At 69.2% G+C, this 174697-nt stretch carries 178 protein-coding genes, 2 tRNA genes and 3 pseudogenes (1 of these 183 running past the window's edge); 68 read left to right on the top strand and 115 right to left on the bottom strand.

Annotated features, from left to right (window positions below; all coding sequences use genetic code 11):
• Window positions 1-72 precede the first annotated feature (72 nt).
• The 4 genes from ACZ7OH_RS32580 to ACZ7OH_RS32565 all read right to left on the bottom strand — a co-directional run bounded on the left by ACZ7OH_RS32580 (window position 73) and on the right by ACZ7OH_RS32565 (window position 2887).
• Window positions 73-267: a hypothetical protein gene (locus ACZ7OH_RS32580; protein WP_470284335.1), complete on the bottom strand. Its 195-nt coding sequence runs from the start codon at window positions 265-267 to the stop codon at window positions 73-75.
• 120 nt (window positions 268-387) lie between these two features.
• Complete coding sequence (gene shbA, locus ACZ7OH_RS32575) at window positions 388-1179, bottom strand: RNA polymerase sigma factor ShbA (protein ID WP_470284334.1); 792 nt, start codon at window positions 1177-1179, stop codon at window positions 388-390.
• Window positions 1176-2072: a hypothetical protein gene (locus tag ACZ7OH_RS32570; protein ID WP_470284333.1), complete on the bottom strand. Its 897-nt coding sequence runs from the start codon at window positions 2070-2072 to the stop codon at window positions 1176-1178. Before ACZ7OH_RS32570 ends, shbA begins: the two co-directional genes overlap by 4 nt.
• Window positions 2073-2440: 368 nt before the next feature.
• Entirely contained in the window at window positions 2441-2887 is a 447-nt protein-coding gene (locus ACZ7OH_RS32565) for a LuxR C-terminal-related transcriptional regulator (RefSeq protein WP_470284332.1), read from the bottom strand.
• Here ACZ7OH_RS32565 and ACZ7OH_RS32560 point away from each other — a divergent pair.
• The 4 genes from ACZ7OH_RS32560 (at window position 2865) to ACZ7OH_RS32545 (ending at window position 4915) form a co-directional block, all read left to right on the top strand.
• Window positions 2865-3293 carry a hypothetical protein gene (locus ACZ7OH_RS32560; RefSeq protein WP_470284331.1) on the top strand — a complete coding sequence of 143 codons (429 nt, stop codon included), beginning with the start codon at window positions 2865-2867 and terminating at the stop codon, window positions 3291-3293. The genes ACZ7OH_RS32565 and ACZ7OH_RS32560 overlap by 23 nt on opposite strands.
• Entirely contained in the window at window positions 3290-3487 is a 198-nt protein-coding gene (locus tag ACZ7OH_RS32555; RefSeq protein WP_470284330.1) for a hypothetical protein, read from the top strand. The genes ACZ7OH_RS32560 and ACZ7OH_RS32555 overlap by 4 nt, the downstream gene beginning before the upstream one ends.
• 80 nt (window positions 3488-3567) lie before the next feature.
• Window positions 3568-3795: a hypothetical protein gene (locus tag ACZ7OH_RS32550; protein WP_470284329.1), complete on the top strand. Its 228-nt coding sequence runs from the start codon at window positions 3568-3570 to the stop codon at window positions 3793-3795.
• 211 nt (window positions 3796-4006) lie between these two features.
• Window positions 4007-4915: an NB-ARC domain-containing protein gene (locus ACZ7OH_RS32545; RefSeq protein ID WP_470284328.1), complete on the top strand. Its 909-nt coding sequence runs from the start codon at window positions 4007-4009 to the stop codon at window positions 4913-4915.
• Between the two features lie 739 nt (window positions 4916-5654).
• On the opposite strand, the gene ACZ7OH_RS32540 is transcribed toward ACZ7OH_RS32545, so the two are convergent.
• From ACZ7OH_RS32540 to ACZ7OH_RS32475, 14 genes are all read right to left on the bottom strand, one after another.
• Window positions 5655-6350 carry an HU family DNA-binding protein gene (locus ACZ7OH_RS32540; RefSeq protein ID WP_470284327.1) on the bottom strand — a complete coding sequence of 232 codons (696 nt, stop codon included), beginning with the start codon at window positions 6348-6350 and terminating at the stop codon, window positions 5655-5657.
• Window positions 6351-6645: 295 nt separating this feature from the next.
• Window positions 6646-9321: a hypothetical protein gene (locus ACZ7OH_RS32535; RefSeq protein ID WP_470284326.1), complete on the bottom strand. Its 2676-nt coding sequence runs from the start codon at window positions 9319-9321 to the stop codon at window positions 6646-6648.
• A 10-nt stretch (window positions 9322-9331) separates the two neighbouring features.
• Window positions 9332-9736 carry a pilus assembly protein TadG-related protein gene (locus tag ACZ7OH_RS32530; RefSeq protein ID WP_470284325.1) on the bottom strand — a complete coding sequence of 135 codons (405 nt, stop codon included), beginning with the start codon at window positions 9734-9736 and terminating at the stop codon, window positions 9332-9334.
• A complete protein-coding gene (locus ACZ7OH_RS32525) occupies window positions 9733-10152 on the bottom strand; it encodes a hypothetical protein (RefSeq protein WP_470284324.1) in 420 nt (139 codons plus the stop codon). The genes ACZ7OH_RS32530 and ACZ7OH_RS32525 overlap by 4 nt, the downstream gene beginning before the upstream one ends.
• On the bottom strand, window positions 10149-10520 hold the full coding sequence (locus ACZ7OH_RS32520; RefSeq protein WP_470284323.1) for a hypothetical protein: 372 nt from the start codon (window positions 10518-10520) through the stop codon (window positions 10149-10151). Before ACZ7OH_RS32520 ends, ACZ7OH_RS32525 begins: the two co-directional genes overlap by 4 nt.
• Window positions 10520-10714: a hypothetical protein gene (locus tag ACZ7OH_RS32515; RefSeq protein WP_470284322.1), complete on the bottom strand. Its 195-nt coding sequence runs from the start codon at window positions 10712-10714 to the stop codon at window positions 10520-10522. Before ACZ7OH_RS32515 ends, ACZ7OH_RS32520 begins: the two co-directional genes overlap by 1 nt.
• Before the next feature lie 12 nt (window positions 10715-10726).
• The gene (locus ACZ7OH_RS32510; protein WP_470284321.1) at window positions 10727-11578 is read right to left on the bottom strand and encodes a type II secretion system protein; all 852 of its coding nucleotides are present in this window, start codon (window positions 11576-11578) and stop codon (window positions 10727-10729) included.
• Window positions 11575-12426: a type II secretion system F family protein gene (locus ACZ7OH_RS32505; RefSeq protein WP_470284320.1), complete on the bottom strand. Its 852-nt coding sequence runs from the start codon at window positions 12424-12426 to the stop codon at window positions 11575-11577. Before ACZ7OH_RS32505 ends, ACZ7OH_RS32510 begins: the two co-directional genes overlap by 4 nt.
• On the bottom strand, window positions 12423-13757 hold the full coding sequence (locus tag ACZ7OH_RS32500; RefSeq protein WP_470284319.1) for a CpaF family protein: 1335 nt from the start codon (window positions 13755-13757) through the stop codon (window positions 12423-12425). The genes ACZ7OH_RS32505 and ACZ7OH_RS32500 overlap by 4 nt, the downstream gene beginning before the upstream one ends.
• On the bottom strand, window positions 13747-14544 hold the full coding sequence (locus ACZ7OH_RS32495; protein WP_470284318.1) for a MinD/ParA family ATP-binding protein: 798 nt from the start codon (window positions 14542-14544) through the stop codon (window positions 13747-13749). Before ACZ7OH_RS32495 ends, ACZ7OH_RS32500 begins: the two co-directional genes overlap by 11 nt.
• 5 nt (window positions 14545-14549) lie before the next feature.
• On the bottom strand, window positions 14550-15215 hold the full coding sequence (locus tag ACZ7OH_RS32490) for an SAF domain-containing protein (RefSeq protein ID WP_470284317.1): 666 nt from the start codon (window positions 15213-15215) through the stop codon (window positions 14550-14552).
• On the bottom strand, window positions 15212-15793 hold the full coding sequence (locus ACZ7OH_RS32485) for a hypothetical protein (protein WP_470284316.1): 582 nt from the start codon (window positions 15791-15793) through the stop codon (window positions 15212-15214). The genes ACZ7OH_RS32490 and ACZ7OH_RS32485 overlap by 4 nt, the downstream gene beginning before the upstream one ends.
• A 296-nt stretch (window positions 15794-16089) precedes the next feature.
• Window positions 16090-16662: a hypothetical protein gene (locus ACZ7OH_RS32480; protein ID WP_470284315.1), complete on the bottom strand. Its 573-nt coding sequence runs from the start codon at window positions 16660-16662 to the stop codon at window positions 16090-16092.
• Between the two features lie 84 nt (window positions 16663-16746).
• The gene (locus ACZ7OH_RS32475; RefSeq protein WP_470284314.1) at window positions 16747-17166 is read right to left on the bottom strand and encodes a DUF6355 family natural product biosynthesis protein; all 420 of its coding nucleotides are present in this window, start codon (window positions 17164-17166) and stop codon (window positions 16747-16749) included.
• Between the two features lie 548 nt (window positions 17167-17714).
• Between ACZ7OH_RS32475 and ACZ7OH_RS32470 the strand changes: the two genes are divergently transcribed.
• Both ACZ7OH_RS32470 and ACZ7OH_RS32465 read left to right on the top strand, forming a co-directional pair.
• A complete protein-coding gene (locus tag ACZ7OH_RS32470; protein ID WP_470284313.1) occupies window positions 17715-18071 on the top strand; it encodes a hypothetical protein in 357 nt (118 codons plus the stop codon).
• Window positions 18072-18139: 68 nt separating this feature from the next.
• Entirely contained in the window at window positions 18140-19468 is a 1329-nt protein-coding gene (locus ACZ7OH_RS32465) for a chymotrypsin family serine protease (RefSeq protein ID WP_470284312.1), read from the top strand.
• Between the two features lie 75 nt (window positions 19469-19543).
• Here ACZ7OH_RS32465 and ACZ7OH_RS32460 read toward each other — a convergent pair whose 3' ends face one another.
• The 5 genes from ACZ7OH_RS32460 to ACZ7OH_RS32440 form a co-directional block, all read right to left on the bottom strand.
• Entirely contained in the window at window positions 19544-19927 is a 384-nt protein-coding gene (locus ACZ7OH_RS32460; protein ID WP_470284311.1) for a response regulator transcription factor, read from the bottom strand.
• 255 nt (window positions 19928-20182) lie between these two features.
• Window positions 20183-21436, bottom strand: coding sequence for an FAD-dependent oxidoreductase (locus ACZ7OH_RS32455; RefSeq protein ID WP_470284310.1), 1254 nt, complete (start codon window positions 21434-21436; stop codon window positions 20183-20185).
• Window positions 21433-22557 carry an MAB_1171c family putative transporter gene (locus tag ACZ7OH_RS32450; protein WP_470284309.1) on the bottom strand — a complete coding sequence of 375 codons (1125 nt, stop codon included), beginning with the start codon at window positions 22555-22557 and terminating at the stop codon, window positions 21433-21435. Before ACZ7OH_RS32450 ends, ACZ7OH_RS32455 begins: the two co-directional genes overlap by 4 nt.
• On the bottom strand, window positions 22554-23105 hold the full coding sequence (locus ACZ7OH_RS32445; RefSeq protein WP_470284308.1) for a hypothetical protein: 552 nt from the start codon (window positions 23103-23105) through the stop codon (window positions 22554-22556). Before ACZ7OH_RS32445 ends, ACZ7OH_RS32450 begins: the two co-directional genes overlap by 4 nt.
• On the bottom strand, window positions 23102-23560 hold the full coding sequence (locus ACZ7OH_RS32440) for an XRE family transcriptional regulator (protein WP_470284307.1): 459 nt from the start codon (window positions 23558-23560) through the stop codon (window positions 23102-23104). Before ACZ7OH_RS32440 ends, ACZ7OH_RS32445 begins: the two co-directional genes overlap by 4 nt.
• Before the next feature lie 152 nt (window positions 23561-23712).
• On the opposite strand from ACZ7OH_RS32440, the gene ACZ7OH_RS32435 reads away from it, so the two are divergent.
• Window positions 23713-24165, top strand: coding sequence for a winged helix-turn-helix transcriptional regulator (locus tag ACZ7OH_RS32435; protein ID WP_470284306.1), 453 nt, complete (start codon window positions 23713-23715; stop codon window positions 24163-24165).
• Window position 24166: 1 nt separating this feature from the next.
• Here ACZ7OH_RS32435 and ACZ7OH_RS32430 read toward each other — a convergent pair whose 3' ends face one another.
• The 4 genes from ACZ7OH_RS32430 to ACZ7OH_RS32415 all read right to left on the bottom strand — a co-directional run bounded on the left by ACZ7OH_RS32430 (window position 24167) and on the right by ACZ7OH_RS32415 (window position 26248).
• Window positions 24167-24787: a prepilin peptidase gene (locus ACZ7OH_RS32430; protein WP_470284305.1), complete on the bottom strand. Its 621-nt coding sequence runs from the start codon at window positions 24785-24787 to the stop codon at window positions 24167-24169.
• A gap of 72 nt (window positions 24788-24859) precedes the next feature.
• On the bottom strand, window positions 24860-25042 hold the full coding sequence (locus tag ACZ7OH_RS32425; RefSeq protein WP_470284304.1) for a hypothetical protein: 183 nt from the start codon (window positions 25040-25042) through the stop codon (window positions 24860-24862).
• Window positions 25043-25174: 132 nt separating this feature from the next.
• Window positions 25175-25363: a DUF397 domain-containing protein gene (locus ACZ7OH_RS32420; protein WP_470284303.1), complete on the bottom strand. Its 189-nt coding sequence runs from the start codon at window positions 25361-25363 to the stop codon at window positions 25175-25177.
• A gap of 21 nt (window positions 25364-25384) precedes the next feature.
• Window positions 25385-26248 (bottom strand): helix-turn-helix domain-containing protein, encoded by an 864-nt coding sequence (locus ACZ7OH_RS32415; protein WP_470284302.1) that lies wholly within the window; start codon window positions 26246-26248, stop codon window positions 25385-25387.
• A gap of 252 nt (window positions 26249-26500) precedes the next feature.
• Here ACZ7OH_RS32415 and ACZ7OH_RS32410 point away from each other — a divergent pair, with 252 nt between their 5' ends.
• The 4 genes from ACZ7OH_RS32410 (at window position 26501) to ACZ7OH_RS32395 (ending at window position 28668) form a co-directional block, all read left to right on the top strand.
• Entirely contained in the window at window positions 26501-26833 is a 333-nt protein-coding gene (locus tag ACZ7OH_RS32410) for a hypothetical protein (protein WP_470284301.1), read from the top strand.
• Window positions 26830-27372 (top strand): helix-turn-helix domain-containing protein, encoded by a 543-nt coding sequence (locus tag ACZ7OH_RS32405; protein WP_470284300.1) that lies wholly within the window; start codon window positions 26830-26832, stop codon window positions 27370-27372. Before ACZ7OH_RS32410 ends, ACZ7OH_RS32405 begins: the two co-directional genes overlap by 4 nt.
• 193 nt (window positions 27373-27565) lie before the next feature.
• Entirely contained in the window at window positions 27566-27925 is a 360-nt protein-coding gene (locus ACZ7OH_RS32400) for a hypothetical protein (RefSeq protein ID WP_470284299.1), read from the top strand.
• Between the two features lie 8 nt (window positions 27926-27933).
• Window positions 27934-28668, top strand: coding sequence for a helix-turn-helix domain-containing protein (locus tag ACZ7OH_RS32395; RefSeq protein ID WP_470284298.1), 735 nt, complete (start codon window positions 27934-27936; stop codon window positions 28666-28668).
• A 248-nt stretch (window positions 28669-28916) separates the two neighbouring features.
• Here the strand turns inward: ACZ7OH_RS32395 and ACZ7OH_RS32390 are convergent, their stop codons facing one another.
• Both ACZ7OH_RS32390 and ACZ7OH_RS32385 read right to left on the bottom strand, forming a co-directional pair.
• Complete coding sequence (locus ACZ7OH_RS32390) at window positions 28917-30038, bottom strand: helix-turn-helix transcriptional regulator (protein ID WP_470284297.1); 1122 nt, start codon at window positions 30036-30038, stop codon at window positions 28917-28919.
• A 131-nt stretch (window positions 30039-30169) separates the two neighbouring features.
• Window positions 30170-30586 carry an NUDIX hydrolase gene (locus ACZ7OH_RS32385; protein ID WP_470284296.1) on the bottom strand — a complete coding sequence of 139 codons (417 nt, stop codon included), beginning with the start codon at window positions 30584-30586 and terminating at the stop codon, window positions 30170-30172.
• A gap of 93 nt (window positions 30587-30679) precedes the next feature.
• Between ACZ7OH_RS32385 and ACZ7OH_RS32380 the strand changes: the two genes are divergently transcribed.
• Window positions 30680-31504: a TauD/TfdA family dioxygenase gene (locus tag ACZ7OH_RS32380; RefSeq protein ID WP_470284295.1), complete on the top strand. Its 825-nt coding sequence runs from the start codon at window positions 30680-30682 to the stop codon at window positions 31502-31504.
• Window positions 31501-31824 (top strand): hypothetical protein, encoded by a 324-nt coding sequence (locus ACZ7OH_RS32375; RefSeq protein ID WP_470284294.1) that lies wholly within the window; start codon window positions 31501-31503, stop codon window positions 31822-31824. Before ACZ7OH_RS32380 ends, ACZ7OH_RS32375 begins: the two co-directional genes overlap by 4 nt.
• Here ACZ7OH_RS32375 and ACZ7OH_RS32370 read toward each other — a convergent pair.
• The 3 genes from ACZ7OH_RS32370 to ACZ7OH_RS32360 all read right to left on the bottom strand — a co-directional run bounded on the left by ACZ7OH_RS32370 (window position 31821) and on the right by ACZ7OH_RS32360 (window position 34011).
• Window positions 31821-32726: an LLM class flavin-dependent oxidoreductase gene (locus ACZ7OH_RS32370; protein ID WP_470284293.1), complete on the bottom strand. Its 906-nt coding sequence runs from the start codon at window positions 32724-32726 to the stop codon at window positions 31821-31823. The two genes, ACZ7OH_RS32375 and ACZ7OH_RS32370, sit on opposite strands and share 4 nt — an antisense overlap.
• Window positions 32727-32800: 74 nt before the next feature.
• Window positions 32801-33574 carry a GNAT family N-acetyltransferase gene (locus tag ACZ7OH_RS32365; protein ID WP_470284292.1) on the bottom strand — a complete coding sequence of 258 codons (774 nt, stop codon included), beginning with the start codon at window positions 33572-33574 and terminating at the stop codon, window positions 32801-32803.
• Between the two features lie 230 nt (window positions 33575-33804).
• Window positions 33805-34011 carry a hypothetical protein gene (locus tag ACZ7OH_RS32360; RefSeq protein WP_470284291.1) on the bottom strand — a complete coding sequence of 69 codons (207 nt, stop codon included), beginning with the start codon at window positions 34009-34011 and terminating at the stop codon, window positions 33805-33807.
• 43 nt (window positions 34012-34054) lie between these two features.
• Between ACZ7OH_RS32360 and ACZ7OH_RS32355 the strand changes: the two genes are divergently transcribed.
• The gene (locus tag ACZ7OH_RS32355; RefSeq protein WP_470284290.1) at window positions 34055-34180 is read left to right on the top strand and encodes a hypothetical protein; all 126 of its coding nucleotides are present in this window, start codon (window positions 34055-34057) and stop codon (window positions 34178-34180) included.
• The gene (locus ACZ7OH_RS32350; protein WP_470284289.1) at window positions 34144-34635 is read left to right on the top strand and encodes a diguanylate cyclase domain-containing protein; all 492 of its coding nucleotides are present in this window, start codon (window positions 34144-34146) and stop codon (window positions 34633-34635) included. The genes ACZ7OH_RS32355 and ACZ7OH_RS32350 overlap by 37 nt, the downstream gene beginning before the upstream one ends.
• Window positions 34636-34720: 85 nt before the next feature.
• Here ACZ7OH_RS32350 and ACZ7OH_RS32345 read toward each other — a convergent pair whose 3' ends face one another.
• Entirely contained in the window at window positions 34721-35062 is a 342-nt protein-coding gene (locus ACZ7OH_RS32345; protein ID WP_470284288.1) for a hypothetical protein, read from the bottom strand.
• Window positions 35063-35340: 278 nt separating this feature from the next.
• On the opposite strand from ACZ7OH_RS32345, the gene ACZ7OH_RS32340 reads away from it, so the two are divergent.
• The 3 genes from ACZ7OH_RS32340 to ACZ7OH_RS32330 are packed head-to-tail and all read left to right on the top strand — an operon-like array spanning window position 35341 to window position 37841.
• Window positions 35341-36234: a sigma factor-like helix-turn-helix DNA-binding protein gene (locus ACZ7OH_RS32340; protein ID WP_470284287.1), complete on the top strand. Its 894-nt coding sequence runs from the start codon at window positions 35341-35343 to the stop codon at window positions 36232-36234.
• Between the two features lie 32 nt (window positions 36235-36266).
• The gene (locus ACZ7OH_RS32335) at window positions 36267-37448 is read left to right on the top strand and encodes a hypothetical protein (protein ID WP_470284286.1); all 1182 of its coding nucleotides are present in this window, start codon (window positions 36267-36269) and stop codon (window positions 37446-37448) included.
• Window positions 37449-37472: 24 nt separating this feature from the next.
• Window positions 37473-37841 carry a hypothetical protein gene (locus tag ACZ7OH_RS32330; protein ID WP_470284285.1) on the top strand — a complete coding sequence of 123 codons (369 nt, stop codon included), beginning with the start codon at window positions 37473-37475 and terminating at the stop codon, window positions 37839-37841.
• A 558-nt stretch (window positions 37842-38399) separates the two neighbouring features.
• Here ACZ7OH_RS32330 and ACZ7OH_RS32325 read toward each other — a convergent pair.
• The 6 genes and pseudogenes from ACZ7OH_RS32325 to ACZ7OH_RS32300 form a co-directional block, all read right to left on the bottom strand.
• Window positions 38400-39209 (bottom strand): annotated as a pseudogene (locus ACZ7OH_RS32325) (IS701 family transposase); the annotation flags it as partial.
• Window positions 39210-39312: 103 nt separating this feature from the next.
• Window positions 39313-40608 carry an IS256 family transposase gene (locus ACZ7OH_RS32320; RefSeq protein ID WP_470284284.1) on the bottom strand — a complete coding sequence of 432 codons (1296 nt, stop codon included), beginning with the start codon at window positions 40606-40608 and terminating at the stop codon, window positions 39313-39315.
• A gap of 74 nt (window positions 40609-40682) precedes the next feature.
• Window positions 40683-42791, bottom strand: coding sequence for a phospholipase D-like domain-containing protein (locus tag ACZ7OH_RS32315; protein ID WP_470284283.1), 2109 nt, complete (start codon window positions 42789-42791; stop codon window positions 40683-40685).
• On the bottom strand, window positions 42788-46633 hold the full coding sequence (locus ACZ7OH_RS32310; protein WP_470284282.1) for an AAA domain-containing protein: 3846 nt from the start codon (window positions 46631-46633) through the stop codon (window positions 42788-42790). Before ACZ7OH_RS32310 ends, ACZ7OH_RS32315 begins: the two co-directional genes overlap by 4 nt.
• Before the next feature lie 291 nt (window positions 46634-46924).
• A complete protein-coding gene (locus ACZ7OH_RS32305; RefSeq protein ID WP_470284281.1) occupies window positions 46925-47206 on the bottom strand; it encodes a hypothetical protein in 282 nt (93 codons plus the stop codon).
• A gap of 40 nt (window positions 47207-47246) precedes the next feature.
• A complete protein-coding gene (locus ACZ7OH_RS32300) occupies window positions 47247-48119 on the bottom strand; it encodes an N-6 DNA methylase (RefSeq protein ID WP_470284280.1) in 873 nt (290 codons plus the stop codon).
• A gap of 81 nt (window positions 48120-48200) precedes the next feature.
• On the opposite strand from ACZ7OH_RS32300, the gene ACZ7OH_RS32295 reads away from it, so the two are divergent.
• On the top strand, window positions 48201-49256 hold the full coding sequence (locus tag ACZ7OH_RS32295) for a hypothetical protein (protein ID WP_470284279.1): 1056 nt from the start codon (window positions 48201-48203) through the stop codon (window positions 49254-49256).
• Between the two features lie 278 nt (window positions 49257-49534).
• Here ACZ7OH_RS32295 and ACZ7OH_RS32290 read toward each other — a convergent pair whose 3' ends face one another.
• From ACZ7OH_RS32290 to ACZ7OH_RS32280, 3 genes are read right to left on the bottom strand one after another with little or no spacing between them, the layout of a single operon-like run.
• Window positions 49535-49966, bottom strand: a complete 432-nt coding sequence (locus tag ACZ7OH_RS32290) for a hypothetical protein (protein WP_470284278.1) — start codon at window positions 49964-49966, stop codon at window positions 49535-49537.
• A gap of 8 nt (window positions 49967-49974) precedes the next feature.
• Complete coding sequence (locus ACZ7OH_RS32285; protein ID WP_470284277.1) at window positions 49975-50208, bottom strand: hypothetical protein; 234 nt, start codon at window positions 50206-50208, stop codon at window positions 49975-49977.
• Window positions 50209-50222: 14 nt separating this feature from the next.
• Window positions 50223-50456: a hypothetical protein gene (locus ACZ7OH_RS32280; RefSeq protein WP_470284276.1), complete on the bottom strand. Its 234-nt coding sequence runs from the start codon at window positions 50454-50456 to the stop codon at window positions 50223-50225.
• A gap of 231 nt (window positions 50457-50687) precedes the next feature.
• Here ACZ7OH_RS32280 and ACZ7OH_RS32275 point away from each other — a divergent pair, with 231 nt between their 5' ends.
• Together ACZ7OH_RS32275 and ACZ7OH_RS32270 are read left to right on the top strand one after the other, a co-directional pair.
• Entirely contained in the window at window positions 50688-51533 is an 846-nt protein-coding gene (locus ACZ7OH_RS32275) for a lipase family protein (RefSeq protein WP_470284275.1), read from the top strand.
• The gene (locus ACZ7OH_RS32270) at window positions 51530-55894 is read left to right on the top strand and encodes a caspase family protein (RefSeq protein ID WP_470284274.1); all 4365 of its coding nucleotides are present in this window, start codon (window positions 51530-51532) and stop codon (window positions 55892-55894) included. Before ACZ7OH_RS32275 ends, ACZ7OH_RS32270 begins: the two co-directional genes overlap by 4 nt.
• A gap of 10 nt (window positions 55895-55904) precedes the next feature.
• Here ACZ7OH_RS32270 and ACZ7OH_RS32265 read toward each other — a convergent pair whose 3' ends face one another.
• The 8 genes from ACZ7OH_RS32265 to ACZ7OH_RS32230 are packed head-to-tail and all read right to left on the bottom strand — an operon-like array spanning window position 55905 to window position 66266.
• Window positions 55905-56351 (bottom strand): hypothetical protein, encoded by a 447-nt coding sequence (locus ACZ7OH_RS32265; protein ID WP_470284273.1) that lies wholly within the window; start codon window positions 56349-56351, stop codon window positions 55905-55907.
• Window positions 56339-58312: a hypothetical protein gene (locus tag ACZ7OH_RS32260; protein ID WP_470284272.1), complete on the bottom strand. Its 1974-nt coding sequence runs from the start codon at window positions 58310-58312 to the stop codon at window positions 56339-56341. The genes ACZ7OH_RS32265 and ACZ7OH_RS32260 overlap by 13 nt, the downstream gene beginning before the upstream one ends.
• Window positions 58312-60729: a hypothetical protein gene (locus ACZ7OH_RS32255; protein WP_470284271.1), complete on the bottom strand. Its 2418-nt coding sequence runs from the start codon at window positions 60727-60729 to the stop codon at window positions 58312-58314. The genes ACZ7OH_RS32260 and ACZ7OH_RS32255 overlap by 1 nt, the downstream gene beginning before the upstream one ends.
• 12 nt (window positions 60730-60741) lie before the next feature.
• Window positions 60742-61047 (bottom strand): hypothetical protein, encoded by a 306-nt coding sequence (locus ACZ7OH_RS32250; RefSeq protein ID WP_470284270.1) that lies wholly within the window; start codon window positions 61045-61047, stop codon window positions 60742-60744.
• Entirely contained in the window at window positions 61047-62138 is a 1092-nt protein-coding gene (locus ACZ7OH_RS32245) for a DUF4417 domain-containing protein (protein ID WP_470284269.1), read from the bottom strand. The genes ACZ7OH_RS32250 and ACZ7OH_RS32245 overlap by 1 nt, the downstream gene beginning before the upstream one ends.
• Complete coding sequence (locus tag ACZ7OH_RS32240; RefSeq protein WP_470284268.1) at window positions 62135-63235, bottom strand: ParB/RepB/Spo0J family partition protein; 1101 nt, start codon at window positions 63233-63235, stop codon at window positions 62135-62137. The genes ACZ7OH_RS32245 and ACZ7OH_RS32240 overlap by 4 nt, the downstream gene beginning before the upstream one ends.
• On the bottom strand, window positions 63232-64086 hold the full coding sequence (locus ACZ7OH_RS32235) for a replication-relaxation family protein (RefSeq protein WP_470284267.1): 855 nt from the start codon (window positions 64084-64086) through the stop codon (window positions 63232-63234). Before ACZ7OH_RS32235 ends, ACZ7OH_RS32240 begins: the two co-directional genes overlap by 4 nt.
• 5 nt (window positions 64087-64091) lie before the next feature.
• Window positions 64092-66266 (bottom strand): type IV secretory system conjugative DNA transfer family protein, encoded by a 2175-nt coding sequence (locus ACZ7OH_RS32230; RefSeq protein WP_470284266.1) that lies wholly within the window; start codon window positions 66264-66266, stop codon window positions 64092-64094.
• A 187-nt stretch (window positions 66267-66453) separates the two neighbouring features.
• Here ACZ7OH_RS32230 and ACZ7OH_RS32225 point away from each other — a divergent pair, with 187 nt between their 5' ends.
• Entirely contained in the window at window positions 66454-66858 is a 405-nt protein-coding gene (locus ACZ7OH_RS32225; RefSeq protein ID WP_470284265.1) for a histone-like nucleoid-structuring protein Lsr2, read from the top strand.
• Window positions 66859-66891: 33 nt separating this feature from the next.
• Here ACZ7OH_RS32225 and ACZ7OH_RS32220 read toward each other — a convergent pair whose 3' ends face one another.
• Window positions 66892-67392, bottom strand: coding sequence for a hypothetical protein (locus tag ACZ7OH_RS32220; protein WP_470284264.1), 501 nt, complete (start codon window positions 67390-67392; stop codon window positions 66892-66894).
• Between the two features lie 668 nt (window positions 67393-68060).
• Here ACZ7OH_RS32220 and ACZ7OH_RS32215 point away from each other — a divergent pair.
• Window positions 68061-68717 (top strand): pentapeptide repeat-containing protein, encoded by a 657-nt coding sequence (locus ACZ7OH_RS32215; RefSeq protein WP_470284263.1) that lies wholly within the window; start codon window positions 68061-68063, stop codon window positions 68715-68717.
• Window positions 68718-68765: 48 nt separating this feature from the next.
• Here the strand turns inward: ACZ7OH_RS32215 and ACZ7OH_RS32210 are convergent, their stop codons facing one another.
• From ACZ7OH_RS32210 to ACZ7OH_RS32200, 3 genes are all read right to left on the bottom strand, one after another.
• Window positions 68766-69080 (bottom strand): hypothetical protein, encoded by a 315-nt coding sequence (locus ACZ7OH_RS32210; RefSeq protein WP_470284262.1) that lies wholly within the window; start codon window positions 69078-69080, stop codon window positions 68766-68768.
• A 106-nt stretch (window positions 69081-69186) separates the two neighbouring features.
• Entirely contained in the window at window positions 69187-70176 is a 990-nt protein-coding gene (locus ACZ7OH_RS32205; RefSeq protein WP_470284261.1) for a C40 family peptidase, read from the bottom strand.
• Entirely contained in the window at window positions 70173-72173 is a 2001-nt protein-coding gene (locus tag ACZ7OH_RS32200) for a hypothetical protein (RefSeq protein WP_470284260.1), read from the bottom strand. The genes ACZ7OH_RS32205 and ACZ7OH_RS32200 overlap by 4 nt, the downstream gene beginning before the upstream one ends.
• A gap of 156 nt (window positions 72174-72329) precedes the next feature.
• Between ACZ7OH_RS32200 and ACZ7OH_RS32195 the strand changes: the two genes are divergently transcribed.
• The 3 genes from ACZ7OH_RS32195 to ACZ7OH_RS32185 are packed head-to-tail and all read left to right on the top strand — an operon-like array spanning window position 72330 to window position 73392.
• Window positions 72330-72698 (top strand): sigma factor, encoded by a 369-nt coding sequence (locus ACZ7OH_RS32195; protein WP_470284259.1) that lies wholly within the window; start codon window positions 72330-72332, stop codon window positions 72696-72698.
• The gene (locus ACZ7OH_RS32190) at window positions 72647-72838 is read left to right on the top strand and encodes a sigma-70 family RNA polymerase sigma factor (RefSeq protein ID WP_470284258.1); all 192 of its coding nucleotides are present in this window, start codon (window positions 72647-72649) and stop codon (window positions 72836-72838) included. The genes ACZ7OH_RS32195 and ACZ7OH_RS32190 overlap by 52 nt, the downstream gene beginning before the upstream one ends.
• Complete coding sequence (locus ACZ7OH_RS32185) at window positions 72835-73392, top strand: hypothetical protein (protein ID WP_470284257.1); 558 nt, start codon at window positions 72835-72837, stop codon at window positions 73390-73392. The genes ACZ7OH_RS32190 and ACZ7OH_RS32185 overlap by 4 nt, the downstream gene beginning before the upstream one ends.
• Window positions 73393-73427: 35 nt before the next feature.
• Here the strand turns inward: ACZ7OH_RS32185 and ACZ7OH_RS32180 are convergent, their stop codons facing one another.
• The 3 genes from ACZ7OH_RS32180 to ACZ7OH_RS32170 form a co-directional block, all read right to left on the bottom strand.
• Window positions 73428-75992 (bottom strand): ATP-binding protein, encoded by a 2565-nt coding sequence (locus ACZ7OH_RS32180; RefSeq protein ID WP_470284256.1) that lies wholly within the window; start codon window positions 75990-75992, stop codon window positions 73428-73430.
• 11 nt (window positions 75993-76003) lie between these two features.
• Entirely contained in the window at window positions 76004-76387 is a 384-nt protein-coding gene (locus tag ACZ7OH_RS32175; protein ID WP_470284255.1) for a hypothetical protein, read from the bottom strand.
• 80 nt (window positions 76388-76467) lie between these two features.
• Complete coding sequence (locus ACZ7OH_RS32170) at window positions 76468-76707, bottom strand: hypothetical protein (RefSeq protein WP_470284254.1); 240 nt, start codon at window positions 76705-76707, stop codon at window positions 76468-76470.
• 113 nt (window positions 76708-76820) lie between these two features.
• On the opposite strand from ACZ7OH_RS32170, the gene ACZ7OH_RS32165 reads away from it, so the two are divergent.
• A complete protein-coding gene (locus ACZ7OH_RS32165; protein WP_470284253.1) occupies window positions 76821-77273 on the top strand; it encodes a hypothetical protein in 453 nt (150 codons plus the stop codon).
• Here ACZ7OH_RS32165 and ACZ7OH_RS32160 read toward each other — a convergent pair whose 3' ends face one another.
• Together ACZ7OH_RS32160 and ACZ7OH_RS32155 are read right to left on the bottom strand one after the other, a co-directional pair.
• Window positions 77274-78191 carry a conjugal transfer protein gene (locus ACZ7OH_RS32160; RefSeq protein ID WP_470284252.1) on the bottom strand — a complete coding sequence of 306 codons (918 nt, stop codon included), beginning with the start codon at window positions 78189-78191 and terminating at the stop codon, window positions 77274-77276. It abuts the gene before it with no gap.
• Between the two features lie 63 nt (window positions 78192-78254).
• Complete coding sequence (locus tag ACZ7OH_RS32155; RefSeq protein ID WP_470284251.1) at window positions 78255-79127, bottom strand: hypothetical protein; 873 nt, start codon at window positions 79125-79127, stop codon at window positions 78255-78257.
• A 559-nt stretch (window positions 79128-79686) separates the two neighbouring features.
• Between ACZ7OH_RS32155 and ACZ7OH_RS32150 the strand changes: the two are divergent.
• A pseudogene (locus tag ACZ7OH_RS32150) lies at window positions 79687-80673 on the top strand (recombinase family protein); the annotation flags it as partial.
• A 249-nt stretch (window positions 80674-80922) separates the two neighbouring features.
• Here the strand turns inward: ACZ7OH_RS32150 and ACZ7OH_RS32145 are convergent.
• The 5 genes from ACZ7OH_RS32145 to gltX form a co-directional block, all read right to left on the bottom strand.
• Window positions 80923-81396: a hypothetical protein gene (locus tag ACZ7OH_RS32145; protein ID WP_470284250.1), complete on the bottom strand. Its 474-nt coding sequence runs from the start codon at window positions 81394-81396 to the stop codon at window positions 80923-80925.
• A 156-nt stretch (window positions 81397-81552) separates the two neighbouring features.
• Window positions 81553-81625 (bottom strand) — tRNA-Glu (locus tag ACZ7OH_RS32140).
• A 102-nt stretch (window positions 81626-81727) separates the two neighbouring features.
• Window positions 81728-81799 (bottom strand) — tRNA-Gln (locus ACZ7OH_RS32135).
• 50 nt (window positions 81800-81849) lie between these two features.
• Window positions 81850-82584, bottom strand: coding sequence for an HAD family hydrolase (locus tag ACZ7OH_RS32130; protein ID WP_470284341.1), 735 nt, complete (start codon window positions 82582-82584; stop codon window positions 81850-81852).
• Window positions 82585-82786: 202 nt separating this feature from the next.
• Window positions 82787-84265 (bottom strand): glutamate--tRNA ligase, encoded by a 1479-nt coding sequence (gltX, locus tag ACZ7OH_RS32125; RefSeq protein WP_470284249.1) that lies wholly within the window; start codon window positions 84263-84265, stop codon window positions 82787-82789.
• Between the two features lie 104 nt (window positions 84266-84369).
• Here gltX and ACZ7OH_RS32120 point away from each other — a divergent pair, with 104 nt between their 5' ends.
• The gene (locus ACZ7OH_RS32120; RefSeq protein WP_470284248.1) at window positions 84370-85611 is read left to right on the top strand and encodes an FAD-dependent oxidoreductase; all 1242 of its coding nucleotides are present in this window, start codon (window positions 84370-84372) and stop codon (window positions 85609-85611) included.
• On the opposite strand, the gene ACZ7OH_RS32115 is transcribed toward ACZ7OH_RS32120, so the two are convergent.
• The 6 genes from ACZ7OH_RS32115 to ACZ7OH_RS32090 form a co-directional block, all read right to left on the bottom strand.
• Window positions 85608-86378: a fumarylacetoacetate hydrolase family protein gene (locus ACZ7OH_RS32115; protein WP_470284247.1), complete on the bottom strand. Its 771-nt coding sequence runs from the start codon at window positions 86376-86378 to the stop codon at window positions 85608-85610. The genes ACZ7OH_RS32120 and ACZ7OH_RS32115 overlap by 4 nt on opposite strands.
• Before the next feature lie 4 nt (window positions 86379-86382).
• Window positions 86383-88014 (bottom strand): citramalate synthase, encoded by a 1632-nt coding sequence (cimA, locus tag ACZ7OH_RS32110; protein WP_470284246.1) that lies wholly within the window; start codon window positions 88012-88014, stop codon window positions 86383-86385.
• A gap of 378 nt (window positions 88015-88392) precedes the next feature.
• Window positions 88393-89433, bottom strand: a complete 1041-nt coding sequence (locus tag ACZ7OH_RS32105; protein WP_470284245.1) for a 3-isopropylmalate dehydrogenase — start codon at window positions 89431-89433, stop codon at window positions 88393-88395.
• 228 nt (window positions 89434-89661) lie between these two features.
• Window positions 89662-93024: a S8 family peptidase gene (locus ACZ7OH_RS32100; RefSeq protein ID WP_470284244.1), complete on the bottom strand. Its 3363-nt coding sequence runs from the start codon at window positions 93022-93024 to the stop codon at window positions 89662-89664.
• Window positions 93025-93347: 323 nt separating this feature from the next.
• Window positions 93348-94952, bottom strand: coding sequence for a phosphoglycerate dehydrogenase (gene serA, locus ACZ7OH_RS32095; RefSeq protein WP_470284243.1), 1605 nt, complete (start codon window positions 94950-94952; stop codon window positions 93348-93350).
• 127 nt (window positions 94953-95079) lie between these two features.
• Window positions 95080-95643: a TetR/AcrR family transcriptional regulator gene (locus ACZ7OH_RS32090; protein ID WP_470284242.1), complete on the bottom strand. Its 564-nt coding sequence runs from the start codon at window positions 95641-95643 to the stop codon at window positions 95080-95082.
• An 87-nt stretch (window positions 95644-95730) separates the two neighbouring features.
• Here ACZ7OH_RS32090 and ACZ7OH_RS32085 point away from each other — a divergent pair, with 87 nt between their 5' ends.
• The 4 genes from ACZ7OH_RS32085 (at window position 95731) to ACZ7OH_RS32070 (ending at window position 99848) form a co-directional block, all read left to right on the top strand.
• Entirely contained in the window at window positions 95731-96630 is a 900-nt protein-coding gene (locus ACZ7OH_RS32085) for a TIGR03620 family F420-dependent LLM class oxidoreductase (RefSeq protein WP_470284241.1), read from the top strand.
• Window positions 96627-97442, top strand: coding sequence for a TIGR03620 family F420-dependent LLM class oxidoreductase (locus tag ACZ7OH_RS32080; protein ID WP_470284240.1), 816 nt, complete (start codon window positions 96627-96629; stop codon window positions 97440-97442). Before ACZ7OH_RS32085 ends, ACZ7OH_RS32080 begins: the two co-directional genes overlap by 4 nt.
• 125 nt (window positions 97443-97567) lie before the next feature.
• On the top strand, window positions 97568-98896 hold the full coding sequence (locus ACZ7OH_RS32075; RefSeq protein ID WP_470284239.1) for an ankyrin repeat domain-containing protein: 1329 nt from the start codon (window positions 97568-97570) through the stop codon (window positions 98894-98896).
• A 70-nt stretch (window positions 98897-98966) separates the two neighbouring features.
• A complete protein-coding gene (locus ACZ7OH_RS32070) occupies window positions 98967-99848 on the top strand; it encodes a nuclear transport factor 2 family protein (protein ID WP_470284238.1) in 882 nt (293 codons plus the stop codon).
• On the opposite strand, the gene ACZ7OH_RS32065 is transcribed toward ACZ7OH_RS32070, so the two are convergent.
• The 4 genes from ACZ7OH_RS32065 to ACZ7OH_RS32050 all read right to left on the bottom strand — a co-directional run bounded on the left by ACZ7OH_RS32065 (window position 99845) and on the right by ACZ7OH_RS32050 (window position 103677).
• Entirely contained in the window at window positions 99845-100123 is a 279-nt protein-coding gene (locus tag ACZ7OH_RS32065; protein WP_086670329.1) for a DUF397 domain-containing protein, read from the bottom strand. The two genes, ACZ7OH_RS32070 and ACZ7OH_RS32065, sit on opposite strands and share 4 nt — an antisense overlap.
• A gap of 103 nt (window positions 100124-100226) precedes the next feature.
• Window positions 100227-101240, bottom strand: a complete 1014-nt coding sequence (ilvC, locus tag ACZ7OH_RS32060; RefSeq protein ID WP_013223583.1) for a ketol-acid reductoisomerase — start codon at window positions 101238-101240, stop codon at window positions 100227-100229.
• A gap of 36 nt (window positions 101241-101276) precedes the next feature.
• Window positions 101277-101783 carry an acetolactate synthase small subunit gene (gene ilvN, locus ACZ7OH_RS32055; protein WP_003080760.1) on the bottom strand — a complete coding sequence of 169 codons (507 nt, stop codon included), beginning with the start codon at window positions 101781-101783 and terminating at the stop codon, window positions 101277-101279.
• A 1-nt stretch (window position 101784) separates the two neighbouring features.
• Complete coding sequence (locus tag ACZ7OH_RS32050) at window positions 101785-103677, bottom strand: acetolactate synthase large subunit (RefSeq protein WP_470284237.1); 1893 nt, start codon at window positions 103675-103677, stop codon at window positions 101785-101787.
• A 324-nt stretch (window positions 103678-104001) separates the two neighbouring features.
• On the opposite strand from ACZ7OH_RS32050, the gene ACZ7OH_RS32045 reads away from it, so the two are divergent.
• A complete protein-coding gene (locus ACZ7OH_RS32045; protein WP_470284236.1) occupies window positions 104002-104451 on the top strand; it encodes a PH domain-containing protein in 450 nt (149 codons plus the stop codon).
• A 48-nt stretch (window positions 104452-104499) separates the two neighbouring features.
• The gene (gene ilvD, locus ACZ7OH_RS32040) at window positions 104500-106344 is read left to right on the top strand and encodes a dihydroxy-acid dehydratase (RefSeq protein WP_470284235.1); all 1845 of its coding nucleotides are present in this window, start codon (window positions 104500-104502) and stop codon (window positions 106342-106344) included.
• 344 nt (window positions 106345-106688) lie between these two features.
• Here ilvD and ACZ7OH_RS32035 read toward each other — a convergent pair whose 3' ends face one another.
• Together ACZ7OH_RS32035 and ACZ7OH_RS32030 are read right to left on the bottom strand one after the other, a co-directional pair.
• Window positions 106689-107264: a DoxX family membrane protein gene (locus tag ACZ7OH_RS32035; protein ID WP_470284234.1), complete on the bottom strand. Its 576-nt coding sequence runs from the start codon at window positions 107262-107264 to the stop codon at window positions 106689-106691.
• A gap of 37 nt (window positions 107265-107301) precedes the next feature.
• Complete coding sequence (locus tag ACZ7OH_RS32030) at window positions 107302-108210, bottom strand: 2-hydroxyacid dehydrogenase (protein ID WP_470284233.1); 909 nt, start codon at window positions 108208-108210, stop codon at window positions 107302-107304.
• A 65-nt stretch (window positions 108211-108275) separates the two neighbouring features.
• Between ACZ7OH_RS32030 and ACZ7OH_RS32025 the strand changes: the two genes are divergently transcribed.
• Window positions 108276-109484 carry a PQQ-dependent sugar dehydrogenase gene (locus ACZ7OH_RS32025; RefSeq protein WP_470284232.1) on the top strand — a complete coding sequence of 403 codons (1209 nt, stop codon included), beginning with the start codon at window positions 108276-108278 and terminating at the stop codon, window positions 109482-109484.
• A gap of 29 nt (window positions 109485-109513) precedes the next feature.
• Here ACZ7OH_RS32025 and ACZ7OH_RS32020 read toward each other — a convergent pair whose 3' ends face one another.
• The 8 genes from ACZ7OH_RS32020 to gatC all read right to left on the bottom strand — a co-directional run bounded on the left by ACZ7OH_RS32020 (window position 109514) and on the right by gatC (window position 117791).
• Entirely contained in the window at window positions 109514-110656 is a 1143-nt protein-coding gene (locus ACZ7OH_RS32020) for a Gfo/Idh/MocA family protein (RefSeq protein WP_470284231.1), read from the bottom strand.
• Window positions 110653-111369, bottom strand: a complete 717-nt coding sequence (locus tag ACZ7OH_RS32015; protein ID WP_470284230.1) for a cupin domain-containing protein — start codon at window positions 111367-111369, stop codon at window positions 110653-110655. The genes ACZ7OH_RS32020 and ACZ7OH_RS32015 overlap by 4 nt, the downstream gene beginning before the upstream one ends.
• Entirely contained in the window at window positions 111366-112286 is a 921-nt protein-coding gene (locus ACZ7OH_RS32010) for a DUF6807 domain-containing protein (protein WP_470284229.1), read from the bottom strand. Before ACZ7OH_RS32010 ends, ACZ7OH_RS32015 begins: the two co-directional genes overlap by 4 nt.
• On the bottom strand, window positions 112283-113356 hold the full coding sequence (locus ACZ7OH_RS32005; protein WP_470284228.1) for a Gfo/Idh/MocA family protein: 1074 nt from the start codon (window positions 113354-113356) through the stop codon (window positions 112283-112285). The genes ACZ7OH_RS32010 and ACZ7OH_RS32005 overlap by 4 nt, the downstream gene beginning before the upstream one ends.
• A gap of 573 nt (window positions 113357-113929) precedes the next feature.
• On the bottom strand, window positions 113930-114466 hold the full coding sequence (locus ACZ7OH_RS32000; RefSeq protein ID WP_400903230.1) for a hypothetical protein: 537 nt from the start codon (window positions 114464-114466) through the stop codon (window positions 113930-113932).
• 9 nt (window positions 114467-114475) lie between these two features.
• Complete coding sequence (gene gatB / locus ACZ7OH_RS31995) at window positions 114476-115981, bottom strand: Asp-tRNA(Asn)/Glu-tRNA(Gln) amidotransferase subunit GatB (protein WP_470284227.1); 1506 nt, start codon at window positions 115979-115981, stop codon at window positions 114476-114478.
• Window positions 115978-117495: an Asp-tRNA(Asn)/Glu-tRNA(Gln) amidotransferase subunit GatA gene (gene gatA / locus ACZ7OH_RS31990; protein WP_470284226.1), complete on the bottom strand. Its 1518-nt coding sequence runs from the start codon at window positions 117493-117495 to the stop codon at window positions 115978-115980. Before gatA ends, gatB begins: the two co-directional genes overlap by 4 nt.
• Window positions 117492-117791, bottom strand: coding sequence for an Asp-tRNA(Asn)/Glu-tRNA(Gln) amidotransferase subunit GatC (gene gatC / locus ACZ7OH_RS31985; protein WP_285454862.1), 300 nt, complete (start codon window positions 117789-117791; stop codon window positions 117492-117494). The genes gatA and gatC overlap by 4 nt, the downstream gene beginning before the upstream one ends.
• A 235-nt stretch (window positions 117792-118026) precedes the next feature.
• Between gatC and ACZ7OH_RS31980 the strand changes: the two genes are divergently transcribed.
• Window positions 118027-118680: an ACT domain-containing protein gene (locus ACZ7OH_RS31980; RefSeq protein WP_436389183.1), complete on the top strand. Its 654-nt coding sequence runs from the start codon at window positions 118027-118029 to the stop codon at window positions 118678-118680.
• A 31-nt stretch (window positions 118681-118711) separates the two neighbouring features.
• On the opposite strand, the gene ACZ7OH_RS31975 is transcribed toward ACZ7OH_RS31980, so the two are convergent.
• The 4 genes from ACZ7OH_RS31975 to ACZ7OH_RS31960 form a co-directional block, all read right to left on the bottom strand.
• On the bottom strand, window positions 118712-119206 hold the full coding sequence (locus tag ACZ7OH_RS31975; protein ID WP_470284225.1) for a GNAT family N-acetyltransferase: 495 nt from the start codon (window positions 119204-119206) through the stop codon (window positions 118712-118714).
• On the bottom strand, window positions 119199-121370 hold the full coding sequence (gene ligA / locus ACZ7OH_RS31970; protein WP_470284224.1) for an NAD-dependent DNA ligase LigA: 2172 nt from the start codon (window positions 121368-121370) through the stop codon (window positions 119199-119201). Before ligA ends, ACZ7OH_RS31975 begins: the two co-directional genes overlap by 8 nt.
• Window positions 121371-121381: 11 nt before the next feature.
• Entirely contained in the window at window positions 121382-122086 is a 705-nt protein-coding gene (locus ACZ7OH_RS31965; RefSeq protein ID WP_470284223.1) for a hypothetical protein, read from the bottom strand.
• Between the two features lie 84 nt (window positions 122087-122170).
• Complete coding sequence (locus ACZ7OH_RS31960; protein ID WP_470284222.1) at window positions 122171-123208, bottom strand: methionine synthase; 1038 nt, start codon at window positions 123206-123208, stop codon at window positions 122171-122173.
• A 134-nt stretch (window positions 123209-123342) separates the two neighbouring features.
• Here ACZ7OH_RS31960 and ACZ7OH_RS31955 point away from each other — a divergent pair, with 134 nt between their 5' ends.
• The 5 genes from ACZ7OH_RS31955 to ACZ7OH_RS31935 all read left to right on the top strand — a co-directional run bounded on the left by ACZ7OH_RS31955 (window position 123343) and on the right by ACZ7OH_RS31935 (window position 127772).
• Window positions 123343-124167 (top strand): LURP-one-related family protein, encoded by an 825-nt coding sequence (locus ACZ7OH_RS31955; protein WP_470284221.1) that lies wholly within the window; start codon window positions 123343-123345, stop codon window positions 124165-124167.
• 104 nt (window positions 124168-124271) lie between these two features.
• On the top strand, window positions 124272-125315 hold the full coding sequence (locus ACZ7OH_RS31950; protein WP_470284220.1) for an MBL fold metallo-hydrolase: 1044 nt from the start codon (window positions 124272-124274) through the stop codon (window positions 125313-125315).
• Between the two features lie 80 nt (window positions 125316-125395).
• On the top strand, window positions 125396-125797 hold the full coding sequence (locus ACZ7OH_RS31945; protein WP_470284219.1) for a GNAT family N-acetyltransferase: 402 nt from the start codon (window positions 125396-125398) through the stop codon (window positions 125795-125797).
• 10 nt (window positions 125798-125807) lie between these two features.
• Window positions 125808-126260 carry a GNAT family N-acetyltransferase gene (locus ACZ7OH_RS31940; RefSeq protein ID WP_470284218.1) on the top strand — a complete coding sequence of 151 codons (453 nt, stop codon included), beginning with the start codon at window positions 125808-125810 and terminating at the stop codon, window positions 126258-126260.
• Between the two features lie 231 nt (window positions 126261-126491).
• Window positions 126492-127772 (top strand): DUF222 domain-containing protein, encoded by a 1281-nt coding sequence (locus ACZ7OH_RS31935; RefSeq protein WP_470284217.1) that lies wholly within the window; start codon window positions 126492-126494, stop codon window positions 127770-127772.
• Between the two features lie 7 nt (window positions 127773-127779).
• Here ACZ7OH_RS31935 and mnmA read toward each other — a convergent pair whose 3' ends face one another.
• From mnmA to ACZ7OH_RS31920, 3 genes are all read right to left on the bottom strand, one after another.
• On the bottom strand, window positions 127780-128871 hold the full coding sequence (gene mnmA, locus ACZ7OH_RS31930) for a tRNA 2-thiouridine(34) synthase MnmA (RefSeq protein ID WP_470284216.1): 1092 nt from the start codon (window positions 128869-128871) through the stop codon (window positions 127780-127782).
• A gap of 4 nt (window positions 128872-128875) precedes the next feature.
• A complete protein-coding gene (locus ACZ7OH_RS31925) occupies window positions 128876-130072 on the bottom strand; it encodes a cysteine desulfurase family protein (RefSeq protein WP_470284215.1) in 1197 nt (398 codons plus the stop codon).
• A gap of 64 nt (window positions 130073-130136) precedes the next feature.
• Window positions 130137-131504 carry an MFS transporter gene (locus ACZ7OH_RS31920; protein ID WP_470284214.1) on the bottom strand — a complete coding sequence of 456 codons (1368 nt, stop codon included), beginning with the start codon at window positions 131502-131504 and terminating at the stop codon, window positions 130137-130139.
• A 201-nt stretch (window positions 131505-131705) separates the two neighbouring features.
• On the opposite strand from ACZ7OH_RS31920, the gene ACZ7OH_RS31915 reads away from it, so the two are divergent.
• Window positions 131706-132608, top strand: coding sequence for an NADP-dependent oxidoreductase (locus tag ACZ7OH_RS31915; protein ID WP_470284213.1), 903 nt, complete (start codon window positions 131706-131708; stop codon window positions 132606-132608).
• 111 nt (window positions 132609-132719) lie between these two features.
• Here the strand turns inward: ACZ7OH_RS31915 and ACZ7OH_RS31910 are convergent, their stop codons facing one another.
• From ACZ7OH_RS31910 to ACZ7OH_RS31895, 4 genes are all read right to left on the bottom strand, one after another.
• Window positions 132720-133598 carry a lysophospholipid acyltransferase family protein gene (locus tag ACZ7OH_RS31910; protein ID WP_470284212.1) on the bottom strand — a complete coding sequence of 293 codons (879 nt, stop codon included), beginning with the start codon at window positions 133596-133598 and terminating at the stop codon, window positions 132720-132722.
• On the bottom strand, window positions 133595-134377 hold the full coding sequence (locus ACZ7OH_RS31905; RefSeq protein WP_470284211.1) for a GNAT family N-acetyltransferase: 783 nt from the start codon (window positions 134375-134377) through the stop codon (window positions 133595-133597). Before ACZ7OH_RS31905 ends, ACZ7OH_RS31910 begins: the two co-directional genes overlap by 4 nt.
• A gap of 157 nt (window positions 134378-134534) precedes the next feature.
• Window positions 134535-135494 carry an electron transfer flavoprotein subunit alpha/FixB family protein gene (locus tag ACZ7OH_RS31900; RefSeq protein ID WP_470284210.1) on the bottom strand — a complete coding sequence of 320 codons (960 nt, stop codon included), beginning with the start codon at window positions 135492-135494 and terminating at the stop codon, window positions 134535-134537.
• A gap of 28 nt (window positions 135495-135522) precedes the next feature.
• Complete coding sequence (locus ACZ7OH_RS31895; RefSeq protein WP_400903177.1) at window positions 135523-136308, bottom strand: electron transfer flavoprotein subunit beta/FixA family protein; 786 nt, start codon at window positions 136306-136308, stop codon at window positions 135523-135525.
• Window positions 136309-136551: 243 nt separating this feature from the next.
• Here ACZ7OH_RS31895 and ACZ7OH_RS31890 point away from each other — a divergent pair, with 243 nt between their 5' ends.
• Window positions 136552-137397: a DegV family protein gene (locus ACZ7OH_RS31890; RefSeq protein ID WP_400903174.1), complete on the top strand. Its 846-nt coding sequence runs from the start codon at window positions 136552-136554 to the stop codon at window positions 137395-137397.
• On the opposite strand, the gene ACZ7OH_RS31885 is transcribed toward ACZ7OH_RS31890, so the two are convergent.
• The gene (locus tag ACZ7OH_RS31885; RefSeq protein ID WP_470284209.1) at window positions 137375-137800 is read right to left on the bottom strand and encodes a hypothetical protein; all 426 of its coding nucleotides are present in this window, start codon (window positions 137798-137800) and stop codon (window positions 137375-137377) included. The genes ACZ7OH_RS31890 and ACZ7OH_RS31885 overlap by 23 nt on opposite strands.
• Window positions 137801-137853: 53 nt before the next feature.
• Between ACZ7OH_RS31885 and ACZ7OH_RS31880 the strand changes: the two genes are divergently transcribed.
• From ACZ7OH_RS31880 to ACZ7OH_RS31870, 3 genes are read left to right on the top strand one after another with little or no spacing between them, the layout of a single operon-like run.
• Window positions 137854-138627: a class I SAM-dependent methyltransferase gene (locus ACZ7OH_RS31880; protein ID WP_470284208.1), complete on the top strand. Its 774-nt coding sequence runs from the start codon at window positions 137854-137856 to the stop codon at window positions 138625-138627.
• The gene (locus ACZ7OH_RS31875; RefSeq protein WP_470284207.1) at window positions 138624-140129 is read left to right on the top strand and encodes a 1,4-alpha-glucan branching protein domain-containing protein; all 1506 of its coding nucleotides are present in this window, start codon (window positions 138624-138626) and stop codon (window positions 140127-140129) included. Before ACZ7OH_RS31880 ends, ACZ7OH_RS31875 begins: the two co-directional genes overlap by 4 nt.
• 10 nt (window positions 140130-140139) lie before the next feature.
• Window positions 140140-140628 (top strand): glutathione peroxidase, encoded by a 489-nt coding sequence (locus ACZ7OH_RS31870; protein ID WP_470284206.1) that lies wholly within the window; start codon window positions 140140-140142, stop codon window positions 140626-140628.
• 43 nt (window positions 140629-140671) lie between these two features.
• Here the strand turns inward: ACZ7OH_RS31870 and ACZ7OH_RS31865 are convergent, their stop codons facing one another.
• A complete protein-coding gene (locus ACZ7OH_RS31865) occupies window positions 140672-141901 on the bottom strand; it encodes a YbiU family protein (protein ID WP_470284205.1) in 1230 nt (409 codons plus the stop codon).
• 90 nt (window positions 141902-141991) lie between these two features.
• Here ACZ7OH_RS31865 and ACZ7OH_RS31860 point away from each other — a divergent pair, with 90 nt between their 5' ends.
• Window positions 141992-143107 carry an ROK family transcriptional regulator gene (locus ACZ7OH_RS31860; protein WP_470284204.1) on the top strand — a complete coding sequence of 372 codons (1116 nt, stop codon included), beginning with the start codon at window positions 141992-141994 and terminating at the stop codon, window positions 143105-143107.
• 260 nt (window positions 143108-143367) lie between these two features.
• Here ACZ7OH_RS31860 and ACZ7OH_RS31855 read toward each other — a convergent pair.
• Window positions 143368-145130, bottom strand: a pseudogene (locus ACZ7OH_RS31855) (glycoside hydrolase family 2 protein).
• Between the two features lie 125 nt (window positions 145131-145255).
• Here ACZ7OH_RS31855 and ACZ7OH_RS31850 point away from each other — a divergent pair.
• On the top strand, window positions 145256-146533 hold the full coding sequence (locus ACZ7OH_RS31850; protein WP_470284203.1) for a glycosyltransferase family 4 protein: 1278 nt from the start codon (window positions 145256-145258) through the stop codon (window positions 146531-146533).
• Between the two features lie 101 nt (window positions 146534-146634).
• On the opposite strand, the gene ACZ7OH_RS31845 is transcribed toward ACZ7OH_RS31850, so the two are convergent.
• Complete coding sequence (locus ACZ7OH_RS31845) at window positions 146635-146763, bottom strand: hypothetical protein (RefSeq protein ID WP_470284202.1); 129 nt, start codon at window positions 146761-146763, stop codon at window positions 146635-146637.
• Between the two features lie 118 nt (window positions 146764-146881).
• A complete protein-coding gene (locus ACZ7OH_RS31840; protein WP_470284201.1) occupies window positions 146882-147661 on the bottom strand; it encodes a class I SAM-dependent methyltransferase in 780 nt (259 codons plus the stop codon).
• A gap of 143 nt (window positions 147662-147804) precedes the next feature.
• Between ACZ7OH_RS31840 and ACZ7OH_RS31835 the strand changes: the two genes are divergently transcribed.
• A complete protein-coding gene (locus ACZ7OH_RS31835) occupies window positions 147805-148221 on the top strand; it encodes a hypothetical protein (protein ID WP_470284200.1) in 417 nt (138 codons plus the stop codon).
• On the opposite strand, the gene ACZ7OH_RS31830 is transcribed toward ACZ7OH_RS31835, so the two are convergent.
• Window positions 148218-148676 (bottom strand): nuclear transport factor 2 family protein, encoded by a 459-nt coding sequence (locus ACZ7OH_RS31830; protein WP_470284199.1) that lies wholly within the window; start codon window positions 148674-148676, stop codon window positions 148218-148220. The genes ACZ7OH_RS31835 and ACZ7OH_RS31830 overlap by 4 nt on opposite strands.
• Window positions 148677-148757: 81 nt before the next feature.
• Between ACZ7OH_RS31830 and ACZ7OH_RS31825 the strand changes: the two genes are divergently transcribed.
• Entirely contained in the window at window positions 148758-149294 is a 537-nt protein-coding gene (locus ACZ7OH_RS31825; protein ID WP_470284198.1) for a TetR/AcrR family transcriptional regulator, read from the top strand.
• Here the strand turns inward: ACZ7OH_RS31825 and ACZ7OH_RS31820 are convergent.
• The 3 genes from ACZ7OH_RS31820 to aceA form a co-directional block, all read right to left on the bottom strand.
• Window positions 149279-150001: a DUF899 family protein gene (locus tag ACZ7OH_RS31820; protein WP_470284197.1), complete on the bottom strand. Its 723-nt coding sequence runs from the start codon at window positions 149999-150001 to the stop codon at window positions 149279-149281. The two genes, ACZ7OH_RS31825 and ACZ7OH_RS31820, sit on opposite strands and share 16 nt — an antisense overlap.
• A 130-nt stretch (window positions 150002-150131) precedes the next feature.
• Window positions 150132-151739, bottom strand: coding sequence for a malate synthase A (aceB, locus tag ACZ7OH_RS31815; RefSeq protein WP_470284196.1), 1608 nt, complete (start codon window positions 151737-151739; stop codon window positions 150132-150134).
• Window positions 151740-151833: 94 nt separating this feature from the next.
• On the bottom strand, window positions 151834-153114 hold the full coding sequence (gene aceA, locus ACZ7OH_RS31810; protein WP_103335385.1) for an isocitrate lyase: 1281 nt from the start codon (window positions 153112-153114) through the stop codon (window positions 151834-151836).
• 228 nt (window positions 153115-153342) lie between these two features.
• Here aceA and ACZ7OH_RS31805 point away from each other — a divergent pair, with 228 nt between their 5' ends.
• Complete coding sequence (locus ACZ7OH_RS31805) at window positions 153343-154767, top strand: short-chain fatty acyl-CoA regulator family protein (RefSeq protein ID WP_470284195.1); 1425 nt, start codon at window positions 153343-153345, stop codon at window positions 154765-154767.
• Here ACZ7OH_RS31805 and ACZ7OH_RS31800 read toward each other — a convergent pair.
• Both ACZ7OH_RS31800 and ACZ7OH_RS31795 read right to left on the bottom strand, forming a co-directional pair.
• A complete protein-coding gene (locus ACZ7OH_RS31800) occupies window positions 154757-155752 on the bottom strand; it encodes a hypothetical protein (protein ID WP_470284194.1) in 996 nt (331 codons plus the stop codon). The two genes, ACZ7OH_RS31805 and ACZ7OH_RS31800, sit on opposite strands and share 11 nt — an antisense overlap.
• Window positions 155749-156240 (bottom strand): SigE family RNA polymerase sigma factor, encoded by a 492-nt coding sequence (locus tag ACZ7OH_RS31795; RefSeq protein WP_470284193.1) that lies wholly within the window; start codon window positions 156238-156240, stop codon window positions 155749-155751. The genes ACZ7OH_RS31800 and ACZ7OH_RS31795 overlap by 4 nt, the downstream gene beginning before the upstream one ends.
• Window positions 156241-156330: 90 nt before the next feature.
• Between ACZ7OH_RS31795 and ilvA the strand changes: the two genes are divergently transcribed.
• Both ilvA and ACZ7OH_RS31785 read left to right on the top strand, forming a co-directional pair.
• Window positions 156331-157587, top strand: coding sequence for a threonine ammonia-lyase IlvA (gene ilvA, locus ACZ7OH_RS31790; protein ID WP_470284192.1), 1257 nt, complete (start codon window positions 156331-156333; stop codon window positions 157585-157587).
• 20 nt (window positions 157588-157607) lie between these two features.
• The gene (locus tag ACZ7OH_RS31785) at window positions 157608-158174 is read left to right on the top strand and encodes an NADAR family protein (protein ID WP_470284191.1); all 567 of its coding nucleotides are present in this window, start codon (window positions 157608-157610) and stop codon (window positions 158172-158174) included.
• Between the two features lie 65 nt (window positions 158175-158239).
• Here ACZ7OH_RS31785 and ACZ7OH_RS31780 read toward each other — a convergent pair whose 3' ends face one another.
• Entirely contained in the window at window positions 158240-158944 is a 705-nt protein-coding gene (locus ACZ7OH_RS31780; RefSeq protein WP_470284190.1) for a FadR/GntR family transcriptional regulator, read from the bottom strand.
• Window positions 158945-159019: 75 nt separating this feature from the next.
• On the opposite strand from ACZ7OH_RS31780, the gene ACZ7OH_RS31775 reads away from it, so the two are divergent.
• Both ACZ7OH_RS31775 and ACZ7OH_RS31770 read left to right on the top strand, forming a co-directional pair.
• Window positions 159020-159895 (top strand): carbon-nitrogen hydrolase family protein, encoded by an 876-nt coding sequence (locus ACZ7OH_RS31775; protein ID WP_470284189.1) that lies wholly within the window; start codon window positions 159020-159022, stop codon window positions 159893-159895.
• Window positions 159892-161217 (top strand): APC family permease, encoded by a 1326-nt coding sequence (locus tag ACZ7OH_RS31770; protein WP_470284188.1) that lies wholly within the window; start codon window positions 159892-159894, stop codon window positions 161215-161217. Before ACZ7OH_RS31775 ends, ACZ7OH_RS31770 begins: the two co-directional genes overlap by 4 nt.
• A 1-nt stretch (window position 161218) precedes the next feature.
• On the opposite strand, the gene ACZ7OH_RS31765 is transcribed toward ACZ7OH_RS31770, so the two are convergent.
• The 3 genes from ACZ7OH_RS31765 to ACZ7OH_RS31755 are packed head-to-tail and all read right to left on the bottom strand — an operon-like array spanning window position 161219 to window position 162775.
• Complete coding sequence (locus ACZ7OH_RS31765; protein ID WP_470284187.1) at window positions 161219-161596, bottom strand: hypothetical protein; 378 nt, start codon at window positions 161594-161596, stop codon at window positions 161219-161221.
• A 2-nt stretch (window positions 161597-161598) separates the two neighbouring features.
• Window positions 161599-161979 carry a hypothetical protein gene (locus ACZ7OH_RS31760; RefSeq protein WP_470284186.1) on the bottom strand — a complete coding sequence of 127 codons (381 nt, stop codon included), beginning with the start codon at window positions 161977-161979 and terminating at the stop codon, window positions 161599-161601.
• A gap of 43 nt (window positions 161980-162022) precedes the next feature.
• The gene (locus ACZ7OH_RS31755) at window positions 162023-162775 is read right to left on the bottom strand and encodes an acyltransferase (protein ID WP_364457597.1); all 753 of its coding nucleotides are present in this window, start codon (window positions 162773-162775) and stop codon (window positions 162023-162025) included.
• Between the two features lie 52 nt (window positions 162776-162827).
• Here ACZ7OH_RS31755 and ACZ7OH_RS31750 point away from each other — a divergent pair, with 52 nt between their 5' ends.
• The 6 genes from ACZ7OH_RS31750 (at window position 162828) to ACZ7OH_RS31725 (ending at window position 167333) form a co-directional block, all read left to right on the top strand.
• Window positions 162828-163790, top strand: coding sequence for a nucleoside hydrolase (locus ACZ7OH_RS31750; RefSeq protein WP_470284185.1), 963 nt, complete (start codon window positions 162828-162830; stop codon window positions 163788-163790).
• Between the two features lie 17 nt (window positions 163791-163807).
• Window positions 163808-164938: a C40 family peptidase gene (locus ACZ7OH_RS31745; protein WP_470284340.1), complete on the top strand. Its 1131-nt coding sequence runs from the start codon at window positions 163808-163810 to the stop codon at window positions 164936-164938.
• A gap of 98 nt (window positions 164939-165036) precedes the next feature.
• A complete protein-coding gene (locus ACZ7OH_RS31740) occupies window positions 165037-165444 on the top strand; it encodes a YciI family protein (RefSeq protein ID WP_400903096.1) in 408 nt (135 codons plus the stop codon).
• 4 nt (window positions 165445-165448) lie between these two features.
• On the top strand, window positions 165449-165946 hold the full coding sequence (locus ACZ7OH_RS31735; RefSeq protein ID WP_470284184.1) for a pyridoxamine 5'-phosphate oxidase family protein: 498 nt from the start codon (window positions 165449-165451) through the stop codon (window positions 165944-165946).
• Window positions 165947-165957: 11 nt separating this feature from the next.
• Window positions 165958-166185: a VOC family protein gene (locus ACZ7OH_RS31730; protein ID WP_470284183.1), complete on the top strand. Its 228-nt coding sequence runs from the start codon at window positions 165958-165960 to the stop codon at window positions 166183-166185.
• A 2-nt stretch (window positions 166186-166187) separates the two neighbouring features.
• Window positions 166188-167333 carry an RNA polymerase sigma factor gene (locus ACZ7OH_RS31725; protein WP_470284182.1) on the top strand — a complete coding sequence of 382 codons (1146 nt, stop codon included), beginning with the start codon at window positions 166188-166190 and terminating at the stop codon, window positions 167331-167333.
• An 85-nt stretch (window positions 167334-167418) separates the two neighbouring features.
• On the opposite strand, the gene ACZ7OH_RS31720 is transcribed toward ACZ7OH_RS31725, so the two are convergent.
• Window positions 167419-168240, bottom strand: a complete 822-nt coding sequence (locus ACZ7OH_RS31720) for an MBL fold metallo-hydrolase (protein ID WP_470284181.1) — start codon at window positions 168238-168240, stop codon at window positions 167419-167421.
• On the bottom strand, window positions 168237-169082 hold the full coding sequence (locus ACZ7OH_RS31715; protein WP_470284180.1) for an alpha/beta fold hydrolase: 846 nt from the start codon (window positions 169080-169082) through the stop codon (window positions 168237-168239). The genes ACZ7OH_RS31720 and ACZ7OH_RS31715 overlap by 4 nt, the downstream gene beginning before the upstream one ends.
• A gap of 98 nt (window positions 169083-169180) precedes the next feature.
• Here ACZ7OH_RS31715 and ACZ7OH_RS31710 point away from each other — a divergent pair, with 98 nt between their 5' ends.
• The gene (locus tag ACZ7OH_RS31710; protein WP_470284179.1) at window positions 169181-169552 is read left to right on the top strand and encodes a winged helix-turn-helix transcriptional regulator; all 372 of its coding nucleotides are present in this window, start codon (window positions 169181-169183) and stop codon (window positions 169550-169552) included.
• Window positions 169553-169555: 3 nt separating this feature from the next.
• Here ACZ7OH_RS31710 and ACZ7OH_RS31705 read toward each other — a convergent pair whose 3' ends face one another.
• Window positions 169556-169924, bottom strand: coding sequence for a VOC family protein (locus ACZ7OH_RS31705; RefSeq protein WP_470284178.1), 369 nt, complete (start codon window positions 169922-169924; stop codon window positions 169556-169558).
• A 60-nt stretch (window positions 169925-169984) separates the two neighbouring features.
• On the opposite strand from ACZ7OH_RS31705, the gene ACZ7OH_RS31700 reads away from it, so the two are divergent.
• Complete coding sequence (locus ACZ7OH_RS31700) at window positions 169985-170617, top strand: winged helix-turn-helix transcriptional regulator (protein WP_470284177.1); 633 nt, start codon at window positions 169985-169987, stop codon at window positions 170615-170617.
• Here the strand turns inward: ACZ7OH_RS31700 and ACZ7OH_RS31695 are convergent.
• Entirely contained in the window at window positions 170607-171230 is a 624-nt protein-coding gene (locus ACZ7OH_RS31695; RefSeq protein WP_470284176.1) for an MFS transporter, read from the bottom strand. The genes ACZ7OH_RS31700 and ACZ7OH_RS31695 overlap by 11 nt on opposite strands.
• Window positions 171209-171757: an MFS transporter gene (locus tag ACZ7OH_RS31690; protein WP_470284175.1), complete on the bottom strand. Its 549-nt coding sequence runs from the start codon at window positions 171755-171757 to the stop codon at window positions 171209-171211. Before ACZ7OH_RS31690 ends, ACZ7OH_RS31695 begins: the two co-directional genes overlap by 22 nt.
• 111 nt (window positions 171758-171868) lie before the next feature.
• Here ACZ7OH_RS31690 and ACZ7OH_RS31685 point away from each other — a divergent pair, with 111 nt between their 5' ends.
• The 4 genes in view from ACZ7OH_RS31685 to ACZ7OH_RS31670 are tightly spaced (at most 56 nt apart) and all read left to right on the top strand, a layout consistent with a single transcriptional unit that may run on beyond the window.
• Window positions 171869-172264 (top strand): YciI family protein, encoded by a 396-nt coding sequence (locus ACZ7OH_RS31685; RefSeq protein WP_400903068.1) that lies wholly within the window; start codon window positions 171869-171871, stop codon window positions 172262-172264.
• On the top strand, window positions 172264-173472 hold the full coding sequence (locus tag ACZ7OH_RS31680) for an RNA polymerase sigma factor (RefSeq protein WP_470284174.1): 1209 nt from the start codon (window positions 172264-172266) through the stop codon (window positions 173470-173472). The genes ACZ7OH_RS31685 and ACZ7OH_RS31680 overlap by 1 nt, the downstream gene beginning before the upstream one ends.
• A gap of 56 nt (window positions 173473-173528) precedes the next feature.
• Window positions 173529-174104: a PadR family transcriptional regulator gene (locus tag ACZ7OH_RS31675; RefSeq protein WP_470284173.1), complete on the top strand. Its 576-nt coding sequence runs from the start codon at window positions 173529-173531 to the stop codon at window positions 174102-174104.
• A 10-nt stretch (window positions 174105-174114) separates the two neighbouring features.
• On the top strand, window positions 174115-174697 hold the beginning of the coding sequence (locus ACZ7OH_RS31670) for an FAD-dependent monooxygenase (RefSeq protein ID WP_470284172.1). It continues 854 nt past the right edge of the window; only the first 583 of its 1437 coding nucleotides appear in the window; its start codon is at window positions 174115-174117; its stop codon lies off the right edge, out of view.

Raw genomic sequence — 174697 nt, 5'->3', positions numbered from 1 at the left:
AGCAACAGAACACCGACCAGAACTAGACAACAACACCGCACAGGGGGTCAATTTTCCAGAGACCACCCGGGGTCAAGGTTCCCGAAGCGTTGACACCGACCACTTGGCGATCATGCCGATGAACACGATCAGCAGCCACGGCACCGCACGGACCAGGTCTCCCCACGGAAGGGGGCTGCCGACGAATCCGCCTGGCCGCGGGAGCGCGGCGATGAGACCGGAGGCGGCGAAGCGGCGACTGCCCTGGCCATGCTGTTCGTTGAGCACTTCATCTCCTTGCTGACGGTTCACACTTCACCACGGCACTTCGACGCAAAGCCACGACGCGGTGGCCCTTTCGACGCGACCGGCCGATCAGGCACGAGATCTGTCCAGATTCCCATGAGCTCAGAAATCGTCGTCATGGATCATGCCGCGCAGCCGGGTCAGGGCGCGGTGCTGCGTCACACGGACATTGCCGGCGGAGATGCCGAGCGCTTCGGCGGTCTCCTGCGCCGAGAAGCCGACCGCGATGCGCAAGGTCAGAATCTCCTGCTGAATCCGCGGCAGCGAGGCGAGCAGTCGGCCGAGGCGCGCGCCGAGGTCGAGGTGCAGCGCGTGGGACTCGGACTCGTTGCCGGCGGCCAGCGGGCGCTCCGGGAGCTCGGAAACGGGCTCGGAGCGGTCACGCGCAACGGCGCGGTAGGCGTCCGCGACCTTGTTGGCCGCGATCGCGTGAACGAGGTACAGGAAGGAGCCACCGCGACCTTGGTAGTCCGGCAGCGCCTTCAACACCGCAAGGCAGACCTCTTGGGCGACGTCGTCGGCCGAAAGGTAAGACAGGTCGCGGCCGCCCATGCGGGCCCGGCAGTAGCGGACCACCACGGGCTCGATCATCTGGAGCAGGTTGTGGATGGCGGCGGGGTTGCCCTCGCCGGCGTCCTTCACCAGAGGGTCGAGATCCTCCTTCGTCAGGCGTCCGTTCGGCCTCGGAGATGACGCCAAGGTGCGATAGTCCCGAACGTCGGAGACGGACGTTGCGGCAGACGCCGCTCCCTCGGCGCGGTCGAGTACCGCCGCCGCGGTGATGGAATCGCATCGCGCGGCGAGTTCGCGCACGCCTCGGGTCCCGACCGATGAGCGATTGACCAGCTTCTCGGCCGTCTTCGCGTCGATCGTGGAGATGGTGTCGTCAGTCATGCCCGATCTCCTTCACGCCGTTCCTTGGCTGCCTGTTTGCGGTACTCGGCCAGGATCTTCCGCACAGTGCTCGGGGTGTACTTGGCGGACTCGGAGCTGATCAGCTCGGCAATCTCGGCCGACTTGTAGTCCTCCATGTGGTAGAGCACGACGAGATCCACCACGTCGTCGGGATACCCGCTTCGGCGACGTCGCCGACCTCCTCGCAGGGTGTCGACGATGCCCAGCAGGCTTACCACCTCGTCTTCGGCCGACCGCGTCGCCGACGCGCCGAGTTCCAGGTCGAAGTCGGACACGAACACGTCCTGGTCGCTGTGTGAACGCTGTGTCAACTGCCCGCGGTGGACGTTGGGGAAGCACAACAGGCAACTGCCGATGAAGTAGGTCGACAGGCGGGCGCCTCCGGCGGGATTCCAATCATGTTGCTCGAGTCCCTTCTTCTTGAAGAGCTCCACACCTTCCGCCACCGTGTCCATGGCCACGGCCATGGCCTCGTCAGTACTCAGAGGAGGCCTCGCTCGTTCGACGCCTCGCCGTTTCAGCTTCGCCCTTTTGTAGATTTCCCCGCTGTGGATCCACGCCTTTATCACCGTGACGCCGTAACGCGCCAACCGGTTGGAGAGCTCGGTCCAGAGCGTCCCGTGCAACCCTTCAGCCTGCAGCGCGCGCAAAAGTCGCACATCGTGGTCGACCAGGGCGGCAGACGCGTCGAACCCTGCCCATGCCTCGGGGCGGTCGCCATCCACATCGGGCACCACGGCGAGCAGGAGTTCCTGCAGGTCGAAGACCTCTTCGCGACGACTGGCCGCGACGCCGGAGACGATTTTACTCAACCGCGGCCGACCGGGCCGGTCCAAACCGGCGCTGCCTGCCGGCTCCTCGTCTTTCGTCATCGGCGAGTTTCCTCCACGGTAAGAACTATCTGCTGGGCGGTGGCGGAACCACTTCCCGCCGCCGACCTGGACACATGGGTTCTATGTCGACGCGGCGGGAAACTGCACCTGATCTTGAAAATCAGCGCGGTCGCTGCTCCTCACCCAGCATTGACCTCGATTGTCTCAGATTCCCGCTGTTCGACGGCGTGAATGGGTCAAAGCGGAAACCGTGCACAGTGGTAGCTATCTGGCGATATCGACCGGTAGTCCGTGCAGGATCAACTCACCCGATATCCTTAACCGCGTTGGTGTCACGGCGGCAAGGCCGGTGGCCGCGCTCAAGGCCCCACGACCCTGCTCTGCTCGTGGCGCTTCGTCACCTGGGATCAGGGTGGCGGCGTGTCCCCTGGTCGTACGAAACCGTCCTGGTACGCGATGACGACAAGCTGGGCTCGGTCGCGAGCGCGGAGCTTCGTCATGGCCCGGTTGACGTGGATCTTCGCGGTCAACGGAGACAGGTACAGGCGGTCCGCGATGTTGCCGTTAGACAGTCCGTGAGCGACGAGCACGACGATCTCGCGTTCGCGGTCGGTGAGGGTTTCGAGTGGCGCGGTGACAGCCGGCGCGGTCACATGCGGGTGGTCGAGAACGTGCTGAACGAGGCTGCGGGTGGCTTTCGGGGACAGCAGAGCGTCACCCGCGGCGACAGTCCGGACAGCCTGGATCAGTTCGTCCGGACCGACGTTCTTGCCGACGAACCCGCTGGCGCCGGCCCGGACCGCGAGCAGGACATTCTCATCGTTCTCGAACGTGGTCGAGACGAGGATCCGCATCCACGAACTTGCTCCGGTCACCGGCTCTCTCGAGTCCGCGTACCTGGACCTGACCCGCGACGCCGTCGAATACACCGCCGAGAGGGCTGCCTCGATGACCACCGCACTCGCACCGGCTCATCCGATGCCGAGCACCGCAACCACGCGCCTGACGTTCGGCCGGGCGATCCGCTCGGGATGGATCAAGATCCGCAGCCTGCGCAGCACCTGGATCGGTATGGCCGTCGTGGTGCTGGTCATGGTCGGCTTCGGCGCGCTCGCATCGGCCACGTCGACCGGCGCGGTCGCCGGTCCGTTCGGCGGCAACGACCCGCTTTCGATCATCCTGACCGGCTCGAACTTCGCTGTGCTTGTCCTGGGCGTCCTGGGCTGTCTTGCCGGCGCCCGGGAGACCGCTCCCGGATGATCTCCGCCACGATGGTGGCCGTACCCCGGCGCCAGCAGGTCGCCGCCGCCAAGGCGGTCGTACTCGCGTGCGTCGTGATCCCCGCCGCGTTGCTCGGTGTCCTGGCCGCCTTCGCCGTCGGCACCGACGTCCTCTCGGCCAATCGCGCCGCCACGGTGTCCCTGACCGACGAGGGCGTCCTGCACTCGGGATAGCTGGTTACCTGACGTCGATTGTTCTGCTCGGGCTCGGGCTCGGCCTCCTGCTGCGCAGCGCGGCGCGCAGTATCGCCGCGGTGGTGGCCGGTGTCCTGGTTCTCCCCGCGGTGGCGGGCGCGCTGCTGCCCGACAGCTGGGACGCGATCCTGCGCTTCCTACCCACCTCCGCCACCTCGTCCCTCACGGCCGTGACGTCCGCTGGAAACAGCACCCTCGGCGTGGTCGCCGGAGCCGCGGTCCTCGCCGCATGGGTCGTGGGCCTGCTCGGCGCAGCCGCACTCGCCGTCACCCGCCGCGACGTTTGACGGGGCGAAGGGGCGTCGGCGCAGCAATCAGCTCCCGCTGCTTCAACGGAATCTTTTCCCAGTCGAAACAGGTTCTCAGGTAGTGACCTTGGTTCGCTCCGGGACACGTCCGACGACACGAGGGCAACGACCTCCGATCCGGCGGCGCGAAGTGTTCTGCCGACACGTCCACGACCGGGTGACCGATTGTCTGCCCCGGTACCTTACGGCCGTGAGCGATAAAACGTCTCAGAAGACCAGGCCGATCATCTCCGGGCCAGACTCTTCTGCACGCACACCCGGAACCAAGCCTGCGCGCTCGGCCCCGGCCCCTCAGATCTGGGGCTCGGTCCCCCTGAGGAACCTGAACTTCGTCGGCCGGACCGACCTGCTCAACCTGCTCCGAGAGCAGTTGACCGGGGGCAGGACCGCCGTCCTTCCCGTCACTCTGCACGGCATGGGTGGCATCGGCAAATCCCAGATCGCGGTCGAGTACATCTACCGACACCGCCACGAATACGACGTCGTCTGGTGGATTGCTGCCGAGGACCCCTTGCTGATCCGGAGCTCACTGATCCGGCTGACCGAACGATTGGCGGCTCCCGCGAGGGGCTCGACGAGCGGCAGCACGGACATCAAAACACCCGTCTCACGTCGGCTCGTAGTCTTCGACGGGGCAGACGATCACGACGTGGTGGGAAATTTCTTACCGGAACTTTCCGGCTACCGGGTGCTGATCACCACGCGATCACCGCTGTGGCGGGAAGATCAAGTTTTTCCGCTTGAAATACCGGCGTTGAGCATCGACGAACGCGCCAACATCCTCCTACTGGAGCCTCACGGCAGTTGTCCGGTTCCACAACACGAGGTCAGCCCACCGGTCAATTCCGAAGTCCGTTCGCTGTACGATTTTCTCATCCGCTTGGTCTCCGACCGGGAACTGACCGGAAACACACAGCGCATAATTCTGACCATGACAGTTGCAGTGGCGTGCGTTGCCGCAGTGATCGCACTGGTGATCTCGTCGGCATCACCACCGGCCCCCGCGACCGGTATAGCCATCGGCGCCTCGTCGCTGACCGGCCTGGTGGCCACAATCCTGGGCATCCGCGCGAGCCGGAAGAACAAGTCCGCCAGTTGACCGGCAGTCGGGTCCTCGTCGGCGGGTCGATGCGTGTCGTCACGCATCGACCCGTCGGCTCGGTTCCGGCACGGCACCGGATGGCCGGGCACATCAGCAGCGGAGCTCAGCGAGCCTTCCGCCGGATTGAACGGAGCTCTCGCCCGGTGAACGCGGGTACCGACCTCGTCCTTCGCGTCAGCCAAGCGAGCACCACTCGCAGTAGTGTCAGCGCGATCTGCCACACCAGCGTTTCGTCCACGATGTCCACCTCAACCTTCAGCCACCATCAGGGTTGAAAGGCCTTTCGGCCCTCGAAATGGCCAACGGGGCCTCATTGCGAGGCCCCGCTCGGAGATGGACGGTACGGCTTCGCTCGCCGAGGCGTCTGAACTCATCAACGTCGGGCGGCGCGGAGGAGTTCCCGGCCACAAGTGCAACTGCCGATCCCGTGCTTGCGGGGGTCACCCCGGGGCTGGGCTCGCCTCACCGCGGCCCCGGGTGAAGACCAGCCTCGACCACGGCAACCCTTGCTCAAGAGCGCCCGCAGAACTGGGTCGGTTCCACCGATACCCCTTAGTACATCGACACCAGCCGAGTTCCTCGAGTCGTCTGTTGCGGCTTGACGAATCACCACTCTTCGACCGACTTGGGAGGTGCTCCGGTCGCCATCGGCGCGCCGTCACAGTTGGACCGTATCGCCCAAAAGCCGGAAGGCCCCGCACGTTCCCGCGCGGGGCCTTCCGGCGTGGTGCTGGTATTACTTCTTCTTGGCAGCGGCCGAGGTGCGCTTGGCCGGAGCCTTGGCGGCGGCCGGCTTCTTCGCCGCGGTCGCGGTCTTCGCGGCAGCGGCCGGCTTGGCGGCGGCCTTCGCCCGCGTGGTGGTCGCCTTCGCCGTGGTCGCCTTCGCCGTGGTGGCCTTGGCCGCAGTGGCCTTCGGGGCCGCCTTGGCAGCGGTCGCCTTGGTGGCGGTGGCCTTCGCGGCCGGCTTCGCCGCGGTGGCGCGGGTCCGCGTCGTCGTCGCCCGCGTGGTCGTGGCCGGCTTCGCAGCCGCCGCACGGGTGGTTCGGGTCGTCGTCGCCTTGGCCGGAGCCGCGGCGGCCGCGGTCTTCGTGGCCGCCGCCCGGGTCGCGGTCGCCGTGGCGCGCTTGACCGGCGTGGCCTTCGGCAGCTTCTTGGAACCACCGATGACGTCCTTGAACGTCGTGCCGGCACGGAAGGCGGGAACGTTGGTCTTCTTGACCTTCACGGCCTCACCGGTACGCGGGTTGCGCGCGGTCCGAGCGGCGCGAGCGCGCTTCTCGAACACGCCGAAGCCGGTGATGTTGACCTTCTCGCCCTTGTTGACCGTCCGGATGATGATGTCCACCAAGCCGTCAACGGCCTGCGCAGCCACCTTCTTGTCGTCGCCCAGACGCTCCGACAGCGCCTCGATCAGCTGGGCCTTGTTCGTCATTCCAGTCCTCCAAAGTGGAACAGCAGTCAGGCCCATCTCGGCCGACATCACACAGAGTATTACCAGTGCGGCACAAAATCCAAACAAGGGTGACCATGAACTCTGTTGTGTCGTCTAGGAAGTCTTCTCACCCCGCCGACACCGCCGAGGCCGACGCGTCGATCCAGTTTGAAGAAGTGGGCCCTGACCTGCGGTTTCCCGAAACAGGAACGAACGATGTCCATATTGGACAAGCTCGACAGTCGATCAATTGTTCGATCTGAGTCGCGGGAAACCCAGATGGCGCAACGAGTGCCTAGGTCCGATCGGACAGCAGCGCGCTGACCAACGCGCTGGTCTCTTCGTCCAGCTCCACTTCGAGCGACGCCGCCAACGCGGCGAGCTTGTCCGCGGTCTCTTTGACGGCGGCGAGGTTTCCAGCGCGGTACTCGGTCCGGAGCAGGTCGCGGTAGAGGATCTCACTCACCGGATCGGCTTGAAGTCCCCGCATCGCGGCTCGCCGAGCGGCCGGCAAGTCACCGGCCTTCTGGCAGCTGTCGGCTACAGCGTGGGCCACATCGACGATCGAATCGATCATCTCCCTCTGGAGCCACGAACTCCACCCGTACCGTGCCGCCGGGACGTTGCTGAATGGCGCGCCCTGGACCAGGTCGAGAGCCTGCTGGAGGTGGTGGACCAACACTTCAGGTTCAGCGAGGCCGCGCCGGGCCAGGTCCTTGAAAGCGCGCCAGTCGCACCCGAAGGTCTCCGACATCCGGTAGCCGCCGTGCCTGGCATCGACGTTGGGCACGTAGAGGTCGCCGTTCGCGTCGCGACCGAGCCAGGTTCGCAGCCGTGAGATGTAGCCCTGCCGGGTCGACACGGACCACGGCTGCGCGTCGGTTCCCAGCCTGAGCGAGATCTCGTCGGCCGTCGCGCCCGGGTGCAGCGCCAGGTAAGCGGCCAGTTCGACCAGCCGGTTGAGTTTCTTGGCCTCGACTCCGTGCGGATCCACTCCGTTCAGGCGGACCGAGCCGAGTACCTGGAGACACGGCTCAGCGACGGCCGGTCGTTCGGGCAGGCCGGCTTCCTCGGGCGGCACGTTGCGATAAGTCTCAGCCGGGACCTGGACTGCTTCGTCGGCGCGGCGGAGAGCCGCGACCAGCTCTTCCACCTGGTCTGGCGTCAGCTTCTGCAGCTCAACTTCCTCACCGAGGGGATCCACGAAGCTGTGCGTGGCGCCGACCTCGAGGCGCCACGCACGGGGGAAAGGCAGCTCATCACTGTGGACTGTCACGACGGCTTCGAGACCTGGCCGCTCCAGCCCGTGGACGTGCTCGGCGTCCGGCGGCTCTGCTGCCAGAATCACCTGCGGCGGTGTGGACTTCGACGACTGGTTCAGAGCTTCCGCCCAGCCCCCGGCGAACCTGAGCCGGTCCGGCAGAACCTCGGCTGAGCTGTCCCCGAAACCGACAAGCGTGACAACCGTCCGTTCGGCCCATGGCGCGACAGCCAGGTCCCACGCCAGGGCCAGCAAGACCGCTTCGGCTGCCGACCGGTCTCCGGCGAGAGTCATGACACCCGCTTGGCGCAGGTCGACGAGCACGAGGTCACGCCGGGCTGTGTGCCCCAAGGACACCAGCACCGGGTACGGAGCTGGGTTCGTCTTCGCGTCAAGCGGAGCAGCGGGATTCAGCTTCCACTCCACAGAGGACGCCGCGACGAACGGCTCGATCGGTTCGCAGGGCTCCGTCAAGCACAGCTCGATTCCGCCGGAGCCCAACTTCACCGACTGCAGAGCCGGCACGGCGTCGCCGGTCTCCCGAGCTGTTCGTGCCAGCGTCCGCAGCGCCCGATCGAGGACATCGACCGTCGCGGGCTCCTCCACTCCTTGGAGTCCCCGCTCGAAGTTGCCCGGCTTCGGGACGCGGATTCGTTGCCCAGGCCGGCGGCGCTGGTGTGCCCGCCTGCGCCGGCCGGCCAGCAGGGCCAGGAGACCGGCGGCAAGCAGTCCTCCGGTGCTCACGACCGCGATGGTCGAGGAGTCCTCGGACGTGGCCGTCGGAGCTTCCGGTGGCGACGGGCGTCCGGTCGGCACTGTCGTCTGCTCTGGTGGAGGCGACGGCGGCTTTACCGGTGGTGGAACCAACGCGGGTGGAGGTTCGGGCGGCTCGCAGGAGGTGGAGGCGGCCAGCTGGGGGTTCGCGGCACCGGCGCCGCCACCACCGTGCGCCGAGTGCCCGGCGGAAACCGGAAGCCGAAGGACGTCGCCAGGACGGATGTGGTCGACGTCCTCGAGCGGTTGTCCCGACGGCTGCGGGCGGCCACGATTGAGGTCGAAGATCTCCCGGTACCGGCCGGGGTCGCCAAGCTTCTCCCGTGCGATCTGGGAAAGCGTCTGTCCTGGCCGCACGACGATCTCCTCGCAGTGCTCATGCTCATCCGGCAGTTTCAGGGTCCAGCCGGGTCGGAGCAGTCCCGGATCCTGGAGAGATCGGCCGTCTGCCTGGGGGATGCCGCGGTTCAGCTCGAAGAGCTCCGGGTAGCGGGCGGCGTTGCCGAGTTCTTCGGCGGCGACCTTCGCGAGGCTGTCCCCTGGGACGACGAGGTGGCTGCCGCGCGAGTCGTCGGTCGGTTCGGCTGCCTCGGCGGCGGTACCGGTCAACACGACGAGCAACAGGGCGGCAGCGATCCTCTGGGCCCAGCCGAAGCCGGGCAAGCGAGGAACAGCCGCCCCTCGCAGACGGGCGAGCACCTCCACCGCGATCGCGGCGACCAGTTGAAGCCAAGCGACCAGGCCGGCGCCCACCAACAGCAGCAGGAACAACCGGCCGTTGTCCTCGCTCGTCAGCCAGGCGACGGCCTCGGCGACATTCGGCACGTGGTCGGGCAGGTACACGGATCGGAAGTGCCACAGCGCCGTCGGCGGCACCAGGACGATCGCCGCCAGGACCGCCGAGGCGGCCGGAAGCCGCACCGCCGTCGTACGCATCGCACTCCTCCTAGCCTGCGGAAACCACGACCGCCGTTCCGCTGCCGTGCACGGTGAACTCGGAGACACCGATCGAGCCGAGGAAGACGGTCGGCCGGGTGATGGTGGTATCGACGATCAGGCGGCCGCCGGCCCAGCGCGCTGTGCCGTCGGCTCCGGACGCGGCGATGTAGCGCTGTGCCTCGACCACGGCCAGCTGCGGATCGACGGTCGCGTCGGCACCGGCAGCCAGTGCCTGCACCCGCAACGCTTGACCGCCTGCACGCGCGGCTTCCTCCGCAACCGAGGTCGCCTGGGAGTACGCCTGCCCTTTGCGGGTTCCGTCCACGGCGAACCCGACGCCGACCAGCACCGAGACGGTCAACCCAAGGATCAGGACCGACGCCGACCCGCGCTCACCGCGCAGCACTCTCATGATCGGGCCCCGTACCTGTCGATCGGCGAACGGAACTGCGACCGGAGCGTCTTCGAGCCGCCGATCCCCGGCACCAGGTCGGCGAGAGTTACGACGCAGGTCACGCTCGCGACGACGTATCCCGTCTCGCCGAGCGACTTGGCGAAGTCGCGGCCGTCCACGTTCACGTCCAAGTTGCTGCACGCGAGCTGTTGCTCGGCGAGCACCGCGCGGGCGCGGTGGTCCGCCACGGTGGCGGCTGCCTGGCCGTCGTGGGCGATCGACGCCGCTCGGGCTGCTGAACGTGCCGCTTCGTCGATGGCGGCGTCGGCTACGAGCACACGCAGGCCAGCGAGCCCGAGCCCGAAGATCAGGAAGAGCGCGACGACGCCGACCACCGCCTCGATGGTGATGTCGCCTCGCTCGGACCGCTTCACGAGCGCAGCTCCTCGATCGGGCCCGACGAGGTCTGACTGATCGGGAACTGCGCGAAGGGAACCAGCGACACGGCCTCACCGGTGACCGTCACGCTGACGGTGCGGCCGTCGGTCTCGGCGTGCGCGACGACATCGTCCAGCCAGGAGCCCGCGGCCCGGCGAACGTAGTCGGCTGCCGAAGAGGCGGCGGAGGTGGTGTCCACCGGCGGGAGCCGCGCGGCGCGGACGCCGTCACGCGCGGCTTCGAGCGCGACACCGCGGCCGAGCAGCACGACGGCGACCTGGAGGATCGCCCAGGCAACCAGCAGGATCGCGCTGAAGACGACCGCCGCGGCGACGTTGTCGTCGCCCCGTTCGCCGGGCAGCATCAGTGGCCGCCGATCAGCGGGAGCTTGCCGTTGACGAACGCTGTGATCCCGGCGCCGATCAGTGTCGCGACGGTGATACCGAGCGCGGCGTAGAAGGCCTTGGTGATGTTCTCGTCGCCGCGTTCGCCCTCTTCGGCGAACTCGTTCAGACGCGCTTGGACGTACAGCCACCAGACAGAAATCTTGCCGAGCATGATCTTCTCCTCTCAGGTGTGGAGCATCAGGTAGAGGCCGGGGAACGCGAGGAAGGCGATAAAGGCCAGGCCGAGCAGGGCGACGGGCATGTCCATGCGGTCGGAGCGAACCGATGAGCCCGTCTTGCGGTCCGCGAGCTGCTTCTCGTCCAAGGCGGCGGCCTTGGCGCGGAGGGTGTCGACGATGCTGGCGCCGTCTTGGCCGGCGCTGGCGATGATGTGGCCGATGTCCTTGAGTTCGCGGACGCCGGTCTCGTCGGCCAGCTCAGCGAAGCCGACCCACGGCATCCGGCCGCGAAGCACCGCTTCGTCGATGGCCAACTTGATCCGCAGGAATGACCAGCCGGTGCCGAGCGTGGCCGGGTAGCGCAGCGCCTCCACCGGCCCGCGGTCGCCGAGCCGGCCCAGCGCCACAAGCCTGCAGTACGCGGCCAGCGCGCCGGCGAACGTCGCTCGAGCGTGCTTGACCTTGCTCTTCAGCATCACCACGGGCAGCTGCCAGCCGACGAGCGCGCAGCCCACGGACGCCGCACCCGTCAGGACGATCGGCGGTGTGGCGCCAACCAGCGCGAGCACGGTGGTCAGGACCGGGATCCACAGCGCACCGCCGAGCAGGAAGCCCACCCGCTGGACCACAAAGGACTCGCGGGACTGCCTGATCAGCGCAAGGTCCGTGGATTTCGCGGTCAGCTTCATCCGGTCTGCGCGCACGACAATCGCTTCGAGCGGCCCGCGCGAGCCACGAGGAGCGCCGTGGAGAACGTCAGCGAGCCGTGGCCGGGTCGGCGCGAAGGCCGCCACGACCAGCGTCACGCCGACCGCCGCCGAGATCGCCAGCAGGATCAGCGCCGCCTCGGCACTCATGACGGCCCCCGGCGAAGGAATCGCGGTGCCGGTGGTTCGACACCGAGGCGGCGCAACCACACCACCGCCAGACCGACGACACCCAGCACCAGGGCAAGCACCAGCTGACCACTGACGGAGCTGTACACCGACGTGTAGCTGTCGCTGCCGAACGCGGCGAACCCGACGAACATCACCGACCAAAGCCCGAGCAGGACCCGCGCGGCGGACCGCCGCCGGGCGCGTTCGGTCTCGGCGTCCCGGCGCGCCGCGACGTCGGCGGCGACCTGCCGGGCCAGCGTGGTCAGCAGCTCGGCGGAGCCGGTCCCCTGCTGGTAGGCGACACAGAGGCCGGCAGCCGCCGCGTCGCCGACCTGGTCGTCCACGTCGTCGGCGAAGCACAGCAGGGCGTCGGTGACTTCCCAGGTGCGCAGCCGCTGTCCGAGCGTGACCACCTCGGCGCGGATCGCCGGCGGCACGTCCTCGGCCGAACCCTGCAGGGCACCGACGAGCCCCGCGTTACCTGCACGGAGAACGTCCGCAAGGCCGCGCAGCCAGTCTTCGATCGCCTCCAACCGCTCGATGCGCTGGGCGGCGACCTTCCCCGCGCCGAACAGCCACGGCAGGAACGCGCCGGCCGCCGCGGTGGCTATCCCGGCGACCGGCCAGCCGCTGATCAGCCAGACAAGGGCACCTGCACCGCAGGCCAGCCCCCATCGCGCGGAGCCGGCTCGGCGGACCAGCAGCCACGATCGGCCGTTTCGGAAGGCCGGCACCTCGTCCGGCTCGCGCCCGTGGAGGCCGAGCACGGCGAGGGTCACTCCCAAGCCCGCTCCGGCGCCGGCCAGCGCAAGAAAGAACTCCGTCATCGCCGGCTCCGATCGTTCAACCAGCCGCCGTCGCCGCCGCTCGTCAGCCAGGTCCGGTCGAAGCCGCCGCGCTCGTAGTCCTCGATGTCAGTCGGGAGGTTCCCGGTCGGCGCCGGGGCGAAGAGGGAGGTCCGGGCCGGGCGCCCGTACTCCCCCGGCTCTATGGAGACGACTTCGGCGACGTGCCGGTCGAGGTGACCGGGCTTCTGCACGAGATCGACGTGCACGATCAGGTCGATGGTGTTCGCGACGACCTCGTAGGCGAACTCGGGCGTCCACGCCGCGTTCGTCTCCAGGCACAGCAGCACCATGCGGTGGACGGCCTGCGCGGCACTGCGCGCGTGCAGAGTAGACAGTGACCCGGCACCGCCGGCCGCTAGTGCGTTGAGCATCGGCACGATCTCACCGCCACGGACCTCACCGACGACCGTGCGCGCGGTGTGCATCCGCAGCGACTGCCAGACCAGCCGTGGAAGGTCCACACCGCCGACCGGCCGGCCGTTCTCCCAGCGCTCGGTGTTGCCTTCGCGCTCTTCGAACGCGACCACGGCGGGGAACCGGTCACGATGCCGGTGCAGGCCCAGCTCGAATTCGGTCTCCAGCGTCGCGAAGCGCTCGGTCGCCGGGACTTCCCAGCACAGGGCCCGCAGCAGCGTCGTCTTCCCGGCCTTCTGCCGTCCGCAGATGACGACGTTCTTCTCGGCCCGGACGGCCGCGCGCAGCAGCGCGAGCTGAGCCGTCGACAGCATCCCGCGCTGCCGCAGCGCTTCGAGCCCGGCGGTGGGCAGTCGGTGGCGGCGGATTGAGATGTGCGGCCGGTCGGTAACGCCGATCGCCGCGGCCAGCCGCTCGCCGCCCGGCAACTCCATGTTCAGCAACGGGCGTGCGTCGTTGATCGTGTGCTCGGTACGGCCCATCCGCGCGGCGATCCGCTGGAGCCATTGCACGACCGCCTGGTCGGTCGGCGCGATCTTCGGCGCCCGGCCGATGCGGCCGTCGTGGAACGACAGCCACACCGGGTCGCTGCCGATGATGTCGATGTTCTCGACCTCGTCGTCCGCCAGAAGCGCTTCGAGCCGGCCGAGGCCGAACATCTCCGCCAGCACACCCGACCGGACGACCTGCTCCTGCTCGAAGTCGAGGAACGGACGGCCTGAGCCCGCCCACTCCTTGATGACTGTCGCGAGGACGTCGTCGAGCAGGATCTCCGCGATCGCGCGCTCGTCGCGCTCCCCCGACGCGATCTTCTGCTGCACGAGCGGCGCCAGGCGCTGCTGCACCCGGTCGACGAGCTCGTCGATGTCCGCGAACGCGGCGACGTCAACGGGCATGGCCGTTCACCACCGGCGGTGGCTTCCGCAGCCAGCTCATCCGCTGCATCGCGCGGCGGCCGACCTCGTCGGCGGTCTTCCGCGACTGGATCAGCAGTGGTGACGTCTCGAATTTCCGGCCGGGGCGGTGCAGGTCGGAGAACTGCGCCGCGTTGACCGGGTCCCAGGGCAGGACGCCGACGACGGGCAGACCGAGTTCCTTCCCGATCTCGCCGTGCGGATAGCGCTGGTGGATCCGCGGGTCCGGATCGGCGACCAGGACCACGAGTCCTTCGTCGTCGAAAACACCGTGCTCCTCTCGGAGGACGTCCGCGGCCTTCGCGAAAGCCTGCAGCGGACCGCGGAAGTTGCGCACGACCGCCACGACCAGGTCGGCCTCCGACAGCAGCGCGACCGCGGTTGCCCGGCTGCGGAAGCGGCCGCAGTCGGCGAGGACGTCGACGGTCTCCAGCTCCAGGAACAACGAGGTCAGTCGTCGCCAATCGAGGCTGTCAGCCTCGCGCGGAGAACTCGCTCCAGGCAGGAGATGGTGGCGGCCGGTGCCGTCCGGCAGTACGAGCAGCTGGCTCGACATCGCCCGGTGCAACGGCATGGTCCGCGCCTGCAGCATCAGCTCGAACACGCCGGTCCGGGCGTGGTTGCCGTCCGGGTCGAACACGCTGAGCGCGCGCCCACCGGCCGGGTCGCACTCGGCGACAACCGCATGCCGCGGCCACACCCAGCCGAGGGCCAGTGCCGCCGTTGAAACGCCGGGGCTGCCGTTGACCGAGATGAAGGAGATCAGCATGTCGATCACCGGCCCTTCGGCAGCACGACGATCGCGACACCGCCGGCCGAAGCTCGAGAGGCCAGCTGGACACCATCGGCGTCCGGTACGACGACGTCGATCACCTGCGTGGAGGTCGCGTCGCGGTCACTCACGCTGATCACCGCGCCGCGGACCGGCGGCCACGACTCGACAGCAGTTCCCATGGCACCCGCGGGCACGAGAAGGATCGGCTGGCGAGGCTGCAACGGCGCTGCGGGCAGCTGCCCTGGCTTCACCGGTACACCGATCAACTGCTGGCCGGCGCCCGGCACGGCGGCCGAGTCCGTCACCGCTTCGGGTGTCACGATCTCGCCCGGTTGCAGGTCGGTCGGAGACGTCCGGCCGACCACGTCGAACCGCTGATCCCACGGCAACGGCCGGATACCGGGGTCGGGCCGGACTTGGACCTCACGCAACGCCTCGGCGGTGATGACCTCGCCGTACCGGACTGGTCGAGCGACGCCGACCGCGGACACCGTCTCGTCGGTCGCGCGGAAGACCCACACGACTCCGGCGGCGGAAAGCGCGGACAGCACAACGCCGAGTAGAACGAGCAGCTTGGACCGGCGTCGACGCGGCGGCCGGAGGGGGATCGGCGCCGGCGGTGGGGCATCTGCAACACCGTGCAGCTGCTGCACCCGCGTCGTCATCGCGGACTCCGGGTGTTCAGGGTGCGGATCTCCCGGACCGGCAGGCGAGCGGACGAGGTCAGCGCCATCGTCCTGAACGCGCTCTGCCCGCCGCCCGACCAGCGGATCTCCCAGCGGCTCGTCGCGTTGATCCCAGCCACTCCGCCGACGACGAGGTCGCGGTAGACGTGACCGCAGGTCGGCGATGGCTTCCCGGCCAGGTCATCGCGGTACTCGGTGCCGGGCCCAGCGCAGCTGACGGTCATCCGGTCGCCCATCGACCAGTCGATTCCGGCCAAGGTGGCGGTGGCGGTCACCGTGATCGGACCAGCGCTCGCGGTCCGCGTCACCGGACCTATCGTGGCTTCACGACGGGCGGTCCACATCCAGACCGGGAAGCCGATCGTCGCACCGTGCGGCGAGTCCGCCGGCGGCGCGAGCCGGATGTCCGGAGCCGATAACCCCATCTCGGAGATGGCTTGTTCGGCCAGCTCCGCCGGCGACACCTGCGGGATGACGACGGGCTGCCCGTTCGGCGCGAACACCACCCGCGGCCAGCCTTGCAGCGCGCCACCGCCCTGACAGATGAGCAGCTTCAACGAGCCATCCGATGGCGAGTGACCACCCCACAGCGGATCACCGGCGGGCGGAGGAGTCCACGGCTGGTCGACGCAGGAGGGTCGCGGCCCTCCGGATGTGCCGGCTTGGTGGCCCGGGCCGGTCCCGGGTTGCGGCTTACCGGCCGCCACGGCACCGGGCCGTCCCGGGTCGGTGGCCGCCACCCAGCACATTCCGCGGGTACCGGCTGACGTGCACCCGCCGAGCCCCTCCTGGCCGTACGCCATCGCGGGCAGGGATGCGGCCACCAGGCCGGCCGTGAGGATGCAGCTTCCTTTCAACATGGTTTCTCCAGACGCGGTTGGACCTGCTGAACCAGCCAGCGGTCGCGGCCCGGGTAGCGGACAAGCCGGGCTTCGAACTCGTAGCGCCGCGGCTGGTCCGGATGGTCGAGGTTCCGGCCGGCCTCGCCGGTCTTGTCGCTGACCAAGTGCTCGTCGGTGGCATCGAGGCAGTCGGTGATGATCACCCGAGGCGGTTCGCCGAGCGACACCGAGGTCACCTTCGGCGCACGTCCGTACCGGCCGACGGTGTGCGCCGGTACCGAAGCGAGGTTGGCGACCTCGTTCACGTAGTCAGTCAGCGCCGGGTCGGCCATCACCTTGGCGAGTTCCGGTCGCCAGTCCTTCGCACCGGGTTCATGCCCTGCTTGTTCGCTGATTTGCCAGTAAGACCCGTAGACAGCCAACGCGGCTTGGGCGGCGGCATCCTCGGGACTTTTCGGGCTCGGCTGAAGCGAGACACCGGACGGTGACCCACTCGGCGACGTTTCCCGCGTGTCCTCGGAACAGCTGACCAATCCAGCGGAAACGAGAACCAGCGCCGCGACAGAGAACCAGCTTTGCATCATTGTTCAACCTCTCTGACGACCGTTGATATGGCCATCAAACCGGTAGAGCGCTACGACGTTGATCTATTCACTCGAATGTGGTTCTCACGCCGGGCCGTAGTAGCCGGGCGCGCACCCCACGCCGCCGTTCCACCAGGCGCCGGTCACCCGCCATCTGATGACCGGCTGCAGGTCGGTCACGCCAGGTCCGACGCAGTAGTGGTAGATGGTGCCCCAGATGTCCTGGACGTCGAGCATGACGGTCGAACCCGTGCCACCGTCACAGTGCCGGTACTGACCCCATTCCAGGTATCCGCAGCGCTCCTTGAGTTCGCGCGGCACGGCGGCATCAGCAACCGAAACCGAGACGCTTCCGAGCATGGCGATCACCACCGACCCCACGGCGACCAGTCGACCCGCCGAGCGAAACATTTTCGAATTCGACATTCCGTCCTCCAACCGGTCCGTTTTCTTGCTCTGGATCCGGTCTACCGGTGGACGTCCCACGCTCTGCAAACGGCGCATGACGCGGACTTTGAGGTACGCATGGCACTATCACCTGAGTTCACTCCAACGACTGCTGCGACGGGACCTCCGTTCGTAGCGTTCGCTCTGCAGTCCGCTGCGGTTCTGCCGCGAGCCGACAACGTCTGCCGGATTCGCACCGACCGGCGCGCCCGTCACCGCGGCCGACCGCGCGGTTCAGCTCCCAGGGTCGCGCCGTCGACACATAGAGGCGGAAGGATCCGGCCGGTCGTTGCCAGCTTGACCAAAGGTCGTGAACGCCAGGCCACCGAGCCGCCGGCCGCAACTCGTCACCTCATCCGTCTTCTGACATCGCGGGCCGACACGAACTATGCGCATTTTCCACCATCGGGTCTACATGGGGCGTTCTCCGATGTTCATCCAATTCGCGCACTCCGCCCGGAAGATCACCTTTCGGGGGTTCATAAGATTGTGGGAAAGTTCGCAATCGGCGAGCTTCGAATCACTCTTTTGCCGGAGAGACTGTTGATCAGGTGCGGGACTAGCGTTGTTCGCGCTGCGGTGGCCACTTGCAGCCAGGGGGGAACATGAGCTCGCACCAGCAGAAGGTCAGAGTTGTTCCGGCTTCATCGGTTCGTGACGTACGACGTTTGACACCGGTCGCGCACGCCGAAGGGCTGACGGCCTTGCAGTGGAACTTCGTCGGACGCACCGATGACGATCTGAGTCTGACCTTCGTCGTCGATCTTTCGAGGCAACGGGTCAGCAGCGTCGCGGGCGCGCAAGTAACCGAGGACAGCGACAGTGTCACGGTCGCGATCCTCGGGTTCCGCACGACAAGCGAGTCCGACCAAGTGGCGAGCGCGCGATACGGGGAGTACATGATCGACCTCGCCGCCCCCCTCGCCGGCCGACCAGTCCTGAATCCAGCGTCATCGCTCTGACTCGCCCAGTTCTCCCGTCGGCATCACATTCAATGCAACGAGGAGTTCAATTGAGATACAGAAGATCCATGTCCTATCCCGTAGTTGCGGCCTTGCTTTTTGCCGCGAACGTTCCGACAGCAATATCCTCGACCGCATCCGGCGCAACAACAGAATCACCCATATCCTTCGACGAGCTTCGAGCGACGATCAACGCGTCACCTCAGACATACGGGGACCCCTTCTACGACGAAACCAGTAACACTCTGCACGTGACCGTGGCGCACCCCGAAGCCATGAAAGATGGGCGAATCCTTCGTCCTTCTCGCATAGCCAATGGCGAAGCACTTGGCAGACACGGAACCGTCGGCGTCGAGATCGACAACGTGAAGTACAGTCACGCCGATCTCAAACGAGTCGTGGATCAGATTTCGACCGCACAGCCCTGGAAGTCCGACGTCGACGCAGTGCTGGCGACCTGGGGCATCGATCCGAAGGCAGACAAGGTGCAGGTCGGCCTCACACGGGTGACAGCTGATATCGCAAACGAGGCTTCAGCACTCTTCGGAGACAAGGTCGAGCTCGTCACCAGTTCTCGGGACAAGAGCGCCGACAAGGTCACCAAGCTCGCGCGCCCACCCAAAATCGTCAAGGTTGCACCGCCGAGCAAGGGGAAGGCCGGCACCTCTGCCATGCAGAGTTTCGCGCCGGCAGCGGCAGGTCCGCCGCTGGTCGACTCCGAGCCCTACATAGGCGGCGACCGCATGTGGCGAGAATTCAACGTGGCCGGCGAGGAGGAACTCGAGGAGTGCACAGCCGGGGGGATGTGGAGCACCGGTGCCGACGCCATGGCATCCGCGGGACATTGCAGTCAGCCCAACATCAACTGGACGCAGGGCTATTACGATCAGGCCAGCAACACGCTCTGGGAGACCGGCCCCATGGGCTTCACTTTCGTAAACGCGTTCAGCGAGGGCGGATCCGACTCCATGTTGCTGGATGGAGGCAACTACGCCCCCGACGTGTGGAGTAGCGCCAATGGCGCGCTCCAGGTCACGCCCGTATCCGCCGTCGCGACGGTTTCGGCCCAAGGCGTCCCGGTTTGCTTCGATGGCTCCTTCTCCGGCACCCAGTGCTCAGGGCGCGTAACGATCCCTGATCAATGCTCGATTGTCGAGGGACCGAACCCGACGACCGGAATTCCCACCCAAGTGACTGTGTGCAACCAGACCCGGGCGACGTCACCGACGCCGATAGTTCAGTACGGCGACAGCGGAGGCCCGGTCTTCCTGGATCTCGGAACGAGTGGCGCCGCCGCACTCGGCGTGATCTCCGCCCTGAACGACAACGGCAATACGGGCGTGTACGCGAACAGGACCGGAATGATGGCACACTTCGTCGGCGACTTCGTGATCTGAGCACGGAGTAGCCAGTGCCCACCTGTGATTCCAGCGTCGTGACTGAGAGCGGTCAGTCGGGTGCGTTGGGATGAGTCAACCGAGGTCGTAGGGCAGATTCACCGCCTGGATGCGGTCCCGGGCACCAATCTTCGCCAGCAGCAGGCCAACGTGGGTCTTGACGGTGGACTCGGACAAGATGAGGAGTTCGGCGATCTCGCCGTTGGTCCAGCCCTGACCGATCGCGACCAGGATCTCCTGTTCGCGATCGGTCAGGGATCGCCAGCGCGGATCCGTCTGCTCCGAGGGCTCTGCCGTGCCCGCGGGCAGCCGGTGGGCGGCTTCGATGCCGTCCATTCCCGGCATCCGGCTGTCCACCAGGACGACGTCGGAACGCAGTTCCGCCGCCCGCCGCACCGCCTCGGCTCTGTGCGCGGCCGCCCCCACGACCTTGGCGTCGGGAGTGGACTCGAGCAGCATGCGGAAGCCGAACCGCTACAAGGGCTGGTCGTCGACGATGAGGACGGTGGTCACGCGACTCCACCTGCGACGGGCGGCGGGGTCATGTCCAGGACGGCCTCGACAACCCAGCGGCCGCTCGGCGCGGACCCGCGGTGACGGTGCCCCTGTAGAGAGCGGCGCGTTCGCGGATCACGGTCAGTCCGTGCCCCTCCTCGACCGGCGGCGCGGGCCGCCGGGTTGCCTTCGGCTGGTCCTATCTGGTCCCCGCGATCCTCACCCTGTTATGGAATTGGGGGGATGGTGCGAATCTCCGACAGCGTGGGATACGCCATCGGCGTATCCCGATGTCACCGGATGCGACCAGTCGATATGGTGCTGCGTCAACCAGCCCGCTGTGTTCCGCGGGCCGCCCTTGAGGCGTTTTCGGATCGCGATGTCGCGGAGGATTCGTTTGACCGGTCCGGGAGTAGCGGTGCCACCCATCCGTGCACTGGTGGCCACCAAGCGCTCGACTCGGTCCCGGCGGCTCCCCTCGTATTCTCGAAACGCCGCCCCGACATCGGGCAGGTCGCGCAAGCACTTCGCCAGCACGACGGCGTCCTCCATGGCCATCGACGCGCCGTGGCCCGCGTTCGGCGCCGCGGCGTGCGCTGCGTCGCCGATGACGACCACGCGGCCGGCGTACCACCTCGGCGTGGAAGGGATGTCGTACCCGTTGCTCGCCCGAATCTCGTCCGACGCCTCGACGATCGCCGAGGCAGGCGACCGGTCTCGGCGGAGCAGTGCTGTCGCCTGCCTCTTCCACTCCTCAAGCGACGTTCCCGCCAACTCGGCTTTCCTCTTCTCCGCGCCGGGCAGGTTGACGAACCACCAGGTCTCGCCGGTGGGCGCGGTCGTGTAGGCGAAGAAGACGCGCCTGCCGTAGATCATCCGGTAAACGCCGGGCACCGGATCGACAGGCGCGTTCCTGGCGTAACCACACAGCACGACCGTCCCGGTGTAGCGCGGTTCGGGCGCATCCGGGTCGATGACCACGCGGGTCGCCGAGTGGACGCCGTCCGCGCCGATCAGGAGGTCGCCTTCTCGACGTGTCCCGTCCTCGAAGACCGCCGCAACGCCCTGGTCGAGCCCCGTGTCCACGTCGTCGAGCCGCTTTCCGTGCTCGATCTCGATGCCGCGGCGTGCGGCCTCCTCGTGCAGCACCCGGTACAGCTCGGCCCGCTTGATGGTGTGCGGGCCATACGCGCCGGACGCGCCGCCGCCGATGGGTGCCTCGCCGAGCTTTTTGCCCGAGCCACTCCAGAACAGCGCGCGGTCGGCCGGGAACGACGCATCCAGCACCGGCTTGTCGGCCTCGATGGCGTGCAAGGCGTCGAAACCGTTGTTCATGATCGTCATGAACGCGCCAACGTCGTCCGCGCCTTCCGAGTACGCCTCGTAGACGACAGAGTCGATGCCGGCCTTCTGCAGCGCCATCGCCGCTACCGGTCCCGCGATCCCTCCGCCGATGATCAACGCCTTGGTCATCCCGCTCCCCTCCTGTCCAAACCACGCGCCAGCTGAACCAGTTCGCGAACGTCTGCGTCCAGACCCTCTACCTGCGGAACCGCCACCGGAACCGCCTTCGCGGCAGCCGTTTCGCCCGCCGCGTGCGCGGCCAGCGCCTCCTTCAGCCGGCTCGGCAGGTCGGCCGCAGCGTCGGTCTGCGCCAAGTACGGACTGATCCGGACCAGGCCGTCGCGGCACTCGACGACCCGGCGGTAGTACCTGCGGTGCGTTCCCCGGAGGCGGAGCACATCACGCCAAGGTGCCGCCGGAACGCGATCCAGCGCGTCGTCGGGGAACCGCGAGTGCAGCGCCGTCCACAATGGAGCGAGTTGCCGGTAGCCGCGACGGTGGCGCGACCAGATTCGCATCGCGCCCAGCCTGGTCACCGCCGCCGGATAGGTGACTCCGACCAGGAACAGCAAGACACCGGGCATCAGCAGGAACGTAGCCGCGAGCGCCCCCATCACCGTCCCGTCGGCTCCGGGCCTCTCCGCGACTCCGACGTCGTAAACCAGCGTCAGCACGATCGCCGGCACGAAGACGCAGTTCGCCATGACGATGACCGCCAGGCCGACGGCCGCGATGCGCAGTCCTCGGGCCAACCGGCCAACCGCCTCACGTGCGTACCGCCAGGCCCACACCGCCGCCGCGGCGAAGCCGATCGCCATGAACACATCCGCGGCGATGAAGAAGATCGCCACGCTGGGCACCGACTGGTCGTTGGTCCGCGCGGACACCGGTGTCGCCAGCGCCGCGACGACGAGCACCGCCTCCGCCGCGAGCAGCGGAATCGAGTACCACGTGGCTCGTCGCCGTGCGACCGCTCGCTCTCGCGCCGAGAACAGGAAGAAGCACACCAGGCTGTAAACCCCGACCAGCAGAACGCCGTGCTGGATCAGTCGCGAGGTCATCGGCGGCAACCCCGCCACCCGGGCGCCGTTGTCGGCCGCGGCGCCGAACGGGAACGCGACCGCCAGGCAGGCCACCAGTGCCGTCACGCTGCGAAGTGCGGCGTTGCCGGGATGCCGGATCAGCCTCAGCACCAACCAAAGCAACACAAGGGCCGACACGATGCCGTACGCGGCGACCAGCGGTTTCACAGCCAGCCCAGCCGGTCTTCGAGGGCAGAGCCCATCCGCCGCGCCGGGCCGCTCGGGCCGCCGCTGACGACGACGTGGTCAAGAACCGAGGCCCACTCCAGGATGATCGTCGCGGTGGTCTCGGCCTCGCGCTCCTGCTCGGTGTCGTAGGACGTGCGCCGCAGAGCGCGGCGAACGGCATCGGGTTCGAGATCCGGGTACCGCTCGCGCAGGCTGTCCGTCGTCATGTCCGGGTAGAGCTCGGCGAGCAGCTCGTCGTCGCACGGGTCGCTCTGGTGACCGGCCAGCAGGTGTCCCAGCTCGTGCAGGATGATGTGGTTCTGGTGCGGCCTGCTGGTTTCGCTCTGGTACAGGATGTAATCCGCCGGACGCGTGCTGATCCACACACCGAACGGGCCCGGCACCGGGATCGCGTGTGCCAGCAGGCGAATCGGCTTGCCCCGCTGACCACCGACGCGCCGGCACAGCTCGACGACATCCAGCGGCGGGTGGATGTCCAGATCGTTCAGCAACCGACGGCACCGCCGCCGAAGCGCCCGCTCGTTCATCCCTCCCCTCCCCGGCTCCGCTCCTCCTCCGCTTGCTGATCGCGGTAGACGACGTCGAGGAGATCCATCACGAGCTGGCGCCGGCTCGGGGTCAGCTCGCCGGCCCGCATCGCGATGAGCTGCGCTTCCGGGTCACCGGCTTGAGCCCTGAGACGTTCCTGCTCTGCCGCGAGGTCGCGCAGTTGCTGGTCGACGCGGTCGGTCACGTCGTCGTCGAAGAAGTAGTTGAACGGGACCCCGAAGAACTTGGCCAGCCCTTCGACGTGCTTGATCGTCGGGTTGTCCCGCTTCCGCTTCCGGAGCTGCCAGACGTAGGTGCCGGAGATCTTCGTACCGGCGGCCGTGATCGAGTCCGCGACGAAGTCGTTGCTGTACTCGTCGCCGTCCGGAGACTTCGTGACGGCGAACAGGTGGTTCAGCTTGTCCGCGAAGTCACGCCCGGGACGTTCAGCCATCGCCCCTCCTCAGCTCCCTTCGACGGTACCGCCCACCAGGCTCTTTAACTCAGATTAAGACCTGATCAGGTGAATGACTCGTCGACAGTTGAGACGCGACCTGCGAAAACTTAAGATCAACAGCCTGGGGTGATCGAACCGGGGAGGGGACGATGACTCGACCGACCACACAGGCGATCACCGCCGAGGACGCCGAGCGGCTGCGCAAGCTGCACGATGCGAGGCAGCTTTTCGGCGGCGACTGGATGACGGCGATCCTGCTGGCGCTGAAGAGCGGACCGAAGCACTACACCGAGCTGCTCGGCATGGTGGGCTCGCTCAACAACGCCGCGGCGGCCAACAGCTGGTCCGGGCGGCCGCGGGTGCTGCACGCCAGCGTGCTGACGCGCACGTTGAAGACCATGACGGCCGACCGCCTGATCATCCGCGATCAGGAGGCCGGAGTGTTCCCGCCCTCGGTCATCTACTCGCTGGCGCCGGCAACTCGCGACGCGCTCGACGCCATGCAGCCCTTGGCCGACTGGGTCAGCCGACATCCGGACATCGTCGACCAGGCGCGGCATCGCCGCCGCGACGACGCGGAGGGCGCTCGCCGCTCGGCGTGAATCAGAACTGGGCCAGCGTCGCGCCTGCGAAGGCGACCACGATCATCGACGGCCCCATCGGCACCTGGCCTTCGCGGAGCGAGTACCTGCGCAGCATGACACCGGCGAGCCCGGCCACGGCCGTGAACACGTACGCAGCGAGGAAGCCGCCGAGAACCCACGTCCAGCCGAACCAGCCGAGCAGGACACCGACGCTTGGTGCGAGCTTCACATCGCCCGGTCCAGGCTGCCCCGTCACCAGATAGGACAACAGCAGCGCCGCGCCCCAGACCACGCCACCAGCAAGGGCTCGTACACCACTTCCGACGTCGTCGCCCACGATCGCGCCGGCGACCGCCGCGATGACGACGGCTCCACACAGCGGGAGGCTGAGCCGGTCCGGGATGCGGTGTTCGACGGCGTCGACCGCCGCGGCCGGGATGCCCAACGCGACGAATGCGGCCCCTATTGCGATCGCGGCGGGTTGCCAGAACGCCACCAGCGACCCAGCTGCGACGACGACAACGGCGACTTCCAGGGCGAACCAGCGCGGCAACGTGCCGTGAGCCGACTGGCTCACCAGACGAACGGTCAGCGGGGTGAGTGCCAGCGTCGCCGCCAGCCCGACGGCAAGACGAACCATCCCCGCCCCCCCCGTGATCACCCTGGTCCGAGATGATCATCGTAGGCATCGAACGGCGAGTTCGCCTGAGCTTCACCTTCCGCAGGCTGACGCCATACGACCGGCGGGCAGGCCATCGGGAGCTCCCATGACGTCCTCATCGAGAACGTGCAGCTCGAACCGCGCGGTGTCGTAGCCGCCGGCCTCCCACGCGAGGTCGCTGTCGCCGATGCGCCACTCCCGGCCGGTGGCTCGTTCCCTCAGCAACCACGCCACAACGACCTCCTGGCTCAGCGATCCCGACCTCGGCGCAACGAACCTACCAGACCCATCGAACGTGCGTTCGATGACACGAAGCGCAGCGGGCGAGCTCCGGCCAGCCCCGGAACCCGCCCGCTTTACCGCTGACTACTTCGTGACGGTGGCCAGGAAAGCCGACCACCCGGTGTCCGATACGACGAAGAAACCGCCGCGCGGATCCTTCGAGTCACGGACGGCAGCGCTGCCGTCGAGGATCGCCACCTCGACGCACTCGTTCTCCGCCGTGCTGTAACTACTCTTCTGCCAAGCCGTCTCCGGCACGTGGTTTTCGCGCATCGCGAGTCTCCAGTCTTTTGATCACGCGGCCGCCCCGATGATCTCCGCAAGAAGGCCGCGAGACCCACGCGGATCCTCAGCGGAGGCCCACAGCTCCTCGAACAAGTCTACGTAGGGCTCGACCTCGCCTTGCTGCTCCAGGTAGACGCCCGCACGAAGCAACTCGATGTAGCCGATGTCAGGTTCACCGTCTTCGAACCGCAGGATGCTGAACGGACAGCCCATCGCGGGATACGCACCGCTTTGGCTCCTCACGAACCTGACGTCGACGTTCGGCAACTCCATGAGATCGGCGATCCGCCGAAGCTGCCCACGCCATGTCTCTGGACCGCCGACCTGAATTCTGAGCACTGCTTCGGTCAACACGCACCGAACGCGGAGCTCCGTCTGGTCCTGCAGCCGAGCCTGTCGGCGGATGCGCGCCTGGACACGATCCTCGTGCCGCACATAGCCGTCCTTCGAGCCCATCGACTCGATCGCGCGGGCATAGTCCTCGGTCTGAAAGAGCCCCGGAACAACGTCAAGCTTGAAGATCAGCAACTGGGAGGCTTCGGCTTCGAGCGCGACGTACTCGCGCACGTCCGCGGCGAACGCCTCAGCGGAGATCTGATCCAGCCACCGGGGGCTCTGCGCGGCCTGCGCATCACGAAACAGCGCGTCGCGTTCGTCGGCAGGACGACCGAAGTGCAGGGCGAGCGTCATGACGTCGGCCGGCGTGATCGGCAGCTTGGCGGTCTCGATCCGCGACTGCTTCGCGGTCGACCAGCCGACCGCCTTCGCGACCTCCATCTGATCCTGACCACTCGCGGTACGCCAGGCGAGGATCGTGCGAGCGATCCGCCGCATGCGAACGCCAGTTGTCCTCACCTTGATCTCGTCGGCCACGGACACCTCTCTCTCGCGATAGGTCGGCGCCGAGCCTACGACAGGCCATTCAACTTGCACGGTAGCCCGATCGAGTGGCCATGCAAGTTTACATCGCCCAGTACTTGCATGGCATGCAAATTTGCGCGACCGTGATCTCACCATCGAACCGGTTGATGAAGCCGCCGCGATCGGCGGCGGAGGTGCGAGGGCCTTCCCCGACAGTCTCGATCCCGCACCTCCGCCGCTGCACCACCGCCTCGGGAGGAATCCATGAACACCTCGGATGAATGGGGTCCAGTGCCCTTGGCCTGGGAACGCGCCAGCGGGGCGATCGCGGTATCGCGTGAGCGCGGCTGGGAGTGGACGACCCGTCCGGCCGCCTCAGCGAAACCCGAGCAGTTGGTCGGCCGCTGCTCAACCGGCTCCCACGACGACGTCGTCGTCATCGAAGCCGCCAAGAACCCGGTGGAGGCGATCGGCGCGCGGTTCGCGCCGGGTGACTGGGGAAAGCACGGGAGCATTCCGATCCGCGGTCCGATCAACGGAGCACCCGACGAGGTCCTGTTCGAGGTACTCGGCTGGACCAATGAGGACGCACGATGAATCCGACGGCGCGCCCCGTGTTGTCCAGCGAGCAGCGGCACGCCCTGGCCGTCGCCATCCGGGATGCCAATAGCGGAATTCGCGTCCGCGCGGAAGCCGTACAGCGCTGGCACGAGGGCGAATCGCAAGCAGGCGTGGCAGCACGCGCGAACGTGTCACCTACGACGATCCGGCGCTGGGTAAGCGAATTCGCCGACACCGGCACAGTCCTGGCCCGACAGCGGCGTCAGACCGAACCCGCCACGCTCCACTCACCGCGGGGAACCGCCATGAGCCTTGCCGCGCGCCAGTTCCAATCCAACCTCGCGTCGGCGTTGCGGGCCGCCCGCGAAATGCGCGGGTGGTCCAGAGCCGAACTCATCGCCGCGAGCGGCGTCGACTACAGCGCAGCCGTCCTCGGCCACTGGGAACGCGGTAGCCGCGCGATGCCCATCGTCGCGTTCGCGATCCTCCTACGTGGCCTGGGAACCGATCCCGGGGAGGTGATCCGGCGATGCTACGACGAATCACTCGCCCACGTGCGCGGACTTCCCCGTTGAGCGGCTCCCTCCCCGGAGCCGTGGAGACTGGAGGGCAACCACGGACGAGGAGGAAGCCGCCGACGCCGAGCACTGCTGGGCCCGGCGCTCCGACCGTACCGAGCAAGCGCGACCTTTTGCCCGGGTGTCACCGACCCGGGTCAATCCGCAGAGTTACGTCCGCTCTCGCGGATCCACGAGGTGGTGATCAACGGTGTCGTCGACGGATATTCGCTGGCCATCCGAAATGGACCTTTGGCTCGCCGAGCACGACGAATTCGTTCTGCTGTGCCGGGTTCTCGTCGGGCTTCGCCGGCTGTCCGGTACGGACAGGTCCGCACCATATGGAGGGGTCATGACCCGCGCCACAACGGAACTCGTCGAGGCCCTCCTGACCGTTGAAGCCCAGATCACCGTGCTCAGGACCCAGCTGGCGGACGGTACCGCGCCCCCGCGCGAACAACGCGACTTCGCAGACCGGGCCGAAGAAGTGATCGATCTGCTCCGCACCCACGCCGACGACATCGACGCCGGGATCGTCGCGGCACCAAGTCATTCCCTTCACGCAGAATGAGAAGTCCTATGTCCGAGCCCAAGTTCTACCCTGCTCTATTTCTCCTCGGTCATGCGCTCCGCGACCTGCGCACCAAACGCGAGATCAGCCTGCGCACCATGGCCCGACGGCTTGGCTTCGCCCCCGCGTTCCTCTCGGCATGGGAACTGGGTGTTCGCCGGCCACCGGCGGAGGCGCTGGGGTTCATCCTGGGGTTTCTCCAGGTGAGACCACCGATGTACCGCCAGCTCTTGCTGATCCACCAGCAAGGCGACCGTCTCAGCTGCGTCGAAGACGTCGCTCCCGAGAGTGCCAGTTTGGAAAGCGCTTATGAGCTGCATGCGGTGCGGAAGTTCGAATGGGCACCGCACCTCCTCCCGCCCTTGTTGCGAACACCGGAGCACATCCAGGCCGAGCTACGACACCGGGACGTCGCGTCTGACGACATCGACCAGGCGATCTTCGCGCAGCACGTCCGGGAGATCGACCGGCCGAAGCACTTCCCAAGCGTCATCCTCGTGAGCGAAACAGCGTGGGCTTCGGAGGCCGACTTGCCGCAACTCAAGAATGTCACGGCGGGGATCGTCCCGACGAACCCGTCCCAGTCCCGGGTGGTCGAGGCATTCACCATCTACGAGACCGAGGCCGGCATGGCGACCGTCGTTCTGCGACATGAGCACGCCCGCATCTATCTCGGCGACGCCGCAACCGTTAAGAGCTACCGCGCGAACTTCGCGCAGCTACAGCTCCGGGTGTCACGATGAGCGCGGTGATCTATGTGGACCCTCAGACGGTTCACCCAGTCATCAACGGCGAGTGGCACCGCCTCAACGGAGTGGTGCAGCCAGACCAGACGTTCACCACGTTGTGCGGCATCACGGACACGGCGACGTTCCTGCCGCTGAGCGAGCGCCGAACCTGCGGAGTTCCCCAACAGTGCGACAGCTGCGATGCGACGTTCCGGCGTTGTTGTGGCATCCCTCTGCGGCAGGATCGGCTCCGCGGTGCCGGGCTAGGCGGCAGGCGACAGCAGGCCACGAAGACGTCGTAGCGCAAGGCGTCCGGCATCCGCGACGGCTGGGAGGTGCTCCCGCTTGGCGGCCCTGATCGCCCGCTGGAGCTGATGGGGCAGCCGACGGTGTTCGGCGGTCGCAATAGCCGAGGCCAATGCCTCCTCAGCACCGGCCAGCTCGCCTGTCGCGGCGAGGACTTCGCCGGCGGTCACCCGCTCGATGACCTGCCACTGCGGCGCGGCGGGTTCCCCCGCAGACGCGTTCAGGACCTCGAGTGCGTCCGATGGCCGCCCCAGGGCGAGGAGGCCACGAGCGTGAATTTCGCGCAATGTAAAGGGATTGAGCAGCAGCTCGTTCACGGATCCCGCGTCGACACGTTGTCGGCAGCCATCGATTGCGCCGGTGAACAGGTTCGGCATTCCCGCGTCGCCGGCCGCTCGCGCGAGCAATGCGAACGCCGCCCCCTGCGCTGCCGGCGTAGTGGACACGGCGACGGCATGTTCCAGTCGGGCGACGGCGGCTCGGTCACGGCCGGCCTTGCGCAATTCGTTGCCGTGCATCCGCAGCGTGGTCGCCAGGAAGAGGTCATCGTCCAGATGCCCGGCCAGCACGAGAGCTTTGCCAGTCCATGCCGCCGCCCCGGGAAGGCGTTCCTCCGGCAGCACCGTGCCGAGGGAAACACCGAGAGCCAGACGCGCCGCGGCGAGCAGGTACAAGGTGTCGCGCTCGAGGCGCCCTTCGGCGGCCCGGGCTTCGAGTCGGGCGGCCAGCGGCCACAGCTCGTTGACGGCTTCGACGACCCGGCCGGACTGGCGGGCGATCTCAGCGAGCCGGATCACGCTGTCGCCGAACTGAACGAGCGCTGCGAAGTCGGCGTCGTCGGGGTCTGTGACGCCGAGCAGGTGAAACGGCAGCCCGAGGACGCGGGCGATGTGCCGGCGCCCGGCGACGTCACCGGGGTTGCGCCTGCGGGTTTCGATCATCGCGACGTACGACTTGTCGTAGCCGAGCTGCGCGGCCAGCGCTTCCTGGCTCAGCCGGTTCGCCGCACGGTAGGCGCGCAGGATAGTCGCGAGGTCCCGCGAGCCGAGTGCCGCCGCGGCGCCCGGGTCGGACCACATCCAGACGGCCGGGGCCAGTCGAGGCGGTCGTGGGGAAAGGCTGGTGGTCGCGGCCCGGCAGGCCGGGCAGACCGTCGCGGACGCGTAGCGGCCCAAGCTCGTCCCACAACGTTCGCAACCGGCCATAACCGCTACCGGACCGGTTGCCGGGCGCGGAGCCGGTCGAACCAGACGGCGATGGAGCGCTTGTACCCCTCCGGCATGCGGAGGCTGCGGACCTCGTCCTCGGAGAACTCCCCAATCCGACTGTGCTCGTGGCTGACGACCGGCGCCGCGGTCGAACTAGTGGTGCAGCCGTACGTCACGATGAAGACGTCCTTGGCGGCTACGGCGATGTGGTACACCCAGGCGTCGAGGATCTCCGCGACTTCGATCGGCAGCCCGGACTCCTCGGCGATCTCCCGCGCGACGGTCTGCTCGGGCGCCTCGCCGGGTTCGATCCGGCCGCCCGGTAGCTCCCATTCGTCGCGCTCGTTGTGCACCAGCAGCACCCGGTCGTCCCGGATCAGCACGCCCTTGATCGACACCGGGTATCCGGCCTCCGCCACCGACACCAGCCTCCCGCCATCCGTGCGCCTGCTGTCACCGACCGTAGCAGCGGCCCCGGCCACCTGGGCTGTCGCAAGGTTGACGATCTGTCAGTGGACGCCACCCGTCCGGCCCGGTGTGCTGATCGAACCGAAACGTCAACGAAAGGGACCGCCGCCATGCCCGTGACCGCGCTGCCGGACTGCCGCGTCGATGTCGGCGCGGTGGGCGGCGTAGGAGAGCTTGCCGCCGTGCTGGCCCGTGACGGTGTCGCGCTGTTCGACGGCGTGGGCACCGAGCAGCGGCTGCTGCAGTTGACCTCCCGGCTCGGCCACCTGGTCCCCCACCGGGACAGCACCGGCTCAGGACTCACCGTGATCACCGACCGCGCCGGCACCCGGCCGTCGCCGGGGCATGTCGGATTCAGCCAGCACGCGCTGGCCGCGCACACTGACTGCTCGGACCTGCCGCGACCTCCGCTGATCGTCGCCATGACGTGCGGTCGTCCCGCCGAGCGCGGCGGCGACTACGTCCTGGTGGACGGCCGCGCGGTTCACGACGAGCTGGCTATGACCTCACCGGATGCGCTGGCTGATTTGTCGGCCCGGCGCTGCGCCTACTTCGGGGGTGCGGCCGGGATCGTGGGCAACGTCTTCGAATCCGACCTGCACGGTCTCGTTGCGCTCCGGCTACGCCGCGACGAGCTGGCCCGGTTCTCCCCGCAGACCCAGCGCTGGCTGCCCGTACTCGCCCAGGTCATCGAGCGCCACACGATCACGATCCCCACGAAGTTCGGCGGCGGGTACGTCGTCAACAACCGCCGCTGGCTGCATGGTCGCACCGCTTTCACCGGGCCGCGGACGATGTACCGCGCCCTTATCGACCCCCGGCCGGCGTGGCGCATTCCCGCCGGCTTCACCCCGGCGGTCACGCCATGACGAACGTCGCCGCGCCCTACTGGGTGTCCGAGCTGCACGAGCTCGTCGGTGCGCTGCAGAACGGCAACTGGGCGATCGCGCGGTGGGAAGACCTCGGCCCGGACGAGGACCTCGCCCACTGGCAGGCCGCCGTACGCGACGCGTGCACATCCGACATCGATCCGCTGTTCCTCGACATCTCGCGCCGCAGTCTCACCGTCGTGCTCAACGCAGCCTTTCCCGCCCCCGACGACGACCAGATCCACCTCTCCATCGCCGCCATCGAAGTCAGCCGCTTCACCGGTCGCCCCATCCGGCCGAAAGTATTCCTCCGCGGCTAGCGCCCAGCCAGCTCGGCAACGACCGGCGCGAGAGCACCCGCGGCGTCGGCGCCGACCACGAAGTAGGAGAACCCGATCTCCTCGCGTCGCCGTTGGATCTCGTCAGCCGCTGCAGCAGGATCACTGGGCAGGAACGCCAGCGAATCCGCAGCTCGGACGGCCGTGGGGTCGGTGTCGGGTCCGGCCATGAACGCGGCGACCGAGTCGCCGACCACCGGCACGTGCAACGCCAGCTCCACACCGCGACGGTTGTCGAAACCTGCTACCCGTTGCATCGTCGCGGCCCGCGTCTCGATCTGCGGCATCACGAACGTCACCGTGTCGGCCAACTCAGCAGCCAGCGCCTGCGCCTTCGGGCCGCCCACGGCCATGACCACCGGGGTATGCAGGTCCGGCTCGTCGAGGTCGCGCAGGGCCGCAACAACCTCGCGCACCTGGCTCAACCGCTCGCCCACCGGGGTAGCCGGCAGCCCCAGCTCACGGAGCTGGTCGGCGATCCCGGGCCGGCCGGTGCCGATGCCCATCTCGAAACGTCCCTCGGTGAGCACGGACAACGAGTGCGCCTCCCACGCAGTGATCCACGGCGGTCGAACCGGCGACGCGTACACCCAGGTACCCACCCGCAGGTCGGTGACCGTCGCCGCCACGGCGAGAGCCGGACCCGGAGCTGACTGCCACTGCGGCACGTCGGGCATCAAGATCGTCGAGTAACCGCTGTCGGCCAGACCACGGAGCTGATCACGCCACGTCGAGACGTCCTTGGTGATTGGCGCGACGACCCCGAACCGCAACGACCTGACCTTGTGTATCGGGTGATCCGTCATGGTGAAGCCCCTTCCCTGCGGCCCAGCCTGGTGCCGAGCTTCATACCTTCTACGAACGGGCCACAGCGCATCCGACACGACAAGCGTCGCAGTACATGCAGTCGAGATGTCGTGCGTTCCCGCGGATCAGTGCGCGGTCGTCTCCCCGGCACTCATCGTCTGCGCCCCGAGAAACCGGCGTGGACACAGGGCAGACCAGCTCGGCGCATGGCGATCCGGGCAAGAAATGACTGCGCCACCGGGCCGTCCGGCAGCGGTGCCGTCCACCGGTATGACGGCGCCCGAGCCACCGCGGCCGCCACCAGCGTGCGACCGAAGCCCAGGCGTCGGTACTCCGCGGCAACGTGGACGTAGTCGAGGGTGGCCGTCCGACACCTCCCGCACGGGCTCGCCGTCACCGAGCCGACCTCAAAGCCGTCCGAGACGGACTTCGATTCGACCGGCCAGTGTCCGGCGGCCAACAGGACCGCGCCCCGGTTGCGAACCCGGCCGCCCAGCCGACGCACCAGCGGCGCCTGGATACCGCGAGCTATGGCCGGACCGAGCACAACCAGATCAAACCCGTCAATCAGCGCAGACAGCACCGCGGCGACCTCAGCACCGGCGTCGGGAATGAGCGCGAGCCGCTCCGGCTCGACGCCCAGCTCAGCGGCGGCTGCCACACCCACCTCGGGCATGCCGGTGATCGCTGCCCACGAGCCGTCCCGGGTCGCCTCGGCGAGCAGCGCCAGCACCAGCGCGGTCGAGCCCGAGACCGACACCACTGTGCCGCGCCGTAAACCGTCGGGCACGAGCGCGGCCAGCGCCGACACCACTGGCAGGGAGCCTGCGGACGCCGAGGGGTCAGCGCTCGGCTCGCCGAGCTGCGCGGCCGTGCGCACGCCGGGGATCCCCGCGAGTCCGGCCACCGCCTCCGGCAACGCCACCACGCACCTCCAGCACCACGAACACGCACTGGAGACGCCCACGAGGGGAAGCCGCGAGCGAACCCGAAGTCATCGAACACTTGTTCGGATCCTGCGAGACGGCGCGGCCGCTGCCAAGCCGAGCCAGCCGACGTCACCCTGCGACGGGCGCACTCGCAGCACCGGCCCGAGTCGGCGCACACGCTCTCGTCACCCGCGGGAGTCATCGGCGGCCGAGGTGTTCGATCGCTTTACCCGGTTCGCGGCGGAATTGAGGACCGCGTCCTCGTCGTCGGCTTGTACCTGGGGTTGCTGCTGCCGCAGTTCCAGCACGCCGCCCACACCGACCGGCGCACCCAGCTCGCCGCCTCGCCTGGTGGCACGACGTCGCCGAGCGGGAACTCGACCGCGCCCGCCGCCTCGGCGACCGGGTCGGGCTGCTGCTGAACCTGGACCACTTGCACCATAAACGACCGGTTCGGACACCTGGCCGGCGACGCCGTGCTGCGCGCGGCCGCCGACACCGTCCGCGTCCGCGTGCGCGGCCACAGCCCGGATCTGACCAGCCGCTGGGGCGGCGAGGAATTCTCGTGGTCCTGCTGCCCGGCGTCGACCCGGTCGGGCTGACCGCAGCCGCCGAGCGGATCCGCGCCGCGATCACCGCGATCACCGTGACCGCCACTAACCGCCGCACCGGAGAAGACGCGGCGATCACCCTGACCACCTCCGTCGGCGCCGCGGTGTTCCCCGACCGCAACGACGACCTCACCGGGCTGCTGCTGGCCGTCAACGACGCGGTCTACCATGCGAAGAACCAGGTCCGCGACCGCACCGTCACCCGCCGGATCCGCTGGCCAGCAGCGACGGCTTCCTGTTGCAGGCTGACGAGCAGGCCCGCGCGACGACCTTGGCTGGGCGCTGGAGTTGCGCCTAGCTCTCGAATTGTTTGCCACACCGCTGCGGCAACGGAGCCGTCCTACCTGACCCGCCGACCGGTACGCGGCACCGGTGACCGCGGCCAGTTACCGCCACCACCCCATCGGTGTGCTGCCCGCCGGTGCTTGGTGCTTCCGGAGGTGTAACGAACGCTGCCGCGGGAGCGTCTCCTGCGGCAGCGCAACTCGTTCTCGGGGCTCGAGCTCGGACCGGGGAGGCGGCAACCGCCTCTCAGGCGGCTTCCTGATCCGGCGTGTCTACGGGTTCGAGTCGGCGCACTTTGGATTCGGTCGACCCTTTGCGGAGGCGCCAAGCACGAAAGAGCCGAAACCCCTTTACACCGAGACCACCCACGATCGGTGTGCCCACGGCGCCCACGAGCGCGTACAGGCCTTGCTGTGGATGGCCGGTGGCCATCAAGACGACCCCGGCGACCGCAGCGACGACCAATAGCATCCCGATCACCGCCAGCGCGATCACCACGATGAGCTTGACCGCGTTGTTGGTGCGCTCCCGGCCGTTGACCACGTAGGCCACCAGCTCGCAGACCGTGCCCGGCAGCTGCGACGGCATCCTTCGCCGGCTTCGTCCCGACGCTGCTCGCTTCCCAGCCACGCCCGTGCTCCCTCGTGTGCGCCGCCCGCCCCGTCGGCGTGCGATGCGGGAGCTTTATGCCGATGCCCCACGAAGGGGGACAGCACACCTGTGAGATTTGCATTAGCAACCGAACCTCTTCGGTGTGTCCCCCTTTCCGGCGGCCGCCCATATAGCCCCCTGCGTCCGAAGTTCCCCCGCCCTCCGTGGTCGGTGTCCCCGCCGCCGCCCGATTCCCCGCCACAGGAGCAGCCCGAATGGTCATTTCTCGAGATCCGCAGAACGAGCAGCACGCCAGAGCCGGCGACGGCTTGGTTGACGACGTCGAGCCCGTTCTCGCCGCGCCGGGCCTCCCGGAGGACTACGCGCAGCGGTACCGGGAGTTCCTGGCTGAGGAAGACTTCACCGACGAGGACCTCGCAGCAGGAGCCGCGGAGTTCGATGGCGCCCTGACCGACGAGCACACCCGTCGGCTGGAGGCGGACACCAAGTTGTGCGCCTACTTCCGCCGCATCGACTGCCAAGGCCCGCACTGGGACCGGTACGAGCGCCAGCTGATCCGATCCACCGAGAAACTGATTATTTCGTGGTGCAAGCGCGGGATCATCTTCGCCAAGACCCACGCGATCATCTACCCATCAGGGTCGATGGCCCGCTCGGGATCGATGGCGGACTGGGACCGCACTGAACTGCGCAGCCTGGTCGGCGAGGTCCAGGCGAAAGGACTGCAGCTGTTTCGCGACCGTGGCATCCGCGGTAAGGCGTGGGACCCGAAGAAGGGCGCCACGCTGCGCGGCTACTTCCTCAACGCCTGCGTGCTGGCCTTCGCCGGCCGCTGGGAGACCTTCGCCGCGGCGAAGCAGCACTGGAGCCAGCTGAGCCTGCGCGAGGACCTGCTCTCCCTCAAAGAGACCCCCGTCGATCTGCGCGATGGCTACGAACTCGACGCCAAGGCCCTCGTGGGCCTGCTCAGTCAACAGCTGTCCAATGCGACCTTCGAGATCCTCGCCGCGGCCTCGGAGGGCTACAGCTACGCCGAAATCGCCGAGATCTTCGGGATCAGCAAGGCTGCGGTGAAGAAGCGGCTTTATCGGGCCAGAGCAGAAGCTAGGACGCTCCTGCGCGGACTGGAAGACGAGGGGGCTCGCTAATGACCGGACACAGGAAGGAATCGGAGGTCAGCATGGACGACCGCGAATTCACCGAGCTTCTCAGCCAGTCGTCGGTGGGCAGCGAGGCCGCGGAGGCCTTCGCCGCCAAGGCCTCCGCTGGTCACGACGACCTCGTCCTGGGGCACCTCGCCGAGTTCGACCGGTCAACCCGGGAGCAGCACCTTGCGCTGTCCACGTCCGCAACGGCGCTGCGGGCCAACGGCTCGTGCCTGACTCCCGAACGACTGAAGGAGCTCAAGGAAGAACTGCAAGTCCGGCAGACGGATCTGGTTCGCCGCCGGCGTGGGCTACTTGAGCGTGTCCGCATCGACAACGCGGATCGCAGCACTCGCCGCTACCCGCGTGCGCTGCTCGAGCAGCGCATCATGCAATTGCTGACCACGCACTGGGCGGTGTTCCAGTCTAGCTACGCGGTGGCGCAGTGGTCGCTGCGCCGAGAGTATTTGCCCACCTACGCACGCACGGCCATTCTCGGCACCCCCGGAGCCGAAACCGAGGAATCAGGCCCCGTGGTGCTGCGCGACGATGTCGCACTTGTGCTGGACGGGGCCAAGGTCGAGGAACGCCACGGTGACCAGCACGACGTGACCCGGCTCGAAGCCTTCTTCCCCTACGAGATTCCGGTGACCTCGCCCTCGGTCGAGTCGGTCGACCGGTTCATCTACTCAGTGCGCGACTGCTTCTATCTGGTGGATCTCGCTCCGCACGCGTATGTCACGCCGCTCGATCCTCGCGTCAACGCACCAAGCACCAGCGCGATGGTCGCGGTGATCTGGCGAGTCGCTGACCCGCTGCAGTTGGTCAGACAGTCAGCACAGACCCCGGAGCTGGACGAGGCGATCGAGGCGATCGTGCACAAATGGCGGCGAAGAATCTTGGAGGACTGCCGGCTCAGCGGCACGATAACCCCCGAATTGGGCAAGCGATTCGCCGCCGACCAAGCCTGGCAGCAGTTCGGATTGATCGTGGCTCTGCAACTGTGCAGAGGAGACTCCCACAAGGAGCCCGATGAGGTGAGCAGCGACTCCTGGAAGTTCCTGCTGGCCGCATCGAAGGACAAACGACGCTGGTTCCCTGGAGTGCTGGAGGCCTTCGACAAGCACGAGGAGCGATTTGGGGTGCCGGTTGTGGAAACTCCGCAACCACGGAGGCAGTTGGACCCGCTCACCGATACCGGATCCACTCGACTGTAGAACACGCTGTTCTCGATAGGTCCGGTGGCGACACCTGCGGAGTTCGTCACGTTCGGCCGGCCCGCCCCGGCGCACCGGCCGAACGTGCAGCTCGCCGCGTTCTGTCGCTTTCCGCTACAGCCGCATCCCGTGGTCGTGGCCGGGGCCGTGGCGCAGGTGGTCGTAGTACTGCTCGTGACGCCGGTGGTCGGCGAGTTCGCGCTGCAACTGTTCGCGGCGTTCGGCGCGGTCTTCGGCGGTGTCGAGGCGCCGGCCGGTGTCGCGTCGCGCGAGGTCGTCGCGCCTGCGGACGTCGCTGGGCTGGCCACGGCGGTGGGCCTGGCGCGCATCGTGGGTCTGGTGGGTGCCGACGAGGACCCTTTCGGCGAGGTCGGCCCAGCGCGTCGTAGGTGACCGACGTGCCGACTCCGCCGGGTAGCGAGACCGCCGTCGGTCGGCCGGCGCCGTCGTAGGACAGGGTGGCTGTGCCGTCGGCGGCCGTGGTGTCACCGGACAGCGGAGACAGCCGGTCAGGCCGCCGTTTGGACGATCGTAAAGATGGACACTAAATCGCCCCAACTCCTGGGTAGCAAAAAGCCCAGGTCGTTGACCTGGGCTTTGCTCCCCCGCTTGGACTCGAACCAAGACCCCTTCAGTCAACTGGAGGTTCTAGACGTGGGCCGGCGTCAGTCGATATCGAGCGTCGCGGCCCCTCGTCAGTGTGATCGGCAAACCGGCGGGAAGCTGGCGTGGCCCTCGCTACTGTGATCGGGAAGCCAATCGGCCGGTCCTCTGAGCTAACGTGAACGGCCAGCGCTGCCGAGCGGCCCGATCCGGTTAATGTTGCCCTGAATGTCGCGATCCTCGCCGGCGCCGCGGCCAACGATGCTGTCCCCGCTGTTCCACTTAGACCCAGCGACGTCGTCGCGATCCTCGCTGTCCGCGGCGGCGACGGGCCCGTCAGCCAGCCCCGAGCGGGATCCGCGCCCAGTCGTACTCCCGCGGCCCGTGCGCACCGGCCCCGACCGACAGCCGCCGCCACGACCGGGCGGGCAGATCCGCAATCAGCTCATCCGCCCGGGCCTCGGCATCGCCAGTAGTGCTCAGCAGGTCGTTGACCTTGGTGGCCAACACATACGCGGCGTCGTGGTCCTCCAGCCGCACCCGCAGATACTTGACCTGCCCGTACGTCTCATCAGCGGTGACCCACGCGAACGGGCACATTCGCGGCGAATGCCCGCGACAGCATCGCCATTGCTTGCCGCGGCTTCGTATCGAACTCGATCCCGTCAGCGATCCCCGCCCGCCGTCACCGATCGGGGTCGGCGCACCAGGGCTCGGGCAGATGCAGCGCCCGATCGATCAGCGCATGCCCACGAGGCGAGGCATAGGCCAGGAACGTGCCGATCTGACAGTTCTCAATCCGCCCCGCCGTTCCGGAGTACTGCCGCCGCACCCTCGCCGACATCGCGCCCTTCTTCAGGAACCCGGTGTCGTCCACGGTCAGCACACCACCGGGCTCCCCGAGATGCACGACGACGTAGTCCCGCACATCGTCACAGACCCCCTCGATGCCCCAGCCCGCCCGCCGCAACAGTCGCTGCATCCCATCCGGCGAGACTTCGCCGGCCCGCTCGGCCAGCGACCTCCCGTTCTTCCGCTCCAGACCCGCCCGCAACCAGTCCGGACACCTACTCTTACGCCCGACCGCCGTGGCTCCGACCACGTGAACCGGCCCGCGATCCTCCCGTCCACCCGATCCAGCTGGTCCAGCTGGTCCATCACCACATCGACCACCCCAGCATTATCTACCACACATCACCCAAGTGCCATTGCAGCGCTAAGAGGGGGTCTATCCCGTGATCGGTGTTTCCGGCGTTGTTGATCAGTAGGTCTCGGCTCCCGGCCAGCGGTCACCAAAGGTGATGGCGAACGCGTTGATCACTGGTTTCCAGCGCATCGTCCATCGGGCGCGGCCGGTCCCGGTCGGGTCCAGGCTACGGGTCACAAGATACAGGCACTTCATCGCGGCCTGCTCGGTCGGGAAATGCCCTCGTGCGCGAATCGCCCGCCGATAACGGGCGTTCAGCGATTCGATCGCGTTCGTGGAGCAGATCATCGTCCGGATTTCAACGTCGTAATCGAGGAACGGAATGAACTCTTCCCAGGCGTTGCGCCAGAGCCGGATCATCGCCCCGTACTTCTTCCTCCATTTCTCCTCGAGCTCGTCCATCGCGATAGCCGCGGCATCCGGACTGGGCGCAGTGTAGATAGGTTTGATATCCCGCTTCACCGCGTCCCAATCCTGACGCGCGACCAGCCGGAAGGTGTTCCGGATCAAGTGGACAATGCAGGTTTGAACAATAGCTTTCGGCCAGACGTTCGCCACCGTATCGGGGAGCCCTTTGAGGCCGTCACAGACCAGGAAGAACACGTCGGCCACGCCGCGGTTCTTCAGGTCGATCAGCACGCTCATCCAGAACTTCGCGCCCTCGCCGCCGGTGCCCATCCACAGGCCCAGGACGTCCTTGCGGCCGTCGATGGTGACGCCGACGGCGGCGTAGACGGGCCGGTTGGCGACCTGCCCGTCGCGGACCTTGACGTGGATTGCGTCGATGAACACCGCCGCGTACACGGCGCCGAGCGGGCGGTTGGCCCAGTCGTTCATTTCGGCGACGACCTTGTCGGTGATCCGCGAGATCGTCTCCTTGCTCACCGAGGCTCCGTAGATTTCCGCGAAATGCGCGGATATGTCGCCGGTGGTCATCCCTTTCGCATACAGCGACAGCACGATCTCGTCCACATCCGTGAGTCGCCGTTGCCGCTTCTTCACGATCTGCGGCTCGAACGTGCTCTCCCGGTCCCGCGGAACCTCGATAGTGACCTCGCCTGCGGCATCCGAGATCACCGTTTTCGCCCGTGCGCCGTTGCGCACATTCGTCGACTCGCGATCCGGGTCGGCCTGGTTCTTCTCGTGGCCGAGGTGCTCGGTCATTTCCTCGTTGAGGGCGGTCTCCAGGACGTTCTTGGTGAAGAGTTTCAGCAGGCCGTCCGGGCCGGTCAGGGCCAGCCCGCGAGCTTTCGCTTCGGCCACCATCGCCGCCGCGGCGGCCTGCTCCGGCGACAGCTCCCGCGCCGGCTTGGACTCACGCTTACGTGGACTCACAAGGTCTGATGTCATCACTCACAGTGCCCATCCCGCCGGACCTCCGGTCCGGCGTGTCGGGCCGGAAACACCGATCGTGGAACAGTCCCCTAAGAGGAGGATGCAACTATATGATTGAGCTCGTCTGTCACAGCGGTGTCAATTGCCTCAGTATGCGCGGCCAGCGCTTGGAGGTACTCGCGCGCAACGGATGAACTAGCAAGGTTAATTCCCAATTCATCACGTTCATAATTCTGGGAATGCGCGAAATGGAGAAGTTCGTAGCTCGTTACAAGCACAGTGTGAGCGTCTTCAATGAGCAACTTGCAATGGATATGCAAAGGCGTTGTGTTGATGACGAGCTTTCCCTGCGTGTCCGTGGCCGAGTTGCGAAGCGTGGCGATCAGCTCGTCCGTTCCGGTGCCATCGCGCTCGCCCCACAGGAGCGTGACGTTCACGTCACGAGCGAGTGTTGCTCGTAGAGTTGCCAGGAAGTTCGGCCCCAGAGCATGCGCTGAAAGGCGGTGCGAAGTGATCACGATGCTTGTGCGGGCTCGCTCTAAGGACTGAAATAGTAAACGTCGGTGCGACGCAGTATACATCAGTTCGGCAACTGCCAGCCCGGCGTCCGCGGCTTTCTGTTCCAAGGCCGAGAGCAACCGCGTCAGGTCGGACCGCGCGATGCCTTCGCCGCGGTTAACGTCTGGTAGGTTGAACCAAGCCGTGAGGCCGGCGACCAGACCCCGTAGTTGCTCTGTGAGCGTTAGTTGAGGGCCCATCTCTTGGAGCCACTCAAGGGTTTCGACCATCTCAAGCAGATTTACAAGTGGTCGGTTAACTGGTGGAAGAGGGTAGGAAGGGGCCGGCAGTCCCGTCCATCCCAACTGTTCTGGACGCCATCGAAGTTTCCGCTGGACGGATGCTGGACTCAGTCGGCGTGCCCAGTCAAGTGCTTGGGGTCCGAGGTCGGGACTACTGGCCAATACTGCGACCTCGAACAGCGGCGACGCCGGGGGCGAGCTCAACAGATTCATACTGCCGAGGAGCACGTCTGCGGCGCCGCGAATGACGACTTTGGCATGGGTCGAGCTGCCTGTTTCGGGCTCGCTGACGACGTCAAGCTCAGACAGTATCTCGGCTGCATCTTCGGTCTCGACGCGTTCGATGCCATGGATGACAGCGACCGGTGGAACCGGTGGTCGGAGTGCTGAGAGCCATCCCGAGCCCAGCTTGTTCACAAATGGGCAGACGATCACAGCTTGCGGACCAGCGTTGACCAGGGCCTTTGCTTCCTCGTTGATCGCAGCACTGCCAATGATCGCCCGCACCACGGACATTTGGTCTATTACTTCTTTTGCCCTGCGCAGAACATCTATGACCTCCTTATTGCGGCAATTTCCACGGCCAGAGGACACCTTGTCGGCGAGAGCACGTAGCGACGGGAGCCGAGCCCCGCCCTTGCTCGGACGCCTTTCGCCGCCTTCGATGATGCGCGGCTTGAGTGCGGCCCAGAACCAAGGGTGTCGCCGGCGGAGGTCGAGCACAAGGGATTCCATCGCGTCGACATCAGCTTCAGATAGCTGATGGTTCGGGTCGAATGCAAGGGCAACCGAGGCTAATTCTTTGGCAGTGTCGTCGCCTTCGAAACATTCGTACGATGCAAGGAAACCTCCTTCCCGGACAATGGTGACGGCGTTCATGTCGAGTTCCCTTACTCGTTCTCCCTGCCGTTGCAAAATGGCGTTCGCGGCAGTAACGACGGCTGCCTCGTCGAGATTGCCGATTTCGGTAAGGTCAATGACCGAGGTGAGAGGTCGGTCGTTCTCTTGGAGCTGTTTCAACCAACGGCTTCGGCTCAGCTCGCCAGTACATCTGTTCAAGGTCAGTTCGATCTTGCGCCGCCCCGCTGGAGCAGCTCCGCCGAGCGGAAGAGACTTCTTCAGGCTTTCGTCGCACTGTACCGCGTCGAGCGTCTGTCTGGGAACGTGAAATTTGCCTTTGCGGAAATCGACCACGAGCAGATTGCGCCGTATTAGGTCGTTGCACAGTTCCATCGTGGTGCGCAGTGTGAGCCCGAACATCGACTTGAGGTCTGGTAGAGTGTCGACACCAAGCGACACCGCTCGGAGGACATGCTTCTGGATTGGCTGCAGCTCACTGTTGTCAATACTCGTTACCGTCAACCGGAACGTGACAGCCGGAAAGTAGAGGCGCGTCATTCGGGGATCACCTCGTCGGACGGTTCGTCGAGGTCATAGAGCACATCGATGGTGTCGGGCGGTAGTTCGACAAGGTCAATCGGAGTGCTGTCGTCCAAGACTCGCCGTGGCTTCGAATGGTCCGTTGCCCCCTCATCGACGGGCACGGCCCGGAGCGGAGGAACGGGAAACAGGCCAACATCACCGGAACTTTCACTGTCAGGCCAGTTCTCGACCATGCTTAGGAACTCTCCGAGCTTGCCGGCTTTCTCGCCAAAAACCCGCACGTGACTCGCATCGCCGACGATGACGAGAAGTGAACGTGCTCGGCTCAGCGCGACGTTAAGATCGTTAGGTTTCGTGATGCTGCCCAGGGCGCTCTTGGGGCGCTCTTCCGTGTTACTCCGGGTCAAGCTCAACAGCACCACGTCTGCCTCCTTTCCTTGGCATGCCATGACGGTGAACGCTTGCACGCCGTCCTCGTACTGATCCGCGATCTCGTTCAACAATTCGTGTTGTGCCTCGTAGATCGACAGCAGCATGATCGTGACGTTTGGGTCTTGACCACGGAGTAGGGCCACGAGATTTCTGATGTGTTGGGCCTCGAATGTGTTCCGCTTGCTGGTTCCAACTGGGGGAAGAGAATCTTCGCGACGTTCCGGGGAGGCACTGGTGTCCAGCCAGACCAGGGCTCGTCCCGACAGCTGGTCGGCTCCGTTCGCTCCATCGAGGTGGAACGGGTGAGATCGTTGTTCCCGCGACCTGGCGGGGTGCAGCACCCGCTCGTCGCCACTCCGATAGAAGAGTCGGTCGACGAGATCGACCAGGGTCGGGTGCATGCGGTAACACTGATTCAGTGTCGCTCGCTGTGGCCTTGTCGCCCGGCTAAACATGTGCGCGAAGAGATCGAGGTAACGGACAGCACGGTGTGCCGAAACCGGAATTTGATCGAGTGCGTTCTTAAGGGATTTTTTGAGTTCGCTCTCGACACTACTTAGGAAGGCTGCTTCGAATATGTCGGCCTTGAAGGGCCTCAACTGGTTGTGATCCCCAATGAGCAGCCATCGATGCGCCCGAAGTAGAGGGAGAAGCAGTTCCGTGGCGGCAGCGCGGCCCGCCTCTTCGACAATGACCCAGTCGAACTGCTCGACGTCGTGATAGCTGAGTCGTTCGGTTCCATAGCACGTCGCGAAGACCAGGTTCGCACTGCGCAACAGAAGTTGCTCGAAGTCAGAGTGCCGCGAGTCGAGCAGTCCCTGCCAGCTCAATGCCAGCTCTTCCAGCTTTACGACATCCACGGTTGGCTCGGTGGTATGGGCCTCGGTCTCCTGGACCTTGCGTCGAGCCCGGACGAACTGGCTCGCTCGGCGATCGGATAGGCGGGCGAACTTCTCCACTACGGCCGGTGGGTAGAGCGCACGAACCTGGTCGGAGCTGGTGTGGTACCGGGCTGGTAGACGCATGACTGTGCAGTCCCTGAGACCTGGAACCTTTTCCAGCACGCCTTCGACAAGAGTGTCGAGTGCGTCGTTCGCTTGAGCTGACACAAGTACGCGAGCAGCCGCATTGGCGTGGAGGATCTGCGCGACAACCTCGGCCGCAGTAGTTGTCTTGCCCGTCCCGGGAGGACCCTGGAGGAAGAACGCGGGGTACGCTGCTAGGCATGCGTCGAGGACTTCAAGCTTGTTCTTGTCAGGTTTTAGATCCGTTGCATTGTCAGCAGTCAGCCACTCATGTGATTTCTCGGGTAGTCGTCGATAGGCAGCTGAAGGGTCCGTCAACAGGCCGAGTCGGTAGTTGTCGGCGCCAAGACGTTTGAGGCCCCGCCTCTGTGCGGTCAAGGTTGGGTCGAAATCGTGTCTGCGCACCAATACGTTGGCCGGGAAAGCGGGTGAGTTCGGCGGCACCCGCAAGGTCATTGTCTGCGTGTCAGGGTCGTGGTCGGACAGGATCCCGAACGGTACGCGCGAGCTTCCGCGCATGCCCGTCGGAGGAACAATCTCCACTTTGGTGGGCTTCGCAACGATTTCACGTAGCCAGGCCATGAAGTCCTTACGCCGCTGACTGGTGTTACGGAAGTAGGCGACGGACGACGTGCTGTCGACATAGCGGGTGTCACCGTCCGGGTCGTACTGGAGCGTGATGAGCCGCTCGCCGAGGACAGCTTCGACGTCTCGCGCCGCCGCGTCGTCGGGCATTGTCGGATTGATGTCAGGTTGGTCCGCGATCACCCTTACCGCGTACGTCTGCGGGTCGCGTTCAACGTCCTTGAGATTCAAAGCCTGCCCTAGTGCAGCCAGGGCCACCAGGTTTTCTGCGTTGTGTTCCTCCTTGTTGCTCCTGCCGGCGCGTTCCTGTAGAAGCGTGACCAGATCGTCCCAGCGTCCCCACTTGTTCGAGTCAGCGCCGCTGTTCGCGATCGATGTAGCATGGCGGACCGAGCGGACTTCGACTCTTTGCAGGGGAACCGTAACCAGACCTTCCAGATCATGCGCATCCGTGGCGATGTGCTTCAGGTAGGCCAACCAGGGACGCTCCCTGCCGTAGACATTGTCGCGGAATCGTTGCAGCAGGTATACGCGGCGTTCGCCGCGCAGATACCAACGTCCAATCCCTTCGCTGTCATCTGCGTACTTGTTATTTTGAGAATCCGGAAATCCAAGTTTGAGGACACCTTTGAGGTCGGCCTCCAGTTCCTCAGCGACAAGTTCAGCCTGATCGTCCACGTCCATATCGAAACGAGGATGTTCAAGCGGTTCGGTCCAGTCGAGGTATTCGGCGGTGTTCGAAGGTGAAAAAGCGAATACAAAGGGCTTGTCCAATAGGTCGCGATACATGACTTGCTGGAACAAGTCTCGGACGCGTCGCGCCCGCGCGAGTAGTTCGCCCGCGGTCGCAATGCGAGCGTCCGGACTGAACTCGGTCATGTCCAGTAAAAGATTCTTGAGGTCCGCCTGTGCCGCGATATTATTCGACAGAGGCTCGCGATTAACCCGACTGTAGATCTGCTCTTGGATCCATTCCAGATGAGCGTACTCATCATACCCACCTTCAACGGGGAGGAAGTCCAAAGTATGACCCGTCAGAAGTGGGCGAGTAAACCACTCAACCAGGCAGATGCCAAGGCTGTAAATGTCCTGCCGGTAGTCTTCACCTGGCTGGACCATAAGCCCGTTTACGTCCAGCACGGAGTTCGTGAGGAACGCAAACCGCTCGGGTGCGACGTACGCCAGTCGTCCAGAAAAGGCAGAATCTATGGAGAAACTATCGGGAGCAGGAGCCCATAGGTAGTTGTTCATAAATACGCTCATCCCGAACCCGGTAATCGCGGCGCGGAGCGGCGTCTGATCCCATAAGCAAATAGTTTCCGGCGTTATTTCACGGTGAATTATGCCTTGTGAATGCAGTTCGAACAGTGCTTCGCAAATCATGACCATGAGGTCAACCTTGGTTGGCACTTCGTGCAGTTTTGCACCGACCACACGTGGATCGCTCAGCGCCTCAGCCAAGGTCGCCTTGTGACCGTCCTCCCATGCCACATACAGGGTGCCACTCGGACGGTCCTCGTTGCCATCGACAAAACGGACGAGTCCTAGCCTGCGCCATTCTTCCGGCAGAAGCCGCGTCAGGATTCGCAACTCGCTCTGCCACATCGTGGTCGCGAGTTCGCGAGAGTCCCCCTCGACACCTAGGAGGTCGTAGACCCGCAGCGTCACGGCCTGAGCTTCTTCGGCGTCGTACACCTTCAGCAGAGCATGGCCGTCCTGCTCCATTACAACACGGCTCTCGGCACGGAAAACGAAGCGATCGTGGTACCGCTGAGTTAGGTCGACACCGAACATCCGATCCAGCAAGGTGGTCAATTGATCTCCAAATGAGGATGCATCTAGAAGATTGAGCCGTGCCAGGTATCCTGGCGGACGCCCTGTCAGTCCTTCCACCCAGCTGTGTGATCTGCGGATAATCACTATGATCGACGGGCGATTGATTTTGGTTACACGTTGGCGGCTCCAGTCGAAGGTAGCCTTGGTAACCGTTTGGACACGAAGACCTTGATCTGGTGCGGCAGCATCGTGAACTCGACGGGGGATCGATTCGAGCTGGACACCGAGGTGGGCGCCTCCGCCACGGGATGAAGGAGGCCGACTGGACGTTCACAGCTTCCGCGGCCGTCCGCCTCCGGCTCCCTGGCCGGGACGGCCGGCCGCCCACGTCTCGATCTCAGGCCTGCGACCCCGGGCCCACCCCGGCGTGCGGCCGATGATGACGTCGGGCTCGGGAAAAGGATGGGTGTCGGCGTAGCGGGTACGCCAGTTGGCGACCGCGCGGTGGGTGATACCGAACCAGCCGGCGATCTCGACCATGTCGACGTAGCGATAGGTCGTATCCGGGTTCGCCGGAGGACCGTCGGTGATCTTGCGCTGGCCGTCGCCCACCCGGCGAACCTAGCAGGAATTCCGGGCATGACCTGGGCGCTTACCTCGGCGTGTTCTCCAAGTCCAGCGCCGCCAGCACGCCCCGCAAAGCGTGGACCTCCCGCTGGAACTGCATCTTCCGCTGCGTAGCCGCGGCCGACCAGTCCGGTTCGGCAAGCGGCTCGCCGACATAGAGAACGACGTTCGGACCGAGCTGCCAGAGCACGCTGTTGACCGCGGCGGCCGCGACCGCCAGCTCGTCGACGTCGGCGCCGAACCAAGTCAAAGCCGTCGGATCCAAGCCGCGATTGCGGATCACCTGCGCCGCCGCCCGGAAGAGCCCGCCGGTGCCGACCGTGTCGTCGACAAAGGCCTGCCCGGGCTTGACGTCACCGAGCATGACCGAGGTCAGAGCGAGGGCGACGTCTCCCGGGGTGTACATCTGGGCGTCGACCTTCGTGGCAGCCGGGGACCGCAGCGCTCCGAGCACCGGCCCGAGCAGATCGGCGTCGAACCGGCGGTCACCACTGATCAACTCGAGCTGTCCTGCCGCGAGGGCGGCGTCGGCGGTGCGTTTGATGCGGTCCGCCAGCTGCTCGCCCGCCCCGTGGAGCCAGCCCACGATGGGCGCAGCCATGCGCAGGACGTCCGGTCGCTGCACCAGCACCGCCCGCCACACCCAGCGGGCCAATCCGAGGAATTCGGCTGGCGACCGGCCGCGGACCCACTCCGCGAAGTCGGCTTTCCGGCGTCCAGCCAGGCCGGCGAGCGCCAGTGTGGCGACGATCCCCAGCGGCACTTCCGGCCCGTCAGGGCCGCCGCCCCGGCGCCAAGCCCGAGCCACCTCGACGGCGATCTTCAGGGCATCGCACACGGCGTTGATCGGGTTCCCCGGCTCAGCCGCGCCCGCTCGGTGATTCATCGCGTCCTCCAACAAATCCTTGTTGACTTAGTACTCACGGTTTGCTTACCGTAAACCGGGAACACTAAGTACACAAGGTTTTATGGAGCCGCGATGACGTCGAACCCCAAGCCGGCCCGTTGGCGGCCACCCGCACCGCGGGAGCTGCCCGCTCTGCGCGAGCACCTCGCCGACTATCTGCAAACCGAGTACGCGTACCTGTTCACCGCGAAAGCGCTGCGAGAAGGGCGCGGCACTCTCCGGCCGGACGCCGGCCCGGAAGCCGGAGCCGTGCTCCTGCTGGCCGATGAGTATCAGCGGCTCTGCAACGCGCAGCTGTTCTACGTGACCGCCGACATCACGAAGCTCGTCCGCCAAGCGGCGCCGAGCCTGGAGAACAAGTGGGAGATCCAGCCACACGACCTTCCGGCGCGGACCGGTTTTATGCTGTTCGCCGAGCCGATGGCCGAGTACACCCGGGACACCGACGGCAAGCGGATCGACATCGTCGGTGTGTCGTGGGGCAGCACCGAACTGCTGACCAGCGAGACCGGCGGGCTGTGGTTGAGCTTCTGGAGCGTCACGGACTTCGCGGCGACCAAGAGGCTGGCCCGCGAAGCCGGCGCCACCGAGCGCGAGGCTGAGATCTCGGCCCGACGCCAACACGCCGAACTGACGTGGGACAACGAAATCTACATGCCGTGGGGCGCGACCGCGCCGGCGATCGACAAGTCGTTACCACGCATCCGATCGATCGACCCGAGCCAGGTCGCGGCCGCCGAGACGACGATCACCTGGCTGCAGACCGTCCACGCGGGCTGGATCTTCTGCAGCCCCAACACGTTGACCGACACCGCGGAGGAACATCTGCCCCGAACTCAGCGCGTCCGGGCCGAACGCACGGGGCACACGACGTCATCGGTTCGCGTCGTGTCAGTGCGGCATCGAACGTCCTCGACGTCCGCGCGCCTGGGCGAGCCTTCGGGTCGCACCGTGAGCGTGCGGTTCCCGGTCGCTCCGTTCTTCCGGCGCCAGGCTTACGGACCCGGTCGGCAGCTGCGCAAACTCACGCCCGTCGCCGGGCACTGGAGGGTGCCCGCCGACGCGCCGGTCCAAATCTCCAAGAAGGTCAACCTCGTCGACACCCCACTCGACCGTCCTCGCAGTTGAAGGAATGTCCACAATGGGCATGGAAGCCTACTTCAGCGAAACGTACCCTGGCTGCGATGCCGCTGTCGGCAGGAAGCACGATCGGATGTGCGACGTCGCACGCTGCCTGAAATCGGGACTTCAGCGAAACAGTTGCACCGCCGCACACCGGTGCGGCGCCGACCGTTGGGACGGGTACTGGCCCGGACTGCAGGACTGCCTGATCTTCGACCTCACGATCGACACCGGCTTTCCGGACTTCAACCGGCTCTACGCGAAAGCGACGTGGGACCATCTCGTCACGTCGCTGGCGGATCACCGAACGCTGATCGCCAAGCCCCGTCGATGTGCAGATCGGCCCGCGCGAGGGTCACGAAGCTCTCGATCGCATCGTGGAGCTTCTGCCGGGCAGCATCGCCGTCACCACGGTAAGGTTCCTCCACGGTGCCCCCGAAGCCCGGGCGACTGGAGTCCTGGATCATCCGAACGGTGTCCATTAAGGACCGCGCTGCGGCGAGCAGCCTTTCGAGGATGGCGTTGAGGTTGTCGCCTCCAAAGAACGTGGCCTGGACGACAGTGTCCTCGAGAGTGTCGAACGCCGGCTGCGGATCAACCGGCACCCGGTCGCGCCAGACCGGGATGCGGTGCAGCCGATAGGCGGCGAGGGTCACCGCGGGGAACAGCTGCCCCTTCCGCTGCAGCACCAGGTAGCTCTCGGCGCCGTCGTCCAAGCCGGCTGTCATGGGAAGTCGTAGCCCAGGTTCGTCGCGACGTCCTCGACGAAGTTCTGGCCGTCGATGCGCGCGTCGCGGTCCTGCACCTCCCATGCGGCGTCATCGATCGCGTCGCCGCCGTCGCCGAGCGCTCCGGCGACCAGGTTGACCATTTCGCGGGCCTCGTCCCTGTCCAGATCGTAGTGCTGGGCCGCGCGTCCGGCGGCGTAGTCCAAGTCGTCGTCGGTGTGCTCGTCCATGCTCACTCCAGAATTCAACGCAGTGTTGCGCCGGCCGGACGCAATACGATCCGCACTTCGGCTCCTCGCCAGGCACCGGCGTCGGTCGCTGTGGCCGCGCGATAGTGCCAGGCCGGGTGATTCGAACTGGCCAGGGTTCGACGACACCGACAGATTTCGGTCCGCCACCAGCCAGGATGGATCCTGAGGCGGCCCTGCTGGGGTCCGATCGCCGCCTGTGCGCGCTCGATGATCTCGTCGAGCGTCACGCCGCGGACGAGCAGCTGACCGTGTGCTTCACCGTGATCAGCGACCCACTCGACGGTTTTGAGTCTCGGAGCTGGTTCTTGCATGTGTCTTCACCGCCTCGTCGGTGAAGACACGCCGTTGCCGGGGCGGCTCGATTCAGGGACGTCAACCAGGCCGCCGACGACAGCGGGTCGGGCGGCGCAGACGGTGCTATACCTGAGGGGCGAACTTGGGGGGTGCAGGTGGCGAGGGTGGTCGCGGTCCACGGGATCGGTCAGCAGGTGCTGGGCGAGGAGATGTTGCTGGCCCGGTGGTGGCCCGCCATGGCGGACGGGCTGCGGAGAGCGAACGGGACTCTGTCGCGAGCGGACGTCACGGTGGCGTTCTACGGAGATCTCTTCCGTCCCGCCGGTCAGCTGCTCTCGCCGGGCGAACCGCTCTACGGCCCTGATGATGTCGACGAGGGTCTGGAGCAGCAGTTGCTCTTGGCGTGGTGGCGCGCGGCCGCGGAATCCGACCCGGCCGTGGTCCCCCCGGACTCGACGGACACGCTGCCGGGCACGCCACGATCGGTGCAGGCCGCGTTGCGTGCGCTGTCGGCGTCCAAGTTCTTCGCCGGGCTCGCGATGCGGGCGATGGTCTTCGACCTGAAGCAGGTGCGTCGCTACCTTCTCGACCTCGATCTGCGCGAGGAAGCTCGTGGCCGGGTGCTGGCGGCGGTGGACGACGACACCCGGGTGGTGGTTGCGCATTCCCTGGGCTCCGTCGTCGCGTACGAGGCGCTGTGCGCCCGGCCCGGGCACTCTGTGCGGTCTCTGGTCACGCTGGGATCGCCCCTGGGCATCCCGAACCTCATCCTGCACCGGTTGCAGCCACCACCGTCTGGACAGCGCGGGGTGTGGCCGGGCGGCCCCGAGCTGGTGTGGACGAACATCGCGGACGGCGGCGACGTCGTGGCCCTGGTCAAGGATCTCCGCCCGGTGTTCGGCGACGCGGTGCGCTCGGCACTGGTCCACAACGGTGCCCATGCCCACGACGCGACGGCGTACCTGACCGACGTGCTGTGTGGCGAAGCGATCGCGGCAGGCCTGGGATGACCGCGCCGGGTCCCGGTGAACCGCGCCGGTTCCTCATCGCGACCACCGTCACCCGGTATCCGAAATGTCCGGCCTGGGACCGCCCCGGCCTGGCCGAGGCTCGCGAACAGATCATCGAGCTGTTCACCCGGCAGCTCGGTTACCGGCACCACGCCGCACTGGGACCCGACCCGACCCGGGCCCAGCTGACCGACCGGCTCCGGGCGTTCTGCAAGGCGCCCGACCGGAGCGAAGAGGACCTTGTGGCGGTGTACCTGTCCGGGCACGGTGAGGTGCTCGGCGACGGCGGCGAGCACGTGCTGTTCACCGCCGACACCGACCCCGACGACCTGGCCTACACGACACTGCCGACTGTCGAGCTGGCCCGGGTGGTCCTGCGCGACACGAAGGTGCGACGGCTCCTGCTGATCCTGGACACCTGCTACTCCGGGCAAGGCGGCAACGAACTCGCGGCCGTGGCGCTGGAACGCATCGGCGCGCAGTGGCGTACCGACCTCGGGGCCGGGCTGGCAATCGTCTCCTCCGCCCAGCCGCACCAGCAGGCCCGCGCCGGCCTGTTCCCCCTCCTGTTCGGCAAGGCGGTGAACAGCCTGGCCACCGCCGGACACAGCCCGGGCACCCTGTCGGTGTCCACCGTGGTGCAGCAGATGAACGACCAGCCCGACCGGCCGGGCTTCCAGCACATCAGCCTGTGCCTGATCGGGCTGACCGGCGAACCGCCGCCGTTCCTGGCGAACCCGCGCCACGACACCCGGCTCACCGACGTCGACCTAGCCATCCAGCACGCCGCTGAGTTCGACGCGCAGGCCCGGCGACGGGACACCGAACTGACCACCCGACTGCTCGTCCGCGCCATGGGCTACCACGGGGACGCCGAACAAGGGTGGTGGTTCTGCGGCCGTCACGCGGCACTCGGCGATTTGGTGGGCTGGCTGCGCACGCCGTCGAGCCGTTCGTCGGCCTGCCGCGTGGTGACTGCCGGCCCCGGCTCCGGCAAGACCGCCGTACTGGGCTTGCTGGCCGCTCTGTCCCACCCCGAGCGCCGCCGCACGGTCCCGCTCGACGCGCTCGGGCTCGGTGCGCACCTCGTCCCGGACGAGGGCGCGATCGACGTCGCCGTCTACGCCCAGAACCTCACCGACGCCGACGTCGTCCACGGCATCGCGGCGGCTGCGGCAATCCACGCCGACACCGTCGGCGAACTGCTCGACGCCCTGGACGCACGCACCGGCGAACGACCGTTGACCGTACTGGTCGACGCTCTGGACGAGGCGGCGACGCCCGAAACCTTGTGCACCCAGGTGCTGCGGCCGCTGATCGACCACGCCCGGCAACGGATCCGTCTTGTCCTGGGCACCCGCCCCTACCTGCTGGACCGCCTCGGCGTCGTGCCGGACGAGCGCGTCGTCGACCTCGATTCCCCCCGCTACGCCGATCGCGCCGCCTTGCTCGCCTACACGGTCCGGACCCTGTTGGAAGCCCATCCGGCCTCGCCCTACCGGCGCCCGGAAACGCGGGTCCGGGCGGTGCTGCGCGAGGTGGCGGAAGTGGTCACCGAGGCAGCGGGCACCTCGTTCCTCGTCGCCCGCATCACGGCCGGCACCCTCGCCGCGGCCGACGACGTCGTCCGGAATCCGCGCGACCCCGCGTGGCGCGCGGACCTCCCGCGGCTACCGGGCACGGCGATGCGCAAGGATCTCACCCGGCGGCTCGGCGCCGACGCCACCAGAGCCGCGGACCTGTTGCGCCCCTTGGCCTTCGCCGAAGGCCAAGGTCTGCCGTGGGAGGACATCTGGGCGCCGCTCGCGTCCGCGATCTCCGGACGCTTCTACACCGACGACGACCTCGTGTGGTTGCGCCGGACAGCCGGCTCCTACGTTGTGGAAGCCGCCGAATCCGCGCGGTCGGCCTATCGCCTGTATCACCAGGCGCTGGCCGAGTACCTGCGTGAAGGCACCGACGCCTCCGCCGTCCACGCGGCCTTCGTCGAAGTGCTCGTCGCCCGGGTGCCCTACCGTGTCGACGGCTCTCGCGACTGGTCCCGCGCTCATCCCTACACACGTCAGTACCTCGCCGCGCATGCGACGGCGGCCGGCCGGCTGGACGAGCTCCTCGACGAGCCGGAGTACCTGGTCCACGCGGTCCCGGGTGGTCTTGCCCGTCAGCTGCGCCACGCCCGCGGCGACGAAGCCCGGCTCACCGCGACGGTCTACCGCACCTCCCTCGGCATCCACGCAGCACATGCTCCTGCCGTTCGTCGCCAGGTCCTCGCGCTTGACGCGGCCCGCGCGGGCGCGGCCACGCTTCGGCAGCGCTTGGCCCGGCATGCCCCCGCGAGTGGCTGGACCCCCAGGTGGGCCACTAGAAGCGGCTTCTCAGCCGCGCTATGCGAAACCCTGACCGGACACGTCGGCGCCGTGCGGGCCGCCGCGTGCACGACCGTGCACGGCGCGCCGGTCGCCGTCACCGGCGGGTCCGACGGCACCGTCCGGGTCTGGGACCTGGCCACCGGCGTCCCGATCGGGCGTCCGCTGACCGGCCACGACGGCTCTGTCCCGGCAATCGCCTGTACCACTGTGGATGACGCTCCGGTCGCCGTGTCCGGCGGCGCCGACGGCACCATGCGGGTCTGGGACCTCACCACCGGCGCACCCCGCGGCCGGCCCATGACCGGCCATCCCAACGGAGTCCTGACCATCGGCTGCACCACGCTCGACGGCAGGCCCGTCGCCGTCACCGGCAGCGGCAGCGACACCGACCTGCGGGTATGGGACCTGAAGACCGGTAGACTGATCCGCCAGTTCGCCACCGGCGACCACTACCAGGTGTGCTCCGTGGTGTGCGCCGAAGTTGCCGGAATCCCCGTCGCTGTCACCAGTTCAGGCACCTCGGCCGCGACAGTGTGGAACCTGTTGAACGGGTTGCCGGCCGGGCCGTCCAGCATGGGTTCCACAAGCGATCCGTGGGCGTTGGCCTGCACGATCGTCAACGGCAGGCCAGTCGCCGTCACCGCCGAGCACGATACGGTCCTGACGTGGGATCTGGCCACCGGCCGCCCGATTGGCCGCCCCATGACTGGCCACGGCGGCGCGGTGCTTGCGGCGGCGTGCACCGAACTAGACGGTTCTCCCGTCGCCATTACCACTGGCGCCGACGGGACGGTCCGAGCCTGGGACCTCGTCACCCACACCGCCGTCGGACCCGCTCTGACCGGCCACACCGGCGGAGTGTCGGTAGTCGCCTGCGGCACCGTGGACGGTCTACCCGTCGCCGTCACCGGTGGCAACGACAACCGCCAAGGCCTGGCCACCGTCGGCGGCAACTCCGACGAAGGCCCCTTGCGGGTGTGGAACCTTTCCACGCTCCGCTCGGCCGGCCCGTCGCCGACCGCTTCCGGCGAGCCGGTGTGGGCGGTGGCCTGCTCCACGGTCGGAGGAACCCCGGTGGCCCTCGCGACCGGCGGCCGCCGCGACCTGGGACGTCCCACCGGCCTTGAGGGAGACAGCTCGGTACGGATCTGGAACTCGGTCACCGGCGCCCCATTCGGGCGCTCCCTGGTCGGGCACGACGGCCAGATCACGTCGGTCGCGTGCACCACCGTGGACGGCGCCCCGATCGCAGTCACCACCGGCCACGATCAGACGGTACGAATCTGGGACCTGACCTCGCGAACCGCGCTCAGTCCGCCCCTCGTCGGCCACCACGGTCACATCACGTCCGTCGCGTGCACCACCCTGCACGGCGTACCGACCGCCGTCACCGGCGCCCTCGACGACACGATGCGGACCTGGAATCTCGTCGAGAGAGCGGAATCGGGCCGACCGCTGCCGACTCGCTATCCCCTTTCGCCGGTCGCTCTCACGTGCGCAGTCCTGGACGGAAGGCCGGTCGTCGTCACGGTCACGACTGCCGCCCGATACGGCGAAAACGGTCAAATGCAGCTGTGGGACCTGAGCTCCCGCAGCTTGATCACCCGTCTCGAGCTCGATCACGAGGGTGCGGTCTCCTCGGTCGCCTGCACGGTCGTGGACGGCACCCCCATCGCCGTCACCACCGGCCACGACCACACGGTCCGACGGTGGGAGCTGCCTTCCGGTACCCCGGCAGGCCCGCCGCTGCACGGCCATTCCGGCCCGGTGTGGGCCGTGGCATGCGCGCACCTGGACGGCGTCCCTCTCGCGGTCACCAGCGGCCATGACGACACAGTCCGATTCTGGAACCTGCGCGCCGGCCAAGCCGACGGCCTCCTGGCCGTACCGAGCCCCCGATCGATCGCGCTCAGCGCGACCGGCGATCTCCTCGTCGCGATGGGCAACGACGTGGCTGTCTTCAACCGGCTGCATCAGCCCTCGCCGCACTGAACCGGGGTGGTCAATCGTGCTCGAGCCCCTCGATCTCAGCACGCCGCTCGCCCGCGAGGGTGGTCACCCACGTATCGAAGTCCTGCAGCCGGGCGAGTCGATCGTGGCGGGCGGGCTCGACGCGCGCGTGCTGGCCACTGACCAGATCGAGCGCCAGACCGCCCCCGTCGACCCGAGCGTCGGCGACGTGAAGCGCGCGGCGACGCACGACCTCCGGGTCAAAAGCCGGCAGCCCGTCGCGCGAGGCCGCAGGTGCGACGAGCGGGCGGATCCAGACGACCGCCGGGTCATCGCGGTCACGACGGGCGTGCCGCGCAAGCGCAGCGCGGAAAACCTCGACTCCGCCCTCGAACACGACCAGTTCTGCTCCCGGCAGATCGTCACCGACGTCTTGGCCGCTGCCGCGAAGCAACTCGCCGAGCGTGGTCCAGAGCGCGTCATCGGTCAGGTGCTGCATAGCGTGACGACCTCCTCGATCGGCTTACCGGCGATGCTGGCGACGCCCTTGCCGTGCAGGAGCGCTTTGATCTCGTCGCGTTGCGCGGTGGTCTTGCAGAGGATGCGGCTGGGGCCTTCGACGCCGAGCAGATCGATCCCGTCGGCGAACATGACCTCGTTGCACGCGCTGGTGAACTGAGCGATGGTGAACGGGTTCCGGGTCAGCGGTGTTGCCGCGTAGTCGTCGGCCTTGGCCGGGTTGATCACGCCGAAAGTGTCGGCGTTCGCGCCGTAGTAGTCGGCTCGGGCGAGCAGCCGCTCCGGTTGGTCCCAGACCAACGTGGGCCCGTCCGTGAGCGATGAGCTCGGGCTGACGCGCACGAACACCGAGCTCGCACCGCCGGTGAGCTTATCCACATCCTCGCTCTTCCCTATGCCTGTGCCGGTTCCCATCGTCGCGCGGCGTTCAGTGGAGGCCAGGACGCCGGTGGCCAGCATCGCCTTCAGCCCATCGAAGGACGTCGAGTGCGTCAGCGATCGTCCGGCGACCGTCGCTTTGAGTTTGTCGGCGGCGTTGCCCACGTCGAAGCGTGTCCAGGCGAGCCAGCCGGCCGAACGCCGGGGTGTCGGGTCGTAGCCGGGGCTCGCGGCGAGCGCGGCGCCGTCGGTGAAGCCGGTGGCCTTGGCAACCGCGTCGCGCAGGACCTGGACCTTCGCCGGCAGTGCGCGGGTATGCGCCTCGAGCTGGATGTCCTTGGCGAACTTCGCCAGTTGCGCGTCGCCCATGCCGACCGCCTGGTGGGCGCGTTCGTGGAAGATCTCCTGCCGGACCATCTCCTCGAGGTGGTCCCCGGTGACCTGGGCGGCCGCGACCTCGGCATGCGCGCCGAGGCTTTGCGCGGTTACGTTGGCGGCGAGGTAGCTGTACTCGCCCTCGGCGCGGGTCATCGGCCGGTTGGCGAGGTTGAGCTGACCGAGCCTGCGGACGACGTCGGGCCCGTGGCCCTCCCCCGCGGGCGCGATGATCTCGAGCCGGCCGCGCAGGCTGTACTCGCTCTCCGCCGGGTCGTTGACGCCGTACGGGCGGTACACCGCCTGGTAACCCTCGCCGAGGTCGATCGCGTACTCCTTGCCCAGCACGCCGGTCGCGCGGCCGCCGTCCCAGCTGGCCTGCCCGGTGTCGGCGTCCAGCGTCGGGTTGATCCGCGTCGCATCGCGCAGCACCGCGACCGCGGCGCTGCCGAACGCCTCCGACGGCAGGACCGGGACCATGACGGTGACCATCGCGGTGCCTTCGTGCAGGAACGGCGTGACGTGGTCGACCGGTGCGCCGGAGAAGACGGCGTGCTGGACGGCCTGGAACTGGGCTACGTAGTGGTCGAGCATCGCCTGCTCGACCGGCGAGACGTCGCCGAGGTCGCCGGCGAGTCCTTCGATGGCGGTCTTCGCGGCGTCGATCTTCGCGGCAGTCGTCCCCGGTGTTGCGCCGGAGGTGAGGGTGCCGTTGACGATGTGGTGGTTGACGCTCTTGGCCGCCGTGATGATCTTGTCGGCGACTCCGTGCTGCTCGTCGATCGGTAGGCGGCCGGTGACCTGCTGCTCGACCTGCGTCGGGACCATCTCCGGGCTGATGTTCAGCGCGTCCAGGAGCTTGGCCTCGGCGTCCTCGTCGACGCGGGCGTGCAGCACCGTGCGGGGCCCGTGATCACTGGCGTAGCTGACCAGCGTGGCAGTCGAGGCGAGCAGGTCGGCGCCGCCGACGAGGACGGGTTCGCCGTAGGCGTGCCCGACGTCCGGGGTCAGCGGGATCGGCGTCACCGGGAGCTGACCCGGTTCGAGCGGCAGCTCATCGACGACGGTCAGCGGCGGTTCGCCGACGTCGTCGTCGGTCTGGATCGGCTCGTCGACGTCACCCTGCTCGCTGCTGCCGGCGGGCGCGAGAGCGTATGGGGTGTGAGTGGTCTTGGCGTTGGTGCCCATCAGCCTTTGCCGAAGTGCTGCAGGGCCGCGGCGGAGGCGATCTTCAGGTCGCCGGTGAAGAACTCGACGAAGTCGCGCCGCAGGTTGTTCTTCCGCTCGACGGCGTGGTCGAGGAAGGCCTCGGCGATCTGCTTGGTGGTGACCGCGGACTCGGCGATGCCGAGGGGCTTCGCCGCGCGGGCCCGCATGGGCGCGACCCAGGTCAGGTTCTGCGCGGCGCCGGCGTGGGCGACGGTGTGCAGGGTGGCGCGCCATTCGGCGTCGGGGACGGCTTCTAGCCGGCGGATCACCGAGTGCGCCGCGGCCGGGTTCACCTGCACGCCGTTGCCCAGCTGGCCGGTGAGGTGGGCGTCGTAGACCTGGTGGTAGACGGCCGTGGCGCTGGGCCGGTAGCCGAGTTTCAGCTTGTCGTGGCCGAAGTTCTTGAAGGCCTGGCCCTGGTCGATGGGGACGAGGCCGCCGGTGCTGGTGCGCAGGACGTTGTCGTGGTGGGCGTCGTGGTTGCCCAGCGCCCAGCTGGCGACGTGCAGCCGGACGATCTCGTCGACGTCGGCCTGCGACCAGCTCGACGCGCTACCCGAGATCGGCTTCGCGCCGGCCAGCAGGGGCTGGACGCTGACGGGGTGGCCGTCGACCTTTGTGGCGTAGACCGGGACGACGGGCAGCCCGGCCCGGGCGGCGAGACGAGAGGCGGCGACCTCGGTATGCGTGATGGCACCGGCGTGCGGCTTGCCTTCGCGTTTCGCGATCCAGGTGGCGCCGTCGGGTCCTGTGTGGAGGGTCTTGGGGTGGGTGCCGCCGAGGTTAGCCGGTGTGCCCGGTCCGAAGTCCCACGCCGCGACCGCGGCGGCGTCCATCGGCTTCGGGACGGCGGCGTGGGCGGCCTGGGCCTGCTGCAGCGCGGCGACCAGCTGAGCGTGCTGCATACCGAACCGGCTGCTCGGCTTGGCAGTCGGCGTCGCTTTCGCGGGCGTCGGAGCCGGCGAGTTGACAGGCTTGACCACCGACTTCGGCGCCGGCAGCTCGTTCTTGACCGCGGCGACGACCGCGCTCGAGTTGCTCACGTGGCCCTGTAACAGCTTGCCGAGCTGAGACTTGGTCGCCACGGCGGCTTGCGCCGCGGTCGTGACGCCCGTGTCGCTGAGGAACTTCCGCAAGGCGCCGACCTTCAGCTCGTCGGCCCACGCGAGCACCTTCGCCTGACCGGCCTGCATCACCGCCTGGTTCAGCGGAGCCGCGGCGAACGTGTCCCACGAGACCGCGGCCGCGTGGACTTCGGCGATCGCCCGCAGCTCCTGGACCAGGGCTCCGGCGTTCGACGCGTCGACCGGACCGGCATCGAGCGCGGCGCTGACGTTGGCGGCGCAGGTGGCGGAGTTAGCCAGCAGCGCCGTTCGTTCGGCGACGGTGTCGGCGATGTCCTGGCGTTCGACAGCCGGCGTCGACGCGCGCATCAGCTGCAGGACGTGATGCGCATCGAGCGTCTGAAGCTGTGCGTCGGTGATTTGACCGTGGTCTTTGGCTTCTGCCACGGCGTTGCCGAGCTGGGTGGCGGTGATGGCGCCGAGCAGTTCGTCGACGTGGTGGCGGGCCGCCGCGGTCGCGGTGCCGTAGTCAACGCCCGATTCGAAATTCTGCGCGGTGGCGATCCGGTTTTCCAGGCGCAGCAGCTGAGCGACCTGCTCAGGTTTCGCGTCCGCGCCGAAGTGGGCGACCACCGCTGCGGCGGTGTCGAAGTCGTACTGGACTTCGGCGAGGTCGGCTTCGGTCGCCAGCCAGCTGTCAAATCCCCCCGGCAGTGCGGATGACGCCGCCGCGAGGTCCCACTGGCCGAGTGCCTTGCCGTTGATCTCCTGGCCGGCGCAGAGGGCGTCGTGGCGGGCCTGCGCGAGGGCCTGGATCTTCTTCTTGGCCTCGGAGTCGGCTGGCATCGACGGGTCGAGCCACACCGCGAGTGGGTGGGGCGCGTGCCCGGTGAACCCGACCAGCTCCGGGTTCTCGAACCCGGCCGCCGCCGCGGCCGCCTCGAGCTCCTCGGGGGTGAGGCCGGCCAGGTACTCGACGGTCAGCGCCTGCAGCTGCTGCTGGTACGGGGCGGCCGCGGTGTCGGAGAGCTGGCTCTCGGCGGCGAGCGCCGTGGCGACAGCGGCCGAGAACACGCCGTAGCCCTCGACCGGGTCGTCCGGTAGGTCGATCGCGGGTGGGCCGTGCGGGTCGTCGGGGTCGATACCGCCGGCCACGATGCCCGCCACGAACTTGAGGTTCTCCTCCGCCGCGTTCGCCGGCTCCACGGCGTAGGCGCACACCGCGGCGAGGTGCTGCAGGATCGCGTCATCTGCCGACGCCGGCGCCTCGGCGAACGCACCGGTGGGCGCGACGGCGTAGGCGGCGTGGCCGGCTTTCGCGTTCGTTCCCATACCCGCCGCCGGTCAGCGCGCCGATCCGAGAAGGTCGTCCAGCTGCGCTCGCACCACATCAGCGAGCGCACCGGCCAGAAGCGGCTCGACTCGCACTGCCGGTGCGCTCGGCGTCTCGGCCCACCCGGCGATCCGCTCTGCGACCTCGGCGGTGCCTGCGCCGACCAGCCGTTCGCGCCAGATCCGGCCGGCGACGTGCTCCCGCGGGACCCATTCGACGAACACCTCGGGCACGTCGAGGCCAAGGACGCCGACCGGGGTGCTCGCGATTCCGAGCTGCGGTGACCAGCCCAGCAGGACCCAGATCTGCCGCGCCATCACACAGCCGTCCTGGTGGTGACGGTGCTGTGCGGCAGCAGCGAGGCCATGAACCGGACGGAGCGGGCGAAGGCGTCGGGAATGCGGGCATGGACGTCGTGGCGGCCGGTCTCGGTCATCACGGCACCGTGCAGCGCGTACTGGGCCGGGTTCTGGCTGATCACGACGAGCTGGTCGCCGAACAGCTCGAGCGCGATCCCGACCCGGTCGCGCCGGGACAGCCCGGTCAAGATCACGACCAGCTCCGGCGTGGTGTTCTCGGCCAGCCAATGCAGGCCGGGCAGCACCCAGCTCTGCCAGTTCGCGTTCTCCCGCACGGTTTGGACGTTGACCGCGACCGCGGCCGGGTCGGCGGCGACGATCCAGTCCGCGATCCGCTGCAGGTCCTCCAGCCGATACCAGTACAGATTCGGCACGGTCGGGACGCCCGCCGCGGCGAACTCGGCGGCAATGATGAGCGAGCGGCGCATGTTGATCAGGTGCTCGGCCCGGGGCCAGTTGCCGTAGATCGAGTAGTTCGGCGCCAGCACCAGCCCAAATTTCAGTGCGGCGATCCGGGCGATGAGCTCGTCGCGGTGGCGGGCAGTCCAGAACGCTTCCACGAGCGGGTCTTCGCCGTATCCACTCAGGACGGTCAGCGCGGTGTCCGGAACCTCGAGGATCTCGGCGGCGGTCCGGCCGTCGGTCCACCGTGGATAGAGCGTGTGGGTGCGGGGAGAAAACACCCGTCGCAGCCCGACCGCGTACGCCGGCCACCGCACAACCTCATCCAGCTCGGCGACGCTGGAGCCGTCGACCTGCGGCACGAAGGCCGGGATCGATGCCGGCAGCGGCGCGGCGACCGTGAGGTCGTCGAACTCGAGCGTGCCGCCGACGTCGCGCATCCAGGCGTCGATGTCGGTGCGGGAGCCGCAGCGGATCGGACAGACGCGGCAGTCCGAGCGGGCGCAGCCGCAGTAGGCGCAGTCGGAGTTGCAGCCGGAGCACAACGGGGCGATCGAGACCGCCGGATCCGCGTCGACGTACCAGGGGCAGATACGGCAGTCGCACCGCGCGGCCGGCGCGGTGGGCATGCCGAGGAATGTGCTCATGCGGCTGCTCCCTTGTGGATGACGTCGAGAAGCTGTTCCAGCAGCAGCGCGAGCGAGCCGCGGTCGTGCTCACCCAGTTCGGTGCCCTGGACGAGGGCGAGAAGCAGCTGGCGCAGAGCTGCGAGCGCGCGTTCGACGAGCCGGGCGTCGATGCCGGCGACCGGCGCCTCCGGCTTCGCGCGGAGCTTGTCGGCGCGGGCGGCGTCGGCGTGCTCCTGGAGACGCTCGGCTTCGTCCAGGGCTTGCTCCGCGCTCAGCTCGATGTCGGCAGTGGCGGCAGCGAGCGCGGTGGGCAGCAGCCGTGTCCGGCCGGTGTTCTTGACCGCGGCCCAGATATCGGCGGCAGCTTGCTCCCGGCCGCGGCGCAGCTCGATGAACCGGATGCGGGTGTGCAGCGACACCTTCGCCTCGTCCATCTCCTCGGCGACCTCGCGCGGCATCTCGGCGAACGCGCGCACCAACTCGCGGGCCTTGCGCGGGCTCAGCTGCAGGCCGAGCCGGGTCAGCACCTCCGCCCATGGCGCGGCGCAGCGCTTGTCGCTGCCGCGGATGCGTTCCATCGCCGCGAAGCGGGCGATCGGGTCGTCGATCGCGTAGACCTCGGCTGGAACGGCGTGCCCGCCGGCCAGGAGCTTGCCCAGCAGGACGGCGCAGCGATCGAGCACCAGCGCGGCGGCGAGCTCGCCGGGCCGCAGGCTCTCCCGGGCGAGATTCTCGACCAGCTGCCAGATCCGCCGTTCCTCGTCGGACAGCGGGCCCGGGCAGACCACGGCGGGCAGCGCAGCGAAGTGCGGGTTGTCCGGCCGGTTGACCGCGCCCCACCGGCACGCGCGGAGCCGCCGCTCCCCCGCGGCCAGCTTCATCGACGGATGCGTGCCGTCGCCGGCGTCGATCTCCTCGACCAGCACCGGCTGCAGCACCCCGACGTTGGCGATCGAGGAGATCAGGTCCGCGAGGTCGGCCGGCGTGGTGGCGTCGCCGGGCAGCCGGCCCTGCAGCTCGGTGAACGGTGTGCCCTCGCCGCGGAGCGGCAGCAGCGCGAACCGGCGTTGCCGCAGCCGCGGTGACAACCCGAACTGCTGGACGACTTCGGTCATGACAGCCTGCCGAACACGCTGACCCATCGCGGGTCGCCGAGCAGCGACATCGCCACGGGCTCCAGCGGGCCGTGCTCCCGGAGCCGGACCAAGGTCGTCACGACCATGTCGACCCGTCCGGCGGCCGTGCTCACAACGGGCAAGGCCTGGGCGTGGGCGCGCAGGTCGGCGAGCCGCCGCTCGAGCACGTGCTGCTCGGCTCCGGACAGGACGATCAGGACCCGCGGAAAGCGCGGGTAGCGCTCCCGCCATGCCGGCCTTCGGCTTGCTCCGGCTGGGGTGTGGTCGTGATAGCGGATGTAGCCGACGAGCTTGCGGGCCAGCCGGGCGACCGGCATGGTCGCGCGGTCCAGCTCGACGAACAGGGTCCGCTGCGTCCGGCGTCCGGCCTCCTCGAGCACGTAGTGCAGGACGGCGTCGGCAATCACGACCCCGCGCCGGTCCCCGGACCGGTCACGGAATTGGTGGGCGACCTCCGGGGTCCAGGACAGCGGCCCGCACTCGTGGCCGCGCTCCCGTGCTGTTTCGACGAACGCGAGACCGGTCTCGACGACGTCGAAGCTGTGCTCCTGCAGCAGGTGTGCCACTGCGGTGCCCTGTAGCCGGTAGGCGCGGGCATCGACCGTTCCGGCCGCCTCGACGGCCTCTGCTCCGGCTGGGGTGACGTGCCAGGTGCGGGGCCGGTGTTCCCGGGTGATCCGGTCGGCCAGGCCGGCGCGGCGCAGGTCGGCGAGCTTCGCGCGGACGGTGACAGGGGACCGCGCCGGCGCCACCAGGCGCCGGACCTGCTCCGTGGACGCCAGCCGGTGCCAGTAGAGGACGGTCAGGGCTTCGCGTTGGAAGACGTCCACGGCGGTCACTCCACGGTCGAGGTGAGGTCGATGCCGGCGCCGCTGCCGCGCGTCGGCGGCCGTCCGCGCCGGGGCTGCGGGGCTGGCTGCTCGGCTTGCAAGGCGTCGAGGATCCGGTCGTCGAGGTCCTCGAGCTCGTCGAGGACCGCGCCGATCGGGCGGCGGGCGAGGTTGGCGTCGAGGGCCTGGTCGACTTCGTCGTTCCACTCGGGGTGGTAGTGCTCGGCGTACTCGTCGTCGACGTGCAGGCCGCGGATCTTGAACGGGGTCGTGCGCTGGCCGCCGAGGGTGATGGTGACGACGTGGTGGAACTGCTCCAGCTCGGTCACCGTCGCCGGCTGCACCAAGCCACCGAACTCCCGGGCCACGGTCCTCGCGCCATCGATCGCGGCGGCCGAGGTCATGAGCAGCGACTGGTTCTGCAGCAGCGCCCTGCGCGTCTCGGCGGCGAGCCGGTCGGGCATCTGGTTCATCGCGTGCAGCGCGACCCCGTACTTGCGCAGCTGCTCGAGGATCGCGGCGAGGTAGCCGCGGGAGGCGCCGTCGACCGCGGCGAGCTCGTCGACGAAGGCGTCGCACCTGCGCCTCTTGTCCGCCGGGGTGTCGGCGCGGGAGCGGCCGGCGCGGAACAGGTCGTAGATCATGAACGAGGTGATCAGCTTGTTCGTCTCGCCGGTGCCGGTGGTGCAGACGAACACGATCCGACCGGTGTCCATCGCGCGCCGGACGTCGTAGGTCGTGACCGAGGAGCCAAGGAACGCCGAGAGCGTCGGGCTGGTCCGCAGCCGGTTGATGATGTTGGTGACGACGGTCGTGGCGTCCGGGGCGAGCTTGGGGAAGGAGTCCGTCCAGTACCTGCGCACGGACGGCTTCAGCGCCGGCAGGACGGACTCGCGCCAGGTTTCGTCGTCCAGCAGCGTCGGGATCTGGAAGATCGTCGGCGCGCAGCCGGCGGGCACGCGCATGGCGAGGTAGCAGAGCGCCTCGCAGGCCTTGGTGAGGACCGACTTCGCCCGTGGTGCCGCGTCGCCCCAGCCCAGCGCCGCGGCAAATGAGGTCACCACGGCGTCGACGCGGTCCTCGATGTCGGACTCGGTGAAGCCCTGCATGCTCAGCGGATTCCAGCCAGGCAAGCGCTTGCTCCGGCCGCGGACGTCGAGGTTGACCTCCCACAGCCGCGCCCGCAGCGCCGGGTCGGACAGGTACGGTTTGGCGCGTTTCCAGCCGTCGGCGTGCGGGTCGAGAAACCAGACACCGCCGCCGAGCCGCGCGATCTCGATCGCCTGGGCCAGGGCTTCCTCGGTCTTCCCGAAGCCGGCCTTGCCGAAGCGGGCGGAGAACAGCAGTTCGCGCAGGGGCACGCCGACAAGCCGCTCACTGCCGTTGACGTCGGTGACGTAGCCGAGGCGCACCAAGCCGGTGCCAGGCCGGTAGGTCGGGACTTCCCGCGGCGCGGGCAGCACCCAGCCACGGCTACGGGCGATCACCGGCGACTGGCACCGGCCGGAGGCTGGTTTCAGCAGCGCGGCGATTTCACTTGTGGTCACCAACGACCCCGGACGCGGCTTGGCCATGCCGGTCTCGAACCGGCGATCGAAGAGCCTGCGCACCAGGATGGTGTCGGCTCCGAAGTGCCAACCGAAGATCCGAGGGCCCCGAACACGCCAGTAGTTCTCGCCGCGATACACGTCGAACGCACCGATCACACTCCGCAAGTGCGCCTGGGCTCGCCCCGGGATCTCCGACTGCGCGCGAATCAGCAGCTGAACAGCGAATACGGGTTCATCCGTCGCAAACTTGTTCCTCACTCGCTGCGCCGTTTTCGTCGCTGTCCGGTATGCGCCGGCGGCCCGCGCAGTCGGCAGGAATTCGCCGAGCAGATCGGTCAGGACCTCACCAACAGTCCGGAACAACCCCCAGCCAAAGCCGCGTTCTTCGGCGACCTGCCTCCCGTGGTGGCGGATCCGCGCCGGTGTAAGCGGGATCAGGTCAAGGCAGACGTCGACCGACTCGCCGAGATCCGGGCGTACGTCACCGAGCGCGTTGGCCAATGCCTGCAACGGATCGTCGGGCCGGACAGGCATAGCCGCCAGCGACAGGTGCGCCGGACGAGCCAGCACGAGCTCCGCACGTGCAACTTGCAGATCCGCATTGCTCCTTGCCGCCGGTTGTGGATTCACGGTGGCTTCTCCTCGCGCAGACGCAGGTTTCCTCGAAGCCACGCACGAACGTGGTGTATTTGATACAGGACGGGGGAGATATCTCCCCAAACCGATCGGTATGGATATACTCCACAGTGGAGCACGTCATTCGTGTGCTCGGTCACAACCGCCAGAACACTGGTATATACCGCTTCAAGGAGCAGGAATGGCCCAGAAGGTCCTCGTCGAGATGCTCGACGACATCGACGGCACCCCCGCCGCCCACACCGTTCCGTTTTCGCTCGACGGCGTGACGTACGAGATCGACCTCTCCGACGACAACGCCGCCGCCCTGCGTGACGAACTCGCTCGGTACATCGCCGCCGGCCGCCGCACCGGTGGCCGCAAGGTCCGCGTCGCGACCGGCCAGTCGACTACCAGCTCGACCGACCGCGAACGCAACCAGCAGATCCGCGCCTGGGCGAACGCGAACGGCTACGAGGTCTCCGAGCGCGGACGTTTGTCCTCCGAGGTGATTTCGGCCTACGAAGCGGCTCAGGTCACCGAGGCTGAGGCTCCGGCACCCCGCAAGCGCGCGCCGCGCAAGAAGGTCGCCGCCACCAAGAAGTAGCCGTGCGGTGGCCAGCAGATCACTGGGGAGAGATCACCGCTGTCGTCCGGTTGGCGGCGAGGACGTTTCACCCTCGCCGCCAACCGGAACCGCTTCTTCGCGGGGCACCACCCGCCGGATTTCGACGTCCGGATAAACGAGCTTGTTGAGCACGCCGGTCACGGACTCGCGCCCCTCCACGCTCATCACCATCTTCCCGTACTCGGGTTCCGTGCTGAACCGGATCCGCACCCCGATTGCGCCCTTGGGAACCCAGCCGTGCACCGGCCGCACCCGCCCAAGCTGATGCGCGAAACTCAGCACGGCTTGCGGCGACGGATCGAAGCCGGCGGTTGGCAGCAGGTCGAACCGGACACGGGAGCGGAGGTGGTGGGAACGGAAGTGTCGGTGGAGGACGAAGACCGCGATCAGGATCGCGACAGCGCCGCTGGTCACCCACCACAACGCGCCGCTCGCGAAGACGTCGCCCAGACGGAGCGCCTCCGGCGCACTGTTCCTAAGCATGGCCTGGCGGCCATGCGTGCCGGGGAACATGTCGGAATTAGGGGCCAGCCCCGAATCTTCAGCACGACCAGCGCAAACCGCACGGCTGACTAGGCTTACGAACGCGCTGCCAACGCACGGGCCAACGAGCATTGCGCTCCGGTTTGTCGACGTCATCGCCACGCCTTCCCACTTGCTATTGTCATGAGATCAAGACAGGTGGCTAATTCAGGCGATTCCATGCGACGGGGCGCGGGACCTTCGACCGTTGTGCCGGGCGAGCGGCGTGTCCCGCAAGATGCGATCATGAAACTTCCTGGGCTGGCTAGTAGCATTCGCGCGCAGCTGCGACATCCATGGCTGATCGCAGCAGCTTCACTGATCGGCTCCGTCGGTTTCGTACTACAAGTCCTCGGCCCGCGGTCGTGGTGGCTGACCACCAGCGAAGCGCAAGGCTTGCGGGGCAAGGAGCAAGCTGATGCTGTCAACGCCGTACGACAGACGGTCTTACTAGCTTTCGCTGGCGCAGCGACGTTGAGCGGGCGGCATTCACCGCGAGATCTTTTGTCCTGAATCGTCGCGGGCAGGTCACTGAACGGTTCCACAAAGCCACCGCTCAGCTAGGAGCATCGTCCCCGGAGGAGCGATTAGGTGGAATCTACGCGCTCGAGCACGTGATGAGGGAGTCACCTAGGGACCACGCCGCAGTCCTGGAACTGTTGTGCACCTTTGTCCGGGCACGCTCGTCAGCACCGACTTTCGCCGACGACGCCGAACCAGATCCTCCATGGCAGAGGCCCGATGAGCCGCCGTACCCACCCGAGCCGAAAAATCTCGACGAAGACGTCCAAGCCATCATCATCGTCATCGCCCGTCGACCTGACCGGCCAGAACATCATCGGCCGATACTGCTCGGCGCCTCACTTCCCCGCCTTTCGGCACGCCATCACAAATTCGAACGACCGCCTCGGCTCTCGCGGGTGTATCTGACCCGAGCCGATCTCCGCCGAGCTGATCTGAGGGGCGCCGATCTCTCTACGAGCATCCTCAACTACGCCGACGTCCGAGGCGCTTCGCTCGGAGATGCTCAGCTTCAGAACTCCCATTTGTACCGCGCAGATCTGCGCGAGGCCGTCTTTGAAGGTGTAGACCTGACCGGCACCGACCTGTCCAGCGCGAACCTTCTCGGCGCCGAGGGTATCAGCGCCGAGCAGCTTGCTGGCGCGGTGATTGACGCCGATACCATCTTACCGGCAGAACTGCAGGACGACCCGTGGGTCGCAGCTCGTCTGCGTGCGTGCTCGGCAGCACAGGAGGCTGGAGGCGGAACGATACGTCCGGCCCCCACACCGAGGCTGTCCGCCCCGGCGACGTGAATCGCCGCTGGTGTTTCGGCGGCGAGTCGTACGACCTGAAGGCCGTGGTCAGCTCTGGGGCGAGACGTAGATCGACTCGTACGGGGAGAGTCCGGTGCCCTCGAAGCCGTAAACGGCATACGGTGCCTCGATTTGGTTGTCCGGAGGGAAGACGAGGTAGGCGTTCTCCGGGACTTTGACGAGTCCGCTTCCTGCGTTCGCGCTGTATTCAACGACCAGTGTCGTGCCCGACGCGTCGACGTAGTGGGCCGGGAAGCCCCATTGGTTCGTCGCCGCGCTGATCGCGGTCATGAAGGCTGAGGCGTCTCCGGTGAACTGAACAGCGGCGTACCGCTGCGGGGTCTTGACGTAGTAGCTCGTCATCTCCGCTCCGATCCTCGTGAGGTATTCGAAGTCGTCCGTGGCGCGTGGCCTGTTACGGCGCCTAGCGAGGCAGCAGTGTCGGCCACGAGAGCCACCTGGGTCTGTGTCACCGCGCCGGCCGGGTGGCGCCGAAGACCCTTCCGATGCTGTCGACCTGAACGGGTTTGCCGAAGTCCGGCGCATTGATCATCGAACCGTTCGTGAGGACCAGCCCGACGTGGGTAACGTGGCTCGGACTGGTTCCGAAGAAGACAAGGTCCCCCGGCTCAAGCCGGTCACTGGCGATCCGCGGTCCCGCGAAGTACTGGGTCTGCGCCGTACGGGGAAGGTCGATCCCGCCTGAGGCGTACGCCGCCTTGGTCAGCCCCGAGCAGTCGAAGCCCGGATCGCCGTTGGCGGGTCCATCACCGCCCCAGACGTACGGCAGACCGAGCTGGTCGCACGCGAAAGCGATTGCCAGCTGAGCCGCGTGGTTCGGCGCCTGCACGGATGCGCAGTTGTAACGCTGCGCCTGGTCGAGCACCTTCCGGACGTACCACTCGGCGTGGTTGTAGGCGAAGATCGCGGCGTGCAGGTCCCGGCCTTCGCGTGCTCCGGAGTCGCAGAGGTAGGCCGCGGCGGCGTAGATCGCATCGTGAGGGTTGTAGCGCGACGGTGGATGCGCTCCACCCGGTGGAATCGGGTGGCGGGCGACGACGCTGTCGAACGTGGGCTGCAGGAACTGCATCGGACCGCCGGCCTTGGCGCTGTTCTCCCCGCTGTGGACACCCGGCAGCTTCGACCGCCCGTGATCCGTTTCGACCTTGCCGATCGCAGCGAGGATCGACCAGTCGAGCCCGGGACAGGTCCGCGCAGCCTCGCGGTAGAGCGTCAGGTAGTCGGCGGGGATATCGGCAACGGCACCTCCCGTCGGTGCAGCGGCGGAGCTCGTGTCGCCGGCGCCGGTCAGCGCGGTCAGCAGGACGACGACAATGAGCACGCAGACCGCGGGCGGTCCGAAGAACAGCAGGGCCGCGAGGCATCCCCAGCGACCTGGGTGCCGGCGCACGTGCTCCCGCGCTACCTCGGCTGCCTGCACGACGAGCAGCGGGTTCATCGGCTGTCACCAGCTTTACCGAGCCGGTCGCGCAGCCGCTTAATCCAGGGAACCGGCGGCGGCAGCGTCGCGGGCGGCAACGACACGGGCAAGACGGGCGGCTTCGCCCGAGATCCGCTCGCGCCAGCAGCAGCCGCCAGGTCGCGGCCGGTGAACTCCGGCTTCCTCCCGTCCGCAGGCGGAGTCACCTCGGCGATTTCCGCGGCCAGATACGTGGGTGCAGGCTGCTGACCGACCGGCCGGTTACCGACGGCGGTGAGCACGGTGGCGGCGGCATGCCACGCCGGCAGCGCACCGGTCGCCGCGCCGAGATTACCTGCGTACGCGGCCGTGTATGTCTTCGCTGCGTCAGCTCGGCGCGCCAACGCACCTTTGGCGGCACCCGCCTTCGCTGTCAGCGCGGTCTGTGCACGATGAGCGACCTGCGGCCACGAGACCGGCGCCCCAGCGGTGTACTTCACGACGTTCGCGCCGACACGGCCGCCGACGCGGCCAGCTGTGACCAGCCGTTCCTTCAACTTCCCAGCGGGTGCGAATGTCTCGGCGAATGCCGAGGTGCCGGCCTTGATGGTGCGAGCGAGCCGGTCCGGACCAGCGGGGACGACGGGTGTCGGCAGGGCCTTGGCGGCGCGACCAGGGCGAGCCAGACGCTGCATGCGCTCGTTCACCTGGCCACGGACACGCTGCAGGTTCGCGGTGAGGCGTTTGCGGAACAGGAAGCCGGAGAAGACGACGAGGTCGATGACCGCGAAGCGAACGAGCTGAGGACCGAGGTCGGCCAGCATGAGGGTGCGCAGCAGCACGGTCATGATGGCCAGGAAGGCCATGCCGGCCAGCAACCTGGCGATGGTGGCAGCGATCGAGCTGACCCGGTAGGCGAGCTGGTGCTGCATCGAGGGCACCAGCGCGGCGACCAACGCGAGTGCGAGCAGCAACCCTTCGAACAGCAGCAGGTAGGGAGCAAGGACCTGGACGGCGTTCAGGCAGACCACCAGGATCGCGAAGAGGAGCATCGCGATCGCGTACAGCCAGGCCCCGAGGGCGCGGTCGCCGTCGGCGACCTCGTTGTACTTGCCGTAGTCGCCGGGGCATCCGTCGAGCTCACGGGCCTTGGTGCTGTCGTCCTTGCTCGACCAGGGCCCGTCGTCGAGGACCCTCTTGACCGAGTACTGGCAGGCGCCTTCGATGCCTTTGACGCGGCTGATCGGCGTGCCGTAGTTGAGCGTCTCCCAGGGCGTGACGAGGAGGTTGTCGATGAACGCTTGGCCGATCGGCGCGGCCGGGTTTCCGGTGCCGCCGGGCTGCTGGCCCATGATGACGCTGGAGACGTCGGCGCCGAGGTCGCGGCTGAGGGAGAGAACGCCATCGTCGCCGATGAGGAAGTCGACGGGGTGGGTGAGGATCGCGATGGCGAGGACGTTGACCGCGATAGTGGACGCGGTCTCCCGCCACGCTCGGGTGGTCAGGCCGCGGGCGAACAGCAGCCCGAGGTAGCAGGTGGCGACGAGGAGGGCGATCTCGCGCAGCTTCAGCGCGCCGATGATCGAGGTCTGCCAGATGCCTTCGAGGTCGCGGGCCGGCGCCTTGATCCAGTCGAAGACCTGAGTGGAGGCAGCCCATTCGGTGAACCAGACCGAGAACCCGACCGCGTACTTGCCGACGGCGAAACCGATGTTGCCCAGCCACAGCCAGATCGCCGGCATCGGGTTGTCCAGCAGCGAGGGCAGGTTGGCGAAGAGGTCGTAGTTGTGGAGATCGCGGCCGTAGCCGTCGTCGATGCTGAAGATCCCGCCGAGATGGACGTGATGGCCGGGGGCGTCCTGCAGTGGCAGTGGTGGCGCGTCCGGATCGGGCTTCGGCGGGGCCGGCTGGTTGCCGGGGATCCACAAGCACGTCGGGTACGGCTCGCACGGGTTCGCTGTGGTCTGCGCTGTGGCCACGACGGGATTCAGCAGCGCGATCGCGATGGCGATCGTCAGCGCCAATGCCAGCCTCATCGACCCTCCCGTCGCACCGTCGTGCTTCAGACAGGGCTCCGGTGGGGCGGTTTCATGCAGGTCAGCGTGCGTGGCGCAGCGTTCTGGAGATTCGTTGGGACGATCATGCAACGGTCTGCCGGTGTGGTCTCGTATGTACCGGCGAGAGGGGTGATCGTGGCCGATCGATGGGAGTTCAGCCAGGTCGCGCGGGACCGGGCCGTCATCTGGCGGCGGGAAGCGCTCCTGATGTGCGGTGACTGGGCACTGGCCGAAGACCTCGTCCAGACGGCGTTGCTACGCCTCTACACCCGCTGGCAACGCATCGACCCGGGCGGCGTCGACGCCTACGCCCGCCGGGTCATCGCCCGGCTGGCGATCGACGAGTCCCGCCGCCCGTACCGCCGCGCCGAGCTGCGTCACGAACTACCGGACACACCGGCCGCGAGTGCGGAGCAGGCGGACGCGCTCGACGTGCGCGCCGCCTGCAGCAGGTGCCGCCGCGGCAGCGCGCGGTCCTGGTGCTGCGGTACTTCAGCGACCTGACCAGCACCGAAGTCGCGAAGGTGCTGCGCATCTCCGAAGGCACCGTGCGATCGCAGACCGCGCGCGGTCTCACCACACTCCGGCAGCTGCTCGGCGAACCCGCCACGGCGACCGGCCCGACCGAGGGGAGTACCCGATGACCACCGACGAGAAGGACCTGCTGGTCCGGGCGCTCGGCGCCGACGAACCTCCGCTGCAGCTGGACCTCGACGCTCTGGAGTCCCGCGGGCAGGCTCGCCGGCGACTCCAGGCACTGATCGGCGTCGTCGCCGCCGTGGTCGGCCTCGCCGGTCTTTCCGTCGGCGTGATGCTCGCCGCCGGCGGGCACAGCGCCGTCGACACCGCCGCCCCGGGCAGCCTCCTCGCGCCGACCGAACGAGAGATCGGGTACTGCTACCGCACCGCCGACATCGGCAGCACCGCACCGAACCAGCACGTCGCGATCGGCGTCGGCGGCCGGGACGGTCGCGTCGACCTGACCGGCGACATCATGCAGATCTGTGGCGACAGCTGGCAGTCGAACGTCTACGACTTCCAGCCGCGGCAGCCCGGAGCTACCTCCTACCGGATTCCGCAGCTCGTCGCGTGCGTCCTTACCTCCGGGGCCGCAGGCGCCACCGAAGGCGCGGTGGGAGTGTTCCCGGGCACTGCGAACACGTGCGCGGAGCTCGGCCTGCCGGTCGCCCAGTTGTGATCCGCTGACCTGGACGCGCGCCTGACGCTGCGCGGCTAGCCTCCGTGACCGCGGGCAACGGTGGGCGTGGTGAGCACGGCATCCGGCAAGGTCCGGTACGGCTGGGTCATAACTTTCACCTTGCCGATTCGTCCACTGTGGTCACGAACGAGGAACTCCCCGGCTCGGCTGCGTCGTTCCTCGTCGCCACCGGCCGGATTCATCGGCGAAAGTTCTTTTGTGACGACCTCGTGGTAGTGGGCGTCGGCCGGGTCGACGCCGAGCCAGGCCAGGCCGCTGCGGGCAAGGCCGTCGTCGCGGTGGCGGCCGAGGAACCGGACCGCGATCAGTCCACGCAGGACATCGTCGCCGAGGTCTTTCGGTGCGTGAGAACCGAAGGCGGCGTCGGCGCCGTGTTTGCGGCCATCGCGAACGAACTCCAGCGCGATCTGCTGGCCTTCGGGGGTGCCGGTGACGTTGTAGGCCTCGTCGCAGATGAACTCGCCCCACCGGCCTGGGGTGAAGCAGATTTCTTTCGCGATCGCGGCGATGAGCAGGTGGAAGGCGCGGCCGAAGAGCTTGCGCGGCGGGATGCGTGAGGCCATCCGCCCGTTGCTCATCTCAAGCGCGCTCGGCAGCGGGATCTCGTTGGTGCAAAACACCACCATGTCCGCGCCGAACAGATCGACCGGCGCGAGGTCGGGATCGAAGACCGGGCGGGTGATCGGATCGCGCCGCAGCCGCTCAAGCCGGTCGGCCAGCGCGCGAGCAGCGGCATCGCGTCCACCGTGCTTGCGGAGGATGTCGACAAGTCGGTTACTGGAAGCGTCTGGATGTCCGCTGACGGCGTCGAGGCCGCGCCCGAGCGCGTCCCGCTCGGCGGAGTTGGATTCCAGATCGAGCCAGGACGCAAAGAAGGTTTCGGCGATGCCGGTGCTGGACTTGCCTGCTTCGCGGAAAACCCGCAACGGATCGCACGAATGCCGCAGCTCGGCCGCGCCGGGGCGGTCGTCGAGGCTCGGATCGATGACGTCGACGATCTGCGCGTTCCCCGGCAACGCGGCGGCGACGGGTGCCCATTCGCGGCTGCGGGTCCGGTCGATGACGATGACGCGGCCGTCGAGCATCAGCCGCACGACCGCGGCGACGTTCTTCAGCACGACCGACTTGCCGGCGCCTAGCTCGCCGATAACCGCTATGCCGCCGGACGAGTCGTGGGTCGGGCCGTACGTCGGGTCGAGCAGGAAGGGCGCGATGGCGCCGCCGTCGACGGTCAAGCCGAACAGGGCGCCGGCGGGATCTCCGAAGTCGGTCGCCGACACCGGCAGGAGCATGGCCGCGTCCGTGGAGAGAAGGTTCTGGCTGCATTCGCGGACCACCATCGGCGTCCGGCTACCCGGGAGCATCGCCTGGTAGAGCTGCCGCTGGCCGCCGAGCGGTCGTTCCCACCGGTATTCGCCGCCGAGGAACGCCTGCCGGAGCACCTTGGCGCGAGCGTCCGCGTCGCGGGCGGTGGCGCCCCAGACGCAGGCGACGACGCCGACTTCGAGGTCGATCTCGGTGGAGCTGGCGCCGAGGCGGGCGTTCTTGTGCTGGATCTCCTCCTGCGCCGACACAACGTCCGCCGGGACGCCCGCGGTGTCGCCGGCATGCTCCTCGTCCTGGCTCATGAGGTCGCGGGTGCGGCGCCGGTTGGCGACGCGAGCGTCCTCGTTCGACCGGGCGGTGATCCGCAGCGCGTAGTCGACGCCGAAGCCGATGTCCGAGAGCCGGGCAAGGATTTCGTGACCGGGGAAGGTGAACACGCGCGGCATCTCCGCCAGCACGAGGTATGCCTGGTAGCTGGCGATCACGCCCTCGTCGTGCGGGGTCACGCACTTGACGAACCGACGGTTCAGCAGCCCGAACGGCCCCCAACCTCGGCGATCTTCGGCCGAATCAGTCCGGCCTCCCTCGTCGAAGACGCAGCCGCGGAGGAGCGTCAACCGGGACCGTCCACTCCCTCGACGCACTGCGGCGCCGGTGTTGTGCACTGAAGAGATGCGGTCGAGCTGAGGTTCGTTCACACCGCGGACCGGAGCGCGGCTGAGCCACCACAGCAACTCCGCCTCCGAAGCCGGCCGCAGCGGGATGGCACCGCCGAGTTCCTGCGCCACCACCCGGGACCGCTCCCGGCCTGCAGCCACCGCCGCGGCGGACGCCGGCCGCGCTGGGAGGCCGATTTGCTCACCGAGGGCCGCGCTCGTCGCGCGCAGCATTGCCTGAGCGGATTCTTTCCAACCGTGCCCGGACAGGGGCTTGGCGAGCCAGTAGGTGCGGCCGAGGACGTCGAGGGTGTCGAGCTGATCCCACGCGTTGTGGACGGTCTCCGCCCACTGCGGGTTGGCGTCGAGGTCGATGCCCGCGACGCATCGCCGGACGATCGCGTGGGGCGGCACCTGCTCGCACAGGGAAGCGATCATCACTTCGCCGCGCAGCGACTTCATCAGCGTCACGGTGCGGTCGTAGAGGTCCCGCAACCGGCGACCGCTGGCGCGAGCACTCTCGTGCGGCAGGACCCGCCAGACGGCGCAGGTCGAGCCGTCGGCGCAGAACAGCAGGTTGCCCGCCAGATCGGTCACCGGACTGTCCATCACCGCTCCCGGTTGCGCGCCAGCACCAGCTGCAGCGGCGATGCCGCTTCCGCGGTTTTGGTTTCGCTTTCATCGACAAGGTGCACGTACAGCCCGGCGCGGTGCCACTTCGGCCGCGCGGGTCGACACGAGCGGCGGCCGACCGTGCCGGTCGCCGAAGCGCAAAGATGCGTACCGAGCCCGGCGAGCCAGCCCAGCGGCGTCCGGGACTCGATGCGAGCCCGCCGCACGAATACCGCCGCGAGCGGCACTCCCCAGCGAGCCGGACCGAGCCAGTCCAGCAGCGGCAGCTTCCACACCACGGCGAGCAGGACCAGGAACAACGCTCCTTGGGTCACCGTGTACGGACCGCCGGGAAGGTAGCCGCCGTCGCGACCGGGCATCCGCCCGAACATCCGCGGGAGCCGACGCGATCGGGTGTAGGAGCGGCCGACCAGGACGTCCCCGCGGCCCTTCGGCGCGGTCAATGCGTGAACCAGGCGCCGAACATGCCCGCGACGCCGTCGAGGTTGAGCAGGATGCCGAGGAAGATCGCGGCGATCACCCCGTACTTGATCGCCCGGGTGAAGTTCCCGCGCGTGCCGACCAGCAGCCCGATGCCGCCGACGATGGCGGCCAGCAGGATCAGCCGACGTACGGACTGGTCACCCCAGGCGAGGTTGGTGTCGATCCAGGACTTCACGTCCGCGGCGAGCACGGTCATCGTCTCTCCCTTCCGTCGGACGGCTCGCCTCGCAGCAATGCCGGGCCGATGCGCTGTTCGTCGGGAGACACGCGAGCACCGGATCCGCGTGATGCAGGTTAGGCTCGGCGACCGTGAGTGCTGACGCTCCGATCGCGGTCGCCCGCACCGAACTCAGCCCCGAGTTCAACCAGTTCCTCATCGGCACCGGCGACGTGCTGGGGGCCGCTGTTGAGCTGGCTGGCCGATCCGACGCGAATCCGGCCCACGCCGTCATCGGCGACAACGCCGTGCTGTTCCGGCTCGACCCGGGCATTCACAAGCTCGACGTCACCGTCGAGGTCTGGCCCGACCGTCCGCGGACCAGTCCGGACGAGTTCTTGGACTCGTTGGAGATAACGATCACGGCTGTCGACGCTCAGCTATATCTGGTGTCGACGACACCGTCTCCGCGAGACCTCGCCATCAGCTTGCCCACCGAGGGCAAGCTGACGATCCAGGCTTTCGTCCTCGACCGCCGGCAGCAAGAAGACGCAGAGTCCGGGATCGAGGTGTCCGCCTCGCGCTGGCTCATCCGGATCTGGTGATCACTGACCAGCCAGCTGAGGACCCGGGTCGATTTCCTTGACCTCCCAGCGACCGGCCCGCGCGACGAGGGTCAGCGCGTAGTCGACTGGCGTGCTCTGCGCGATGGCGTCGAACGCCAAGGCGTGCGCGAAGACGCTCACAGCGGTCCCGTCGGGTGGGCGAGCGGCTTGGCCCGGTTCGAACCTTTCGCGCGTCTTCAGCTCGAGGACCCGGACGTCCGTGAACGGAGCGGGGTGCGGCGGGGCAAGCCTTGCCCCGGGACTGATCAACCGGTCGAGCTGGCCTTGCCCCGCGAGGTACGCGCCCAAAAATCCGGCGACGGACTGACTGATCGGTCCTCCGGGGTCGGCCACCTCGTTGTACCCGAGCGCCACAGCCGGCCAGGTACCCGGGCAAGCAACGGGCGAAGGCAGCGCAGCGGCCACGTACGCGTCTTCCGCACCCACCATCGTGACCTGGGCGCACATCGTCGTCGCCCTGCGCTTGCCGTCCGGCTGCAACTGCAACACGTCGGCGACGACGACCACGGACCACTGTCCGCCGACCGGCGAGACCACCGAGACCGTCGCGGTGTCGACCGGTACCTGGGTCCCCGGAGCGCGCTGCGACTTCGTCGCAGCCGGGTAGAACACTTCGAGACCTGCGGAGTCGTCTCGGGTCGCCGAGAGCCAGGCCCGTACGTACATCTCGGCCCAGCCCGCCGGCGTCGCCGAGGGCGCGGGCGCGCCGCCGTCCCGCGTCGGCGGCGCACCCGCTGGCTGGAAGACAGCGAGACCGCCGACCGTCAGCAGCGGGCTCGCGAGCACGGCGAGCCAAGCCAACAACCGGCTACCGCGGCGGGTGACTCCCCGCAGCGCCGTTTCGACGTCCGCGTCCGGCAGCAGCCTGGCCAGTGGATTTCGACCGGTTCCGGGCATCGGACGCTCCAATTCGTCGGCGGACCTGCTGTGGAGGCAGGCGAAGCACCGACCCGTGGTGATTCAGCCGGCCCAGGGCAGGTCGCGACCCGGGAACTCCGACGCGGCCTCGACCAGCTGCTCCACCGCCCGCTGGCGGTGCCGGGTGATCGTCGGCTGGCTCAGGCCGATCAGCGCCCCGACCTGCCGATCGGTGGCCACCCCGTCGCGGCCGATCGGGCCGCGGAAGTACCTCGTGGTCAGGATGGTCGAGGAATGCTCGTCGAGCCGCTCCTCCTCCACTGCCCACGACAGCAGCTCGAGGAGCTCTTCCGAGGCGTCCACCTCGTCTCGCGCGGCTGCCAGCGGTCGGTGGACTTCGTCGTCGTCCATGCTGACGACGTCCGCCGCGGCCTGGCCGTGGTCGACGCCGAAGTCTCGCTGGGCCGCTCGCTGGGTCTCGCGCATCAAGTTCGCCGCGACGTGGTGCCGGCGGCGCAAGGGGTAGCAGCGAGACTGCTCCCAGAGGTGCCCGATCACCGACGCCTGGATGTCCCGGCTGTCTTCCGATGCCGAGACACCACCACCGGTCACCCCGCGCCGGGCACCCACTCCCCCGGCCGCCGCTCGAGCAGCGCGGACAACGCGAGCGACGATGCCCGGGACCGCGGGCAGCATCGCGTTCACCACGATCTCGGCGGCGACCACGCCCGCTCCGCTCTTCGTCGCCGCCCGCACGAGAAGGGCGTGAAGCACCTCGTCGTGCCGGCTGTAGTCCCGGGTGGACAGCAGGGCGACCAGATCGCCGTGGTCGGAGATCTCCAACAGCACCGGTTCCTCCGTGGACCACGCCCGCAACGCCTGGTCGAACTTAGCGACGGCACGCGGCTGCGCGAACTGCTTCTGCAACATCGTCAACGGGCTGTTCGCGGTGGATCGGCTGCTCGACGCGGACATGACACCGACTCCTCGGCTCGGGTGACAAGATCCGGGCCAGCGTCGGAGGCGCCCCTCGCCCCCTTGCTCGGCCGAATCCTTGCCCCGGCTCAGGAGCAAGCGGCGATTCACTCGGACGAGTGGTACTCGACAGGGACGCGGCCAGTGGCGTTGACGTCCGAGATCGCGACGAGACCCCGGTGGAGTCGGTCTCGAAAGCTGCGGCGGTGTCGTCCGGAGAATCGCGCGGGTACGCCCCGACCTTGCCTCTCTCAAGTCTCGTTTCGAGCGGAGGTGCTCTCGTGGCTCGCCATTTCGCGAGTGAAGACAGCCTTCGGGCAGAACCCGGCGCAGGAAGCCGCGCACTTGTCGGCGACGACGAACCCACGCTAGCGTCGTCTCCCGACAGCGTCTGGCGACTCGACAGTGCTTGCGGCCGAACGTATTCCGATCGGGTAGACGACATCTCCGGCGCGGAAGGCGCGCGGGTTCGCACCCGCCTCGCGACCATCACCCACGAGCTCCTCGGCTGGGCCCAGTCGCGCCTCCGCGAAGAGTCCGAGAAGGACGAGCACCACTCATGACCATTGAGGATTGGGCACCGCCGTCGGCGGGATTGTCCGACTACGCCGTGTCCCCGTTGGGGATGCCACGTGCCCTGCTGAACGACGAGGTCCGCGTCGCCTTCCTGGCCCGGACCTCGACCGAAGACCAACAGGACCCACGCCAGTCCATCATCCGTCAGCTGACGAACAGCAAGAACGCCTTGCCCGCGTCGTGGGTCATCACGACCCACTTCTTCGATGTCGAGTCCGGTCGTCTCGAACTCGGCGAACGCGGACAGGGGCAAGGCTACGAGCGGTTCGATATCCCGATTCCCCGTGCCGGGGGCATCACCGACCTGCTCGAAGAGGCGTCTCGCCACGACCGACGCTTCGACGTGGTGATGTGCGAGAGCATCTCGCGGGTGGCTCGCCGGGCCTTCGAGGGACTCTCAGTCGAACGAGAACTCGAACGAGCCGACGTCCCGCTGTTCGCCTCCAACGAGCCGATAACGCTGTCGGGTAGCCGCGCTCAGCGGGTCCTGCAGCGCAGGATCAACCAGTCGATCGCGGAGTACGAGGTCCTCAACACCCTTGAACAGTCCTGGGGCGGCCTGTGCACCCACGTCCGGGACGGCTGGAACATCGGGCAGCCCCCGCACGGGTACCGGGCTAAGGTCGTCCCGCACCCGAGTCCGGTCAAGGCGGAGAAGGGCAAGACCAAGTCTCGGCTCGAGCCGGACGGCCTCAAGGGCCTGACCATCACGCAGATCGCACACTGGCGCTACTACGAACGCGTCGGCTGCACGACGATCGCTCAGCGGCTGAACGCCGACCTCGACACGTACCCACCGCCCGAGGCGCCGTGCAAGGCACGTACGCGAGGCTCGTGGTCCAGGAGCGCCGTCTACAACATCCTGCGCAATCCGAAGTACACCGGCTACCAGGTCTTCAACCGGCGGGCGACAACCTCCAAGCGCGGGCGGGTCAACGAGACCTACAAGTGGGTGTGGTCGCCCAAGCCGGTCCACGAACCACTGATCGAAAAGTGGATGTTCGACGAGATCAACGGCGATCGCGCCCAGAATCGCGGCTCGCGCGACGGCAACACCCTCAGCTCGCACCCGTTGGCCAAGCGCAAGTATTTGCTCCGTGGCCGGGTCCTGCACAACTGCGGACGCCGCATGGTCGGCGACAAGAAGGGCAAGAGCGCCGTCTACTACCTCTGCTGGCCCGGCAAGAACAACGAGGGCAAGCCCGACCTCCACCCCGGGCTACCCACGTCGATCCGGGTGCGCGAGGACGAGCTCCTCGAGGCCATCTGCCGGTTCTACGCCGACCGGCTCTTCAGCCCGGAACGGCGATCGATCCTCGAAGGCGAACTCGCCGGCGTCGACGACACCGCAGCTCGAGAACGCGACGCCGAGCGGCAACGCCAGCGGAAGCTGCTGGCCACCATCGCCCGCCAGCAAGACTCCATCATGCGGCAGGCCCGCGAAGGGGACCCAGACGACCCGTTCACCCGCGGCCTTCGCCAGAGCTACAACGAACTCGAAGGCCAGAAAGCCGCACCACTGGCCATCATCGCCAAGCTCGACGCGGCCGACGCCGACCAACCAGCGGGTCCAACCGCGGCCGACGTCGAACGAATCGAGGCGCTCCCCTACCTCGCGGTCAACCTGGTCAAGGCGCCGCAAGAGCTGCTCTACGAGCTGTTCGAAGTCACCCGGCTCAGTGTTCACATCCACGGATCCGGAGACGAGGTGACGATCACAGTTAGACTACCCAGTGATCAGCTACCCAAGACCGCGCAAACTGCGGAAAGGATCTCTGACGCGATGTCTCCCAGCACACCAAAAAGTCCGTCTGACCTGGGTCAGACGGACTTGAGTGGTAGCTGCTTGTACCCCCGATGGGATTCGAACCCACGCTACCGGCGTGAGAGGCCGGCGTCCTAGGCCGCTAGACGACGGGGGCTTAGGATCTTTCCCTGGTTTCCCAGGGGCTTTTTTGTTTTTCTTGCTGGAGAGAACTTACCAGAGGCGATTTCTCGCTCCGCAAGGGGGTCACTCTCCGCAGCTGGGGTACCAGGACTCGAACCTAGACTAACTGGACCAGAACCAGTCGTGCTGCCAATTACACCATACCCCAGTGAGGTACCGATTCGGCTTGGCCGGTTCAGCACCGCACGAGGAGAAATACTAGAGCACGCCGTTCCCCACCGTGAAGGCGGGGGTCCCACTGACCCGCTGGGCCGGGACGCCGATCGTCGCGTACTCCGAAACCAGCAGCTCAGGCAGCTCGGCCAGCCCGGCGACGCGGTGGACGCCCTCGGGGGCGCGTTCGCCGATGGCGTCGCGGTCGAGCCAGACCGCTCCGAGACCCGCGTCGCGGGCGCCGATCGCGTCCGTGTCCAGTTTGTCGCCGACGTGGACCGCCTGGGCGGGAGCGCAGTCGAGGCCGAGGCAGACCGTGTGGAACATCACCGGATCGGGTTTCGCCACGCCGAGCTCGCCGGCGATGGCGATGTGGTCGAAGAACGGCGCCAGCCCCAGGTTGGCGATCTTCTTGCGCTGGTGGCCCCCGGAAGCGTTCGTCACGGCGGCCAGCATCAGGCCGGCCGCGCGCAGCCACTCCAGGCAGTCGAGGACGTCGTCGAACAGCTGCCACGAGTGGTCGAGCAGCTCTCTTCGGCGGCGCTCGAACGAACTCACCTGCTCGGCGTCGGCGAGGATGCCGATCTCGGCGAGGAAGCAGTCGGTGCGCCGCTGGTGCATCGTCGCGTAGTCGATTTCGCCGGCGACGACGAGCGCGACGTGCTCTTCGGTGATGAGGTCCCACAACGGCCACAGGTCGCCCCGGCCGGTCAGGATGTGGAGGCTGCGGCGGATCGCGGCCGTGCAGTCGATCAGGGTGTCGTCGATGTCCAAGCACACCAAGCGCAGCCGAGGCGGCGCCCAGGGTTCGGGCGCCGCCTCGGTGGGGGCGGTTCGCGACGGGGTCCGGGGTGCCAGGGCGAAATCCACCCAGTGAGGCTAGGGCAACCGCCGCGTTCGCGACGCTGCCAAAGAGGTGATTGCCGCTCCCCTGTTCCGGCGCACCGGCTCTACTCCCAGTTGGCGAACCGTCTTCTTTCGGTTATCCGACCATCGCGCGGCGAAGACGTCCCAGTGAGACGTCGCGGCCGAGCAGTTCCATCGATTCGTACAGGGGAGGAGAAACCGTCCGTCCGGTCACGGCGACGCGAACCGGCGCGAAAGCCTTGCGGGGCTTGAGACCCAGACCGTCCACAAGGGCGTCTTTGAGCGCCTGCTCGATGGCCTCCGTCTCCCACGACGGCAGCGCTTCGAGCGCCTCGACCGCCGCGGTGAGCACCGGCTGCGCCGCTTCGCCGAGGTTCTTCGCCGCCGCGTCTTCTTCCGGCGCGAAAGCGTCCTCGTCGGTGAACAGAAAACGCACCATGGGCGCCGCGTCCGAAAGCACCGTGACGCGTTCCTGCACCAGCGGCGCGATCGCGTTCAGCCGGGCCAGCTGCTGCTCGCTCGGCGATTCCGGAAGGACACCCGCGGTGACGAGGTACGGCGTGACGCGCGAAACGAATTCGGCCGCCGGCAACGCCCGCACGTGGGTGCCGTTGATCGCTTCGGCCTTCTTGAGGTCGAAGCGCGCCGGGTTGGCGCTGACCTTGGTGACGTCGAAGGCGGCGATCATCTCCTCGACGCTGAAGACGTCGCGGTCGTCGGCGATCGACCAGCCCAGCAGGGCCAGGTAGTTGAGCAGGCCCTCGCGGATGAACCCGCGGTCGCGGTAGTTGAAGAGGTTCGACGAAGGGTCGCGTTTGGACAGTTTCTTGTTGCCCTCGCCCATGACGTAGGGCAGGTGGCCGAACCGCGGCGTGAACTCCGCGACACCGATGCGCTCCAGCGCGGCGTAGAGCGCCAGCTGGCGGGGCGTCGACGGCAGCAGGTCCTCGCCGCGCAGGACGTGCGTGATCTTCATCAGCGCGTCGTCGACCGGGTTGGTCAGCGTGTACAGCGGCTCGCCGTTGGCGCGCACCAGCACCGGGTCCGGGATCGTGTTCGCCGGGAAGGTGATGTCGCCGCGCACCAGGTCGGCCCAGCCGAGGTCGGCGTCGGGCATGCGCAGGCGCAGCACCGGCGCGCGGCCCTCGGCGCGGTACGCGGCGATCTGCTCGGCGGTGAGGTCGCGGTCGAAGTTGTCGTAGCCCAGCTTGGGGTCCAGGCCGGCCGCCTTGCGCCGCGCCTCGACCTCCTCGTTGGTGGAGAACGCTTCGTACAGCTCCCCCGCCTCGAGGAGCTTCGCGGCGACGTCGGCGTAGATCGCGCGCCGTTCGCTCTGGCGGTACGGCCCGTAGTCGCCGCCGGCCTCCGGGCCCTCGTCCCAGTCGATGCCGAGCCAGCGCAGCCCGTCGAGGAGCTGCTCGTAGGACTCCTGCGAGTCGCGCGCGGCGTCGGTGTCTTCGATCCGGAACACCAGTTGCCCCTGGTTGTGCCGGGCGAAGGCCCAGTTGAACAGCGCCGTGCGGATCAGCCCGACGTGCGGGGTGCCGGTCGGCGAAGGACAGAAGCGCGCGCGAACCACCGATGTCTCACTCATAGCCCGATCAGCGTATCCGTCGCCACAACGCTTGACGCCGGGGACCGGTCCGGGGCATCCTCGGTTTATTCAACAAGCGATGAATAGACGGGGAGATGGTCGAGATGACCGAGCGCACGGGCTGCGTCGTCATCGGTGGCGGGCCGGCCGGGATGGTCACGGGACTCCTACTGGCCCGGGCCGGCGTCGAGGTGACGGTGCTGGAGAAGCACGCGGACTTCCTGCGCGACTTCCGCGGGGACACGGTCCACCCGTCGACGCTCACGCTGCTCGACGAGCTGGGCCTGGGCGAGAAGTTCCACGCGCTGCCGCACAGCGAGCTGCGCTCGGCGGGCTTCCCCCAGGACAACGGCGAGCTGATGAAGCTGGCCGACTTCACCCGGTTGAAGGTCGCCCACCCGTACATCGCGATGGTGCCGCAGTGGGACTTCCTCGACCTGCTCGCCGAAAGCGCGCGCAAGGAGCCGACGTTCGTCCAGCGGATGGAGACCGAGTGCACCAGCCTGGTCCGCGAGCACGGCCGGGTCGCCGGGATCACCTACCGCACGGCCGCCGGCGAGACCGGGGAAATCCGCGCGGACCTGGTGATCGCCGCCGACGGCCGCTGGTCGCTGGCCCGCCGCGAAGCCGGTCTGGTGCCGCGGGAGTACGACTGCCCGTTCGACGTCTGGTGGTTCCGGCTCTCGCGGCGGGAAGGGGATGCGGACGGCATGCTCATGCCGCGGATGCGCGACCGCCGCTTCGCGGTGCCGCTCCCCCGGCCCGACTTCTTCCAGGTCGCTTACCTCGGCCCGAAGGGCGACGACCTCCGCGAACAGGGCATCGAGGCGTTCCGCCACAACGTCACGCAGATCTGCCCCGAGTTCACCGACCGCGTGCACGAGCTCGAGTCGATGGACGACGTCAAGTTCCTCGACGTGCGGCTCAACCTGCTGCGCAAGTGGCACGTCGACGGGCTGCTGTGCATCGGTGACGCGGCGCACGCGATGTCGCCGATCGGCGGGGTCGGCATCAACCTGGCGGTGCAGGACGCGGTCGCGGCGGCGACGCTGCTGGCCGAGCCGCTGCGCCGGGGCCGCCCGTCGCCGGCGGACCTGGCGAAGGTGCGCGCCCGGCGGCTGGCGCCGACCCTGCTGGTGCAGGGGCTGCAACGGCTGCTGCACCGGACCGTGATGCGCGCGGTGATGGCGGGCAGGCGCAACGGCCCGCCGGCGCCGATGATCAAGCTGTTCGCGCGGTTCCCGCGGCTGTCGTACGTCCCGGCCCGGCTCCTCGGCCTCGGGCTGCGGCCGGAGCACGCCCCGGCGTTCGCCCGGCGGCCGATGGAGCCGGCGACCAGGGCTTAGACGTTCTCGACCGGGTTGGTCAGGGTGCCGATGCCTTCGATGGTGATCGAGACGCTCTGGCCACCCTCGATCGGGCCGACGCCCTCCGGGGTGCCGGTGAGGATGACGTCGCCGGGCAGCAGCGTCATCACGCCGGAGACGAACTCGACCAGCTCGGGGATCTTGTGGACGAGGTCGGACGTGCGGCCGTCCTGCTTGAGCTCGCCGTCGACCTCGGAGCGCAGCGCCAGGTCGGAGGCGTCGAGCGACGTCTCGATCCACGGGCCGAGCGGGCAGAACGTGTCGAAGCCCTTGGCGCGGCCCCACTGGCCGTCGGACTTCTGCAGGTCGCGGGCGCTGACGTCGTTGGCGACCGTGTAGCCGAGGATCGCGCTCGCGGCGCGGGCGGCGGGCACGTTCTTCACCGGCTGGCCGATCACGATGGCCAGCTCGCCTTCGAAGTCGACGCGGCCGACGTTCGACGGACGGCGGATCGCCGCGTTCGGGCCGATGACCGTGGTCGACGGCTTGAGGAACAGCATCGGGGCGCTGGGCACCTCGTTGCCGAACTCGGCCGCGTGCTTGGCGTAGTTGCGGCCGACGGCGATCACCTTGGACGGCAGGATCGGCGCGAGCAGCCGGACGTCGGCCAGCGGCCACCGCTTGCCGGTGAAGTTGGGCTGGCCGAACGGGTGCTCGGCGATTTCCAGGACCTGGGCGTCGTCACCGTCCCCTTCGACCGAAGCGAACGCGACACCACCGGGATGAGCAATACGGGCTAGGCGCACGGCGTCAGTCTACGTCTGCTGTTTCCGTGACCGGGGCCACGGTGGTGCTCTTGTGGACGAGCGCGTCGCAGAGGGCCAGCCAGCTGGCCTCGACGATGTTGCCGTGCACGCCGACCGTGGTCCACTCGCGTTCGCCGTCGGTGCTCTCGACCAGCACGCGCGTCACCGCGTCGGTGCCGGGGTGGCCTTGCAGGATCCGGACCTTGTAGTCGGCCAGGTCCACACTGTCCAACCAGGACAGGTGGGGGCTCAAGGCTTTCCGGAGCGCGGCGTCGAGGGCGTGCACCGGGCCGATGCCCTCGGCGGTGGCGATGACGCGCTGGCCGCCGACGTGCACCTTGACCGTGGCTTCGGACACGACCTCGGCGTCGGCGCGGTGGTCGAGGACCACGCGGTAGGACTCGAGCTCGAACGGCGCCTCGGCGGGCACATCGGCCTCCTGGCGCAGCAGGAGCTCGAGGGAGGCGTCGGCGGCCTCGAAGGACCAGCCTTCGGATTCGAGGCGCTTGACCTTGGTGATGGCGCTCGTCAGCGCCTCGGGCCGGCCGGCAAGGTCGACCCCGAGCTCACGTCCCTTGAGCTCGAGGCTGGCCCTGCCGGCCATCTCGGTGACCAGCACCCGCATGTCATTGCCGACGGAAGACGGATCGATGTGGTTGTACAGCAACGGATCCACCTTGATCGCGCTCGCGTGCAGTCCCGCCTTGTGGGCGAAAGCCGACGCCCCTACGTAAGCCTGGTGGGTGTAGGGGGCGAGGTTGGCGATTTCGGCAAGGGCATGGGAGACCCGGGTCAGCTCGGCCGCTCCTCCGGTCGGGAGGACGTCCATGCCGAGCTTGGTCACGAGGTTCCCTGTCACGGCGAAGAGGTCGGCGTTGCCGGCCCGCTCCCCGTAACCATTGGCGGTGCACTGGACGTGCGTCGCGCCGGCCTGCACCGCGGCGACGGAGTTCGCCACGGCGCAGGAAGTGTCGTCCTGACAGTGGATTCCGAGGCGGAACCCGGTCTTTTCCTTGATGGTCTTGACGGTCTCGGCGAGCCCGAGCGGCAGCTGACCACCGTTGGTGTCGCAGAGCACGAGGACATCGGCGCCCGCGTGCGCGGCGGCGTCGAGGACCCTGAGCGAAGTCTCGGGGGAAAACGCGTAGCCGTCGAAGAAGTGTTCGGCGTCGAGAAAAACGCGCCGGCCTTCTTTGACGAGGAATTCGACGGTGTCCTTGACCATGGCGCAGGCTTCGTCGACGTCGACGCGGAGGGCGCGTTCGATGTGCCGCAGATCCGACTTCGCGACGAGGGTGACAACGGGGGCTTCGCTGGCGAGAAGGGCCCGGACCTGCGGATCGACGTCGGCGGTGGTGCCGGCCTTGCGCGTCGCCCCGAAAGCGACGAGGGCGGCGTGGTTGAGTTTGAGTTCGCCTTTCGCGGCGCGGGCGAAGAACTCCGTGTCCTTGGGGAGAGCCCCGGGCCAGCCACCTTCGATGAACCCGACGCCCAGTTCGTCCAGCAGCCGCGCGACGGCGAGCTTGTCCTGGACGGAGTAGGAGATGCCCTCCCGCTGCGCACCGTCGCGCAGGGTCGTGTCGTAGAGGTGGAAGGCATCGCCGAGCGGGGTATCGGCGGGCTCCTGGCGGGTCACGGTCTTCTCCCAATCGTTTCGTGGCAACAAAAAAACCTCCCGCATGGGTGCGAGAGGTTGCGCGCCGGGTGCTCTTGTGGAGCTACCGTCCGGCGCGCTCGATGATAATGATCGCGAAGCTGGTCACGGTCGCATCATGCCACAGGGGTTCGCGGGAAGTCCACAAACTGGGTCAAGCTCCCACCATCCGGGAACGCGGGCCGGCGACTCCGACGGCCAGGTCGCCAAACCCTGCCGGGAAGTTGTTCAGCCGCCCGCTTGCCCACATCACGCGCGGCGCCGTGAACGAGCCGCGGCAACACCGGCCGAGGCCCCAGCAGGCCCAGGCACGAAAAAGCCCCGCACCACCAGGGCGCGGGGCCTTTCCGAAGCAAAAACTCAACCAGCAGTACGCACGTTGGACGAAACCAAAGCCGCCAACCGGTCCCCGATGGCCGTAGTAGCCCCCGGCGAAGACTGGTCCCGGGTAGCCAAATCAAAAGCCACCGAAGCCTCGATCCGCCGAGCCGACTCCTTCTGACCCAGGTGGTCCAGCAGCAGCGCAACCGACAACACCGCGGCCGTCGGGTCCGCCAGCCCCTGCCCGGCGATATCGGGCGCCGACCCGTGCACCGGCTCGAACATGCTCGGGTTGCGGCGCGTGATGTCCAGGTTCCCGCTCGCCGCGAGCCCGATGCCACCCGTCACCGCGGCCGCCAAGTCCGTGATGATGTCGCCGAACAGGTTGTCCGTGACGATCACGTCGAACCGGGACGGGTCCGTCACCAGGTGGATCGTCGCCGCGTCCACGTGGGAGTAGGCGACCGTCACCTCCGGGTGCTCCAGCGAGACCTCTTCGACGATCCGCGACCACAGCGAACCCGCGTACTCGAGCACGTTGGTCTTGTGCACCAGCGTCAGGTGCTTGCGCGGACGGGCCTCGGCGCGGTTGAACGCGTCCGCGACCACGCGGCGGATGCCGAACGCCGTGTTGACGCTGACCTCCGTCGCGATCTCGTTCTCGGTGTCCTTGCGCAGCAGGCCACCAGTACCCGCGTACGGGCCTTCAGTCCCTTCGCGCACGACGACCATGTCGACGTCGCCCGCGTCGGCCAGCGGTCCCCGGACGCCCGGGTACAGCCGCGCCGGGCGCAGGTTGACGTGGTGGTCCATCTCGAACCGCAGGCGCAGCAGCAGGCCGCGCTCGAGGATGCCGCTCGGCACCGACGGGTCGCCGACCGCGCCCAGCAGGATCGCGTCGTGCTGGCGGAGCTCGCCGAGCACCGACTCCGGGAGCAGCTCACCGGTCGCGTGCCACCGCGCGGCGCCGAGGTCGTAGTTCGTGATCTCCGCCGTCGGTACTACCTCGCCGAGCACCTTCAGCGCCTCGGAGACCACCTCGGGCCCGATCCCGTCTCCTGGGATCACCGCGAGCCGCATCCACACACCTCCGTCGACGAGGCCACCGGATGCACCGATGGCCCACCGCAACAAAACGCCAGCAGCCGGAAGGTTACCGGCCGTAGACAAACGGCCGTAGCCGCACCACCCTTATGCCGCATCCTCCCGCAGGGTGAGACACCCGATCGGGGGAACTGCAGCGAGGCGTCCCCGGCTGAAACCCACCGGGAACGCCCCTGTGCCTGCACTGATCGATCTTGCCCGGGACTAGCGGTGACCAGCCCCGATCGGCTGACGGTCGTTCCCCGGCCGGGCGCCCTGGGCGGCGTCCACCTTGACCACGTTCGCCCGGTTCCCCGCAGCGTTGTGGTGCTCGATGGCGAGCAGCCCGAGGGCGTTGTCGGCCGCGGCCGAAGCCGCGTTCCGGGTGACGACCAGCGTCGTCCCCGGCTTCGCGACGTAGCCCAGCGCGGCGTCGCCGCCACCCTGCACCGAGTAGCCCGGCGCGAGCGCGTCGAACGAAAGCGGCGTGCCGACGTAGTCGATCAGCCCGTTCGTCGTGCCCGGCGCGACGTAGAAACCGCTCACGCCCACCGTGTAGGAGATCCGGTGGCTGTCGGCGTTCGCGTCGATGCCCAGCGCGGCCAGGGAAACCGGCAGCGTGATCACGTTCGTGTCGAACACGTTCGTGTCCACGTCGCCGAGCTGCCCGTTGACGGCCTGGACGTCGACCCGCGGGAAGCCCGGGGTCAGCGCGACCGTGACGGCCAGCAGCACGTCCGTGGACGTCGCCTTGGTCACGTAGGTCTCGAAGTCCGGCGTCCCGTCCCCGGTGGTGTCGATGTCGACGAAGGGCGAGGTGTTGCTGCCGATGTTCGCCCAGTCGCCCCAGGTGGACAGGCCGAACGCGAGGAGCGCGTTCTGCGGCTCACCCTGCGCCTTCGCCAGCGGCGCGGTGGAAGCCGCGCCGATGTAGCGGAGGTCGCCGCCCTTGGCCGTCTTGTTCACCGTGCAGTCGGTGACGACGTCCGCGTCGCACTCGGGCAGCTGCGGGGACTCCGCCTGCAGCTCGAGCACGCTGATCAGCGAGCGGTACCGCTGCGCGCCGGTGCCCTGGTCGACGCCCTTGCCGGTCAGGTTGAGCACGGCCTGGGTGGCGTCGGGGGTGAACTTCACCGACGGCGGCGTCGAAATCGTCGACACCGGCTTCGGTGCCGAGTAGACCGACACCCGCAGCGGCACCTTGGCGCCGCTGGTGGGCGTGAAGGCGACGCGCCCGGAAGCGTCGGCGACGAACTGCCGCGCCAGGCCGGCCTGGGTGGCCTGCATGGTCGGGTCCATGACCTTGCGCAGCGCCGTGGGGTCGGCGATCTTCAGCGTCACCTTGACCTTGGCGGTGCCGCGCGGGGTCAGCTTCACTGTCGGCTTGTCCACTGTGTACTCGACGCCCGGCAGCGCGTTGACCGCCTGGTAGGCCACCGAGTACTCGGCGGCCGTGACGCCCTTGTTGACGAGCTTGATCGTCTTCGACAGCGTCACCGGACCCGACGCCTCGACCGTGCCGAAGCTGACGCTCACCGCGCCCGGGTCGTCGACGACGTAGGCGAGCACCTGGTTGTCCAGCGCCGCCTTGGCGTCGATCCGGCCGCTGCCGACGCGCTGCGGCGCGTAGGTGTGGCCCGCGCCGTCGGAGACGTCGTGGCCGGCGGTGTCGATGACCGACGCCTTGACCTCCTCGACCGACCAGTCCGGATGGGACTGGCGGACCAGCGCGGTGATGCCCGCGGTGTGCGGCGCCGCCATCGACGTGCCCGAGAGCACGGTCCGGCCGTTGCCGCTGCCGCGGAACGCCGAGGTGATCGTGTCACCCGGCGCGGCGAGGTCCGGCTTGACGGCCGGGCCGCGGGTGCCGCGCGAGGTGAACGAGCTCGGGGTGTCCACGATCGTCTTGTCGTAGGTCTGGATCGACGCGCGCCCGGTGCCGTAGAGCCGGACCTGCAGCGTGCCCGCGGTCAGCGCCGCGCGCAGCGTCTTGGTCGCGGAACCGGTGAACTGGAACAGCGGGATCGCCGCGTTGCCCGCGATACCCGCGCTGAAGTGCTCCAAAGTGGACGAAAGCAGCGCGCCCTTCGCCCCGGCGGCCTGCGCGTTGTTCGCGCGCGCGGCCGAACCGCAGGCGCGGGTCGAGTCGTTGTCGTCCCACTCCAGCCAGACGAACTTGCCCGCCGCCTTCGCCTTGTCCGCGGCGGAGTACGGCGCGCAGCCGGCGCTGTTCGACGCGGACAGCGCGACGACCGGCGCGGTCAGGTTCAGCGTGTCGTAGCCGGTGTAGTTCTGGCTGTACTGCCCGGTCTTCTGGCCCGCGGCGGTCGTGGGCGCCTTGACTTCGGCGGCGTCGCGCAGGACGCCCGCGTCACGCGTGCTGGCGACGGTCAGCGCCTCGGGGGTGTTGCCCGGGGAGCCGGCGATGTCGTTGATGTCACCGCCGTTGCCCGCGGAGATCACCGGCAGCACGTTGTTCGCGGCGAGCTTGCGCACGAACAGCGAGTCCGGGTCGTCCGGCGCGCCGAAGTCCGACCCCAGCGAGAGGTTGACGATGTCGAGGTGGTCGGTGAAGTCGCCGTCGCCGTCCGGGTCGAGGGCCCAGTCCAGCGCCTGCGAGGTGACGTTCGTCGAGCCGACGCAGCCGAACACCTTGATGGCGTAGAGGAGCGACTTCGGCGCCGTGCCCGGGCCGATCTGCATCGCGTCGACCTTCTTGGCGTCCAGCTTCTTGTAGTCGCCCTTGAAGGTCTTGCCGTCCGCGGTGACGCCGAAGCCGCCGATGGTGCCGGCGACGTGCGTGCCGTGCTCACCGCAGGCGAGCGGGTTCGGGTCCGGCTTCGGGGTGGTCTTGCCGGCCGTCGCGGCGTCGTAGTCGTCGCCGACGAGGTCGGTGCCGCCGACGACCTTGGCGTTCGGGAAGAGCGGGGTCGGCTTGGTGGAGTCGACGCTCTTGTAGGCGGCCGGCGTGCCGGGGCCGCCGAAGTCGGCGTGGGTGTAGTCGATGCCGTCGTCGATCACGCCGATGCGGACGCCGTCGCCGAACTTGCCGGTCTGCTGACACGCGGCGAGCGTGTTGGTCAGCTGCTCGGCGCTGGCGTTGGTGCGGGTCTTCGGCACGACCGTGCGCACCGAAACGACGTCCGCGCGCTTCGCGATGTCACGCAGCTTCGCGGCGTCGGCCGTGACGACCACGCCAGGTACGGCATTGGCGGTCTGCGTGACGACCTGCGGCTTGGCGTCGGCCGAGCGCAGCTGGCCCAGCACCGAGTTCACCGCGGCCGCGGTGTCGTCCTTCGCGGCGCGGGCGGCGCGCTTGGCAGCCTCCTTGCCCTGGGGCTGCGCCGAGGTGAACGCGTCGACGGCGGGCTTCTTGGCCAGCTCGACGAACGCGGTGACGCGGCCCTGCGCGGCGCCGAGCCGGGGCGAAACCTTGCCCTCCAGCTTGGCGCCGTCGATCTTCGCCGGAGCCACTCCGTCGGCCAGCGGCGCGTCGGCCGCGGTCGCGACCGGCGCCCCGAGCGCGGCGGCGAGCACCACGGCGAAGGCCGCCGTGGTCGCGCGCGCGGGTAGGCGGGATCTGCTCATCAGTCGGCCCCTTACCCGAGGTCTGGACCCGAACCTGCCTGCCGCTCCGGACACCCCCGACGGTGAAGCGCGGCACAGCGCCGTGCCCTCGACGACGCGTGGTTCAACCTCGCGGGGAGAACTTAATGCCCCAAATCACCTACTTACGTAGGCAAAGGACTCCGTTACGTGAATGTGATTGCGCACGAAGGCCCCCTGTCGGGTGACAGGGGGCCTTCGAAAGTGAGGCTTATTCTGGCTAGCCCGCCGCGCCCCGCTCGCGACGCCGCGAGCGCCGCGGTTGCCGTGCGGCGGGCGACGGCTGAATAAGCCTCATCGTTGCGTCAGTTGAAGTCCACCGCACGGATCGTGTGCGCCCCGACCGAGGCGCCGATCGGCTCCAGCAGGTGGTTGTCGATGTGGCGGTCGACGCGCAGCAGCATCACCGCGTCCGACCCGTCGGTGGTCTGGCTGATCTGCGCGGCCTCGATGTTGATGCCCGCCTCGCCGAGCAGCGTGCCGACGCGGCCCATCACGCCCGGGCGGTCGCCGTACTCGACCAGCAGGACCGTGCCCTCGGCACGCAGGTCGAAGCCGCGGCCGTTGACCTCGACCAGCTTCTCGACCTCGTCCTTGCCGGTGACCGAACCGGACACCGTCAGCACCTGGCCGTCCGCGTGCACCGCGCGCACCGTGACCAGGCTGCGGAACTTCGGGCTCTCCGACTCGGTTTCCAGCTCGACCTGCACGCCCAGCTTCTCCGCCAGCTGCGGCGCGTTGACGAACGTGACCTGGTCCTCGACCACGCCGGTGAACACCCCGCGCAGCGCCGCCAGCTGCAGCACGCCGGTGTCCTCGCTGGTCAGCTCGCCCTTGACCTGCACGGTCACCGACGTCGGCGCCTTCGGGTTCAAGGCGGTGAGCAGCTGGCCGAGCTTCTGCGTCAGCAGCAGGTACGGGCGGACGTGCTCGCCGACCGCGCCGCCGCCCGAGACGTTCACCGCATCCGGCACGAAGTCGCCGCGCAGGGCCAGCAGCACCGACCGGGCGACGTCCGTGCCCGCGCGGTCCTGCGCCTCGGCCGTCGACGCGCCCAGGTGCGGGGTCACTACGACGTTGTCCAGCTCGAACAGCGGGCTGGACGTGGTCGGCTCGGTGACGAAGACGTCGATGCCGGCGCCGCCGACGTGACCCGAGCGCAGCGCGTCGGCCAGGTCCTCTTCGACGATCAGCCCGCCGCGGGCGGCGTTCACGATGATGACGCCCGGCTTGGTCTTCTTCAGCGCCTCGGCGTCGATGAGACCCTTCGTCTCCGGCGTCTTCGGCAGGTGGATGGAAATCGCGTCGGCGCGGGAAAGCAGCTCGTCGAGGGTGACGAGCTCGATGCCGAGCTGGCCCGCGCGCGCGGCCGAGACGTAGGGGTCGTAGGCGATGATGTGCGTGTCGAACGCGGCGAGGCGCTGGGCGAACAGCTGGCCGATCTTGCCGAGGCCGACCACGCCGATCGTCTTGCCCTGCAGCTCCACACCGGAGAACGAGCTGCGCTTCCACTCGCCGCCGCGCAGGCTCTGGCTGGCGGCCGGGACGCGGCGCGCGACCGCGAGCAGCAGCGCGACGGCGTGCTCGGCGGCGGAGACGATGTTGGACGTCGGCGCGTTGACGACCAGGACGCCGCGCTCGGTGGCGGCGGGCACCTCGACGTTGTCCAGGCCGACGCCGGCGCGGGCGACGACCTTCAGCTGCGTCGTGGCGCCGAGGACCTCGGCGTCGACCTGGGTGGCGGAGCGGACCAGGAGCGCGTCGGCGCTCTTCACCGCCTCGAGCAGCGCGGACCGGTCCGTGCCGTCGACGTGCCGGACCTCCACCTCGTCACCGAAGACGCTCAGCACGGAGGGGGCGAGCTTCTCCGCGATGAGGACAACTGGTCGATCGAGCTTGGGCTTGCTCACGATGCGGCTCCCACTATCTGGTCATGTCCAGAACGTTCTACGTGTCGACAAAGGGTCTCAGCACGCCGTTGTGCCCCGGTCGAGGCGGAGTTTAACCCGCAGGACGGCCCGCTGGCTTCTCCCGGTGTTAACTCACCCGTAATCCCTCGAAAACAAGAGCCAGGAGGCGTTGCATGCCCTCGGCGCCGGGCAGGTGCCCGCCCGCCCAGGATGCCGCGTGCAGCAACAGAAGGAGCTCGTGCGTGGTGACGTCGGCGCGGAGCTCGCCTGCGCGCTTCGCGCGTTCCACCAGATGGGAACCGGCTTCGCGCATCGCGTGACACGATTCGTACAACCGGGAGGTTTCGTCGCTGAGCGCGTCGGCGGTGAGCTCCACCAATCCGCGGAACGTGCCGGTGGCGTCGCCGAGCCCGGCCAGCCAGGTCTGCAGCGCGTTCAGCGGCTCCGGGTGCGTCAGCAGTTCGCGCGCCCGGTCGGCCTGGCCGTCGAACCGGGCCCGCAGCAGCGTCTCGAGCAAGGCCTCCCGCGTCGGGAAGTGCCGGTAGAGCGTGCCGATGCCGACCCCGGCGCGGCGCGCGATGTCTTCCAGCGACGCGTCGACGCCGTGCTCGACGAAGGCGCGCTGCGCCTCTTCGAGGAGGCGCTCGTAGTTGCGGCGGGCGTCCGCGCGCATCGGCTTGACTTCGGTCATCGCCCTTCCGACCCTACCGGGTAGCCAATCGGAGGCTGCCTCCGTATATTAACCGGAGGCAGCCTCAGATTACTGGAGGGAACGAGGATGACCCTGATCGAAGACACGCGGACCCGGCTCGGCGCGTTCGGCGCCTGGCTGCCGAGCGCGCCCCTGGCCCCACCCCCGGACGTCGAGCGCGCGGCCACCCGGCGGCTCGCCGAAGCCGGCTACGGCTCGGTCTGGAGCGGCGAAGGACCCGGCAGCCGCGAGGTGTTCGCCCATATCGGCGACCTCCTGGCCACGGTGCCGGACGTCGTGCTCGGCACCGGCATCGCGAACACCTGGCTGCGGCCCGGGACCACCGCGTACAAAGGCGCGGCGACGCTCGCCCAAGCCCACCCCGGCCGGTTCGTGCTCGGCATCGGCGTCGGGCACGCGTTCCAGGCGGCGAAGCTCGGCGAGGACTACCGGCCGATCTACCGGATGCGCGACTACCTGTCCGAAATGGACGCCGCCGCGGCCGAAAGTCCTTCGCCGGTGCCGTTTCCGCGCGTGCTGGCCGCCGTCGGGCCGCGGATGCTGGAACTGTCGCGCGACCACGCCGACGGCGCGCACCCGTTCGCGCAGCCCGTCTCGCACACGCCGTACGCGCGCGAAATCCTCGGGCCGGGCAAGCTGCTGATCCCGCAGCAGACCGTGCTGCTCGGCACCCGCGAGGACGCCCGCGAGAGCGTGCGACGCCGGGTGGCGCAGTCGCGGGAGTACTCCGTCACCGTCTACCTCGCGGGGTGGAAACGGCTCGGCTACACCGAAACCGATATCGCCGGGCCGAGCGACCGGTTCGTCGACGACCTGGTCCTGTGGGGCGACGCCGCGACCATCGCGAAACGCCTCGGCGAGCTCCGGGACGCGGGAGCGGACCACGTCTTGCTGACGCCGTCCGCGGCGTCGTTCGAGTCCACTGTGGACGTCCTGCTCGAGCTGGCCCCGGAGGTGCTCCGATGAGCGTGGGAATCTGGCGGTTCTTCGACGGCGCCCCGATCACCGAGCTGCGTGAAACGGCCGCCGAGGTGGAGGAACTCGGCTTCGACGCGATCTGGTTCGGCGAGTACGCCGGCCGGGAAGCGTTCACGCAGGCGGCACTGCTGCTCGCGGCGACGTCGAGGTTGACCGTCGCCACCGGGGTCGCGCGGTTCGACCAGCGCTCCCCGCTCGCGGCGGAGGGCGCCATCCGCGCGCTGGGCGAGGCGTACCCGGGCCGGTTCGTCGCGGGACTGGGCGGCCACCGGCCGGGCGCGCGGCCGCTGACGGCGTTGCGCGAGTACCTCGACGGGATGGACGCGGCCGAACTGCCGGGCCTGCCCCAGCCGTCGCCCCGCCCGCGCCGGGTGCTCGCGGCGCTGGGCCCGAAACTGCTGGACCTGGCGGCCGAACGCGCCGACGGCGCCCACCCGTACTTCGTCCCGCCGGAGCACACGGCGATGGCGCGCGAACGACTCGGCCCGGGCAAGTACCTCGCCGTCGAGCAAGCTGTGGTGCTCGACCCGGCCGCCCGCGACGCGGCCCGGGAGCACGCGGACCTGTACGTCCGGCAGGCCCCGCACCACCGCGCGAACCTGCGCCGGCTCGGCTTCACCGACGACGACCTGGCCGGCGGCGGCAGCGACCGGCTGGTCGACGCCATCGTCGCGACCGGCGAACAGGCGGTGGCGGACCGGATCCGGGCCCACCTCGACGCGGGCGCCGACCACGTCTGCGTCCAGGTCCTGGCCCGCACGGAGAAGTCCTACCGCGGGCTGGCCGATCTCCTGCCCTGACCGAGGTAGGCTGGCGGGGCGCGGCAGGGGCCGCGTCCCGTCCGCGGAAAGGGCCGAGCCCACCCCCGCAGCACCGCACCACCCGCTTACCTTCTTTCCTGCCCGGTGCCGGCGGACCACGGGCGATGAGGAAAGGAGGCACGACGGTGCCCGGTGGACTCAACCTCGAACAACTCCGCAAGCGCGCGAAGGAACTCGCGCGCGCCGAAGGCGTCCAACTCGCCGAAGCGCAGTTCCGGATCGCCCGCGACCACGGCTTCCCGAGCTGGCCGAAGCTGCGGGCGTACGTCCGCCGCGTCACCGAACACGGCGAAACCCTGCAGCACCCGTACCACCAGGACGTCGAGTACTACGCCGGGCGCGCGCTCGGCCTGCTCGCCTCGGCCGAGGACGACACACCCGGCGCGAAAGAGCCCTTCGACCGCTGGAGCCAGCCACTCACCCGCGACGGCGCCCGCGTGGTCGTCGCGAGGGAACACGGATTCGGCTCCTGGAAAGCACTTCGCGCGCACGTCAAGTCTCTTGTGGACAGTGGCGAACCGTTCGCCCGCGCGTACCGGGCCGTCGAAGCGAAGGACCTCGACGGCCTCGGGAAGCTCCTGGAAGAGTTCCCCGGGCTCGTCACCGCCCGCGGCACCAACGGCAACGACCTGCTCGGCATGGCCGGCGCGACGCATGACGAACGGCTCAGCCGGCTCCTGCTCGACCACGGCGCCGACCCGGCGCGCGGCAACGTCCACGGCTGGACGCCCCTGCACCAAGCCGCCTACAGCAACCTGCCGCACCTGCTCGGCCTGCTGCTGGAGCACGGCGCCCCGGTCGACGTCCCGGCCCGCGGCGACGGCGGCACTCCCCTGGTCGTCGCCCTGTTCTGGGGGCACCGCGAAGCCGCCGAGACGCTCGCCGGGCACAGCCGGGCCCCGGGCAACCTGCGCGTCGCGGCCGGGCTCGGCGACACCGGCTTCATCGACGAGCTCCTGACGTCGGGCGACCCCGGTGCCCACCGGGGCTTTTACCGTCCCCACAGCGGTTTCCCGGCCTGGCAGCCGACGGACGACCCCGCCGAGGTCAAGAACGAAGCCCTGTCCTGGGCCGCGCGCAACGACCGCGTCGAAGCACTGCGGCTGTTGGTCGCGCGGGGCGCCGAACTCGACGCCGACGTCTACCGCGGCACGGCGCTGACGTGGGCGGCGGCGCAGGGCAGGCTCGCCGCCGTCCGGACGCTCCTGGACCTCGGCGCCGACGTGAACCACCGCGGCACGTTCGGCGGCCCGGGCCACGGCGAAGGCGTCACCGCACTACATCTGGCCGCGCAGTCCGGGCACCTCGACGTCATCCGGGCCCTCGTCGAAAACGGCGCGGACGTCGGCGCGCGGGACGCGCTCTTCGCCGGCACCCCCGCGAAATGGGCGGAGGTGTGCGACCAGCCGGCCGCGCACGACCTGCTCCGGTAGACAACCGGAGTCTGTAGTCCGTATCGTTCCAGGCGGACTACAGACTCCGTTTTGCCCACTGGGAGGATTCATGACCACACCTCGCGACGTCTTCGCGGCGTTGTCCGACGGCATCAGCGAAGGGCGCTTCGCCGACCTGTCTGCGCTTTACGCCGAGGACACCGTCGTCGAACACCCGCAAGCCGTGCCGCGCCCGACGCGCATCGAGGGCCGCACCGCCGTTCACGAGCGGTTCACCGGCGTCCTCGCCGGCGCGTTGCGGCTGACGCGCAAGAACGTCGTCGTCCACGAGACGACGGACCCCGAGGTCATCGTCGCCGAATACGACTACGACGCCGAGTCGCTCGAAACCGGCAAGACCACGCCGACGGCCAACATCCAGGTGCTGCGCGTCCGCGACGGCCTGATCGTCCACTCGCGCGACTACCACGACTACCTGCGTCTCGCGGCGATCCGCGACGGCGTCGACCAGCTCGCGCAGGCCTACGAGCAGGCACCGCCGCGCGAGTTGTCGCCGATCGGACCACGGACGCCGAGCGACCCGGCGAGCCGGCGCGGGGTGTTCGAACGGCTCGTCTACGGCGTCTCGGACAAGCGCGGCGAAGAGCTGGCGGAGCTGTACGCCGAAGAAACGCACGTCACGCACCCGTTCCAGCCGGGCTCGGCCGTGGTGCGCACGCGCGAGGAGCTGCGCGCGCACTTCAAGCAGGCCGCGGGCATGGGCGTCGACTTGGAGGCGACCGACCTGGTCACCTACGAGGGCACCGATCCCGAGGTGCTGATCGCCGAGTTCGCCTACCAGGGCGAGTACGGCGGCCGCCCGGTGCGGATCGCCAACATCTTCGCCATGCGGATTCGCGACGGCTTGGTCGTCGAGTCCCGCGACTACGGCGACCACCTCGGCATCGCCGGCGACCTCGGCACGATCCCCGAGCTGGCCGCGAAGCTTTAGGCCTCCGCGAGGTCCTCGGGCAGGTCGAACTCGCCGTCGCGGACGCCCTTGACGAACGCGTCCCACTCCGACGGCGTGAAGACGAGGATGACGCCGTCCGGCTTCGCCGACTGCCGCATGGCGGTGTAGGTGACGCCGTCGGTGTGCTCGATGAAGGCGTACTCGACGCAGTCGTCGAGGGTGACGCCCTCCGGCTCCGCCCGGATCCACTCCGCCTTCGTGAAGTCGAGGTGGTGCCGGATGTGCGCCTTGTCGTCGACCGGCTGCTCACTCATGTCGCAAGCGTAGCGAAACGACCACCGAACGCACTGAAGGGGACGCCCCTCGCGGGCGTCCCCTTCAGCGTCTTGCGAAAAAAGCTGTGTTGCCGAAAAGCGGTCAGGCGGTTTCGGTGATCGGCCGGTCCACCCACGACATCAGGTCGCGCAGCTTCTTGCCGGTCGCCTCGATCGGGTGCTGGTTGCCCTGCTCCTCGAGCTTGGTGAAGTTCGGCCGGCCGGCCTCGTCCTCGGCGACCCACTCGCGGGCGAACGTGCCGTCCTGGATCTCGCCGAGGATCTTCTTCATCTCTTCCTTGACCGCCGGCGAGATGACGCGCGGGCCGCGGGTCAGGTCGCCGTACTCGGCGGTGTCGGAGATCGAGTAGCGCTGGCGCGCGATGCCGCCCTCGTACATGAGGTCGACGATCAGCTTCAGCTCGTGCAGCACCTCGAAGTAGGCGATCTCCGGGGCGTAGCCGGCCTCGGTGAGCACCTCGAAACCGGTCTGCACCAGCGCGGACGCGCCACCGCAGAGCACGGCCTGCTCGCCGAAGAGGTCGGTCTCGGTCTCCTCGGTGAACGTCGTCTTGATGACGCCGGCGCGGGCGCCACCGATGGCGGCCGCGTAGGAGAGCGCGAGCGCCTGGGCGTTGCCGGACGCGTCCTGCTCCACGGCGATGAGCGCCGGGACGCCCTTGCCGTCGACGAACTGGCGGCGGACGAGGTGGCCCGGGCCCTTCGGGGCGACCATCGCGACGTCGACGTTGGCCGGCGGCTTGATCAGGTCGTAGCGGATGTTGAAGCCGTGCCCGAAGAAGATCGCGTCGCCGTCCTTGAGGTTCGGCGCGATGTCCTGCTCGTAGATGAAGCGCTGCTTCGTGTCCGGCGCCAGGATCATGATCAGGTCGGCCTCGGCCGACGCCTCGGCCGGGGTGAGCACGCGCAGGCCCTGCTCCTCGGCCTTCGCCCGCGACTTGGACCCCTCGGGCAGGCCGATGCGGACGTCGACGCCGGAGTCGCGCAGGCTCAGCGAGTGGGCGTGGCCCTGGCTGCCGTAGCCGATGACAGCGACCTTGCGCCCCTGGATGATCGAGAGGTCGGCGTCGTCGTCGTAGAAGATTTCCACTGCCATGGGGGTTACTGCTTCCTTTCCTGACTTACAAAGTTTCTAGCGGGGCGAGGTAGCGGTGATCGAGCGGGCGCCGCGTCCCACCGCGACCATGCCGGACTGCACGAGCTCGCGGATGCCATACGGCTCCAGCATCCGCAGCAGGGCACCGATCTTGTCGGACGTCCCGGTGGCCTCGACGGTGAGTGCCTCGGGAGAGACGTCCACCACCTTGGCCCGGAAGAGCTGGACGGTTTCGAGGACCTGGCTGCGCACGGTGTTGTCGGCGCGCACCTTCACGAGCAGCAGTTCGCGCTGCACGGCGGTCGACTGCTCCAGCTCGACGATCTTGATCACGTTGACCAGCTTGTTGAGCTGCTTCGTCACCTGTTCGAGCGGTAGCTCTTCCACGGCGACCACGATCGTCATGCGGGACACCTCGGGGTTTTCCGTGGGCCCGACGGCGAGGGACTCGATGTTGAACCCGCGGCGGGAGAACAGGCCGGACACGCGCGCGAGCACACCGGGCTTGTTCTCGACCAGGACACTCAGCGTGTGGACGCTCATCTCAGCGCTCACCCTCCCCGGCGGCTTCCGCGGCAGCCTCGGTCGTCTCGACCGAAACCTCGTCGTCGTCGAACAGCGGCCGGATGCCCCGGACAGCCATGATCTCGTCGTTGCCGGTGCCGGCCGCGACCATCGGCCACACCTGGGCATCCTTCCCCACGACGAAGTCGATCACGACGGGGCGGTCGTTGATCTCCATCGCGCGGCGGATGGTGGCGTCGACGTCTTCCTTCGTCTCGCACCGCAGGCCGGCGCAGCCCAGCGCCTCGGCCAGCAGCACGAAGTCCGGGATGCGGTGCTTGTGCGTGCCGAGGTCGGTGTTGGAGTACCGCTCCGAGTAGAAGAGGTTCTGCCACTGCCGGACCATGCCCAGGTTGCCGTTGTTGATGACGGCGACCTTGATCGGCGCGCCCTCGATGGCGCAGGTGGCCAGCTCCTGGTTGGTCATCTGAAAGCAGCCGTCGCCGTCGATCGCCCACACCGGGGTGTCCGGGACGCCGAACTGCGCGCCCATCGCGGCCGGCACCGCGAAGCCCATGGTGCCGAGGCCGCCGGAGTTGATCCAGGTGCGCGGGTTCTCGTACTTGACGAACTGCGCGGCCCACATCTGGTGCTGGCCGACGCCGGCGGCGTACACCGCGTCCGGGCCGACGAGCTCGCCGATCCGCTCGATGACGTACTGCGGCGACAGCGAACCGTCGTCGGGCCACTCGTAGCCGGCCGGGTAGGTCTTGCGCCAGTCGTCCAGCAGCGTCCACCAGTCGGCGAGGTCGGGCTTGCCGCCGTGCTCGAACTCGGTGGTGACGGCGGTGATCAGCTCGCCGATGATCTCCTTGCAGTCCCCCACGATCGGGACGTCGGCCTTGCGGTTCTTGGAGATCTCGGCCGGGTCGATGTCGGCGTGCACGATCGCGGCGTCCGGCGCGAACGACGACAGCTGGCCGGTGACGCGGTCGTCGAACCGGGCGCCCAGCGCGACCAGCAGGTCGGCGCGCTGCATCGACGCGACCGCGGCGACCGAGCCGTGCATGCCCGGCATGCCGAGGTGCTGCGGGTGCGAGTCGGGGAACGCGCCGCGCGCCATCAGCGTCGTGACGACCGGGATGCCGGTCAGCTCGGCGAGCTGCTTCAGCTGCGCGTGCGCCTCGGCCTTGATGACGCCGCCGCCGACGTACAGCACCGGGCGGCGCGACTTCGCGATGAGCTTCGCGGCTTCGCGGACCTGCTTGCCGTGCGGGCGCAGCGTGGGGCGGTAGCCCGGCAGCCGCAGCTCGGTCGGCCAGGAGAAGGAGGTCATCTCCTGCAGCACGTCCTTGGGGATGTCCACCAGGACCGGGCCGGGTCGGCCCGTGGACGCCAGGTGGAACGCCTCGGCGATGGTCCGCGGGATGTCCACGGGGTCGGTGACGAGGAAGTTGTGCTTGGTGATCGGCATGGTGATGCCGCAGATGTCGGCTTCCTGGAACGCGTCGGTGCCGATCAGCGCCCGGGACTGCTGCCCGGTGATGGCGACGACCGGGACGGAGTCCATGTTCGCGTCGGCCAGCGGGGTGACCAGGTTGGTCGCGCCCGGGCCCGACGTCGCCATGCAGACGCCGACCTTGCCGGTGGCCTGCGCGTAGCCGGTGGCGGCGTGCCCCGCGCCCTGCTCGTGGCGGACCAGGATGTGGCGGACCTTCGTCGAGTCCAGCAGCGGGTCGTAGGCGGGCAGGATGGTGCCGCCCGGAATGCCGAAGACCACCTCGGCGCCGACCGCCTCGAGCGAGCGCACGAGGGACTGCGCGCCGGTGACGCGCACCGGGGTTCCCGCCGGTGGCGCCGGCTTCGGACGTGCTCCGGGCGTTCCGGGCGTCGGCCCGGGTTTCGCGTCGCTGCGCGACGTGGCACTGGTCATCGGTTCTGCCTCGTGGGTCTCGGTGTCACTCGTTCGGGTCGGTTTTGTGCGGTGGGGCGGGGAATCTCTTCCCTAGGGCAACAAAAAACCCTCGCCGACCGTAAGGTCGCACGAGGGTTCGCGCGTCGACGCAGCGGAAAGTCTTCCCTAAGCGTCGACGCGCTTGGGAAGTACGAGGCCGGTCAGCGGTGTCACGACGCTGACGCTAGTCCGAAGGTCTCTCAGGTGTCAACTCTGCGGGATGACGTGTCCGCATGTTGGACAGGCGTCACACCCGCCCGACCCGGGTCCGGGCCGGTCCGCGCCGCGGTGCACCATTTCCGGGTGGCCGAAAAAGAGCAGGACGAGGGCCGGAAGGCCGTCTTCCGCATCCCCCGCACGTCGTTCATGGCGATCGCCCTCCTGACGATCTGCGTGACGCCGGTCGCGCTCGGGGACATCCCGTACTTGCAGTGGCTCTACCTCTTCCCGATCGCGCTGGCGGTGTTCGTGATCCGGACGCGCACGATCGCGACCCGCGAAGGGCTGGCGACCCGCACGATGTTCGGCCACCGCGACGTCCCGTGGTCGGCGTTGAAGGGCCTGGCGATCACCAAGAAGTCGCGGGTGCAGGCGGTCCTGAAGGACGACACGAAGGTGCCGCTGCCGACCGTGCGGACCCGGCATCTGCCGGTGCTGTCGCTGGTCAGCGAAGGTCTGGTGGCGGATCCGAGCGGGCTCCTGGACGCCGACGACATCAAGCCCGGCCAGCCCAAGGCATCACCGGCGGAGTAAATTGGTCCTACCAGTTTCACCGGCCCGCCTTTGACCTGGGAGTTTCCCGTGCCGCCTCTCCGTTCCCGGACCACCACCCACGGCCGCAACGCGGCGGGCGCGCGCTCGCTCTGGCGCGCCACGGGCATGACCGACAGCGACTTCGGCAAGCCGATCGTCGCGATCGCCAACTCCTACACGCAGTTCGTGCCCGGCCACGTGCACCTGAAGAACCTCGGCGAAATCGTCGCGGAGGCGGTCAAGGAAGCGGGCGGCGTCGCACGCGAGTTCCACACGATCGCCGTCGACGACGGCATCGCGATGGGCCACTCCGGCATGCTCTACTCGCTGCCCTCGCGCGAGATCATCGCCGACTCGGTCGAGTACATGGTCAACGCGCACCAGGCCGACGCGCTCGTCTGCATCTCCAACTGCGACAAGATCACGCCGGGCATGCTCAACGCGGCGATGCGGCTCAACATCCCGGTCGTGTTCGTGTCGGGCGGCCCGATGGAGGCCGGCAAGGCGGTCGTCGTCGGCGGCGTCGCGCAGGCCCCGACCGACCTGATCACCGCGATCGCGGCGTCGGCCAGCCCCGACGTCGACGACGACGGCCTGTCGATCGTCGAGCGCTCGGCCTGCCCGACCTGCGGGTCGTGCTCCGGCATGTTCACCGCGAACTCGATGAACTGCCTCACCGAGGCGCTGGGTCTTTCGCTGCCGGGCAACGGCTCGACGCTGGCGACGCACGCCGCGCGTCGCGCGCTGTTCGAGGAGGCCGGCCGCACGGTCGTCGAGCTCTGCCGCCGCTGGTACGAAAACGACGACGACTCGGTGCTGCCGCGCTCGATCGCGTCGAAGGCGGCGTTCGAGAACGCGATGGCCCTCGACATGGCGATGGGCGGCTCGACGAACACGGTGCTGCACATCCTCGCCGCCGCGCAGGAGGGCGAGGTCGACTTCACGATCGCCGACATCGACGCGATCGGCCGCCGCGTGCCGTGCCTGTCGAAGGTGGCGCCGAACTCCGACTACCACATGGAGGACGTCCACCGCGCGGGCGGAATCCCGGCGATCCTGGGCGAGCTGTACCGCGGCGGCCTGCTGAACACGGACGTCCGTTCGGTCCACTCCGACGACCTCGACTCGTGGCTTTCCACCTGGGACATCCGGGCTTCGTCGCCCTCTTCTGTCGCTCTCGAGCTGTTCCACGCGGCGCCGGGCGGTGTCCGCACGACAGAAGCGTTCTCGACTTCGAACCGCTGGTCGTCGCTGGACACCGATGCCGCCGGGGGATGCATCCGCGACGTCGAGCACGCGTACACGAAGGACGGCGGCCTGGCGATCCTCCGCGGCAACCTGGCGGAGAACGGCGCGGTGATCAAGGCCGCGGGCATCGACGAAGACCTGTGGCACTTCGAGGGCCCGGCGCGGGTGCTGGAGAGCCAGGAGGAGGCGGTGTCGGCGATCCTCAAGAAGGAGATCCAGCCGGGCGAAGTCCTGGTGATCCGCTACGAGGGTCCGGCGGGCGGCCCGGGCATGCAGGAAATGCTGCACCCGACGGCGTTCTTGAAGGGCTCGGGCCTGGGCAAGAAGTGCGCGCTGATCACGGACGGCCGTTTCTCGGGCGGATCATCGGGCATTTCGGTGGGCCACATTTCCCCGGAGGCCGCAGCGGGCGGCTTGATCGGCCTGGTGGAGAACGGCGACCGGATCCTTTTGGACATCCACGAGCGCCGCTTGGAGCTGCTGGTGGACGCGGAGGTCTTGGCCGAGCGCCGGTCGAAGATGGAGGCGTCGGAGAGGCCGTGGCAGCCAAAGGAGCGCCAGCGCCCAGTGACGGCGGCTTTGCGCGCGTATGCGCGAATGGCGACGTCGGCGGACACGGGCGCGGTCCGGGACGTGAACAAGTAAGTCCGGCTCAAGCCGTCGAAGGCCGCCCCGCTTCCGGGGCGGCCTTTCGGCTTTTCGGGGCCCAACCCGTGAGGGGGACCCCCGATTTCAACGTTACCGCCAGCCACCGACAGTTTCGGGCGCCCGCAGCGAAATTGTCCCCAGTTCCGGCCGCACCGCGAAGTCGTCCCCCAGCTCAAGCCGCACCGCGAAGTGGTCCCGAGCCCGGCCGGCATCGCCGATCTGCCCCTGCCCGCGAGGGGGACCCCCGGTTTCAACGTTACCGGCAGCCACCGACAATTCCCCGGCCCAGCACCGGAGTTGTCCCCAACCCGGGCCCACACCGCCGAGTTGTCCCCAGGCCCCTACCGCGTCAAAACGATGACCACTACGGCCGCCGCGGCGGCCAGCAGCAGCGAAACCAGCCCCAACGGCAACGGCCGCTTCCGCCAAGGCGTGTTCCGCTCCAGCGAAATCGGCCCCGACCCGGTGAACAGCAGGCTCAGCGCCGACAGCCCCAGCAGCAGCTCGAACTCGAAGCCCTGCCCCTGCCCCTCGAAGAACCCGCCGTGGACCTTCGCGTAAACCGCGTTCGCCGCGACCCCGAGCAGCCCCGCCGCGGCCAGCGGCGTGAACAGCCCGACGACCACCAGCACCCCGCCGCCCAGCTCGACGATCCCGGTGATCCACGACAGCAGCGTCGTCTGCTTGTGGTACCCGAACGTCTCCAGCATCCGCGCGAACCCGCCGATGCCCGGCCCGCCGAACAGGCCGAACAGGTGCTGCAGCCCGTGCGCGCCCATGGTCGCGCCGAGCCCCACCCGCAGGATCAGCAGGCCGAGCCCCAGACCGCCCTGGCGCGGGGTGTCGTCGGGCCCGTCGTCCTGCACGTCCGAGAGGAGGCTGGTGGACTGCTGCGAAAAGTCGTCTCCACTGCTCACGCGCGAAGGGTAGGGGATCCGCGACGCCCTGGCGAGCTCAGTACTCGCCGTGGACCAGGTTGTCCGGCAGCTCGCCCCCGGCGTACCGCGCGATCTCGGCCGCCGCGACGGCGTACGACCGCCCCCGCACCCCGCGCACGGCCCCGCCGACGTGCGGCGTCAGCAGCAGCCCCGGCGCCGTCCACAGCGGGTGCCCCGGAGGCGGCGGCTCGGGGTCGGTGACGTCGAGCGCGGCGCGCAGCCGGCCCGTGGTCAATTCGGCGACCAGGGCGTCGGTGTCGACGACGGCGCCGCGCGCCACGTTGACCAGCACCGCGCCGTCGCGCATTTCGGCGAGGAACGCCGCGTCGACCATCCCGCGAGTGCGCGAAGTCAGCGGCACCATCAGCACGACGACGTCGTGCAGCCCGAGCAGCGACGGCAGCTCCCGCACGCCGTGCACGCCCTCGCGCGCGGTCATCCCGACCATCGTGCACCGCGCGTCGAACGGCTCGAGCCGGCGGCGCAGGTGCTGCCCGAGGTCGCCGGCGCCGACGACGAGCACGCGCTTGCCCTGCAGCGTGTCGGTGCTCTGCCGCTCCCACCGGCCCTCGCGCTGCGCCGCGCCGAAGACGTCCAGCTTCCGGTACATCGACAGCAGCACGGCGACGACCCATTCGGCGGTGCTCCCGCCGTGCGCGCCCCGGCACGTCGAGAGCAGGACGCCGTCGGGCACCTTGCCGACCCAGTCCTCGGCGCCGGCGGACAGCAGCTGGATCAGCTTCAGGTTCGGCAGCGTGCGCCACAGCTCATCGCCCGGCGGGTGCTTGCCCGGGATCAGCACCTCGGCCTTCGCGGCTTCCGGGGGCACCGGTTCGCCCCACTGGTAGCGCACGGGCAGGACCCGCGGCACCTCGGCGAGCACGGTCATGCCCTCGTCGTCGGGGACCAGCACGGTCAGCGTCATGATCCCCAACGTAATCCAGGAGTACTCACCCATGGTTCACGCGGCGGCCCCTAGGCTGGGGGATCATGCGCACTCGGTACCGGTCCGCCCTGCTGGCGATCTTGGCTTGCGGCGTCCTGCTGCCCGCCGGGTGCGCGCGGTTCGACGACACCGCGGCGGGCCAGACCTTCAGCCCGGCGCCGGTGCCCAGCCCCGAGTCGCCGCCCGAGGTCCAGGGCCCCGGCGCGGACTCCGGCGGCGACGGCAAGCAGGCGCGTCCCGGCCAGTCGGCCACGCCCGTCCCGCCCCCGCAGGGCTGCAAGGACTTCGACCCGGCGGTCATCGCGACCTGCCTGGACACCGTCGCGGCGGTGGCCGGCCTGCCGGGCGACGGCTCCACGCCGAGCGCGCTGGCGGGCGAGCGCAAGAGCGGCCGGGTGCTGCTCGCGACGGCGGGCAAGGACGCCACGGACTTCGCGAAGCTCGACGTCCAGGCGGCCGGGGACGGCGGCCTGACCGGCCTCGCGCTGTCGCCGTCGTACGTCGAGGACCAGCTCGTGTTCGCTTATGTGACCACGGCCACCGACAACCGCATCGTGCGCTTCGCCAAGGGGCAGGCGGCGAAGCCGGTGCTCACCGGCATCCCGAAGGGCACGACCGGCAACCGCGGCACGATCAGCGCCGACAACCGCGGCGCGCTGCTCGTCGCGACCGGCGACGCCGGCGACCCGAACGCCGCCGCGGACCCGAACTCGCTGGCCGGGAAGGTGCTGCGGATCGACACGTCCGGCAAGGCCGCGGCGGGCAACCCGAACGGTTCCCTGGTCGTGGCGGCCGGGCTGCACGCGCCGGGCGGGCTGTGCGCGTCCGCCGACGGCGGCCGCGTCTGGGTCACCGACCGGCTCGCCGACAAGGACGTCCTCTACCGCGTGCAGGCCGGGCAGCAGCTGACGACGCCGGCATGGACGTGGACGGACAAGCCGGGGGTCGCGGGTTGCGCCGATTTCGTCGACGCGAACGGCCTCCTCGGCGTCGTCACGTCGCTGGCCGGGAACCTGCAGAACCTGCCGGTGACCGCGGAGGGCGCGATCAGCGGGAAGCCGTCGGTGAGCCTCGACGGCAAGACCGGCAAGCCGCCGGAGACGTTCGGGCGGCTGGCCGGCGTGAGCATGATCAACCCGCAGCTCGCGGTGGCGGGCACGGTCAACAAGGACGGCGGCACGCCGGTGTCGAGCGACGACCGCGTCGTCCTGATCACCCCGGCGACCTCCGGCGGCGGCAACGGCAAGGACTGACGCCGGGGTTTCGCCGATTCTCGACCACGTCAGCTCAACGGCTTGAGTTCCACCCGCCGTCCTTCCGCCGACGACGTCAGCCCGGCCTCGGCCAGCTGCAGCCCGCGCGCGGCCGAGAAGAAGTCGTAGCGGTGTTGCCGTCCGGCGACCACGTCCCGGACGAACTCCTCCCACTGGGCCTTGAAGCCGTTGTCGAACTCGGCGTTGTCCGGGACTTCCTGCCACTGGTCGCGGAAGGGTTCGGTGGCCGGCAGGTCCGGGTTCCAAACGGGCTTCGGCGTCGCCGAGCGGTGCTGGACGCGGCATCGTCGCAAACCGGCCACGGCGCTGCCCTCGGTGCCGTCGACCTGGAACTCGACGAGCTCGTCGCGGAACACCCGCGTCGACCACGACGAGTTGATCTGCGCGATGGCCCCCGACTCGAGCTCGAAGATGCCGTACGCGGCGTCGTCGGCCGTCGCCGCGTACGCCTCGCCCTGCTCGTCCCAGCGGCGCGGGATGTGCGTGGTCGCTTTCGCGGTCACGGCCTCGACGCGGCCGAAGAGGTTCTCGAGGACGTAGTTCCAGTGGCAGAACATGTCGAGCACGATCCCGCCGCCGTCTTCGGCGCGGTAGTTCCAGCTCGGGCGCTGAGCCTCCTGCCAGTCGCCTTCGAAGACCCAGTAGCCGAACTCGCCGCGCACCGACAGGACGCGGCCGAAGAACCCGCCGTCGACCAGCCGCCGCAGCTTCCGCAGGCCGGGGAGGAACAGCTTGTCGTGGACGACGCCGTGACAAATCCCGGCGTCCCGCGCCAGCCCGGCCAGCTCCAACGCCGCCGGCAGCGTCTCGGCCAGCGGTTTCTCGGCGTAGACGTGCTTGCCCGCGGCGATCGCCGCCCGCACCGACGGCTCACGCGCCGACGTCAGCTGCGCGTCGAAGTAGATCCCCACGTCACCCAGCGCCGATTCGACGTCCGTCGTCCACGCGGTCAGGCCGTGCCGTTCGGCGAGTTCCTGGAGCTTCGCCGCGTTCCGGCCGGCGAGGATCGGCTCGAGCTGGACGCGCGTGCCGTCGGGCAGCTCGACACCGCCTTGTTCGCGGATGGCCAGCACCGACCGGAGCAGGTGCTGCCGGTAGCCCATCCGGCCGGTAACCCCGTTGAGCAGCACTCCGATGCTCTTCTGGTTCATCGCTGACGACCTTCCTGGTCGATGTCGTATTCGGCGCGGCGTCCGCACATGCCGAAGCCGTCCGGGTTCGACGGCGTCGCGACCCGGACACCCGACTGCTCGAGGTGGCTCCCGTCGCCGTCGGCGAGGGCCTTGAGGTGCGCGCCGGTCAGTTCGGCGGCCTTCAAGGCCCCGGCCTGCCAGCGCGGTACCCAGTCTCCGATTTTCGGCGACACGAGCACGACGGCCGCCCGGTGGAACGCCCGCAGCGGCGCCGGATCGCCGTCCAGCAGCGCTTCGCGCAACGGCAGATAGCCGCGAACCGCCAGGTCACGACGCCTTTTCGCGGCGTGGTCGGTTTTCGGCAACGCGGCGGCTTCGGCGTATCCGGCGGGGTCGGCGAGCACGTCGGGCGGGAAGGTGAAGACGGCGTCGCCGGCCTCGGGCAGGCCGCTGTTCTGCATGAGGACGGTGACGCGCAGGCCGCCGCCCTGCACCATCCGGTGGACGGTCCCCGGCGCGAACCACGCGATCACGCCGACCTCGAGCGGCGTCTCCGCGTACCCGCCGGTGCTCAGTGTCTGGACGGCGCCGTACCCGGCCGTGACGACGTACGCCTCGGTGCAGGCGAGGTGCAGGTGCGGGCTGCCGCCGCAGGCACCATCTTCGGCTTCCCATTCGTAGGCGCGTAAGTGCGAGACGCCGATACCACCCGGAAGCGGGAATTCGTTCATGACCATCCGTGCCTGTCGAGGTAGTCGGTCACCTGATCGCGGTCCCACGCTCCATCGGCGACGACGACCCGGTAGCGGTACGTGAAGCTCTCCCCCGGCGGCAACGCGAACTCCTCGAAGAACGCCCACGAGAAGGCCACCATCGGCGTGTCCTTGCTGCGGACGAACCAGTGCGAGTCGTGGATCGCGTGGTCGTTTTCCGGCGAATGCGCGAAGACGAGCGTCGAATGCGCGTCGACGTCGTCGTGCTCGCCGACGAAGGCGAGCCACGGCGCCTGGGCGCCCATCATGTCGTCGCCGCCGAGGTCACCGGGCCCGAGGACGCGCCCGCCGCTGAAGTCGCGCGGGCCTCGCCAGTGCAACCCGGTATACCCGGCCTGTTCGCGGCCGGCGGTGGTCGGGCTGCCGAACACGAGCGGCGCGTCGCGGACGTTGGTCAGCTCGATGCCCCAGTCGATGGCCCAGGCGCCCTCGTCGGGTTCGACGGAGTGGACGACGATGTCACGCCGCTCGCGCGCCCACTCGTCGCCGCGGTGGGTCACCCAGGTGAGCCGTTCGGCGAAGGTGAGCCGATCGCCGCCGACCGCGAAGCCGACGAACCCGTCGTGGCGCATCGAGCCGATGCGGTCGGGCAGGTCCTGGTACCAGTGGCCGGGAACGTAGGTGTGGCCGCCCCAGAAGTTCTCGCCGGAGAGGTGGCTCGACGTCATCTGCAGCCCCTTGTGCCACCGGTGGTCGGCGGGCCGGTACCCGCTGACGCGCCGGCCGCGCAGGGTCCGCAGCGGGTGGGTGTAGGGCTTGCGCGACTCGTAGGCGACGGGGTCGGGCTTGTACACATAGGACATGAGCGGCACGCCGCCGGCCTCGACGACCACGCGGTCCCCGTGCCGGTGCGTGACGGTGATGTCGGCGCTCATCCGGCCATCCCCGAGTAGAAGGGATCCCCGGGCCCGATCTCGCCCCGCCGTACGGCCCGCCCGGTGGAGGCGGCCTTGTAGAGAGCGGCGACGAACTCCAGCACCCGCCGCCCATCGGCCCCGCTGCACGGAGGCCGCTGGCCGGCCCGATAGGCGTCGAGAACGGGCGTCAACGCGGCGGCGTGCGAGCTGCCGACGTCCACTTTCGGTTCGGTCTCGACGGGCCCGGCCTTCGGCGCGAGGGTGTATCGCCAATTTTCGGCAACGTGGCCGTAGAGGTGCGTGAGCTCAACGGTGGCGCGTTCACAGTCGATCCGGATCCGGCTCACTTCATCGGGCGAGAGGACGCTGTTGACGACGGTGGCCAGCGTCCCGGACTCGAACCGGACGAGGGCGGTGGAGACGTCCTCGGTCTCGACGTCGTGCACGAGCCGCGCGGTCATGGCCTGGACTTCGGCCCATTCGTTCCCGTCGCCGGCCAGGAGGTGGAGCAGCAGGTCCATCTGGTGGATGCCGTGCCCCATGGCGGGGCCGCCGCCTTCGGTCGCCCACCGTCCTCGCCAGGGGACCGCGTAGTAGGCGTCATCGCGGTACCAGGTGGTTTGACAGTGCGCGACAAGGGGACGTCCGAGTTCGCCCTTGCCGAGCAGATCCCGGAAATGGGCAGCGGCCGAGCCGGACCGCTGCTGGTAGACGAAGGAGACGTAGGGACCCCCGTCCCGCTCGGCGGAGGTCATGTCGTCGTATTCGGCGAGCGAACGACAAGGGGGCTTCTCGCACCAGACCCAGGCGCAGGCCTCGAGGACCTTTTTGGTCTGTTCGACGTGCAGCCCGGGAGGCGTACAGATCGAGACGAGATCCGGTTCTTGTTCGGTGAGCAGGGTATCGAGATCGCGGTAGGGCTCGGCCCGCTCGGTCTCGGCACAGAAGGCAACGGCACGAGCCTCATCGACATCCGCGACGGCCACGAGATCGACATAGTCACCGTGGGCCCGAAAGGCGGTCCGATGGCTGCCGGCAATAGCCCCAGCCCCGACGACGGCAACGCGCAAGCGCTTTCCCCGAGCCAACCGGAACCTCCTCCACAGCCCGACCTACGCCCCAAGCACCTGGGCGCCACGCGATAGCCGCCGCATCCGCACCGCGGCCGCCGCAGATCACCGCACCCGCACGGCCACCGCCCGGCACATCACCCGCGCCGCACGACCACTGCGCACGGCTACTTCTCCCACCGCGCCGCACCCGCTCGGCGACTGCCGCACGCCAATGCGCTCGCGCGGTCGCTGCCGCACACCGCCGCTCCCGCGGCCACCTTCCGAACATCGCCCACTCCGCGGCGATCCTCCGCACATCGCCGCGGATCTCGTTCCCACCGAGCCATGCCGCTACGGCACATCACCGCACCATCACCGGATTTCCCGCTCACCGGCGCCTCCTACCGGCCGCCCGCAGCCTCCGGCGACCTTAACTCCGACCGTCTCAGAAAGCGCTTTCTCACGCAACGGCCACCAACGATGTCAACGTTGTCACCACTGGCCTGCAACCGGAACGGACGACTCAGTCACCCAAGCGACCGCGCACCCCAAGAAACCCGGCAACTACCGGTCATCGAGTCCGCCCGGCCGGGTTCCACCGAGAACCGGTCAGCGGCTCTTGCTCCGAGGCTGACGCTTCCGCGGCTGCCGGCTTTCGGCCCGCGCCGCACGCATGTCGAAAAAAGCGGCAACGCCCGACACGAGCGCGGCCAGCACCCCGAGGAACCGCCCGAAGCCGGGCCCGATGGCGATCCCGGCGGCGTCGAAGATGCCGCGCTGGTCGGCGTCGAACTCCCAGTCGAGCGTGAGCCACCCGAAGACCATCAGCAGCAGCGCCGCCACGGCGACCACCAGCCACAGGTGCGGCAGGCCGCTGACCCGCGCCTTCCGGATTCGTCCGAAAACGACCACGACCACCCCGGCCAGCACCAACGCCAGCGGCGGGCACCACGCGAAGAAGCTCGAATTCCACGCGTCCCGGACGACGTCACCCTGCGGCAACGACGACAGCACGACCTCGATGTCCGGCTTGTTCGTGCTCAGCGTCGTCCACGGGAGGAACGTCGAGCCCAGCGCGAGCAGCCCGGCCGCCAGGCCGAGCCACTCGCGCCAGGTGACGCTCTTGACGGAAAAAGGCCGTGTCATGAAAACGGGTCAGGAACCGACGCGTTCGATGATCAGCTCGCGGACCCGCTTGGCGTCCGCCTGCCCCTTGGTCGCCTTCATGACCGCGCCGACGATCGCGCCCGCCGCGGCCACCTTGCCGCCGCGGATCTTGTCCGCGACGTCGGGCTGCGCCGCCAGGGCCTCGTCGATCGCCGCGAGCAGGGCCGAGTCGTCCGAGACGACCTTCAGCCCGCGCTTCTCGACGACCTCGCGCGGCTCGCCCTCACCGGCGAGCACGCCCTGGACGACCTCCTTGGCCAGCTTGTTCGTCAGCTCACCCGACGAAACCAGCCCGATGACCTCGGCCACCTGCTTCGGCGTGATCGCCAGGTCGGCCAGCTCGACCTCGCGGGCGTTCGCCTCCTGGGCCAGGGTGTTGACCCACCAGCCCCGTGCCTCATCCGGCGACGCGCCGGCCTCGACCGTGGCCGCGACGAGGTCGACAGCGCCGACGTTCAGCAGGTCACGCAGGGCTTCGTCGGAAAGCGACCATTCCTGCTGGATCCGCTTCCGCCGCTCGGACGGCATCTCCGGCAGCGTGCCGCGCAGCTCGTCGACCCACTCGCGCGACGGCGCGATCGGGACCAGGTCGGGCTCCGGGAAGTACCGGTAGTCCTCGGCGGTCTCCTTCGTCCGGCCCGGCGACGTCGTGCCGTCGGCCTCCTGGAAGTGCCGCGTCTCCTGCTTGATCGAACCGCCCTCGGCGAGGATCGCCGCCTGCCGCGTCATCTCGTAACGGACGGCGCGCTCGACGCTGCGCAGCGAGTTGACGTTCTTCGTCTCGGTGCGGGTACCGAACTCGGTCGCGTCCTTCGCCATCAGCGAAACGTTCGCGTCGCACCGCAGCGAGCCCTGGTCCATCCGGACGTCGGACACGTCGAGCGCGCGCAGGAGCTCACGCAGCGCGCTCACGTACGCCCGCGCGACCTCGGGAGCCCGCGCACCCGTTCCCTCGATCGGCTTTGTCACGATTTCGATCAACGGCACGCCGGCCCGGTTGTAGTCGAGCAGCGAGTGCTCGGCACCGTGGATCCGGCCGGTGGCGCCACCGACGTGCAGCGACTTGCCGGTGTCCTCCTCCATGTGCGCGCGCTCGATCTCGACGCGCACGACCTCGCCGTCGTCGAGCGTGACGTCGAGGTAGCCGTTGAAGGCGATCGGCTCGTCGTACTGCGACGTCTGGAAGTTCTTCGGCATGTCCGGGTAGAAGTAGTTCTTCCGGGCGAACCGGCACCACTCGGCGATCTCGCAGTTCAGCGCCAGGCCGATGCGGATCGCACCCTCGACGGCCTTGCCGTTGACGACCGGCAGCGCGCCGGGCAGGCCGAGGCAGGTCGGGCAGACCTTCGTGTTCGGCTCGCCGCCGAACTCGTTCGGGCAGCCGCAGAACATCTTCGTGTTCGTGTTCAGCTCGACGTGCACCTCAAGCCCGAGGACGGGGTTGAAGCGTTCGATGACGTCGGCGTAGTCCATCAACTCGGCCACGGCAGTCACTTCGTTCCTCCCAGCTCCGGGACCTTGTGGATGAGCGCCCCGCCAGCGGCGGCGTCGCGCGCGGCCTCGTAGGCGGCGCCGACCCGGTAGAGCCGGTCGTCGGCGAGCGCCGGGGCCATGATCTGCAGGCCGACCGGCAGCCCGTCCTCGTCGGACAGCCCGCTCGGCACGCTCATCGCGGCGTTGCCGGCGAGGTTCGACGGGATCGTGCACAGGTCGGCGAGGTACATCGCCATCGGGTCGTCCACGCGCTCGCCGATCTTGAACGCCGTGGTCGGCGTCGTGGGCGAAACGAGGACATCGACCTTTTCGAACGCGGCCGCGAAGTCGCGCGTGATCAGCGTGCGCACCTTCTGCGCCGAGCCGTAGTAGGCGTCGTAGTAGCCGGACGACAACGCGTAGGTGCCCAGCATGATCCGCCGCTTGACCTCGGCGCCGAAGCCCTTCTCGCGGGTCAGCGACATGACCTCTTCGGCGCTGTGCGTGCCGTCGTCGGCGACGCGCAGGCCGTAGCGCATGGCGTCGAACCGGGCGAGGTTCGACGAGGCCTCGCTCGGCGCGATCAGGTAGTACGCGGGCAGCGCGTAGACGAAATGCGGACAAGAGACCTCGACGACCTCGGCCCCGAGCGCGCGCAGCTGCTCGACCGCGGCCTGGAACGACCGCTCCACGCCCGGCTGGTAGCCCTCGCCGCCGAACTCCTTCACGACGCCGACCTTGACGCCCTTGAGGTCACCGGTCATGCCCTGGCGGGCGGCGGCGACCACCGGCGGCACCGGCGCGTCGATGGAGGTCGAGTCCAGCGGGTCGTGCCCGGCGATGACCTCGTGCAGCAGGGCGGCGTCGAGCACCGTCCGCGCGCAGGGACCGGCCTGGTCGAGAGAGGACGAAAAAGCGACGAGGCCGTACCGCGAGACGCCACCGTAGGTCGGCTTGACCCCGACGGTGCCGGTGACGGACCCGGGCTGCCGGATCGACCCACCGGTGTCGGTGCCGATGGCGATGGCGGCTTCGAAGGCCGCGATCGACGCCGACGAGCCACCGCCCGACCCGCCCGGGATGCGGGCGTGGTCCCACGGGTTGTGCGTCGGGCCGTACGCCGAGTTCTCGGTCGACGAGCCCATGGCGAACTCGTCCATGTTCGTCTTGCCGAGGATCACGACGCCGGCCTCGCGCAGCTTGCGCGTCACGGTCGCGTCGTACGGCGGGATCCAGCCTTCGAGCGTTTTCGAACCACAGGTCGTCGGGATGCCCTCGGTGGTGAGGACGTCCTTCAGCGCGAGCGGCACGCCGGCCAGCGCCGACGAGGGCGCGCCGCCCCCGGCGATGCCCTCGTCGACAGCCTTGGCCGCGGCCAGCGCGCCCTCGGTGTCGACGTGCAGGAACGCGTGGATGTGGTCGTCGACCTCGGCGATCCGGTCCAGGTGGGCCTGCGTGACCTCGACCGCGGACACCTCGCGCGTGTGGATCTTCTCCGCCAGCTCCGCGGCGGTCAGCTTGACGAGCTCGGTCACTGCTCTTCCCCCAGAATCCGCGGCACCCGGAAGCGGCCGTCCTCGGCGGCCGGCGCACCGGCCAGCGCCTGCTGCTGCGTCAGCCCGGGACGGACGACGTCCTGGCGGAAGACGTTCGTCAGCGGCACGGCGTGCGAAGTCGGCGGCACGTCGTCGGCGGCGACCTCGCTCACCTTGGCCACCGAGTCCAGGATCTGGTCGAGCTGGCCGGCGAAGACGTCGATTTCGTCATCGGTCACGGCCAGCCTGGCCAGCTTCGCGAGGTGCGCGACCTCGTCTCGGGAAATGTTGGGCACGCGGGTGACTCCCGGGTTGTGCTGTGCGGGTTGTCTCGGAAGCTGCAAGTCTATGGTGACGGCGCGGGCGGACTCGACTGGGTTACGCCCGGCGCAGGCCGGGTGCCGTCCGGCGACGCTCGACTCCCGCCCGGCGGACAGCAGGCCCGCGGACCGGGTGGGTCTGTCACAATCGGCGACCGGCATCGAGCGTCCCACGGCAAGGCTGGGACGCCAGAGGTGAGAGGGGCGCGTGGTGTCGTTCCTGATCCGGGTCATCCTTCCGGACAGCCCGGGGACCCTCGGCGCGGTCGCCACGGCGCTCGGCACGGTGGGCGCCGACATCCTCAGCGTGGACGTCGTCGAGCGCGGCACCGGAGTGGCGGTGGACGACCTCGTGGTCGAGCTCCCCTCCGGCCGCCTGCCCGACGCGCTCATCACGGCGGCGGAAAGCGTCGATGGCGTCGAAGTGGACGCTGTCCGCCCATACGCGGGCGTGCTGGACACGCACCGCGAACTCGAACTCGTCGAAGAAATCGCCGCGCAGCCGAAGTCCGGTCTCGACATCCTGGCCGAGGGCGTGCCCCGCATCGTGCGCGCCGGCTGGGCGATGATCGTCGAGCACTCGGAGACCGGCGCACTCCGGCTGGCGTCGTCGAGCGCCGCCCCCGAGACCCCGATCACCGACCTGCCATGGCTGCCGCTCGAACGCGCGACGGTGCTCGACGGCGAAGAGGCCTGGATCCCGGAGACCTGGAAGGAGCTCGGCACCGAGCTGGCGGCGACGCCGCTCGGCAAGCCGGGCAAGGCCCTCCTGGTCGCGCGACCGGGCGGTCCGGCCTTCCGCGCCGCCGAGGTCGCCCGGCTCGCTCACCTGGCCGGGATCGTCGCGGTCGTCCTCGACGGCTGACACGCGTTGCCGAGTTTCGGCAACGCCCAGGTCAGACGTCGATCTGGTACGCGATCAGGCTGATGTGCGGGTACGGCCGCCAGTCCCGTTCGGCCAGGCGCGCGAACCCGAGACGCTCGTAGAGCCGATGGGCGCTGCGCATCCCGTCGAGGCTGCTCAGCACGACCTTGCGGATATCGAGCGCCCGCGCGCGGTCGATTACGGCCCGCGTGAGCGCCTCGCCGATGCCCCGCCCCCGCGCCGACGGCGCTACGGCCAGCATCCGGAACTCCAGCTCGCCGGGCCGCGAAATCTCGGCATAAGGAGACCCAGGCCGCACGACGGTCACCGTGCCAAGCACCTCCCCCGCCGCATCGACGGCGACGAGCACCTCGGCCAGCTCGACCCGCCGCGCGATGTCCCGCAGCTCCGCGTCGTACCCGACGTCACCGGCCAGGTGACCATCGACGTCGTAGGCCTGCACCGTGACTTCCCCCGCCGCGGCGTACTCCTCCGGCCGCGGTGGCCGAATCTCGACATCACCCATCCGTCTCCCCAGATTCGTTTTCGGCGGTCTCGTCGCCGGCCGGCAGCGCCACCTCCTGCGCCGCCTCGGGACCCTGCTCAAGCAGGACGCGGAAACCGCGTTCGTCCAGCACCGGCACCTTCAGCTGCACGGCCTTGTCGTATTTCGAACCAGGCGAATCCCCGACGACGACGAACGCGGTCTTCTTCGAGACCGACCCGGCCGCCTTGCCGCCGCGGGCCATGATGACTTCCTTGGCCTCGTCGCGGGAGAAGCCGTCAAGCGACCCCGTCACCACGATCGACAGGCCCTCGAGGTTGCGCGGGATCGACTCGTCGCGCTCCTCTTCCATCCGCACGCCGGCGCGTCGCCACTTTTCGACGATCTCCCGGTGCCAGCCGACCTCGAACCACTCCCGCGTCGCACGCGCGATGGTGGGGCCAACGCCGTCGACGTCCGCCAGCTCTTCCTCGGTGGCCTGCTCGATGCGTTCGATCGAGCCGAACTCGCGGGCGAGCGCCTGCGCCGCGGTCGGCCCGACGTGCCGGATCGACAAAGCGACCAGCACCTTCCAGAGTGGTCGATCTTTGGCCACGTCGAGGTTCGCGAGCAGCTTTCGCGCGTTCGCCGACAACTCGCCGGCCTTGGTCCGGAACAGCTCGACCTCAGCGAGACTGTCTTCGTCGAGGTCGAAGATGTCACCCTCGTCGGCCACCACACGCGCGTCAAGCAACGCGACCGCGGCCTCGTACCCGAGCACCTCGATGTCGAAGGCGCCGCGCCCGGCCAGGCTGAACAGCCGCTCGCGCAGCTGCGCGGGGCAGAAACGGCTGTTCGGACAGCGGATGTCCTTGTCGCCTTCCTTTTGGTACGCGAGCTCGGTGCCACAGGCCGGGCAGTGCGTGGGCATGACGAACTCGCGCTCGTCACCGGTCCGCGCGTCCACCACCGGCCCGAGGACCTCGGGGATGACGTCGCCAGCCTTGCGGATGACGATCCGGTCGCCGATCAGCACGCCCTTGCGCTTGACCTCCTCCTGGTTGTGGAGGGTGGCCCGCGCGACGGTCGACCCCGCGACCTTGACCGGCTCGGTGACCGCGAACGGGGTCACCCGTCCGGTCCGCCCGACGTTGACCTGGATGTCCAGCAGCGTCGTGATGGCCTCTTCCGGCGGGTACTTGTACGCGATCGCCCACCGCGGCGCCCGCGACGTCGTGCCCAGCCGCCGCTGCAGCGCCACCCGGTCGACCTTGATGACGACGCCGTCGATCTCGTGCTCGGCGTCGTGCCGGTGTTCACCCCAGTAGGTGATGTGCTCGGTGAGCTCCTCGGCCGTCGTCAGGACCTTGCTGTGCGGCGACACCGGCAGGCCCCACGCGGCCAGTGCGTCGTACGCCTCCGACTGACGCTGCGGTTCGAAACCGTCGCGCTTGCCGAGTCCGTGACAAATCAGCCGCAGCCGACGTTCGCGAGTGATCTTCGGGTCCTTCTGCCGCAACGAACCGGCCGCGGTGTTGCGCGGATTCGCGTACGGCGGCTTACCCGCTTCGACCATCTTCGCGTTCAGCTCGAGGAAGTCCTCGACGCGGAAGTAGACCTCGCCGCGCACCTCGACCAGGGCCGGCACCGGGAACTGGTCGGTGCCGGTGAGCGTCTCGGGCACCTGGTCGAGCGTGCGCATGTTCAGCGTGACGTCTTCGCCCGTGCGGCCGTCACCCCGGGTGAGCGCGCGGGTGAGGTGGCCGTTTTCGTACAAGAGGTTGATCGCCAGGCCGTCGATCTTCAGCTCGGCCAGGAACTCGGTGCGCCCGACCTCCTTCTCGACGCGCTCGCACCACGCCAGGAACTCGTCCTTGTCGAAGACGTTGTCCAGGCTGAGCATGCGCTCGAGGTGGTCGTACGCGGTGAATTCGGTCGAAAACGTGCCCCCGACGCGCTGGGTCGGCGATTCCGGCGTGACCAGCCCCGGGTACTCGTCCTCGATCCGCTGCAGCTCGCCCAGCAAGTCGTCGAACTGCCCGTCGGAGACGATCGGCGAGTCCAGGACGTAGTAGCGGAACTGGTGGTCGCGCAGTTCCTCGGCGAGGGCGCCGTGCCGCTCGCGCACGTCGGCCGGGACGTCGGTGACGTCCTCGGCGGCCACCGGGGCGGTGGCCGGGTCCGGGGGAAGTTCGGTGCTGCTCACGGGTGGTAACCCTAGTCGGGGGTACCGACATTTTCGTGCCCGCCGGCGTCCAGTCCGCGGACCAGTTCACGGAGCTCCAGAAGGGTGATCGCACCGGCCGGCTCGGCCGCCGCGGTCTCGACGCGCCGTAGTCGTTCGGCGGCGAGCCGTTCACCCAATGTCGCGTCGAGCGGCAGGAATGTCATGGTCTGTCGCGCAGCGTCGTCGAGGTCGGCGAAGCCCGGGTGGAAGACGGCGACGTCGACGACGTGCTCGTCCTCGTCGACCTGCGCGACGACCCGGACGTCGGCCAGCGCGATCCGGTGCTCACCGAGGTTGACGGTGACCTCGGTCGGATCCGGCACCGGCGGCACCGAGTCGTGGTACTCCCAGATCGCGTCATCCGGCGGTGCGGCGACGCGCCACGCGTCGGTGAACGGCCGCAGCTCCGGGTCCTCCTGGCCGGTCACGACCAGGGCGTAGATCGATCGACGACCACGTTCGAGCGAGAAGTGCAGCCGCGGGTGCAGCGCCTCGACCAGCTGGCAGAGCTCGTGCTCGACCCGGTGCGGCTCACCTTCGCCGAGGGCCGCGCTGACCATCGGCAAGAGGTCGTACCAGCCTTGCCAGAACGCCTCCGCCGCGGCCGCCGGGTCGTCCGGCACGTGCTGCTCGGGCCACGCGGTGCGCGGGTCGGGCGGGTCGGCGGCGGCGTTCTTGCGGCGGAACAGGCGCATGGTCAGGAGTAATCCTCGTTCGATCGGCTACGCCGCCACGCTACTTGCCCGGTGACGCGGGCGTCGGCGAGTTGCCGGATTCCGTCACCAGCCTTCCGGGGGCTCCACGAAGGCCTTGCCGAGGTCGCGGGTCAGCGCGAGAGCACGACGCATCCATTCCGGCGTCGCGCCGGCGAGGCCGCAGGCGGGCGTCGGTACCGCGCGTTCCGCGAGGACGCTGCGGTTGAAACCGAGCCTGTCCGCCAGCCGGAACACCGGCTCGCCGACGTCCTTGAGAGTCGTCGGCGACGCGGGCGCCGTCGACGGGACCGCGCCGAGGAACAAAGTCGCCCCGCCGTCCCAGACTTCGCCGATCTCGTCGAGGAATGCGGCGGACGCGCCGTCGAGCGCGGCGATGTCGAAGGCCAAGGCGTCAGCGCCGGCTTCGCGCAGCAAGCCCAGCGGCGGTTTCGCGGCGCAGCAGTGCAGGATCACCGGCTGGCCGGTGATCGCCTTCGCGCCCTCGATCACCGTCGAAAGCAGGTCCCGCGCCTCGGGCTCCGGCACCGCGGCGACGTTTCCGTAGCCGGACGGCGTCGGCAGGCCACCGGCCAGCACCGAGGGCAGCGACGGCTCGTCGAACTGGACGACCACGGGCGCGCCGGTCCTGGCCTGGACCTCGGCGACGTGGCCGGTGAGGCCGTCCAGCAGGGATGACGTGAAGTCCCGCAAGGCGCCGCGGTCGGTGAGCACCTTGTGGCCGCGGGGCAGCTCGATCCCGGCACCGAGCGTCCACGGCCCGGCCAGCTGGATCTTGAAGACAGGCGGGGTGGCTCCGGCCTTCTCCCGCGCCTCCTGCACGGCGTCGAGGTCCCAGCGAAGCAGGTCCACGGCCCGGCGGTGGTCGTGTCCCGGTCGCGCCACCACGCGGTAGCCGCTCGGCACGACGTCGACGGCCAGGTCCACCAGCAGCGCCGCGGTCCGGCCGAGCATGTCCGCGCCGACGCCACGGGCCGGCAGCTCCGGCAGGTGCGGGAAGTCCGGCAGCTCGCCGAACACGATCGCCGCCGCTTCCGCGGGGTCGGTGCCCGGCATCGAACCGATCGCCGTCGCGGCACCGCTGGGCCAAGCTCGCTCACTCACAACAACCGATTCTGGTCGACCACCCGCCAGCGCCGCCGACCGGGCTGCCGCGCCGACCCCGTCCGAGGCAGACATACGCCGCATTTATCTTTACCGGCACCGTGGCGCGGTCCGCGCGGATAGGCTCACCCGCCATGACGAGTTCGCCACCGCAACCGGGCTGGTATCCCGACGCGCGGGACCCCCGTCTGCACCGTTGGTGGGACGGCCAGGCCTGGACGGCCAACACCCGGCCGGCCCACCAGGCACCGCCGCCGAGCGACTCGGAGCCGATCGAGTTGGACATCGAACGGGCCCACGACCCGGCCCGGATCCAGGACCAGGTCCACCGCGCGACGCGCGGCCGAGGCACCGCGCGCAACGGCGGCGGGACACTGTTCACCGAGCCGGTCCTGGTGGTCAACCAGCGCGCCAAGCTGATCGAGATGGCCAACGAGTTCGGTGTCTTCGACCAGCACGGCAACCGGCTCGGTGGAGTCGTCGAGGTCGGCCAGAGCACGCTGAAGAAGGCGATCCGGCTCCTGACGAACTACGACCAGTTCCTGACCCACAAGTTCGAGGTCCGGGACGCCAACCACAGCACCGTGCTCAAGGTGACCCGGCCCGCCAAGGTGTTCAAGTCACGGTTCTTGGTCACGCGGGCCGACGAGACCCCGATCGGCGAGATCGTTCAGGAAAACGTCTTCGGCAAGATCCGCTTCGGCTTCGTCGTCGACGGCCACTCGGTCGGCGGGATCTTCGCCGAGAACTGGCGCGCCTGGAACTTCTCGATCCGCGACCACGCCGGCACCGAGGTCGCCCGCGTGACCAAGACGTGGGGCGGGTTCCTGAAAGCCGCCTTCACGACCGCCGACAACTACGTCGTCGAGATCCCCCACCCGCTACCGGATCCGCTGGCCAGCATGGTCGTCGCCGCGGCCCTCACGATCGACACCGCCTTGAAGCAGGACACCGACTGAGCGAGTGACCGGCGTCTCAGCTCCTCCCGGTGGACAGCGGGCCCGGCACGGCTCAGGGTGAATGAAGGCCGGGACGCCGCAGTCTCGCCGGGTCGGAGGTCACCGTGGAACCGTTGCCGGAAAGCAGCGACAGGAACTGGACCGAGCCCGGAATCTACGAGGTCTCGACCGGCGTCTACCGAATCCCGTTGCCCCTGCCCAACGACGCTCTGCGCGCGGTCAACGTCTACGCGGTAACCGACGGCGAGAAGCTGGTCCTGGTCGACTCCGGCTGGGCGTTGACCGTCGCGCGTCAACAACTCGCGAATGCACTCGTCGGTATCGGCGCTGAGCTTGCCGACGTCAGCGAGTTCCTCGTGACCCACGTCCACCGCGACCACTATTCGCAGGCGGTCGTCCTTCGTCGCGAATTCGGCTCCAAGATCGCTCTCGGACAGGACGAGGAACCATCGCTCAAGGCTTCCGGCAACCCCGATCGGCTGCCGATGGAAGCTCAGGTCGATCTGTTATTCCAGGCGGGCGCCGGCGAAGTGGTCGAAGCCCTGGCCCGAGACTTCGGCACAGACCGTCGGCACACGGAGGCCGAACTCTGGGAAGCGCCCGACGAGTGGCTGACGCCGGGACCACGCCCGATCCTGCCCGGCCGCCAGTTCGACGTAGTCGCCACTCCCGGCCACACGGCCGGCCATGTCGTGTTTGTCGACGACACGGCCGATCTCCTGTTTTCGGGCGATCACGTGCTGCCGCACATCACGCCCTCGATCGGCTTCCAGCCCGTACCGGTCGAATTGCCGCTCAACGACTTCATCGACTCGCTTCGCCTGGTCCGCGCGATGCCGGACCGGCGCATGCTGCCCGCGCACGGTCCGGTGTCCGAAAGCGTGCACACGCGGGTCGACGAACTGCTGGACCACCATCGGCAACGCCTCGAGACGATCGGCTCTCAGATCACAGCCGGCGCGAGCACGGCGTACGAGGCCGCGCACCGGATCGGTTGGACCCGCCGCAACCGAAAACTGTCCGAAATGGACTCGTTCAACCAGATGCTCGCGGTTCTCGAGACAGCGGCTCACCTCGACCTCCTGGTGTCGCAGGGCAAGCTGGCCGCTCAGGTCGTCGACGGCGTTCGCCACTACACGACTACCTGAGCGCCGTCGCGGTCAGTACCGCGGGTAGTCACGTCGTCGCAAGTTACGACCCACGACGGGCGTCCTGCATACTGGGCGAAATGGATGTCATCAGACGCGCCCGGGCCACAGACGTCGAGGCGCTTGGCCGCCTGTTCGGCGCGCCGGGCGAGCCGCTGGCAACCGCGCTTCGCGAGCTCATGAACACCTCACACGTCATCCTGGTCGTCGCCGAAGACGACAACGGCGTCGTCGGCACCGCGCAACTGACGGTGTTGCGAGGGCTCATGTGGGAAGGCGCTACCCGCGGCCTGCTCGAAGGCATCCACGCCGCTCGACGCGGAGTTACCAGTGCCCTTCTGACCTGGGGCATCGACGAAGCCCGTCGCCGAGGTTGCAGCCGCGTCCACCTCGATTCCGGCCTTGCGCGCGCCGACTTGCGAGACTTCTACGCGCGCTTCGGATTCGAGCACAGCTATCAAGGTTTTACCCGCGTCCTGTGATACTGGCGCCGTGACCGACTACAGCATCCGCCGGGCACGGCGTGACGACATCGGCGCGATCGTGCGCATGCTGGCGGACGACCAACTCGGCGCGACGCGGGACGATCCCGACGACCTCGAGCCTTACTTGCGGGCTTTCGAGGACATCGACGCAGACCCGAACCAGCTCCTCGTCGTCGTGACGTCCGGCGACGAACCGGTCGGAACGCTGCAGCTGACGATCATTCCCGGCCTTGCCAGGCGGGGCGCGCTTCGCGGCCAGGTCGAGGCCGTCCGGGTTCACGCCGACCATCGGGGTTCCGGGCTCGGTGCGGATCTCATGCGCTGGGCAATCGACGAGTCTCGACGACGCGGATGCGCCCTCGTCCAGCTCACCTCGGACGTCGCGAGGGCCGACGCGCACCGTTTCTACGAACGCCTCGGTTTCACCCCGAGCCACACCGGCTTCAAGCTCAAGCTCTGAGCACCAAAAGCGTTGCCACGTAGTGATATTCCGTCTGTCTACATCAGACATTTTCCTGATCGCACTTCCTTCCGGCGCCGGTAACGCTCACGCATCCACACACGCGACCATCTCGAAACAATCAGAGAAAAGTCAAGTCGCGAGCGTCGCGAAAGGACCGTTCGCTCCCCTTGTCACCCATTCCTCCGAACCTCGGTGACATTTCTTGCGCAGCCCCGTACGGTCGCGCTCATGGCACCTTCACAACCACTCCGCAAACTCGCTGCTCCGGCCGATCCCCGGAACACGCACGACAAGCTCCCGTTCGTACTGAGGACAGCCCGCACAGACCCGGAGACGTTGCGTCGCATGAAAGACGAGCAGGTCGTCGACCTGATCCGCCACACCGACGCCGAGATCTCCAAGTTGCAGGCCCTTCAGCTACGGGCGATCGCGAATCTCAGCGTGCGCCGGAGACGGGCGCCCAGCGCCGCTTCGGAAGTGGCTCTGGCGCTCTCCATAACGGAACACCGCGCCAGCACCATGGTTTCGGCGGCCAACGCGCTGATAGCCCGGCTCCCTCGCATGCTGAACCTTATGGACGACGGCCGGCTCGACCTGTACCGCGCCATGAAGGTCACGGATGCGACGGCATGGCTGTCCAGAGACCATGTACGCCTGGTCGATGCGAAACTCGAAGGCCGCGTTCCGGGACGCAATGCCACCCAGGTTCGCCGAGCCGCGGCCTATGCGGCCGCGCAGGTGGATCCGGAAGGCGCCGCGCAACGCACCGACCGGAGTTTTGTCGAGCGACGGCTGGCCGTGCACCACCAGGACAACGGCGTGACCAGTCTGTCCGTCAACAACGTGCCCACCGAGAAGGCGACCGCGGCTTACGCTCGCATCGATCGGGCCGCTCGAGCGTTGAAGACGCCTGAGGAGTCTCGGACGCTGGATCAGCTCCGCGCGGACGTGGCCATGGACCTGCTGCTCAGCGGAACGGGCGGCCCGAACGGTCGCGCCGAGGTGTTCCTGCACGTCGACCTGGCGACCTACCTCGGCATGAACGACTTGCCGGCGGCGCTGGCCGGTCGCGGGCCCATCGCGGCATCAATGGCCCGTCGCATCATCGGCGGCTCCGACACCACGATCCGGCGGGTCCTCACCGATCCGCGCAACGGCCAGGTGATCGAGCTGTCGCCGACGCGGTACCCGTTGGATCCTGCGCACGACGAGTTCATCCGGGTCCGAGACCGCGAGTGTCGGCAGCCCGGATGCACACGTCCTGCCCAGAACTGCGGGGTGGAGCCGACTCGGACGCGCGGCGAAGCCGAGGAAACCGCTGACCAGCCGGTCACGTACTGCACGCGGCACCGCAGGCTGAAGAGCCAGCCTGGTTGGGACTACGAAGTCACGCCCGAAGGCACGGTGAACGTCGCCACACCGGCCGGCCGGGTGCACTCGACCGAGCCACCGTCGATTCACTCCGGTCGGCAGCGAGCGAACCGAAGCCGCAAGAAGTCACGGCAATGAGCGACGGTCAGCGCGTGCCCGAGATCTTCGCGCTGCCCAGGACGATGTCTCCGCCTTCGGCGTCCGGCCGGTAGAGCACGACGACCTGGCCCGGGGCTACCCCGCGCAGCGGCTCGCGCAGCTGCAGCGTCATCGCGTCGGAGTCCACGTCGGCGACCGCGTCGACGATGCCTCCATGAGCCCTGACCTGCACCACGCATTCGGTCGGTTCGGTCAGCGGTTCACCGCTGGGCCAGATGGCGCGATCGGCCTCGATCACCTTGACCCCGAGCCCCGCGACGGAACCGACCTTGACGGAACCCGAAACCGGCTCGAGCGAAAGGACGTACCGAGGACGACCGTCGGGTGCGGGAGCCTCGATCCCAAGGCCCTTGCGCTGCCCGACGGTGAATCCGTGCACGCCGGTGTGCTGACCGAGCACGGCGCCGGTCTCCGCGTCGACGAGCTCACCAGGGCGCTGCCCCAGACGGCCTTCCAAGAACTTCTTGGTGTCGCCGTCCGGGATGAAGCAGATGTCGTGACTGTCAGGCTTGTTGGCGACGGACAGACCGCGTTGTTCAGCTTCAGCCCGCACCTCGGTCTTCCACGAACCACCCAACGGGAACATGGCGTGGCTGAGCTGCTCCGAGGTGAGGGAGGCGAGAACGTAGGACTGGTCCTTGCCGCTGTCCGCGCTACGGCGCAGCTCCGGCACGCCATCCACCACGGAAAGGCGGGCGTAGTGGCCTGTCGCAACCGCGTCGAAGCCGAGCGCCATCGCCTTCTCGAGAAGAGCCTCGAACTTGATCTTCTCGTTACAGGTGACACACGGATTCGGCGTGCGTCCGGCGGCATACTCGCCGACGAAGGTCTCAACGACCTCCTCGGTGAAGCGCTCCGCGAAATCCCAGATGTAAAAGGGGATTCCGAGGATGTCGGCGGCCCGCCGGGCGTCATGCGAGTCTTCTATCGTGCAGCAGCCACGCGAGCCGGTCCGCAACGTCCCCGGTTTGGCCGACAGCGCCAGGTGCACGCCGACGACGTCGTGCCCGGCGTCGACCGCACGTGCGGCGGCGACCGCCGAGTCCACTCCTCCGCTCATGGCGGCCAAAACCCGCATTGCCTTACACCTCTTGCTTCTGGGTCCGCTTGCGCATTCCGGCCAGGCCGGCCTGTCGCGCGCGCGTGACGACTCCGCCGATCTCGGCGGCGACGGCCTCGACGTCCGCAGCAGTGGACGTGTGGCCGAGGGAGAATCGGAGCGAGCCCCGCGCCGCTGCTGGATCAGCGCCCATGGCGAGCAGGACGTGGCTCGGCTGGGCGACGCCGGCCGTGCACGCGGAGCCCGTCGAGCATTCGATGCCCTTGGCGTCGAGCAACATCAGAAGACTGTCGCCGGCGCAGCCGGGGAACGTGAAGTGAGCATGGCTGGGCAGCCGCTTGCTGTCGCCACCGTTGAGGATGGCGTCGGGCACCTCGCGCTGGACGACTTCGATGAGTCCGTCTCGGAGCTCTTCGACGCGCTTGGCGTACTCGGCTCGGGTGGCGACGCTCGCTCGGACAGCAGCGGCGAATCCGACGATCGCCGGGACATCGAGCGTGCCGGAGCGAACGCTGCGCTCTTGGCCGCCGCCGTGCAGCAACGGCACGCAGGTCACGTCCCGGCCAAGCAGGAGCGCGCCCACGCCGAACGGGCCGCCGAGCTTGTGGCCGGTCAACGTGAGCGCCGCAGCGCCGCTGGCGGCGAAGTCCACCGGCACAGCGCCGACAGCCTGCACCGCGTCGGTGTGGAGCGGAATGTTGAACTCCGCGCAGACGGCTGCCAGGTCGGCGATCGGGTTGATCGTGCCGACCTCGTTGTTGGCCCACATCACCGTCACCAGCGCCACGGCCTCGGGATCGGCGGCGATGGCGGCACGGAGGACGTCCGGCGAGACGCGGCCCTGGCTGTCGACTTCCAGCAAGGTGATCTCGGCGCCGCAATGGGCTTCGAGCCATTCGACCGTGTCGAGCACGGCGTGGTGCTCCGCAGCGCCGCACAGAATGCGACGACGCTGCTCCTGCTCGTCGTGGCGGGCCCAGTAGATGCCCTTGAGCGCGAGATTGTCGCTCTCGGTGCCGCCGCCGGTGAAGATCACCTCGGAGGGGCGGGCGCCCAGGGCGTCGGCGATTGCTTCGCGGGCTTCCTCGACCATCCGCCGGGCGCGGCGGCCCGAGGAATGCAGCGCGGAGGCGTTGCCCACGTTGGACAGCGCCTCGGTCATCGCCGCTATGGCTTCGGGCAACATCGGAGTGGTCGCCGCGTGGTCGAGATAGGTCATCGCTCCTTCAGAGTAGTCCGCTCCACCGCGTGACGAAGCCCACCCTGGCCCTCGAAGTGGGCTGTCACACCTTCGACGGCCAGCGTCCGGTCAGCTTGACCCCCAGCAGCGCGAGGGCCACCAAGGCCACTGTGAGCAGGGCCATCGCCGGCGAAGGGTCGAGAACCGAGCCGACCACACTGAGCAGGACGCCGCCCAGGCCGATGAGCAGCGCCGACCCCACCCAGTCGGCCAGCTGCATCGCCGAAGTGTTGAAGCCTCGCTCGCCCTCGGGTGAGTAGCGGAGCAGCAGGACGGAGATCGCGGGCATCGCGATCCCCATACCGGCGCCGCCGACCGCGCAGGCCACGAACGCCGGCCAGGCGGGGAACCAGGGTTGGGAGACCAGGCCGAAGCAGACCAATCCGGCCGCGACCAGCCAGAACCCGGTGCGCAGCGATGCCTCCCGGGACCAGTTCAGGTACCGGCCTTGGGCTGCCGACGCCGCGGACCAGCCCAGCGCCGTGATGGTCAGCGGCAGGCCCGCGAGGGCCGGGCTGTAGCCGTGGACCGCGGTCATCGTCAGAGGCAAGTACGCCTCCATCCCGGCGTACGCGCCGGCGATCAGGGCGCGGGACGCAACCACCGTCGGCAGGCCGGGTCGGGACGACAGCGTCCCGGTCGGGAGCAGGGTCCGGAGGGCGTAACCCAAGGCCACGAGACCGGCCGTGCCGTAGACGAGCGCCAGCAGCGATTGATGCTGGGCCGCCCACGTCAACGCCGCGACGCCCAGGGCCGCGATGATCGCCTGGACGACGCCCGCGCGTCGGCTGCCGGCGGACGGCATGTACGCGGGGAGACGGCGGACGACCACCACGAGCATTGCCACGCCGACGACCACCAGCGGGACCAGGCCGAGGAAGACCCAGCGCCAGCCGATGCTGACCGTCACCACGCCGGCCAGGGACGGCCCGATCACTGCTGGCAGGACCCAGGCCGCCGCGTTGGCCGCGTAGATCACCGGGCGTTCCTCGTCGGTGAACGTCAACGCGATCAGCAACGACACCGACACCAGCAGCAGCCCCGAGCCGAAGCCCTGCAGCGCGCGGCCGAGGAGGAACGTCGGCATCCCGGTCGCCGTCCCCGCGACGACCAAGCCGGCCGCGAACAACACCGGACCCGCGAGCAGCGCCGGTGCCGGGCCGCGGCGGTCGCCGATCCGGCCCGACAGCACCGTGGCGACCACGCTCGAAATCAGGAAGATCGTGAACGGCCACGAGTACAGCGACAGCCCGTGGAGGTCGGCGACCAGGGTCGGCATCGCCGTCGCGACGCCCATGTTCTCGAACGCGACCAACGTGACCACCAGCAGCAGCGCGATCGTGGTCAGGCGGTGTTCCGCGGTCCACAGCACGCTGCGGCGACGGGGTGTGGAGTCGAGCGTCGAGGCCATGATCAGCAGCTTGCAACATCGAGCCCGCTGGAGGTCAAGCCGATTTCAGGCCCGCCGCCGGCCCCAGGTGCGAAGTAGGCGCTGCGGCCCGCTCGTCCGGCTGGTGAACACTGCTCGTCCGGGTGGTTCGGCCGGAATACCCGGCGAGTTGACCCGTTGGCATGGACATTCGAAGTCTCGACTCGAGGAGCGCAGAGAACCATGCGAGCGATCACCTTCTCCACCTACGGCGGGCCGGACGTCCTGCAGTTGTCCGAGGTCCCGGTGCCGGAGCCCGGCCCGGGGCAGGTGCGGCTGGCCGTCCGCGCCGCCGGGATCAACCCGATCGACTGGAAGATCCGCAACGGCTTCATGCAGCAGAACTTCCAGGTCCCCTTCCCGCACATCCCCGGTGTCGAAGTGGCCGGTGTCGTCGACGCCGTCGGCGAGGGCGCGGACTTCGCCGTCGGTGACGAGGTGTTCGGCTGGTCCGAGACCGGCGCCTACGCGGAGTACGCGCTGGCGAAGGCGCTCGCGCCCAAGCCCGCCGGACTTTCGTGGGCGGACGCGGCTGCACTGCCGGTCGCCGGCGAGACCGCGCTTCGCGTTCTCGGGCTGCTCGAGGTCCGCGAAGGCGAGACGCTGCTGATCCACGGCGCCAGCGGCACCGTCGGGCGCTTCGCCGCGCAGGTGGCCGTCGCGCGGGGCGTCACCGTCATCGGCACCGCCGGCAGCCGGAACCTCGACGACCTGAAGTCGCTCGGCGTCGTGCCGGTGCTGTACGGCGACGGCTGGCAGGAGCGAGTCCGCGAGGTCGCGCCGGGACCGGTGGACGCCGTGTTCGACGCCGCCGGGCACGGGGTCCTGCCCGGCTCGGTCGAGCTGCGGGGCACGAAGGACCGGATCCTCACCATCGCCGACGGGGCCGCCTTCGAGCTGGGAATCCCGTTCTCGAGCGGGGGCGAGCAGTCGCGGGAGGTCCTGACCGGGATCGCCGGCTGGGTGACCGACCGCGGGGTCCGGATCGCGCAGGGCAAGAGCTACCCGCTCGAGGACGCGGCCGCCGCGCAGGTCGAAAGCGAGGACGGCCACCCCGGCGGGAAGCTCACGCTCGCCATCGGCTGAACACGAGCGGCCCGAAACCGTCGGACGGGCCTGTTGTCCGAAACACGACCACAGGCCCGCGCGAGCCTCCCAACCCGGGCCTGTCGCCGGATCGCGGCGACAGGGCCCGGATCACTTCGCGGGAGGCGAAGCCAGTGGGACCCGCTGGGCGCTCCGGCGCCGCTGCTGGGCCGGGATCTTGACCGTCCCCAGCGCCGAATGCACGGCCGCCTCGGCGAGCGCCGCCAGTTCACGGCGGTTGTCCGCGCGGCCCGGGGCGATCTCCGGGCAGATGTGGACCTCGAGCACCAGCCCGCGCAACGCCGCGACCCGGCGCAGGGACGCGATCAGCGACTCCGGGCCGATGAACGCGGGACGGCTCGTCTCACGGCCGTCGGCCAGGCGGTACCGCAGCGCGATCGGGCGGACCGGGACACCGCCGTCGATGGCCGCCTGGAACGTCGCCGTCGTAAAACGACCAGACGCCAAGCCACACCACGTCGTGCCTTCTGGGGTCACGCTGACCAGCGAACCCGTCCTGAGCGCGTCGGCCAGCGACGCCATCGTGGCCGGCAGCGTCTTCAGCCGTTCGCGGTCGAGGAAGATGCTGCCGCCGCGGCGGACCAGTCCGCCCAGCACCGGCCAGCCCGCGATCTCCTTCTTGGCCAGCGCGCGCATCGGCCGCAGGGCGTTGATCGCGACGATGTCCAGCCACGAGATGTGGTTGTTGACCACCAACGCACCACGCCCGGCCGGCGCGGTCAGGAAGTCGCCGCCGCCCCGGATGTCCAAGCGGACGCCGAACGCCCGCAGCATGCCGCGGAAGATCAGCCGGACGCGACGCTCGCGACCCCACGACACCAGCAGCAACGGCGCCGACGCCAGCGCCGCGAGCACGACGAAGATCGCCGCGGTGACGCGCAGGACGCGTCGCGGGAAACCGACCACCGGGTCGCCGTCGGTCAGGCAACCGTCGCCGCACGGCGACGTCGGCATCCACGCGTGGCTCATACCTGGACCCCGAGGAAGAACTTCAGGTACCGCTCGTCGACGTTGTGCAGGTCCAGCACGACGAAGAAGTCCGCAACGCCGAAGTCGGCGTCGAGCGCGGGCGGTCCGTAGGCCTTGGCGCCGAGCCGGACGTAGCCCTTGATCAGCGGTGGCAGGATCGAGCGGTCGGGACGGTCGACTTCCGACGCGTCCCACGGGATCAGCGGCACGACGCGGGTGGCCTCGTCCGAGTAGTGCTTGGTGCGCAGGACGTCCCAGACGCCGGCGGCGAAGGAACCGCCGTCCACCAGCGGGACCGACGCGCAGCCGGCGAGGTAGCGGTGGCCGGACAGCAGCATGTAGCGGGCGATCCCGGCCCAGACCAGGCTGACGACGGCGCCGCTGCGGTGGTCCGGGTGCACGCACGACCGGCCGGTTTCGACCAGGGACGGGCGCAGGGAGTCGAGAGCGCTCAGATCGAACTCGCTGTCTGCGTAGAGCTTCCCGGCCTTGGCGGCGCGGTCCGGCGGCAGCATCCGGTAGGTGCCGACGATTTCGCCGGTGTTGTCATCGCGGACGACGAGGTGGTCGCAGAACGCGTCGAACTCGTCGACGTCGAGGCCGGCGACCGGCGAGTGCAGGCGCGCACCCATCTCCTCGGCGAAAACCCGGTGCCGCAACTTCTGCGCGGCGACCACTTCTTCGTTCGCGTGGGCGACGAGAAGGGAGTACCTGGGAGCGTCCGCGGGGAGGTCGGCACCCGCCTGATCAGTGCTGACGAGGAGCTGTGACGTCGTCATGGTCAAGGTGTACCTGCGCGTTGGAAGCCGCGGAGAGTGCCATCCGATGACCGATTAGTGCACGTTCAGTTAATTGCGGGTTCTCAGGCTTCTCTCAGGTCCCGAAAACGCACGAAGGGCCTTCCGGGAAGTCCCGGAAGGCCCTTCGAACAGGCAATCAGCCCTTGCGCTTCTCGACCGCTTCGGTCAGCTGCGGCGCGACGTTGAACAGGTCGCCGACGATGCCGAAGTCGGCGATCTCGAAGATCGGCGCCTCCGGGTCCTTGTTGACGGCGATGATCGTCTTCGACGTCTGCATGCCGGCGCGGTGCTGGATCGCGCCGGAGATGCCGAGCGCGATGTACAGCTGCGGCGACACGGTCTTGCCGGTCTGGCCCACCTGGAACTGCGCCGGGTAGTAGCCGGAGTCGACAGCGGCACGCGACGCGCCGACAGCCGCGCCGAGCGAGTCGGCCAGCTTCTCGACGACGTCGAACTTCTCCGCCGAGCCGACACCACGGCCACCGGAGACCACGATCGAGGCCTCGGTCAGCTCCGGACGGTCACCGCCGGTCACCGGCTCGACGCCCGTGATGCGAGTCGCCTTCGCCGCGTCGACGGCGGGGATCTCGACGGTCTCTTCGGCCGCCGCACCCTCGGCCGGCTCGGCCTCGACCGCACCCGGGCGGATGGAGACGACCGGCGCGCCCTTCGCGGACTTGGACTTCACCGAGAACGCGCCACCGAAGATGGACTGGTCGATGACGCCGTCGCCGTTGACGCCCACGGCGTCGTAGATCAGGCCGGAGCCCAGGCGCACGGCCAGGCGGGCGGCGACCTCCTTGCCCTCACCGCTGGCGGTGACGAGCACGGCGGCCGGGGACGCCTGCTGCGCGAGCGCGGCGAGGACGTCCACCTTGGGCGTGACCAGGTAGTTCGCGGCGTCGTCGCCTTCCGCGACATAAACCTTGGCGGCGCCGTGCGAGGCCAGCGCCTGCTTCGCCTTGGCGGCGGTCCCGGTCGGGCCGACGACGACGGCCGACGGCTCACCGAGCGCGCGGGCGGCGGTCAACAGCTCGAGCGTGACCTTCTTGACCTCACCGTCGACGTGGTCGACGAGGACGAGTACTTCAGCCATGTTCTTGTTCCTCCTCGAAGAGCCGTTGTCAGATGAGCTTCTGGCCGACCAGGTACTCGGCGACCTTGGTGCCGCCGTCGCCCTCGTCTTCGACCTTCTCGCCGGCGGTGCGCGGCGGCTTCGGCGCGGATTCGGTCACGGTGGACCACGCGTTGCCGAGGCCGACCTCGCCCGCGTCGACGCCCAGGTCGGCGATGGTGAACGTCTCGACCGGCTTCTTCTTCGCGGCCATGATGCCCTTGAAGGACGGGTAACGCGGCTCGTTGATCTTCTCGCCGACACTCACCACCGCGGGCAGGGTCGCCTCGAGGCGGGTGAGGCCGTCTTCGGTCTCGCGGACGGCCTTGATGGTCGTGCCCTCGACCGTGACCTCACGGGCGTAGGTGACCTGCGGCAGGCCGAGCAGCTCGGCGAGGATCGCGGGGACGGCGCCGCCGCGGCCGTCGGAGGACTCGTTGCCGGCGATGATCAGGTCGAAGCCTTCGACCTTCGAGATCGCGGCGGCGAGCACCTTGGCGGTGGCGATCGCGTCGGAGCCGTGCAGCGCCTCGTCGGAGACGTGGATGGCCTTGTCGGCGCCCATCGACAGCGCCTTGCGGATGGCGTCGGTCGCGCGGTCCGGGCCCACCGAGATCACGGTGACCTCGCCCTCGCCGGCTTCCTTGATCTTCAGCGCCTCTTCGACGGCCTTCTCGTTGATCTCGTCGAGCACGGCGTCGGCGGATTCGCGGTCAAGGGTGTGGTCGGACCCGTTGAGCTTCCGCTCCGAGTAGGTGTCCGGTACCTGCTTGACCAGGACGACGATGTTGGTCATGGGTCTGCTTCGACCTCCCGGTTCGTGGCCCGCGGAAGACCACGGGACAGTGCTCTACTGGCCGGTAGATTAGGGCCAATCGGCGCGCAGGACCCGCTGAGGTGACGCCATTCACCTGGATGAGCAATTTAATGGGACCATCGTCCCGGTAGTCGACCGGTTGCCCCACCTGAACTGCCGTTCGTCCGATCGGACCAACCACGGCCTACTCGCAGTGGGTGTCAGGCATTAACCTCCCCCACCATGCCCGCGCGCATCGCCGTCATCACCGACTCGAGCTCCTGCCTGCCCGACCTCGTCGCGTCCCGCTGGGCCATCGGAGTCGTCCAGATCCAGCTGAACCTGGGTGGTCACTTCGACGACGAAAACCGCTTCGACCGCGGCGACGTGATCGACGCGCTGAGAGCGGGGCAGGTGCTTACCACTTCGCCCCCGGATCCGGGGGCGTTCTTCTGGACGTACCAGGAAGCGGCCGCCTCCGGCGCGACCGCGATCGTCAGCATCCACATCTCCGGCCGCATGTCCGACACCGTCCGCGCGGCCCGGGAGGCCGCCCAGCAGGTCCGCATCCCGGTGCACGTCCTGGACAGCCGCACCACCGGGATGAGCCTGGGCTTCGCCGCGGTGTCCGCGGCCCGGGCGGCCGCCGCGGGCGCGGACGCCGCCCGTGTCATCGAAGCCGCCGAACGCCGCTGCTTCACCAGCACCGAGTTCATCTACGTCGACACGCTGGAGTACCTCCGCCGCGGCGGGCGGATCGGCGCCGCGCAGGCGATGCTCGGTACGGCGTTTTCGATCAAGCCGCTGCTCACGGTCAAGGACGGCGAGGTCGCGCCGCTGGCCCGCGTCGCCGGCACGCGGCGCGCGCTGGCCAAGATGGTCGACCTCGCGGTCAAGAAGTCCGGCGGTTTCCGCGCCGACATCGCCGTGACCCGGTTCGGCGCCAGCGACCACGAGCTCGAGATCGGCCGGCAGATCGAGCGCCGGGTGCCGGCGATGGCCGAGAGCATGGTCGTCGAGGCGAGCACGGTCATCGGCGCGCACCTCGGCCCGGGCGCGCTCGGCATCACGGTGTCGCCGGTGTTCTGACCCGCCGCCCCGGGATCGCCAGCACCAGGAGCGGGACCACGACGCCGAGCCCGGTCGTCGCGATGATCAGCACCTGGTCGATCCGCTCGAAGTGCGACACGTGGCCGAGGTGGTAGACGAAGTGCGGCAGGCCGAACAGCAGCCCCGCCACGCCGGCGAGCCGCGCCACGGCTGTGGTGCCGATCACGGCGGCTCCGACCAGCAGCGCGGCGAGCGTCAGGTTGAGGCCGCCGAAGTCGCGCAGGAGGTGCTCGTTGAAGGCGCCATCCATGGAGACCCAGCCGGTGCGGAATCCGGGAAAGTCCTGGTAGAAGCCGGTCGGTGTGACCATTGGCCAAATTCCGACCACGGCCTCGACGAGGCCGAAGAGGACGAGCAGAACGCGGGTGGTTGTCCGTTGCATGACCACGGAACGAGACGGCCGGGCCGGACGTGACACCCGCTAGGGTCGCGGAGGTGACCACCCCAGCCACCCGGGCCGAGGCGCTGCACCTGACCGGCGAACGGACCGTCCCCGGCATCGCCGAGGAGAATTATTGGTTCCGCCGGCACGAGGCCGCCTACCTCGCGCTGCTCCCCCACTGCGCGGACGCGACGGTGCTCGAAGCCGGCTGCGGCGAGGGCTACGGCGCGAGCCTCCTCGCGACGACGGCCCGCCGGGTGCTCGCGCTGGATTACGACGTCCCGACCACCGAGCACGTCGCCCGCCGCTACCCCGACGTCGCCGTCGCGCGGGCGAACCTGGCGTTCCTGCCGGGGCGGGATCACGCGGTCGACGTCGTGGCGAATTTCCAGGTCATCGAGCACCTGTGGGATCAAGCCGGGTTCCTCGCCGAGTGCCGGCGGGTGCTGAAGCCGGGTGGTCGGCTTTTGGTCACGACCCCCAACCGGCTGACGTTCACCCCGGACAGCGACACGCCGCTGAACCCGTTCCACACGCGTGAGCTGGCGCCGGCCGAGCTGGCGGGGCTGCTCACCGACGCCGGATTCGACGTCGAATCGCTCCACGGCCTGCACCACGGCTCGGCGGTCCGCGCCCTGGACGAGCGGTACGGCGGCTCGATCATCGACGCCCAGCTCGACGTCGTCATGGGCTCGCTGCCCGGTCAGGCCGTGTGGCCGCCCGCGCTGCTCGCCGACGTCGCCGCGATAGAGGCCACCGGTTTCGCCATCCACGGCGACGACCTCGACGCGAGCCTCGACCTGGTCGCCGTGGCGGTGCGCCGATGAACGAAGGCACCTTTTGCCTGGTTTTGCACAGCCACCTGCCGTGGCTGCCGCACCACGGGAGCTGGCCGGTCGGCGAGGAATGGCTCTACCAGGCATGGGCGCATTCGTACCTGCCGATGATCGACCTGCTCGAGCGGTTCGCCGCCGAAGGCCGCCAGGACGTGCTGACGCTGGGCGTGACGCCGGTGCTCGCCGCGCAGCTCGACGACCCGTACAGCGTCCGCGCGTTCCACGACTGGCTCGGCCACTGGCAGCTGCGCGCCCAGCACGCGTCGACGTTGTGGCGCGGCGACCCGACCTTGCGCGAGCTAGCCGCGGCCGAGCACCGGACCGCGGTCCGCGCGGCCGAGGAGCTGGGGACGCGCTGGCGGCACGGCTTCTCGCCCATCCTTCGTTCCTTGGTCGACAATTCGACGATCGAGCTGCTCGGCGGGCCGCTGGCCCACCCGTTCCAGCCGCTGCTGGACCCGCGGGTGCGCGAGTTCGCGCTGAACGCCGGCCTCGACGACACGGCGTTGCGGATCGGGTCGCGGCCCGCGGGAATTTGGGCGCCGGAATGCGGCTACGCGCCTGGTATGGAAAACGACTACGCGGCCGCGGGCGTCCGGCGGTTCATGGTCGACGGGCCGTCGCTGCGCGGCGAGACGTGGGCGGCGCGCCCGGTCGGCGACAGCGACGTGGTCGCTTTCGGACGAGACCTCGAGGTCACCTACCGCGTCTGGTCGCCGAAGGCCGGCTACCCCGGCCACTCGGCCTACCGCGACTTCCACACCTGGGCGCACGAGGTCGGGCTCAAGGCGTCGCGCGTCACCGGCAAGACGGTCGAGCCGGCGGACAAGGCGCCGTACGACCCGGCGCTGGCCGCGGACGTGCTGGGGCTGCACGTCAAGGACTTCGTCGACACCGTGGTCACGCGGCTGCGTTCGCTGAAGAAGCATCACGGGCGTGAGGCGCTCGTGGTCGCCGCGTACGACACGGAGCTGTTCGGCCACTGGTGGCACGAAGGCCCGGCGTGGCTCGAAGGCGTGCTGCGCGCGCTGCCCGAGGCCGGCGTCCGCGTGACGACGCTCAAGGGCGCGCTCGACGCCGGGCTCGTCGGCGAGCCGATCGAGCTGCCGGCGTCGTCGTGGGGGTCCGGCAAGGACTGGCGCGTCTGGGACGGCGAGCAAGTCAAGGACATGGTCGATGCCAACACGGCGCTGCAGCGGCGGCTGCTCGACCTCGTTGCCACTTTGCCGACCACGGCCCGCGACACCGTCGCCGACCAGGCCGTGGCCGAGGCGATGCTGGCGCTGGAGAGTGACTGGGCGTTCATGGTCACGAAGGACTCGGCCGCGGACTACGCGCGTCGTCGCGCGGCGGTCCACACCGAGCGCTTCGACGCGTTGGCCGATTTGCTGCGACGCGGCGACCGCGCGCGGGCCGAGCAGCTGGCCGCGACCTACCGCGCCGACGACGGACCGTTCGGGCACCTCGACGCCCGGGCACTGAAGCACAACTGAAGGGACCTTCATGGGGATCCACGAAATTCCGGTCAAGACCCTCGACGGGCAGGACAGCTCGCTGGGCTCGCTCGCGGGCAAGGCGCTGCTCGTGGTCAACGTCGCGTCGAAGTGCGGCCTGACCCCGCAGTACTCCGGCCTCGAGCGGCTCCAGGAGCGCTTCGGCGGCCAGAGCTTCTCCGTGGTCGGTTTTCCGTGCAACCAGTTCGCGGGCCAGGAGCCGGGCAGCGCCGAGGAGATCCAGACGTTCTGCTCGACGACCTACGGCGTCACGTTCCCGCTGTTCGAGAAAATCGACGTCAACGGCGAGGGCCGCCACCCGCTGTACGCGGAACTGACCAAGACGGCCGACGCCGACGGTGAGACCGGCGACGTCCAGTGGAACTTCGAGAAGTTCCTGGTCGGTGCGGACGGCGCGGTCCTCGCCCGGTTCCGGCCGCGGACCGAGCCCGAGGATGAGCAGGTCGTCAAGGCCATCGAGGCCGCTCTGCCCGCGTGAGACGACCGGTGTCGCGCCGGGCGCTTTGCCCGGCGCGGCGCCGTCACAGGCCGAGCTGCTCGCGACCGACGGCGGTGAGGTCGTCGATCGTGGCGCGGCCGGTCCAGTTCACTTCGTAGTCTTCGGGCGCGAAGTCGCCCGGGCTCGCGCCTGTCAGGAACGCGCGGCCGCACTTCTCGGCGTAGGCCGCGTTCTTCGGGCAGTGCGGGCTCGCCGGGATGTACATGACGTTGCCCCAGCGGTCCGGGTTGGTGCCGTCGGCGACCGCGTGGATGACGTCGCCGTGCCACCAGACGGTGTCGCCCGGTTCGATCGCGGGGATCGAGGTCAGCGCCGGCAGCAGGTCGTCGTGGTACTTGTCGTTCACCGGCAACGCCTGGCCGTTGGCCGCGCCGCAGAGGTCGTCGTCGGGGATGTCGTCCTGTAGCGCGCGAAGCAGCACGTACGCCATCGCCGACGGGATCGGCACCACGTGCAGCACGCCGTCGCCCTGGTGCATTTCCGACAACGCCGTCCAGCCCTGGAAGGTGCGGAAGGCCGAGCACATGACCGTCGACGGGTACTCGTCGACTTCCGTGCGGTAGGCGCCGTCCCACGGGTCGTACTCTTGCCAATTTCCGGCGAAAACGTGGCGGAAGACCTGCTGGTAGGCGGGCAGCAGCCAACGTTCGACCGAGCCGGAGTCGGTGTGCGCGGACAGGCCGAGCGACGCCGAGCCGGGTGGGCGGCGCCGGATGCGGTCGGGGTAGGCCGTGTCGCGATCGGGGTCGAACCAGACGCGGCCCTCGGACGCGTGCCGCCAGAAGGAGTTGAGGAACCGCCGGACGGCGACCATGTGCTCGTGCTGGCGGGCCTGGATCTGCGGCTTCGACCAGTAGACCGGGTAGATCTGCGGCTGGCTCGACGCGAGACCGGCGAAGACGTCGTCGGCCGGTCCCTGGTAGGTCCCGGCGAAGTCGTTGTCAGCGAGGTACGCGGCCAGTTCGGCGTCCCAGGTCTCGGCCGTTTCGCGCGCGAAGGTGCCTTTGACGACGGCGCAGCCGCGGCGACGGACGGCGTCGAGCGTGCGCTGCGGCACGGTCCCGTCGGCGATGTCCCGATAACGGACAACGGGGAAGGCGTCCTGGTCGGCGGCGACGGCGTCGACCTCACGCCGCATCCGATCGCGGACTCCGGCGAACGCGCCGGCGACGTCGCCGATCCGGGCACGCAGCTCGTGCTTGGTCCGTGAAACGGCCTCGGACATGTTCGCTGGCAGTTCTGTGGTCGTCACCGGTGTCCCTCGCGATCTTTTGGTTAGGACTCCTTACTAGAATGTCCCGGCTACGGTAACCCCTGTCCGTCTCCCGCCACAAGAGGTGCGATGTCCGACCCCGACCGGCCGCTTCCGCGCCTGGCGATGCTGCGGGCCATGACCGACCGCGCGGTGCTCGATCACGTTTTCGTCCACGGCCGGACCACGCGCGCGGAGCTCGCCGCGACCACCGGGATCTCGAAGCCGACGATCTCCGAGTCGGTCCGTCGCCTGGAGATGGCGGGCGCGCTGCGGGCCACCGGCACCGACCAGACAGGGCGCCGTGGTCGCATCGCGACCTTCTACGAGCTGGCCGCCGACGCCGGCCGCGTCGTCGCCGCGGAGGTCAACCAGCAGGGCATCCGCACGGTGACGACCGACCTGACCGGAACGATCCTGGCCACCGGCCAGCACGCCCCGGAGGACCGACCGATGACCACCGCGGTCCGGGACGCCGTCGCGGCGGCGGGCCAAGCGGGATCGGGACCGGTGCGGGCGACCGCGGTCTCGGTGGCCAATCCGGTCGACCCGGTCACGCACGAGGTCGTCGAGCTGCCGGGGTCGCCCTTTCCTGAGGGACGGCTGCGAGCCGGCGACATTGGGCGTGACGTTTTGCTGGACAACGACGTCAACTTCTCCGCGCTCGCCGAGCGGCGCGAGGGCGCCGCGCGCGAGGCGAAGAGCTTCGCTTACGTATATGTCGGCGCCGGGCTCGGCGTCAGTCTTTACGTCGGCGACCAGCTTGTGCGCGGCTCGCACGGGCTTGCGGGCGAGATCGGGTACCTGGACAGTTCGGGGTCGACGCTCGCGTCCGCGCTAGCCGACCAGGGTTTCGGCAGGCCGGACGCGCCTTCGCTGGACGTCGACGCGATTTTGACCACGCTCGACCGCGCGGCGGGCGACGCCGTAGCCGCCGAACGACTACGGCTGCTCGGTGCGACGCTCGGACGGGCCGTGGCCGCGATCTGCACGATCGTCGATCCGGACCTGGTGCTGCTGGGCGGCCCGGCGGGGAGCCGTCTCGGGCTGGTGGCCGAAATCCGGCGAACGGTTCACGCGGCGACGCCCGGGCCGGTCCGGGTGGAGGCCGGCTCGGTGACGGACTCGGCCGCCCTGCGCGGCGCGCTGTTGTCGGCTCTCGAGCACGGACGAGATGCCCTGGTCAGAGCTGTTGCCGAAAGCTGACCAGACCGCGAAACGCCCTGCTCGGCCGTTAACGAAGCTGGCCAACCATGAGATCGCCTGCCCAGCGCCGCTACCGCAGCCGGCCCACCGCGAGATTGCCTGCCCAGCGCCGCTACCGCAGCCGGCCCACCGCGAGATTGCCTGCCCAGCGCCGCTACCGCAGCTGGCCAACCACGAGACCGCGTGGTGGGCTATCGCCACAGTCTGGCCAGACCGCGACCTGGGCCGTGCTCGCCCGTCGCCGGAACGACCATGACAGCTCAGGCCGAGCCGGCGTCGATCACCGCCCGGGCGCACTTCGCGACCACCGATGGGTCGACCTTGACCACCCGGCGGTCGTACGTCAGCAGGCCGTTGACCTCGTTTTCGACATCGGTCGTCTGGGTGTACACCGCGCCGGACAGGCCTCGCTCGGCCACCACTCTCTCCAGCGCGGCACTCACCTCCGCGCAGCGCTCAGTCAGCCGCTCTCGGGTCGGCGTCATCTCGTACGCGTTTGGCGGGCCGGGCCAGCAGTGGTCGTCCAAAACGAGACCGAGGCCGCCGTACTCGCCGTCGACGATCGCTCGGCCGTCGGTCGCCGTCGGCTCGCCCGGGCCTACGTACGTGTGGTCGTCGTAGACATCGCCCGCGCCGGTGTCCGGGCGGGAGAAGCAGCAGTTGACCCCGCTGTTCGCGATCACCAGGCGGTTTGGGTCGAGCTTTTTGACCAGTTCCGCGACACGGGCCGTGTCGTACTCGCCCCAACCCTCGTTGAACGGCACCCAGCCGACGATCGACGGGACCGCCTTCAGCTGGTTGATCATTTTGATCAATTCCGCCTCGAACAGCTCACGCGCTCGCGGGACGGGGTCCGGCGCGATGCCCGGCGGGCCGTCGAACGACACCGTCAGCGAGGGCATGTCCTGCCAGACGACCAGGCCCAGCGTGTCGGCCCAGTAGTACCAGCGCGCCGGCTCGACCTTGACGTGTTTGCGGACGAAGTTGAAGCCCAGCTCCTTCGTCTTCTCGAGGTCGAAGCGCAGGGCGGCGTCGGTGGGGGCGGTCGAGATGCCGTCCGGCCAGTAGCCCTGGTCGAGCGGGCCGTGGAGGAACGTCGGCCGCCCGTTGAGTGCGATCCGCGGGCGGCCTTCGGAGTCCGGGAGCAGGCCGATCGTCCGGAGGCCGGTGTAGCTGCCGACCTCGTCCAGAACCGCGCCATGCCGGTCGAGCAGCTGGACGCGCAGCGTGTAGAGGTGGGGTCGTCGGGGGTCCAGAGGCGCGGTTCGGGAACGTCCACGCGGACCGATGTCCCTGCCGCGCCCGAGCCGCGAGCGACCGCGCCGTCCGTGGTCGAAACGACGACAACGACCTCCGAGCCGCCGGTGAGCTGCGGGAACACCGTCACGCCGGTGAGGTCCGGGGTAAGATCGAGCCGTTCGACTCGAGAATGCGGTACCGGCTCCAGCCACACCGTTTGCCAGATTCCGGACGACGCCGTGTAGCAGATCCCGCCGGGCGCGTTGCGCTGCTTGCCGACCGGGAAGGGCTCGATGTCGGTGCGGTCCTCGGCCCGGACCGTCAGCTCCTGCGGCCCGGACGCCCGCAGGACGTCGGTGATGTCCGCGCTGAACGCCGTGTAGCCGCCTTCGTGCGTCGCGACGAGCTGGTTGTTGACCCATACCTTCGCCGTCTGGTCGACCGCGCCGAAGTGCAGGAGGATCCGCTGGTCGCGCCAGTCCGGCGGAATTTCGACCAGGCGCCGGTACCAGAGGACCTCGTCGCGCCGGCCGATTCCGGACAACGCCGACTCCGGCGGGAACGGGACCAGGATCCGCTCGCCGTAGCCGGACGGTCGTGGTTCGTCCGGCGACGACGGCCAGCCCGCGTACTCCCAGACGCCGTTGAGGTTCAGCCACCTCGGCCGGGTCTGCTGCGGGCGCGGGTACTCGGGCAGGGCGTTGCCCGGACCGACGTCGCCGGTCCACGGGGTGGTCAAGGGCGGGTCGAGCCGGCGCCAGCCGGTGTCCTCTGGTGCAGTCATCCCGGCCGATGGTGGCAGAGATCCACAGGAGCGCCAGTGAGTCGGATCACATTCGCCGACGAGCCTGGCCGGTCGGCTGGCCCGGGTGCCGCCGAGGCGTCCCGACTCGCGAGTAACCTCTGCCCATGCGTGTGCTGATGCTGTCCTGGGAGTACCCGCCAGTGGCCATCGGTGGCCTGGCGCGGCACGTACACGCGCTCGCCACGCACCTGGCCCGGCAGGGTCACGAGGTCGTCGTCCTGTGCCGGCACGCGGCGGGCACCGACGCCGGGACGCACCCGCGCACCGACCGCGTCGTCGAGGGCGTGCGGATCATCCGGGTCGCCGAGGACCCGATGCACGTCACCTTCGAACGCGACCTCGTCGCCTGGACGCTGGCCATGGGGCACGCCATGATCCGCGCCGCGCACGACCTGCTGCGCAACTGGCAGCCCGATGTCGTCCACGCGCACGACTGGCTGGTCGCGCACCCCGCCATCGCGATCGCCGAGGCCGCGCGGGTGCCGCTGGTCGGCACCATCCACGCAACCGAGGCCGGGCGGCACTCCGGCTGGCTGTCGCACCCGTTGAACCAGCAAGTTCACTCGGTCGAGTGGTGGCTGGCCAACCGGGCCGACGCGCTGATCACCTGCTCGCAGGCCATGCGCCGCGAGGTCGCGCACCTCTTCGAGGTCGAGGCCGAGGACGTCACGGTGATCCACAACGGCATCGAGGAGCGCGGCTGGCAGGTGCCGGCGGACGAGATCGCGCACGCCCGCGAGGTCTACAGCCCGGCCGGGGCGCCGCTATTGTTCTACTTTGGACGACTCGAATGGGAAAAGGGCGTGCAGGACCTGCTCGCCGCGCTCCCCCGCATCCGGCGCCGGCATCCTGGGACCCGCGTGGTCGTTGCCGGAAAAGGACGACACTTCGACGAGCTGGTCGAACAGTCGCGGAAGCTGCGGGTGCGGCGGGCGGTCGACTTCGTCGGGCACCTCTCGGACCGCGACCTGCGCGCGGCCCTGGCGGCGGCGGACGCGGTCGTGCTGCCCAGCCGGTACGAGCCGTTCGGGATCGTCGCGCTGGAGGCCGCGGCCGCGAAGGCGCCGCTGGTGGCGTCAACGGCGGGCGGGCTCGGCGAGGTCGTCGTGCACGGCGAGACCGGGCTCGCGTTCAGCCCCGGCGATGTCGCGGAATTGGCCAACGCGGTGACGGCCGTGCTCGACGACGCCGACGCGGCGGCCGAGCGGGCGCGGGCGGCGCAGTCCCGGCTGGCCGCCGACTTCGACTGGGGCCGGATCGCCGAGGCGACCGCCGAGGTCTACCGGCGGGCTAGGCCGGGCGAGCCGGTGGAGCTGCCGCGGCCGAAGATCGCGACCGGGAACGCCTTCGAGCCCGTCGCGGCCGGGGTGCCCGAGCTGTAGGTGGTGGTCGCTATCGCGACCACGACGGCGCCGGCCGCAAGCAGCCGGGATCGCTGTGGTCGATCTGTGGACGAAAGCCCGAACTGTAGGTAGCGGCCCGCTCAGAAGTGGCAGGGCCGGACGCAGTCCGGACGGGCCGCGGTGGACGCGGACACCGTCACCACCGCGCCGAACGAAAACGACAAGGCGACGAAAACGACCGCGACGACGGCTCTCAACCTGCTGGTCATGGGGACTCCTCGGGAACGCGGCGCAAGGACGCGCCTGGCAGCGAGCATCCGCGCAGGTTCCCGGGGAAACAATAAGCGGAACTGTACGGGCCGGTACCCATTCGCCTTGCGTGATCGGTCAGCGGGTGCCCGTCAAGACGCGGACCCGGACCCGCTCGCGCAGTGGTCCGAACGGCGACAACGCCTCCCGGACGCGCTCGGTGAACGCCGGCCGCTCCTCGGCCGCGGGCAGCTGCGCCGGGCTCATGGCCGAAAAAACGCCACCGACGATCTCCTCGACCGTCAGCTCCGCGTCGTACGAAATGACCTGGGAATCGACCACGTACCCCGCGGCCGAGAGGGCGTCCGCGTAGCGCGTTTGGCTCGCCGAATCCGTGCCGCACGTGCGGTGCAGCGGTGTCCCCAAAAACGACGACAGCACCTCCCGCAGCGCCGACGACCACGCCGAATCCTGGAGCCACAGCGGCTCGCCGTTCGTCACCACCGCGACGCCGCCGCCCGGGCGCAACAGCGAGCGCGCCGTCGTGAACAGCCGCTCGTGGTCCATCCAGTGCAACGCCTGCGCCACCGTCACCGCGGCCAGCCGGCCCGGGCCGACGACCGGCGTCAACGCCTCGACGTCGGCGTCCGCGCCCAGGAGCCAGCTCACGTTCGACGCCGACGTCGCCTGGCGGGCCTGGGCGAGCATGTCCGGTTCCGGGTCCATGCCGAGCACCGCGCCCACCCGGGGCGCCAGGACCCGGGTGAGCTGACCGGTGCCGCAGCCGAGGTCGAGCACGACGTCCTGGCACGTCAACGCGAACGACGTCGTCAGCGCGTCCGCCACCGCGGGTGGGTAGCCGCGGCGGAACCGTTGGTAGTACTCGCTCACTTCGCCGCCGAACGCCGATTCCGTCATGGCCTCGAGCCTGCCCGAGGTGGCCACCGGCCGGTCCTCCTTCCGCTCAGGGCGGACTCGACCGTCACAGTCGGATCTCGACCGGCAACCCCCTGGCCTGCGCAAACGCCTTGTCTACACGAACCGAACTCCGTGAGGTCACCATGAAGATCCTCTCCCTCACCGCCGCGTGCCTGCTCGCCCTCACGCCGGCGGCTGCCGCGCAGACGACGTCACCACCACCGCTGCCCACCTGGCTGAAGTTGTCCGTCTACAGCGGACATCCCGGCGAAAAGGTCTCCCTCACCGTCGCCTGCGATGGTGAAGCGGGCCCTGTCACGACCACGGCGTTGCGCATCACGACACCCCCGGCCCGCAACGCCGAAGGGCACCAGCCGTGGGCGTTGTTCGGCGAAAGCGTCGTCGCCGCCGTCGCGCCCGGCACCTACCCGGTTTCCTTCCGCTGCGCGGGAAAGCCCGTCACCGTGCGCTTCACGGTCCTGGCGGCGAAGTCCGGGCCCGGCCAGGTGAAGGTCGTCCCGCGCGGTGCGCCCCGGACCGGGGACGGTTCGGCCGCCTAGAAGACCGGCAGCAGGACGCCGTGCTCGGACTCCGGGCGCGGGCCGAAGATCCGGCGATCCGAAGACGCGATCGGCACGTCGTTGATGCTCGCCTCGCGCCGCCGCATCAGGCCTTCGTCGCTGAACTCCCACAGCTCGTTGCCGTAGCTGCGGAACCACTGGCCGTCGGCGTTGTGGGACTCGTACTGGAACCGGACGCCGATGCGGTTGCCGCGGAAGCCCCACAGCTCCTTGCGCAACGCGTAGTCGAGCTCGCGCTCCCACTTCGCCGTCAGGAACTTGACGATCTCCGCGCGCCCGACGACGTGCTGGTCGCGATTGCGCCACACCGAATCCTCGGTGTACGCCAGCGAGACGCGCTCCGGGTCGCGGGTGTTCCACGCGTCCTCGGCGGCCTGGACCTTCTGGCAGGCGGTGTCCTCGTCGAACGGCGGGAAAGGCGGACGCGGGCTCATGAGCACTCCTTCGAGACGTGGAGAACGTACGTTCTCCGGTAGTCTAGAGAACGCACATTCTCCGCACCAGAGGCAGGTGAAATGACCCCCACGGAGGCGACCGACCGGTTGCTCGAGGCCGCCGAGGAGCTCTTCTACGCCCACGGCGTCCAGGCGGTCGGGATGGACGCCGTCCGCGCGCGCTCGGGCGTCTCGCTCAAACGGCTTTACCAGACCTACCCGGCGAAGACCGACCTGGTCGAGGCCTACCTCCGGCGCCGCGACGAGCGCTGGCGGGCGTCGTTGCGCGAATTCGTCCACGCCCGCGGCGACGACCCGCTCGCCGTGTTCGACTGGCTGCACGACTGGTTTTCCGAGCCCGGCTTCCGCGGCTGCGCGTTCGTCAACTCCTTCGGCGAGTTCGGCGAGCCGGCGCCCGGCGTCGCGGCCGCGATCCGCGAACACAAGGACCAGGTCCGGGCCTACCTGCGTGGTCTCGTTTCCGACGAAACCGTCGCCGACCAGCTGTTCTCACTCGTCGAAGGCGCGACCGTGCTCGCCGCGATCACCGGTGATCCGGCTGAAGCGACGAAGGCCCGCGAAGCAGCGAAGGTGCTCCTGGCTCACTCACAGCAGTAGTCGAGCTGCTCGTCCCAGTCGACGCCGCGGCCGGCCGGGGTGAGGTCGAACAGGTTCCAGACCGGCTCGAGCGTGCCGAGGTGGCGCGGGTCCTGGCCGCGTTCGACCGGCGCGTACAGCAGCTCCGAACCCCAGAAGTGCCGGATGCCGCCGTCCTCGCGCCGGAAGACGTTCATCATCGGGCGCGCGCTGCCGTCTTCGGTCTCGGCGTGGTAATCGCGGCTGAACGTCGTGCCGGCGCAGGAGAACAGCCGGAGCCGACGCCAGCCGCGTTCCGCGGCGAAGGTCGTCAGGTGCGCGACCGGCGCCCGGGCGACGACAACGAAGTCCGCGTGCGGTGAGACGTGCTCCACCGCGCCGTCGAGCTGATCGAGCAACGCCGTGCAGGACGGACACGGACCCTGGTCGAGGGGCAGCTGGGCACTGTCGCCCGATGACGGACCTGGCCGGTCGTCGATCGGGTCCCGGGGGAACATGAAGTGGTAGACGATCACCGTGTCGTTGCCCGGGGAGAACAGCTCCGACAGCCGAACGGCGCCATCGCCGCCTTGAAAGACGTAGTCCTCCGGCACGAGACCGCCGGGCGGGAGGGCGCGGCGCTGTTCAGCCACCGCCTCCATCTCGTGGCGCAGCGCGGCTTCCCGGTCCAGCAGACGGTCGCGCGCGGCGCGGTACTCGGGTGTCTCGCCCGGGAAGCTCAGACTCATCCTCGAAAAGTACAACGAAACTGGCCCGGCGACGGGGAGCCACCGTCGCCGGACCAGTTCCGGACCACACCATCCCAACCAGTGTGGTGTCCGAGAACCCCTCGTCAGGTAGGGGTCCTCGGAGCCCCTGCTACCGGGCGTCTGTGAGGTACCGCGCGTAGGCACCAGTGGTGAGGAAGCTCGGCAGCTTCTCGCCCAGCGCGGTTTCGGTGAAGATCTCGTAGGCGTCGTCGAGGCGGTTGCCCTCGCCGAGGTCGGCGCGCACCGAGGCCAGCTCGTCGTCCAGGAACTCGACCGCCAGCTCGCGGGTCAGCGCCGTGCCGTCCTCAAGCTTCGTGCCGTTGCGGATCCACTGCCAGACCTGGCAGCGCGCGATTTCCGCGGTGGCCGCGTCCTCCATCAGGTTGTGGATCGCCGCGGCGCCGGTGCCGCGCAGCCACGCGTCGACGTAGCGCAGCGCGACGTTGATGTTCGCGCGCACGCCCGCTTCGGTGACCTCGCCGCCGGCGCTCGCCACGTCCAGCAGGTCCTCGGCGGTGACGTGGACGTCTTCGCGCAGCTTGCCGAGCTGGTTCGGCCAGCCGCCGAGCACGCCGTCGAAGACCTCGCGGCAGATCGGAACCAGGCCGGGGTGCGCGACCCAGGAGCCGTCGAACCCGTCTCCGGCCTCGCGTTCCTTGTCCGCGCGAACCTTCTCGATCGCCGTCGCGTTGATCTCGGGGTCCTTGCTCGGGATGAACGCGGCCATGCCGCCGATGGCGTGCGCGCCGCGCTGGTGGCAGGTGCTCACCAGCAGTTCGGTGTAGGCCCGCATGAACGGCACGGTCATCGTGACCTGCGCGCGGTCCGGCAGCACGAAGTCGGCGCCGTGCGCGGCGAAGTTCTTGATGAGGCTGAAGATGTAGTCCCAGCGGCCGGCGTTCAGGCCCGCCGCGTGCTCGCGCAGCTCGTAGAGGATCTCGTCCATCTCGAACGCGGCGGTGATCGTCTCGATCAGCACGGTCGCGCGGATCGTGCCGCGCGGGATGCCCAGTTCGCGCTGCGCCATCAGGAAAACGTCGTTCCACAGCCGCGCTTCGAGGTGGTTCTCCAGCTTCGGCAGGTAGAAGTACGGGCCGACGCTGCGGGCGACGAGCTGGCGCGCGTTGTGGAAGAAGTACAGGCCGAAGTCGACCAGGCTCGCCGACACCGGGCGGCCGTCGATGCGGATGTGCTTCTCCACCAGGTGCCAGCCGCGCGGGCGCGCGACGATCGTCGCCGGGTCGTCGCCGATCGTGTACCGCTTGCCGGCCTCGGTGGTGAAGTCGATGTTGCGGCGGATGGCGTCGTAGAGGTTGATCTGGCCGTCGATGACGTTGTGCCACGTCGGCGACGTCGCGTCTTCGAAGTCCGCCAGCCAGACCTTCGCGCCGGAGTTCAGCGCGTTGACCGCCATCTTGCGGTCGGTCGGGCCGGTGATCTCGACGCGGCGGTCCTCGAGGCCCGGCGCGGTCGGGGCGACGTGCCAGGACTCGTCGTCGCGGATCCGGCGGGTCTCGGGCAGGAAGCCGAGCGGCTTCTCCCCGGACTGCAGTTCCTCGCGCCGCGTGCGGCGGGCGTCGAGCAGCTCGCGCCGGCGGCCGGCGAACGTGTTGTCCAGCTTGGCCAGGAAGTCGAGTGCCGCCGGGGTGAGGATCTCCGCGAACCGGCCCTCGACCGGCCCGGTGACCTCGATGCGGTAGTTCAGCCGATCAACCATGGGGTGCCTCCACGAGCTGTGCAGGGAAGGAGAAGAAGGGAGGGACGCGGCCTGACGACGGGAGGGGGGTGCCGCCGTCAGGCCGCGGCCGGGATCAGTGGAACTGCGCCTCTTCGGTGGAGCCCTTGAGCGCGGTGGTCGAGCTCTCCGGGTTCAGCGCCGTCGCGACGTTGTCGAAGTAGCCGGTGCCGACCTCGCGCTGGTGCTTGGTGGCGGTGTAACCACGGCTCTCCGAAGCGAACTCGCGCTCCTGCAGGTCGACGTAGGCGGTCATGCCCTCGCGGGCGTAGCCGTGCGCCAGGTCGAACATCGAGTAGTTCAGCGCGTGGAAGCCGGCCAGCGTGATGAACTGGAACTTGTAGCCCATGTGGCCGAGCTCGCGCTGGAACTTCGCGATCGTCGCGTCGTCCAGGTGCTTCTTCCAGTTGAACGACGGCGAGCAGTTGTAGGCCAGCATCTGGTCCGGGAACTTCGCCTTGATGGCCTCGGCGTACTTGCGCGCCACCTCGAGGTCGGGCTCCGAGGTCTCCATCCAGAGCAGGTCGGCGTACTGGGCGTAGGCCAGGCCGCGCTCGATGCAGGGCTCGATGCCGTTGCGGACCTCGTAGAAGCCCTCGGCGGTGCGGCCGCCGGTGAGGAACTGCTGGTCGCGCTCGTCGACGTCGCTGGTCAGCAGCGTCGCGGCCTGCGCGTCGGTGCGGGCGACGACCAGGGTCGGCACGTTCAGCACGTCGGACGCCAGACGCGCGGCGTTCAGCGTGCGCTCGTGCTGCTTGGTCGGGATCAGCACCTTGCCGCCGAGGTGACCGCACTTCTTCTCGGACGCGAGCTGGTCTTCCCAGTGCACGCCCGCGGCACCGGCGGCGATCATGCCCTTCATCAGCTCGAACGCGTTGAGCGGGCCACCGAAGCCGGCCTCGGCGTCGGCGACGATCGGGGCGAACCAGTCGATGTCGGTGTTGCCCTCGGCCCAGTTGATCTGGTCGGCGCGGCCCAGCGCGTTGTTGATGCGGCGGACCACGGCCGGCACCGAGTTGGCCGGGTAGAGGCTCTGGTCCGGGTAGGTCTGGCCGGACAGGTTGGCGTCGGCCGCGACCTGCCAGCCGGACAGGTAGATCGCCTGCAGGCCGGCGCGGACCTGCTGGACGGCCTGGTTACCGGTCAGGGCGCCGAGCGCGTGGATGTAGTCCTCGGTGTGCAGGAGGTCCCACAGCTTCTCCGCGCCGCGGCGGGCCAGGGTGTGCTCCTCGACGACGCTGCCGCGCAGCTTGATCACGTCTTCGGCCGAGTAGGAGCGCTGCACGCCCGCCCAGCGGGGGTCGTTCGCCCACTGCGCCGCCAGCTCCGCGGCCGCCTGCTTGGCCTGTTCCGTCATCGGTTCTCCCGGTGTTGCGAAGTTTGCGATTGCTCGCCTTGCCTGATCTGACCCTCGCATGGCAGGGAAAATCCGGTCCAGCTGTCCAAGTTGCCAATTTGTGCGAAGGGTCCGTAGGCTCTTTGCAAAGGTTGCGAATCAGACGATTCGCAACTGATCGAAAATTCGCGTTCTTGACCGTTCACGTAACCGTTCAGGACCGGAAACCTTCCGGAGAAGAGGGCACGAATGGAGAAGACTTTCGCCGGAGCGCGGTTGCGGCATCTGCGCGAAAGCCGGGCGATGAGCCAGGCCGACCTCGCTCGTGTGCTGGAGATCTCACCCAGCTACCTCAACCAGATCGAGCACAACTCGCGTCCGCTGACCGTGCCGGTGCTGCTGCGGATCACGCAGGCGTTCGGCGTGGACACCGAGTTCTTCGCGAACAACGACACGTCCCGGCTGGTCGCCGACGTCAAGGAAGCCCTGCTCGACGAGGTCCTCGGCATCGACGTCACCACCAGCGAGCTGAACGAGCTGGCGACGAACCTGCCGGCGATCGCCCAGGCGCTGGTCAAGCTGCACCGCAGCTACCGCAACGCCGTCGAGAGCACGGCCGCGCTGACCACGGAAAACGGCCTGGGCATGCACGGCAGCGCGGCGGCGCCGCTGCCGCACGAGGAGGTCCGCGACTTCTTCTACGAACGCGAGAACTACGTCGCCGAACTGGACGAACGCGCCGAGAAGATGGCGGCCGACATCCCGCTGCAGCGCGGTCAGGTGCTCAGCGCGCTGAAGGAACGGCTTTGGCAGCGCTACGGCGTCGAAGTGACCAACGACGGGATCGACGAATCCGCCGGTCAGCAGCACCGCTACGAGCCGGTGACACGGGTGCTGCGGCTGGCGCCCAGCCTGCGCGTCGGGCAGCAGGCGTTTCGCATGGCTTCGCAGATCGCGCTGCTCGAGTACGACGACCTGATCACCGAGCTGGCCGACTCGTGGGCGTTCTCGGGCCCGGCCGCGCGCTCACTGGCCCGCGTCGGCCTGGCCAACTACTTCGCGGGCGCGCTGATCCTTCCCTACGGACCGTTCCTGGCCACGGCCGAGCGGTTCCGCTACGACATCGAGCGGCTGTGCGACCACTACGGCGTCGGCTTCGAGACCGCGTGCCACCGGTTGTCCACTTTGCAACGTCCCAAGCAGCGCGGGGTGCCGTTCTCGTTCGTGCGGGTGGACCGGGCGGGGAACATGTCGAAGCGCCAGTCCGCGGCCGGCTTCCACTTCTCCCGCGTCGGCGGCGCCTGTCCGCTGTGGAACATCTACGAGGCGTTCACCCAGCCGGGGAAGATCCTGACGCAGATCGCGACGCTGCCCGACGGCAAGAGCTACTTCTGGATCGCGCGCACGGTGTCGCGCAACATCGGCGGGTACGGCAGCCCGGGCAAGACGTTCACCGTCGGCCTCGGTTGCGAACTCCGCCACGCCGGGCGGCTCGTCTACTCGACCGGGCTCGACCTGGACGAGCCGGCCGCCGCGACGCCCATCGGGATGGGCTGCAAAGTCTGCGAACGGCCGGCTTGCTCCCAGCGCGCGTTCCCGACGATCGGCAAGCAGCTCACCGTCGACGAGAACACCAGCACCTTCGTCCCGTACCCGGCGGTGCCTAAGGGCTGATCACGTGCGTTGTCCACTTCGCTTCGTCCGGGCCGATCAGCGTGATCCGGCTCAGCAGTTCCTGCGCGGTGATGCCGCCGATCTTCGGCTGGTTGAACCGGACGCAGGCCGTCAGCCCGTTCTTCGTCACGCACTCCGGCTCGCCGAGACCGTCGGTCGGGCCGCCGGGTGGCGAGACGTTGATCGTCGCCAGCCCGCCCTCCGACGTGTACTGCAGGACCAGCCGCCACGGGACCCCGTCCTGGTCCGGCCGGCGCCGCAAGTAAGCGTCGTTGAGGGAGTACCCGGTCGGCAGGCTCGTGATGTGCAAAGGCAGCGGGACCGGCCGGATCCCGACCGTGATGTCGCCGGCGACCCGCGTCAGCACCTGCTGCAGGCCCGGGCCCGTGAGGTAGTACGCGTGCAACTGGACCCACCGGCCTTCCCGGGTGCGCCAGCGCAGGTAGCTCTCGCCGTGGTTCAGCGGGTCCTTCACGTCGGTCGTGAGCCAGTGACCGTCGAGGCTGCCGACGCGGACCGGGATTCGCGACGGCGGCCCGCCCAGGCCGGGCGGGACGGGCGGCTCCTGGTCGGAAACCGACAACCAGATCATCGGCGGCAGCTCGCCGCGGCCGACGGCCAGCGTGGTGTCGCCGTGCGCGCCCACGGTGTACTCGACGCCTTTGACCTGCTCCGGCAGCCAGCCGAAGCTCGCCGTCGCCTCCACCGGGTTGGCGACGGGCACCGGGATGACGATCGTGGGACTTGCCGAAGGGGGCGCCGTGGCGGCGGGCACGAGCGCCAGTGGCGAGGACGGCTGGAACAACGACACCGCCGTCACGCCGCCGGCCGTCACGACCGCGGCGCAGCCGAGGACGAGCGCGGTGGTCCGCACGCGGCGACGACGTCCGCCCAGTCGGCGGGCGCGATCGAGGTCGATCCGCGACGGCGGCGCGGGCGCGTCGGCGAGTTCCTTCAGCTGGGTGGCCAGCTCGTGGTCGGTCATGCTCGTCCCTCCCGGATGGGGTTGCCCAGCAGCTCGCGCAGCGTTTCCACGGCCTTCGCGGTCTGGCTCTTGACGGTGCCTTCGGAGCAGCCCAGCGCCCGCGCGGTGTCCGCGACCGGCAGGTCGCCGAAGTAGCGGAGGACGAGGGTCGCGCGCTGCCGGGCAGGCAGCCGGTCCAGCGCGGCCCGCAGGTCCAGTGCCGAGTCGAGGTCCGGGCCCGGCGCCGGTGGTGGGTCGTGGTCGGCGCCGCGCAGGTCCACCCGCTTCCACCACGACGTCCGCTGCTCGGCGAGGTAGGCGTTGACCAGCGTGCGGCGCGCGTAGCCGTCGAGGTTGTCCGCCCGCGCGGCGCGCGACCAGTTCGCGTAGAGCCGGGTGATCGCCGTCTGGACCAGGTCGTCGGCCCGGTGCCAGTCGCCGCAGAGCAGGTATGCGACCTTGCGGAACCAGCCCGACCGTGCGGTCACGTACTCGGTGAAGTCGTTCACCGGCACCCCCCTTGTCCTGTTCGTCACCCCTTTGATGCCCCCGGAGGCCCGCGCGGTTGCCCGGCGCGCGCGAGTCGTAGATTCATCGGGGTGCACGACATCGACACGGTGACCGCGGCGACCATTGAAAAGGCCGCCGAGCGGCTGGCCGGGGTGGTGACCCGCACGCCGCTGGAGCCGAGCGCGCGGCTGTCGTCCCGGGTGGACGCCCAGGTCTGGGTGAAGCGCGAGGACCTGCAGACCGTCCGGTCGTACAAGATCCGCGGCGCGTACAACTTCATCGTCCAGCTCGACGAGGCGACCCGCGCGCTCGGCGTCGTCTGCGCGAGTGCCGGGAACCACGCCCAGGGCGTCGCGTACGCGTGTCGTCGCCTTGGCGCCGACGGCCGCGTGTACGTCCCGGGCACCACGCCGCGGCAGAAGCGCGAGCGCATCGCGACGCTCGGCGGTGCCCACATCGAAGTCATCGTCGTCGGCGAGACGTACGAAGACGCCTTCGCCGCGGCCAACGAGGACGCCCAGCGCACCGGCGCGACGCTCGTGCCGGCGTTCGACGACGTCCGGACGGTCGCCGGCCAGGGCACGGTCGCCCTCGAGGTGATCGACCAGCTCGGGTTCGTGCCGGACGTCGTGGTCGTCCCGGTCGGCGGCGGCGGGCTGCTCGCCGGGGTCGGCAGCTGGCTGCGCGAACGGCACCCGGACGTCCGGGTCGTCGGCGTCGAACCGGCTGGCGCGGCGTGCATGGCCGCCGCGTTGGAAGCGGGACGGCCGGTGCGGCTGCCCGAGCTCGACTCGTTCGTCGACGGTGCCGCGGTGCGCGAGGCAGGCGCGGTCACCTACCCGCTGATCCGCGAGAGCGGCGCCGAGCTGACCGCGGTCGCCGAGGGCGCGATCTGCACCGAGATGCTCGCGATGTACCAGTCCGACGGGATCATCGCCGAACCCGCGGGTGCGCTGGCCGCGGCGGCGCTCGGCTCGGTGGTCCGGGTGGAGCCGCGGCAGACCGTCGTCGTGGTGGTCTCCGGCGGCAACAACGACGTCAGCCGCTACAGCGAGATCCTCGAACGCTCGCTGATGCACGAAGGGCTGAAGCACTACTTCCTGGTCGGGTTCCCGCAGGAGCCGGGCGCGCTGCGGCGGTTCCTCGAGCAGGTGCTCGGGCCCGAGGACGACATCACGCGCTTCGAATACGTCAAGCGCACCAACCGCGAGATGGGCCCGGCGCTGGTCGGCATCGAAATCGCCCGGTCGGCCGACCTGCCCGGGCTGCTGGCGCGGATGGACGCGAGCCCGCTGCAGGTGGAGCGGATCGAGCCGGGCAGCCCCCTGTTCCACTTCCTGCTGTGAGCGCGTGGTCCACTAGGCGGATGGTGAAGGTCGACGGGGTCCGCAGTGTCGAGGCGTTGCGCGAAAAGGTCCACGAGGGTGCGGAGCCCGAGTACCTGCTGTTCTACGGGCACACGCCCTCGAAGTCCGGCCGGGTGACGGCGAGCTGCCTGAGCCAGTGGTGGGTCGACCCGTTCGAGGCCGACGGCGTCGAGTACCCGACCGCCGAGCACTACATGATGGCCGGCAAGGCCGAGCTGTTCGGCGACCACGAGAAGGCCGAGCTGATCCGGACCACGGCGGACCCGAAGGCGGCGAAGGTGCTCGGCCGCGAGGTCGCCGGGTTCGACGCGGCGACCTGGGAGCGGCACCGGTTCGACATCGTCGTCGACGGCAACCTGGCCAAGTTCAAGGCCCACCGCGACCTGCGCCGGTTCCTGCTCGGGACCGGCGACGCGGTGCTCGTCGAGGCGTCCAAGAAGGACCTCGTCTGGGGCACCGGCCTCGCGCGCGAAGAGAAGAACGCGACCAAGCCGGACTACTGGCGGGGGCTGAACCTGCTCGGCTTCGCGTTGATGGAGGTCCGCGACCAGCTGCGGGCTCGCTGAGTCACGTCGGTACGTCGGCGGGACTAGCCCCGCCGACCAGGGCGTGGTCGATTTTCGGCTACTGCTCAGCCGAGGCCGAGGAACATCGTCTGGTGCAGGCCGCGCACGTGCTTCCTCGTCACGCGGGCCGCCGCGTCCGGGTCGCCCGCCGACAATGCCTTCACCAGCTTCGCGTGGTCGCGGTTCGACTCGCGCAGCTTCTCCATCGGGTACGGCAGGTAGAACCGGTACAGCTCCGCCAGCACCACCTCGTACTGCGCGACCGCCGCCGCCGGGCCGGGGGCCGCCACCGTCCGGTGGAACTCCGCGTCCAGCTCGTGGAACTCCGCCCAGCCCTTCGCCGTGTCCATGCGCGCGACCAAAGCCCGCAGGTGGGGCAGGTCCGGGGACCGTTTCGCCACCAATTGGACCAAGCCCGACTCCAAGACCTGGCGGTGATCGATCAGGCCGCGGACCTCGGCCGCCGACTCGCGGTAGGCGCCGACCTCGCGGACTCGCTCCGCCGGTGGGTCCGCGGCCACCGACGTCCCGCCGCCCCGGCCGCGGCGGCGTTCGATCAGGCCGTCGCCGACCAATGACTCCAGGGCCCTTCGCACCGTGATCTCCGCGACGCCGAGGGCTCGCGCGATTTCGGCGTTCGCCGGCAGGCGCTCGCCCGGCTTCAGCAGGCCGAGCTCCACCGCGAGCGCGATGCGCGCGCGGACGGTGTCCAGTGCGGACAACCGCCGGATGCCGGTCAGGGCCGGGGCGCTCAGGTCTGCCGTCGCCATGAAACGACCGTACCGCACAAATTGCTCATCTTGAGCACTCTTGTTTAAGTGTTCAAGATGGACTATTTTTCGTCCATGCCGCGACCCCTGCCGATCGCCCTGGTGCAAGCGCCGCCCCGGCTCGTCGGGGACGGCGGGTTCGCGGGCGAGGTCGAAGCGACCCTTCGCCGGTTTCCGGACACGCGGCTGGCCGCCTTCCCCGAACTGCACCTCTGCGGCGTCGACGGCGAAGGCGACGAGCGCACCCGTCAACTGCGCGAAGCCGCCCAGCCGTTGCGCGGAAAACGGACCACGGAACTCGCCGAACTGGCCGGCGACCTCGGGATCTGGCTCGCGCCCGGCACCGTTTGCGAAGAAGGCGACCACGGCGAGCTGTTCAACACCGCCCTGGTCTTTTCCCCGCGAGGCGAGCTGGCCGGCTGGTACCGGAAGGTCTTCCCCTGGCGGCCGCACGAGCCGTACGACCCCGGCGACCGGTTCGTCGTCGCCGATCTGGCCGACGCCGGCCGCGTCGGGTTCTCGATCTGCTACGACGCCTGGTTCCCCGAGGTGACCCGCCACCTCGCCTGGATGGGGGCCGAGGTCGTGCTCAACCCCGTCCAGACCACGACCCCCGACCGCGCGCAGGAGCTCGTCCTGGCCCGGGCGAACGCCATCGTCAACCAGGTGTTCATCGCCAGCGTGAACACCGCCGGCCCGTTCGGGATGGGCGACAGCCTGCTCGTCGGCCCCGAAGGCGACGTCCTCGGCGCGTTGCCGGGAAACGACCACGGCGTCCTCGCCCACACCATCGACCTCGACGAGGTCGCCCGCGTCCGCCGCGACGGGACCGCGGGCACCAACCGCGTGTGGGCGCAGTTCACCCCCGCCGACGCTCCCCTGCAGCTGCCGCTCTACCAGGGCCGGATCGACCCGGACCGCTGGAGTCCACGAGAAGGAGACGACCGATGACCACCACGGGCGCGGCCCCGGCCACCCTGCAGCGCCGCCTCGGCCTGCCCGGCGTCGTCCTGTTCGGGCTCGCCTACATGGCTCCGCTGATCGTGCTCGGCACGTTCGGCATCGTCGCGACGACGACCGAGGGCACCGTTCCCTCGGCTTACCTGCTCGCCCTGGTCGCGATGCTGTTCACGGCCGCGAGCTACGGGAAGATGGCCGCCACCCACCCCGTCGCCGGCTCGGCCTACACCTATGTCCGGAAAGCGGTCGACGCGCGCGCCGGGTTCCTCGTCGGGTGGGCGGTGCTGCTCGACTACTTCTTCCTGCCGATGGTGATCTGGCTGATCGGGGGCGCCTACCTGTCGGCCGAGTTCCCGTCCGTGCCCAATTGGATCTGGTTGATCACTTTCATCGCGGTGACGACGATCCTCAACGTCCTCGGCATCAAGATCGCCGAAAAGGCCAACTTCGTCCTGATGGCCTTCCAGATCCTGGTCATCGGGTTCTTCGTCGTTCTTTCGGTCAAGCAGGTGCTGCACGTCGGCGGTTCGCTGGCGAGCACGCAGCCCTTCTTCCACGCGGGCAGCACGCTGGGCACGATCTCCGGCGGCGCCGCGCTCGCGACGTACTCCTTCCTCGGCTTCGACGCCGTCACGACGTTGACCGAGGAGACGACCGAGCCGCGCCGGACGATCCCGCGCGCCATCCTGCTGACCGCGTTGATCGGCGGCGGCATCTTCATCGTGCTGGCCTACTTCACCCAGCTCGCGCACCCGGGCAGCGTGTTCACCGACGAGTCGTCGGCCGCGTTCGAAATCGCGACGACGATCGGCGGCAACCTCTTCGCGTCCTTCTTCCTCGCCGGCCTGGTGGTCGCGCAGTTCGCGTCGGGGATCGCCGCGCAGGCGAGCGCGTCGCGGCTGATGTTCGCGATGGGCCGCGACGGCGTGCTTCCGCGCGTTTTCGGCAAACTGCAGCCGCGGTTTGCGACGCCGGTGTTCGGCATCGTCCTGACCGGGCTCGTCGGGCTGGTCGCGCTGGCGCTCGACGTAAGCACGTCGACGTCGTTCATCAACTTCGGCGCGTTCACCGCGTTCACGTTCGTCAACGTCAGCGTGCTGGCGACGTGGCTGCGCGACCGGTCCGGGAAACGCGCGCTGACCTGGGTGGTCTTCCCGGTGATCGGCGCCGTGGTCGATTTGTGGCTACTGGTCAACCTCGACGGCATCGCGCTGGTCTTCGGCCTGGTCTGGCTGGCGATCGGCATCGTCGTCCTGGCGGCGATCACCCGCGGCTTCCGGCGGCCGCCGCCGGAGATGACGTTCGAGGAGTGACTCAGGGACAGTCGCTCTCGCCGCCGCTGCGCTCGACGCAATGGGTCGGCTGCGGCGGCGGGGGCGGCGGGTGGTGGGGCTGCGCCCACCGCACTGCCACCACCACGGCGACCACCGCGAGACAGACACCGTAGAACCAGGTCCAGCCGCGCCGCCGAGTGGTCGCAGAAACGACCACGCCCAGGACAGGGATGCCCGCGCCGAGCCAGGACGCCCAGGCGAAGAAGGCGCTCGCCGCGACGGGGTCGCCGGTCCCCGCCCACAATCCGGACGCCGTCAACGCGCCCTGGAAGAACATCAACGGGACGAAGAGCAGCCACACCACCGCGCCCACCGCGAGCAGGGCGCCGGCGACGACGTCGCCGAAATCGCGCCACACCGTCAGCCGCCCGGGCAGTCGTTGCCGCCGCCGCTGCGCTCGACGCAGTGGCTCGGTCCCGGTGGTGGTGGTGGCGGCGCGTGCCGGACGTGAGCGACCCAGCTCGACGCGGCGACCACCGCCGCCACGGTGAGACAGATGCCGAAGAACCACGTCCAGCCGCGCCGGCGCGTTGTCGCCGAAACGACCACGCCCACGAGCGGCAGACCCGCGCCGAGCCAGGACGCCCAGGTCAGGTAGCCGCGGGCGCCGTCCCCGACCTCGCCGAACACCGGGATGCTCGCCAGGAACCCGAGCAGCACCAGGAACGGGACGACGACCAGCAGGCCCACGGCGCACACCGCCACGACGAGCGAAGACCACGCGGTCCGGAGATCCCCCACCGGGCGAGTGTGCCCGGAAAACGACCAGAATGCCTGAGTAGATCTACTGCTCGAGCGTCTTCTGCAGTGCCTTGTTCGCCTTTCGCGCCATGTCGGCGACGGCTTCGCGACGAGCCGCGTCGGCCGCGTAGTCCTCTTCGCGGTTACGCACGACTCGCGCCGGCGCGCCGACCGCGATCGAGTAGTCCGGGATGTCACCGCGGACGACCGCGTGCGCGCCCAGCACCGAGCCGCGGCCGATGCGCGTGCCCTTCAGGACGCTCACCTTCGTGCCCAGCCACGTGTCCGGCCCGATGCGGACCGGCGACTTCACGATGCCCTGGTCCTTGATCGGGACGTGGATGTCCGAAATGACGTGGTCGAAGTCACAGATGTACACCCAGTCGGCGACCAGTGTGGCCGCGCCGAGCTCGATGTCGAGGTAGCAGTTGATGACGTTCTGGCGGCCGAACACCGACTTGTCGCCGATCCGCAGCGAACCCTCGTGGCAGCGGATCGCGTTGCCGTCGCCGATGTGGACCCAGCGGCCGATCTCCAGCCGCCCGTAGCCCGGCCGACAGTGGATCTCCACGTCCTTCCCGAGGAACAGCATCCCGCGCAGGATGATGTGCGGGTTGGCGAGCCGGAACTTGAGCAGCCGGTAGTACCGGACCAGGTACCAGGGCGTGTACGCGCGGTTGCGCAGCACCCAGCGCAGCGAGTCGGCGGTCAGGAACTTCGCCTGCCGCGGGTCCTGCCGCGCGCGGCGCCAGGCCCGCACCCGCGACAGTGCGGGCGCACCCCACATCGACGTCATGCCCGTGACCGTAACCTGTGTACGGGACGGGTTCACGGGCAAGGGGAGCTGGATGGGCACGAAGCTGATCATCGACACCGACCCGGGCGTCGACGACGCGCTGGCGATCGCGCTCGCGGCGCTGTCCCCGGACGTCGACCTGCTCGGCGTGACGTCGGTTTTCGGCAACGTCCCCCTCGACCGCACGACGGCGAACGCACGCCGCTTGCTGGAGCTCTTCGGCCGCACCGACGTGCCGGTCGCCGCCGGAGCGAGTCGGCCGCTGGTCTATTCGAAGCCACGCGACGCCAAGGAGGTCCACGGCGGCGACGGCCTCTCGGGCCACTCCTCCACGCTGCCCGAGGCGACCCGGCCCGTCGAAGAACGCGACGCCGTCCACCTGATGGTGGACCTCCTGGAAGCGTCGGACGAGCCGGTGACCATCGCCCCGATCGGGCCGCTGACGAACATCGCCGCCCTGTTCGCGGCCCACCCGGGCGCGGCGGCGAAGATCGCGCGGCTGGTGATCATGGGCGGCGGCGTGACGTTCGGCAACAGCACCACCGCCGCCGAGTTCAACATCTGGAGCGACCCCGAGTCGGCCCGCCGGGTGCTGGTCGAGGAGGACGTCCCGGTCGTGCTCGTGCCGCTCGACCTCACGCACCGCTGCGCCGTCGACGGCGAGTGGCTGGCCAAGCTCGCGGCGTCGGGTCCTGTCGGGGCCACCCTCGAAGGCCTCACCTCGACCTACCGGCAGCACTACACGCGCGTGTTCGGCGAAGACCGGATGGTCATGCACGACGCCGTCGCCGTCGCCGAGGCCATTTCGCCGGGAATCCTGCACACCGAGACCTACCGTGTCGACGTCGACTGCGGGCTGGGGCCGGCGCGCGGGCAGACGCTCGTCGACCGGCGGAAGCTCGGCGAGGACGATCCGCAGTTCAGTCCCGGCCGCCCGATCGAGGTCGCGATGGACACCGACCTCGACGGCCTGCGCACCTTCGTCCTCGACCGGCTCACCGGGGCCGCGCGGTGAGCGAAGAGCCCGAGGTCGTGCCGGACGACGCGCCGGCGAAAGAGCCGCGCCGCCGGAGAACCGCCGTCGTGGTGGCCGCGGTGGTCGTGGTCGCCGCCGCGCTCGTGGTCGGCGTCCAGTTCGCGCCGAAACAGCAGGAGACGACGAACGCCGCCGCGACGGTGACGTCGGCGCCGACGCCGTCTGTCCCGAAAACGACCACGCCCCCGCAGCCGTCGACGCCGCCGAAGGTGCCGGAAGCGAGCGAGTTCGACGCCTGGGCGTCCAAGACCAGCCAGTGGCTCGACGTCCCGCTGCGCGCGATGGTCGGCTACGCGAAGGCGACGACGAAAATCGGCAAGGACATCCCCGGCTGCCACCTCTCCTGGGTGACGCTCGCCGCGGTCGGAAAAGTGACCACGGACCACGGCCGGGCGCGGGGCGGGCAGATCGGCACCACCGGCGTGCTCGACAAGCCGCTCGGCACGATCGAGGTGCGCGACTTCTACAACAAGGTCGTCTCGACGGCGAACGCCGCCGGCCCGATGCAGCTCTCCCCCGCGCTGTGGGCGAAGTACCAGGCGAGCTACGCGGGCGGGAAGCCCGATGTCCAGAACATCGACGACGCCGCGTTGACCACCGGCCGCGCGCTGTGCGACGGCGGGACCGACCTGTCGCAGGGCCAGCCGTGGTGGGACGCGGTCGCGAAGCTGCAGTCGGCGCCGCTGTTCCTGCACCGGACGCTGGCGACGGTCAACGTCTACGGCACGGTCGGCCAGGGCACGGCGGCGCCGAACCCGGCGGTGCTGAGCGCGGTCAACTTCGCCATCGACAAGATCGGCCTCCCCTACATCTGGGGTGGCAACGGCACCGGCGGCAACGACCCGGGCTTCGACTGCTCCGGCCTGACGACGGCGGCGTACGGCAGCGCCGGCGTCAAGCTGATGCGCACGGCCGACACGCAGTTCCGGAGCGTCCCGCACGTGACCGATCCGCAGCTCGGCGACCTGATCTTCTACGGCGAGCCGGCGACGAAGATCCACCACGTCGGCCTCTACATCGGCAACCAGCAGATGATCGACGCGCCGCAGACCGGCCAGGCGGTGCAGGTCCACTCCTACCGCCGGGACGGCGACGACTACGCCGGAGCGGGCCGCCCGACCGCCTGAAAAGTTTCTCCGGCGGCGATGTCGAGAACGCGCGATCGGCTGCGTCCCCGGTGCGAACGCGGCCAAGATGGGCCGCACGCGCACCGAGGAGCACGACGATGGCCAAGTACCTGCTGCTGAAGCACTACCGAGGCGCCCCGGCTTCGGTCAACGACGCACCCATGGACCAGTGGACGCCGGAGGAGATCTCGGCCCACGTGAAGTACATGGAGGACTTCGGGAAGCGGCTCGAGGAGACCGGCGAGTTCGTCGAGCACCGCGCGTTGGCCCCCGAGGGGACGTTCGTCCGGTTCGACGGCGAGGGGCGCCCGCCGGTCACCGACGGCCCGTTCGCGGAGACGAAGGACCTCATCGCCGGCTGGACGATCATCGACGTCGACAGCTACGAGCGCGCCCTCGAGCTGGCCGCGGAGCTGTCGGCCGCCCCGGGCAAGGGCGGCGAACCGGTCGGCGAATGGCTCGAACTGCGGCCGTTCTGGGGCCCGGCGACCACCATCACGGAGTGACGTCATGCACCAGAGCGCCATCGACGAAGTCCTGAACCGCCCGCTCAGCCGGGAGCTCCTGGCCCGCGACCTGACCCGGCTCGCCTACACCGCCCTCGACGGCACCCCGCGGTCGATCCCGATCGCGTTCACTTGGAACGGCTCGCAGCTCGTGCTGTGCACGTCGAAGAACGCGCCGAAGCTGCCGGCGCTGCGCCGCAACCCGGCGGTCGCCCTGACGATCGACACCGAGGTGCACCCGCCGAAGATCCTGCTGATCCGCGGCACGGTCGAGCTGGACGTCGTCGACGGCATCCCGGACGAATACCTGCAGTTCAACGGCACCTACGAGATGACGCCCGAGCAGCGGGTGGAGTGGGAGGCGGGCGTGCGGTCGCTCTACGACGGCATGGTCCGGATCGTGGTCACACCCACCTGGGCGAAGCTGATCGACTTCGAGACGACGCTGCCGTCCGCCGTCGAAGAGCTCATCCGCCGGCGCGACGAGCGCCAGACCGTCTGAGAGGAGGAACGATGGGGAACTTCCCGCGGCTCCGGCCGGAAGGCGACATGACGGTCGAGGGCCGGGTGGTCGACCTCGTCGACGGGCTCGACGGGGTCCGCTCGGACATCGCGATGATGCGGACCCCGGACGGCGCCGAGCTCGTCGGCGAGGTGGCGCAGTACGAGGACAGCTTCCGGCTCTGCTACCTGCGCGGGCCGGCGGAGATCATCGTCGAGCTGGCCGAAAAGGTGGGGTGAGCGTGGACGAGGTCCTGCTCCGCAGCCTGACGCCGCACGTGCTCGGGATCGTCGTCCGGCGCGGGGCGGACTTCGCGTCGGCCGAGGACGCCGTGCAGGAGGCACTGATCGAAGCGTTGCGCGTCTGGCCGGACGACCCGCCGCGTGACCCGAAGGGCTGGCTGGTCACCGCGGCGTGGCGCAAGTTCCTCGACGCGGCCCGGTCGGACAGCGCGCGGCGCCGGCGCGAAGACGTCGTCGACGTCGAGCCGGCGCCCGGCCCCGCATCCACAGTGGACGACACGCTCCAGCTGTACTTCCTGTGCGCGCACCCGTCGCTGACGCCGTCTTCGGCGGTCGCGTTGACACTGCGCGCCGTCGGTGGGCTGACCACCCGGCAGATCGCCCAGGCGTATTTGGTCCCCGAAGCGACCATGGCCCAGCGGATCAGCCGGGCGAAGCGCACGGTCGGGACCGTGCGCTTCGACCAGCCCGGCGACGTCGCGACCGTGCTGCGGGTGCTCTACCTCGTCTTCAACGAGGGCTACTCCGGCGACGTCGACCTGGCCGCCGAGGCCATCCGGCTGACCCGGCAGCTCGCGGCCGCGATCGACCACCCCGAGGTCGCGGGCCTGCTCGCGCTCATGCTGCTGCACCACGCCCGGCGCGCCGGCCGGACCGCGGCGGACGGCAGCCTGGTGCCGCTCGCCGAGCAGGACCGCGGCCGCTGGGACACCGCGGCGATCGCGGAGGGCGTCGCGATCCTGCAGGCGGCGCTCGCCCGCGACCGGCTGGGCGAGTTCCAGGCCCAGGCGGCCATCGCGGCCCTGCACGCCGACGCGCCCACGGCCGGCGAGACCGACTGGGTGCAGATCGTCGAGTGGTACGACGAGCTCGCGAAGCTGGCCGGCAGCCCGGTCGTCCGGCTGAACCGCGCGGTGGCGGTCGGCGAGGCGGACGGCGCCCGCGCGGGGCTCGCCGCACTCGCGGAAGTGGACGACACGCTGCCCCGGCACACGGCGGTCGCGGCCTACCTCCACGAGCGCGACGGCGACCTGGTGACCGCGGCGCGGCTGTACTCGGAGGCGGCCGCGAAGGCGCCGAACCTCGCCGAGCGCGACCACCTGACCCGGCAGGCCGCGCGGCTCAACACCCACCTGCGCGGGTGACGCGCTTGGGATCCGCGAGCCACCCGCGACACCGCCTGCGCGGCTGGGATCCGCGAGCCGCACCCGCGACACCTGCCTGGGCGACTCAGCCGAGGTGGTCGTTTTCGCCGCTCACCCAGGCGATGTACCGCTCGGCCGAGCGGCGGACCGCGCCCTTCGCGTCGCCCCGGATCGTTCCGCCCAGCAGGCCGTAGAGGCGGTCGAACTCGTACGGCTCCAGCCGGTCCACGATCCGGCGCACCAGGCCCGCCGATAGCGGGATCTTGTTGGGGTAGCTGCGCATGAACGTCACCCAGCCGGCCGCCGCCACCGGGACCATCGTGTCGCCGGCCAGCAGGACGCCGCCGGTTTCGTTGGCGACGTGGGCCACCGCGGCGCCGGGGAAGTGCCCGCCCGCCTCGATCAGCGTCACGCCCGGCAGGACCCGCTCGGTGCCGGACCACTCGCGCAGCACCGGGTCCTCGCGCCGCACCCACCGCCGATCCGCCGCGTGCACCAGCACGGGGACACCGCCGAGCCGCTGGCTCCAGCTGACCTGGGAGCCGTACATGTGCGGGTGGCTGGCCACGATCACGGCGGCGCCGCCCAGTTCCTCGAGCTTGGTGGCGAGCGCCGCGTCGAGGTGGTTCGGCGGGTCCCAGAGCAGGTTGCCCCCGGGCGTCCGCACCAGGTGCGTCCACTGGCCGATGCCGGACGGTGGTTCCCGGTTGAACCGGTGCAGCCCCGGTTCCAGCTCTTCGTGCACCATTTCGCGGGTGCCGGCCGAGATGTCCTCGAGGGTCGTCCAAACTTGGCCCGAAGGGGGCACCCACTGGCGGTCGTCGGCGCAGATGGCGCAGTCGCCGGCCGGGGGCCGTTCGGTGTCGGGGTGCTCGACCCCGCAGGTTCCGCAGATCCAGATCGTCACGACGCCAGTGTCGAATCTCCAGCATGGTCGAGGTCAAGGAACGGCTCCAGCAGCTCGAGCAGGGCGTCCGGCCGGTCGAGCGGGATGATGTGGCCGCAGTCCTCGACGAGGTGGGTCACGAGGTCGTCGGCGACGGGCCGCAGCTGGCGGGCGAGCGCGTCGCCGACCGGGTGGGCGCCGATCGCCATCGTGGGCATGGTCAGCCGTCCCGCCGCGACGGCGTCCGCGATCTGCCGCGCGCTGACCGGCATCGCGCGGTAGTGGGCGAACGCGGCACGCAAGGCGTCGCGCCCGGTGTACGCGGCGACGAAGTGGTCGCGGATCTCGCGCGGCACCCCGCGGCCTTGCGTGCCCGCGTCGAGGAACCAGTCGACGTACTCGGCTTCGTGTCCGGTCAGGACGGTCTCGGCGAGTTCCGGGACGGCGTGGAACCCGAACCACCACGGCGGCCCGCCCGCGAGGAAGTCCTCGGCGCCCGGGAGGCGGCCCAGCAGCGACTCCATCAGGACGAGCCGGCGGACGCGCCCGGGACGTCGCATGGCCAGGAGGAACGCGGGCGGCGCGCCGGCGTCGATGCCGACGACGGTCGCCGCCGGCTCGCCCAGCGCGTCTAGCAGCGCTTCGGCGTCGGCGGCGAGGGTGCCCGCGTCGTAGCCGACGTGGGGGCGTTCCGACTCGCCGAGCCCGCGCAGGTCGGGCGCGATGACGCGGTGGCGCCGCGCCAGCCGCGGGACGACTTCGGTCCAGACCCGCCGGGTGTGCGGGAAGCCGTGCAGCAACAGGACGGCCGGCCCCTCCCCCGTGACCGTGACGCCGACTTCGATGCCGTTGACCCGCAGCATGTCTCTCCCAGGGCAGTTACCATTGGTTACCAGAAAACCGTAGGTAACTTGACGCCGCCGGCCAAGACGGCACTTCCCCGACAGGTGGTGAGCTCCAGGTGACCCCCTCCCCGCGCGGCGACCTGTTCGACCCGGCCTGCCCGACGCGCCGGCTGCTCGACCGGATCGGCACGAAGTGGACGTCGATGGTGGTCAAGGTGCTGGCCGAGGCGGACCCGCGCGAGGTGCGGTTCGCCGAGCTGCAACGGCGGATGCCGGGGGTCTCGCAGAAGATGCTGTCGGTGACGTTGCGCTCGCTGACGAGCGACGGCTTGGTCGCCCGCCGCGTCGAGCCGACCGTGCCGCCGAAGGTCCACTACCGGCTCACGGATCTGGGCCGCTCGCTGGAAACTCCCCTGGCGGCGCTGCGGAACTGGGCCGAGGAGAACATGGCGGCGATCGACCGGGCCAACGCGGCCGCGGCGGACTGACCGTCAGGCGGGGCCGGCGAGGCCGATCACGTTGCCCTCCGGGTCGGTGAAGTGGGCGACCACCAGGTCGCGCCCGGGCGCGCGGTCCGGCCCCATCCGGCGGGTACCGCCGAGGCGTTCGGCTTCGGCCAGCGCGGCCGCGACGTCCGGGACGCCCACGTAGAACACGACGTGGCTCTCGTACCCCGTGCCGCCGCCGACGCCGCCCGGGATGCCGTCCGTTTCGACGAAGCCGTAGTTGCCCGCCTCCGACACCTGGGCCGACACCGGCCCCGACGTGTCGTACTCCCAGCCGAACAGCTCGCCGTAGTACTCGCGCAGCCGCGCCGGGTCGGTTCCGATGATTTCGAAGTGCACGACCGGATTTCCCATGGCGGCCACCGTACGCCGTTGTAGTTGTTAAAAACAACCACCAAGTTGTAGATTAAGACCATGCCGACGAGCCGCAGCTACGGAGACGCCTGCACGATCGCCCGCGCGCTGGACGTCGTCGGGGAACGCTGGGCGCTGCTCTGCGTGCGCGAGCTGCTGCTGGGCCCGCAGCGCTTCTCCGACGTCCGCCGCGCGCTGCCGGGCGCCAGCTCGAACCTGGTCACCGACCGGCTCCGCGAGCTGGAGGGCCACGGCGTCGTCGCACGCCGGAAGCTGCCTCCCCCGGCGGCCTCGACGGTCTACGAACTGACCGACTGGGGCCGTGAGCTGGAGCCGGTCGTGCTGGCGCTGGGCACGTGGGGCTCCCGACTGTCCTTGGCCCCGGCGGCGCACCTGGGCACGACGTCCGTGCTGCTGTTCCTCCGCGGCTTCGCCCGTCCGCGCTCGACCGCGTGCCACCGCGTCGAACTCGACAGTCGCGTGTGGACGGTCCGCACCGAACCGGGCCGGCTGACGGTCGAACCGGGCGAGCCAGCCGCCCCGGACGCGACGATCCGGACCGACCCGCCGACGTTGAACGCGCTGCTCGAAATCCCGTCCGACCTGGACGCGGCGATCGCCGACGGCCGGGTGACGGTCGACGGCAACCGCAAAGCCGTCCGGCGCCTGCTGAGCGAAACGCTCAGCGCGTGAGCGCGCCTTCCCGGACCCGCAGCGACGGCGCCAGGAACAGCATCGCGAACGTCACCACGACCGCCGACGACAACGCCCAGTGCAGCCCGATCCGCGTCGCCAACGCGCCCACCAGCACCGGCTCGACCAGGAACCCCAGGTACCCACACGCGGCGACCGCCGCCACCGCGCGGCCCGGCGCGTCCGCCTGCTTGCGGCTCGCCACGCTCCACGCGATCGGCACGATCCCGGCCACGCCCAGCCCGACGACCGCGAAGCCGGCGACCCCGGCCACCGGCCACGGCGCCGCGAGGACCACGGCGAACCCCAGCACCGCGACCGTGGTCGCCACGCGGACGAACCGCACCGCGCCCGTGCGGGCCACGATCCGGTCGGCGACCAGACGGACCGCGATCATCGTCCCGGAGAAGGTGAAGTAGCCCAGGGAGGCGAGCGCGGGCGTCGCGCCGGTGACGTCCGCCAGGTAGACCGCGCTCCAGCTGTTGACCGCGCCCTCGGCGACGAACCCGCAGAACGCGATCACCCCCAGCGGCACCAAGGCCCGGCTCGGCCACGCGAACGCCGCGTCGCCCTGCCCGCGGTCGGCCCCGGTCAGGAAGAGCGCCCGGCCCACAGCGCGAGGGCCAGCAGCACCGCGCCGGCCACCGGGAAGTGCGCCGAGACCGGGACGTGCAGGGCCTCCATCAGCGCGTCGACGCCGGAGCCCGCGAGGCCGCCGATGTTCCAGAACGCGTGGAAGCCGGCGAAGATCGGCCGGCCGTAGCCCTCCTCGACGCGGGCCGCGTGGGCGTTCATCGCGACGTCGAGCAGGCTGTTGCCCACGCCGAGCACGACCAGCGCGGCCACGAAAACCGGCGCCGACGAGGCGAACGCCACCAGCGGCAGGCCGCCGCACAGCACGACCGCGCCGAGCACGACCGCCGCGCGGCTGCCGATCCGGGTGAGCAGCGCCCCCGCGCCCAGCAGTGCGACCACCGATCCGAAGGCGAGGCCGAACAGGCCGGTGGCCAGCTGGGCCGTGGTCAGGCCCAGCTGATCCTGGACCGCCGGCACCCTCGCCAGCCAGGTCGCGAACGCCGCCCCGCAGACGGCGAAGACGACCGAGACTCCCAGGCGCGCGCGTTTCAGATCCCCCGTCACGTTCCGCGATTATCCTGATCTTGGGAAAAATCGGCTAACTATGTAGAGACCGCGGGCCGGGCTCCGTCCTTTCCCGTGAACGCGCCACCGGGGCGCGGGAAGGAGCCGATCATGGCGAAGTACATGCTGCTGATGAGCTACACCGCCGGTGCCGGGTGCGACCTGCCGATGGGCGAATGGCCGCCGGAGGACATCCGGGCGCACATCGACTTCCAGCACGCGCTCGACGCCGAGCTGCGCGACAAGGGCGAGCTCGTCGACGCCCAGGGCCTGGCCGGGCCCGACCTGGCGAAGACGGTCGTGTCCGACGGCCGGACCAGCCCCGTGGTCACCGACGGGCCGTACCCGGAGGGCAAGGAGCTGCTGGCCGGCTACTGGGTCGTCGACGTCGAGAGCGAGGAGCGCGCGCTGGAGATCGCCGCGAAGGCGTCGGCCGCGCCCGGGCCGGGTGGCGTGCCGATCCAGCAGCCGATCGAGGTCCGCCAGGTGATGAGCGCGCCCGCCTGATGGCCGCCGACGTGGTCGAGGACCTGCTGCGGACGCTCGCGCCGCAGGTCCTCGGCGTCGTCGCACGGCGTTTTCGCGACTTCGACGCCGCGGAGGACGCCGTGCAGGAGGCGCTGCTCGCGGCCGCGCGGCACTGGCCGTCCGACGGTCTGCCGGACAACCCGCGCGGGTGGCTGGTCCAGGCCGCCGTGAACCGGCTGACCGACCAGCTCCGCAGCGACCAGGCCCGTCGCCGCCGGGAGGACGCGGCGGCGCTGGAACCACCGCCGGCCGATGTCCCGGATCGCGACGACACCCTCGTCCTGCTGTTCCTGTGCTGCCACCCGGCGCTGACGCCGGCGTCGGCGATCGCGCTGACGCTGCGCGCGGTCGGCGGCCTGACCACGGCCGAGATCGCGGGGGCGTTCCTGGTTCCGGAAGCGACGATGGCCCAGCGGATCACCCGGGCGAAGGCACGGATCAAGGCGTCGGACGTCCCGTTCCGGCTGCCCGCCGCCGACGAGCGCGACGCCCGGCTCCGGTCCGTGCTGCACGTGCTCTACCTGGTGTTCAACGAGGGCTACACGAGCAGCGCGGGCGGGCGGCTGCACCGGACCGAGCTGTCCGGCGAGGCGATCCGGCTGACGCGGCTGCTGCACGCGATGCTGCCGGACGACGGCGAGGTCACCGGGCTGCTGGCGCTGATGCTGCTCACGGACGCGCGGCGCCCGGCGCGGACCGGGCCGTCCGGCGAGCTGGTGCCGCTGGCCGAGCAGGACCGCGCGAAGTGGGACCGCGCGCAGATCCGGGAAGGCGTCGCGCTGGCCACCGAGGCGCTCGCGCTCGGCGACGCGGGCGAGTACCGGCTGCAGGCCGCGATCGCCGCCGCGCACGACATCGCGCCGCGCGTCGAGGACACGGACTGGGGCCGCATCCTGGGCACGTACCGGCTGCTGGAGCGGCTGACGGACAACCCGGTGGTGACCCTCAACCGCGCGATCGCGACGGCGATGGTGCACGGGCCGGCCGCCGGGCTTGCGCTGCTGGAGACCCTCGAGCTGACCGGGCACCGGCTCGACGCCGTCCGCGCGCACCTGCACGAGCTGGCCGGGGACGTCGACGCCGCCGTCCGGCACTACGACGCCGCGGCCGCGCGGACGACGAACACCCCGGAGCAGCGATACCTGCTGACGCGGGCCGCGCGGTTGCGGGAGGGCTCCCGGTCCTGATCGCCGCCGGCTTGACGAGCGCCGTATAGTCGGTTCCGAGTAATAGGGAGCGACTAGTGCCACCACGCAAGATCCGCAACACGCTCGCGCTGGCCCTGCTGGGCCTGCTGCTGGAACGCCCGATGCACCCGTACGAAATGGCGTCCACGCTGCGCGAGCGCTACAAGGACAGCAGCTTCAAGATCAACCCGGGTTCGCTCTACGACACCGTGGAGTCGCTGGCGAAGCACCGCTGGATCGAACCCGTCGAGACGGTCCGGGAAGGCAACCGGCCCGAGCGGACCGTCTACGCGCACACCGAACTCGGCCGCCAGGAGTTCGTCGCCTGGCTGGACGAACTGGTCCGCGAGCCCGTCACGGAGTACCCGAAGTTCGTCGCGGCGGTCAGCTACCTCGGCGCGCTCGGCCCGGAACGCGCGGCCGACGCGCTGGAGGAACGCACCCGCCACCTCGCCGCCCGCATCGACGGCGCGAACACCGCCCTCGACGAGACCGTCGGCAAGGGCGCGCCGCGGCTGTTCATGATCGAGGTCGAGTTCGTCCGGCACGCGTGGCAGGCGGAGCTCGACTGGGCCCGCGCCACCGCCGCGGAAATCCGCTCCGGCTCGCTGCCGTGGCCCGACCACCTCTGAGGGGAACACGATGCTGGAAACCGACGTCCTCGTCGCCGGGGCCGGTCCCGCCGGCCTGCTGCTCGCCGCGGAGCTCGCGCTGGCGGGCGTGCGCGCCACGATCGTCGAACGCCATCCTTCGCGGCCGCCGTACTGCCGCGGCTTCAACCTCAACGCGCGGTCGCTGGACCTGCTGGCCCGCCGCGGGCTGGCCGAGGGCCTGGTCGCCGAGGGGCACCAGGTGCCGCACGCGCCGGTCACCGGCCTGCCCGGACCGTTGCTGCTCGCCGGCGCGGCCACCGACCACCCGTTCTCGCTGGGGATTCCGCAGACCCGCGTCGAGGAGGTCCTGGAGGGGTGGGCCGCCGACCTCGGCGTCGAAATCCTGCGGGGGCACGAGCTGCGGTCGTTCACGCAGTCGCCGGAAAGCGTTTCCAGCGTCGTCCACAATGGACGATTCGGCCGCACGATCACGGCGCGTTTCCTGGTGGGGTGCGACGGCGGGCGCAGTACGGTGCGCAAGAAGGCCGGGATCGACTTCCCGGGCGTGGACGCGCGCTGGTACGCGCTGCTCGGCGACGTCGAATGCGAGCTGCCGTACGGGGTTTCGGCCG

The sequence above is a fragment of the Amycolatopsis sp. NPDC114478 genome (assembly GCF_055633805.1).
This window is presented reverse-complemented; position numbering and strand designations above follow the sequence as displayed.

What these genes read in the sequence shown, in the direction of transcription:
- shbA (WP_470284334.1), bottom strand. Translation starts at nt 1,179, where the DNA reads ATGACTGACGACACCATCTCCACGATCGACGCGAAGACGGCCGAGAAG.
- ACZ7OH_RS32570 (WP_470284333.1), bottom strand. Translation starts at nt 2,072, where the DNA reads ATGACGAAAGACGAGGAGCCGGCAGGCAGCGCCGGTTTGGACCGGCCC.
- ACZ7OH_RS32565 (WP_470284332.1), bottom strand. Translation starts at nt 2,887, where the DNA reads ATGCGGATCCTCGTCTCGACCACGTTCGAGAACGATGAGAATGTCCTG.
- ACZ7OH_RS32555 (WP_470284330.1), top strand. Translation starts at nt 3,290, where the DNA reads ATGATCTCCGCCACGATGGTGGCCGTACCCCGGCGCCAGCAGGTCGCC.
- ACZ7OH_RS32540 (WP_470284327.1), bottom strand. Translation starts at nt 6,350, where the DNA reads ATGACGAACAAGGCCCAGCTGATCGAGGCGCTGTCGGAGCGTCTGGGC.
- ACZ7OH_RS32535 (WP_470284326.1), bottom strand. Translation starts at nt 9,321, where the DNA reads ATGCGTACGACGGCGGTGCGGCTTCCGGCCGCCTCGGCGGTCCTGGCG.
- ACZ7OH_RS32530 (WP_470284325.1), bottom strand. Translation starts at nt 9,736, where the DNA reads ATGAGAGTGCTGCGCGGTGAGCGCGGGTCGGCGTCGGTCCTGATCCTT.
- ACZ7OH_RS32520 (WP_470284323.1), bottom strand. Translation starts at nt 10,520, where the DNA reads ATGCTGCCCGGCGAACGGGGCGACGACAACGTCGCCGCGGCGGTCGTC.
- ACZ7OH_RS32515 (WP_470284322.1), bottom strand. Translation starts at nt 10,714, where the DNA reads ATGCTCGGCAAGATTTCTGTCTGGTGGCTGTACGTCCAAGCGCGTCTG.
- ACZ7OH_RS32510 (WP_470284321.1), bottom strand. Translation starts at nt 11,578, where the DNA reads ATGAGTGCCGAGGCGGCGCTGATCCTGCTGGCGATCTCGGCGGCGGTC.
- ACZ7OH_RS32505 (WP_470284320.1), bottom strand. Translation starts at nt 12,426, where the DNA reads ATGACGGAGTTCTTTCTTGCGCTGGCCGGCGCCGGAGCGGGCTTGGGA.
- ACZ7OH_RS32500 (WP_470284319.1), bottom strand. Translation starts at nt 13,757, where the DNA reads ATGCCCGTTGACGTCGCCGCGTTCGCGGACATCGACGAGCTCGTCGAC.
- ACZ7OH_RS32495 (WP_470284318.1), bottom strand. Translation starts at nt 14,544, where the DNA reads ATGCTGATCTCCTTCATCTCGGTCAACGGCAGCCCCGGCGTTTCAACG.
- ACZ7OH_RS32490 (WP_470284317.1), bottom strand. Translation starts at nt 15,215, where the DNA reads ATGACGACGCGGGTGCAGCAGCTGCACGGTGTTGCAGATGCCCCACCG.
- ACZ7OH_RS32480 (WP_470284315.1), bottom strand. Translation starts at nt 16,662, where the DNA reads ATGATGCAAAGCTGGTTCTCTGTCGCGGCGCTGGTTCTCGTTTCCGCT.
- ACZ7OH_RS32475 (WP_470284314.1), bottom strand. Translation starts at nt 17,166, where the DNA reads ATGCGCCGTTTGCAGAGCGTGGGACGTCCACCGGTAGACCGGATCCAG.
- ACZ7OH_RS32470 (WP_470284313.1), top strand. Translation starts at nt 17,715, where the DNA reads ATGAGCTCGCACCAGCAGAAGGTCAGAGTTGTTCCGGCTTCATCGGTT.
- ACZ7OH_RS32465 (WP_470284312.1), top strand. Translation starts at nt 18,140, where the DNA reads ATGTCCTATCCCGTAGTTGCGGCCTTGCTTTTTGCCGCGAACGTTCCG.
- ACZ7OH_RS32460 (WP_470284311.1), bottom strand. Translation starts at nt 19,927, where the DNA reads ATGCTGCTCGAGTCCACTCCCGACGCCAAGGTCGTGGGGGCGGCCGCG.
- ACZ7OH_RS32455 (WP_470284310.1), bottom strand. Translation starts at nt 21,436, where the DNA reads ATGACCAAGGCGTTGATCATCGGCGGAGGGATCGCGGGACCGGTAGCG.
- ACZ7OH_RS32445 (WP_470284308.1), bottom strand. Translation starts at nt 23,105, where the DNA reads ATGAACGAGCGGGCGCTTCGGCGGCGGTGCCGTCGGTTGCTGAACGAT.
- ACZ7OH_RS32440 (WP_470284307.1), bottom strand. Translation starts at nt 23,560, where the DNA reads ATGGCTGAACGTCCCGGGCGTGACTTCGCGGACAAGCTGAACCACCTG.
- ACZ7OH_RS32435 (WP_470284306.1), top strand. Translation starts at nt 23,713, where the DNA reads ATGACTCGACCGACCACACAGGCGATCACCGCCGAGGACGCCGAGCGG.
- ACZ7OH_RS32430 (WP_470284305.1), bottom strand. Translation starts at nt 24,787, where the DNA reads ATGGTTCGTCTTGCCGTCGGGCTGGCGGCGACGCTGGCACTCACCCCG.
- ACZ7OH_RS32420 (WP_470284303.1), bottom strand. Translation starts at nt 25,363, where the DNA reads ATGCGCGAAAACCACGTGCCGGAGACGGCTTGGCAGAAGAGTAGTTAC.
- ACZ7OH_RS32410 (WP_470284301.1), top strand. Translation starts at nt 26,501, where the DNA reads ATGAACACCTCGGATGAATGGGGTCCAGTGCCCTTGGCCTGGGAACGC.
- ACZ7OH_RS32405 (WP_470284300.1), top strand. Translation starts at nt 26,830, where the DNA reads ATGAATCCGACGGCGCGCCCCGTGTTGTCCAGCGAGCAGCGGCACGCC.
- ACZ7OH_RS32395 (WP_470284298.1), top strand. Translation starts at nt 27,934, where the DNA reads ATGTCCGAGCCCAAGTTCTACCCTGCTCTATTTCTCCTCGGTCATGCG.
- ACZ7OH_RS32390 (WP_470284297.1), bottom strand. Translation starts at nt 30,038, where the DNA reads ATGTGGTCCGACCCGGGCGCCGCGGCGGCACTCGGCTCGCGGGACCTC.
- ACZ7OH_RS32375 (WP_470284294.1), top strand. Translation starts at nt 31,501, where the DNA reads ATGACGAACGTCGCCGCGCCCTACTGGGTGTCCGAGCTGCACGAGCTC.
- ACZ7OH_RS32345 (WP_470284288.1), bottom strand. Translation starts at nt 35,062, where the DNA reads ATGCCGTCGCAGCTGCCGGGCACGGTCTGCGAGCTGGTGGCCTACGTG.
- ACZ7OH_RS32340 (WP_470284287.1), top strand. Translation starts at nt 35,341, where the DNA reads ATGGTCATTTCTCGAGATCCGCAGAACGAGCAGCACGCCAGAGCCGGC.
- ACZ7OH_RS32335 (WP_470284286.1), top strand. Translation starts at nt 36,267, where the DNA reads ATGGACGACCGCGAATTCACCGAGCTTCTCAGCCAGTCGTCGGTGGGC.
- ACZ7OH_RS32320 (WP_470284284.1), bottom strand. Translation starts at nt 40,608, where the DNA reads ATGACATCAGACCTTGTGAGTCCACGTAAGCGTGAGTCCAAGCCGGCG.
- ACZ7OH_RS32315 (WP_470284283.1), bottom strand. Translation starts at nt 42,791, where the DNA reads ATGACGCGCCTCTACTTTCCGGCTGTCACGTTCCGGTTGACGGTAACG.
- ACZ7OH_RS32295 (WP_470284279.1), top strand. Translation starts at nt 48,201, where the DNA reads ATGACGTCGAACCCCAAGCCGGCCCGTTGGCGGCCACCCGCACCGCGG.
- ACZ7OH_RS32285 (WP_470284277.1), bottom strand. Translation starts at nt 50,208, where the DNA reads ATGGACGAGCACACCGACGACGACTTGGACTACGCCGCCGGACGCGCG.
- ACZ7OH_RS32270 (WP_470284274.1), top strand. Translation starts at nt 51,530, where the DNA reads ATGACCGCGCCGGGTCCCGGTGAACCGCGCCGGTTCCTCATCGCGACC.
- ACZ7OH_RS32265 (WP_470284273.1), bottom strand. Translation starts at nt 56,351, where the DNA reads ATGCAGCACCTGACCGATGACGCGCTCTGGACCACGCTCGGCGAGTTG.
- ACZ7OH_RS32260 (WP_470284272.1), bottom strand. Translation starts at nt 58,312, where the DNA reads ATGGGCACCAACGCCAAGACCACTCACACCCCATACGCTCTCGCGCCC.
- ACZ7OH_RS32255 (WP_470284271.1), bottom strand. Translation starts at nt 60,729, where the DNA reads ATGGGAACGAACGCGAAAGCCGGCCACGCCGCCTACGCCGTCGCGCCC.
- ACZ7OH_RS32250 (WP_470284270.1), bottom strand. Translation starts at nt 61,047, where the DNA reads ATGGCGCGGCAGATCTGGGTCCTGCTGGGCTGGTCACCGCAGCTCGGA.
- ACZ7OH_RS32245 (WP_470284269.1), bottom strand. Translation starts at nt 62,138, where the DNA reads ATGAGCACATTCCTCGGCATGCCCACCGCGCCGGCCGCGCGGTGCGAC.
- ACZ7OH_RS32240 (WP_470284268.1), bottom strand. Translation starts at nt 63,235, where the DNA reads ATGACCGAAGTCGTCCAGCAGTTCGGGTTGTCACCGCGGCTGCGGCAA.
- ACZ7OH_RS32225 (WP_470284265.1), top strand. Translation starts at nt 66,454, where the DNA reads ATGGCCCAGAAGGTCCTCGTCGAGATGCTCGACGACATCGACGGCACC.
- ACZ7OH_RS32220 (WP_470284264.1), bottom strand. Translation starts at nt 67,392, where the DNA reads ATGTTCCCCGGCACGCATGGCCGCCAGGCCATGCTTAGGAACAGTGCG.
- ACZ7OH_RS32210 (WP_470284262.1), bottom strand. Translation starts at nt 69,080, where the DNA reads ATGACGAGCTACTACGTCAAGACCCCGCAGCGGTACGCCGCTGTTCAG.
- ACZ7OH_RS32205 (WP_470284261.1), bottom strand. Translation starts at nt 70,176, where the DNA reads ATGAACCCGCTGCTCGTCGTGCAGGCAGCCGAGGTAGCGCGGGAGCAC.
- ACZ7OH_RS32200 (WP_470284260.1), bottom strand. Translation starts at nt 72,173, where the DNA reads ATGAGGCTGGCATTGGCGCTGACGATCGCCATCGCGATCGCGCTGCTG.
- ACZ7OH_RS32185 (WP_470284257.1), top strand. Translation starts at nt 72,835, where the DNA reads ATGACCACCGACGAGAAGGACCTGCTGGTCCGGGCGCTCGGCGCCGAC.
- ACZ7OH_RS32175 (WP_470284255.1), bottom strand. Translation starts at nt 76,387, where the DNA reads ATGCCCGGTCGCGACGGCGGCTACCTTCCCGGCGGTCCGTACACGGTG.
- ACZ7OH_RS32170 (WP_470284254.1), bottom strand. Translation starts at nt 76,707, where the DNA reads ATGACCGTGCTCGCCGCGGACGTGAAGTCCTGGATCGACACCAACCTC.
- ACZ7OH_RS32160 (WP_470284252.1), bottom strand. Translation starts at nt 78,191, where the DNA reads ATGCCCGGAACCGGTCGAAATCCACTGGCCAGGCTGCTGCCGGACGCG.
- ACZ7OH_RS32155 (WP_470284251.1), bottom strand. Translation starts at nt 79,127, where the DNA reads ATGTCCGCGTCGAGCAGCCGATCCACCGCGAACAGCCCGTTGACGATG.
- gltX (WP_470284249.1), bottom strand. Translation starts at nt 84,265, where the DNA reads ATGAGTGAGACATCGGTGGTTCGCGCGCGCTTCTGTCCTTCGCCGACC.
- ACZ7OH_RS32120 (WP_470284248.1), top strand. Translation starts at nt 84,370, where the DNA reads ATGACCGAGCGCACGGGCTGCGTCGTCATCGGTGGCGGGCCGGCCGGG.
- ACZ7OH_RS32105 (WP_470284245.1), bottom strand. Translation starts at nt 89,433, where the DNA reads ATGCGGCTCGCGGTGATCCCAGGAGACGGGATCGGGCCCGAGGTGGTC.
- ACZ7OH_RS32100 (WP_470284244.1), bottom strand. Translation starts at nt 93,024, where the DNA reads ATGAGCAGATCCCGCCTACCCGCGCGCGCGACCACGGCGGCCTTCGCC.
- ACZ7OH_RS32090 (WP_470284242.1), bottom strand. Translation starts at nt 95,643, where the DNA reads ATGACCGAAGTCAAGCCGATGCGCGCGGACGCCCGCCGCAACTACGAG.
- ACZ7OH_RS32085 (WP_470284241.1), top strand. Translation starts at nt 95,731, where the DNA reads ATGACCCTGATCGAAGACACGCGGACCCGGCTCGGCGCGTTCGGCGCC.
- ACZ7OH_RS32080 (WP_470284240.1), top strand. Translation starts at nt 96,627, where the DNA reads ATGAGCGTGGGAATCTGGCGGTTCTTCGACGGCGCCCCGATCACCGAG.
- ACZ7OH_RS32075 (WP_470284239.1), top strand. Translation starts at nt 97,568, where the DNA reads ATGAGGAAAGGAGGCACGACGGTGCCCGGTGGACTCAACCTCGAACAA.
- ACZ7OH_RS32070 (WP_470284238.1), top strand. Translation starts at nt 98,967, where the DNA reads ATGACCACACCTCGCGACGTCTTCGCGGCGTTGTCCGACGGCATCAGC.
- ACZ7OH_RS32065 (WP_086670329.1), bottom strand. Translation starts at nt 100,123, where the DNA reads ATGAGTGAGCAGCCGGTCGACGACAAGGCGCACATCCGGCACCACCTC.
- ilvC (WP_013223583.1), bottom strand. Translation starts at nt 101,240, where the DNA reads ATGGCAGTGGAAATCTTCTACGACGACGACGCCGACCTCTCGATCATC.
- ilvN (WP_003080760.1), bottom strand. Translation starts at nt 101,783, where the DNA reads ATGAGCGTCCACACGCTGAGTGTCCTGGTCGAGAACAAGCCCGGTGTG.
- ACZ7OH_RS32050 (WP_470284237.1), bottom strand. Translation starts at nt 103,677, where the DNA reads ATGACCAGTGCCACGTCGCGCAGCGACGCGAAACCCGGGCCGACGCCC.
- ACZ7OH_RS32030 (WP_470284233.1), bottom strand. Translation starts at nt 108,210, where the DNA reads ATGACGCTGACCGTGCTGGTCCCCGACGACGAGGGCATGACCGTGCTC.
- ACZ7OH_RS32025 (WP_470284232.1), top strand. Translation starts at nt 108,276, where the DNA reads ATGCGCACTCGGTACCGGTCCGCCCTGCTGGCGATCTTGGCTTGCGGC.
- ACZ7OH_RS32020 (WP_470284231.1), bottom strand. Translation starts at nt 110,656, where the DNA reads ATGAACCAGAAGAGCATCGGAGTGCTGCTCAACGGGGTTACCGGCCGG.
- ACZ7OH_RS32015 (WP_470284230.1), bottom strand. Translation starts at nt 111,369, where the DNA reads ATGAACGAATTCCCGCTTCCGGGTGGTATCGGCGTCTCGCACTTACGC.
- ACZ7OH_RS32010 (WP_470284229.1), bottom strand. Translation starts at nt 112,286, where the DNA reads ATGAGCGCCGACATCACCGTCACGCACCGGCACGGGGACCGCGTGGTC.
- ACZ7OH_RS32000 (WP_400903230.1), bottom strand. Translation starts at nt 114,466, where the DNA reads ATGACACGGCCTTTTTCCGTCAAGAGCGTCACCTGGCGCGAGTGGCTC.
- ACZ7OH_RS31975 (WP_470284225.1), bottom strand. Translation starts at nt 119,206, where the DNA reads ATGGGTGATGTCGAGATTCGGCCACCGCGGCCGGAGGAGTACGCCGCG.
- ACZ7OH_RS31965 (WP_470284223.1), bottom strand. Translation starts at nt 122,086, where the DNA reads ATGCGCCTGTTCCGCCGCAAGAACGCCGCCGCCGACCCGCCCGACCCG.
- ACZ7OH_RS31955 (WP_470284221.1), top strand. Translation starts at nt 123,343, where the DNA reads ATGACGAGTTCGCCACCGCAACCGGGCTGGTATCCCGACGCGCGGGAC.
- ACZ7OH_RS31945 (WP_470284219.1), top strand. Translation starts at nt 125,396, where the DNA reads ATGGATGTCATCAGACGCGCCCGGGCCACAGACGTCGAGGCGCTTGGC.
- ACZ7OH_RS31935 (WP_470284217.1), top strand. Translation starts at nt 126,492, where the DNA reads ATGGCACCTTCACAACCACTCCGCAAACTCGCTGCTCCGGCCGATCCC.
- mnmA (WP_470284216.1), bottom strand. Translation starts at nt 128,871, where the DNA reads ATGCGGGTTTTGGCCGCCATGAGCGGAGGAGTGGACTCGGCGGTCGCC.
- ACZ7OH_RS31925 (WP_470284215.1), bottom strand. Translation starts at nt 130,072, where the DNA reads ATGACCTATCTCGACCACGCGGCGACCACTCCGATGTTGCCCGAAGCC.
- ACZ7OH_RS31920 (WP_470284214.1), bottom strand. Translation starts at nt 131,504, where the DNA reads ATGGCCTCGACGCTCGACTCCACACCCCGTCGCCGCAGCGTGCTGTGG.
- ACZ7OH_RS31915 (WP_470284213.1), top strand. Translation starts at nt 131,706, where the DNA reads ATGCGAGCGATCACCTTCTCCACCTACGGCGGGCCGGACGTCCTGCAG.
- ACZ7OH_RS31910 (WP_470284212.1), bottom strand. Translation starts at nt 133,598, where the DNA reads ATGAGCCACGCGTGGATGCCGACGTCGCCGTGCGGCGACGGTTGCCTG.
- ACZ7OH_RS31905 (WP_470284211.1), bottom strand. Translation starts at nt 134,377, where the DNA reads ATGACGACGTCACAGCTCCTCGTCAGCACTGATCAGGCGGGTGCCGAC.
- ACZ7OH_RS31900 (WP_470284210.1), bottom strand. Translation starts at nt 135,494, where the DNA reads ATGGCTGAAGTACTCGTCCTCGTCGACCACGTCGACGGTGAGGTCAAG.
- ACZ7OH_RS31895 (WP_400903177.1), bottom strand. Translation starts at nt 136,308, where the DNA reads ATGACCAACATCGTCGTCCTGGTCAAGCAGGTACCGGACACCTACTCG.
- ACZ7OH_RS31890 (WP_400903174.1), top strand. Translation starts at nt 136,552, where the DNA reads ATGCCCGCGCGCATCGCCGTCATCACCGACTCGAGCTCCTGCCTGCCC.
- ACZ7OH_RS31885 (WP_470284209.1), bottom strand. Translation starts at nt 137,800, where the DNA reads ATGCAACGGACAACCACCCGCGTTCTGCTCGTCCTCTTCGGCCTCGTC.
- ACZ7OH_RS31875 (WP_470284207.1), top strand. Translation starts at nt 138,624, where the DNA reads ATGAACGAAGGCACCTTTTGCCTGGTTTTGCACAGCCACCTGCCGTGG.
- ACZ7OH_RS31870 (WP_470284206.1), top strand. Translation starts at nt 140,140, where the DNA reads ATGGGGATCCACGAAATTCCGGTCAAGACCCTCGACGGGCAGGACAGC.
- ACZ7OH_RS31860 (WP_470284204.1), top strand. Translation starts at nt 141,992, where the DNA reads ATGTCCGACCCCGACCGGCCGCTTCCGCGCCTGGCGATGCTGCGGGCC.
- ACZ7OH_RS31850 (WP_470284203.1), top strand. Translation starts at nt 145,256, where the DNA reads ATGCGTGTGCTGATGCTGTCCTGGGAGTACCCGCCAGTGGCCATCGGT.
- ACZ7OH_RS31845 (WP_470284202.1), bottom strand. Translation starts at nt 146,763, where the DNA reads ATGACCAGCAGGTTGAGAGCCGTCGTCGCGGTCGTTTTCGTCGCCTTG.
- ACZ7OH_RS31840 (WP_470284201.1), bottom strand. Translation starts at nt 147,661, where the DNA reads ATGACGGAATCGGCGTTCGGCGGCGAAGTGAGCGAGTACTACCAACGG.
- ACZ7OH_RS31835 (WP_470284200.1), top strand. Translation starts at nt 147,805, where the DNA reads ATGAAGATCCTCTCCCTCACCGCCGCGTGCCTGCTCGCCCTCACGCCG.
- ACZ7OH_RS31830 (WP_470284199.1), bottom strand. Translation starts at nt 148,676, where the DNA reads ATGAGCCCGCGTCCGCCTTTCCCGCCGTTCGACGAGGACACCGCCTGC.
- ACZ7OH_RS31825 (WP_470284198.1), top strand. Translation starts at nt 148,758, where the DNA reads ATGACCCCCACGGAGGCGACCGACCGGTTGCTCGAGGCCGCCGAGGAG.
- ACZ7OH_RS31820 (WP_470284197.1), bottom strand. Translation starts at nt 150,001, where the DNA reads ATGAGTCTGAGCTTCCCGGGCGAGACACCCGAGTACCGCGCCGCGCGC.
- aceB (WP_470284196.1), bottom strand. Translation starts at nt 151,739, where the DNA reads ATGGTTGATCGGCTGAACTACCGCATCGAGGTCACCGGGCCGGTCGAG.
- aceA (WP_103335385.1), bottom strand. Translation starts at nt 153,114, where the DNA reads ATGACGGAACAGGCCAAGCAGGCGGCCGCGGAGCTGGCGGCGCAGTGG.
- ACZ7OH_RS31805 (WP_470284195.1), top strand. Translation starts at nt 153,343, where the DNA reads ATGGAGAAGACTTTCGCCGGAGCGCGGTTGCGGCATCTGCGCGAAAGC.
- ACZ7OH_RS31800 (WP_470284194.1), bottom strand. Translation starts at nt 155,752, where the DNA reads ATGACCGACCACGAGCTGGCCACCCAGCTGAAGGAACTCGCCGACGCG.
- ACZ7OH_RS31785 (WP_470284191.1), top strand. Translation starts at nt 157,608, where the DNA reads ATGGTGAAGGTCGACGGGGTCCGCAGTGTCGAGGCGTTGCGCGAAAAG.
- ACZ7OH_RS31780 (WP_470284190.1), bottom strand. Translation starts at nt 158,944, where the DNA reads ATGGCGACGGCAGACCTGAGCGCCCCGGCCCTGACCGGCATCCGGCGG.
- ACZ7OH_RS31775 (WP_470284189.1), top strand. Translation starts at nt 159,020, where the DNA reads ATGCCGCGACCCCTGCCGATCGCCCTGGTGCAAGCGCCGCCCCGGCTC.
- ACZ7OH_RS31770 (WP_470284188.1), top strand. Translation starts at nt 159,892, where the DNA reads ATGACCACCACGGGCGCGGCCCCGGCCACCCTGCAGCGCCGCCTCGGC.
- ACZ7OH_RS31755 (WP_364457597.1), bottom strand. Translation starts at nt 162,775, where the DNA reads ATGACGTCGATGTGGGGTGCGCCCGCACTGTCGCGGGTGCGGGCCTGG.
- ACZ7OH_RS31750 (WP_470284185.1), top strand. Translation starts at nt 162,828, where the DNA reads ATGGGCACGAAGCTGATCATCGACACCGACCCGGGCGTCGACGACGCG.
- ACZ7OH_RS31740 (WP_400903096.1), top strand. Translation starts at nt 165,037, where the DNA reads ATGGCCAAGTACCTGCTGCTGAAGCACTACCGAGGCGCCCCGGCTTCG.
- ACZ7OH_RS31735 (WP_470284184.1), top strand. Translation starts at nt 165,449, where the DNA reads ATGCACCAGAGCGCCATCGACGAAGTCCTGAACCGCCCGCTCAGCCGG.
- ACZ7OH_RS31730 (WP_470284183.1), top strand. Translation starts at nt 165,958, where the DNA reads ATGGGGAACTTCCCGCGGCTCCGGCCGGAAGGCGACATGACGGTCGAG.
- ACZ7OH_RS31715 (WP_470284180.1), bottom strand. Translation starts at nt 169,082, where the DNA reads ATGCTGCGGGTCAACGGCATCGAAGTCGGCGTCACGGTCACGGGGGAG.
- ACZ7OH_RS31705 (WP_470284178.1), bottom strand. Translation starts at nt 169,924, where the DNA reads ATGGGAAATCCGGTCGTGCACTTCGAAATCATCGGAACCGACCCGGCG.
- ACZ7OH_RS31700 (WP_470284177.1), top strand. Translation starts at nt 169,985, where the DNA reads ATGCCGACGAGCCGCAGCTACGGAGACGCCTGCACGATCGCCCGCGCG.
- ACZ7OH_RS31685 (WP_400903068.1), top strand. Translation starts at nt 171,869, where the DNA reads ATGGCGAAGTACATGCTGCTGATGAGCTACACCGCCGGTGCCGGGTGC.
- ACZ7OH_RS31680 (WP_470284174.1), top strand. Translation starts at nt 172,264, where the DNA reads ATGGCCGCCGACGTGGTCGAGGACCTGCTGCGGACGCTCGCGCCGCAG.